Genomic DNA, 230,686 nt, shown 5'->3' with positions numbered 1-230,686 from the left:
CAGTTGGGGCGATTTTCTTTGGCAATCCGGAAGTGGTGAAGTACTTACAACCAATTGGTGATATTTTCATCCGATTAATTAAGATGATTGTTGTACCGATTGTTGTAGCGAGTATTGTTGTTGGGGTTGCTGGTGTTGGCGATGTTAAAAAGTTAGGTCGACTAGGCGGAAAAACAATTATTTACTTTGAAATTATTACAACGATTGCAATTGCTGTCGGTCTATTAATAGCAAACATTTTCCAACCTGGAAAAGGCGTTGATATGGATAAGTTAACAAAAACAGATATTTCTAAATATACACATACGACAGAGCAAGTACAAAGTCATTCGTTCGCAGATACGTTTGTAAATATTGTTCCGACGAACATTATGAAATCATTAGCTGAAGGTGATATGCTTGCTATTATCTTCTTCTCAGTATTATTTGGTTTAGGTGTAGCAGCAGTTGGTGAGCGTGGCAAACCAGTTCTACAATTTTTCCAAGGTGTAGCAGATGCAATGTTTTATGTAACGAACCAAGTTATGAAGTTTGCACCATTTGGTGTATTCGCATTAATTGGTGTTACAGTTTCTACATTCGGATTAGCTTCATTAATTCCATTAGGGAAATTACTCATTGTAGTATATGGGGCAATGATCTTCTTCGTTGTAGTTGTATTAGGACTTACAGCGAAAATCTTTGGAATAAACATTTTCCAATTCTTTAAGATTTTAAAAGACGAGCTGATCTTAGCGTATTCTACAGCAAGTTCAGAAACGGTTTTACCGAAAATTATGGAGAAAATGGAAAAGTTCGGTTGTCCGAAAGCAATTACATCCTTCGTTATTCCAACAGGTTATTCATTTAACTTAGATGGATCAACTTTATATCAAGCAATTGCGGCAATTTTCTTAGCTCAAATGTACGGTATTGAATTATCCATTACACAACAAATTACGTTATTACTTGTATTAATGGTTACATCAAAAGGTATCGCGGGTGTACCGGGCGTATCATTCGTTGTATTATTAGCAACACTTGGTACAGTAGGTATTCCAGCTGAAGGTTTAGCGTTTATTGCAGGTATTGACCGTATTCTTGATATGGCTCGTACAGCAGTTAACGTTGTAGGTAACTCTTTAGCGGCTGTAGTTATGTCTAAGTGGGAAGGTCAATATGACGCTGAAAAAGGACAAGCCTATTTAAAAGAGATATCTGAAAAGGGTCAAGCGGCTTAATTATGATTTGAAAAGCTCTCACATATTATGTGAGAGCTTTTCTATATGTAGAAGAGGAGCGGACGTAATGAAACGTAAATATGGTGACGGTTCTTCGTGGAAGCGACTAATAGAGAAGGACTATAGGGTTAAGCAAGTAGAGGATGGAATGTTAGGAATACTGGACATAAAAAAAGTGAGAGAACCTAGTCATAAAGAATACAATGGTAAACAGCTTTGCATTGCAGGTGATGGGTATACATGGATGCAATATTTTATAAACGGGAAAAACTTTGCAATTACAGCTATGTTAGACAATCAAAAACAATTAGTACAATATTATATCGACGTGACGAAAGAATATAAAATAGACGAGCGTGGTTTACCTTATTTTGATGATTTATATTTAGATGTAGTATTGTTACCGAACGGTGAGATCTATGTACTGGATGAAGACGAGTTAGAGGATGCCTATAAAATTGGTGATGTTACAAAAGAAGAATATGAGTTAGCGTGGAATACAACAAAATGGATTATCGCGACGATAAAAAATAGAAAATTTTATTGGATCTCAATATTGGATAAAGAAATCGAAAAGTTAAAATGATTGATTTATTCATATTTTTGTATAATTACCAAAAAAATCTATACAAAAAATAATTGACTTTTGTTTTGTAAGCGAGTAAAGTTAGGAAAGAAATTATTATTAAAAAATAAATATGAAACCTTCTTATAAAGAGAGGCGGAGGGACTGGCCCTACGATGCCTCGGCAGCGGACTCGATTTCAGAGTGCTGTGCCAAATCCAGCAAGCATGTGCTTGAAAGATGAGAAGAGTGTTTCTTATAGATGTATAAGACCTCTTCTCGTTGGAAGAGGTCTTTTGTTATTCATTAGAAAAGGTTGAAAACTAGGGAGAGATGATACTTTGAAAGAAACGAGAGGAAATGGTTTAGCTTTATTACCACTTGGAGTATTTTTGGCGCTATTTATTGGTTCTGGAATTATTACAGGTGATTTCTATAAATTGCCGATACTCGTAGCAATTTCAATTGCTGTAGGAATTGCTTTAGTGATGAATCGTAAGGAAAGCTTTAATGTGAAAGTAGAACGATTTGCTAAAGGTGCAGGAAATCCTGATATTATGATCATGGTTCTGATTTTTGTACTTGCAGGGGCGTTTTCTGAAACAGCAAAAGGAATGGGCGGAGTTGATTCCACTGTTAACTTAGCGTTATCTATTTTGCCACCAGGATTTATCGTTGCTGGAATTTTTGTTATAGGGGCATTTATTTCATTAGCGATGGGAACTTCAATGGGAACAATTGCAGCACTAGCACCAATTGCTGTAGGGATTAGTGGGCAAACTGATATCTCAATAGCACTTGCGATGGCTACTGTTCTGGGCGGAGCGATGTTTGGTGATAATTTATCATTTATTTCAGATACAACAATTGCTGCTGTTCGTTCACAAGGAACAGAAATGAAAGATAAGTTTAAAACGAACTTTTTAATTGTATTACCAGCCGCTATTATTACAATTGTACTATTAGTAATAATTACTTTAGGAAGTGATACACAAGTTAAAGCCCATAGTTTTGACTGGATAAAGATTTTACCGTATGCAGGAGTACTTATTACAGCACTACTTGGCTGGAATGTACTTATTGTGTTAACTGGTGGAACAATATTATCAGGTGCTATCGGCCTTATAGATGGAAGTTACACGTTAGAGAGTTTCTTTAAAAGTGTAACGACTGGAATGGGCGGTATGATGGAGCTAGTACTACTTGCTATATTAATCGGTGGTATGGTTGAACTTATCCAATATAATGGTGGCATTCAATATTTAATGAATCTTTTAACACGTAATATTCGTTCGAAAAAAGGAGCAGAGTTTGGTATTGCTGGCTTAGTGAGTATGACGAATATGTGTACAGCAAATAATACAATCTCTATCATTTTTACAGGTCCGCTTGCGAAAAATATTGCGGATCAGTATGAAATTGATCCCCGTAAATCAGCGAGTGTACTGGATCTTTTCTCTTGCTGTGTACAGGGGTTAATCCCATATGGTGCTCAAATGTTAACAGCGGCAGGATTTGCTGCGTTATCTCCGGTCGAATTGTTACCATATGCATTTTATCCAATTTTAGTTGGAGTATGTGGAATCATTTCTATATTAATTGGTTTCCCGAGATTTTCTAAAGTGGCGGAAAAAAAAGAGTATCATAAAACTGCATAACATAAAGAGACATTTATTATTAGCAGTTGAAAACGCTCGGAGAACATTCTCTGAGCGTTTTTTATTATTTATAAATCCTTTTTCAAATAGTAGTGTTTATAATCTCTTCCTACGTTATCGAGGATACCATACTCTTTATAACCATATTTTTTATAGAAATCTAATGCTTGAAAGCTTAAAGTGTCAACTTTTATAAAATCACAATTTCTTTCTAAAGCGATTTTTTCTACTTCTAATAACAGTTTAGTTCCATACCCTAATGCACGTACATCTTCATCGATGATAAAAGAGTGAATCTCTAACCAATTCCAACAGACTTCACCTAATATTCCCCCGCATATTTTACCATTTTCATCTTTAAGAAATAAATGAATCTCTAAGTATCTGTCTCTTAAATCAGATGGAAAGTGCTTTAAATTATATTCATAAAGCTTATTGTTTATATAGTTTTTAGCGGCGGTATTGATTTCTTTCGTAATGTGTAAATTCATGATATATCCCCTTTAATTTAAATGTAGCCTTCTGATTTATTTTAACATAATTTTCTTAATAATATATTTATTGCGATTTAATAAACGTTTGTATGTATTGCTAATTTTTTGGACGCGCAAGTTGAGATTTTCATCCGTTATTGAATAAGAATTTTTCTGTATCTATACGCATCGCATACATGTTCGTTTTGCAAAAGGCTGAATTTAACTCAGTCTTAAGTCTGAGTTAAAAACGGTTCTTAAGCTCGTTATGAAAAAATGAAAAAATAGTTAAGATAAGAGTATCAAATCGAAGGGAGGCAAGCACAAGATGAAACAATTTCTAGCGTTTATCGCAGCCGGTATTTTGGCTTTAATTGCTCTTGGTAGTCTTGCTGGTATTGTAGGATTCGCCATTGGAGCAGGAGTTGTGTACTGGAGCTATAAATCATTTGTGCGAGCTAAATCATTCTTTGGAAAGTTAGCTTGGGGTATTGTTGGTTTAATCGGTTTGTCCATTGCACTTTCTCATTCCCCAGCATTAATCGGTATCGCAGCATTAGTAGTTTTATACTACGGATACCGTGAGTGGAAAAAAGGAAAAAATGTAGTTGTTGATTCTGCTCCAGAAAGTGCTAAACCATATAGCAACTTTGAAGATGAGTGGAACAAGTTAATGAAAAACTAATATAAAATAAATCAAATTATAAAGTAGAAGAGAGGAAGATTATAATGAAACAATCTTTATTCGGACGTGTACGCGATGCAATTTTAGCTGATTTTCATAATGTGTTAGATGAGAAAGAAAGAAAAAATCCAATTGCTATGTTAAACCAATATTTACGCGATAGTGAGCGTGAAATAACAAAAATTGAGAAGTTAATTCAGCGTCATAAAACATTAAAATCTAACTTCGCTCGTGAGCTTGAGCAAGCACGTTATTTCGTTAATAAAAGATCAAAGCAAGCTATCATCGCACAAGAAGCAGGCGAATTGCAATTGCATGAACGTGCATTAGAAGAAGTAGCGTATTATGAAGGGCAAGTAACTCGCTTAGAAGAAATGTATGCTGGTGTTGTAGAGCAAATTGATGAGTTAGAGCGCCGTCTTTCAGAAATGAAAAATAAATTAAAAGAAATGAACGCAAAGCGTATGGAATTAATGGCACGTGAAAATATGGCGCATGCAAACCGCCGTATGAATACTGCTATGCATAAAATGGATGAAAATAATCCGTTCTTACGATTCGAAGAAATTGARGATCACATTCGTGACATAGAGCTTCGTATAAATGAAGAGCATGAGCGTGATACATTTGATATGAAAATTGCAAAACTAGAGAGTGAAATGAAAGAGAAAAATGAAGTATCGTTAACGAAAGAAGTAACAAAATAATTGTAGTATATAATAAAACAGGCTTATGATATAGTGATAGGAGAAAAGGTGTTGGAAAGCAATGCCTTTTCTTCTATGTATATGTGACAAGGAGGGGGGAGCTGAAATGAAGAAGCAATTTTCAAAAACACAATTTATGGGGATGCTCCTCATCATATTTGGATTCGGTCTTTTTCTTGATATGATACTTGGACATTTTGAACCAGGTGGTCTAATATTTGCATTTATTATGATTATGTTTGGAAGACATTATCGAAAGAAGAACCGTTATGTAAGAGGGAATGTATTTTTATTTGTCGGTGGTATTGTCTTCTTATTCTTCTTATTTTCATCAGCGGCATTCGTACTTGTTGTGTTTGCTTGTTTAGCTTTAATTGGTTATCAACTTATTCAACAAGGACATCGGCAAAAAGCAATGAAAGTTGAAATTAAAGAAAAGGGATATATAAATGAAGAAAAACAAATATATCGTACAGAACCGTATATAAAAAATATGTTTGTAGGTAATGTACGAATGATGGATCATATTTATGAAATAGAGGATATTAACGTCCAATATGGTGCTTGTGACGTCGAGATTGATTTAACAACTGCTATGATTCCAGAGGGAGAAACGGTTATTGTGATTCGGGGCGTCATTGGTAATATTCGCTTATATGTACCATATGATATTGAATTGTCTTTAAATCATTCTGTTATTGTTGGGCGAGTGCTCCTGCCAGGACACGAAGAAACTGGATTTAACCGTAATGTTACGTTTAGAACAGAACAGTATAAAGAAGCCCCTCGTCGTATTAAAATTATTTCTTCGCTTGTCGTAGGCGATACGGAAGTGAGGAAAGTATAATGAAAAAACAAAGGAATATTTCGTGGATGTATATTCGTTATTCTATGTTGTCCTCTGTGAGTATCGCACTTATTTGTACAATTGTATATGTATGGAAAAGCGAGCAACAAGTTTATGATTTACTCTGGAAAGAATCCATTGCTTCTGTTCCAATTGGCTTGTTTATTATGAGTACGAGTCTTCTTATCGGAGGAATTGTAGGATATGCAATCGGTTATTATATAGAACAGCGTATACAAGGATTAAATACTTTTCTATTTGAAGTAGAGCGAGGGAATTTTCCGAGTGATGTCTCATTTACTGCGGACGATGAATTTCATGAAGTGGAACGAAAAGTAATTGGTCTTGCTCGTCGCTTAGAGGAGCAAGCTGGGCTATTTCAAAAAGTAACGAATGAACGAGCCCATTGGAATGAAGAGATGAGACAAGAAGCGATTTCTCAAGAAAGGCATCGATTAGCGAGAGAGCTGCACGACTCTGTAAGTCAGCAACTTTTTGCGATGTCGATGATGATGTCAGCCATTAATGAGCAAGCAGCTGAAATTCCAGACACGACGAAAAAACAGTTGCAGCTTGTTGAGAATATGGTTGTAAATGCACAATCAGAAATGAGAGCATTGCTCCTTCATTTACGCCCAGTGCAGTTAGAAGGTAAGAAACTAACAGAGGGTATAGAAGAATTATTAACAGAACTGTCTAGAAAGCAACATATGAAAATTGAATGGTTAATTGAACCGATTCAATTAAAAAAAGGTGTAGAGGATCATTTATTCCGTATTGTACAAGAGGCGCTGTCTAATACTTTACGGCATGCGAAGGCAAAGAAAACCGAAGTGCGCCTTCGGAAAATTGATCAATATGCGATTTTGAAAATTATTGATGACGGTGTTGGGTTTAAAGTTGGTGTTAATAAGGCTGGTTCATACGGTTTAAGGTCAATGCAAGAGCGAGTTCATGAAATTGGTGGTACATTAAAAGTTCTTAGTTTTCCGAATAAAGGTACGCAAATAGAAGTGAAAGTACCTATTATGATTGAGAGAGGGGGAGAATCATGATAAAAGTATTACTAGTTGATGATCATGAAATGGTTCGAATGGGTGTATCAGCATATTTATCAACGCAGCCAGATATTGAAGTAGTTGGAGAAGCTGAAAATGGAAGAAAAGGTTCAGAGTTAGCTTTGCAATTAAGACCGGATATTATTTTAATGGACCTTGTTATGGATGAGATGGATGGGGTTGAAGCGACACGTGCTATTATTCAAGAATGGCCAGAAGCGAAAATTGTAGTTGTCACGAGCTTTTTAGATGATGAAAAGTTATATCCTGTTATTGAGGCGGGGGCGACAAGTTATTTATTAAAAACATCAAGAGCGAGTGATATTGCAGATGCTGTAAGAGCTACTTATGATGGGGAAACGGTATTAGAGCCGAAAGTTACTGGCAAAATGATGTCTCGTATGCGTCAGAAGAAAGAACAACCTTTGCATGAGGAGTTAACAGAAAGAGAGTCTGAAATTTTGTTATTAATTGCAGAGGGGAAAAGTAATCAAGAGATTGCAGATGAGTTGTTTATTGCCCTTAAAACAGTAAAGACACATGTGAGTAATATATTAAATAAGCTAAATGTAAGTGACCGGACACAGGCGGTTATTTATGCGTTTAGACACCAATTGACGAAATAAGAAGGCAGCTTTGACTATATATGGTCAAAGCTTTTTATTGACGGTTATTTATGTAAGCGTTATCATTAAGGTGTTAACAGTACATACAAAGGGGAGAGAGTGTATGTTAGTTCAAACGATATTTGGAATGGATGAAACGAAAAAATTAGGTAACTATGTGAATGCGTTGCAAGCACTTTGTGAACAATATGATATTGAAACAGATCGTATTGCAATTATTGAGGCAACAGAAGAATATTATTTATTTCTAGTGAAGCAAGAAGATTGCTATGATGTTGTAAAAGTAGAAACAGTGGATACGAATATTGATTACTATACGAAAGCTTATAAAGTAAGTAGCTTTAATCATACTTCTTATCAAATGTAAAAAACTCCCGAAATGGGAGTTTTTTTATGATACTTTCGATTCAGGTGAATGCTCCGTTAATGGTACTGTTTTTGCACCACTTAATTTTGCGATAGCAAAACCGATAATAGCCCCAACTAACGCTGGTACTAACCAGCCAATTCCTTCATTATATAATGGAATAAACTCAAAATAAGATGTGATAAATGAAACAGGAATATTCCCTTGTTTTAATCCGTCAAAAACGCTAACAACTGCTGTTCCGATTAAAGCACATACATAAACAGATCGATAGCCACCGAAATATTTATGAAGTAATGATAATAACACGAGTACAATTGCAACTGGATATACAACAAGTAAAATAGGAACAGAGATGGCGATAATTTTTGTTAAACCTAAGTTGGCAACTAATAATCCTAACAAGCAAATGACACTTGCTAACATTTTGTATGAAAATTTTGTCAATAATGTTGAGAAGTATTGACTGCACGCAGATACAAGTCCAACGCATGTTGTTAAGCAAGCAAGTGTAACGATAAGAGATAACAGAATTAGACCATATGGACCGAATAATTGTTGTACGATAACGGTAAGTAGCTGTCCTCCATTTTTTGCGTATCCGAGAGAGACACTAGTTGTACCGAGCCAGCCAAGTGCACCATATACAAGTACGAGACCAGTAGCGGCAATAAGTCCTGCTTTTGCTGTAGCGATGGCAATTGATTTACGATCACTCACACCTTTTGAGCGAATTGCATTTACAACGATAATCCCAAATGCAAGTGCTGAAATGGTATCCATCGTTAAGTATCCTTCCATAAAACCTTTGAAAATTGGAGAAGTTTGATACTCTTGCATGGCTGGTCCAGATTGCCCGAGGGGTGTAAATACACTCTTAACGAATAATAAAAAAATAGAGAGTAATAAAATAGGTGTTAATACACTTCCGATACGATCGACGAGCTTAGAAGGGTTTAAACTAAGCCAAAATACGATAGAAAAGAAGATGACTGTGTATAAAAATAGCACTAGGCTGCTAGAGCGAATAGTTTCTGGTAAGAAAGAACTAACCCCCATTTCATAAGCGACATTAGCAACACGTGGGATGCCCATAGATGGACCGATTGCAATGTATACAACTACCGTAAAGAATATTCCGAATAATGGGTGAACATGACTTGCAAGTTGTTGCATTCCATTTCCTGATAGAGAAATAGCGATAACAGTAAGTAGTGGTAAGCCGACTCCTGTTAGTAAAAAACCAATCATTGCTGGCCAAAAGTTTTCACCAGCATTTTGTCCAAGCATTGGAGGGAAAATTAAATTTCCTGCCCCAAAAAATAAAGAAAATAGCATAAGGCCTGTGAAAAAAACATGTTTTTTTGATACAGTGTTCATTGTTTTTCCTCCTTTTTTGTAAATTCATTGTAAGAACACAAAAAACTCGTCCCTAAAGAAAGGGACGAGTTATATTTACCCGCGATACCACCCTAATTTATACATGTAGAAATAAATCTATATGTATACGGCTTTGCAACGTACAACATGATACGTGTTCCTTGTAACGGGGGACATCCGGTAAGAACTTACTTTAGCATTCGGTTCTACTTCTCGGAGATGATTTTCGGTTAAGCACTGAACGTCGGCTTTCAGCAAATCGCCAACTCTCTGGGGAACAGTCCTATAACGTACTCGTTCTCGTCAATGAATTTTAATTCAAGTATTCTGACAGTATTTTCACACGTTTTTTTTAGAAAGTCAACATATTTTTTGGGAAATACACTTTCCTGTAGAAATATAGCTGAGAATATAAGGGTTAATACTATTTGTAAAAATGCTGTAAAACATTATAGAGAATTGTAAAGATTATGGAGAAAATCGATATTTATAGGAGTAAGGAAGGAATTGTTTGAATTTGCAGAGAATAATACAACAATCCACTTGCTGGAAAGAACAAACCAAAAGAGGTGACTGAAATGCTTGCGATGGGAGTATTATTTGGCATTATTGCTATAATTGGTTTTATGTGGTTATATTATTCGCGTTCGTTTAAACAAGCAGAAGTTTTACTCTTTCAAAAAGGTAGTTTGTTGACAAATCAGTCTAGATATTTAGTATGTCCGAAGTGTGGAAGTGCACAGGCCAGGAGTGGAGGATATCAAGAGTGTTGCAAAATTAGATTATGAAAGAAGGAAGCCTCACATTACTTTGTGAGGCTTCCTTCCTTACAATTTTTTCGCGCTCCAAATTGTCCAACGATCTCTTTCGATGATAGGAGAGACGTTTTGTAATGCCGTTTGGATATGATGTAGAAGTTGAGAAAGTTCATTATCTGTTAGTTCATATAGAATGGATCGGCCTGTTCGAGGAGATAAATCTTGTAGCAAAGCCTCTACAGAATCATGTACTTTTCGTACTTCCCATTGTGTTTGTATGGGGAACGCTTGAAGAGAATATTGTTGTAATTCTTGCTGAATAGTAGTGGTTTTTGGTCTTCTTTTCGCTTCTGTTTCAATGAGTTTTGGAAAGACAGAGAAAAAATATCCACGAAGGTGTTCAGGACTTCCTGGAATTGTACAATCTTCAATAGTTCGGTCTTGTAAAATAAGTATACCGTCTTTTTTTAATATGCGAGAAGCCTCTCGTATAAATGTGGGAATATCATGCAAATGATGAATGACTGCACGAGAAATGACAAGGTCGAATGTTTCATTAGGGAATGAGATATTATGTGCATCACCGTGAATGAATGAAATGTTTGGGAAGCCGTTACAATTTTCTTTTGCAGCTTGTAATATTTCTTTTGAAAAATCAAGCCCAACAACACTTTTGGCTCCCATAAGAGCAAGTTCTTTCGTGTAAATGCCGCCACCACAACCTATATCAATTACTTGTTTATTTTGCACATCTACAATATTGTTTATTGTTTCCTGCCATGAAATATGTGCGTTACGACTTGCATACGTATACTTATTATTTGCATCATGAAAATTAATGGACATTGTAAAATCCTCCCTTCATTGTATAGTATAGCTCATTCTATATAATGTAACGTTTTTGTTTTATGTATGAGGATTATAAGAATTTCTTATTGGAAAAGGAGAATCGATTTGAAAGGGAAATATTTAATGGTTTTATGTGTTATTTTACTCGCGTCGTGTGGTCAAGCAGAGCAAAAGAAAGAATCGAAACAAGTAGAGGAGACAGTGAATGAAGTGAAAGAACCATTACAAATAACTGTTATACAAAAAGGTACAGAAGAAAAAAAATTGAAGAAAATGGATGCGGAGTTAGTGGTGGATATTATAAGCAAAGCAGAAAAACAAGAAGTAACAGGTAGCTTTGGTAAACCAGAATATGAAATACAAATTAGTAGAGAGGGGAAAATAGAAACGTATTATGCATGGTTAAGAGGAGAAGATCGACGGGGATGGGTGCAATATAAAAAAGCTATGTATATGCTGAACGAAAAAGATACGGAAAAACTTTTGGCTATATTTCCAAAGATTCCAGAACAAAAAGAAGATGAGATGCAGGTAGGGCCTTTAACGGAAATAACGAAAAAAGATTTGCAGATTACTGCGTTTCATATTAAAGCGGGTGATCAAAAAATGAATTATACAGTACGTTATACGATTTCACAATCACTATATAATAAGTTAGCGAAGGAACAAGAATATTATTTGCAATTAATTTTCCCGGAAAAGGTTCAAAAATTAATTGGCGCAAAAGAGAGTGAAATAATTTCAGCTGAAAAAGTAAAGGAAGGGTATAAACAGTATGAGTTGAATGTTACTGTTCCGATAAAAGATGCTTCAGAATCACAATTAAAATCACTAGAAACCTATTATGATAATCACGATTTACAAATATTAAATAGTAAGAAAGAAAAAGTAGGAGCATTTCAAAACATTATTCAAATTGTTAAAGAGTATGGTGAAAAAATGAATTTACAAAGATAAAGTGAAATTTTAATCAGTGGGGGCATCCCACGCTGATTATTAGCACGACTCCTACCTAAATTCTTTGCTCCAGCCGAATTTTGAGGTGGGATTCTTACTGCCCGTAAATAGCGGGCAGTAAGAATCATAAAGTCTATATGGCCTTTCCTAGGAAATGATAATAGAGGGGAAAAATCCCCTCTATTATTTTGCTTTTGCAGATGGCTCATTCATTGATTTTCGTGTAATTAGAAAGGAAATCATAAGAGCGGAAAGAATAATAAGGGCTATAAATAAGTGATTTGGTAACCAATCTAATAATAATACGTAGCTGACGGTATAAAAAATAAGAGTTGAAGCTAAAAACGATAGAGCGCCTATCATAAGAGATTGTAATTTCATTTGTATTTACCTCCTTTTATTTTTATTTTTGGCTAAAAATGGATGGGATAAACATTATTTCTAACAATAGAAAAAAATATGTCATAATAGAGAAAAAGAATAAGTTTTGATGAGTGTATATGGCTCAATAAAGCGAGATAAAGGAGAGGAATATGAAAAATAATAAAAAAGGATTATGGGGAGTTATAGTTGCAATAGGGTTATTTTTACTATCTAAGTTAAAATGGGTATTTGCAATTTTTAAGTTAGCAAAATTTTCAACAGTATTTAGTATGTTTTTATCGCTTGGTGCATACGCAGTCATATATGGTTGGAAGTTTGGGGTAGCACTCGTATATTTATTGTTTGTACATGAGATGGGGCATTTATGGGCAGCGAGAAAGAAAGGGATACCAACATCGCCAGCAATCTTCATACCATTTATGGGAGCTCTTATTGGGATGAAAGAGATGCCGAAAAATGCAAAAGATGAAGCTTACATTGCATATATGGGACCTCTTTTCGGATTGCTTTCATTTTTACCCGCGATCCCACTGTATATAATCACGAAAGAGCCGTTTTGGGCGCTTATTATTTTACTTGGAAGTATGATTAATTTCTTTAACTTAATTCCAGTTTCTCCATTAGATGGTGGACGAATAATTTCAGTTGTAAGCACGAAAATTTGGGGAGCAGGGCTAGTTTTACTACTCGGCTATTCTATTTACTTCAAGAGTATTTTAGGAGGATTTATTTTTATTATCGGCTGTATGGAACTATATAGAGTAATAAAGAGAGATGAGCCGATTAAGGAATTAGGATATAAAATCGATGGAATGAAAGAATATGTTGCTAGGCTTGAAGAGGAATTAAAAGAAACTGGTGCGGTGCATCGAACGATTTATATGATTCACCATGAAATGAATGTATTAAGACAAAGAGAACGTGAAAAAGAATTAAAAACAGGAGAACTTCAAAAGATTGAAGTGCTAGAGTACCTTTTACCAAAATTTGAGCCACTTGATTATGTCCCATATGAAGATGAAAAAGAAATGCATACAATTCATATAAGAGAAGCATTTGAACTGTCGGAAAGAAAATTAAATGAATGGGAAACAGAAAAGGAACAACAAGAAAATTATTATAAAGTTGATACGAAAACGAAATGGACAGTATTTGCTTGTTATATTGGATTAATGGCTATACTCGGTTATACAGCTTATGAAGGATATGTTGTTTTACAAGAGCATTTACCAAAGAGAAATTTGTAAAAAAATAGTGTCGGAATGACAAGAAGAATTTAAACAGGAATTACATTTCTGCGAGAGAATGTTACAAGTGTAACAGTACATTGTAATATTCATAGTAGAAAAGGAGTTCTGTATATGAAGAAATTGTTAAGTGTATTGGTAACTATTACTGTAATGGCAATAGCGAGCTATAGTCTTATGAAAGTACTATTGTATTATGCGAATAAGTCTGCTGGAGTAAATAGAGTAGCACAAATAGAAGAGGTGCAAGAGAAGAAGAAGACACTCGATTTTGTTCGTACGACACATGAAAGTTATAATAATTTCTTGAATTATGGCAAGGCAGAGAAATATACAGATGGGGATTGGAAACATTTTAAACAATGGTTTCAAGAGCAAGAAGCTTCTTTAAAAAATATACATAAAGAAATAAAAAATAAAAAAATAAAACGCGATGTGAATAGAAGTTATGAAATTGTAAAAAAAGGTGTGGAGCTTCAGAATATGGAGTATGTAATCTATGCTCATCGTGTATATCATGACTTGGATATACTTATGAATAAATATAAAGGTGAAACGAATATATGGGGGTATACAGAGTTTGGAAACGGGCAGAATATAAAAGTAATTGAACAAGCAATACAAACAAAGTAGTAGGCTAGCTAGAATTCTAGTTAGCTTTTTTTTGAGCACAATTAATGGGGGCTAATAATTAGTAGCGTATGGGAGCATATCACTATTTAAAATTTATTTAATATGTGCATTGTTCATATATTTTTCACAAAAACACCATGTTAATAGTGATTAAAATCACAATATGTATTATACAATTCAGTTAAACTAAAAACAGTTAAGGAAATAGAGGAGTGGGATACAATGTTAAGTGCAAAAACAATTGAAATCGTAAAGTCAACAGTACCGTTATTACAAGAAAAAGGCGTTGAAATTACAACGAGATTTTATCAAATTTTATTTTCGGAACATCCGGAGTTATTGAATATTTTTAACCATACGAATCAGAAAAAGGGAAGACAACAACAAGCGTTAGCAAATGCTGTATATGCAGCTGCAATGTACATTGATAATTTAGAAGCTATTATTCCAGTTGTAAAACAAATCGGTCATAAGCATAGAAGTTTAGGTATTAAAGCAGAGCATTATCCAATAGTAGGTACATGCTTACTACGAGCGATTAAAGAGGTCGCAGGCGCACCTGATGAAGTTTTAAATGCATGGGGAGAAGCGTATGGCGTCATTGCTGATGCATTCATTAGCGTTGAAGCGGATATGTATGAAGAAGCTGCACATAAAGAAGGTGGATGGAAAGATTTCCGCAACTTTGTGATTGTTAAAAAAGTGAAGGAAAGCGATGTTATTACATCATTTTATTTAAAACCTGAAGATGGCGGGAAAGTTTCTTCATTCATCCCAGGACAATATGTAACGATTCAAATAAATATTGAAGGTGAAACATATACGCATAATCGTCAATATAGCTTATCTGATGCTCCTGGAAAAGAATATTATCGTATTAGTGTAAAGAAAGAAAAAGGTGTAGATACACCAGATGGTAAAGTATCTAATTACTTACATGATCATGTAGGGGAAGGAGATGTCTTACCAGTAAGTGCACCAGCAGGAGATTTCGTATTAAATATGGAGTCAACATTACCTGTTGTACTAATTAGTGGTGGAGTAGGTATTACACCGATGATGAGTATGTTAAATACGTTAATTGAACAAGAATCAAAGCGTAATGTATGCTTTGTTCATGCGGCGATAAATAGTAATACACATGCGATGAAAGAGCATGTTGAGACAGTAGAAAAAGAGTATGAACAAGTTAAAGCATATACTTGCTATTCTTCACCGACAGAGCAAGATGTGGAAATGAAGAATTTTGATCAAGAAGGATTCATTGAACGTGAATGGTTACAAACTATTATTCCAACGACTGAAGCAGAATTTTATTTCTGCGGTCCAGTACCATTTATGAAACATATAAATGCTGCATTAATTGATTTGGGTGTTAAACAAGAGAACATTCATTATGAATTTTTCGGTCCCGCAGCAAGCTTACAATAGGTTAACGTTGCCAAGCAAAAAACGAGGTATTATTTTACCTCGTTTTTTGCTTGTTCTCTAAGTAAGCGATTTACTGTTTCGCGGCGTACACCTATGAGCTGACCAATTTCAGTTTGTGTTAATATTTCATAAATAGGGATGTCACCTAAATAAAAGGTGAACCACTCTTGTAAACGATGAAGGCGCTCTTTAGGAGAGACAGTTGTCAATTGATCGATACGCTGTTGCATCATTCTTAATTTCGATTGTAATTGCATAGCGATATTTTCATAAGATGCAGGATTTGCCTGAAGTTTGTCGTACCATTCATGGCTAATTATAGGCTCAACCTCTGTTTTCATTAAAGCGATAGCTGTACCGTGATATTCCTTCGGTGAAATTAAAGAATGGTGAGGTATCGTTTCACCAGGAACGATAATATTAAATAAAAATGGTGTTCCGTCTTCTTCTAACCGAATAACTTTTAATAAACCTGTTTTTATAAAATATAATGGACCGTCCTCACCTTGACGGAATAATACATCTCCCTTATGTAGAATCAATGTTAGCCCCCCATTAAAACATTTCTATTTCTTATATTTTAGCGTATATGTATAAAGACAATATGCTTTTTAAACAGCAATTTCATTGACGAAATGTATGCTATTACAGTAGTATACTATTTAGTGTGTAATAGTACTAGCAATGAATACGCTGTAGGGGGTTTAGTATATTGTTAGATGCGATGAAGATGACGGATATGAGAATTCCGGCGAATGCTATCATTCATGTAGAAGAGATGAAAGGTGGAGTCGTTTTATCCGTTGAAATAGACGGCCAAATTATTTATACGATGGCTTATGATGAAGAAACAGATAGTTATGCTGAATTATATGATCGAAACGATAAGAGGGCGTGCCAAGTACATGAAGACTTTATGGGATGGTCACTTCTTCACTAAAAAGATGTCAATATGACATCTTTTTTTATTGAATCGATAGATTATACAAAGAAATGAAATATAAGGATAAAATTTGTAATAAATGATTTTGCATTGTTAGCGCTTTGTAACTGTAAGATAACTGTTTTTTCGCTATCATAAAGATAACAGTCATAGCTATAGGAGTGATCAACTTGAAGAAATTACATATTTCAAATTTTATGCTATTAAGTGTTTGTTTAGTTTTATTTGTTCTCCTAGGAGCCTTTTTATATTCATGTGTATAAGAAAAAACGCATTCTAGAAAGAACGCGTTATAAAAATGAAGTAATGATTAATCTAGTTCCAAGAATAATTAATGTGATACGTAATAAATTAATTACTGCATTACCGCTTAATTTTGTGTTAATATAAGCCCCGATTTTTCCGCCAATCCATGCACCAGGAATAAGAATTAATGCATAAGCCCAGCTGACATTTCCTAGAGAGATGTGAGTTAAAGAACTTACAATTGCTGAGAGAAATACGATAAACATTGAAGTTGCTACAGCAATGTGTGCTGGGAACGCAAAAAGGAGCATCATCGCTGGCACAAGTAAGGCACCACCACCGATTCCAAATAATCCGGATATAAATCCAACTATAAAGGCAATAAAGATAGCGAGAAATGGTGGAAATTGATAGTCTACAGTATTTCCTTCGTTATCTGTAAAAGATCGCTTAATTACAGTCATATTTGATAGGGAAAGAGGTTTCAATTTGTCTCGTAGTATAAGAAGAATGGAGACGAATATAAGAAAAATCCCAAAGTATAAAGAAAATGTATCTTGGTTTAAAAATTTGTTTGCCCATGATCCGATAATACCACCAGGGCCACTCCCGATAAATAAAATAAGTCCACTTTTATAATCTACCCGTTTATGTTTCATATAAGTAAGGGTAGAAGCCAGCCCTGTAAAAACGACTGTTACCATAGAAGTTCCTACTGCGAGTTGTGGTGATAAACTGTGTAATCCAATTAATAACGGAACGATAATAATTCCGCCTCCAAGTCCGACTAGGCTCCCGACTGTCCCAGCGATTAATCCGATGAAAAGTAACATGATGTATTCCAAAATTGCCAACTCCTCTATGTAACTTATCCATCAATCATTATACACGCTTTTTAATAAGAAATAGGCTTGTTCACAAAAAAGTCGTCTTCCTAGAAAAATAAGGAAGACGACTTTTGATTAAAAGATTAAGTGTAATAAGTAGTAAAATAATGCAGCTAAAGAAGCTGAAATAGGAAGTGTAATAACCCATGTAATTAACATGCGTTTTGCAGTTCCCCATTTTACACCTTTCACGCGATGTGAAGCACCAACTCCTAAAATAGAAGAAGAGATAACGTGCGTCGTACTAACCGGTAAGTGAATAAATGTTGCGCCGAAAATAACAAGTGATGATGATAAATCGGCAGCTACACCATTTACAGGACGAATTTTCATAATTTGTCCACCGACAGTTTTAATAATTTTCCAACCACCGACAGAAGTACCAAGACCCATTGCGATTGCACAAGATAATTGTACCCAGAAAGGGATATCGCCAGAAGTATGATAGTTATTGGCCATAAGAGCCATCGTAATGATTCCCATTGCTTTTTGTGCATCATTCGTACCGTGCGTATAAGCTTGCAATGCAGCGGTGAAAATCTGGAATATACGGAAGTTCTTGTTCGTTTTCGTTAAGTTAAAGTTTTTAAATACCACTTTAAAAATACTATATACGATGTAACCAATAACAAAAGCGATGATCGGTGAAATGATTAAAGCTTCAAGAATTTTTATAAACCCTTTATAGTTTAATGCGCTAATACCAGCAGCAGCAATTGCTGCACCAGCGATTGCGCCAATGATTGCATGCGAAGAACTACTTGGAATGCCATAGTACCAAGTGATCAAATTCCAGACTATTGCCGCAAGCAAAGCAGCTAAAATTACAAGAGAACCATTTTGCAAAGCAAACGGGTCAACAATATCTTTTGTAATCGTTTTTGCTACACCTGTAAATGTCATCGCACCTAAAAAGTTCATAATAGCTGCCATAACAATTGCATGTCTAGGCTTTAGAGCTTTCGTTGAAACAGCCGTTGCAATAGCGTTTGCTGTATCGTGAAATCCATTGATAAAGTCAAAAGCTAAAGCGCAAATGACTACTAAAACGGTCAGTATCAAGAGTGTATCCATGATCAAACTCCTTACGCGTTCTTCATAATGATTGTTTCTAATACGTTTGCAACGCTTTGACAGCTATCAGCTACTTCTTCAAGCTCTTCGTAAATCTCTTTAAATTGAATAATCTTAATCGGATCTTTCTCACGAGAGAATAAGTGCTTAATCGCATGACGGCGAATATCATCACATTGTGACTCGTAATCCTTAATCTTGATCGCATTTGTACGAATATCGACTAATTTCTTTTTAGAAAGTAGTTCAACAGAATTTGCAATCTCAATCGCACATTGATTAATTGCTTCAACGAATTTAATCATGTATTCATCAGCTTCTGTAATAGAATACATTTCGAATAGACCAGCACTGTGATCTAATCCGTCTAATACATCATCCATACTCATTGCAAGTTGTAGGATGTCTTCACGTTCAATAGGAGTAATAAACGCTTTGTTTAGCTCCATAATGATTTCGTGAATGAATGAGTCACCTTTTGACTCATACTCTTTCATGCGCATAGAAAACTCTTTTAAATCGCTAGCATTTTTAATTTTATACTCCACGAAAAACTGCGCGCCTTCTTTTAAATTTTCGGAAACGTTCATAAGCATTTCAGAAAATTTATCTTTTTTTGATTTAAAGACCATTATTGTTACCCCCACAAAAGTAATATATGTAAAATATATTGGCTAATCAATTCTAACAAAAAACTGTCGTTTTTTAAAACATTTTATCGAAAAGTTTACAAAAACTTAACATAACTCTCATTGTTGTATTAATAATATTAATACTCAACGATGAATATCTTACTTGTAGAATGTCCTTTTCTTGCAAAAAGTATGAATGTGAAAGAAAAGCTTTACACTATAGGAACGACTACGTTATTATAATAAATTTAAAAGGAGGTATATTCTTCCTTTTAAAAAGAAGAGTGTAAACAAATGAAGGAAGTGAACCAATGAAATTGAAGAACACTCACTTTAAAAAAACGCTTGAGTGGTTCAATAAGAGGAAGAAACTACGCAATTCATTAATTGTATTGGGAAGTTTACTTGCTACTCTATTTATTGTTGTAAATATAATAATTTCCATTCAAGATATATCTGAATTAAAACAAGCTGTTCCACAACCGACTTTAATTTATGATGCAAATAATGAAGTTGCGACTAAATTAGCTTCTTCTAAAACAGAAGGGGTCAAAAGGAAAGATATTCCTGATATTATGGTTCAAGCAATTGTTGCAGTAGAAGATAAGGAATTTTTTAGTCATCATGGTATTTACTATAGTGGAATTATAAGTGCTGTATTTAAGAACATTACAGCCGGTGAAGTTGTGGCAGGTGGTAGTACAATTACACAGCAACTTGCGAAAAATGTATTTTTAACGCAAGACCGTACATTCTCGCGTAAAATAAAGGAATACTTTCTAACGAAAAAAATAGAACGTACTTATACGAAAGATGAAATTGTTGAAATGTATATGAATCAAATTTATTTTGGTGAAGGTGCTTGGGGGATAAAAAGAGCAGCTAAATCTTATTTTGATAAAGAAGTAAAAGACTTAACGATTTCAGAAGCCGCAACGATTGCAGGATTAATTAAAGCGCCATCTGCGTATTCGCCGTATAAAAACTTTAATAAATCAATTGAAAGACGTAATGTCGTATTAGGTTTAATGAAGGAGCAAGGATATATTTCTGAAGAACAATATAATCAGGAGAAAGAATCAGGTCTTGTATTACGACGTGGTGTTGACGATAAATATAAGGGAAAATATTCTCAATACGTAGATTATATTGTTAGAGAAGCGATGGACAAGTATGAATTAACACAAAATGAAATTTTAGCAGGTGGCTATCGTATTTATACGGAACTTGACTCGAAAAAACAACAAGCGGTTGAAGATGTTGTGAATAATGATAGTTATTTTAAAGATAGTGGCTCAGATCAGCTTATGCAAACTGGAGTGGTCCTTATGAATCCAAAAACTGGCGGTGTTCCGGCTTTAGTTGGAGGCAGAGGTCCTTATCAATTTTTGCAGTTTAATCATGCAACACAATTAAAAAGACAGCCAGGTTCAACGTTAAAGCCTCTTGCAGTGTATGTACCAGCGTTAGAACAAGGATATGAAGTATACGATGTCTTAAAAGATGAACCGTTTAATATTAAAGAATATGCACCACAAAATAGTGATCATATGTTCCATGGTAATGTGACGATGTATGAAGCGGTGGCAAAGTCATATAATGTTTCAGCAGTTTGGCTATTAGAGAAAATTGGATTAGATAAAGGATTGAAATCTTTAGAGCGGTTTGGTATTCCATTAGAGCCTGAAGACCATACGTATCCGATTGCTTTAGGAGGTATGCATGTAGGGACTTCACCATTTGTAATGGCTCAAGCGTATAGCGCACTTGCAAATGATGGTGTCCAAGTAGAAGCTCATGCCATTAGAGAAATCCAAAATGCTGAAGGGGAAACAATTGGAAAATGGTATAAGAAAGAAACTCGTGTGACGAACGAGAAAGTTGCCCAAAAGATGACATACTTATTAAAAGGTGTTATTGAAAGGGGAACAGGTGAAAAAGCGAAAGTTAATAATATCGATACCGCAGGCAAGACAGGGACTACCCAGCTTGTAAATGGACCAAGCACTGGTGCGAAGGATTCGTGGTTTGTTGGATACACACCGGATTTAGTAGGTGCGATTTGGGTAGGGTATGATAAAACGGATAGTGAGCATTATGTGCCAGGAGGCAGCCAAATTACAACGACAATGTTCCGGGATATTATGAAGAAAGCGAATGGAAATCCAACTCAAAAGGCATTTCAGTTATCACTAATACCTGAGGCGGATTATACAAAACAATTAAAAATGATTGAGGAAGAAAAACGAAGGAAAGAAGAAGAGAAAAAACGAAAAGAAGAGGAACAACAAAGAAAAGAACAGCAAAATGAATGGATAGATAAAGTGAAAGAGTGGATTCCATTTTGGTAAAAAAAGAGGCGAATAGCGAGTTCGCCTCTTTTTTATGAGAAATGAGCGGTTTTATCTCGGTTCAAAATGCGGCAACAGAAAAGAAGTTAGGTGAGAATCGAGCTGCCTATAAAAATTTGATGGGTTTAACTTAATAATCCGTGGGGATGGGAAAAGCGACACGGATTAAAGCTTCAGTTTATTTAGCGTAACATTGGTCCTACCGAAGGATTGAGAATCATACGTGACGGTTATTATTCCTTTACTAATAGGTTCATATGGCAATTCCTCTTCGAAACTTCCAGTATTTTCATTATGGATAGAGAGTGTTATTTCATCAACGTCTTTATTTTTATATTGATCTTTAATCGTTTCAGCGATTTGAAGTAGGTTTTCATAACTAGAAGCTTCTGTAATAAGCATTCCTTTTATAACTTTTTTTTCATTTTGTGTGGAAGAGGAATACGGGATGTTGTTTTGTTTTGTATACAGAAGTTCGTATGGAATGGTTTTTCTTTCTGCTTTTGAAACATTTGAATAGTTTAGAGTTAAAAGAAACCCTATACATAAAATTATGCATACCATAAGAACAAACCAAAAACGTGTCAGTGATATAATTCGCATTGTCATCCCTCTTTCATGTCTTTGTCTTCACTATTCATCATACAAAAAGAGGATTAAGCTAGAGTAAATTTGAAGTAAAGAAACGTAAAGAAGGAGCACTTATCCTCCAAAATAAGTGCTCCTTTTTATTAAAAGAAAGATTTAACATACAATCAAAATAATACAAATTACTATAAATCAAACATTCTTGGTCGTTCAAAAATAAAATGAAAACTAAAATTAGTAAATTCGGAAGACTGATAGTGTAGCTGTTGTGTCACCAGTGTTAGGGATGGAAATAGTATTTACTGTAGGTTGTACGGAGATTGTTGTACCAGCTGTTAAAGTAACAATTGTGGAGAAAGAAACCGCACTACCGATAACGTTAGTTGAAAAATTACGAGTAGGTGGTTGACCGTTGAATGAAATACCGAATCCAAATGGTGAAGAACCCGGGAAGGTTGTAGATGCTGAGAAACTAATATCGTATACTCCTGTTTCTAAAATAGTTAAAGTATCTGAAGTGTCATTAAAAATGAGATTATTTAGTTCGAAAACTTGATTGAATTGGATATTCGTTCCAGGTGATATAGTTTGTGGATTAGAATTTCCTATTGCTGCTATAGTTACAGGGATTGGTGTGCCCGACGGTCCAGTAGCGCCAGTAGCACCAGCCGGACCTTGAGCGCCTTGAGCACCTTGAGCACCAGCCGGACCTTGAGTACCTTGAGCACCTTGGGCACCAGTAGCACCAGCCGGACCTTGAGCACCTTGAGCGCCAGTAGCACCAGCCGGACCTTGAGTACCTTGAGCGCCTTGAGCACCAGTAGCACCAGCCGGACCTTGAGTACCTTGAGCGCCTTGAGCACCAGTAGCACCAGCCGGACCTTGAGTACCTTGAGCGCCAGTAGCACCAGCCGGACCTTGAGTACCTTGAGCACCTTGAGCGCCAGTAGCACCAGCCGGACCTTGAGCACCTTGGGCACCAGTAGCACCAGCCGGACCTTGAGTACCTTGAGCGCCTTGAGCACCAGTAGCACCAGCCGGACCTTGAGTACCTTGAGCACCTTGAGCGCCAGTAGCACCAGCCGGACCTTGAGTACCTTGAGCACCTTGAGCGCCAGTAGCACCAGCCGGACCTTGAGCACCTTGGGCACCAGTAGCACCAGCCGGACCTTGAGTACCTTGAGCACCTTGAGCGCCAGTAGCACCAGCCGGACCTTGAGTACCTTGAGCACCTTGGGCACCAGCAGGTCCTTGAAGTCCAGTAGCACCAGCCGGACCTTGAGTCCCTTGAATACCTTGAGGTCCTTGAGGTCCAGTAGCACCCCGAGCGCCAGCCGGACCTTGAGGTCCAGTAGGTCCTATTGTTCCTCCACCAAGGCAACCTGATCCATATTGAACTAGGATAGCTTGAATTTCTGTAATGAGCTTAACTAGTTTATCGATAGTACAGCAATCGATTTTGAATAACTTAGCAATATACAATAAATAATTAAGCAAACTTTGTAGTTCAACGTACAATGCTCCGCATGAGAAAGGTGAGGACTTTAGGATAGTTAATAAGTTAGCAATAATAGAACTACCAATTTTTTCTTGTGCAGGTGATAAATTTAAGCAACTGAGGAATTTTTGAAGATTATTCAGGAGAGTAATTAGTTTATCGATGTTATCTTGAGAAGGGTTTTGAAATACAGCTTGAATACTTTGACCAAGAGCTTGAAGAAGTCTAGCATACTCTTTTAGTTCTGCCTTAGAGATGTTAATATAACTGCAAGCTCTTACTTCGCAACAATCATTACCATAAAACACTTTCCCTTTATTTTTGTTGGACATTTGTTCATTCCTTTCTTTTATAGAATAAATAGTCGTGACTATATAATAAAATGAAAACTAAACTGAATTCGTGAGGGACAAACTACTATTTCTAAAAAAATAAGAAGTTTACCTATCTTGTAAAACAAAGAACAATTAAGAGATAGAGAAAGATTTATATGAGTTAAAAAAGAATAGGTTAGAATAAAAAAACTGCACGCAAATTGTTAGATTATATCTAACAATTTGCGTGCAGTTCGTGGAACAGCCCAACCTTTTTAATGATTAATTCGTTCATAGTTCGCTTTAGGTAAAATTGGAATAGAAATAGTGAAAGTTGTACCGTTTTGATTACTAGACATTTTTAATGTACCGTTATGATTTTGAATAATTTTCTTCGTTACTGACAAGCCCAGTCCTGTTCCTGAATCTTTTGTTGAGAAGAATGGATCAAAGATATATTCTTGAATAGCTGGAGGAACCCCAGTTCCGTTATCTGTGAAAGTAATCCGAACAAAGTTATCTAGGCGATAACTAGAGATTTGAATGGAAAGAGGTCTTTCGCCTCGAGCATCGATAGCATTTTGAAATAAATTTAAAAAAACTTGCACAAGTTCATGACGATCGATATTGACAAGTACACCATCTAATTCCGTAGAAAATTCATAGTCAATAGAAATGTTGTGTAAAAAAACTTCACTAGCAAGTAGTTGTTGAATATATTCGCGTAAAAACGTATTGATGGGAAAAGGTTCTCTAGTAAATTCACGCGTTTTTGAAATGGCTAAAAATTTTGTGATAATACTATTTGCACGATCTAGTTCAGGAATGAGTAGACTTTTAAACAATTCTTTATTGGATGGAGAAACGTTATCTTGTAGAAATTGCAAGTATCCACGTACCGTTGTAAGGGGATTTCGTACTTCATGAGCAATCCCAGCTGCGATTCGTCCTGCTAATGAAAATTTTTCTGCATCACGTTCTGTGTTTAAATAATGGAAGACACTAATAACTCTAAAAATCTCTCCGTTATAATCCCGAATAATTCGATTGTTTAAAATACCATAGTTTTTGTCTAACACTTCTTCATTATATATTTCTGTTCCTGTTCTTAATGTTTCAATCGCTTTAATTTGTTCTTCTGGCAAGTTTAGTAATTGTTGAATTGGCTTTCCAATTATATCATTTCGTACTACACCAAAATCATCTGCTGCAGCTTGATTACATAAAGTTATATTTCCTTTACTATCAACAAAGGTGACATGATGTGAAAAAGCATCAAAAATATGAACAAAGTATGTTTCAAGTTGTTCAAATAAAAATAATGAATCGCAAGTAAGTTGAAAATCAGCCTTTTTATTCTCTTTTTGTATGTTTTGAATGGAATGAGTCGTTCTCGTTTTCTTTATTTGTAAACCAATATGTGGATTTTTGTATGTGAAATGATGTGGTAATTGATTCACAAGCTCTTCATATAACCGCACTTTATTTTCTAGTTCTTCTATTCGTTTTTCATGAGATACAATATCATCATTTGGAAGCATAAATAAATAACCCCTCAATTTAAAAATTCTTCCATTTAGTATATCATATTTTTATACGGATACTCTTAAAGAAGGGGCTATTTAATGAAATTGATTAGCTGAAATGTCCGGGAAGTGAGTAGAATGGATAGAAGGTGAAGTTAAAAAGGGAGGGATATATTTGCTTTTCATTGGAGTGACAGGGTGGGGAGATCATGATTCTTTATATATAAATCCCTATGAAAATAGAAATAAATTGCGAACTTATAGTGAACATTTTCCCATTGTGGAAGTAGATAGTTCATTTTATGCGATACAACCTGCGCGGAATTATACAAAATGGGCGATGGAAACGCCGAAAGATTTTTCTTTTATAGTAAAAGCCTATCAAGGAATGACAGGACATATGAAAGGGGAAATCCCTTTTTCTACGTTCGATGAGATGTTTGATGTGTATAAACAATCCATTCTTCCTTTAATAGAAGCAAATAAATTAAAAATGATTTTATTTCAATACCCACCATGGTTTGATTGTAAAGTGAAAAATGTAGATTTACTTCGATACACGAAAGAAAAAATGGAAGATTTCCCATGTGCAATAGAATTTCGAAATCAAACATGGTTTTATCCAGAAATGAGAGATAAGACGTTACAGTTTTTAGAAAAAGAAAACTGGATTCATACAATTTGCGATGAGCCTCAGGCTGGAATAGGATCAGTACCGCTTATATTAGAGGCAACAAACTCGGACATGGCGTTAATACGTTTTCATGGCCGAAATGTTCATGGTTGGCTGGATAAAGGAGAAAATTGGAGAGCGGTTCGCTGTTTATATCGTTATAATAGTAAAGAATTGGCGGAATGGGTAGAACGATTAGAGCGATTGAAAAAGAAGACGAAGGATATATTTGTATTGTTTAATAATAATTCGGGCGGAGATGCAGCGGATAATGCGAAACAGCTTATGAAAATGATGAACATTACATATGGTGAGCCGAAGCCTGAGCAATTAAATTTGTTTGAATGATGATAAACAAGAAAAGCACTGTACAAACAGGGGGAATGTACAGTGCCTTTCTATATGAAAAAGAGGGGTAACAATGTTACTGAGCGTTTGGTTGATTCATCAATTGTTGGCTTCATAATAAATGATAATGGTTATCATTATCATTGTCAATGGTTTTTCGGAAAATAAGTAAAAAACTTTTTATCCCGCTATTTGCGGCAGTAAAACCCCTACCTCAAAATTCGGCTGGAGCAAAGAAGTTAGGTGGGAGCCCTGCTGCCCGTAAGCGCCCGATTGGTGAAGGCTAATAATCAGTGGGGGATGAACAAACCCCCCACTGATTAAAGTTTCACTTTATATTTTAAATAGTAATAAAAAAAGAACAGCAATTACTGCTGTTCTTTTCCATTGATGATTTGTTGTAAATCAAAAGGAGTTATCGCTTGGATAAATTCCTTTGAGATAAGTGTTTGAACGAGAGTGCTTTCAGAAATTGTAGCACCTGTTTTCTTTTCATAAGATTTCTTTAATAAATCAAGTTTTTCAGCCGTTTCTTTTGGTAATTCAATTGTTAATGTGTTCATAATTTCTCCCCCTTACTATTAGAGTACCACTACAGTATAGGAGAGACAAGAAAAGAGAATATGAAACATAAAAAAGGTTACCAAATTTACAAATGGTAACCTTTTTATGTATAAGAGTTATTAAGCAATACCGATATACTTTAAAGTTTTGGATGGAGTACTGTGATCAAAGAAGTGTTGTAAAAATGCAATATCAACACCTGATTTGTATGCACAATAGCCCCAAGTTTTTCGAAGTGTATGTGAGCTAATCCCTTCTAATCCAACTTCTTTTGCAGCTTTGTTTAAAATGTACCATGCATGTTGTCTCGTAATAGACTTTGTTCCTTTTTGAGACTTTAATAATGGTTCATTACGTTTCCAAGTTTTACGTTCTTTCATGTAGTCTTCGATTGCGTGCTGTAAGTCTTCATTTACAGCAAACCATTTATGTTTCTTTACTTTTTCATTGTAAAATAAAATGGAATGGCGAACATTTTCGTCTTCATCGATTACATCACTAACTTTTAATTGTAAGATTTCACTTACTTTTAAGCCAGAATTTACAGCTAATACGAATAATAAGCCATCACGTTTCGAAGATTGTAAAAGTATATTTTTGATAGTTTCTAATTGTTTTTCATTTTGAATAGGTTGTCCTGCTTGTTTCATTTCACGCACTCTCCTCTTTTATATGTGTAAAGGAAAGGATTAACTTGTTTCTTACTATAAAGGGAGAGTGTGAATTTCATGTGAACTCCTAGTGAAATTAAGACAAATTATTTGACTTCTTTTACTTTTTGTAAATTAAAATAAAATACAACGCTATTAGTGGTATTATACACGCCGTATTCAGCGTGATGGAGATCTAAAATGTTTTTCACAATGGATAACCCAAGGCCAGTACCTCCAGTATGACGGCTACGAGAAGCGTCTAAACGGTAGAAGCGATCCCAAATTTTTTCAAGGCTTTCTTCTGGAATAGGATTACCTGTGTTTTCAATTTTGATTTTCACTGTATCTTCCGTTTCTATAATAGAGACGTGTATTTTTTCACCATCTGGAGTATATCGAATTGCATTGCTAAGTAAGTTTACAACGACTTGCTCAATACGGCTACGATTTGCTTTAACAAATAGAGAAGAGTCAGCATGGATGTCCACTTGTAAATGTTTTTCCTCCATGCTAAATAATAATTTTGTATAGACTTGTTGAATTAATTCACCGATCGAGAATGTCGACATTTCTAGTTTGTACGTACCTGATTCTAGTTTTGCTAATTCTAACATTTCAACAATGAGCCTGTTCATATTATCTGTCTCTTCCAAAATAACATTTGTATAATATGTCGTATCTTTACTTACGCCATCTTGAATACCTTCAGCGAAGCTACGAATAACACTAAGTGGTGTTTTTAATTCATGAGATACACCAGAAATGAATTCTTTTCTCGTTTTTTCCAATTGACGTTCGCGTTCTATATCTTGTTGTAATTTTGTATTAGCAACATTTAATCGGTCGATTCGATCTTTTAAATTTACAGAGAGTGTATTAATACCACTTGATAACCCGCCAATTTCATCGTCTGCTGTAACAGGTAACTTCTCGCTAAAATCAAAGTTGGCCATTTTTTTTGTAACACGATTTATCTTAATTAATGGTTTAACAATGATTTTTGAGTAGTAGAAGGATAACAAAATAATAACGAGAAACACGATAATTAAGGCATAGACATAATAATCTTTTAAAACGAGCATTGCTTCATTCACAGGTTGTAAAGATGCTATCACAAAAGCGTACTCCTTAGTTTTTCCGTTTTCCATAATAGGCTTTACAAAGACACTGTTTTTTATATTTTCCCCACTATCTAAAATATACGTGTTTAATTGATTTGAATTAGAAGTACCTTGTCTAATAGTGCTTGCAAAATATTCAACAGCTTGTAATGTTTCAAAATCATTTGCAAGGCGAACCTCAGATTTGGAAGGGATATGTAATTTAGATATCACACCGGTAAAACTGATCTGAGACGTAGTTTTATATCGATTTGTGAGTCTATTTTTAGAGGGGTTACCACTAATTGTTTGAAAATCCGAATTGACATTTTCATTTCGCCATCGATTATAATTAGTCGTCAGTTCTAGTGGCGTTATTATATTATCTTGTAAAAATCCCTCTACGTGAATCATGCCCTCTTTTTTTAAGCCTAAATTTTCGAATTTATTATATTCTTCGGGTGTTAAAAGATTATTAAGTGGGATGGAATAGGTTTTATTGTTATTAGGGTTAATTACCTCAATATAGTAATTGTTTTCACTTTTAATAATGCCGTTAGAATCTAAAAATTGCATTTCAGCATTCGTTTTATCGTGAAATTCTTGTTTTAGCTTTCTGATTTCCTCAAAACTTTTGTCGCTTTTTTCATAATTATCTACGAATTTTTCAAAAGCCGTTTGAACGGTTTTTACTTTTTTATTAATATAAAACTTCTCTAAAAATAGAGATTGTCCAAGGAAAAAAAGGAGAAATATGATTGTAAATAAAGTTGATGTTAATAAAAATAGTTTAAAGACGATGCTTCTGTTCTTCACTGTTTCACCTCGTATGAAAAATACTGTAATATAAATGATTTCTTAATTATAACAAAGGTTACAAAAAAGTAGAGGGGATAAATCTGTCTATCTCTAAAGTAGTTTTTTATAGAAAGTCACATAAAGAGACGGTACAGTGACTATAGAAGTATTTTAGCATAAAAAAGAACTCGCCAGACGTATGACGAGTTCTTTAGTGTACTATTGCTGAATTGCTGCATCTAAAGCGATTTCAATCATTTCGTTAAATGTAGTTTGACGCTCTTCAGATGTTGTTTCTTCACCAGTGAAGATATGGTCGCTTACTGTTAATACAGATAATGCATTTACACCATATTTAGCTGCTAATGTGTAAAGAGCAGTCGTCTCCATCTCTACTGCTAATACACCGTAATCTCCAAGTTTTTTAACCATGTCCATGCTCTCACGATAAAATACATCTGCTGTTAATACGTTACCAACACGAACGTGTAATCCTTTTTCTGTTCCAGCATCGTAAGCTTTCTTTAAAAGATCAAAATTTGCAGCAGGAGCAAAATCAAAACCAGGGAATGTTAAACGGTTCATATTAGAATCTGTACAAGCAGTCATCGCAATAATAACGTCACGTACCTTAACATCTTTTTGAATTGCACCACATGTCCCAACACGAATTAAATTTTTCACTCCGTAGCTTTGAATTAATTCGTTTACATAAATAGAAATAGAAGGAACACCCATGCCTGTACCTTGAACAGATACACGCTTTCCTTTGTAAGTTCCAGTAAAACCTAACATACCACGCACGTTATTATAACAAGTAACATCCTCTAAAAATGTTTCAGCAATATATTTTGCACGTAATGGATCACCAGGTAATAGAATAGATTCAGCAATTTCGCCTTGTTTTGCTTCAATATGTACACTCATGAAAAATCCTCCTTATAATGTATTGATAGAAATCAATATCATTTGCATTATACACTACGACTCCTTTCAATTAAAATCTTTTTTATTTGTAATATGTGCAAAAGAGGAGGATTTCATAAATCATAATCTAGAATATATATTTAAGAGGTTTTGCATGGATAAAGACAATAAAAATGGTAGGTGATATTTTGAAAAATCTTGTCATTGGGCTTATTGCACTAGTACTTATTGTGGCAGGAGGATTTTACATAAAAAAATATCAAGAAACTGTAGAAACGACCGGAGATGTTCAAGAAGTGAAATGGGATGTGAAAAATAAAAAGGGAAATGAAAAAGCCGATATTTCGTTTCAATTGCTAAATAAAATGAATAATGAAGTTCGTGGTGTGAACGATCAAATTCGAGCAGTGATAGTGGATGGGAATTTGAAAAACATACAACAAACGAAGCCTATATTTGCTGGAAATGGATCGTATAAGCTATCTTCAGATGTAGCAAAAGGTGAAGGGTACACGATATTTTTGTATGAAAATGAAAACAAGTCCGTGGAATCATTTGCTAAGAAAGATTTTGGTGAAGAAAAAAAGGAGACAAACAAGGACAAGAATAAAAAGAAACTACCTGTCGATACTGTACTTACAAAAAATATAGGAGAGCATCAAGTGTCTCTTTTATTTGGTGCATTACATCCGAATGAGGCAACGACATTAACATTTCAGTTTCAAGCGAAAAAGGGAGAAAAGCTGAAATTAAATTCAGGGAGAGGCGAAGTCAACGCGCTATATATCGTTGATGAAACGAGGGGACATTTTTTATATGCCATTCCTGTTGATACGGATGAGCAATTACAATATCGTATTACATTTCCAGAAGAAGGAACATATAAAATATGGGGGGATTTCTATATAAATGGTAAGAAGTATGAAAAGGAGTTTAGTATACAAGTGCAAAAACGAAAAAACAGCTAAGTACTTAGCTGTTTTTTCGTTTTCCTATTAATTTTGTTACAGAGAGCATTGTAATTGGTAAAGAATGATTCTTTCGAAATGCTAAATATTTTCCACTCCATGCAGGTTTATATTTTTCTTTGAAATGTCGTAAACCGCTGAAGCTATATGTGTAACGAACGTTATTAAATATTGCAGCAGCAACTCGTTCAGACCAGAACGATTGCGTTGATAAACCGACATTTGAGAGTGGTGCCATACCAATATTAAAGGAATGGTATTCATTTTCTTTTGCCCAGTGGAATAAGTGGATAAAAATTGCATCCATAATTCCGCTAGGGGCATCTGGATAATAACGCATTAAATCAACAGATAATATGCCACTTTGATATACTGGCATAAAGGTTGTGAATGCAATGATTTTTCCTTCTGCATCAGATAATGTAGTGATAGGGGCACGACTAATATACTCACGATCGAAGTACCCAAGTGAAAATCCTTTCTCTTTTTTTCCGCCGAGCCAAGCATCAGACACTTTCTTTAATTCCTCGTATAATTCGTCTGAGAATGGTGGCTCATGAATAGAGAATGTATAACCTTCTCGTTCAAAACGGTTGAAAGTGGCTCGCATACCAGCACGTTTCTTTCCTGTTATTGTAAACGTATTTAAATCAACGACAGCCTCTTCACCAAGTTTAAAGAAGTTGTAGCCAAAATCGTGGTATAAGCTCATCCATTTGCTTTCAATTTGATAGAATACGCAAATATACCCAAATCGATCAGCTTCAGTCAAAAATTCTTGCAACACAGTGCGGTAGGAGGATGGATCACCGATTGGATCACCTAGTACAACAAGACGTTTTCCAGTAATTGAAAAGAGAAGAAGTGCTTTTCCGTCACTACTGAAGAAGAACTGTTTATCTCCTAAAAAACCTAAATGACTAAGTACATTCCCGCCATGTTCATCTAAGAAGTTTTCTAACCTTTTATCATTAGCTGGTTGCCCGGGAAATTGACTACGATAACGATTGGCAATTAGTGAGCCGATAAGTAAAAAAGTAGGAACGAAAAAGGCTGCTGCTAATGCACTTCGTTTAACTTGTGTAATATTTCGAACGACAAAATCAGGTTGGAACGCTTCTTTTGCACCCGCAAATAAAATACCTAAGTTTTTATATAAATATAGCGTAAGTAATAAGAAGATAAATACTTTTACGATATCAGAAAGTGAGACTTCCATTTTCTCGCGTATAAATCTTTTACGAAGCATATACAACACAGCAAGTACGATTAATAAAATAAAGGTTTCTTCAATGTCAATTCCTTTTAGGGTATTAAAGATTGCTGCTCCAATTAAAGAAACAATCGTCATATAGTAAGAACGCTTTGTTCCATAATATATGCCTCGCGAAAGAATCAGGAGGAGAATACCGAATGTTAATGATAAGCTAAAAGAAAATTGAATAAGGTGCTTTGGAGCTAAAATATGTAAGGCGTGAGCTCGATTTATACTAGTCGGTAAAATTGTTGATAGAATAACCATTAAGCCAGCGAATACTGTTAAAGCGGCGGATGCCCATGAACCTAATTTCCCTAAAAAATCACGTTGTAAAGTCCAAATTACACCAGTTGTTTCTAACGCAGGTGCAATAAAGGGTTTATCTTCAATTTTTTTTATGGCCGCTCCTGTCATTTCAAAGGCTGCAAAAATGAGACCTAGGCAGAATGGTAAGATGTAATAGACAAGTCGGTATAATAACATAGCAGGTAGTAATACGCCTGTATCAACGCCGTATTGTCCTAGTCCAGTTAAGAAAACAAGGTCAAATGAACCAAGGCCACCAGGAACAAGACTTACGACACCAGCTAAAGCAGCGATTACGTAAACACCTAAAAACTTTTGAAATTCGATATCAATTCCAAACAATATTAAAATGACGTACATAACGATACCGGCAGATACCCACTCGACTAATGAAACTAATGAATATAAAACAGTTGGATTTTTCTCTTCTTCTTCTTCCTCTTGTCCGTCTAGCTGTTTTGTTTTTCTATTTTTAATTTTAGAAAACCCAATATATATAGGAACGAAAAGAGCAAAGAAGATAAGAACAGGCCATAACCACGGTTTTTCGTGCAGAATAAAACTAGTGTCTAATATTCCAATAAGGCCGAGGAATGACAGAATGGCTAATCCGTTAATAAAAGCGGTTGTCATCCAAGCAATACTTTTAATAAGTTTTCCATTATCTTTTATATGCGGACGATATAGCATTGTACGTACACCGGCACCAACAAGACCACCAAAACCGATAAATCCATTTAAAGTGTTTGCAATCCATGAGATACGGAAAATCTTTTGTACAGGTATGTCTGCTTTTAAGTAACGAAGCATAACAAAGTCATAAAAGAACATTGTTGAAACGGCAAATGCACCGAGTGTAATCGCTAAAAATACCCCACCAGTTGGAATGTTTTTAATTGTTTCAATTGCTTCTAAAAAAGAAATGCCTGCTAATTCTTTTTTAGCTTGAAAGAAAACAATTGTTAAGACAACAAATGGGAAGATTATTTTCCCGATTTGTAAGAAACGTTTCCATGAAAACGACATAAATACAACTCTCCTTGTGTAAGAAAACTGAGACAATAATATTATTATGACAAACTTCAAGAAAAATAAAAAGGTAAATTCCTGTATAGGGAAGCTATTTTTTATATAGGTTATATTTAAAAGAATATTTCGTTTATCAGAAAATTAAGTTAAGATAAGATGAAAGAAGGAAGAGAGGGGAAGTAGATGATTATAATAGGTTATGCAGGATATGAGTTAGAAAAAGCAAAACCGAATACATCAGAAGATTTTTTTAATAGATCTGAAGTGACATATATATTAAATAATCAAGAGAAAACCTTTTCTGTCTTATATGTTCGATATTTTGAAGAAATTTTACAAGAAATTACCCCTTTTGAAGGAAATCCAGTTTATAAAGTAGAAGAACAAGACGTATATTTACGAGATATTGTAGCGATCGCTTGTTTACTGAAAGATAAAGAGCTACGCGCGCAGAAGCGCTTGTATCTCAATGAAGTAACAGACTTTCAACGATACTTTGATGAGGGAACAGTGGTGAAAGTACAAGAAATATTAGCTGAATTACATAAAAATAAAAGAGTAGAAATAGCGTAAAACGGCAAAGGAGAGAGAAGCCATGTCTAATTTGATGGTTGAAAATCAAACAGAACAAGTTTCTATATTTTTAGAAGATGTAATTTCCTTGATAACTAATTATGTAAATTATCATACGTTACCTTCTTTATTGGAGGAGACACCAACAGGAAACGAGCAATACTATAAAGGGATATTAGCATCAATAAGAAGACTTCTTGTTTTTTGTGAAGAAGGACTTGATGCATGTTTTGTTTTGCTGAATAGCCAACCATTTCGAAAGACCGCAGCTGAAACAGTTTTATATAAGATTTACCATCAAGTAATTGCAGAGTTTTTTTCGCCAAAGAATGATCATTGGTATGAAAATAGTCGTTCTGCTTATACAGGGAAAAATTCTATTGTTTTTCAGCAAATCCCCCCTAGATCTATAGAACGAATGATGAAGGATTTAGAAGGGAAATTTCAATTGATGCGTGAAGAACTAGAATATTATGAGACAGATTACCAAACAAAAATGTTGCACAAATATTAATTAAGGAAAAGGAGCTAAGGATACTTAGCTTCTTTTCCTTTTGTCCAGTTATATAAGGGATTTTAATTGAATATAGTTAAAGTGGATAGCATCAAGGAGGTGTGACATGAGTCAGCAAGGTGTATTTACAGATTACTTTCATGAAGTAGAAAGCTGGTGTGAAAGTGTTCTTCAAGTATTAGATAGCCGTGCAATGGAAGTGTATGATGTCCATATGCTTGCTTATAAAATTCAAACGTTATTAGAGCGTATGAAAGAGCATGAATACGACACAGATGCCGAGTTTATGTATGAAATAAGTGATGATGTAGAACATATTCAACACCATTTACAGGAAGTATTTATGCAAGAAGGAGAGGAATATGAACTATGTGAAAGAGGGGATAGCGAACGAGCTGTTCCGATTGGGGGGCATACCCTTCCGCCATTACCTTATCCATATAATGCGCTAGAACCGTACATTTCACGAGAAATTATGATGTTACACCATGATAAACACCATCGTAGTTACGTGGAAGGATTAAATAAAGCAGAGAAGATGATGGAAGAAGCGAGAAAAACAAATCAATTTGATTTAATTAAGCATTGGGAAAGAGAAGCGGCTTTTCATGGATCAGGTCATTACTTACACACGATATTTTGGAATAACATGAAAAAAGATGGTGGTGGAAGTCCGAGAGGGGCTTTTTCACAACAAATTGAGCAAGATTTCGGAAGTTTTTTACGTTTTCAAAAGCATTTCACGGAAGCCGCTTCTAAAGTGGAAGGTTCAGGATGGGCAATTCTTGTATGGGTACCCCGTTCAGGAAGGTTAGAAATTTTGCAAAGTACGCTTCATCAATTGTTTACACAGTGGGATACGATACCACTCCTTGTACTGGATGTATGGGAACATGCGTATTATTTACAATATCAAAATCGAAAAGATGAATATATTAAAAATTGGTGGAATGTTGTAAATTGGCCAGATGTAGAAAAGAGATTTGAAAGTGCGAAGCAAATTGAATGGACACCGTATTAGACGCATATCTCATGCGTCTTTTTTAGTGGAGGTGGAAGGAAAATTTCGTTCATATTTTAAAAGGCCAAGCATACACTTGTACAAAAAGTGCCAAAAGGACGTGGGGGGAAATATGAGACGAATTTGTATAATAATTACGCTAATTATAATGTACGCAAGCGTTATGCCAATTCCTGCATATGCAAAAATGAACGGTGGTGTCAGTGCTCGTAACGCAGTCTTAATGGAACAACAATCCGGTCGTGTGCTATATGGGAAATTAGAACATGAGCCACAAAAAATTGCTAGTATAACAAAAATTATGACAGCATTGTTAGCTGCTGAATCAGGAAAAATGAAAGAATTAGTATCGGTTAGTAATGAAGCGGTACGAGTAGAAGGATCGGCAATTTATTTAAAACCTGGACAAAAAGTTAAGTTAGAAGATTTAGTTTACGGATTAATGCTTAGATCTGGTAATGATGCAGCACAAGTAATTGCTGAAAATGTGGGAGGGAGTATAGAAGGATTTGTATATTTAATGAATCAAAAGGCGAAAGAAATCGGAATGAAAGATACGCATTTCTCAAACCCGCATGGCTTGGATGGGGATGGATCGCATTATTCGTCGGCTTATGACATGGCATTATTAACGAAATATGCAATGGGGAACGAGACCTTTAAGAAAATTTTTGGAACAAAAACGTATAAATCAGATTCTTGGGATTATCCGTGGAAAAATAAACATAAGCTTGTGACATCTTATTATGAATTTGCAACAGGGGGAAAGACAGGTTTTACGAAGAAAGCAGGACGGACGCTTGTCACAACAGCTTCAAAAGATGGACTAGATTTAATTGTCGTAACTTTGAGTGCTTCTAGTGACTGGGATGATCATATGAATTTGTTTGATAAAGGCTTTGAACGCTATAAGCAAGCGAAAGTTTTAGGACAAGGCGCACTCGCTGAAATAAATGAAAAGAAATATGCCAATCATGTTTATACGAAAAATAGTTTTTCTGTACCTTTAACTGAAGAGGAAAGAAAGAGCGTGTTATTGAAAGTTGAGCTCGATAAAAGTGCAAAACTTACGGATGGAGTAAAGATTGGGAAGACAGAAATTTATGTAGGGAACGAGAAAGTTGGAGAACGAAATTTGTTTTACAGTAAACGAAAGTTAGTAGCTACAACGGGAATGTATTGGAATAACGTAAAAGAAATCTTCTCTTACATGATAGGTGTTGGGATAGATGGTTAATCTCGTATGGGCAGCGATGGCAGTTATAGGGATTGTGTATGCCATGATAAATGGAACGATGGAAGAAGTGACCAAAGCAGTGTTTGAAGGGTCAAAAGATGCTGTAACGATTTGTATTGGACTTATTAGTGTTTTAGTATTTTGGCTCGGTTTAATGAAAATTGCTGAGGAAGCTGGATTGTTAAAGAAGTTAGTATCACTTTTTATGCCGATAGTAAAAAGATTATTTCCAGAAATACCGAAGGATCACCCGTCAATGGGATTCATTTTATCAAATATGATGGCGAACTTTTTTGGGTTAGGTAATGCAGCAACACCTTTAGGTATTAAAGCAATGGAACAACTGAAAGAGTTAAATGGTGGAAAGGATTCAGCAAGTCGTTCTATGGTGACGTTTCTAGCATTAAATACTTCAGCGATTACATTAATTCCGACTACTGTCATTTCGATTCGAATGACTTATGAATCAGCAAACCCTACTGAAATCGTTGGCGTAACATTTATAGCACAAGTGTTATCGATGATTGGAGCGATTTGGATTGACCGCTATTTTTACCGGAGAAGGAGTAGAAAGGGGCGGAAAAAATGAGTATTGTAAATACAATTTCATTATGGGTAATTCCTTGTGTAATTGGTTTTATCCTTTTGTATGGCACGATAAAGAAAGTTCCAACGTACGAATCGTTCGTTGAGGGCGGAAAAGAAGGGATTCAAATTGCGGTTTCCATTTTGCCGTTTATGGTTGGAATGCTTGTATCTATTTCTATTTTCAGGGCATCAGGTGCTCTAGATGCGATGATATCGGTAATGAAGCCGATGTTAGACCTTATTCATGTACCAGCCGAAATCGTTCCACTTGCACTTATACGTCCGATTTCGGGATCTGCTGGTTTAAGTATTACGACCGACTTAATCGCTACATATGGGCCAGACTCGTTTATTGGTAGGTTAGCTTCAACGATGCAAGGTAGCACAGATACGACTTTTTATATATTAACAGTATACTTTGGGGCTGTCGGTATTAGAAAAATGGGAGATGCATTAAAGGTAGGACTTTTTGCAGATTTAATCGGAATTATTTGTTCGATTGTGTTTGTTTCCCTATTGTTTCGGTAATGCTATTCATTTTTTGCGCTATTTCGCTTATAATACGTATACGACCACTATTAACGTGTAGTTTAATAGTGGTTTTTTTATGCGGTATTTTTGACAAAATGGTGAACTTTTATCGTGGACAACATGAAAAAGTGTAAATAATAATAAAGGGTGAAAACGTGATATAGCCTTTATACGTTTATTATCATTGCTATGTTGTTAAAGGTAGGCGAAGTAAATGGCATAAAGCTTAGGCGGTTGCCAAGTCTTTCTAATGTAAGGTAAGATAAATTTGAGGTGAAAAAAAGAAATGGAACGATTACAAAAAGTGATTGCGCAAGCAGGTATTGCATCGAGAAGAAAGGCTGAGGAATTAATTCAGCAAGGGAAAGTGAAAGTTAATGGGAAAATAGTGAAGGAGTTAGGAACAAAAGTAACTCCTCAAGATAAAGTGGAAGTAAATAACATCCCTCTTGAAAAAGAAGAACCTGTTTATTTTTTACTATATAAACCAACTGGTGTAATTTCAAGTGTATCAGATGATAAAGGAAGAAATGTTGTAACAGACTTTTTCCCTGAAATTAGACAACGTTTATTCCCAATAGGACGCTTAGATTATGATACGTCTGGCGTATTATTGATGACAAATGATGGTGAATTTGCAAATGTATTAATGCATCCGAGATATAAGGTTGAAAAAACGTATGTTGCGAAAATTAAAGGGCCATTAACAGGTGATAAAATTCGCATGTTAGAACGAGGTGTTGTATTAGAAGATGGGAAAACAGCACCAGCACAAGTGAAAATTATTTCTTGGGACAAGCGTAAAGAGATGGCGATTGTACAATTAACGATTCATGAAGGACGTAACCGTCAAGTACGCCGCATGTTTGAAGCGTTAGATTGTAAAGTAATGAAATTAAAACGTGAACGTTATGCCTTTTTAGAAGTGGGTAGCTTGCGTCCTGGTGATGCAAGAGAATTAACACCACATGAGGTGAAACAATTACGTGCATTGGCTTCTACAAAGCCTCGCTAATCTATATTGTGAAACTTTCACCAGTGGAATGCTCCGCTGGTGATTTATTAAAAAATACATATATTTATCACTCGTCGAAGAGAGGGGAGACAACATGAAAAAAAATCGCTTATTATTTCGTGTTATCATTTTGCTCATTTTAAGCGGTGCGGTAGGGTTTACGCTATATCAAGGATTTTTTACTGATAAAGAGAAAATGCAAATTGGAAAAGAAGCACCTAACTTTGTTGTAACTGATTTAGAAGGAAAGAATATTGAATTAAAAGATTTAAAGGGAAAAGGTGTATTTTTAAATTTTTGGGGAACTTGGTGTAAACCTTGTGAAAAAGAAATGCCTTATATGAATGAGTTATATCCGAAATATAAAGAAAAAGGCGTTGAAATTATTGCCTTAGATGCAGATGAAACGGATATCGCAGTGAAGAACTTTGTGAAACAATATGATTTGAAATTCCCAGTTGCAATTGATAAAGGGCAAAAGATCATAGGTACATATGGAGTGGGACCATTACCAACAACCTTTTTAATTGATAAAGAAGGAAAAGTAGTAGAGCAAATTATAGGTGAGCAAACGAAGGAACAATTGGAAGAGTACTTAAAGAAAATCACTCCATAATTAAGAAAGCCTTTACATAAGAGGTGCTTACGTATAGCGCCTTCGCTTTAAAAATTCTGAGTATTGCGGTAACTCTAAGCTGGAATATACAATAGTACATATAGATAAAAGGGCGGTGAGAGCTTTGAAAGAAATTAAGTGTGAATGTGGACATGTTAATCCGATAGGAACCATTTTTTGTGAAGCATGTGGGAAACCATTTGAAAGTAATGAAAATATAAAATTATTGGATATGAGATATGAGGGGAGTGCTCGGAGATCTCTCACACATACAAAAACGATAGTCGATAAAATTTGGAGTTTTTTCTCTTCTGTAAAAGTAGGTGTATGGTTAATCGTAATAACTTTAGCTGCATCGGCAATAGGAACTATCTTTCCCCAAGAAATGTACATAACTCCAGGAATCGAACCAGCTGAATATTATAAGACCGAGTATGGATTTTTAGGACAATTATACTATCAATTAGGATTTAATAATTTATATGGATCATGGTGGTACATGATTTTAATTGCTTCTATTGGTATTTCACTTGTTATATGTAGTTTAGACCGTGTCATTCCTCTTTATAAAGCTTTAAAAAAACAAGGGGTGAAAAGACACCCAAGTTTTTTGAAAAGACAGAGAGTGCACGGGACTGGTACGCCGCATGAAGGTGACTTAGAACGAGTTCAAATTAATTTAAAGAAACGTAATTATAATGTGAAAGTGGAAGACGGGAACGTTTTAGCGGAAAAGGGACGTTTTTCACGTTGGGGTCCATATGTAAACCATATTGGTCTTATTATCTTTCTATTCGGTGCAATGCTACGTTTTTTACCGAGTATGTATGTAGATGAAGCACTTTGGTTACGTGACGGTGAAACGAAAGAAATACCAGGAACAGAAGGTCAATACTATTTGAAAAACGAAAAGTTTATCAAGGAAGTTTATGATAAGAGTAAGGATAAAGAAGTTTTTGATGAAGCAATTGATCGTGTTGGTGATAAAATGATTGCGAAAAACTTCCAAACAAATGCTGTATTATATAAAGCGGTAGGAGAAAATATAGCGGGTCAAAAACCAAAATTAGAAAAGGTAAAAGAAGCTGAAATTCGAGTGAATGAGCCACTGAAATTTGATCAATTTGCTGTTTATCAAGTGGATTACAAAGAAAGTGAATTTAAAAGCATGTCTTTCCATTTGCAAAACAAAGAAAATAATCAAAAGTTGGGACCGATTAAAGTAGATTTAGCGAATCCTACAGAAAAATATGATTTAGGAAATGGGTATTCTCTAGAACTATTAAGCTATTTTCCTGATTTTTATTTTGATGAGAATGGAAGGCCGAATACGAAAACAAAATTACCGAATAATCCTGCATTCGTCTTTAAAATGTTTACCCCGGAAACACCAGATGGTGAAGTTAGTTTCGTCGGTATTCAGCAAAACATAGAGCCTGACGGGAATAATAAATATAAAATGTCATTTGCAGGTGTGGAAATGCAAAATGCAACAGCTCTTACAGTAAGAAAAGATTTGACGCTTTGGATTCTCGGGATTGGAGGATTTATATTTATGGTTGGTGTGATTCAAGGTATGTATTGGAACCATCGCCGTATTTGGATACAACGTGTTAATGATGAATGGTGRGTTGCAGGCCATACGAATAAAAATTGGTTCGGCTTAAAGAAAGATATTGAAAGAGTACTAGAAGGAACAGCGATTCCACAACCACACGATAAAATGAATGAAAAAAATTAGTTAAGGTGGGGAAACGATATGGTACAAATAAGTAGTAATTTTCTGTTCGCGGCGTTTATCTTATATTTAATTGCAACTTTATTTTTTGGAGGAGCAATTAAAGAAAAAGGTAACAAGTGGGCAAATATAGGTATAACTATAACAATTTTAGGATTTATTGCACAAATAGTATATTTTGTTACAAGATGGATCGCATCAGGACATGCACCGGTTAGTAACTTTTTTGAATTTGGTACATTTTTTGGCATGATGCTTGTGGGAGCTTTTATCATTATGTACTTTGTATATAGTGTAAGTATTATTGGTTTATTTGCTTTACCGGTAGCTCTTTTATTAATCGCTTATGCAAGTATGTTCCCGAGAGAAATTTCGCCGCTTATCCCATCTTTAAAGAGTAATTGGCTACATATTCATGTAACGACAGCGGCAGCGGGACAAGCAATATTAGCAATTAGTTTTATTACAGGCATAATGTATTTACTGAAAAATGTAGATCAATCAACAAGAAGTAAGCGTACATTTTGGTTAGAGACAGTAGTTTTCACACTTGTTTGTACAGTTGGGTTTATTGGAATAACAACGGTATTTTCTAGTATGAAATACGAAGCGAAGTTTCAATGGATTGATAAAAATGAACAACAAGTTGAAATGAAGTATAATCTCCCTGCTTTAGTTGGACCGCATGAAGGGAAGTTAATGACAGAAAATAAATTAGAACCGGCGGTTGAAGTTCCAGCGATTGTAAATGCGAAAAAGTTAAATACTGTTATTTGGTCAGTGTTAGTCGGAACGCTACTTTATATTGTATTAAGACTTGTTTTACGTAAGCGAGTGTCAGCGGCACTTCAGCCGTTAGTAAAGAATACGAATAGTGATTTATTAGATGAAATCGGATATCGTTCTATTGCGATAGGCTTCCCGGTGTTTACATTAGGAGCATTAATCTTTGCAATGATCTGGGCTCAAATCGCTTGGACGCGCTTTTGGGGTTGGGATCCAAAAGAAGTTTGGGCGCTTATTACTTGGCTCTTTTATGCTGCGGTATTACATTTACGTTTATCTAAAGGATGGCATGGAGAAAAATCCGCCTGGCTTGCAGTGATTGGTTTTGCAATCATTATGTTTAACTTTATTGTAGTAAACTTAATTATCGCGGGTTTACATTCATATGCATAGAGAACTAAAATAGGAGAGTGTATGTCACTTTCCTATTTTATTTTTGTCAAATTTTCTTCTTTTTTGAGAAAAACATGACAAAGTAGCGGTTGATTCTGTAAAATGATGTCGAGGACCAAATATACTGTTCAAAAAAAATACATAGTTTTGGAAAAAAAATGAACAAACTTTATTATTCTTGTGAAGCATAATATGGGAAGTGGAACGTTAAAAAATGCTTAATTAAACGAGGATAGGTGCAACATTATATTGTAGAAGGGTAGGTGTAAACCGTTGTGGTAAAAGTACGCAGCGGGTAGAAATGGAAAATGAATCAAGAATTTTAATTGTAGACGATGAGGATCGTATTCGTCGTTTATTAAAGATGTATTTAGAAAGAGAGCAATACACAATTGAAGAAGCGGATAATGGTGATACAGCTTTAGAAATGGCGTTACAAAATGATTATGATTTAATCCTACTGGATATTATGATGCCTGGTAAAGATGGTATCGAAGTGTGTAAAGGGATTCGTGAGAAGAAAGCGACGCCAATTATTATGCTGACAGCAAAAGGTGAAGAAGTAAATAGGGTACAAGGGTTTGAAGTTGGAACTGATGATTATATTGTAAAGCCGTTTAGCCCGCGTGAAGTAGTACTTCGTGTGAAAGCGGTATTACGCCGTGCTGTACCAACGACATTCTTTACACAAGATACAACGACGAAAGATGTTACTGTTTTCCCTCATTTAACAATTGATAATGATGCGCACCGCGTTACAGCGGATGGTAATGAAGTAAACTTAACACCGAAAGAATATGAATTACTATTATTCTTAGCGAAATCCCCGGATAAAGTTTTTGACCGTGAGCAATTGTTAAAAGAAGTATGGCAATATGAGTTCTTCGGAGATTTACGTACAGTTGATACGCATGTAAAGCGTTTACGTGAAAAGTTAAGTAAACAATCACCAGATGCAGCGAAGATGATTGTTACCGTTTGGGGCGTAGGTTACAAGTTTGAGGTTGTGAACGACTGATGCTTTGGAGAAGTGTAGTAGGGAAGTTATGGATGACCATATTACTTCTCGTTTCGTTTGTTCTTGGATTTGTTGCGATTTTACTTTCACAGTTTTTTAGAACATATTATGTTGATATGAGTGAAGCTAGGCTTCAAAAAGTTGCAACTAGTGTTTCAGAGTTAATTGAAGAAGGTGCCGATGTAAAAACGATTGAGAATATCGCGTACAAATTCTCTGATCCACTTTCAAGAATCATTATTGTAGAAGATGGTAAGGAGATTTCCTCTTCTCCGAAACAAGAAGGGTTAGTTACTCTAACAATAGATAATTTAAAAGAAGATAAAGAATTAGCGGCTGTATTTAAAGACAAAAAAGAAATTAAAAATAACATTAGAAAAGCTTCTAATAGTAGGAAGAATAAAAATACTGAAAATGATATTATGATCGTCGGGAAACCAGTACAGTCAAAAAATCAAAGTGCAGTGTTTGTATATGAATCATTGCAAGTTCCAATACAAGGTATGGAGAGAACGACTGATTTTATTTTCTTATCAGCCGGGATTGCGATTATTTTAACAACTTTCTTTGCATTTTTCTTATCTACTCGAATTACGGCACCGCTTCGTAAAATGCGTGAGGTTGCATTTGAGGTAGCGCGCGGGAAATTTGATACGAAAGCCCCTATGGTGTCGCAGGACGAAATTGGTGAGCTTGCAACTGCTTTAAATCAAATGGGGAAACAGTTGAAGTTTAATATGAATGCCCTGCAGCAAGAAAAAGAGCAGTTAGCTAGCATTTTGAGTAGTATGGCAGATGGTGTTATTACGTTAAATCAAGAAGGTGAAGTCGTTGTTATCAACCCACCGGCAGAAAACTTCTTACAAGTTTGGCAAGAAGAAAAAGAAGTAGAGTTAATTAAAAAACTGCCTTCTGAACTTGTTGAACTATTCCATCTCGTTGTAGAAAGTGAGCAACAACAAGTTGTTGAAATTAATTTGCAAAAAGGTAACTACGTAGTTCTTATGACACCGCTTTACAATCAAACAAAAATTCGTGGAGCTGTAGCAGTATTGCGAGATATGACGGAGGAGCGTCGTCTTGAGAAAATGCGTCAAGACTTTATTGCGAATGTATCACATGAACTTCGTACACCGATGGTAATGCTTCAAGGATATAGTGAAGCAATTTTAGATGATATTGTGCAAACGAAAGAAGAAATTAATGAGTTTGTTCAAATTATTTATGATGAATCTGTTCGTTTAGGTAAACTTGTAAATGAGTTATTAGATTTAGCCCGTATGGAAAGTGGACATGTAGAGTTACATATAGGTGAAGTAGATATTCATCCATTTGTCGAAAAAATTGGCCGTAAATTCCAGGGGATTGCAAAGGATAAAGAAGTCCAATTAACAGTGGATTTCCAAAGTCCAATTGCACAATATCCGTTTGATGCAGACCGTATGGAACAGGTACTGACGAATTTAATTGATAATGCAATCCGTCATACAAATGCAGGTGGACATGTTACACTTGTAATTAATACGAAAAATAGTGGCCTTACTTTCGAAGTGCAAGATTCAGGTGTTGGTATTCCAGAAGAAGATATTCCGTTCTTGTTCGATCGATTCTATAAAGCTGATAAAGCGAGAACTCGCGGGAAAAAAATTGGAACAGGACTCGGGCTTGCGATTGCTAAAAATATTGTTCAAGGTCATGAAGGGAAGATTTTTGTATCAAGTGTCGTTGGAGAAGGAACTACATTCTCTGTATATTTACCAAATCGTATAATTTAGATATATATGTTTTTAAAAAGTTGATCATGAATAAAAGCTTTACTGTTTTTTATTTTTTTGTAAGTGCAATTAAATAAAGAATGGTAGAGTTTTTTTCTTTAATAATCAGAATGAAAATAAAAAGAGAGGTGTCATAATGAAATGAAACTTTATACAAAAACAGGTGATAAAGGGGAAACGAGTGTCATAGGTGGCCGAGTGGATAAAGATCATATACGTGTAGAAGCTTATGGAACAATTGATGAGGCGAATTCTCATATCGGATATGCCATGTCTAAATTACAAGAGGAATGTTTTCGTAACATTTATAACGAACTTGAAAATATTCAACATGAACTATTTGATTGTGGAGGGGATTTAGCAATAGTAGAGAAGAAAATCCCTTATAAAGTAACGATAGAGATGGTCGAGTATTTAGAGAGTCGAATTGATTCGTATACAGAAGGAGCGCCGCCTTTAGAGCGTTTTATTTTACCAGGCGGTAGCGAGATATCGGCTGCACTACACATTGCACGTACAGTTATAAGAAGAGCAGAACGTTGTATAGTGTCATTGCAAAAAGAAGGAGAAACCAATGAAATTGTTCTAAAGTATGTAAATAGGTTATCTGATTATTTATTTGCGCTTGCTAGAGTAATAAATGCGCGTTTACAAGTGAAAGATGTGGAATATAACCGCAGTGCACTTGTTTTTCGTAATAAAGAAGAGAAGGAAGTGGAGTAATACACTTTCTTTTTTTTGTATACTTTTTTCTGTAATATCCCACAATAGAGAAGGTATGACGGTTATTAGAAAACGGAGGATGTATATGAAAGCGTTAAAATGTGGCGTGGTGATATTGAGTGTATTATTTTTATCTCAATTACATGTTTACGCTGAAGGGAATCAGTGGATATGGCCTGTTGATGGGCAGATAAGTGATTATTTTGGGACAAGACATGGGAAACACTATGGTATTGATATAGCTGCGCCAATTGGAACGCCTGTTGCAGCTATTCAAAATGGTAAGGTGACAAAGTCTTATTTTTCAAGTAGTTATGGAAATGTTGTGTTTATTAAACATGGAGAATATGAGGCTGTTTATGCGCATTTAAATAAGAGATATGTAGTTCAAGGTGATAACATTTCAAAAGGAGAGCTAATTGGAGAGGTAGGGAATACAGGAGAATCGCGAGGAGCGCATTTACATTTAGAAGTGCATCAAGGGAGATGGACGATGGAGAAAAGGAATGCGATGAATCCGTTGCTTGTTTTAAATGAACAAAAAAATCAAGTTGTGTCATCATCACTATATATTGTACAAAAAGGTGATACTTTAGTGGGTATTGCCCGGAAATTTAGTATGACAGTTGAGGAAATTAAAGTGAGGAATGGATTGCGACAAGAGCAAATCTATCCGAACCAACAACTATACGTCAAGTAAAGGCAACGTCCCAAAAGCATAACTTTTGAATAAATTTATTTTCTTCTTATTTAAGATTGCGATAGTAAATGAAATTATATCGACATTTCGACAAGAAATGTCGACTAATAATAAAATGCGACAGTAAGAGCAACCTATCCTTAACGAAAAACCGTCCCAAAAGATCTTTTGGGACGGCTTCTTTTACCAAAAAATAAAGACACATATAAATCCAGTAATAGCTAAGTAGCTATATAAGTAAAAGACTTTTGTTCTTGTTTTTTCTTTTGTCCGAAATAGTACGATAGTTGGTTCGATTAGACCAATTGTAAGACAAAGTAAACCAAGAAGCATAAAGCCAATTGAAAGAGAATACAGGGCGATTTGTGGTGCTTGAAATGGAATCATCCATTTTAATAAAAATGCAATAAGTGCAGTGTAACAAATGCTACCGATGTATTTATTCAATGGTGTATCAGAACGGAAGCCAGGAAGTTTCTTGGAAAACGGACGGGAAACAACTTCCGTTTGTAAAGATGTATGTTCTTCAATTATTTTTTGAGCTTCTTTTCCTTTTTGGAAAAGGGATAAAATCCAGTTTCGCTCACCTTGGAAAATAAATTGAGAAGTTGTTAAATAGTGATCAACTTTTACCTTATTCCAACTCTTCCATGGATGACGCTCACACAATTTTAATTTACTTTCTGTTTTTTTATCATACTGATAAATACTTATGCCATCTTGGTCAAAAGTAGCGTAGTATGTCTCTCTTGAGAATGTGCCTAGATCAATTGGACAGTAGAAAAGTAATTCTTTTTTCAAATAAAAGTATTCTTTTCTTAAGTTCTTTTTCATTGCTTCTCGAATAGAGTGTCTTTTATCTTTCTTCATGACATTTCCTCCATAACTCAGAAAATGTTCTTATCTTAACAATTCAACATCTTATCACTTTTGACGACATATGACTAGGGGGATTCATAGGAGAAATACCGAATTATAAAAAATATGGGTTGTATTGTAAAATATAGTGATCGTTTCTTTAATTATATAAAATTAATAACTTATTTTTAGTAAGTTACATTTTTTTTGTTCACAATACGATCATGTTGTTGTATAATGAAGTGGAAAATAGAATATCGGTCTATCTTCGGGGCAGGGTGAAAATCCCGACCGGCGGTGATGAACAGTTAATAATTTCGTTCTAAGCCCGCGAGCCGTTAAGGCAGGATTTGGTGTGATTCCAAAGCCGACAGTACAGTCTGGATGGGAGAAGATGGAGGTTCAAGCGTTCAAAAAAGATAAGTATTTGAACGTCTGTTTGATGTGCCTTAAAATTCTCCCTTTGTGTAAATCACAAAGGGTTTTTTCGTTCTATGAAAAATAGGCATAGCAGAACCTTTCCACTTTCCATGAGAAGATCGATGGAAAAGGAGAGAGAAAGATGAAACAAAAAAACAGTGTAGTGCAGATGGTGAGTGTAGCGATGCTAAGTAGTATTGCGTATTTACTAATGATGTTGGATTTTCCATTCCCAGGGCTTCCGCCATTTTTAAAAATTGATTTTAGTGATGTGCCAGCTTTAATTGCGGCAATAATTTTTAGTCCAATTGCAGGTGTAATTGTAGAAGCGATAAAAAATATTTTGCATTACGGAATTCAAGGAAGTTTAACGGGAGTACCAGTAGGAGAAGTAGCAAACTTTATAGCGGGATGTTTATTTATTGGTCCAGCAGCATTCTTATTCCGAAAGTATCGCACAGTAAAAAGTTTAACGACAGGATTAATGTTAGGTACAATTACTATGACAGTTATTATGAGTGTGTTAAACTACTTTATTATTTTACCAGCGTACACTTGGTTTTTAAATTCACCAGCTATGTCTAGTGATATTATGCGACAAACTATTGTAACGGCGATATTACCGTTTAATGTAATTAAAGGAATTGTTGTAACAATTGTATTTGTAGCATTATTTTCACGCTTGAAAGTATGGGTATTTGCAAAAATGAAAAATGCTTAAAAATATTAAACCATTGGCAGCGTAACTGCTAATGGTTTTTTTGTTAGTGAGAATGAAAAAGAGTGCAAAAAATCCCCCTCATACTTATGAGGGGGATTTTTTGAAGTTAATAAAAGACTATTCGAATTTTAAAGAGTCGCCATCAAATGATTCGTCAGCAACTTTAATTGAGTCAGTTGGACAACCTTCGAATGCATCCATCATATCTTCAATTAATACATCTGGAATTTCAACGATACCTTGGTTATCGTCTAATGTTACAAATGCAATGCCTTCATCATCATAGTCATAAATGTCTGGTGCAGCAGCACCACAAGCACCGCATGCAATACAAGTATCTTTGTCAACGATTGTATATTTTGCCATATTTTTTCCCTCCTGATAATATGTATGTGAAAAGTTCGCCAAAAAATTATAATCTTATTGTAAAACGGTTTTTAAAACTTTTCAACATAAAATTATAATGATAATGCTTATCAATTAGAGTGTCAACTTATTTTTGAAGTATTTCATAAGATTTTCAAAATACTTAAATGTTATTTCGTTTGATACAATAGAATATATAAAAGCATGTAGTGTGAATATGATAAGTTGAATGAATAGCAGTTAATGTGCAATCGTATTGAAAAAGGAATGAAGTTAGACTGAGAGGTGGAAGCGGTAATGCAGCTACAATATACTTTATTATATTGTTTAAAACAATTGAATGGTGAAAGAACCGTTTCTTCAATTTATTATTTACTAAAAGGAAAGAGATCGTCGCAAACATTACAAGATGGGAATATGTTTCAAATTTCTTTTTTGTTTGGGATTTATAAGTCATTAAATAGAGCTGATTATGATCAAGAAGTTGCAAAGTTGTTACAAACGGATTTAGTTCAAGGTATACATGATAATACATATGTGTTAACGACTGCTGGTAACGTGCAATTAAACAAATGGGAAGGTGACTTTGCCTTTCCCACATATTTAAATGGTTTACACTATGGTGAAATAGGTGAAACGTTTTGGAAGAGATTATCATTGATCGTTCAAACCATTTCGAATTTACAACAGGCGAATACGAAATTTATTCCAATTCAACAGGATACAGAAATAATGATGTGGGTGAAACGTTTTCTCACTGGAATACCGTATATGAGAAGTGAATTGGCTAAAAGATTATGGAAGGAAATGCATACTCTTTTACAAAAAAATAATCCAGTAGAGGCGACGATCGTAATATATCGGTTAACTGGGTATAAACGTATTGGGTGTACTTTACAACAATTAGCGGAAATTACGAAACAAGATATATTTCGAGTGTATTTTTTATTTTGGGGTACAATTCATTTCCTTATTCAAGAAGTTCGCAATAAAGAAAACGAGTTTCCATTATTAGCTGAAATTATATCGTATCCAAATGAGAAAGCTGATTTATTTAGTTTATCAACGAAAAAAACATATAATCTTTGGAGACAAGGACGCTCTTTAGAAGAAATAGCAACAATTCGGAATTTGAAGGTTGCCACGATAGAAGACCATTTTGTAGAAATTGCTTTACGAGAAAAAGAATTTTCTATTGAAATGTTTATGGAAAAAGAAAAAATGGAAAAAGTAACAAAAGTAATTGAGGCATTACAAACACGTAAATTGCGTGTGTTGAAGCAAGCGGTTGGAGAGGAAATCTCTTATTTTGAAGTACGTCTTGTATTGGCACGGATGGAGGGTATAAATGAAGCTTGAGGAATATTTATATAAGTGGTTTGGATATTCTGAATTTCGTCCGGGGCAAAAAGGAGTTATTACGGACTTATTGGAAGGAAAAGATGTTGTAGCAATGCTTCCGACTGGAAGGGGAAAGTCAATGTGTTATCAACTTCCGGGGCTTCTGCAAGAGGGTACGGTGCTTGTTGTATCACCATTATTATCTTTAATGGAAGACCAAGTTACGCAATTAAAGTATGTCGTGAAAAATCGAGTTATTGCATTGAATAGTTTTCGGACGTTAATTGAAAAAAGAGAAGCAATGAAAAAGCTATCTTTTTATAAATTTGTTTTCGTATCACCAGAGATGTTGCAGTCGGAACTTCTAATAAGAGAATTGAAAAAAATTCATATTTCATTATTTGTCGTAGATGAAGCGCATTGTATTTCACAATGGGGCTATGATTTTCGGCCAGATTATAAAAAATTAGATAAAGTAATTGAGAGTATCGGATCTCCGACAGTACTAGCATTAACAGCAACTGCGACAAAGGATGTACTGCGAGATATAGCGGAAAGTTTAAATCTAAAAAATATTGCTGAGCATGTGTACTCAATTGATCGTCCAAATATTGCGATGGAAGTGCAATTTGTGGAAACAATAGAAGAAAAAAAAGAGGCGCTTTTTGAGCATGTAATGTATTTGCAAGGGCCTGGTATTGTTTATTGTTCAAGTAGGGCCTGGACAGAGCGTTTAACCGAGTATTTAAGAGGAAAAGGAATTACAGGTGTAGCTTTTTATCATGGTGGTATGGAACATGAAGAGCGTATGTTAATTCAACAACAGTTTATGAATGACCAGTTGCAAATTGTAATATGTACAAGTGCTTTTGGGATGGGGGTAAATAAGGCGAATACAAGATATATTATTCATTTTCAATATCCGACAAATGTAGCTTCCTATTTACAAGAAATTGGAAGAGCGGGAAGAGATGGAGAATTGAGTATAGCCATTTTATTATGTAGTCCATTGGATCACGATTTGCCAATTTCAATCATTGAAGATGAATTACCAAGTAAATCGCAAATACAATTTTTATTTTCGTTACTACAAGAAAGAATGTTTCAAACGAAAGTATTACCATTAGAAGATGTAGAAGAAATTTGTTATAATGCAGCAAGATTTAATGAACAGTATTGGCGCTTTACACGTTATCATCTCGAACATCTTGGAATCATACAACAGCGAACTCTCATGCTAGAGAGCTTGTCAGATGAAATAATGCACAGATTAATAGCGGAAGTGGAAGTGAGAATACGTAATAAATATAGTGAGCTAGAAAATATGAAGTCATGGATACAAGTTCAAGGATGTAGACGTGAATATTTATTACAACAATTCGGTTATAGAAAAGAAAAAGAGATAGAAAACTGTTGTGATTACTGTGGTATTACAAAAACGGATTATAAAAAAAGACGAGCGCAACAGTTAGTTTTCGACTATAATTGGGAAACAGAGTTACAAAAGCTTTTCGGCCTAGGAAAGATGGAGGAATGATGAACATTCAAAGGCATAATGTTGAAGATATGAGTCCGAGAGAAATAAGACTGAATCTCTACATAACACAACTAATCATTATTGGTATCGGTTGTTTACTAGCATATATATTATTTCAAGATAAAAGAGAAGTTTACAGTTTATGGAAATGGGAACCGGTTTCTATACTTTTAATAGGTAGCTTGTTAGCGATTTGTATTGTGTTATTAGATTATGTTGCAATGCGAGTGTTTCCAGAATCTTGGTTTGATGATGGTGGCATTAACGATAGAATGTTTCAAGGGATTTCTGTCATGCATTTACTCGTTATCACGTTTATTATTGGTTTTGCGGAAGAGTTTTTATTTAGAGGGGTAGTGCAGACTCATTTCGGAATTGTAATAGCGAGTTTAATTTTTGCTGTGTTACATATTCGGTATATAACGAAGCCTTTTTTGTTTTGTTTCGTCTGCTTTATTAGTTTTGTTTTTGGTTATGTATTCGAGTGGACAGGAAATTTGTTTATAACAATCTTTGCACACTTTCTTGTTGATTTTATAATGGGGCTCCAATTAAGAAAATAAATGGAAGGTGGTGGTGAACAACATGAGAAAACGAATTCCTGATTTTGAAGAGGAGTTAGAAGTTGAGCAAGTGGAAGAAGATGAAAGTTTACCGCCGCGTAGTGAAATTCATAGAAATAAAGAGAACAAACCAAAGTTTAAAATGAATCACATTTTCGTCCGAGTGTTAACATTTTTGTTCATATTGTTACCTATTAGTATCCTATGGTATACGGATAAATATATACAGGTAAAAAGTGATAGTAATAATGCTGAGAAAAGTGCGTTTGAAGTAATTTTCTTTGATTCCGCTAAGACTGAATCAAAGAAGCAGTCTGAGAAAGTAGCAACTCATGTTGTGAAAGATGGAGAAACTTTAGAAAGTATAGCGAAGCAATATTTCTCAGATGAAGATGGGATAGAAATAATAAAAAAGTATAATGATTTACAAGAAGACGAAGTGAAGGTAGGACAAGAATTGAAAATTCCTATAAAAGATAAGTCCACGAAGTATGAGAGCTAGCTAAATGAGTGATATATAGCTCCACATAAAATTAAGGACTATACTTTACGAGGAGGGAGAGTAAAAAATATATGTCATGGATTATATTATTATGTACTCTCATATGCATTGGTTTTGTATGTCTTCTTGGAATGTATAAAGAAGCGATGCGTAATACAGTGTTGGAACATACTTTAGTATTCGAAGAATTTCCGGAAAGTTTTCAAAAAGTTAAAGTTTTTTTTATTTCGGATATTCATAGAAGGATCATTTCTAGCTCGCTAATTGAACGAGTGAAAGGAAAAGCAGATATCGTAATTATTGGCGGTGATTTAGCTGAAAAAGGAGTACCTTTATCGCAAATCTCTTTAAATATTCAAAAGTTAAGAGAAATAGCCCCTGTATATTTTGTATGGGGAAATAATGACTATGAAATTGAATATCACGAATTAGATGCTTTATTAATAGAAAATAATGTGAAGGTATTAGATAATACAAGAGTTGTATTTGAGTCTGAATTAGGAGAGAAAATTTGCTTACTCGGTATCGATGATGTTGGATTAGAACGAGATCGTTTAGATTTAGCGTTGTCTGATTGTAAAGAAGAAGGTTTTCGCATTTTAATTAGTCACAACCCAGATATAATAAAGAAAATGTCTGGTAATGAACAAATTTCGCTCGTATTAAGTGGACATACACATGGAGGCCAGATTCGGTTGCTTCCATCTGAAAAGTATTTAAAGGGTGGCGTATATAAGCATTCTAATACGACTCTCTTTGTTAGCAATGGGTATGGAACAACATTGTTCCCTCTTCGTTTTCGGGCACCTTCCCAAACACATATCATTACGTTATGCGGAGGGAAATAATGCCGAATTCAAATGGAAAATATAATATAAAAGCTGTCTCAAATATACTCGGAATTCAACCGAGTACACTTCGCGCATGGGAAAGACGCTATCATATTATTGCCCCAAAGAGAAATCGTGCGGGGCATCGTTTATATACAGAAGAGCATATTCATATTTTGAAATGGTTAATGAACAAAGTTTCTGAGGGGATGATGATTGGACAAGCAGTTCAGTTATTAGAAGGGAATCGGTTGCAGAACAACGTTCAAAAAGAAAAAATTACTGATACAGAAGTTGTTTTAGTGGACGATATACTACAAGCTTTGTTAGAATTTGATGAAATTACAATTTCTGCATTATTAAACGAGGTTTTTAGTATATATTCAACGGAAAAGGTTGTTGCAAGCATCATTCTTCAAGTGGCAAACAAGTTGTTAACTTTAAAAAGTAATAATGAGATTACAATGTCGCAATTCAAATATGTTGTATCATTCTTACAAACACGTTTAGGAATGATCTATCATAATGCGTCGGTGTATTCTTCCGTTAACAAAGTTTTCGTCTTAGAAAATAATATATTAAAAGGATTTATTTTCGCGACGTATTTACGACTAAAAGGATATCAAACAATGTATATGGGGACAAGTTTAGATGAAGAAGGTATTTTACTAGCTATTGAACAATTACAACCTAAATATTTGTTTATATCTTTTGATGATGAACGAGAACTTGAAGAGGCAGTAGAATTTATTGACTTGTTACAAGAAAAAAATGAAAACATCTCTGGTGGTTTTATAGGAAGAAAAGGTATTGGAGATCAATTAAATCTTCAAAATATCCTAATTGGTAACACGAAAGAAGAATGGGATGGATGGTTAAAGATGTCGGAATAGTCGTTCGAAAAGAACCATCTATTTTCTATTTCATATAATAAAAATTAGATGCAATGGTTACGTAGGGAGGGTATGAGATGAGACTGGAACGTTTAAATTATAATAAGATTAAAATTTTCCTAACATTTGATGATTTATCTGAACGAGGATTAACGAAAGAAGATTTGTGGAGAAATGCACCGAAAGTACAGCAACTATTCCGTGATATGATGCAAGAAGCAAATACAGAATTAGGGTTTGAAGCGGATGGACCGATTGCTGTTGAAGTATTTTCTCTACAAGCTCAAGGTATGGTTGTAATTGTAACAAAAGAAAATCACGAAGTGGACACAGAAGATGAGTTCCGTGACGAGTTTATTGAAATGCAAGTGACTCTTGATGAAAGTGAACATATACTTTACGAGTTTGCTACATTAGATGATGTAATCAATTTGTCAAATCGCTTATATAACCTTGGTGTAACTGATGGGAAGTTGTATACGTGGGATGATCGTTTTTATCTTTGGATAGAAGAAGAAGAGCAATTTCAATTATTGAAGGCGGATTTTATAGCTATTTTAGCGGAGTACGGTAATCCGTCAACAGCAACAATTTACCGCGTAATGGAATATGGTAAAGAATTAATGGATTCTCAAGCGATTGAACAAATATACAATTACTTTGTGAAAAAACAAAACCTCAGCTAATGTAACGTAGCTTGAGGTTTTATTTTTATTCAGCTGAAAATCTAAAATCTATAAAACGAAGTGTAGGTAACAAGACTAGCCGATCTGTATGTTAAAATGTAATCAGTATTTCTTGATGAAATAATTGTTTTATCGAATGTATTTTGATGAAAATAAAAAATATTTAAATATTTAAGTATTTTACTTTTCTAAAAGCAATAAAAGGACTATAATAATAGTGAAAACGCTTGCAATACAAAATAGTTTGTATATATTTGTTAGCGTTTTCTATTGCATTCCAAATTTAACGGTGTATACTAGGCAATGAAGGTTTACTAAACAAGTGAAATTACAGGGGGTTTACTTACTATGGTAGCCGAAAAGGGAACTCAAACGAAAACACAACAACAAGGGGAACAACATTTTGAATTGTTAAATTCAACACAAATTGTAATTAATGAAGCATTAGAAAAATTGGGTTATCCAAACGAAGTATATGAATTATTGAAAGAACCAATTCGTATGATGACAGTGAAAATTCCAGTTCGTATGGATGACGGGACTGTTAAAATATTTACAGGATATCGTGCACAACATAATGATGCTGTTGGTCCAACGAAAGGTGGAATTCGCTTCCATCCAAACGTAACAGAAAATGAAGTGAAAGCACTTTCTATTTGGATGAGTTTAAAATGTGGTATTGTTGATTTACCATATGGTGGAGGTAAAGGTGGAATCATTTGTGACCCACGTGAGATGTCTTTCCGTGAATTAGAAAGATTAAGCCGCGGTTATGTACGAGCAATTAGCCAAATTGTTGGTCCGACAAAAGATATTCCGGCTCCAGATGTATTTACAAACTCACAAATTATGGCATGGATGATGGATGAGTATAGCCGTATCGATGAATTTAATTCACCAGGATTTATTACAGGTAAACCACTTGTATTAGGTGGATCACACGGACGTGAAACAGCGACTGCAAAAGGTGTAACAATTTGTATTCGTGAAGCTGCGAAAAAACGTGACATTGATATTAAAGGTGCACGCGTTGTTGTTCAAGGATTTGGTAATGCGGGTAGCTTCTTAGCTAAATTTATGCATGATGCAGGCGCGAAAGTAATTGCAATTTCAGATGCTTACGGTGCACTACATGATCCGAATGGATTAGATATTGACTACTTACTAGATCGTCGCGATAGCTTCGGTACTGTAACAAAACTATTTAATAATACAATTTCAAATACAGAACTGTTAGAACTTGATTGCGACATTTTAGTTCCTGCTGCAATTGAGAACCAAATTACAGGAGAAAATGCTGATAAGATTAAAGCGAAAATTGTGGTTGAAGCTGCAAATGGTCCAACTACATTAGAAGCAACAAAAATCTTAACAGATCGTGGTATCTTACTTGTTCCAGACGTATTAGCAAGTGCTGGTGGCGTTACGGTATCTTACTTTGAGTGGGTACAAAATAACCAAGGTTACTACTGGACTGAGGAAGAAGTAGAACAACGTTTAGAAAAAGTAATGGTAAAATCATTCGATTCAATTTATGAAACATCACAAGTTCGTAAAGTGAACATGCGCTTAGCTGCATACATGATTGGTGTTCGTAAAATGGCTGAGGCTAGTCGCTTCAGAGGTTGGGTATAATATATAATGTTTTGAGAAAACGTGATTTCCTTTCGAGGGAATCGCGTTTTTTTGTTGAAGTATTAAATGAGGTGTTGTATATGGGGAATGAAATAATGGAACGAGTAGACCAATTAGAAGAAAAGGTTAAGGTGTTAGAGGGTGAACTTGCAAGAGCTAAGAGAGCCCGAAAAACAAGTGTCGTTAGGGTGTTCGGCGAAGGATTATTGTTTTTAATATTTGGTGCAGTTGTAGTTGGACCAATTATCGCGTTTATATTCACAATTATTACTTGGTTTGGTGAAAAATAGAATAAAAAATAAAAAAGAACGCTTGTTCTGCACGAACAAACGTGCTATACTTTCCTTAGATAAGCAAAACGGAAATGATTTTAAGGAGAGATAAATGATGAAAATGACAGTAGACCAAAGATTTATGATGCCAGCAGATGTTGTAGAACGAGTGGAAGTATTACGAAACAAACAAAGCAAGCGTGGCACATTATTACAATCGGTAAATAAATTTTTCGGTTTAGATACGAAAGAAGATTGTATTTGGTTTTACGGTTTTTATGGAGTGGCTGTAAGTATTGTATTATTTATGGTATTCACATCAAATATTTTCGATGTTCTCTTCGCATAAGAAATATGCCATAAGGACACTGCCACCGAATACATATATAAGGAAGTAAGGTAATTTTTTAGAGCGGGAGTTGGTAGTAATGGCGATGTTCCCTATAGAGCGTAACTATATTGGGTATGGAAATTCACGACCAGGAATTCCTCTTTCAAAAGTAAGATTTATTGTAAGTCATGACACGGGGAACCCTGGTAGCAATGCGATAGGAAATCGGGATTACTTTAATGAAATACAACCGAAAGCTTCAGCGCATACATTTATTGATGATAAAACAATATTAGAAATTGTCCCTATAAATGAAGTTGCGTACCATGTTCGATACAATGTGCCAACGGATAATGAGTTATTCGGTTATGATGCGAATAAGGCTGCAATTGGGGTTGAACTCTGCTATGGTGGCGACGTAAACTTTTGGGAGGCGTATACTCGTTTTACGTGGTATCACGCTTATTTATGTCAAAATTTCGGTTTAAATCCTAAAAAGGCTATTGTGTCACACAAAACGTTGGATCCTACTCGGAAAATCGATCCTGAGAATGTATTAGGGCAACAAGGAATTAAATTTCAGCAGTTTTTAGCAGATGTCTATCGGATGTATGTTTCGTTTAGATGACAAATATATGAAAAATGAATACAATAAAGATAGATGCCTACTGCTGTAAGTAGGTTTTTTCTTGTTTATATAAATAGAGCAGAGGTAGAAGACTAGGAGTGAACTAAGTATGCAAAAAGAAACAGTTATTATTATCGGAGGCGGTCCATGCGGATTAGCAGCGGCGATTTCGTTGCAAAAAGTGGGGTTAAATCCGTTAGTAATCGAAAAAGGAAACATTGTAAATGCAATTTATAATTATCCAACTCATCAAACATTTTTCTCCTCTAGTGAAAAATTAGAAATTGGTGAAGTTGCTTTTATTACAGAAAATCGTAAGCCATTTCGTAATCAGGCGCTTGCGTATTATCGTGAAGTAGTAAAGCGTAAATCTATACGTGTAAATGCATTTGAACGAGTGGAACAAGTTCAAAAAGATGGTGATGTTTTTAAAGTTGAAACGACGAAGCGTGACGGAAACAAAGAAATATATGTTGCGAAATACATTGTTGTCGCAACTGGATATTATGATAATCCGAATTATATGAATGTACCTGGTGAGAAACTTGAGAAAGTAGCTCATTATTTCAAAGAAGGACACCCTTATTTTGATCGAGATGTCGTTGTAATAGGTGGTAAAAATTCAAGTATAGATGCAGCGTTAGAGCTTGTTAAATCGGGTGCACGTGTAACAGTTCTATACCGTGGTGGGGAATACTCGCCAAGTATTAAGCCGTGGATTTTGCCGGAATTTGAGGCGTTAGTACGAAATGGGACAATTCAAATGCATTTCCATGCGCATGTAAAAGAAATTACTGAGCATACGTTGACGTATACAGTAGATGGTGAGGCAAATACAATTCAAAACGATTTTGTATTTGCTATGACGGGTTACCATCCAGACCACAGCTTCTTAACAAAAATGGGAGTTCGGATTGATGAAGAAACAGGGCGCCCGATTTATATAGAGGGTAGTATGGAAACAAACGCTGAAAATATTTTTATTGCAGGTGTAATTGCTGCGGGGAATAACGCAAATGAAATATTTATCGAGAACGGTAGATTCCATGGAGATGCGATTGCGCAAACCATTGCATCAAGAGAAGAATAAAAAGAAGCTGTCGAAATCTTCGACAGCTTTTTTTTTAATCGTGCATAAACATATGTTGGATTGTTTCGTGAGAGTTTGTGTTTTCTAGTGCGACTAGTAATTTAATTCGCGCCTTTTGAGCGTTTAAACCGTAGGTGAAAACAATGCCCATATCTTTTAATTGTTTTCCGCCACCTTCATAAGAGTATACGTCTTGAACGATACCGTTAAAGCAGCGTGAAACTAATACAATTGGAATGCCTTTTTCTATTAATCGCCCTAGACTAGGAAGTGTTCTTGGAGGTAAATTACCTTGTCCAAGTGCTTCAATAACAATTCCGTCTACTGGTAGTGTTTCGATTGCTGATAATAATGTATCATCCATACCTGCGTATGCTTTTAGAACGACAACGTTTTTAGAAATCTGTCGTACTGTGCATGTTTCGTGATGCACTAAAGCATGATGGAAAACAACACCACGTTTTGTTACCATGCCAATTGGTCCGTACTGTGGACTTTGGAAGGTCGCGACATTACTTGTGTGCGTTTTTGTTACATTTGTAGCACAATGTATTTCGTCATTTAATACGACTAGAACGCCTTTTTCAGCAGCTTCATTACTACTAGCAACTTTTACAGCTGATAAGAAATTATATAGACCATCGGCACCTAATTCATTACTAGAACGCATTGCCCCTGTCACAACGATTGGGATAGTTGCTTGAACTGTTAAATCAAGAAAATAAGCTGTCTCTTCTAATGTATCGGTACCATGCGTGATGACTACGCCGTGAATATCGTCTTGTTTTACTCTTTCGTCAATGATGACTTGCAATTGTAGCATTTCGCTAGGAGTCATGTGAGGAGATGGAAGATGGAACACATCTTCGACAATTAAATCAACATCGCCTTCTAAATCAGGAATAAATTTTAAAAGAGGATTCTTTTTACCTGGTTGTACGACCCCAGTTTCTTTATCTTCCTCCATTGCAATTGTTCCACCTGTGTGTAAAACTAGGATTCTTTTCAATGCTTATACCCCTTTCAAGTTGAAAAATACATTTAGAACATAACATGTTTTGAGTAAATTCGACAATGAAAATGTATAAAAGTATGCTTAGAAAATGACAATAAAATAAATTACTTTAAGTGTGCTCCGGTAAGTGGTTATTAGGTTAGGTTTTGTTTATCGAAATTTATGAGAGTAGATGTGTAAGTGTAGAGAGGGAAGGAGTGAGTTTTTTTGAAAAAAGTGGAGAAAATTATAATTCGTATATTACTGATTCAATTTATTTTTCTTTCTGTCGTCCAACTGCTTTTTATACATAAATCTTCAGTGAAATATTTATCGAAAATTGTTTATTACGAAGGTGTCGTCACGAAAAATAAGGCGGAAATCTTACAGGTGAATAAGTAGTTTTCATTTTCTTCTATGATGGATTATGCTACAATTATTGAGGATTTAATGACGTGAGGCAAATGAGAAGAAGCAGGGGGAGAATACCTGCTTTTCGTTTTGTTTTATAAGTGAAAAATGAGGTGTTACAATGGATAAACGAATTTCGATTGCTATAGATGGTCCAGCGGCTGCTGGGAAAAGTACAGTTGCAAAAGTTGTTGCAAAAAAACTTTCATATGTTTACATTGATACAGGCGCAATGTACCGTACTATTACATATGCAGCCCTTGAACAAAAAGTGGATATTGAAAATGAAGAAAAGTTAATGGAAGTCGTAAAAAATGTAAATATTGAATTTCAGCAAGGGGAAAATACACAACTTGTATTTTTAAATGGACAAGATGTTTCTGAGGTGATTCGTACGCCAGATGTGACGAATCGCGTATCTATTGTAGCAAAGCATCGTCTTGTTCGTGAAGAAATGGTACGTCGTCAACAAGGATTAGCTAAAAAAGGCGGCGTAGTAATGGATGGCCGTGATATTGGTACACATGTACTACCAGATGCTGAAGTGAAAATCTTTATGCTTGCTTCTGTAGAAGAAAGAGCGGAAAGAAGACATTTAGAAAATATGAATAAAGGTTTCGATTCTAATTTAGAGCAGTTAAAAGAAGAAATTGCTAGGCGTGATAAATTAGATTCAGAACGCGAAGTTTCTCCTTTGAAAAAAGCTGATGATGCATTGGAATTAGATACAACTTCTTTATCAATTGAAGAAGTTGTCCAAAAAATTATGGGTATTGTTTCAGGAGTATTTGCGAAATAAAGAAAGAGGACTATCCTCTTTCTTTTTTTTTTTTTTTTTGAAATGTAAAGGATAAGTTAATTATAAGCCTCTTTTCTTGACAAATGGGCTAATTTGTAAGAAGTTAGTTACAGAGGGGAAAAACTGTCAGAATATATTCGCTATTATATTTCAAATCATACTTTCTTCAAGATGATTTTGCTGTATACTATTTATATAGATTTAATATAGTTTCTTGTGAACTGTATTGAAACAGAATATGTGATGATAAATTCTTAAACATGCAAATGAAAACATTTGTTTTCATTTCGTATATACATAAAAATGCTTTGTCAATTCTGTAGGGAGGTATTTCCATGGTAGAGAAAATGAATGAAGAAGTTATGAATTCAAAAGAATTACAAGTTGGTGACGTTGTTACAGGTTCTGTAACGAAAGTTGAAGAGAAACAAGTTCTTGTAAATGTTGGATACAAAACAGATGGCGTAATTCCGATTAGTGAATTAGCTAACGTTCATATTGAAAAAGCAAGCGATGTTGTAGAATTAGATCAAACACTTGAATTGAAAATTATTAAATTAGAAGATGATGATCTTGTTTTATCTAAGAGAGCTGTTGACGCAGAAAAAGCGTGGGTAGAATTACAAGAAAAATTTGATTCTGGTCATGTATTTGATGTTACGGTAAAAGATATCGTGAATGGTGGGTTAGTTGTGGACCTTGGTGTTCGTGGTTTTATCCCAGCTTCACTTGTAGAGGTACATTATGTAGAAGACTTTGCTGACTATAAAGGAAAAACATTAGCGGTGAAAATTGTTGAATTAGACCGTGAAAAAAATCGTGTTATTCTTTCACATAAAGCGGTAGTAGAACTAGAACTAGATTCTAAGAAAAAAGAAGCAATCTCTTCGTTAAAAGAAGGGGATATTGTTGAAGGAACAGTACAACGATTAACGGATTTTGGTGCTTTCGTTAACGTTGGTGGTGTGGACGGTTTAGTTCACATTTCACAAATTTCACACGAACGTGTAGAGCAACCTTCTGAGGTATTAGCGCAAGGTCAAAAGGTAAAGGTAAAAGTGTTATCTGTTGATGCTGATACGCAACGTATTTCTTTATCAATTAAAGCAGCTCAGCCGGGACCTTGGGAAAATGTTGCTGGCGAAATAAAGGCTGGAGATATTCGTGAGGGAGTAGTAAAACGCCTTGTTACATTCGGTGCATTTGTTGAAATTTTACCTGGTGTTGAAGGGCTTGTGCATGTATCTCAAATTGCAAATCGTCACGTGAAAAATCCAAGTGAAGTATTGGAAATGGGACAAGAAGTAAAAGTGAAAGTACTTGAAGTCCATGTAGCAGAAAAACGTATTTCTTTAAGCATAAAAGAAACGCTTGAAGAAAATAATGTAACAGAAGATTATAGCCAATATGAGCCAAATGCTGATTCTGCTACTTTCCAGTTAAGTGATATTATTGGTGAACAACTGAAAAAATTAAAGAAATAAAGAGGGGTACAAGTGGTAAGGGCAAAACGTAAATTAGATCATATTGAATATGCTCTTTCTACTGGTCAGTCTCGTACGCATGGCTTTCATGATATTGATTTTGTGCATCAAAGCTTGCCAAATTCAAGTYATGACACTATAACATGTGAAACAAAAATCGGCGAACTTTCACTAAGTTCGCCGATTTTTATCAATGCGATGACTGGTGGTGGAGGAGAGCAAACATTACATATTAATGAGCAATTAGCATATGTAGCGAAACATCATAACCTTGCTATGGCTGTAGGTTCGCAAATGGCAGCTTTAAAAGATGAAAGTGAAGCGGCTTCGTATAAAGTTGTTAGGAAAGTAAATCCGAATGGGATTTTTTTCGCAAACTTAGGAAGTGAGGCAACTGTCGAACAGGCAGAGCGTGCCGTTGATATGATCGAAGCGAATGCACTGCAAATTCATTTAAATGTCATACAGGAGTTAACGATGCCAGAAGGAGACCGTGATTTTACTGGTGTACTTCAGCGGATTGAGAAAATAGTTTTAAAAAGTAAAGTACCTGTCATCGTAAAAGAAGTCGGTTTTGGAATGAGTAAGGAAACAGTACAACAGTTAGCGAATATAGGTATAACAGCAATTGATATTGGCGGACAAGGTGGTACGAATTTTGCTGCTGTTGAAAATGAAAGAAGACAGCGAATGCTTTCTTATTTTAATAACTGGGGCATACAAACAGCTACCTCGATTATTGAAGCAACCTCTACAAATAATAACCTCTCTTTTATTGCATCTGGGGGTATACAAACAGCACTTGACGTGGCGAAGGCAATCGCATTAGGGGCGAATACAACTGCGTTTGCTGGATACTTTTTACGTATTTTAATGCAAGATGGTGTTGAGAATTTAGTGGATGAAATTGATCTTTTACATACAGATTTAAAATTTATTATGACAGCTCTTGGCGTGAAGACGATAGAAGAGTTACAATCTGTACCTCTTGTTGTAAAAGGTGAAACGTACCATTGGTTAGCGCAGCGAGGGATTGACACTGCATATTATAGTAGGCGATAAAAAATCAACCATCCGGTTGATTTTTTTGCGTTTTATTTTCGTAAAATGAAGAGGGAGGGCGAGAAATTATCATTCTATATAATTCTATAAATGGAAAAAAGAGAGAATTCATATTATGATAAAATTATATATGAATATTGTGCAGAAAAGCTAAAATTGAAAAAAGGGTTATAAAAATGAAGAAATGTAGAAAATGTGCTGCTGAATTATTGGAGGAATCTTACTTTTGCCATGTTTGTGGAGAAAAACATGGTAAAAGTAAGAAAGTATTCCTCTCTATATAGCTGGTTAGCGATAAAACAAGATAAGAGATTGCTATTTAAGAGTCAAAAGAAACAAGAAAAAATTTACGATAATTTAGGGGATGAGGGTGTTAATAAAAAAGGAGATAATGTATTTTCAAATAGTAAAAATACAATAGGACGCATTACATATAATAGTGAAGATGTTAACATCCATGCACGAAATATAAGAGAAGATACAGCGGTTTCTGGATATAATAAAAAGGTTGAAATTTCATTAACTTCAAATGTAAAAGAAGGAGATTCTAGTTCAACAACAGCACAATTAGCAATTAAAACGGCGAATATTGCAATCGCAGTCGGGAATAAATTGTATAGGAATCCAACGGTGAATGCAGGAAGTGGAATAGAAGCACTAATTTGGCCAAGACAATTAGGAGAAGACAAAAATCCATCGGAAGATTCGTATGCAATTTATTATTTTAATATATCAAATGAAGTGAGTTTAAGTAATGCTGAAGTAGTATTACTTTCTGATCAAGGAAATACCATTGTGAGTAGGGAAATTAAAGGAGAAAAAGAAGATATTGTAGGTGTGAAAAAAGAGGTTGAGCGAAAGTTAAATGAGATAGGAGAGACGGATTATGTACGTGTAGAGGTAAAGAGTAAAGATCCTTCTCTACATACGTATTATGTTATTACATATTCTAAAAAACCAGCAGGTGTAGTTACGATTGATGCCTCGTTGAGTGATAGGGTTTATAATGCGAAAACAAAAGAATTATATTACGAGTAGAAATAAATAAAATAATTGTGTAAAAAGATGGTTTCGTACAATATCGAAACCGTCTTTTTGTATTGCCTATTTGAGGGCAGCTCGATTGGTGTGGGCTAATAATCAGTGGGGATGGATACCCCCACTGAAGTTTCACTTTATTTAATGCTGATTTTGCTTTCGAGCTTGCTCCGGTGTATCAAGACTTGTTGCACCGGGATATTGAAGCGATTGGTCGCGATCAGATTCAACGCGGCGTGATTCTCTTAGCTTTCGTTCTTGGCGATCTTTACCCATTGTGAGTTACACCTCCTTATTAAAAGTTTTGCTGTTATGAGAAAAACTATGCACAAAGAAAAGGAGGATTAACTTTCATAAAAAGTTCCCATAATGGAAATCATAGGAGGTGAAATGATGGATGGGAGTACTTTTTATTTTGTTGCTTGGATAGGGTGGATTGTCGTGACCTTTTTTATGAAAAAGGAATCTATTCGTTGGAAGATAAGTGCTTGTATATTAATTTTTATTATTTGTTCTCCGTTAAATGTGACGATTGCTTCTTTCACGATATCGGTAAATGCCCTTTTGCTTTGTATTATTTCTTTTGTAGGTATCGCGTTATATTCTATTTGGAAAAAATTATATACCTTACTTTCGGCACTTATTATTGCAATGTTATATACAAGCTTTCATTTGTTAGAAGTATATGATCCAATTTGGATTGTGGTTGATAGGTTGTTGCTGTTAAGTGGTGCACTTGTGTATGCATCGGTTTTATTGCACGGGGATCGCATATTACGATTATGCTCCTTGTATATAGGGATGTTACAAGGAGAATTATTGGTGACGCTTATTTTTCGTAAATTACATTTTCCTTATGAATACGGCAGTTTAGCTTTTTTAGATGTTGCTGCTGTTTCCACTTTATTTATGGCGATTTTACTTTGGATTACAAAGGCATCGGTATATATGGAACAATTTAAGAGGAAAACACGTAAAAGAAAGGCGAGGGTAATACATGACTGAATATACACCAGCTATTTTATGTGGCGTAATTGCAGGTACAATAACTAGGTTGTTAATGCTTCGTACCGATACGAGGCAATATCCGACGAGGCTTCACGGGAAAATTATTCATATCGCGATGGGATTAATTGCGGCTGCCTTAGGAGCAATTGCGATTCCGTCTGTTTTGAAAAAAGATTTCTCTGCAATTACATTTCTTACGTTAGCAGCGACGCAATTTCGTGATGTGCGCAATATGGAAAGAAATACACTTCAACAATTAGATGGATATGAGCTCGTACCACGTGGTAATACATACATTGAAGGAATTGCATTAGTATTTGAAAGTCGTAACTACTTGGCGATGTTAACGTCGTTTGTAACAACGTTTGCGTATATAGGATTCGATTCATGGATTGCCGGGGTAATTACTGGTATAGTAAGTTTTTTCATTGCGAAAAAATTAATGTCAGGTAAAAGACTTCATGACCTTGTAGAAATAGAGCACGTTTCACTTCGTTTTGAAGGAGCGGGACTTTATATTGATAATATTTACATTATGAATATTGGATTGCCAGCAAGGCAAGAAGAAATTATGAAATATGGAATGGGATTTATTTTAAAACCGAAATCGATAGATGCGATGGTTACAATCTCAAACTTAGGACAACGGCAAGCTATTTTACATGATGTTTCGGTTGCTTTAGGAATATATAGAGATTCTGGAACGCCGGCACTTGTACCGTTAGCGAAGCGTGATTTAGAGGATGGGAGAGTTGGGATTTTTGTTCTGCCGCAAGATCAAGATGCAGAAAAAGCGATAGGGGTAATCGGAAATGTACCAACATTAGAGAGTGCTGTTCATATGTCATCAGAAGCTCCGAAAGGAAGGGGAGATAAGAGATGATGTTAGAAAGTGTTATTCTCGCAGTCATTACAACAACGCCAGAGAAATTTGCAGGTGGTGCTCCTTTATTTATTTGCGAGTCGACAGAGGAACTGGAATTTGTTGCAAATAATTTAGAGGCTATTTTAGATGGTATTGCACATCGCTTACAAGATAATGTATATATTATTGTGAAACATTAGTAACGTGTGGTATAATGTGAGGTGTTTTGATACGTTGAGAAATATTCTGGAATGCAAATCCCTTCTTGCACAAAGAAGGGTTTTTTACATAATAAACAGAAGCAAGTTGAAAGGATGAAAGTATATGCCGAAACCAGTAATAGCAATAGTAGGCCGCCCGAACGTGGGGAAATCTACTATTTTCAATAGAATTGTTGGAGAAAGAGTTTCAATCGTAGAAGATATACCAGGTATAACGCGAGACCGTATTTATAGTGCGGGAGAATGGTTAAATCATGAGTTTAACATCATTGATACAGGTGGAATTGATATTGGAGACGAGCCGTTCTTGACACAAATTCGTCAACAGGCGGAAGTAGCGATTGATGAAGCAGATGTTATCATTTTTATGACGAATGGTCGCGATGGTGTAACTGCAGCAGATGAAGAAGTTGCTAAAATTTTATACCGTTCTAAAAAACCAATTGTACTTGCAGTAAATAAGGTTGATAATCCGGACATGCGTAGTGATATTTATGATTTTTATGCATTAGGATTTGGCGAGCCATTCCCGATTTCAGGTACACACGGTTTAGGACTTGGTGATTTGTTAGATGAAGCTGCAAATCATTTTCCAAAGATTGAAGAAGAAGCGTATGACGATGAAACAATCCGTTTCTCTTTAATTGGACGTCCAAACGTAGGGAAATCATCACTTGTAAATGCACTTCTTGGCCAAGAACGTGTAATTGTAAGTAATATAGCGGGAACGACACGTGATGCTGTTGATACACCATATAGTAAAGATGATCAAGATTATGTAATCATCGATACAGCTGGTATGCGTAAAAAAGGGAAAGTATACGAAAGTACAGAAAAATATAGTGTACTTCGTGCACTTAGAGCGATTGAACGTTCTGACGTTGTTTTAGTCGTTTTAGACGGAGAAGAAGGAATTATTGAACAGGATAAAAAAATCGCTGGATATGCTCATGATTCAGGACGTGCTGTTATTATCGTCGTAAACAAATGGGATGCAGTGAAAAAAGATGAAAAAACAATGAAAGCATTTGAAGAAAACATTCGCGCTCATTTCCAATTTTTAGAGTATGCGCCGATTGTATTCTTATCTGCGAAAACGAAAAAACGTACACAAACATTATTACCAGTTATTAATGAAGTAAATGAAAGCCATAGCATCCGCGTACAAACGAATGTATTAAATGATGTAATTATGGATGCGGTAGCGATGAATCCAACGCCGACTCATAATGGTAGCCGTCTGAAAATATTCTATGCGACACAGGTTGCGGTAAAACCACCAACATTTGTTATATTTGTAAACGATACAGAATTAATGCACTTTTCATATGAGCGCTTCTTAAAGAACCGTTTACGTGAAGCGTTCGGTTTTGTAGGAACGCCGATTCACATTATCGCTAGAGCAAGAGACTAATGGAGAGGATGTGATTTTATGACAAAAATCACAGTAATAGGAGCAGGTAGCTGGGGAACAGCGTTAGCGATGGTATTAGCTGACAATGGGCATGATGTACGTATTTGGGGAAACCGTCCTGAACTCATGAATGAAATTAATACGAAGCGTGAGAACAGTAGATATCTTCCGGGGATTACATTGCCAAGCACAATCGTAGCCTACTCTTCTTTAGAAGAAGCATTAGTAGATGTAAATACAGTACTGCTAGTAGTACCGACGAAAGCGTACAGAGACGTATTGCAAGAGATGAAAGAAATTGTTACAGAGCCAATTACTTGGATTCATGCAAGTAAAGGAATCGAACCAGGTACGTCAAAACGTATTTCGGAAGTGATTGAGGAAGAAATTCCAGAGAGCTTGATTAAGGATGTTGTTGTACTATCTGGGCCGAGTCACGCTGAAGAAGTTGGATTGCGTCAAGCGACAACTGTTACGTCTGCAGCAAAGCGTATGGAAGCGGCTGAGGGAGTACAAGATTTGTTTATGAATAGCTATTTCCGTGTATATACAAACCCAGATATCGTTGGAGTTGAACTTGGTGGTGCTTTAAAAAATATTATTGCACTAGCTGCGGGGATATCTGACGGGCTTGGATTAGGTGATAATGCGAAAGCGGCATTAATGACACGTGGTTTAACAGAGATTGCTCGTTTAGGAAGAAAAATGGGCGGAAATCCGTTAACGTTTGCTGGTCTAACTGGTATGGGAGACTTAATTGTAACTTGTACAAGTGTGCATAGCCGAAATTGGCGCGCTGGAAATATGCTTGGAAAAGGGCACTCTTTAGAAGAAGTGCTAGAAAGTATGGGTATGGTTGTAGAAGGTGTAAGAACAACGAAAGCTGCTCATGAATTGGCAGAGAAAATGGAAGTTGAAATGCCGATTACAGCTGCTTTATATGACGTGCTGTTCAATGGGAATAATGTGAAAGATGCAGTAGGCTCATTGATGGGACGTGTTCGAAAACATGAAGTTGAAGCGATACCTGATTTGTTATAAAGAAAGCGGTAGAAGTACATTTCGTACTTCTACCGTTTTTTATTTTTTATGGGTCTTTTCACCAATTTTTCATCTCTGCATAGGATGAAGAGTAACTTGAGGAGAGGGTGAAAAGAATGGATAACAACATTTTTAATAACATTGAAAAAGAAGCGAAAGTGAACAAAGAAGATATTTTTAAATTAGCGTCGTCTGTTCAAAATGCGAACTTACGTGATGAGACAGTGCTTCGCCAATTGATTCATCAAGTTGCTCTAATGGCAGGACGCGAAGTGCCGAAAGAGCAAGAGGATCAAATTGTAAAAGCGATTATTAACAATAATATGCCGGCGGATTTTGGTTCGTTAAGTAAAATGTTTAAAAAATAAATTATGAGAAACAAAGAGTTTAGAGAATGCATATGATAGTTATGAAAGAATGGGAATAGAGCTGTTAAGGGCATATTTGGTCAACCGAAGCGCATCATTTCGTGCTTCGGTTTTATTATTTTAAATAAAAATCATCAATTCACGGAAAAATGATGATTTTTATTTGTTTAAAGATTTTAATTTGTTAAAATAGTATAAAAATAGTTTGAAAGTAAAGGGGTGTATATATGTCGGAAGGGCTTATGAAAATGTGGTTTGCTTTAGGGGCAATTGGATTTATGTTTCTTGCAGTAAGTTTTATTTTATTGAGTAGGCATAAAATGAAGAATAAATTTTTGAAAGGGATTACAGCTTTAGTAGCGTACACCCTCATGATTGTATCGGGAATTGTTATTTTCCTTGTTGTATTTAGTGGCCCTATTGAGCAATAAAGGATGTGTAGTCGGTAAATGTTACAAAAGCAACAGTCCATACTAGCATGAAAAGGTGATTGTCAGTGAAAAAAATCCATATTATTTTAATATTTTGTTGCATGAGCATTTTAACAGGGTGTATGTATCCAAGAGAAAATATGAAACAAAGTGCTATTCCTTATGAAGACCAGTTGCAAGTTGTACAAAAAGCCATTAATACATATAAGGAGCAAACGGATGGTTTATTACCAATTAAGACGCGTGATATGAGTACGCCGATTTATCAGAAGTATCCAATTGATTTTCAAAAAATTGCTCCAAGGTACATACAAGAGGCACCAGGGAATGCGTATGAAAGTGGTGGAGTATATCAATATGTATTAATAGATGTTGAAAAAAATCCGACAGTAAAGTTAATTGATGTGAGAATGGCGGAACAAATTCAAGAAGTGGCATTGAAGCTAAGAATGTATCGTGATGAACATCAATATCCACCTTTTAAAAAAGTGATCACAGATGGTGTTTATGAATTAGACTTCAAAAAACTAGGATATAAAGATGTACCACAAGTGACAAGTCCGTACTCAGGAAAAGGTCTCCCTCTTGTAATTAATGAAAAAGGAGAATTGTTTGTTGATTATAGAATCGACTTATATGAAGCGTTGAAAAAAAATGAAGGACAATTTAAAGAAGGTGAAGATATCAGGAGTATACTATCGAAGGATTCCCCGTTTGTTCCTGCATACTCTTTGCCGTATACAGTAAAAAATGGAGAACCAATTTTTTTAAAATCATAAGTCATGAACCTTTCTTTTAGTGAATAAGTTCTAGAAGAAAGGTTTTTTATGTTATACAACTTGCGATGCAAACAAAAGGTATTTTTAAATAGTCATATGAAATTGGACAAAATTATATGATATATTGTCCGAACTTCTAGAATACCATTATATTATATCAGATATTATAGGCAACATTAGAGAAGGTATTAGTTGACTATAAACGTGGAATTATTCCCAAAAATATTGAGGGAGGGAATCACTTGGAAAAGGTAGATATTTTTAAAGATATTGCGGAACGCACAGGCGGTGATATTTATTTTGGAGTTGTAGGAGCTGTTCGAACAGGGAAATCAACATTTATTAAAAAGTTTATGGAACTTGTTGTTATTCCCAATATCGAAAATGAGTCAGACCGTCAAAGAGCGCAGGATGAACTGCCTCAAAGTGCTGCTGGTCGTACAATAATGACGACGGAACCGAAGTTTGTTCCAAACCAAGCGGTTTCTATCGAAGTAGATGAAGGTCTTGAAGTGAATATTCGATTAGTAGATTGTGTTGGATATACGGTTCCGGGAGCAAAAGGCTATGAAGATGAGAATGGTCCGCGCATGATTAATACTCCTTGGTATGAAGAGCCTATTCCATTCCATGAAGCTGCAGAAATCGGAACACGTAAAGTAATTCAAGAGCATTCAACAATTGGTGTCGTTATTACAACAGATGGAACAATTGGTGAAATTCCAAGAAGAGATTATATAGAGGCAGAAGAACGCGTTGTAAATGAGTTAAAAGAAGTAGGAAAGCCTTTCATTATGATTATCAATACTGTACAGCCATACCATCCAGATACGGAGCAGTTACGTCAAAGTTTATCAGAAGAATATGATATCCCAGTAATTGCGATGAGTGTAGAGAGTTTAAGAGAAACAGATGTGTATAACGTACTGCGAGAAGCATTATTCGAGTTCCCGGTTTTAGAAGTGAATGTAAACCTTCCGAGCTGGGTAATGGTGCTAAATGAAGGGCATTGGTTACGCCAAAGTTATCAGGAAGCGGTTCAAGAGACTGTAAAGGATATAAAACGTCTTCGTGATGTGGACCGTGTCGTTTGGCAGTTTAGTCAATATGAATTTATTGATCGAGCAAGTCTAGCTGGCATCGATATGGGGCAAGGTGTGGCAGAGATTGATTTATATGCGCCAGATGAATTGTATGATCAAATTTTAAAAGAAGTAGTAGGAGTAGAGATTCGAGGGAAAGATCATTTATTAAAGCTTATGCTCGATTTATCTCATGCGAAAACAGAGTATGACCAAGTGGCGGATGCCCTGCGGATGGTAAAACAAACCGGATATGGAGTAGCAGCGCCTGCATTAGCTGATATGAGCTTAGATGAACCGGAAATTATTCGTCACGGCTCAAGGTTCGGTGTTAAATTAAAAGCGGTTGCGCCGTCTATTCATATGATTAAAGTGGATGTAGAATCAACATTTGAACCAATTATCGGTACTGAAAAACAAAGTGAAGAACTAGTTCGTTACTTGATGCAAGATTTTGAAGATGACCCGCTATCAATTTGGAATTCTGATATATTTGGGCGCTCTCTTAGCTCTATTGTTAGAGAAGGAATTCAAGCGAAGTTATCTCTAATGCCAGAAAACGCTCGTTATAAATTAAAAGAAACGCTAGAAAGAATTATTAACGAAGGATCTGGCGGATTAATTGCGATTATATTATAAGAAAAAAATCCCTCTAATTGCAGAGGGATTTTTTTCTTTTTCAGTACGTAATAGAAAAATAAACAGTCATTATCTAATATTTTGTTGCAAATTGTCAAGTTTCATCAGAATTTCACATTTTTAGAGTAACAATTTCCTTAAAAATATTGAATTATAAAGGAGAATCGTATAATATAGGCGTTGATAATGATTTATCTACATCTTTGTAGTATAGAATTTGTAAAAATTGCCTACAAATGAAAGTAAGACTCATTTTATGATCATTATACAGTCTTATCTTTGGGAGGAGGTGAATGGCATGAACAAGACAGATTTAATCAATGCTGTTGCAGAAGCAAGTTCCCTTTCTAAAAAGGACGCAACAAAAGCAGTGGACGCTGTTTTTGATTCTATCTTAGAAGCTTTAAAACAAGGTGATAAAGTACAACTAATCGGATTCGGTAACTTCGAAGTTCGTGAGCGTGCGGCTCGTAAAGGTCGTAACCCACAAACAGGTGAGGAGATTGAAATCGCTGCAAGTAAAGTACCTGCATTCAAACCTGGTAAAGCGTTAAAAGATGCGGTTAAATAATCCTTACATATTAACAGGGAAGAAGAGTTTCCTTTTTGGAAACTCTTCTTTTTGCTTTTAAAAACATAAATATGCTAGAATGTGTTCGTATCACTTTTAGGTTTTTCGGGAGGGCTAGCGGATGGCAAAAGTTAATTTAGAACAAATTGAACATGCAGTACGTCTTATTTTAGAGGCAATCGGAGATGACCCAAATCGCGAGGGAGTACTTGATACACCGAAACGTGTTGCGAAAATGTACGCAGAAGTATTCTCAGGAATGCATGAGGATCCGAAAGAGCATTTACACAAAGTATTCGGAGAAGACCACGAAGAGCTTGTGCTAGTAAAAGATATACCATTCTATTCGATGTGTGAGCATCATCTTGTTCCGTTTTATGGAGTTGCTCACGTTGCATATATTCCGCAAGGTGGAAAAGTAACAGGACTAAGTAAATTAGCTCGTACTGTAGACACGATTGCGCGTCGTCCACAACTACAGGAACGAATTACATCAACAGTAGCTAACTCTATTATGGAAGTACTAGAGCCGCATGGTGTAATGGTAATAGTAGAAGCAGAGCATATGTGTATGACGATGCGTGGTGTGAAAAAGCCTGGTGCGAAAACAGTAACGACTGCGGTGCGCGGCGTGTTAGAAAATGATGCAGCAGCACGTAGTGAAATTTTATCGTTTATTAAGACGAATTAAAGAAGAGCGGGAAACTGCTTTTCTTTTTTTTATATACAAAAAAATGATATAGTTTTAATGTTAAAGAGCAAGAATATAAAGGTTGAAAATTACTTCTGCCTTTTGTGTAAATGAATGTTTGTAGTTGTTAGAGACGAAGATAACTTGTATGAATAAAAGTTGAGGCTTTATTCGGTGGCAGTTTGGCAGAAGTAGCCAAGTTTTGATTATAGAAAATAGAATGTATGTGTTATAATAAATTTTATGAATTAGAAAACAAGGGTGATTTTTTGTGTGTGACATCTACGGAGGGTATGCGGGTATTAAAGAGAAATTGATGGAGAAATTACGCCATCCTTATTTTATAAACTATATTGAAGAACCATTTATTGATGAAGAAAAAATAGCGCTGTTATACGGTGCATTAAAAAGTGCAAATATACATAAAGAACAAATTGATCATTATGTCGTAACGATTATGCTTGTACAAATTGCTCTTGATACACATGAAAAAGTATCAAATAAAGCAAACGAAGAGACGAGTGGATTCCATAAGCGTCGTCAATTGACAGTTCTTGCAGGGGATTATTATAGTGGTCTATACTATTACTTATTGTCAATGAATTGTGATATTATCTTAATTCGTGCACTTGCTGAAGGAATTAAGGAGATTAATGAACATAAAATTATGCTATATCAAAAAGCACATGTGGCGATTCAAGACATAATGGAAAGTGTAGTAATAATTGAATCTGCGCTTTTGCAAAAAACATGTGATCATTTTCAGTTATCTAATTGGAAACCATATATAACTTATGTGTTAGGAAAAAATCGTCTTCAAAAAGAGTGTCAATTGTATGCTGATAAACAAAATTCACCTGTTTTTCAAGCAGTCCAAAAAATCTCATTGGATGATGATAAAAATCTGGAAACAGTAATTAATGAATGGCTTATGGAAATGAGAAAGCAGGAAGAAAATTTTTTAGAGAATCATACAGAAGTTAATGAGATAATTTCTATGTTAAGAGATAAATCAAGGAAATAAGCAACTTTACATTGGAAGAAGGTACGAGCATGCAACAATCAAAAGAAGAAAGAGTACATGACGTATTTGAGAAAATTTCTGATAAATACGATGTGATGAATTCTGTAATTAGTTTTCAAAGGCATAAGGCATGGCGCAAAGAAACGATGCGAATTATGGATGTGAAACCCGGGAGTAAGGCACTTGATGTATGCTGCGGGACGGCAGATTGGACAATTGCACTAGCGGGAGCTGTAGGTGAAGATGGGAAGGTTTACGGTTTAGACTTTAGCGAAAATATGCTAGCTGTCGGTAAACAAAAGGTAGAAGCTTTAGAATTAAAGCAAGTAGAACTTATGCATGGAAATGCAATGGAACTTCCTTATGAAGATAATACGTTTGATTATGTAACGATTGGTTTTGGGTTACGTAACGTTCCGGATTACATGCAAGTATTAAAAGAAATGACGCGTGTAGTAAAGCCTGGTGGAAAAGTAATTTGCCTGGAAACATCCCAACCAACGATGATAGGTTTTCGTCAAGGATATGTCTTATACTTTAAATATATCATGCCGTTATTTGGAAAGATGTTTGCGAAAAGTTATAAAGAATATTCATGGCTTCAGGAATCTGCTAGTACATTCCCAGGGATGAAAGAGTTAGCACGTATGTTTGAAGAAGCTGGGCTTAAGAATGTGCAAGTGAAACCATTTACTTTTGGTGTAGCAGCTATGCATTTAGGTATTAAACCAGAATCAAAATAGAAAATAGAAAAAAGACGTTTTAGGTTAAGGTGAACAATATGAAGTTACAACTTATGTACTCTTTTTTACGATCGGATATTAATGTTATAGAAAAAGAATTGAAGAAGACAGTTGCTTCTGAGCAGCCGTTAGTAGAAGAAGCGGCATTACAGCTTATTGAAGCAGGTGGGAAGCGGATTCGCCCTGTTTTTGTTTTGCTTGCAGGGAAATTTGGGGATTATAAGTTAGATGCAATTAAGCATGTTGCGGTTGCATTAGAACTAATTCATATGGCTTCGCTTGTTCACGATGATGTCATTGATGCTGCGTTTTTACGACGCGGTAGCGCAACAGTGAATGCGAAATGGGGAGATCGTATTGCAATGTATACAGGAGACTACTTGTTTGCGAAGTCTCTTGAATGTATAACAAATATAGAAATTCCAGATGCACATCAAGCGTTGTCTCATACAATTTTAGAAGTTTGTAAAGGTGAAATCGAACAAATTAAAGATAAGTATAACTATGATCAAAATTTAAGAACGTATTTAAGAAGGATAAAACGAAAAACAGCATTGTTAATCGCCGCAAGTTGTCAGTTGGGAGCGATTGCTGCTGGTGCTAATCGTGATACTGTAAATCGTCTATTTTGGTACGGATATTTTGTTGGTATGTCTTATCAAATTATTGATGATATTTTAGATTTCGTATCGACAGAAGAGAAGCTTGGAAAGCCTGCTGGTGGTGATTTATTACAAGGTAACATTACATTACCTGTTTTGTATGCCATGGAAGATCCAGTTCTTCGTCAAAAAATTACATCTGTACATGAAAATACAACAGCAAGTGAAATGAAAGAAATTATTGATGATATTAAAGCGAGCGAAGCTATTGATAAAGCATTTTCGTTTAGTGAACGTTATTTACATAAAGCATTAGAAATAATAAAACCACTCCCTCGTGGACAGGCGAAGTATGCGTTGCAAAATGTCGCAAAGTATATTGGAAAACGAAAATTTTAGTGTTTTTTCTAAAAAATAAAATAATCTCTCTATTTCAAAACTATTGCGCAATTGTGATAAGGGTGTTAATATGTGTGTGGGGATATACAATTACATACATAATTCAGAAGTGGAGAGATTTTTTATGGAAAAAACATTTCTAATGGTAAAACCAGACGGTGTACAACGTGCCTTCATTGGGGAAATTGTAGCTCGTTTTGAGAAAAAGGGCTTTCAATTAGTTGGTGCAAAATTAATGCAAGTTACTCCGGAAATTGCTGAACAACACTACGGTGAGCATAAAGAAAGACCTTTCTTTGGTGAATTAGTAGACTTTATTACATCTGGTCCTGTATTCGCAATGGTATGGCAAGGTGAAGGTGTAGTAGATACAGCACGCAATATGATGGGTAAAACACGACCACATGAAGCTGCTCCTGGAACAATTCGTGGAGATTTCGGTGTAACTGTTGCGAAAAACATTATCCACGGTTCGGATTCTTTAGAAAGTGCAGAACGCGAGATTGCTATTTTCTTTAAGGAAGAAGAATTAGTAGACTACTCAAAATTAATGAATCAATGGATTTACTAATTATTTTGAAATAATTTGTAAACGCTTTAATAACTGTGATAATAGTAAAAAGTGCGAGAAGAATAGGGGTATTCTTCTTGCACTTTTTTTATTTCGATCAGTTACGAAGTTAGGACTGTTATGATATATTGGTATGTAAAGTAAAAGGTCTACTATTATGAAAATAATCGAGCAATTACAAGTAGGGAAAGCAAACATTCGATTTACTATATAATTTCTTTGTATTTTAAAGAGTGATGGAAGATAATATAGCTGCTTTATGTAGCGGGATAAATACATATGCGAAAAGAGGAATAACGTATGCGATATATTACAGCTGGTGAATCCCACGGTCCGCAACTTACGACAATTTTAGAAGGTGTTCCGGCAGGGTTATCTTTAGTAGCGAATGATATAAATGAAGAATTAGCTAGAAGACAAAAAGGATATGGACGCGGTAGACGCATGCAAATTGAGAAAGACCAAGTGCAAATTGTAAGTGGTGTTAGGCATGGGAAGACGATGGGGTCCCCGATTGCACTTGTTGTTGAAAATCGTGATTTTACACATTGGACAAAGGTTATGGGTGCAGAGCCGTTAACTGAGCAGGAAGAGAAAGAAATGAAAAGACAAGTTACGAAACCTAGACCTGGACACGCTGATTTAAATGGTGCGATTAAATATGGTCATAGAGATATGAGGAATGTATTAGAGCGTTCTTCAGCACGTGAAACGACAGTTCGTGTTGCAGCTGGTGCAGTTGCAAAAAAAATATTGGCGGAATTAGGTATACAAGTAGCGGGACATGTTATCGAGATTGGTGGTGTACAGGCAGCAAATATTAAATATAACTCTATTGTGGAATTACAAAGTACTACAGAAGCATCTCCTGTACGTTGTTTAGATGAAGAGGCCGGTAAAAAGATGATGCAAGCAATTGATGATGCGAAGGCAAATGGTGATTCTATCGGTGGTATTGTTGAAGTAGTTGTAGAAGGAATGCCAATTGGGGTAGGTAGCTATGTACATTATGATAGAAAATTAGATGCAAAATTAGCAGCGGCAATTATGAGTATTAACGCTTTTAAAGGTGTTGAAATTGGAATTGGTTTTGAAGCAGCACATAGACCTGGAAGTGAAGTGCATGATGAAATTCTTTGGGATGAAGTGCAAGGGTACAGAAGAAAAACGAACAATGCAGGTGGATTAGAAGGTGGCATGACAACTGGTATGCCGGTTGTTGTGCGCGGTGTTATGAAACCGATACCGACATTATATAAACCGCTTCAAAGTGTTGATATTGATACGAAAGAACCTTTTACAGCGAGTATTGAACGTTCAGATAGTTGTGCAGTGCCAGCAGCTAGCGTTGTGGCTGAAGCTGTTGTGGCTTGGGAGCTCGCAACAGCTTTAATTGAACAATTTGGATTAGATCGTATCGATCTTATACGTGAAAATATTGAGAAACATAATGAATATGCGAGGGGATTTTAATGGAGAACATACATATTCAAACGAAATCAAAAGAATATGATGTACATGTTGGAAGGGAGGCGTTGTCACACTTAACAACGCTTATTCAAAAAATGAATCCTGCAGTATCTAACATAATGATCATTTCTGATGAAGCTGTTGCATCACTGCATTTACAGACAGTTGTTGATGCATTGCAAGTAGAGCAAAAAGTATTTTCGTTTGTTGTACCGAGTGGCGAAAAAGAGAAGTCTTTTGAAAATTTCTATGAGGCTCACACTTCGGCTCTTGAAAATAAATTAGATAGAAATTCTTTAATCATCGCACTTGGAGGCGGAATGATTGGAGATTTGGCTGGATTTGTTGCTGCGTCGTTTATGCGTGGTATTCGCTTTGTCCAAGTTCCAACGACTTTATTAGCTCACGATAGCGCAGTAGGCGGGAAAGTAGCAATTAACCATCCACTAGGAAAAAATATGATTGGAGCATTTCATCAGCCAGAAGCTGTTGTATATCATACGCCATTTTTACATTCACTTCCTGAAAAAGAGTGGCGATCAGGTTATGCAGAAGTGATAAAGCATGCTCTTATTGGTGATGTAGAGCTATATCATTGGTTAAAAGAAGAAGTGCAAACGTTAACGGATCTTCGTGATGAAAAGTTAATCCATATATTAACGAAGGCGATTCCTGTGAAAGCGAATATTGTGTCGCAAGACGAAACAGAAAAAGGTGTACGTGCCCATTTGAATTTTGGGCATACGTTAGGACATGCTCTTGAAAAAGAGTTAGGATATGGGAATATTACTCACGGTGATGGAGTAGCGGTTGGCATGCTATTTGCTATGTTTTTAAGTGAGCAAGTGTACAAAGTTGATCTTTCTTATGAAGAAATGAAGCAGTGGTTCTTGAAATACGGTTATCCAAAAATGCCAAGTGACTTGAATGTAGAACGTCTCGTTCAGTTGATGAAACAAGATAAAAAAGCAAATGCTGGAACAATTCATATGGTGCTTATGCAGGAATATGGGGGAGTGAATGTCGTATCTATTTCAGATGAGACTGTTCATATTGCGTTAGAAGCATTTCAAAAGGATATGGTGTAAAAAAGTCGTAGAACAGGTATGAAATGCATATTTAAAGGTATTCTCGTAATGGTGACGGTTATGATTAAAGGTGACAGTAAGACATTATAAATCATATCAATGACTGGGGGAAGAAAAGTGAGAGTAAAAGAGCAATTGTTAACTTTGAGAGCATATGTACCTGGGAAAAATATTGAAGAAGTAAAAAGAGAATATGGATTGTCAAAAATTGTGAAGTTAGCGTCAAATGAAAACCCATTTGGCTGCTCTGCGCGTGTGACAGAAGCATTAACTTCGTTAGCTAATCAATATGCACTCTATCCGGACGGGGCGGCATTTGAGCTTCGTGAGAAAGTAGCAGAGCATTTAGGTGTAAAAGCGGAACAACTTTTATTTGGTAGTGGGCTAGATGAAGTTATTCAAATGATTAGTCGTGCTTTGCTACATAATGGAACAAATGTTGTAATGGCGAACCCTACGTTCTCGCAATACCATCACCATGCTGTTATTGAAGGAGCAGAAGTTCGTGAAGTACCACTTAAAGATGGCATTCACGATTTAGATGCAATGTTACAACAAGTAGATGAGAAAACGAAGATTGTATGGATTTGTAATCCGAATAATCCGACAGGTACATATGTAGAAAAACAAAAATTACTTTCATTTTTAGAATCAGTTCCAAAGTCAGCGCTCGTTATTATGGACGAAGCATATTATGAATATGCTGGGGCAGAAGATTATCCGCAAACATTACCTCTTCTTGAAAAGTACGAAAATCTTATGGTGCTACGCACATTCTCAAAAGCATATGGATTAGCTGCTTTTCGTATTGGATATGCGATTGGTGATGCAAAGCTTATTGGGCAGCTAGAGGTAGCAAGACTACCATTTAACACATCAACTATCGCCCAAGCGGTAGCGTTAGCGGCAATAGAGGATCAACAGTTTTTACAAGAGTGTGTGAAGAAAAATGCCGGAGGATTAAATCAATATTATGCATTTTGTAAGGAATATAACGTATTCTACTATCCATCTCAAACGAATTTCATTTTCTTGAAACTTGGTATACCTGGTAATGAAGCTTTCGAACGATTAATGAAAAAAGGATATATCGTTCGTTCTGGTGCAGCATTTGGTATGCATGATGGTATTCGTATTACTGTTGGATTAAAAGAAGAAAATGATGAGATTATTGAATTACTTACGGAACTTGTAAAAGAACAAGTGAAGAAAGAAGAAACGTATTCTTAAGAAATGGTGGAGGCTCCTGTTACAGGAGCCTTTTTCATTTGAACTGCAATAAGGGGAGTTGTTTGCACGTTCAAGAAAGAAAACGTTACAATAGAAGTAGACGTATAAGAAGAACTATTTATTGTACATATAACTTATTTAAAATGTGAGGAGGATACAGTTTGAAACTAGTAGGACGAAAAAATAGTTTGAATGGGAAAATTGTTGTTCCAGGAGATAAATCTATTTCGCATCGCTCTGTTATGTTTGGAGCGATAGCGGAAGGGACGACGAAAGTATCAAATTTTTTATTAGGAGAAGATTGTTTAAGTACAATTGCATGTTTTCAAAAACTAGGTGTCCAGATTGAACAGTTTGGTAACGATGTCACGATTTACGGTAAAGGATTACATAATTTACAAGAACCGAAAGAAGTATTAGATGTGGGGAATTCAGGGACGACTATTCGTCTTATGCTTGGGATTTTAGCAAATACGCCGTTCCATAGTACGATAATTGGTGATGCATCAATTGGAAAACGTCCTATGAAACGTGTTACAGACCCGCTTAGTAAGATGAATGCTCAAATTGATGGTAGAGAAAACGGACAATATACACCTTTATCTATTCGCGGTGGTAAGGTAAAAGGTATGCATTACCATTCACCAGTAGCAAGCGCACAAGTGAAGTCAGCAGTTTTACTTGCGGGTTTGCAAGGGGAAGGGATTACTACGGTAACAGAGCCTATGCAATCTCGTGATCATACGGAAAGAATGTTGCGTGCATTCGGTTGTACCGTAGATGTTAATGGACGGACCGTTTCATTACAAGGTGGACAACAACTTAAAGGTGCAGACATAGAAGTTCCAGGAGATATTTCTTCGGCGGCATTTTTCTTAGTAGCTGGTGCAATTGTCCAAAATAGTAAGCTTGTATTGGAAAACGTTGGTTTAAATCCGACGAGAACAGGGATTTTAGATGTATTAACAAAGATGGGTGCACTTATTTCTATCGATCATATTAGAAATGAAGAGTTTGAACCGTGCGGGGATATTACGATTGAAACATCTAAACTAAAAGGAATAGAAATTGGTGGAACTCTTATTCCAAGATTAATTGATGAAATTCCTGTAATTGCTTTATTGGCAACGCAGGCAGAAGGAATTACTGTTATTAAAAACGCTGAGGAGTTAAAAGTAAAAGAAACAAATCGTATCGATACGGTTGTAGATGAATTAGGCAAATTAGGTGCGAAGATTGAAGCTACACCAGATGGTATGATTATATATGGTAAACAAAGTTTAAAAGGAAATACTGTTAATAGTCACGGCGATCATCGTATTGGGATGATGCTTGCAATCGCATCGTGTATTATAGATGGAGAAGTGAAAATAGAGAATAGTGATGCGGTCGCTGTATCGTATCCGGAATTTTTCGAACAATTAGCTGCGCTATGAGAGAAAGTATAGGAAGAGGTAGTTCACTCAAAAGGTTGCGTTCTTACACCTAGTTGCTTATGATAAATGAACAGAAGAGAATATTTTTTGAATTAAAGGAGACGTTTATGCAAAAGTTTGAACAGGCTGTTTCTTATATTGAAAACGGTGAAGCAGAAAAAGGATTACAATTATTAAAAGAACAACTACGAGTTGCTAATGATGAAGAGAAGTATGATATCGCTCGTTACTATCATACACTTGGGTTTATGGATGAGGCGTTAGCAATTACTGAAGACTTACGCTTGCTATATCCGGAAGAAAGTGAATTTACGGTATTTTTAGCAGAATTATATATTGATTTAGATAAAGAAGATGAAGCGATTGAAGTGCTTCATGATATTCCAGAAAACGATGATTTATATGTTCAATCGTTATTACTTGTAGCGGATTTATTCCAAATGCAAGGTTTTGATGATGTAGCAGAACAAAAACTATTAAAGGCGAAAGAAATGATGCCAGACGAACCTGTTATTACGTTTGGGTTAGCAGAATTATATAGTAGTAAAGGTGAAGAGCAAAAGGCGATCACTTATTATGAATCGTTACTAGCAGAACATAAAGTTATGGGGGGTGTTGTCATTGCGCTTCGTCTAGCAGAAACTTTAAGTGCTATTGGAAACTGGGAAGAGGCAATCTCTTACTATGAAGCGGGGTTAGAAGAGCAAAAAGATATTCACTCATTATTTGGATATGCCTTCACATTATACCAAGGAGAAGAATATCAAAGAGCAATTGGTGCTTGGCAAGAATTAAAAGAATTAGATCCTGAGTACGCATCGTTATACATGTATTTAGCGAAAAGCTATGAAAAAGAAGGCATGCTTCAAGAAAGCTATGAAACACTTCAAGAAGGAATTAAAGTAGATGAGCTTTCTGTTCCTTTCTATGTAGAATTAGCGAATATTGCGGCGAAATTAGGTAAAATAGCGGAGGCAGAAGAAGTGCTTCAAAAAGCGCTGGAGCTAGATCCGGGACATTTAGGTGCGACATTAAAATATGCGTATATTTTAAAAGAACAAGAGAAATACGAAGAGCTAATTGCAGTTGTAGAGCGTGCAATTGACAGTGGAGAACCAGATACACAACTACTTTGGGATCTTGCATTTGCAAAAAAACAATTAGAAATGTATTCGGATGCATTAAAACACTATGAAAGTGCATATACTTCTTTTAAGAATCATCCAGATTTCTTGGAAGAGTACGGTTATTTCTTATTAGAAGAAGGAATGCGAAAAGAGGCGAAAGAAGTATTTACGCAGTTAATACAACTAGACCCGACACAAATTCATATTGAAGAATTGTTATATAATTTAGAGGATTTTTCATAAGTTGGAAGGAAACTGAATGCCGCTTCTTGAATCTAAAAAGAAAAGAGAAAGACAGAGGAGGGACTTAATCGCTATGAATACCCCTGTTTCTGTAAACGAGAAGAAGGATTTTGTAAAATGGTTTTTGAATAATTACCAACTGAAACAGCGTGAATGTGTATGGATTTTGAATTATTTAATGAGTCACGATCAATTAATGCATAAAGTCCACTTCGTAGAACATGCAAAATATTGTCCGCGTGGCTTAGTAATGTCAGCAAATTGTGTGAAAGACACACCGTTTCATTTTTTTAAACAAAATGTAATGACAACAGATGCAGAAAAATCGTTTCATGATATTCGTTTGAATCGAGATGAGGATATTTATATTCAGCTTAATTTTAAATCATCGTTCCAAAATGCAAACTATGTAGCTGTATTAGAAGAAAACCCATATTTGCCAAAGCATATTGAAGTGAATGAAAAAGATCGATTGCTTGCAGAACGATTTTTAGAAGAAAGTGTATTCTCATTTAGAAGAGAACGTCTTTTGAAACAAATTGATGAAGCTTTGGATAAGCAAGATAAGGAAGCATTTCATAGGTTAACAGCAGAGTTGAAAATTTTATAGAATTCATTTTGATTATGTAATCTTTACGAAATTCAGACTTTTTGAGAAAAACTACTTAATAATAGGTAGTTTTTCTTTTTTTACCTCTTTTAGTATGGTTTAATATATATAAAGTGAAAGTTCTGTTATTTCGAATGGAGGAGGGGAGAAAAGGTGAAATGGATTGTAAAAGATGTAGAACAGTTTGAGCAAGCGAGGGAGTATGTAGATACAGGGATTATACCCCTTTTGTCTATTTCGGCAGCAAAAGGGATGAAAATGGTTGTAGAGCAAGGCGAATTTATTGAGGCTTTGAGTATGGAGTTGGAAAGGGAGTATAAAGGAAGAGTGCTTTTACTGCCCGCATTTACGTATTTGGTAGAGAGCCAAAAGAATGAAAAAGACCGTTTGCAAGAATGGACAGATCATTTGCAAAGGCAAGGTTTTAAGCATATTGCCTATGTGACAAGTGACTTTTCATGGAAAGAAGATATGAGAGATGTGCAGGGTGATTTATTTTGGTTTCCATCGTTATCATTAGAGCAATTTAGTGACCAAGCGAAAAGGGAAGTTATTCGTGCACACATAAAAAATATTATGGAAATGTTGGAAGAAAGATGGATAAAATAACAATAAACAGAAAGTTCTTATTATTATGAGTAGTATGATATTGACCTATACAAGAGGGTATTATATCATGATAGTGTCCTAGTTTTTATTTTTTATATAATTTTTTCACGAGGGGACAATTTCTGATAGAGGGGGGAAATTTTCGTGAGCGAGAAAGAACATCGTGTGTCAAGAAGACAGTTTTTAAATTACACACTTACAGGGGTAGGAGGCTTTATGGCGGCGGGTATTTTACTGCCGATGACGAGGTTTGCGCTTGATCCGGTGTTAAGAAAAGAAGCGGGAACAGATATGGTTGCTGTTGGGCAGGTAAAGGATATTACAACAGAGCCGAAGCGCTTCGATTTTAAGGTGAAGCAGGTTGACGGATGGTACAAGTCTGAAGAGCCAAAATCTGCTTGGGTGCATAAAGATGAAAGTGGAGAAATTGTTGCGTTTTCTCCAGTATGTAAACATTTAGGTTGCACAGTGAACTGGAATTCGGACAAAGCACATCCTAATCAATTCTTTTGCCCGTGTCACGGGGGACGTTACACAAAAGATGGGATGAACATTAAAGGCACACCGCCTCTTGCTCCGCTTGATGTGTACGAGTCTAAAGTGAAAGATGGAACGCTGTATTTAGGAAAAGCGAAGCCAAGAGGGGGTGCAAAGTAGATGCTAAATAAAATTTATGATTGGGTAGACGAACGTTTAGATATTACACCGATATGGCGTGATATCGCTGATCATGAAGTACCTGAGCATGTTAACCCGGCACATCACTTTTCTGCATTCGTCTATTGCTTTGGAGGACTTACCTTTTTCGTTACTGTAATTCAAATTTTGTCCGGAATGTTTTTGACGATGTATTATGTGCCGGATATTAAAAATGCTTGGGAGTCGGTTTATTATTTACAAAATGAAGTAGCTTACGGACAAATTGTTCGTGGTATGCATCACTGGGGCGCTAGTCTCGTAATTGTAATGATGTTTTTACATACACTCAGAGTTTTCTTCCAAGGTGCGTATAAAAAGCCTCGTGAGTTAAACTGGATTGTTGGTGTTCTTATTTTCTTTGTTATGTTAGGTCTTGGTTTTACCGGATATTTATTACCGTGGGATATGAAAGCGTTATTTGCTACGAAAGTAGGGATTCAAATTGCAGAGCAAACGCCGCTCATTGGTCCTTATATTAAAACATTACTCGCTGGTCATTCCGAAATCGTTGGCGCTCAAACATTAACTCRCTTCTTTGCTATTCACGTCTTCTTCTTACCAGCAGCACTTCTAGGTTTAATGGCCTTCCACTTCATCATGATTCGCAAACAAGGTATTTCCGGTCCGCTATAAGAGATTGCTAAATTAAAGGGGAAAGAACAAAAGGAGGGAGATTATGCATCGCGGCAAAGGGATGAAGTTTGTAGGAGATTCTCGGGTACCAGTAGCCCGGAAACCAAATATTCCGAAAGATTATTCTGAATATCCAGGGAAAACAGAAGCGTTTTGGCCGAATTTCTTGTTAAAAGAATGGATGGTTGGTGCAGTTTTTTTAGTCGGTTATTTATGTTTAACAGTGGCGCATCCGTCACCGCTTGAGAGAATGGCGGATCCTACAGATGCAGGATATATACCACTTCCAGATTGGTATTTCTTATTCTTGTATCAGTTATTAAAGTATTCGTATGCTTCAGGCTCATTTACTGTAATTGGTGCGTTTATTATGCCGGGGATTGCGTTTGGAGCGTTACTATTAGCTCCGTTTCTAGATCGAGGCCCAGAAAGAGCGCCATTGAAGCGTCCTGTAGCAACGGGGTTTATGCTTTTAGCAATTGCATCGATTATTTTTTTAACTTGGGAATCTGTAGCACACCACGATTGGGAAGCTGCAAAAAAACAAGGAGCAATTGTAAAAACAGCACCAGTTGATAAAAATGATGACGGCTACAAGTTGATGCAAAAAAATACTTGTTTAACATGTCATGGTGACAATTTACAGGGCGGAGCGGCAGCACCGGCTTTGCAAAACTTAACTTTAAAACCAGAAGAAATCGCTAAAATTGCGAAAGATGGAAAAGGTTCAATGCCTAAAGGTGTATTTAAAGGTACAGATGAGGAACTGAAAAAGCTTTCGGAATTCGTTGCAAAGTATAATAAAAAATAATAGAAAAGCTGACTACAAAATCTGTGGTCAGCTTTTTATTTTGCGTGCCCAGCTAAGCTGGGCACTGTTTGATGGTGAAAGGTTTAAATAGAATTCTACAAGGATTCAAAAATTATTATAGCCTATCTTCAATTGGACAGAAGTGGCTCGGTAAAATAGATTGGTACGTCTTAGAACGGCTTAACCTTTTCTGGAATAAGAAAAGAAACATGGTCGTATCAAGGACTTGATGTAGAAAATAACATACACACTCGTGAAAGTAGGAAGCTAGAACAAACTGAAAGCTAAAGAAGGAAGAGCATCGGAAAGCTGTATGAGGGAAAACCTCACGTACGGTTTGATGAGGGGAAGCTGAAACAGAAAAGGGATAGCAAAGCCATCCCTAAAGAAAATTTAATCTGTTTCAGTTTTCTACTCTACGATGACGGAAAGTTTGCTATATAATAGAGTAGAGTTCGATGAAAGAATTACTTTGTTTGAAAGGTGTTGGACATACAGTTTGGCTTACTTGTATGCAATGTTAAGGCAACGTTCGGTACTATTATTTTTATTGGTTGTTAACATATTAGGTACAATTTACGGATTCATATGGTATGGAAATCAATTAAAAGAAACCTCACCTATATTTTGGCCGTTTGTACCAGATAGCCCTATGGCGACTCTCTTTTTTGTCTTTGTTTTAATTGCTTTTTTGATGAAGAAGAACTGGGGGTTAATAGAAGCGCTAGCGATAGTTACTTTAATAAAATATGGTGTTTGGGCTGTTGTTGTAAATGCAATTATGATTTATGTAAAAGGCCCTATTGGCCTTATGGGATATATGTTAATGTTATCTCATTTTGCGATGGCAGTGCAGGGAATGTTATATGCTCCGTTTTATCGGATAAAAAAATGGCACTTCACTGTAGCTGGCATATGGACATTACATAATGATGCAATTGATTATTTATTTTGGCAAATGCCGAGATATGGGATTATGCATTTGTTTGTAGAGAAAATTGGTTATTTTACGTTTTGGTTAAGTATTGCTGTACTGTGTATTACATATTATTATTGCTTACGTGAGAACCGAAAACAGTTTTCTTTATGATGGTGAGGACATTTAGGGGGAGAAAATGAAGAAAAATAAGAGCGGTATAAACATATTGGATCGATTGATCACTTTAGTAGTTTCCTATAGCATAGCATTTTCTGTTTTCGCTCTCGCGACAACGGTAGTTGTATATGGAAAATGGTTGTATTATTTTGAAATTGATTTTTTAAATATTCCAGATTTAGCGGATATGACGAAAGATGAAATTAAGAGAAACTATGATGTGCTTATTACATATTTATCGCCGTTTTATGAAGGTGCATTACAATTGCCGACATTAGATATGTCCACAAATGGACGCATTCATTTTGTAGATGTTAAAAATATTTTAGTAAAGATTCAATATATAATGTATGGAACGATTGTAATTGCTGTATTAGGAGGAGCGTATTTATTAAAAAAGAAAAAAGAAAAGTTTTTACTTCACGGAGCGATTCTTACAATTATTTTTCCAATAGCTCTTACGTTACCAATTGCTATTAATTTTGAAAAGAGTTTCGTATTATTTCATAAGCTTTTATTTAGCAATGATTATTGGATGTTTGATATTGAAACAGATCCGGTTATTTTAATGTTACCGGAAGAATTCTTTATGCATGCTGCATGTATTATTTTATTATTGATTTTAGGTGGTAGCATGCTTTGTTACGGTGTGTATAAATATTTAGTGAAAAAGAAAAGGGTTTCAAAGAAAAAATTCTCTGTTTAAAGAGAATTTTTTTGTTTTCATAGAGATAATATATTTTTTGGTTTTGTTCTGTTCTATTCTTGTCCAATTCCACATATTTTGTACTAGTAGTTATAGGGGGGACCGGGATGAAGAGAACATTAATTGGACTGATAGCATTTCTAATTATAATGTTTCCAGTACGTATATATGCTGAAGAGTGGAGCGAACTAACTGGATTGCTAGATGACTCTTTGCAGTTAGTGAAGAAAAAAGAAGATGAAAAGGCAATACAAGTACTGTACCATTTCTCAGAGCAATTTCTATCAAAGGAGAATGAAAATAATTCAAAAGTAACTCCGGGACAAATTAGAGTCGTTTCTTTAGCATACGATAAGGCGAAACAATCTCTCGCGGAAGATTCAGATAGGCAAGTTAAAGTGGATAATATGTTAGCGTTACAACTTGCTGTTGATGCACAAGTATCTAAATATCAGCCACTTTGGATGGAAAGAGAAAGAAAGATAATGAATGCTTTTTCTCAAGTAGAAAAGGCGATGGAAGAAGAAGATGATGGACAGTTCCAACAGACGCTAAATACATTTTTAAATGAATTTAATATTATTTATCCTAGTTTAATGATTGCTCTGCCAGAAAACGAAGCGCAGCGTGTAAATGCACATTTATCTTATTTGGATGAATTTCGTAACGTTATGTTAAAAACGAAAGGTGGACAAATGCAACTAGGGATTATTAAAGGTGATTTGCAAAAAATATTTCATACAGTAAAAAAAGATGAGATTGCTCCCTCTCTCATTTGGTTTATGACAATTACTGGAGGACTTATTTTGTTCACTTTAACGTATGTTGGATGGAGAAAGTATAAAGGGGAGAGAGAGAAGCGGAGAAGCAACTTGCATTCTAAAGATAGATAATACGCATAAATAAAGATGCGGATTGTAAGGTTTATTTATTGACAACGGTGGAAGAAAAAAATAGAATGAGAAGTACTATAATTAAAACTTCAATGGAGGTTTATGATGTTTTATTTAATTTACTTCGCGATCATTTTGATCATACCGTTGTATGCACAGTCAAAAGTACGTAGTGCCTATAGCAAGTATTCACAAGTTTATTCAACATCAGGTATGACAGGAGCGGAAGTGGCTCGAAAAATTTTAGATGAAAATGGATTGTACAATGTAGCCGTAGAAGAAACGCCAGGTCATTTGTCAGATCATTATGACCCGCGTGTAAAGACGGTTAGATTATCGACAGATAACTATTATGGTCATTCAGTTGCTGGTACAGCTGTAGCAGCACATGAAGTAGGACACGCAATTCAAGATGCGAAAGATTATAACTTTATGCGTGTACGCCATTCGTTAGTGCCAGTTGCTAATTTTGGTTCAAACATGTCATGGGTTTTTGTCCTAATTGGTGTATTTGCACAAATGTCTGGTTTGTTGTTACTAGGAATTATTTTAATGGCAGCAGGTGTTATTTTCCAACTTGTTACATTACCAGTTGAGTTTGATGCATCAAAACGCGCAATGCAACAAATTGAAGCACTTGGTATCGTATCAACAGATGAGTACGGTCAAGCTCGTAAAGTATTAAATGCGGCAGCATTAACATATGTAGCAGCAGCTGCTGTAGCAGTATTTGAATTATTACGTCTCGTATTAATTTATACTGGTATGCAGCGTAGCGACGATTAAAGACTATCAATTTTGATAGTCTTTTTTTGTTTTGTGGATTGAATCTTATAATATGTTACAAATGGAAATAATAGAGAGAATATGGGGTATAGAACTAGTTAAAATAAAGATAAGTATGGAATGATGAAAGAAGGTGACGGACATAGAATATCCATATTATTTAGTTAAACAAGTGAAGGAGCGTAGTGCTACATACCAATTAGAAGGTTTTTTAAGTGGACAGGGCCCTAAAAACCCGAAATTAATGCTTGTTGGAGAAGCACCTGGTGAAACAGAAATTCATAATGGGATTCCATTTAGTGGGAGAGCGGGAAAACATTTAATGGAATTTTTAGAACGTATTCACGTTACAAGGGAAGAAGTATATATTACGAGTGCGGTCCGGAGTAGACCTTATAAATGGAGAGAGAAAAGGGAACGAAATGGCGAAATAATACAGAAGAAGTACAATAGAACACCGAATCAAGGTGAGATACTTGCCCATGCACCTTTGCTAGATTATGAACTGGAATTTATACAGCAGCCGGTTATTGTCACACTTGGTAATATTGCATTACAGCGTTTAGTTGGTAAAAATAATAAAATTACGGATGTTCATGGAGAATTGTTAAAGCAACCTGTGCAGCGATTGAAAGATAGCAGCAGTACAGAATTTATTTGGTCAGAAAAAGAATATCATATTTTTCCGACCTTTCATCCAGCTTCTATTTTCTATAATCGGAGTTTGTTGGAGCTTATTTATGAGGATTTGGAGAAACTTAAAAGATTTATAATAAAAAACTAGAAAAGCTACAGAGCTTTTCTAGCTGAATTTAATTATGTAACGGTTTTTTATTTTCATCTAATGTAAATCCTTCACCAACAACATCGTGTACATCACTTACAGCGACAAAGGCATGTGGATCTACTGAAATAATGATATTTTTTAATTTTACGATTTCATTTTTAGCAACAACACAATATAGTACATTACGTTCTATTTTTGTATAGGATCCAACTGCTTTTAAAAAGGTTGCTCCGCGCTCCATTTCGGATAAAATTTTTGAAGCAATTTCATCGTTTTTATCAGAAATAATAGTTGCGCCTTTTGCTGCATAAGCACCTTCTTGCATGAAATCAATAACCTTAGCCCCGATAAAAACAGCAACTAACGTATACATGCCCTCGCGATATGATAAATATGTAAGAATAGAGATAATGATAACGACCGCATCAAACATAAACATCGTTTTTCCCATACTCCAGCCAACATATTTGTGAGCTAGCCTTGCGATAATATCAACACCGCCAGTAGTCCCGCCGTATTTGAATATAATTCCAAGTCCTATGCCGATAAATGCCCCAGCGAATAAAGCAGCCAGTGTCATATCATTTTGCAAGTTTAAATGTAAGTTGAGAACCTCGTAGCGCTGAAACACCCAAAGGAATAAAGAGACGCTAAATGTACCGATTAATGTGTATAAAAATGTTGTTCGGCCGAGTAATTTCCAGCCAATGAAAAATAGAGGGACGTTTAAAATTAAGTTTGTATAGGAAGGATCAAGTGAAAATTTAAAATATAATAATAGCGTAATGCCGGTAAATCCACCCTCTGCAAGATGGTTTTCAATATTGATATTCACAATACCGAAAGAAAAAATAGCGGAACCGATTAAAATAAAAATGATATTTCGAATCTTCAAATTTGATGTCATTTAGAAATCCCCCTAATTATGTAATGATTGCATTGCTCCTCTTAAACGATAGAACATAATAATAAGTTATTTCTAGTTGATAGTAAAAATAGAGAATGGTATAAGAGCTTAATTAGTTCAGCCTGATATTGTGCGGAAAAACTGCAAAAGAAAGTTTCGCTTTATCCCGTCCCAACGGCTGGTAGAGGGAAAAGCGAAGAAGAAAAGGGCGAACCAGCCGTAGGGACCCGATTGGTTCAGGCTGATCTTTTGCAAAAATCACGCAAAAGAAGTTTCACTTTATTATAGTCTATCCTAAAAAGAGTCGTAAATAGTGATATGAGGGAATAATATTTGTCAAATCGCGATGAATTGGCTAACATGAAAGAGGAAGGAATAAGAGGTGACTAGTATGGAAGCAAAAACGATGAAAGATATGCAGAAAGAAGTAGATGCATATATCGGTCAATTTAAAGAAGGTTATTTTAGTCCGCTTGCAATGATGGCTCGTTTAACTGAAGAAATGGGAGAGCTTGCAAGAGAGGTTAATCATTATTATGGTGAGAAACCAAAGAAAACGACTGAGAAAGAACGAAGTGTTGAGGAAGAGCTTGGAGATGTTTTATTTGTTATGATTTGTATGGCAAATAGTTTAAATATTGATTTAGAAACAGCGCATAACATTGTAATGAATAAATTTAATACACGTGATAAAGATCGTTGGACACGTATTGATGAGGGAGAGAAAGACGCATGAAAGAAATTAAAGTAATTATCGCTGGACCACGAGGACGCATGGGATATGAAGCAGTCCTTCTTATGGAAAGAACAGCGCATTTCAATTTAGTAGCAGCAATTGATTATAAGCATGGCGGAGAAAAAATTTCTGATTTACCGGGAATGCCAGCGCTAGATGCACCTATTTACGCGGATTTACATACTTGTTTAGATGAAGTAGAAGCAGATGTATTGTTAGATTTAACAACACCAGAAATTGGAAAGAAACATGTGAAACTTGCAGTTGAACGTGGACTTCGATCAGTTATTGGTACAACTGGATTTACTGAAGAAGAACTAAAGCAATTAACAGAAAACGCAAAAGAAAAAGAAGTAGGAACAATTATCGCTCCAAATTTTGCGATTGGTGCAGTTCTTATGATGAAATTTTCACAAATGGCAGCGAAGTACTTCCAAGATGTTGAAGTAATTGAATTACACCATGATCAAAAATTAGACGCACCATCTGGTACAGCTGTAAAAACAGTAGAATTAATCCGTCAAAATCGTGTGCCAAAAGAGCAAGGGCATCCTAATGAAACGGAACAATTAGAAGGGGCACGTGGTGCAAATGTAGACGGTATTCACATTCATAGCGTACGTCTACCAGGGCTTATTGCACACCAAGAAGTAATGTTCGGCGGAGATGGACAAATGTTAACAGTTCGTCATGATTCATTCAACCGTGCATCATTTATGTCAGGTGTAAAACTATCAATTGAAACAGTAATGAACCTTGATCATCTTGTGTACGGTTTAGAAAATATTATCGACTAAAGGGGAGACAACGGATGAAAATTGCCTTAATCGCACATGACAAAAAGAAAGATGATATGGTTTCGTTCGCATACGCATATAAACCAATTTTTGAAAAACATGAACTTTTTGCAACAGGAACGACAGGACTTCGTATTATGGAGGCAACTGGTTTAGTTGTAACAAGATATCAATCCGGTCCTCTTGGTGGCGATCAAGAAATTGGTGCAATGATTGCAAAAAATGAGATGGATATGGTGATTTTTTTCCGGGATCCACTAACAGCCCAGCCGCATGAACCAGATGTTAATGCGTTACTTCGTTTATGTGATGTATACGCCATCCCATTAGCAACAAATATGGCAAGTGCTGAAATGCTAATGCATGCATTAGAGCGGGGAGATTTAGATTACCGAAAGTTAAGAAAATGAGGGGAACAATTATGAGTGGATTACATATATTAGCGTTTGGTGCTCATGCCGATGATGTTGAAATCGGCATGGCAGGTACCATTGCAAAGTATACGAAGCAAGGATATGAAGTAGGCATTTGCGATTTAACAGAAGCTGATCTTTCTTCAAATGGAACGGTAGAACTAAGAAAAGAAGAAGCAAAGGCTGCAGCTCGTATTATGGGAGTAAAAACGAGAATTAATTTAGCGATGCCAGACCGTGGTTTGTATATGAAAGAAGAATATATACGTGAAATTGTAAAGATTATTCGTACATATAAACCAACACTAATTTTCGCACCATACTACGAAGATCGTCATCCAGACCATGCTAATTGCGCGAAACTTGTGGAAGAAGCTATCTTTTCAGCGGGAATTCGTAAATATATGCCTGAACTTCCGCCGCACCGTGTAGAGTCTTTTTATAATTATATGATTAATGGTTTTCATAAACCGAATTTTTGTATAGATATTAGTGAATACCTTTCTAAAAAGGTGGAAGCGTTAGAAGCGTATGAAAGTCAGTTTTCAACAGGGAGTGATGGTGTTAAGACGCCATTAACCGAAGGATACGTTGAAACTGTAATCGCTCGGGAGAAGATGTTTGGGAAAGAAGTTGGAGTGCTGTATGCCGAAGGATTTATGAGTAAGAAACCGGTTTTATTACATGCTGATTTAATAGGGGGATGTAAATGAAATTGAAAATAGGTATTACATGTTATCCTTCTGTAGGTGGTTCTGGGGTTGTTGGGACAGAGTTAGGAAAGCAATTGGCGGAACGCGGGCATGAAATTCATTTTATTACATCGGGTGTACCATTTCGGTTGAATAAAGTGTACCCGAATATTTATTTTCACGAAGTAACAGTAAATCAATATTCTGTTTTTCAATATCCACCTTACGATTTAGCATTAGCGAGTAAAATGGCAGAGGTTGCTCAAAGAGAAAACCTTGATATTTTACATGTGCATTATGCAATCCCTCATGCTATTTGTGCATATTTAGCAAAACAAATGATTGGGGAGCGTATTAAAATTGTTACGACCTTACATGGAACGGATATTACTGTGTTAGGTTCCGACCCTTCGTTAAATAATTTAATTCGCTTTGGTATTGAACAATCTGATGTTGTTACAGCTGTGTCACATTCGTTAATTGAAGAAACAAATGAACTTGTAAAACCAGATAAAGAAATTGAGACGGTATACAATTTTGTAGATGAACGTGTTTATTTCAAACGTGATATGTCTCAATTAAAAAAAGAATATGGTATACGAGAAAATGAAAAAGTGTTGATTCATATTTCAAATTTCCGAAAGGTTAAGCGTGTACAGGATGTTGTGCAGTCATTTGCCAAAATTGTAAAGGAAGTAGATGCGAAATTGCTTCTTGTTGGTGATGGACCAGAGTTCTGTACTATTTTACAATTGGTGAAAAGTTTACATATTGAGGAACGTGTCTTATTCCTAGGAAAGCAAGATAATGTTGCAGAGCTTCTTGCGATGAGTGATTTAATGCTACTTTTATCAGAAAAGGAAAGTTTTGGTCTTGTTATATTAGAAGCGATGGCGTGTGGTGTGCCTAGTATCGGAACGAGGGTTGGGGGCATTCCAGAGGTCATTCAACATGGTGAAACAGGATATATATGTGAAGTTGGAGATACAGACGGAATAGCTAAGCAAGCAATTCAGCTACTAGAAAATGAAGAACTTCACCGTAATATGGGAGAGCGAGCGATGAAATCTGTATATGAGCAGTTTCGTTCGGAAAAAATCGTTTCACAGTATGAGGCGATTTATTATGACATACTAAGGGATGACAAGAATGGAAAGATTTAAAAAAGCTAGTTCAATTATTGAGATGTTAAAACAGCGCGGACATGAGGCTTACTTCGTTGGTGGAAGTGTACGCGATCTTATTATCGATAGACCGATTGGAGATATCGATATCGCAACATCTGCTTTACCAGAAGAAGTAATGGCTATTTTCCCAAGACATGTTCCGGTTGGTCTTGAGCATGGAACTGTAATTGTTGTAGAAAATGGTGAACCGTATGAGGTAACTACTTTTCGAACAGAAAGCGAATATGAAGATTTTCGAAGACCTAGTAGTGTTCAATTTGTCCGTTCATTAGAAGAGGATTTAAAACGACGTGATTTCACGATGAATGCAATTGCAATGACAGAGGAAGGCGAAATGGTTGATTTATTTGCTGGGAAAGAAGCGATTCGTCTGAAGGAAATTACAACGGTTGGAGATGCTGCAGACCGTTTTCAAGAAGATGCACTGCGAATGATGCGTGGTATTCGGTTCGTAAGTACGTTAGGTTTCTCTTTGGAAATAAAGACGAAACAAGCAATTGAAACGTATGGGCATTTGCTCGAACATATAGCGATTGAAAGAATTACAGTTGAATTTGAAAAATTGTTGACCGGTGCATATTGTGTGAATGGTCTTCAAGAGTTAGTAGAAACGAAGCTATTTTCTCATCTGCCATATTTGCAAATGTCAGAAGAAAGACTCTTGAAAGCTACGCAGTATAAATGGGATTCTTTTGAAACAGACGTTGAGGCGTGGGCATTTTTCTTATATTGTATCGGAGAAGAGCATCCATCTGTCTTTTTGCGTCAATGGAAGTTCTCGAATAAAAAGATTAAAGATATCGTAGCGGTTATATTAGCAATTCGTTCTAGAAAGGAGAAGGAGTGGGATACAATCCTTCTTTATAAAACTGGGATTCGCATCGCTGAGATGGCGGAAAGAGTATATGAAGCGATAATAGAAAGTTATAATAGTGCGTCTGTTAAGCAAGTACAATCATTATTTCATGCATTGCCGATAAAAAATCGTCAAGAAATGAATGTGACTGGTAATGATTTATTAAGCTGGACAGATAAAAAGCCAGGTCCGTGGGTTGCCGAAATGCTTCAAAATATTGAAGAAGCAATCGTACAAGGAGATTTAGTTAATAAGAAAGAGGATATAAGGGAGTGGCTACAAAGATGCAATCTACTATAAGAAAGCAGTTATTACAAGTTTTTTCTGAAGCAGATGGTGCATTTGTATCTGGTCAAATACTTAGTGACAAACTTGGTTGTTCGAGAACCGCTGTATGGAAGCATATGGAGGACCTTCGTAATGAAGGGTATGAACTAGAAGCTGTACGCCGCTTAGGGTACCGAATTGCTAGTAAACCAGATAAAGTAACTGCGAATGAGATTCAATTAGGATTACAAACAGAGCGTATCGGTAGAACGGTTTATTTTGAAGAATCGGTTGAGTCTACTCAGCATATTGCAGCGAGACTTGCTTATGAAGGCGCAGAAGAAGGAACAATTGTCGTTGCTGAAGAACAAACAGCAGGTAGAGGACGTTTAAGTAGAAAATGGTATTCCCCAAAAGGAACAGGAATTTGGATGAGTATTATTTTGCGTCCCTCGATTCCAGTTCATCATGCACCACAGCTTACTTTATTAGCAGCTGTTAGCGTAGCGCAAGCAATTGAAAAATGTACCGGTGTAAACGTAGGGATTAAATGGCCGAATGATATTTTAATTCAAGGTAAAAAAGCTGTCGGTATATTAACGGAGATGCAAGCTGATCCAGATAAAATTAATGCTGTTATTATGGGAATTGGCATTAATGCAAATCAGAAACAAGAACATTTTGATGAGGAAATTCAGCAAATTGCAACTTCATTAGCAATTGAATCGGGTAAGCCGATTGTTCGTGCGGAACTTATGCAACAAATTTTCTTGCAACTAGAGAAATTGTATGAAGAGTATTTAAAAAATGGCTTCTCTGTTATTAAAATTCTTTGGGAAAGTTACGCAGTAAGTATCGGAAAAGAAATTACAGCTCGAACGATGAAGGAAACTATTAATGGGCTAGCAAAAGGAATTACGGAGGATGGTGTATTGTTACTTGAGGATCATCAAGGACAAGTGCACCACATTCATTCTGCTGATATAGAAATTAAGTAAAAGAAGTTCCTATTTTGGAGCTTCTTTTTGTCATTTAGATACTAATAAATTTCACATACCGTAATAGGGATAGAAAATTATTTTTTCGAAAAAATGTAGCAATTCCTTTTCAGAGTTTGCTATAATTAGTTCGAATATGGGCAGTATCAAAGCGAACTGCACCATTATTTTACGCAGTATGAAAAAATAATAATTTGGATTCTGCCTTGATCCAATAACGGACTGGGACAGAGGGATGAATAATGCCGACTAACACACAACCCTTCTGCCCTTTTATGGCCAGAGGGGTTTTTTATATGATTTCGGCCATCTCCTCTCTCCTGCATAAAGGAGGAGTAGTTTTTGAAAACAACAACAGATTTTTTGAAAATGAAAGAGCAAGGTGAGCCGATTACAATGCTAACGGCGTATGATTATCCATCTGCTAAATTAGCAGAAGAAGCTAAAGTCGATATGATTTTAGTGGGTGATTCTCTAGGAATGGTTGTACTTGGGTATGATTCAACAGTTCCAGTAACAGTAGAGGATATGATTCATCATACGAAAGCTGTACGCCGCGGAGCGAAAGAGACGTTTATTGTAACTGATATGCCATTTATGTCTTATCATGTCTCATTGCAAGATACGATGATTAATGCACGTCGCATTGTTCAAGAGAGCGGGGCACATGCATTAAAGGTAGAAGGTGCTGGAGAAGTTATATCAACTATTCACTACTTAACGAATGCGGGAATTCCCGTTGTGGCGCATTTAGGTTTAACTCCTCAATCTGTAGGAGTGCTAGGTGGGTATAAAGTACAAGGGAAAGATGCTGAAAGTGCAAAAAAATTAATAGAAGATGCAAAGAAATGTGAGGAAGCTGGTGCGATAGCACTTGTGCTAGAATGTGTGCCAATGCAATTAGCAGAACTTATTTCAGAGCAGTTAACAATTCCTACAATCGGAATTGGAGCAGGACAAAAAGTAGATGGGCAAGTTCTTGTATACCACGATCTTATCTCGTACGGCGTAAATCGTGTTCCGAAATTTGTGAAGCAATATACGTCTGTTCAAGAGGAGATTGTGCGAGGGATTTCGCAATACGTTACTGAAGTAAAGACAGGGCAATTTCCTGAAGAAAAACATTCATTCACAATGAAAGAGGAAGAGTGCTTAGCGTTATACGGAGGAAAACAATAATGAAAATCATAACTACAGTGCAAGAGATGCAGCAAATTACAAACGAACTGCATGCAAGTGGAAAAAGTATCGGTTTTGTTCCAACGATGGGGTATTTACACGAAGGGCATGCTACGTTACTACGTAAGGCAAGGGAAGAAAATGAAATTGTAGTTTTAAGTGTATTTGTAAATCCACTACAATTTGGACCAAATGAAGATTTAGATCGATACCCACGTGATATTGATAGAGATGAAAATGTAGCAAAAGAAAATGGTGTTGATTATTTATTTTATCCGAGTGTAGAAGAGATGTATCCAGCAGAACAAACGACAACAGTAGAAGTTGTGAAGCGTACCGACGTATTATGTGGCAAACAAAGACCTGGTCATTTCGCTGGTGTTGCGACTGTACTAATGAAACTATTTAATATTACATTGCCAACGCGTGCTTATTTCGGTATGAAAGATGCACAGCAAGTAGCTGTAATTGAAGGATTCGTAACTGATTTTAATATTCCCGTTACGATCGTACCAGTTGATATTGTAAGGGAAGAAGATGGATTAGCGAAAAGTTCTCGTAATGTGTATTTATCACTAGAAGAACGTGAAGAGGCTCCTCATTTATACGGCAGTCTATGTATAGCGAAAGAACGAATTGAGGCAGGCGAACGTAATCCGGAAATCATTATGAATCTTGTGAAAGAGCATATTGAGAAGTATACGAAAGGCACTGTAGATTATGCTGATTTATATGCATATCCTTCTTTAAAAGCAATAAATAAAATTGAAGGAAGAATCATTTTAGCGATTGCAGTTAAGTTTGAAAATGTACGATTAATTGACAATATAACATTAATGGGGAAATAAGGGGGAGCATCTATGTTTCGCACAATGATGAGAGCGAAGTTACATCGTGCAACTGTAACAGAAGCAAATTTAAATTATGTAGGTAGTATTACAATTGATGAAGATTTAATGGATGCGGTAAATATTGTAGAAAATGAAAAAGTACAAATTGTAAATAACAACAATGGAGCTCGCTTAGAGACATATGTTATTAAAGGAGAGCGCGGTAGCGGTGTTGTGTGTTTAAATGGTGCAGCTGCAAGGCTTGTACAACCGGGTGATAAAGTTATTATTATTTGCTATGGTTTAGTGGCAGAAGAAAATATTCATAAACAAGAGCCGAAAATTGCAGTATTAGACGATGATAATCAAATTATTGAAATGTTAGGTGCTGAAAAAGCTGGCACGATATTATAAGTAGGAAGGCTATCTCTAATTAAGGAGATAGCTTTTTTGTGCATCTTTTCATTAAGATGAGGTAAAACGTGGTATAGTAACATTATATAATTTTTGTGTTTGATAGGTAAGAAATTGAGGTGTTACATATATGAGTAAGCGTTATGTCGTTGTTGATTTAGAGACGACAGGGAACTCCTGGAAGGATGGGAAGGATAAAATCACCCAAATTGCAGCTGTTGTAGTGGAAGATGGAGAGATATTAGAGATTTTTTCATCTTTTATTAATCCGAAGAGAGAGATTCCCCTATTTATTACAGAATTAACTGGGATTGATGAAAATCTTGTAAAACAAGCCCCGTTATTTCGAGATGTAGCCCCGATGATTGTTGAGCTATTACAAGGTGCGGCTTTTGTTGCACATAACGTTCACTTTGATTGGAATTTTTTAAATGAAGAATTAAGGCAGGCTGGATATACAGAAGTACATTGTCCTAAAATTGATACAGTTGAATTGGCGCAAATTCTTTTGCCGACAGCTGATAGTTATAAATTACGTGATTTAGCTAAGCAGCATGAACTAGAGCACGATCAACCACATCGTGCGGATAGTGATGCTCTTGCAACAGCGGAGTTGTTTTTACAATTTTTAAGTGAAATTGAAAAGTTACCACTTGTCACATTACAATCGCTTTATGAATTAAGTGATGTTTTCCAAAGTGATATAGCTGATGTACTTTCTGAAAATATTTTAAAGAAAATGATGCATGGTAAAGAAGAGGCAGAGGAGTATGAGGTGTATCGAAATATTGCGCTTCGAAAGCGGAATTATTCTTTAAGCCTCAGTGAAATATACTCATCTAAATTTGATGCTTTCTTACATAAGACAATCGATAAACTTGAATTGAATATGCCAAAGTTTGAAAAAAGAGAAAGCCAACAGATTATGATGAAGGAAATATATACAGCGCTAAGAGATTCTAGGTTTTCACTGATTGAAGCAGGAACAGGTACGGGGAAGACGCTTGCATATTTACTTCCAAGTATTTATTTCGCGAAGAAAAAAGAAGAACCTGTCATTATAAGTACACAAACTGTACAATTGCAACAACAAATACTAGAAAAAGAAATTCCTTTATTAAAGAAAATAATGCCATTTTCATTTGAAGTAGCTCTTCTGAAAGGAAGAAAGCATTATCTGTGTCTACATAAATTTGAATATGCTTTGCAAGAGGAAGAGAAAAATTATGATATGGCGCTCACAAAAGCAAAAATTTTAGTGTGGTTATTGCAAACGGAAACTGGCGATCGTGATGAATTAAATATTCCTGAGGGCGGCAAGTTACTTTGGAACCGTATTTGTAGTGATGTACATAGTCCAGGCGGGATGCAAAGCAACTGGTATAGTCGTTGTTTTTATCAAAGAGCAAAGAATAAAGCATTATTTGCAGATATCGTTATTACAAATCATGCGTTATTATTTCAAGATTTTTCAAGTGAAGAACCACTATTTGCTTCATGTGAACATATTATTTTTGATGAAGCTCATCATATCGAGGAAGCGGCGAGTAGAACATTAGGTGAACAGTTCTCATGCATGTATTTTCAATTAGCTTTATCTCGTCTTGGTACGCTAGAAACAGATGATGTACTTTCTAAAGTATATAAAATGATGAAAAAATCAGAGCAAGCATCGCGTTCGACTTTCCGTATGGTGAGTCATAGTTTGAAGGAATTGAAATTTGATGCAGATGAACTATTTCAAATGTTACGGACTTTCGTATTTAAACAAACAAAGCAGGAACAAGGGATGAGCAATATGCCACTCATTTATCGATATAACACGGAAGTAGAGAAAGGTAAGTTATGGGATAGCATTACCGAGTTAACAAATCGATTTGTGTATGATGTAAGAAAGTTATTGACTACACTTGAGAAGCAAGTTGAAATATTGCAAAGTAAATTAGAATGGGAGATGCATGTCGTTACAGGTGAATTTATGCATTTAATTGAGTTGTTGAGAAAGATGGCACAATCTTTACAATTACTCATTTTAGAAAAAAATTCATACGTGACATGGATGGAGACTGAAACGAAGGGAACGATTCATTCAACAGTTCTATATGCGCAGCCTGTTCATATTGGTGAAAGATTTGCTGATGAATTTTTAACCCAGAAAAAGAGTGTTATTTTCACATCAGCAACGTTAACAGTTAATGATTCATTCGACTATATAAAAGAGGAGCTAGGTTTACATGATTTTGCTCCCAATACATTAAAGGTTCCATCACCATTCCGTTTTGAAGAGCAAATGAAATTAATGGTGTCAACGGATGTACCTTTTATTAAGAAAGCAAGTAATGAAGAATATATTGAGTCTATATCGGCACATATTGCGAAAATAGCGAAAGCTACAAAAGGTAGAATGCTCGTTTTATTCACTTCGTATGAAATGTTGAAAGAAGCGTATACGAATTTGAAAAATGATGAGACATTAGAAGGATATTTATTATTAACGCAAAGTGTGAATAATAAGAGCCGAAGTCGTCTAATCCGCAAATTCCAGGAGTTCGACAAATCGATTTTGTTAGGAACAAGTAGTTTTTGGGAAGGGATAGATATACCTGGAGATGCTCTGAGTTGTCTTGTCATTGTCCGTCTGCCTTTTACCCCTCCTCATCAGCCGATGATGGAAGCAAAAGGAGAGTGGTTAAAAAATCAAGGAGAAGACGTATTCGATAAGTTGGCGCTCCCACAAGCAATCTTGCGTTTCAAACAAGGGTTTGGTCGTCTTATTAGAACAAATACAGATACGGGAACTGTATTTGTATTAGATCGTCGTTTGACAAGTTCTTCCTATGGAAAACGATTTTTACAATCAATCCCAACTGTACCGCTCTATGAAGGACCGTTAGAAGAATTGTTAGTACGGTTAGAAGAATCGTCAAATGAATAAAATTGGAAGAAAAATACGCCTGAAGTACATTTAAACTTCAGGCGTAAAAAATGTGGGTAGGAGGAATTTTATTTTTCTTACTTCTTGTATACAAAATATATTGCTTTTCGATTTGAAACCTTTTTTTGCTGTACATGTCCTGCTATAATAGATGGGTGATGAAGCAGGGGTTGTAAAGAATGTACTCTTATTGTAACCGCATTGCGTTCTTCTATAATTAGAAATTTTTGTGTAACGGAGGAGTTTTTTCATGGATAAGAAAATCGAAGTCCTATCAACGACGCGTATTAAATATTCGTCTGACTTGTATAAAATTGTTGATGGTTTGAATCGTACGTTAAAAGAGCAGGACCTCATGTTCGGATTAGCATTAGACGAAAAAGATAAAGAAACAGCTGTATTTACGATTTACAGAACGTAGTGATACAATGAAAAAGTGGATCTTTACAATCATTATCGTTATCGTTGCTAGTGGAATATATGGGGCATATGTTTATAATAAAGCGATGGAAAAGAAAATTCCAAAAGAGTCAAAGTCTGTAGAAATTGCGAAAGAAAAGGCAAAGCTTACAAAGGTAAAATCTGTTGATTATTATAATGGAAAATCTTCATATACAGTCGTACAAGGTACAGATGAAAAAGGAGAACAACTTATCGTTTGGGTGCCTGATAAAAAAGGAAATGTCCTTGTGAAGAAAAAGAGCGAAGGTATTTCTAAAAAAGAAGCTTTGCAAAAATTGGCTGAACAAGCTACAGGAGAAGGTGCTGAGCCGAAGCCGAAACCAAAAGAAATTATAAAAGTAAAATTAGGTGCTCAAAACGATATTCCATTGTGGGAAATTACATATATTGATCAGGAAGATCGTTATACGTATTACTATTTAGAGTTTCAAAATGGGGTTTATGCTGGACACTACAGCATTGAAAAATAGATGTAGGGGGAACTACAAATGAAATTAGCAAAGCGAGTAGCTGCTTTAACACCATCTGCAACTTTAGAAATTACAGCAAAGGCACAAGCATTAAAAGCAGAAGGTCACGATGTAATTGGATTAGGAGCAGGAGAACCTGACTTTAATACGCCAAAACATATTATGGATGCTGCGCATAAAGCGATGTTAGAAGGACATACGAAATATACACCAACAGGTGGATTACAAGCGTTAAAACAAGAAATTGTGAAGAAGTTTACTCGTGATCAAGGAATTGCGTATGATCCATCTGAAATTATTGTATGTAATGGTGCCAAGCATGCATTATATACATTATTCCAAGTGTTACTTGATGAAGGAGATGAAGTTATCATCCCAACTCCTTATTGGGTAAGTTATCCTGAGCAAGTAAAGCTTGCTGGTGGTAAGCCAGTTTATGTAGAAGGTCTAGAAGGCAATGAGTACAAAATTACAGCAAAGCAGCTACGTGAGGCAATTACAGAGAAAACGAAAGCTGTTATTATTAATTCACCGAGCAATCCAACAGGGATGATTTACAGCAAAGAAGAATTACGACAGCTTGGAGAAGTATGTTTAGAGCGTGATATCTTAATCGTTTCAGATGAGATTTATGAAAAATTAATTTATGGTGACGCGGAATATACTTCAATTGCCCAGCTTTCTAATGTATTAAAAGAACAAACACTTATTATTAATGGTGTATCTAAATCACATTCTATGACAGGTTGGCGTATTGGATATGCAGCAGGAAATAAGCAGCTTATTAAAGCGATGACGAACTTAGCGAGTCATAGTACGTCAAACCCTACTTCAATTGCTCAATACGGTGCAATTGCTGCATATGCAGGCTCACAAGAACCTGTAGAAACAATGCGTCAAGCGTTTGAAGAAAGATTGAACATTATTTATGATAAATTAATTCAAATTCCTGGTTTCACTTGTATTAAGCCACAAGGTGCTTTTTACTTATTCCCAAATGTAAAAGAAGCCGTAGCGTTAGCTGGGTATGATACAGTTGATGAGTGGGCAAAAGCATTATTAGAAGAAGAAAAGGTGGCTCTTGTTCCAGGTACAGGATTTGGTGCACCAAATAACGTTCGATTATCGTATGCGACATCTCTTGAGCAAGTTGAGAAAGCATTAGAACGAATTCATACGTTCATGAAAAGTAAAGTACAGGCTTAATCGTCTGTTTCTTGTAGTAAATGGCAAAAAACCTCCCTATATATAGGGAGGTTTTTTTGACGAATTGTGGCAAAAAGAAATGGCTAAAGGTGTGTTATACTAGAGAACGAGGTGTTTGGTGATGAAAAAGAAAATGATGTTACAATGGTTTGAACAGGGAAGCATAGCGATTCCTAAATTGCTTATGATGCATTATAAAAAGCTAGGTTTAAATGAGACGGAATTTATGGTAGTACTTCATGTACACACATTTTTAGAATCAGGTAATTCGTTCCCGACTCCTTCAGAGATTTCAGAACGGATGACGATAACAGAAATGAAATGCATGGAAGTGATTCAGACTTTAATCCAAAAAGGTTTTTTAGCACTAGAAGGTGGACGAAGATCTGAAGCGATGATGTGTGAAAGTTATTCTTTACAACCACTGTGGGAAAAAATATTGCACTTTTTAATGAATGAATCTATAGAGGAAGAGCAAAAAGAACAAAAGCAAATTCAAGTGAATTTATATACAGTATTTGAAAAAGAATTCGGAAGACCACTTTCGCCATTTGAATGTGAAACATTAGGGATGTGGGAAGATCAAGATCAACACCATCCGAATTTAATTCAAGCGGCTCTTCGTGAAGCTGTTATGAGTGGTAAACTTAATTTCCGGTATATTGATCGTATTTTGTTTGAGTGGAAAAAGAACGGAATTAAAACGGTAGATCAAGCGCAAAATCAAGGCCAGAAATTTAGAGCGAATCAACAACGCACACAACAAACGACAAAACAAGAGACGAAATTTACTGGGAAAGTGCCTTTTTATAATTGGTTGGAGCAGTAGTGTAGGAGGAAAGATATGTTGAACAAAACGCAAATTCGTTATTGTTTAGATACAATGGCGGATATGTATCCAGAAGCGCATTGTGAATTAATTCATGATAATCCATTTGAACTTGTAATCGCAGTGGCATTATCTGCGCAATGTACAGATGCACTTGTGAATAAAGTGACGAAAAACTTATTTCAAAAATATAAAACACCAGAAGATTATTTAAGTGTGTCTTTAGAAGAATTACAACAAGATATACGTTCCATTGGATTGTTTAGAAATAAGGCGAAAAATATTCAAAAATTGTGCCGGATGTTACTAGATGATTATAACGGGAAAGTTCCAGAAGACCGTGATGAGCTGACGAAATTACCAGGAGTAGGGAGAAAGACAGCGAATGTAGTTGTTTCGGTAGCATTTGGGATTCCAGCGATTGCTGTTGATACGCATGTAGAGAGAGTGAGTAAACGGTTAGCAATTTGTAGATGGAAAGATTCCGTGTTAGAAGTGGAAAAGACATTGATGAAGAAGATTCCAATGGATGAGTGGGGAGTTACACACCACCGTATGATTTTCTTCGGACGTTATTACTGTAAGGCGCAGCGACCACAATGTGAAGAGTGTCGATTACTAGAAATATGTCGCGAAGGAAAGAAACGAATGAAGGGGAAATAAAGGATGGAGCGAGTTATAGAAATACCGAAAGAGTTTCGGTGCGTACCATTTTTTAAAGAGAGTGCAAATTCGATTACGTATCACACAGACCAATCTTTTGAAGAGATAATACAAAATACTTACTTTATATTTGATATTGAAAGAAAATATGAGCCATGGAATGAAATTGAAACAAGTATTCCAGCGGTGTTAAATATATGGAAAAGCAAGCATGAAGAAATTGCTATACTATTTCGGAACAGAAAAAAACAAGAAGCTGAGGGTCCGATGATTCTTTTTGCAGCGCACTTTCTATCGGTTATATATTGGTTAAATGAGCAGCCTGTTCATAGTTTGAATGAGATGCAAGTAAATACGAATAAATTGGAAGTACAACCTGTTAATTTTATGGAGCGATATTCATTTGTTATAAAGAAACCGAGTAATTACCATTCGTATATTCAATTAGTACAGTTGTATATCGAAATAGAAAAGCTATATGTAAAGAAAATGATAACAAAAAAGAAGTCGATTTCTCATTAAGAGAAACCGACTTCTTTTTTTGTTTATTAAGACTCTGTTGTAACAACATTTCCGTCCGCGTGAGGTATATCTCCGCCGGTATTTTGTTGCTGTTGTTGCTCTTCAGCTTTTTTTCTAGCTTCTTCGTCAGCTTTTCTTTTAGCTTCTTCGTCGGCTTTTCTCTTAGCTTCTTCGTCAGCTTTCTTCTTAGCCTCTTCGTCAGCGGCTTTCTTTTGAGCTTCTTCTTGCTGTTTACGTTGTTGTTCTTGTTGCTGCTGTTCTTGTTGTTTACGTTGTTGTTCTTGTTGTTGTTGTTGTTGTTGTTGTTGTTGTTGTTGTTGTTGTTGTTGCTGTTCTTGCTGTTTACGCTGATCTTCATCAGCTTTTTTCTTAGCTTCTTCTTGTTTTAGTTTATCTTCATTGGTCTTTTTCAGGGCTTCTTCGTCAGCCTTCTTCTTAGCCTCTTCGTCAGCTTTTTTCGCATCTGGAGTTCCGCCAGGCGCAGTGAATGATGCACCAATTGCAGGACTTGTTCCAGTACCCTTTGTCGCTACTACAGAGAAGCTGTAAGTAACACCTGGTTTAATACCGCCAAGAGTAGCTGTCGTACCGCTTACTGACAAGCTACCACTAGAACCGTCAGTAGCTTTATAGCTTGCTGCGTATGCATCAACATTTGATGATGGTCCAGACCAGTTCAGTGTCACTGTGCTAGCGCCATCGAAAGCGACATTAAGGCCACTAGGTGGATCTACTTTAATTTCTTTAACTGCATCTTTTTTCGCACCTTTAATGTACAGTTCTCCATTTAATTCTTGTACAGAAGAAGGGCGCTCGAAACGAGATTTATCCGTAGCAAATTTGCTCATCATTGCTTGGAACATTTGCTGAGCAATTCTAGTAGAACGATCGCTAATGTAATTTTCTGGGCTATCTTTTTCATAACCAGTCCATACAGCCATTGTATATTGTGGTGTATATCCTGCGAACCAACTATCTCTGTTGGCATCTGCTGGAATACCGTATTTTTTAATAACAGATTTATCAAAGTTTTGTGTTCCTGTTTTACCAGCAACGTCGAATCCAGAAACATATGCTGTTGGACCTGTACCGCCAGAACCAGGTTTTACTACGTCACGAAGAACGTCAGTAACCATGTAAGCTGTATAGTCGTGCATTGCACGCTGTTCTTTCGGTTTAAAGCTTTTCTTTTTTCCATCTGGGAAAATAACTTCTTTAACGAAATGAGGTTTATTGTATACACCGTCATTTCCAAATGTTGCATAAGCTCCAGCGACATCTAACGGAGAGCCTTCATTACTACCGATTGCAGTAGATTCATATGCTTTCCCATCTTTAAACGTCATTCCTAAACCTTCAGCAAACTCTTGTGCTTTAGGAATACCGACTGCTTGAGCTGTTTTTAAAGCCGGGATGTTTAATGACTTCTTCAATGCTTCACGAAGTGAAACGTCACCTTTAAAATTACCTGTAGCATTTTTAATCTTTGTGCCATCAGAGTAAGTATATTCAGAGTCATTTAATTGATGATAAGTAGACCATTGAAGATTCTCAATTGCTGGACCATAGTCGAAAATTGGTTTCATTGTTGAACCAACTTGGCGTTTTAAATCAACTGCCATATTATGACCTTTGAAAGTAGACTTACTTTCTTTACGCCCAGCACCAATTGCTCGAACTTCTCCAGACTGTGTATCCATAAATACAAATGATCCTTGGAACTGATCGTTTGGATATTTAATGAGATTGCCATCCATAATTTTCTCAGCATAATCTTGAGCATCTTGATCAAGTGTTGTATGAATCGTTAAACCATCTGAACCGATATTTACATCAGGGTATTCTTTTTCAACTTCCTTTACAGCAGCATCTATAAATGCTTGATACTTCATTTCAGTCACTTCTGAAGATGGAAGAAGTCCTTGTGTTACAGAGATTTGCATTGCGTCATTCATTTCTTGTTTCGTTATATACCCGTGTCGGTTCATTAATGTTAATACGATATTACGACGTTTCGTTGCTCTATCAACGTTATCTGGTTTTGTTGGATCATAAATGTTAGGACCTTGGGGTAAACCAGCGAGCATTGCAGCTTCGTGTAGTTGTATGTCTTTTAAATCTTTGCCGTAATATTTTTTTGCTGCTGTTGAAATACCGTAAGAGCGATTACCGAGGTTAATCTTATTTAAGTACATTTCTAAAATTTCATGTTTTGAGTACTGTTGCTCTAACTTATAAGATAAGTACCATTCTTGCACTTTTCTTTTTGCAGTTTTGTCCATCGTTAGAAAATAGTTTTTAACTACTTGCTGTGTAATCGTACTACCACCTTGTGATCCAAAACCACCAGTGACATTTTCCATGACTGCCATTCCAGTACGTCTAAAATCAATTCCATTATGATCGTAGAAACGAGCATCCTCAGTCGCAAGGAATGCACTTTCAATTACTTTTGGAATTTGATCGTATGTAACATGGGTTCGTTTTTCAGCACCGTATTCATAGAAGAAATTCCCGTTTTTATCAAGGAATTTTGTTGATAAAGGATTGACTAGCTTTGATTTGTCTAGTTTTGGAGCGTCCTTTACCATAACAAAGAAGGCCGAAACGCCAGCTACGAGACCGACGATACCAAGAAGTAGACAACCTATAAGAAATCTCTTGAAAAAGGAACCTTTTTTCTTTGGTTTTTCTTCTTTATTATTTGTTTCTTTCGTTTGATTTTTTACATGATTTCGTTCTGTACGAGAACGATAATTATCTGACATTATACTTTCTCCTACCTTTCATTCTCTCCCCCAAAAGTCGAAAAAAGAGCCTTAGTGATGACTCTATCACGAAAAATAAACCGTGTCTAGTACGCGGATATAATCAATTCGAGGGTGATAACCGCATGATAATAAAGACCCATGCTCTTCTATTTCTTGTTTTGTAATCGATTTACGTCCACCAGTATTTTGACGATTCCAAAATGCAATAATATGTTTTGCATCTAATAAATAAAATTCATCAAAAAGTGTAAATTTAATAATAACAAATGCAATTCCATTATGAGCGACTACTTGCTTCATATGTTCAATTTGATGAAGGTGGAAGTTTTGAAGTGGAAAACTGGTTTTATTTTTAGTTTCTTTCGCTTCAAAATCGATGTATTTCCCTTTGTATACACCGTTGTAATCTGTTGTAGAAGGTTGTTTGAAATACGCTTCTTTTACCACTGCAGCACTTCGAGCGGGGTAATCTACTTTTACAATTTGAAGAGGTGTAGGTTTTTTATGTACGCATGCAATATTATGGGTTAAGTAATATTGATTGGTGTCATTCAATTCCTCTTCAAGGGACATACCTCTATTACTGTAAGTATGTTTTTTTATTGGTGTTTTATGAGGTTGTGAAGCTTGATCGTACCTTTTTCCATTTGGGTAACGAATGGTCATATTTTGTCCACTCCCAACTTGATAAGATTTACTTACAAAGGTGATTATATCAAAAAATGAAAAAAGATGTGACCTTTTTCAAGAAAGGTATGGTGACTTACTCATGTTTCGATGGAATGATTACGAAAAAATTAAACAGACCCGTAATGATATTTTTTGTACAGAAGAGGAAAAAGCTATAGTTCTTAATATTAAGGAGAGCACGGATGTAGCTAACGTAGATAATATTTCACGTACACAATCTTACCAAGAATATTATTTGAGAAATAGAGAAATTAGATGGTCTTTTTTAGCAAGCATGGTTTCAAGGAATGGGGGATGGAACATGACAGATTTAGAAGGAGAATATTATTCTAATCTTTTATCTCAAACAGTTAAGAGACGATTATTTCTTTTGTATGAGAAAGCCAATTGGCTCATTTTTTTAGATGCATTTCCTCAACTATTACTGTATGAGGAAAGTAAAAAGAGATGTGCACCGCTCTTTCATTTGTTACAATTTTTCAACATATCAATTTTTATGGAAAAAGAATGGGTCGCGTTTTGGGAGAAAAAAGATATAAATAGGCTTATGACGGCACTTATTATTAATGAACAAAATAAAATTCAAAAACCAGTAATTGAGAATGCATACTTTCAAAAACATGTATTTGATACTGCACTATTCAAATTTCAAGAAATATTTCACGTTAGTGCAGTTATTTTTCCAATGGTGGAAGGGGGAATGTATGGATTTTCAGTTTATCAATTTGAAACGTTGCAAAAACGTATAGAACTGGGGAAGCAATTAGCTTGGTTATTATTTCATTCAAAGTATAAGGCTTCTTTTTATAAATTTGCAGTGCAAACTAGGCATACAGGATCTAGGATGGATTATGAATGTAATATAAGGGGAATTAGAAAATCATGTACGCCGGCTCTTCGGGATGTGTATTCTATTGTCACTCATGAAAAATTAATTGAAAAAGATTGGTTTAGTGACGGGTTGGAAATAGATTCATTATTTTTACTTGAAAAACCTAAGGGGGAAATTAATATAACAGAATGGTATAGAAAGAAGAGGGAGCAAATACATACTCTTTCTATATTAAGTAGTTTTGTTAAAAGAATAGATGAGTTCATGATATAATAAAGAAGTCCCGCCTTCTTAAATGAAGGCGGGACTTCTTTATTAAAAGTAATAAGCTCTACAACAAGTTACTTTCTAATCGACTATTTGCCGGCAGTACGACTTTAACTTCAACACTTATCGAAAGCGAAGAGGTAAGGTAGACTAGAAAATAGTTGTTTGTAAAAGCCACTTTGGTTAAAGTGTCATTTTATCCCGCTATTTGTGGACAGTAAAACTCCCACCTCAAAATTTGGCTGGAGCAAAGAAGGTAGGTGGAAGCCCTGCTGTCCGTAAACACCCGATTGGTGCGGGCTGATAATCAGTGGGGGATGAACAAAACCCCACTGATTAAAGTTTCACTTTATGTAGCGGGGAAATTTGGACCATCAAGCTTTGGATTACCAGTCTCAGGTTGGTTTTGTTGTTTGTTTTGCTTTTTCTTTTTTTCGTTTTTATTTTTTGCCATCGTAATACACCTCCTTTTTGTATTGTTACCATTTCTAAAAATGGCATACTAAATGATTTCTTTGACGAATATCAACTAGTTTTGTCATGTGAGAAGGAGTAATTAATCAATCGGCGAAATTACATGACAAAGGAAAGGCAAAGAAGGGGGCGTTTTAAATATGGCGATGGTTCAGAAGGAAGATGTTATGAAAAAAATGGATCAAATGTTAAGTTCTCTCGATTTGCTGGAAATGAAGATTGGGATTAGAATGAATCATGCATTGAAGGATAAAGGTGAAAAAATATGCAATAAGATAGAAATAACAGAAATGCATATAGAACATATGGAAAATAAATTAGTGCATCACGAAGAAAAAGGGAGCTGGGTAAAGACATTTCAAAACGTCGTAGTGAGTGCATAATAAGGTGGGAACAAAATGGGACATGAAGCATTAATCCAGTCTTCGGAGAAGTTAATGCAGTATAATGATGAAGCGAATGTGAAAAAAAGAGAGATGGCTGAATATGATTTTTATAAGGATATGAAGCCATTTGTTGATATTGTAGATGCGGAGTTAGAGATGTGGAAAGAATTAGCTTATAGGTGGATAAAGGAAGAAAGACCTAAGTATATACATGTACAACAAATTGATCAAGTGTATGATAATTTACAAACTAATGTGCTACAATGTTTTGTTAATAAGGGAAAAGGTAAACGTTTCTTTGAAACTCATCAAGCTATTTCGTATACTTTGCAAAATATCGTAGATCAATGTAAATAACAAGAGGGAAAACCCTCTTGTTTTTTTATGCCTCGGTCACTGTTGTAGGTTTTGTTGCACCGTTTATTTCTAATTCACGTATTAATGTTCGGTAATCTGATATGCATATTTTTCCTTCAAGATAACAATGTCTTGCAAAGTCTAACAGTTCATTCGAATTTTCTGTGTAATACCCCTTTTTTTGAGAAAACGCTTGTTTTAAATCCCCTAATACCATGTTGATTCCTCCCCCATGAGAATCTTCTTCCTTATTATCATAGCATGGAAGGGTTTACTTTCTAATTTTTTTAAAAATTTAAACTTCCGACAAAAACAGACAGGTACTCCGTCACACATTTTATTTTATAGGTACATATTCTATATGTAGAAACTTATGCCAAGGAGGAGAGAATGCATGTTTCAACAACCTAATGTATATCAGCAAGCAAATCCATATGCACAGCAAAATATGTACCAATATAATGAGGATACATATTTGCGATATAATATGTATCCTTTCGAGCCTCATTATGGAAACCAAAATTATTATCAACCATTTGAAGTGTCTTTTGGGAATCAACCGCAGCAAGCGCATATGAATCAACCGCAACAAGCATATACGAATCAACCGCAGCAAGCGCATATGAATCAACCGCAACAAGCATATACGAATCAACCACAGCAAGCGCATATGAATCAACCGCAACAACCGCACATGAATCAGTCGCAACAGGCGTATATGAATCAACCGCAACAACCGCACATGGATCAGCCGCAGCAAATGTATACGAATCAACCACAGCAAGCGTATATGAATTCACAAAACTACATGTCGCCAGCTCAATATGTAAATCAACAAGCTATGTTTTATCCACCAAAACAACCATATCCAACGATGAATAAACAAAAGCAACAGCAACAGCAACCAAGTCAGTTTTCTAGTTTTGTTTCACAATTTAAATCATCAGATGGTAACTACGATGTAAATAAAATGATGAACACAGCTGGACAAATGATGAACGCGATGAATCAAGTAACAGGGATTGTTAAGCAAGTCGGGGGCTTTTTTGGTAAATAATAGTAGGGGGTTGTCTATAATAGGTATTACGTATGAATTTGGATACTAGACAAATTTCCATGAAATAAATGGGTATATATAACAAGCGGCTTTACCCCCTCGCTCATATTGTAAAGTGTAGTCAGATTTTTTTAATGAGAGAGGAGAGAAAAAACTATGCATCATTGTCATCCTTGCTTTGGAGGGCATAAGCCTGTAGGACCTATTTGTACGACAGCTCCTGTCATTCATCCAACAAAACAATGCGTAACACATTCTTTTTCAACAACGGTGGTGCCACACATTTTTCCAACCCATACAACGCATGTTCATCATCAACAAATTAAAAATCAAAGCTTCTTCCCACAAACAAACTCGAACGTAAACGTTGTAGATCCTGGTGATCCAGGATTCGGCGGAGGATGTGGACCATGCGGTCATGGCCATCATCACCATGGGCATCAAATATCACCATTTGGACCAGGACCGAATGTATCACCATTTGGACCAGGACCGAACGTATCACCATTTGGACCAGGACCGAATGTATCACCATTTGGACCAAATATCGGACCAAACGTTGGTGGAATGTTTAAAAAGTAAATGATATGTTAGAACTAGCGAAATGCTAGTTCTTTTTTGTAATTGGAGTGTTGATATGAAAGTTGTTGCTGTAACAGGATATAAGCCGTTTGAACTTGGAATATTTAAAAATGATCATCCAGGAGTAGAGTGTATAAAAAAGGCGCTGCGTCGTAAATTAACTGTTTTTGTAGAAGAGGGTTTGGAATGGGTTATTATTAGCGGCCAGTTAGGAGTAGAGCTATGGGCTGCTGAAGTTGTTTTTGAAATTCAAGTAGAATATCCAGATTTAAAATTAGCGGTATTTACTCCTTTTTTAGAACAAGAAGAAAATTGGAAGGAAGATAACCGTGAATATTACGAATTTATTCTTTCGCAAGCAGATCACATTGATAGTATTACGAAACGGAAGTACGAAAGCCCAGAGCAATTTAAATTAAAGAATCAGTTTTTTATTGAAAAAAGCGATGCACTTTTAGCTGTATATGATGAAGAAAAGTCTGGGAGCCCTAAATATATTGTAGAAGCAGCTAAGAAAAAAGGAGAAATAGAAAATTATCACAGTTATTTCATTCTTTTTTCTGATTTACAAGATATAATGGAAGAGGAACAGTGGAATAATGCAGAGTAATATGTAATATAGTACTCGTATATTTGATTGACAAAAGGCATTGTTTCTGAAAAAATTTAGTTAATGAAAGCTTTGGCAAAAATTTGAGGTGAAGAAAATGATTTCGGATAAAATTAAATTAACAGCGAAAGATATTTTAGAAAAAGAATTTAAAACAGGTATGAGAGGTTATCAACAAGAAGAAGTAGATAAGTTTCTTGATATGATTATTAAAGATTATGAAGCTTTTCATAAGGAATTTGATCAATTAAAACAACAAAACGTTCGTTTGAAACGTGAATTAGAAGAGCAGAAAGTAGCGGCAACACAAGTTCCGCAACAACCGGTACAAACACCAGTTGCACAACCAGTGTATAACAATACGAATACGGATATTTTAAAACGTCTATCTAATTTAGAAAAAGCTGTATTTGGAAGTAAGTTATACGAATAAATTAAGGTAACAAAAAGGTTAAAGTATTTTACATAGAAAAAAACATTGCAAAATCTTTTTGTTTCCACTATACTAATGTTTGTCATAACGTTTGGGTAATCGCTGCAACGCCAACGTTGTAGAGGAAAGTCCATGCTCGCACGGCCTGAGATGGCTGTAGTGTTCGTGCCTAGCCAAGTCATAAGCTAGGGTATTCTGGCTGCAAGGCTGGTTTAACGGCAGGGAAAAAACCTAAGTCCTTTCGGATATGGTTTGACTACCTTTAAAGTGCCACAGTGACGAAGTCCTTGAAGAAATGATAGGAGTGGAACGAGGTAAACCCCACGAGCGAGAAACCCAAATAATGGTAGGGGAATCTTTTCCAAGGAAATGAACGACGGAAAAGGACAGGTTTTCGTAACCTGTAGATAGATGATTACCACCGGAGTACGAGGCGTGGGCCGTTTGCAGTACAAAGGAACAGAACATGGCTTACAGAACGTTATGAACCAACTATGAAATAACTCAGCTCTCCTTTGTTAGAGGAGGGCTTTTTATTTGTATGAAGTTATAAATTGTGAGTTAAAATGGTAAATGAGAATATTCTTCGTAATATGTGATAATTAATAGGAAAACATGTTATTAATTATTGTTTGATTATACATAAGAGGTGAATGCAAATGGGAAAAGTTACTTTAATTGCAACAGCGGCAATGGGTATTGAAGCGTTAGTTGCCCGAGAAGTTCGCGATCTTGGTTATGAATGTGAAGTGGAAAACGGAAAGGTAACGTTTGAAGCGGATGAAAAAGCGATTTGTCGTACGAATTTATGGTTACGTACTGCAGACCGTGTGAAAATTAAAGTCGGCGAATTTAAAGCAACAACATTCGATGAGTTATTTGAAAAAACAAAAGCGTTAAACTGGGGAGATTATATTCCAGAGAACGGAGAATTTCCTGTTATTGGGAAATCTTTGAAATCAACATTATTTAGCGTTTCAGACTGCCAACGTATCGTTAAAAAGGCTGTTGTTGAGAAATTAAAAACAACGTATAGACGCACAACTTGGTTTGAAGAAGATGGACCGTTATTCCGTATTGAAATTGCAATGCTCAAGGATATTGCGACGTTAACAATCGATGCGAGTGGTGTAGGTCTTCATAAACGTGGATACCGTCTTGAGCAAGGTGAAGCGCCTTTAAAAGAAACATTAGCTGCGTCTTTAATTAAGTTAACAAACTGGAAGGCGGATCGTCCTTTCGTTGATCCTTTCTGTGGATCTGGTACAATTCCAATTGAAGCTGCATTAATTGGACAAAATATCGCACCAGGATTTAACCGAGGCTTTGCATCGGATGAATGGGGCTGGGTTGGTAAACAAAATTGGCGCGAAGCTCGTCAAGAAGCTGAAGATTTAGCTAATTATAATCAACCATTGCAAATCATTGGATCAGATATCGATCACCGTATGATAAGAGTTGCCCAAGATAACGCAGAAGAAGTTGGATTAGGGGATCTTATATCATTTAAACAAATGCAAGTAAAAGATTTCACGACAAAAGAGGAATATGGCTATGTTGTAACGAATCCTCCATACGGAGAACGTTTAAGTGAAAGAGCGCTTGTTGAAAAATTATATAAAGAAATGGGAGAGGTATTCCGCCCATTAGATACGTGGTCAATGTATTTATTAACAAGTTATGAAGCGTTTGAGAAATGTTATGGGAAAGATGCATCGAAAAAACGTAAACTGTTTAACGGATTTATCCGTACAGATTACTATCAATACTTCGGAAAGCGTCCACCGCGTAATTCATAGTATAAAACTCCTCCAGCACGCATATACTGGCTATTATGTAATGCGTAAAGGAGGAAGTGATATGGATAGTTTCCAATTCTCGATGATTCAAAAAGCTATTCACCGTACGTATGATGAGCTCGGAAAAGAAGTGGATAGTCAAGGTGCAATTGTAGAGGGAATACAAAAAGCGCAGGAAGAATATTTGTCAGCTCTTTCACATGAAACAGCGATTGATAAACGTTATTTAAGGTCATTAATATAGAAAAAAATTTTCCTTTTTCGAAAGGAAAATTTTTTTTCGTGTATTTCTATGTATTGTAACAGGGGAAAGTGGCTGCACACATGTGAGTAGCAGTTGCTATATCTTTTTATAGAAAAACTGTTTGGTTGGAGGCTAAGGATGTTTACTGAGAATAGGTTACCATTTGAAGTAGGAAAACAAGATAATTTTTATGATAAGTTGAATGAGTGGATTGGAGATGTGTTTTACGACATTCTTCCGGAAAAAGGTTTTGAAGAGCGTGATGAACAGATTTTTATGGCGTTTCAGTTAGAGCGCGCTTTCCAAGAGAAGAAAGTTATGTTTGCAGAAGCAGGTGTAGGAACAGGGAAAACAATTGTATATCTTCTATATGCAATTTGTTATGCACGTTATACAGGGAAGCCGGCTATTATCGCTTGTGCAGATGAAACGTTAATTGAGCAGCTTGTGAAAGAAGAAGGAGACATTGCTAAGTTATCTGAAGCATTAGGGCTATCTGTTGATGTTAGACTTGCGAAGTCAATGGATAATTATTTATGTTTACGTAAACTTGAAGATGTTATGAGTGGACGAGCTCCAGAAGTAATTGAAGATGTATATTACGAATTACCTCAGTTCGTATTCGATCATGGTACGATGCAGAACTTTACTCACTATGGTGATCGAAAAGAATTTCCACTGTTAAATGACGAGGAATGGTCAAAGGTAAACTGGGATTACTTCCAAGATTGCTTCACTTGTGATTCTCGTCATCGTTGTGGTCAAACTCTTTCGCGCGAGCATTATCGTAAAGCGGCAGATTTAATCATTTGTTCTCAAGATTTCTATATGGATCATATTTGGACGTACGAAGCTCGCAAACGTGAAGGACAAATTCCGTTATTACCAGAAAGTAGCTGCGTTGTATTCGATGAAGGGCATCTTGTAGAATATGCAGCTCAAAAAGCTTTAACGTACCGTTTAAAACAAACGATGATGGAGCAACTTTTAACGAGATTATTACAAAATGATATTCGTGAAGAGTTCGCACATTTAGTAGAAGAAACAATTTGGCAAACTGAACAATTCTTTGGGGTACTACAAGAGAATAAAAAGGAAATTGAAGGTTCTGATCGTTTAGAAATTACTGTGACAGAAAAGGTAACTGCAGAAGCGAAAAGACTTTATGCGAAAATCGGTGAAGTCGGTGATGCATTAGTATTTGAAAGTGAAATGCATACAGTAAACACATACGATTTAAATATTGTTGATGAGCATTTAGATGTGTTAGAGCATTCACTTCGTCTTTTCATGCACGAGAAAAATGTAATTACGTGGGGTGAAGAAGGCGATGGTGCTTTCACGTTAGTTATTATGCCGCGTGCAGTTGAAGAAGTGTTACAAGAAAAAGTATTCTCGAAGAAGATTCCATATATTTTCTCTTCTGCGACATTATCTGACAATGATTCGTTCGCATTTACTGCAAATAGTCTAGGGGTAAAAGATTACTTATCATTCTCAGTTGCTTCGCCGTTTGATTATGAAGAGCAAATGACAGTAAACTTACTTCCGTATACGAAAGAAAATGAATGGGAAAGAAAGTGTCAATATACACTTGAAAATATACAAAAAACAAATGGACGTACACTCGTATTATTCCGTACAACGCAAGAACTTGCAGCGTTTAAAGAATATGTAAGTAAAGAGCAAATGTCAGTGCTGTTCCTATATGAAGGAGATCAAGAAATTAGTCAGCTCGTTTCTCGTTTCCAAAATGAAGAAGAGACTGTACTTTGTGCCGTTCATTTATGGGAAGGTTTAGACATTCCAGGTTCATCATTATCACATGTTATTATTTGGTCATTACCATTCCCTCCAAACGATCCTGTGTTTGAGGCGAAGCGTAAACATGTGAATGATCCATTCTGGGACGTAGATGTGCCTTATATGATTTTACGTCTTCGCCAAGGAATTGGACGTTTAATTCGTACAAGTGAAGATAAAGGTGCTATATCATTATTCTTATCAGATAATGAAGATGAAAAAGTGATAGAAGCAGTGAAGAAAGTACTTCCGGTAGAAGGAAAAGTACTTTAAGCGAAAAAATGTTGTAGGGAAAAGTTTGGCATTTGCCAAGCTTTTTTTCTATTAGAAAAGGAATTTATGTTTCAGTGTCGAAATAAGTTTGAGGTAGAAAAAGGAGGTTTTTTATACTATGACAGTTGCTACATATGAAGTGGAAAAACAATTTTTAACATATGTGAAGAAGATAGAGAATTACGGAGAGGCATTAAGCTTAATGTTTTGGGATTTAAGAACAGGTGCACCAAAGCAAGGAGTAGACCAGCGTTCAGAAGTAATTGGAATGCTTTCATCCGAAGTGTTTGCGATGTCGACTTCAGATGAGATGGGGAACTATTTAACTGAACTAGAATCTTTAATTATTGAAAATAAACTTTCTGAAACGACAAAGAAAATGGTTGAAGAGTGTCGTAAAGAATATGATAGAAATAAGAAAATTCCACAAGCGGAATATGAAGCGTATGTGAAATTAGAAGCGAAAGCGGAAAGTGTATGGGAAGAAGCTCGCGAAAAATCTGACTTCGAAATGTTCCGTCCGTATTTAGAAAAAATTGTTGAATTCAAAAAGAAGTTTATTACATATTGGGGTTACGAAACGTACAAATATAACACGCTATTAGACATGTATGAGCCGGGAATCACAGTAGAAGTGTTAGATCATGTATTTGGTCAACTACGTGAACGTATCGTTCCGCTTGTGAAAGAAATTTCTGAGTCTAAAAAAGAGTTAAAAACAAATGCTTTAGCTGAACATTTTTCAAAAGAAAAACAAAAGAATTTTACTTTAGAGTTATTAAAACAATTGAACTATAACTTTGAAGCGGGTCGTCTTGATGAAACGGTACATCCTTTTGAAATTACATTAAATAGAGGGGATGTTCGTATTACGACTCGTTACGATGAGAAAGACTTCCGTATGGCTGTTTTCGGCACGATTCATGAATGTGGTCATGCTGTATATGAACAAAATATTGCAGAGAAATTTGAAGGTACACCGCTATGTAGTGGAACTTCTATGGGTATTCATGAGTCACAATCATTATTCTTTGAGAACTTTATCGGTCGTAATAAATCATTCTGGAAGAAAAATTATGATTTATTAAAAGAGTATAGCGATGGTCAATTCAATGATATATCAGTAGATGAGTTTTATGATGCGATTAACGAATCGAAGCCATCGTTTATTCGTATAGAAGCAGATGAGCTTACATATCCGCTTCACGTCATGGTTCGTTATGAACTTGAGAAAGAATTATTTGATGGTACATTACAAGTGAAGGATTTGCCAGCGGCTTGGAATGATAAGATGGAAGCATATTTAGGAATTCGTCCGGAAAACGATGCACAAGGTGTATTGCAAGATGTTCACTGGGCTGGTGGTTCATTTGGATACTTCCCATCTTATGCGCTTGGTTATATGTATGCAGCGCAATTTAAACATAGGATGCTAAAGGATATTCCAAACTTTGGTGCATTATTAGAAGAAGGAAACGTGACACCAATTCGTGAATGGTTAACAGAGAATATTCACCAATATGGCAAAACGAAAAAACCACTTGAAATTTTAAAAGATGTGACAGGTGAAGGTTTAAATGCAAACTACTTAGCTGATTATTTAGAAGCTAAATATAAAGAGATTTATGAGTTATAAAACAGGAGCTGCTTAATTGCAGCTTTTTTTTATGAGGGAGTGAGAGAAATGGGCTATATGTTTACAGTAATGTCGCAAGCGGAAGCAGAAGAAATTGCATACAACTGGCATTATGAAGGGGAGTATTCCTTTTATGATATAGAGGCAGATGAAGAAGATTTAGCTGAGTTTTTAGAGGATGAGAGTAGAGGGAATCATACATTTTCTGTGAAGGAAAATGGTACTCTCATTGGTTTCTTTAGTTTTAGTAACATAAATAATCAAACAGTTGATATAGGACTTGGAATGAGACCTGATATAACAGGCAATGGATTAGGTTTACAGTTCGTAAAAGCTGGATTAGATTTTAGTAAAGAAAAATACGGATGCAATTATATAACACTATCAGTAGCGACATTTAATGAAATAGCGATTAAAGTGTATAAAAGAGCAGGATTCGAAGTTGTTGGAACGTTTATACAGAAAACAAATGGTAGTTGTTTTGAGTTTTTGAAAATGAATTATATATGTGAAAATGATTAAAAAACAGAGGAGAGCTTCTGTTTTTTTATTTTGATGTAGAAATAAATGATGTTTGTTTTTGTACTTGTTGTAATTAGAAGTTTTGAAATTTTGGAAGAGGATGTGTATGATTGAAGTTTAGTAGCAAATAGCAAGTTTAGTAAGGAGAGGTAGTATGATTATAATTAAAACGAAAAATGAAATAGATTTGATGCATGAATCGGGGAAGTTACTAGCTTCTTGTCATAGAGAAATTGCAAAAATGATGAAACCAGGTATCACTACACAAGAAATTGATACGTTTGTTGAAGCATATTTAGAAGAGCATGGTGCCAGATCCGAACAGAAAGGGTATAACGATTATCCATACGCAATATGTGCATCTGTGAACAATGAAATGTGTCATGGGTTTCCAACAGATGTTCCTTTAAGTGAAGGAGATATTGTGACAATTGACATGGTAGTAAACTTAAATGGTGCGCTTTCGGATTCTGCATGGACGTATATAGTTGGAGATATTTCTGATGAAGCAAAAAGGTTATTGTTAGTAGCAGAGAGTGCTTTATATAAAGGGATTGAGCAAGCAATAAGTGGTAACCATGTTGGAGATATTGGATACGCAATTGAAAGTTATGTAGCCTCTGAAGGGTTTTCTGTTGCAAGAGACTTTACGGGACACGGAATTGGTAAAGAAATTCATGAGGAACCAGCAATTTTTCATTTTGGTAAGCCAAGGCAAGGACCAGAATTACAAGAAGGAATGGTAATTACAATTGAACCTATTGTAAATGCCGGTATGCGATATTCTAAAGTAGATTTAAACGGATGGACTGCACGGACGATGGATGGGAAATTATCTGCACAGTATGAGCATACAATTGCGATTACGAAGGATGGTCCTATCATATTAACGACGTTGTAATATGAAATGTGAAAGTTTGAAAAACTCGAACAAAAATGGTATTTTCATAAAATTCGTACGTGTTTTTTCGATAAATGCTTTTCAAAGTGAAAAAAGTGCGTTATAATCCTTCTATAAATAAATAAGTTAGCTACACTCATATAATCGCGGGGATATGGCCTGCAAGTTTCTACCGAAGTACCGTAAATACTTTGACTATGAGTGAGGACGAATATATTTGCTTGTTTAGCATTCTTTTTTGCGAAACTCCAAAAGCACGTCTCTCACTTGTAACGAGTGGTGGCGGCTTTTGGAGCTTTTTATTTGCATAAGAGGAGGAACTAACATGAAAGTATTACAAGAAAAGATTTTGAACGAAGGAAAGGTTTTATCTGGTGATGTATTAAAGGTAGATGCATTTTTGAATCATCAAATTGATCCAGTACTTATGCAAGAAATCGGAAAAGAATTTGCTAAGCGTTTTAAAGAAGAGAACATTACAAAAATCGTGACGATTGAATCTTCAGGCATTGCGCCAGCGGTTATGGCTGCTTTAGAGCTTGGTGTAAAAGTAGTTTTTGCAAGAAAGCGTAAATCGTTAACGTTACAAGATAATATGTATGTTGCAAACGTATATTCATTTACAAAACAAGAAACGAACGAGATTTCATTATCTCGAAATCATATTGATGAAAATGATCATGTATTAATTATTGATGACTTTTTAGCAAATGGTCAGGCTGCTTTAGGTTTAATGAGTTTAGTAGAGCAAGCCGGGGCAAGTATTGCGGGAATTGGCATTGTTATTGAAAAAGCATTTCAAGATGGAGGAAAGAAGCTGCGTGAACAGGGTGTTCGTGTTGAATCACTAGCAGAAATTGCATCACTTGATAACGGCACAGTTACATTTGTACAGCAAGAAACTGCGGAGGTGAACTAACGATGAAGCAGCACCCATTTAAAATCGCATCGCTTGGTATGCAGCACATGCTTGCCATGTACGCTGGCGCAATTATTGTTCCTCTTATTGTCGGCGGGGGACTTGGTTTAAATCAACAAGAATTAACGTATTTAGTATCGATTGACTTATTAATGTGCGGCGTAGCAACGATTTTACAAGCATTATCAAATCGCTTTTTCGGTATTGGGCTTCCGGTTGTACTTGGTTGTACATTTACAGCGGTTGGACCGATGATTGCAATTGGTAAACAATACGGCGTGTCCTCTATATATGGAGCAATTATTGCTGCGGGATTATTTGTTGTTATTTTCGCGAAATTATTTGGGAAGCTTGTAAAACTGTTTCCTCCTGTTGTAACAGGATCTGTCGTTACAGTTATTGGGGTTACACTTGTTCCAGCAGCTATTAATGATATGGCTGGAGGAGTTGGAAGTAAAGATTTCGGAAGTCTAGAAAATTTAGCGTTAGCATTTGGTGTTTTATTATTTATCATTATTATGTATCGTTTCTTTGATGGATTTATCCGTTCAATCTCTATATTACTTGGTCTTTTGTTCGGTACAATCGTCGCAGCATTTATGGGGAAAGTAAGCTTGCAAGCGGTTGGAGAGGCAGATTGGTTCCACGGTATTCAGCCGTTTTACTTCGGTACACCAACATTTGAATTAACGCCAATTATTACGATGATTCTCGTTGCTTGCGTAGGAATTGTGGAAGCAACAGGGGTATATTTTGCATTATCTGATATTTGTAATAAGAAGATCGGTGAAAAAGAATTAACAAAAGGTTATCGCGCAGAAGGATTAGCAATGGTTCTAGGTGGTATTTTTAACGCATTTCCATACACAACATATTCTCAAAACGTAGGACTTGTTCAATTAACTGGAGTAAGAAATCGCGTCATTATCTATACTTGTGGTGGTATGTTAATTGCTCTTGGGTTTATTCCTAAAATCGCAGCCATTACAACAATTATTCCGAAATCAGTACTTGGCGGTGCAATGCTAGCAATGTTCGGCATGGTTATGGCATATGGTATTAAAATGTTAAGCAGTGTTGATTTTGGAAAACAAGAAAATTTATTAATTGTCGCATGTTCTGTCGGAATCGGACTTGGAGTTACAGTTGTTCCAACGTTATTTTCACAGCTTCCGGAAAACATCCGTATTTTAACAGATAACGGAATTGTACTTGGAAGTGCGTCAGCAGTACTTTTAAATATCGTATTTAATATGGTGCCGCATCGCAAAGTAAAAGTAAAAGAAGAACCAGTCTCTATGCAAAGTGCAATAAGAGAAGCGTAAAAAGCAAGGTCTCATTATGAGACCTTGCTTTTCTTTTTAAGTGGCATCATCTTACCGTACGTACCAAGGCGCCAAATGTATTCAAGTGGCCCATATTGGTAACGTGAAAGCCACCAGCGGCTAATAAAGATTTGTAACGTATAAAAGCCGATGCAAAATAGTGGTCCCACCCATAATGGAGCGGGATAATACTTTTTGAAAAATAGGCCGAATACAAGTAACGTAACAATCGTATGCGTGATGTAATTTGTTAACGCCATTCGTCCGACATATTGGAATGGGCGTAATAATGTTTGCCATCTTTCTTTTTGTAATAAACGCATGAGTGTGAAAATGTAGAAGATGAATAATGTTTTTCCGCTAAACATTGTAAAGGCACTCATGTAAATCGGATTATAAGGTTGTTTTGACAAGAAATAACGAACCATAAAGAACCACATTGGTAATGTTAAAACGAACATAATGATTTGCCATTTTTTAAGCTTTGGATCTAATTCTTTTGAGCGGCGGAAAATATCTTTTTTGCCAGCATATAAACCAAGCAAAAATAATCCAACTGTTTCTGGAAGCATGAATGCACTTAGCCCAATTGCTTCAGAATAAAACGCATGGAAACGATTTTGTATTTGTAACATCCAGTCCTCTAATGGCATGATTGGTAAGGAGAGTCCTAGCTCATCTCTTGGCATTAAGGCAATTCCAATGCTAGTAATTAGCATTAAAAATTGAAAAATGCTTAGTAAAACTAATGCCCAAATCAAAATAGTACGAGGTTCTCTCTTATAAAATAACAATAAGAAAAATCCAGCGATTGCATAACTATGTAAAATGTCCCCGTCCCATAAAAGAACGTAATGCAAGAACCCAAATAATAATAAAATGAGCAAGCGGCGAACAAATAAAGTTTTCGGATGATCTGTTTTCGCCTCAGCACGACTCATAAAGATATAAAAACCTAATCCGAATAAAAATGAAAAAATAGTATAAAATTTTGTTTGAATAAACATGTCATAAAACAAGCGAATATAGCTGTCTAATCCATCATAAACGCCGGAAATGTCTCGAGAATCAATCCCAGCGATAACAGGCCAGTTAACAAGAAAAATACCTAGTACAGCTATTCCTCTAATAATATCGATGGAATGTATCCTCTCGCCTTGTGAAATATTTTGTGTCATTATTTTCCTCCTTGTTAAGTAATTCCCTTTTATTATACAAAATGTAAAGAGGAGGGTATATAGGTAATTTCCAATTTTTAAAACTGCTAAGATGTGTATTATGAGATATAATAAGAGTGCACAGCAAGTTTTAAACTTCTTTAAAACAGGCAGTAAAGYTCCTTTTCCCGAAGGAGCTTTCTTTTTTTATAAATTTGTTGATAATGATTCTCTTTAATGATAAAATGTATTCAAAAGTGATAATCATTATCAAAAAAAGGTTGGTGTGTTAATATGGTGTATGCACTTGTTGCAGGAACGATTGCTATATATGTTGGTGTTACAAAGTATGTATTAAATGGAGTAGGAACAACAAAATGAATAATATTACATAAAATCCCTTTCATTTGTAAAAAGAATGAAAGGGATTTTTTATTTTTGATGTGAATATGCTGAAAATTTAGTATGATAATAAAGTGAAACTTTAATCAGCGGGGAGGTCTATCCCTCACTGATTACTAGCCCGCACGAAACGGGTTTTTACTGCCCACAAATAGCGGGATAAAGTATATACATCTTGGATAAAGGGGAACAAGGGGATGACAAACATAGTACAGACAAACGGTATGAAAAAACTTGTTTGTTTTTATGAAGAGTGGCAAAAAAACGGCGATGTAGAGAATAGTTTGAAGTTGTTTGAAGTGATTCAAAAATATAAACAAGAGCAGCTTATGCTAGCTTTTTGTGGTCATTTTTCTGCGGGGAAATCGACAATGATGAATCACCTATATAAAGCGCAATTATTACCGACAAGTCCGATTCCAACGAGTGCTAACGTTGTTAAAATTGAAAGAGGATCTGATCGTGTTGTTGTAACGATTAAGTCTGGAGAACAGTATGAATATGACGGCGCATATTCAGCAGAAGAATTAAAACAAATATGTAAAGACGGTGATGAAGTAATTGGTGTTCATATTTATCGAAATGATGCGCCAATTCCTGATGGGGTTATGTTAGTTGATACGCCCGGAATTGATTCTACGGATGATGCCCACCAATTAGCGACGGAATCAAYACTGCATCTAGCAGATGTTATTTTCTATATGATGGATTATAACCATGTCCAATCAGAGGTTAACTTACAGTTTGTTAAAGAATTGAAACAACGTAATAAAACGGTTTATCTCGTTGTAAACCAAATAGATAAACATAAAGCAAATGAGTTATCGTTTGAAGAGTATAGAGATAGTGTAAAACAGTCTTTTTCTAACTGGGATATTGAAGTAGATGGTATTTTCTATACATCATTGCGAATGATGAATCATCCATACAATGAAATTCAAAGTTTAGAAGCATTAATCTTTTCTATCATGAAAGAAAAAGAGCAGTATGTAAGAAAGGGAATGGAGCGAGAAACAGAATATTTACTGCAAGAACATTGTTCGTTTATTCTTTCTGAAAATGAAAAACATCTCATGAAATATGAAGAAGAATTAACATCACCACTGTCACTTTCAGAGATAGTTGAAAAAAAGGAAGAGTTAACTGAAAATAAAAATCGGGTGGCTAGTAAAGAATCTGATGTGAGAAATGAATTTATAAAAGGTTTACAAGCCATATTAGATAACGCGTATTTAATGCCATTTGAAATGAGAGAATTGGCAAATAAATATTTAGAAACGAAATTAACGAAGTTTAAAGTTGGTTTGTTATTTGCGAAAGGAAAGACGGAGCAAGAAAAACAGAGACGTGTAGATGCTTTTTATTCTGCTCTTCAAAAGACTGTTGAAACGCAACTTGATTTTCATGTGAAAGAATTTATTGTAGCCTTCTTAAAAGAAGAAGGGTTATTTACAGAGGAAATAGGGAAAGACATATATGCGTTAGAAATTGCTTTCGGACCGGAAGTGTTGGCTGAAACAATTAAACAGGGGGCTGGATTTACCGGTGATTACTTACTTCTTTATACTGCTGACGTTGCAAATGAGTTAAAGAAAAGATACTTTATGAAATCTCAGCAAATCTCTGGAAAAAGTACGGGTATATTGCAGAAGAAAGTGAAGATAGAGATTGCTCGTATTGAAGAAGAAATTGAAAAATACACGATGTTACAAACAGCAAAAGAAACAAAATTACAATACATTAAGACGTATGAGGAATATGAGAGCTATTTAGGAGATATTTGGAATGAAAATGTTTCTATACCAGATGGATTGCAAATAGACGAAATATTACAAAGTAAAAAACAAGTTGTTAGTGAGAAGTTTACACTACAAGAGCAAGAAATTGTAAATGATAACGTAGCGGCTAGTGAAGAAGAGATTAAAGGAACGAAAGCTTTAAATATTCAGCGTATATTAGAAAAAGTGAAGAAAGCTGAAACGATATTAGATCCATTGCCTACACTGAAACATCTACAGCAAGAAGTAGTTGGAAAAAGACAGCGTGTAGAAACGAAGCAATTTACAGTAGCGTTATTTGGAGCTTTTAGTGCTGGGAAATCATCATTTGCTAACGCATTGCTCGGTGAAAAGGTACTTCCTGTATCGCCAAACCCAACGACAGCAACAATAAATCAAATTTTGCCAGTTACAGAAGATAAACCACATGGAACGGTAATTGTCCAGTTTAAGTCAGAGCAAGCGCTGTTAGAAGATATGAAAGCTGTTTATAAAATGTTTCACTATGAAATTGCTACATTGGAAGAAGCGTTAACGAAAATTGATCAAATTATGAAATACCCTTCACCAAGCGGGAAGCAAAAAACAACATTTAGCTTTTTGCGAGCGGTACAAAAAGGATATGAGGCAGTTGCTAATCATTTAGGGGAACAATTACAAGTTACATTAGAGGAGTTCTCTGATTATGTAGCTAATGAAGAAAAATCATGCTTTGTTGAGTATATGGAGCTTTATTATGATTGTGCTTTAACAAGGCAAGGAGTAGCTCTTGTAGATACACCAGGGGCGGATTCTATTAACGCGCGCCATACGGATGTTGCATTCCAGTATATTAAAAACGCAGATGCTATTTTATTCGTAACATACTATAATCATGTTTTCTCTCGTGCGGATCGTGAATTTTTAATTCAGCTCGGTCGTGTAAAGGATACATTTGCACTTGATAAAATGTTCTTCTTAATAAATGCTGCCGATTTAGCACAATCTGAAGAAGAACTTGAAATGGTAAAAGGTTATATTGCGGATCAGCTCCTGCAATACGGTATTAGAAATCCACGTTTATTTGCAATTTCAAGTTTATGTGCGCTTGAAGAAAAGCAAGGGAAAAGTATTGATAAAGAAAAGTATGGTATTTTACAAAACTCCGGGATTACTAAGTTTGAAGAATCATTTACGTCCTTTATGATGAGGGATTTAATGCTTGTATCTGTGCATGCTTTATATGGTGCATTGCAAGGAGCGAATCAGCTTCTTGTAAATATGATAAATGGCGCAAAGCAGGGAAATGATGAGAAAGAGAAGCAAACAAAAAAATATGAAGCAGAGCGTAATCAGCTACTTCATATTATTTCATCATATAGTGTACTTGCTGAAGAGCAAGCAATGCAAAATGAAGTGAAAGAATTGCTTTATTATGTACACCAACGTCTATTTTTACGCTATAACGATGTGTTTACTGAATTTATTAATCCGGCGTCGTTACGAACAGATGGGAATGTGAAAATGCAGTTGCAGCAATGTGTAATGGAATTAGTTTCATTTATTCAACATGATTTATTACAAGAAATGCGTGCGACATCATTACGTCTTGAAAAATGGATAGATGAAGCGATGAAGCGTGCAAAGGATGAAATTGTTGTGAATTGCAAAGTGGAAAATGAATCGATTTCTATGGGTGGAACATTGGATTATGAATATAAAATTATTACACATAAAGAGCCGTTTCCTTCAATAGAAATAAAAGATTTTAAAAAGGCACTAGCACATTTTAAAAATGAGAAAAGCTTTTTTGAAAAAAATGATAAAGCTTTTATGCAAGAAGACGCTAAAGGAGTGTTAGAACCTTTCGTATCAAACTATGTAGTTGATGAAGAAGATTTATTCGTTCATCATTATAAGCAAGAGTGGGATGCAAAATGGAACCTATTCCAAAAAGTGATGCAGCAAGATGTTGAGAATTATTATGAAAGTATATTATTCGCTTTAGCTGAAACAATTGATGTATCACTATACGAACAAAGTAAAGAAGAGCTACAAAGGCAGTTAGTAGAAATTGAAAAAGAAATTTATATTAAATAGCTGTTATGAAAAAAAGATTCGTTCAATTTTCTTTTGTAGTACAGTATCTAAAGATTTTACAAACCCAGCAAATTCATCGGTAGAAATCATATGAGTAAGAACGAGGCGTCTGCCGTCTGGTGTTTCACCGCATAAGACGAATGAAGAAAATTCATATGTTTTGTTTTCTACTACTAATTTTGGGTAGGAATACGTGTCGCTTTTCTTCTTCTTTCCATCAATAGAGATGACGTTGCATTTTTTTTCATTGTTGTCCATGGTGAATCCCTCCTTTCTATTATTTATGGTAGACAAGGAGGGTTTAGAACAATAGAGAAAGGGGAGTTTTTTATGTGTGCAGTAATAGAGTATATTTCGAAAGAAGCTATACCGAAACCTTTATTATTGCTTGCTGACCCAAGTGAGCAGCAAATTGATGCATATGTACAAAGAGGGTTAACATATGTAGCTAAGCAAGAGGAGAGAGTTGTCGGTGTATATGTTCTTTTGGAAACAAGGCCGAAGACGATGGAAATTATGAATATTGCGGTTGTAGAGCATTTGCAAGGAAAAGGGATTGGAAAGCAGCTATTAAGTCATGCCGTAGAAACTGCTAAAGGATATGGTATGTCAAAACTTGAAGTTGGTACAGGCAATTCTAGTGTTTCACAACTTGCTTTATATCAAAAATGTGGATTTCGTATTTTTTCTATTGATTTTGATTACTTTTCAAAGCATTATGAAGAAGAGATTATTGAAAATGGGATTGTATGTCGTGATATGATTCGGCTTGCAATGGAATTGAATAAGAACGTATAACTTATTTAGGGGGAAGAGAAGATGGAAGTACATAAAGCAATTACAGCACATTCTCGTAAACAAAATGAAAGTGTAAAAGCATGTTTACAATTAGATGCGCAGCGTGAAGCAGCTATTGAAGCAGCCGTATCTCTTGCGTCAAAGGGGAAAGAATTTTCGGTTGATATCATTAATGTTGTAACAAAGCAAATTAATGATCTTGCAAAAAATGGTGTTACACTGCAGCGTAAATTTGTTACAGAAGAAATGGTTATGGAGTATGTAAGTCGTTTGCAAGAGAAAGAAGGTCGTTAAAGATGATAGTTACAGTCGAATGGTTACGTGAGCATATAGAAGATGAGAATGTCCGTATAATCGATTGTCGTTTTGATTTAGCGAATCCTAATTGGGGTAGAGAAAAGTATGAGGAAGAACATATTCTTCATGCGTTATATTTTGATTTGAATTTAGATTTATCAAGTCCTGTAACAGAACATGGTGGTCGCCATCCATTGCCGAATATTGAGGAGTTTGCAGACAAGCTTTCACAAGCTGGTATTGGTGAACATACGACAGTAATTGCATACGACAGTCAAGCGGGTGCAAAAGCTTCTCGTCTCTGGTGGTTATTAAACTATGTAGGACATGAGAAAGTATATATATTAGATGGCGGATTTCCAGCTTGGAAAGAGAATGGACTACACACAACGCCGAATATCCCAGTTATTGCACGAAAACCTTTTATACCGGAAATACAAGAAAATATGCTTGTAACGATGGAAGATGTGAGAGGGAAAATTCGTGCAGGTGCAAAYATGACATTAATTGATTCTAGGGAACCAAAACGTTATGCTGGTGCGGAAGAGCTCGTTGATTCGAAGGCAGGGCATATTCCGACGGCAGTAAACTATTTTTGGAAAGATGGGATTTTAGAATCGGGACACTTAAAAAACGAAGAGGAACAGCAAGGGCGTTTCCAAAATCTTGATAAAGAGAAGGAAACAATCGTATATTGTGGTTCTGGTGTTACAGCGTGTCCGAACATAGTTGCATTAAAATTAGCTGGTTTTCAAAATGTTAAATTGTATACAGGTAGCTGGAGTGATTGGATTTCTTATCCAGAAAATCAAATTGCAAAAGAAGAAGGTTAATCACTTGCATGCAAAAATAATTTGTATTAAAATAAGGTCACAAGCAAGAGATTGCTTCAAAAAAATTATATTTTACACATTGGAAACAATGTGATAATATAACGACAAGTAAATAATACATCCTGCGGTGTGCGTAACTTATTTATGTCTAAAACCGATGTTAGTTTTACGGAAGCTCAATATTTAGTGACCATTATCAAGCCTTCCTTGTGGAGGAAGATATACGGTAACTGTGAGGGCATCCACCTGCGAGTAGCGGGTTTTTGGACATTTACGAGAGACGGCACTTGCGGGGGTCTTATTTCAACTAATAGTATATAAAATTCCTACGGTGTACGTAGCTTGTGTATGTCTTAAACCAATAAGTATAATGCGGAAGTTCAATATTTAAATGTAGATAGCAGGCCATCTTTTTAAGAAGGAAGTTACAAACATTTGTGAGAACATCCACCTGTGAGAGCAGGTTTATGGACATCTATAGATAACGGCATATGTGGGACTATATAAAAAAACCTTACGTTTTATACGTAAGGTTTTTTTGTTGAATAAATATACTCATGTTATCTCGATTTACCTGTAAAGTTCCCATAATAAATATAGCACTTGCGGTCTTCATCAATTTCTCTTGAATCGAGGGTGAATTCCAAATGTATTCCATCCCGTTGAATATATATAATATCTGAATGGAGAGAGGGTAAGATATCCTCGTAATTCCAAATATCTTTACTTTCTATCATAATTGAGCAGGTTTCCTTTAGTTCTCTAATTTCAAAACCTATGTGCGAGTATGTAGGATCTGAAGGGTCGTTGGAAAAAACTTCTTTTTGTATATATAACACTGCTGTCCCGTCTGGATCTACTGAAGTTGCAGTAACGATATATGTATTTCCATCTTTTATAAAATATTCACAAGTCATGCGCGCGACAATTTCAGAATTAGAAATATTTGCGTAGTTCCATAAAGCTGGATACCCGTTTGTTTCATCATTGAGCCGATATTCCAATCTCATTTTATCCCTCTTCTTCCTTTTTCTTCTACTTTATCATGACATCTTATATAATAGAAATATAATTTAAAAAGGGGAGTGCAAAGGTGACAAAAACGAAATGGCTAGTAGGTAGTGTCCTGACATCTTTAATGACGGGCACTTTATTTGGCTGTGCGCAAGATATTCCCCCCGAACCGAATGATAATAGTTGTTCTGATTGGGATTGGGATGATGAACTTGGTGTTTGGCAGTGTGATGATAGTAGTTCAGGTTATCGTGGACATTACTTTTATGGTGGTAAATACTATCAAAATAAATCCACCTTCAAAAATTCATCAGAGTTTAAAACTTATCAATCTTCGGCCGAATTTAAAGGTGGAATTGGAAGCGGTTCAAAAGGTGGATTTGGAGGTTAAAATATGTCGCAATACATAAAGAAACGAAAAGAATTTTATTCGAATTATCCTCATTTCTGGTCGGATTTATATGAATGTGAGTATAGTTTGTTTCATGTTTTCCCGATAACAGAGCAAACGATGAAACAATTACAAGTAGCAACTGAACGAATGGGGAAAATATTTTTTAAGACTGCTAGACTTCTTCGGAATGTATCTAATGAACAGCTTCTTGAACTCGGTTTTCCAACTGCAAGCTTGCCTTTTATTAGACTGAAAGGGATGTATCCTGAATCTGTTATTTCACGATTTGATTTTGCTTTAACAGAGGATAATCGTATTAAAATGCTTGAGTTTAATAGTGATACTCCAACTTTTATTGTGGAATGCTTTCAAATGAATGGAAAAGTTTGTGAAGAACTTGACTATGATGATCCAAATGCAAATCAAGAGCGCTTACTTTCTTCTGGTATTACAAAAGCCGTAATGGAATTTACAAAAGGAATGGAAGATCCAAATGTTGTTTTCACAGCTCATCATGAACATATAGAAGATTGGAATACGACTATGTATTTGAGTGGGCTATGTCATGTTGAAAATAAAGTGATGCCAATGACAGAACTTAGAATTACAGATGATGCTTTAGTAGATAGAGATGGTGTACCAATTGATGTTTTGTATCGCCAAACATATCCAATTGAAGACTTAATTGAAGATCAAGATCCCGAAACGGGGGATTTGGTGGGAGTAGAACTTTTGCAACTTGTAAAAGAAGGAAAGCTTTTTATTATAAATCCTTTGTCGGCCTTTTTACTTCAGCCGAAATCAATTCAATGTCTTATTTGGGGATTAGCAGAAGAAGGTGCTTTTTACACAAGTGAGGAACAAAAGTGGATTAAAGAATATATGCTTCCTACATATTTAGAGCCAGATTTATTTTTGGGGAAAAGTCCTTTCGTTCAAAAACCTTCGTTCGGTAGGGAAGGTGACACGATTACGATTCGTGATAAGGATACAAATATTATGATTCGAAATGCACATGAAACGTATAAATCGTCACTGCCTATATTTCAGAAATATACAGAGCTTCCAGTTGTATTTTTGGAAACTGAAAAAGGAATTGAGAAGCTGTCGTACGTGTTTGGGGCTTTTTTAATTGCTGGAAAAGCGAGCAGCATCGGTATACGTGCCGGGGAAAAAATTACGGGAAATGAATCGTATTATTTACCGGTAGGTATTAAGAAGGAGGAAAATAAATGATTAATTTTTTACTATATTTAGCAGTATCACTTGTACTTTTGTGTATCGGTCTTTTTCTTATGGAAGTGACAACGAAAGTTAAGGAATTTAAGTTAATGGCTCAAGGGAATAAAGCGGTAAGCTATGTACTTGGAGGAAGACTACTTGGTCTTGCTATCGTTTTATATTCAACGGCTGCTAATTCTATTTCAATTCTTGATATGGTTTCATGGGGAGCTGTTGGGATCTTAGCTCAAATTATTGTCTTTTATTTAGCGGAATGGCTTACACCACGTTTTAATATTAATAAAAGTCTTGAAGAAGATAATCAAGCAGTTGGTCTTTTCCTTATGTTTTTATCACTTTCCATCGGAATTGTAATTGCTGGTTGTGTAACGTATTAAAACCCTTACATTTTAACGTAAGGGTTTTATTTTTCATTTGCTAATTTTTTGCAATATGTGTTCAATTAATTTATGTAGCCGAACGCTGAGCAGGATGCGTATTAGTGTACTAAACTCGAGATAGTTATTGTAATAAGGAAAAGTTTCCATACAAAGTGTTGACATCTATTTTAAATAAGAGTAACATTTTCTATGTAATTATAATAAGTCTCTGTTAGGTGAGGCTCCTGTATAGAGAAATGCTACTGCCCAAAAATGTCGAGAGACGCCAATGGGTCAACAGGAATGATCGAATTAAGGTTTTTCTTAACGTAGCTGGTAATGAACCTATGCTATACAGTGCTAAAACTCGGCGAGGGAGAGGTCCATAGATTTCTAATTGTATTATATTAGGAATCGCTTATTTGTGTATGCAAAGACCTTTGCTCTCTTATGAGTAAGGGTCTTTTTTGTTAGCAAGCTATGAGTAATTTCATAGTATAGATTATAACTAAAAAATTAAAGAGGAGGTGAGGAGCATGTCAAATTCTGACTCGGTTCCGTTACCCATATACTTCAAATCAAAAATATATGATGTAGGCAGGAAACGACTTGTTCCTCCCTCTATATTTATCATAATGTAGCGTTTATTCGAGTATTTAAGCGCTAGACACTTTCACAGTAAAGTGGATAAATTGAGAAACAAAGCGTTTCTTCCTATGTTGTAAAGGAGGAGACGATAATATGTTATATGTAAATAAGAGTGTGGGTAACACTTCGTATAAATTAAGTAAAAAAGCAATGAAAGAACAAACAATGCTTCAAAAAAATAAAGATTTATTAATTGAAATCGCAACAAGAGATGTAAAATCTGTATTTGCGTATTTTAAAACAACAAGAGACGGACTATCTATGAAAGAGGCACAAAAGCGTATTCAAGTATACGGCCGAAATGAATTAACTTCAAAAAGAGCGCGTATTACGGAAGTAATGATGAAGCTAAGTGGAATGATCCCAGGTCTTTCAAAACAAAATATGGGTGATGAATTACAATGTGAAACAGTTACTGTTTCTAGAGTAGCTGGCTGTAGCGTAACAGGGCTAAACAGTGAACTAAAAATGATGAAATTACCAGTACAAGAGCTTGTACCTGGAGATATGATTTTTCTTGCAGAGGGCGATACAGTGCCAGCAGATGTACGTATTATTTATGCAAATGATTTATTAGTAAATGAATCTATGCTGACAGGAAACGATGCTAGTATTGAGAAATTTGAAAGTTGCTATCATCTTGAACGTAAACGATTTATTCCATTAAAACGGATGAAAGACTATAACCCACTTGAACTTGAAAATGTATGTTTCAAAGGTACGTATATTGTTGACGGAAATGCAAAGGCTGTAGTTGTTTCGACAGGTAAAAATACGTATTCAGGAATACTTCATACTTGCTGCGGTAGAATGTCTTAATGTGTTAATGATGCTAAATATACAAAAACAATGTATAATAGACAAAGTTGAACAAAAACGTAGAATGGTAATCTATATATAACCTTACGTGATAACGTGAGGTTATTATTTTTTGTTAGTAGGAGAGGAATTATGAAAAAAGTATTATTAGTTGATGGTATGGCACTATTATTTCGTGCTTTTTACGCAACAAGTGTATATGGACAATTTATGAAACGACAAGATGGTACCCCGACGAATGGGATTCATGGTTATATGAAGCATTTATTAACAGCAACACAAGCAATCGAACCAACGCACATTGTAACGTGCTGGGATATGGGAAGTACGACATTTAGAACGGAATCTTTCTCGAATTATAAAGCAAATCGTGCAGCACCGCCGGAAGAATTAATTCCGCAATTTGATTTAGTGCAAGAAATGACTGCGAAATTATCTATGCCTGTAATCGGTATGAAAGGTTATGAAGCGGATGATTGTATCGGTACGCTTGCAAAACAATATTGCAATGAAGCGGAAGTTTATATTTTGACAGGTGATACAGATTTACTTCAACTTGTTGATACGAATGTTACAGTTATGCTTCTTCGTAAAGGAATTGGAAATTACGAGTATTACACACCGGAAAAAATCATGGAAGAGAAAGGTGTAGAACCTTGGCAAATTGTTCATGCGAAAGCTTTCATGGGTGATACAAGTGATAATTATCCGGGTGTAAAAGGTATTGGTGAAAAAACAGCGTATAAGCTGATTCAAGAATACGGGACAGTATCGGCAGTGCTAGAAAATATAGCATCATTAACGAAAGCGCAGCGCACAAAAATTGAAAGTGATTTAGAGAATTTAAATATCTCTTTACAATTAGCGCAAATTCATTGTGAAGTTCCAATTGCATGCTTATTAGAAGAAGGGTTACACACAATGGACGAAGAAAAACTACGCTTTGTTTGTAACGAAATGAATTGGGGAAGACCTGAAATATTAATTAATATGCTTTAAAGAGCATGGAAAGGTTGATCAAATATATTTTTGATTAACCTTTCTTTTTTTGTTCACAAAGTTGTCAGAAAATAAACGGAATTTTCATCTGAAGTTCAAATGGAATTCACAACAATCAATTATTATAAGAACACACAGATAATTCCTTATCTTTTATATAAACCATCCCCCAAGGAGGAAAATAAACATGCGAAAAAAAGTGAGAAAATCCTTTAAACAATTATTAATAGAAAATAAACAATCCCTACTAACTAATAAAGAGAATATGAAAGAAATTGAAGAACGGATTGAGAAACGACATGTAGCATATAATGGTGCTAATAATTAAATAAAATAAAAAAGATAGCCTATAAATAAAGGCTATCTTTTTTATTTTATATTGAAAAAACACTAGTCCTCTCTTTAATTTTGTAAGTATGCAACATATTTTTATAGTGTTTTTCTAACAATATTACCCATTTTTTGAGGTTGAAATTGGTATATACCAATTTTTAAGATTTACTATTCATAATATTACAAAAAATGTTACAATACACTCAAATTTATACTATAAAATCATTTTAATATGAAAAATTGGAATGAAAAGAAAGGAGAGGAATATGAATAAAGATGTCGCTTTGAAATGATTATTATCATTTCATTAGGAGTTGATGTAAAACGATGGAGAGGCATGAAGAACTGGATTCTATAAGAGGAATTTCTTCATTGGTAGTAATGATTGGTCATTATTTGATGATTTTCTCAGCATTTCAAAATTACAGTTATGAAGATAATAAACCATTTGTTGTATATCTATTAAAAGAAACGCCTGCACGTCTTATTTTTAGTAGTGGTAACGAATCTGTTATTATCTTTTTTGTTTTGAGTGGATTTGTTTTGTATGAATCTATTCAAAAAACAAATAGTAGCTATGGATCATACCTTTTAAAACGTATATGCAGAATATACATTCCATATATTGTGGCAATAGTCATAGCTATTATATGCCAGACTACAATAAGTAAATATGGTATTTCTTATTTAAGCGAATGGTTTAATCGCTCATGGACGATTGAAAGTTCTTTAAGTCTAATAGCACAGCATGTTTTATTGGTTGGGAAATATAATACAGATACATATAACAGTGTGATTTGGTCACTTGTACATGAAATGCGAATATCTATAATTTTCCCGTTAGTTTTGATGGTTTGTTTACGCAAAACAGTAAGGGGTTCATTACTATCATTGTTTAGTTTTAGTATATGTTCTGTCGTGATATTATTTTTATTTCGCTCGAGTTTAACATTAACAAGCTATGTATTAACGTTGCATTACACAGTGCTGTTTTTACTAGGAGCACTAGTTGCGAAGTATAAAAATAATTTAATAGCTTTTTATAGTAATTGTACTAAAAATACGAAAATTACATGGTTTTTATTTGCGATTTTACTTTATATGTATGAAGGGCTTATTGGAGAAATTAAAGTGCTCAATAATTTTATATTTCGAGACTACGTAGTAGCGATAAGCGCATGTCTATTTGTCATATTAAGCCTTTCAGTGTCAACATTTTCAACCTTCCTACGCAATAAATACTTGTTGTATTTGGGGGAAATTTCTTACAGTCTTTATTTGTATCATCTTATATCATTATTTTCCTTAATATACATGCTCAATGATGTATTACCGCTAACTATTATTTTGATTATGTCGCTCATTCTTTCTTTTATACTTGCAACGATTTCATATTTGTTTGTAGAGAAATTTTCATTCAGATTAGGAAAGTATATAACAAAACAAGCAGATATAGAAAAGAAAGGGTTATCTGTACAAAATGATTAACAGGATGCTATTCATAAAAAGGCGGTGGAATCATTGAAGCAAGAAATTAGTATGAAAGATTTTCAACAGTTACTGAAAAGAAGATTCGTAACGATCATTTTGACGATGTGTTGTTTAACCGTTTCTCTAGTTCTTATTTCTATGTATGTGCTAAAGCCTTCGTATCAATATTCAGCGCAAATTCTTGTTGGAAATTTAGATGAGTTTAATAAGGAAAATACAGCGAATAAAACACAAGAAAATAAGCAACTTGTAACATCGTTTGTTGACATTTTAAAAAGTCCACTTATTATTTCGACAGTAAGAAACACTTTGAAATTAGAACAATCAAGTTATGAATTAGCACAAAAAATTTCGGTGTTGAATACGGACAACTCACAAATTGTTACTGTTACAGTAAAAGATTCGGATCCTAAAATCGTGAAAGAAATTGTAAAGTCATTGGCAGAACAATCTCAAAAAAGCTTTCAACAGTATACGAATGTACAGGGGGTAAAAATATTAACTGACCGAGAGTTACAGGARGAAGCTGAAAAGCTGTTTCCGAAATTTCAACTTATCATTCCTATCTCTTTAATTGTTAGTTTTTTTGTTGGTGTAGGTTTAGCTGTATTTCGAGATTATTTTGATGAACGTATATACGTGGAACAGGATTTAGAGAAAATAACGACAGTCTCTGTTATTGGTCATATAAATATGAAACCGAAAAGAAAAAAGAAACCTATAGAGGTTGATAAGCAATCATCTATATATCGAGGTGAACATGTCGATGTTTAAGACAAAGAAAAAGCTGCCATTCGATCCGCATGATGCTCTGATGAAAGAGCAATTTTATACTATATATCATGAATTGAAAAAATCAGGAAAACGAGTATTCACAGTTAGCTCAACGAAGGATAGAGGTGTTGTTGCTTCACTTATAGTAAATATGGGATTAGTTTTTACGGAAATGAAAAAAAAAGTATTACTTGTCGATATGAATTTTTCTGATCCTAAACTCCATCTACTATTACACAGCAACCATATGACAACAGTAAACGATATATTAAGCTCTTCCGCCTTAAATTATGAATCTTTTTCTAGTTCTTTTTCTGAATATTTATATTGTATTCCCGCAAAAAAAAATGTACATACTGGGACGCCCTTAGTTGCTATGGATGAATTTGATAATGTAATAGACAAGTGGAAAGTAGACTTTGATTATATTTTCTTTTATTCATCCGAAGTATTTGAGCTTCCTGCTACGTATATTATTGCGGAGAAATGTGATGGAGTAATTTTGGCAGTCAAAAAACGAAAAGATTCGCTGCGTACAGTGAAAAAAGTAATAGCGGACATAAAGAGGAAAGAATGTGAATTGCTAGGTATAGTTTTATATTCTTGAATTTGGGGGTAACGATCCATGATTCGTGAAACAAATCAAGCTAAGTTGTATGCTATTCCGGCTCAAGAAAAGGATAAGGTTTTGAATCGAAGTGTAAAACGCTTGTTTGATATTATATTTTCACTCATATTGTTACTTTTTACGATACCAATTATGTTGTTTTTTTGTATTTTGATTGCTTTAGAAACATCAGGGGCTCCAATCTATTTTCAAGAGCGTTTAGGAATCAATGGAAAGAGATTTTATTTATTTAAATTAAGATCGATGGTTAGCGATGCTGAAAAGAACGGACCACAATGGGCAAATGAAAATGATCCGAGAATTACAAAGGTTGGATTGTTTATAAGAAAAACGAGAATGGATGAATTACCACAACTTATAAATATTTTAAAAGGTGATATGTCTTTTGTTGGTCCTAGGCCAGAGAGAGAGTATTTTTATGAAAAATTCGAAGTTAATATTCCAGAATTCAGGCACCGTTTATTAGTAAAACCAGGGTTAACAGGGTGGGCACAAATAAATGGAGGATATAATCTTGATCCGAAAGAAAAGTTGGAATTGGATATGGAATATATTGAAGTGAAGACGATTAGAATGGATATTCGTATTTTATGTAAGACAGTTTTTATTGTATTGAATGGGAATGGCGCAAGATAAAAAACATAGTAAATATAATTTTATGTAAATATTAAATTAATACACAACAAATATAAGTAGGTTACATGCAAAGGAGAACTGGTATGGGTAGATCGATTCTAAACAATATTGTACATCTATTTTATAGTACGATTTTAGCTAATCTTCTTCAAGCCATTAGCTTAATTGCTTTAGCCAACTTTTTTAATGCACAAAATTACGGGATGTTTAGTGTTGCGATAGCATTTACGTTTGTAATGTTATTTTTTACAGATTTAGGGCTTAGTAATACATTTCTTCGAGAAGGGGCAAAGGATGGAGTAGATTTAGGGACGATTGTATCTTCATACATAAAGATAAGGATACTTCTTCTTATTTTTATTTCTGTAATTGGTTATATAGCTATTCATTATGTGTACGAGGATAAGAATTTAATTTATATGATGTTAAACGTAATGTTCCTGATGTTAATAGGCCTTACATGTCAAAATATAGGGATTGCCTACTTTCAGCTTATGGAACGTATGAAATATATAGCACTAATTAAAGTTGTATCCGCAACAGTTGTCATTATAATTACATGCTTTTGCATTTTCGGAGAATTACCAGTGTATATAACAGCTCGCTTATATGGTTTTGGTTATATGATTGGCGGTTTATTTAGCATATACGTTATGAGAAAAAAGACGAACATTAATATGAAAGTAGCAATTCATAAAGGATTGTTTTGGAAATTAGGTCCTTTTATTGTTAGTGGGTTTTTAATAATGAGTACGCCACAATTAGCACCCATCTTACTCAATTATACATTACCATTAAGTATGGTGGGTGTTTTCGCGGTAGCTTATCGGATGCCAGCAGCTTTATATCAAGTGCCAGGGGTAATTGCAGGGGCTTTTTTCCCAGTGCTCTTTAAACACTATAACCAGAATAATTTAGAAGAGCATACGAAATTAAATATGATTCAAATAAAATCAATGGCGGTCGTGGGAATATGTATGACGATAGGTTTATATAATTTAGCACCCTATTTTATTTCTATATTTTTTCATGCGGAATGGAGTAATGCAGTAGAGCCGCTCCAAATACTATCTTTTCTCATTGTATTACAAAGTTTAAATGTTGCTATTGCCGATGGTTTAACAACGAGTGGATTTCAAAATAAGAGAACTGCCGTACAGTGTGTTGCTTTAGTAATTGGAGGAATTATGCTATATAGCTTCAGTAGCATTGGTGGAGTTAGAGGAGCGGCTTACGCTATGGTTTTATTTGAAATAGTGGCTTTGATTGGATATACAGCAGTAAGTACAGTGAGGAAAAAAATTGTATTCCAAATTGTAATACCGTATACAATTTATTTTGGTGTAACTTTTATTGGAGTGCAATATGTATTAAAGACATATAATTTGATTGCACTTGTTCTTAATACGTTTATCGTAGTAGTTGGTATATTCCTATATGATTATGAGTTAAAAAAACTTATTCTTTCATTTATAAGAAAAATACGAGAAAAGGATTATATTACGAAGCAGGAGATATAGCCTATGGAAAATAATATGCAAATTTCAATGAAATGGACTTTTCTTCTAATCTTGTTTGTTATGTTAAGTAAATACAACATATATATAGGGTTTTCTTTGAAGATATATATGATTTTTCTAGTCATTTATTTTTGTTTAACAATTAAAGATTTTTATATTCGAAAGCTATATTTTCATGAAGTTGTATTTTTACTGTTTTATTTCATCTATTGTTTAAGTGGCATTCTTTCTATATATTTAAGTGCTAGTATTCGTATGATTTTCGGCGTATTACTTGTTTTAGGATGTTATTTTATTATGAGGAATTTACTGGGGAACACCGAAATAGTAGTGCTCGAGTCAGCCATTGTCTATGTAGGATTAGTATTTAATATTGTAAGTCTCATACTCTATATAGTTGGATTACAACATTTTGGATTATATGGCGGAGAAGAGAGAGAGATTTATGCTGGATTATTAGTAGATAGAGGATATCCGAGATTAATTGGATTATTAGATGATCCCAACATCTTTATTTTTTATAATACAATATTTTTTATGTATTATATGACAAATTTATATAATATCACCAACGTAATAGGATTGATTCTATGTGTTACAACGAGTTTATTAACTTTTTCAAGAGGTGGTATTTTAGCAATTGTGCTCGTCATTTTTGTATATGTATGCATGTCCAGTTTTGCCAAAAAAGTAAAAATAATAATGGGCTTAGTATTGCTTAGTGTTGTTATTTTTAGTTTAGCGAATGTAGTAATGGGTGGACAACTAGATGATATATTGAACGGTCGAATTTCTGATTTTTCACGCGATAATGGGAGTGGCAGATTTACACTATGGGAAGCTGCTTTCAAATATTTTTTATCTAATCCATATATCGGTATCGGTGCTTTTAATTTTTCGAATTATTATGAGTATCAGTTCAATGAAAAACTATATGTGCACAATACATTTTTAGAAATTTTATCTGAATCGGGTACAATTGGTTTTCTTTTATATAGCGCTTTTTTATGTATTTTAATGGTGAAGTTGACTAAGTATAACTTGTTTTGTGAAAAGCCATATCTTTTATTGACTATGATTGTATTTTTATTTCAGATGATGTCATTATCACTTATTATTAACGAAGCTTTCTTTCTATTTTTAGCAGTTGTTGTGAAGTACATTTCAACATATGAAGGAAGGGGAATGATAGATGGTAAAGTGTCTATCAGTACATAACGAGGTGCCTTGTATTTCCATAATAACACCTTCTTATAATAGTTTACGTTTTATTGGTGATACAATCAGATCTGTGCAGAGTCAATCTTATAAAAATTGGGAAATGCTTATCGTTGATGATGCTTCAACGGACCACTCAGCTGTAAAAATTAAAGAGATGATAGAAGGGGATTCACGAATTCGGTTATTATCATTAGAAGAAAATATGGGGGCTGCTAAAGCTCGGAATATAGCGATTAAAGAAGCGAGAGGAAGGTATATTGCTTTTTTAGATAGTGATGATATTTGGCTACCAAATAAATTGGAGACGCAATTGTTATTTATGGAAGAAACACATGTTGCATTTTCGTATACGTCCTATAGTTTAATAGATGAAAATAATAATGATCTGAATAGAGAGGTGAACGTACCGGAATTTGTTGATTATCATTATTTAGTGGGAAACACAATTATTGGGTGTTTAACAGTGATGCTTGATCGTGAGAAGATTCCTTGTATTGAAATGCCCAGTGTGCAGCCTGAAGATACAGCGTTATGGCTACAATTGTTATATAAAGGATATGAAGCGAAAGGGATACAGCAGGTATTGGCAAAATATAGAATTGTTACAAATTCTGTTTCAAGAAATAAAATAAGGGCGGCCTTCCGATATTGGAAGCTGTTAAGAGCACAAAAACCACTTAATTCATTGCAAACCTTTTTTTATTTTAGTAAGTATGCTTATCATGCTTACAGAAAAAATAAAATCAATGTAGTTGGGAAGACGCAAGTATGAATATATTGTTGATGACAGATAAATTGATAACTGGGGGAGCCGAGAGTTACTTCTGTAAATTGGAAAACAATTTGCAATATGAAAACATTACGGTTTATACAGCTGCAGGTGAGGGAGAATTATATCAATCTCTTACTAGAAAAGAAAATTTCATGTTACTTAGTCGATGGAATCATTTGAGAAATATTCATTACTTACGAAAAGAGATTTATAAACGAAAGATAGAACTTATTCATGCAAATAGTTTGCGAATGGTATTATATGCATTTCTACTTCAAAAGTTTATTAAAAGAAAGATAAAAATCGTGTATACGAAACATAATGTAACGATACTAGAAAAGAAAATGCCAATTCTTTTTCGTTATGTCATGAATAAATATGTGAACAATATTATTACAGTAAGTGAATTTGAAAAGAATAACTTAATTTCAATTCATGTAGCTGAAGAGAAAGTAAAGACAATTTACAACGGTGTGGATATTGAAAAATTTTTATTCCAGCAGAAAAAGAAAGAATCTACTTATAAAGTAGGTATATTAGCTAGATTATCCAAGGAGAAAAATCATCAACTATTTGTTAAAATTGCAAATGTGTTAAAAAAGAGAAATGATTTTATGTTTTATATTGCTGGTGATGGACCAGAGAAAGAATCTATTATGAAAGAAATAGAAAAATATGACTTGCAACAAAGTGTAAAGATGTTAGGAAATATTTCAGAGCCACATAAGTTTATAGGAAATATGGATGTATTACTTTTATTATCTTTTCGTGAAGTGTTTCCAATGGTAGTAATTGAAGCAATGGCTACAGGAACACCAATTGTTTCAATAGATGTCGGCGGAATAAATGAAGCGGTAATAGATGGAGAATCAGGTGTTTTAATATCTGAATATTGCGAATCTGAATTCGCAGACGTGCTGGAGGAATTACAAGGAAATGAAGAAAAGGTGAATGATATTAGAGTGAAAGCGCGAGAAAAAGCGGAAAGAAATTTCTCGTTAACTAAAATGGTAGAAGAAACGAAGGATATATATGAATTAAACAAATGACCGTGGAGGTCGTTTGTTTTTTTTATGATACAAACTTTTAATAGAGAACTCACATATTATATGAAAAAGGCAATATGAGGAGTGAATTTATTTTGTCAGAATATATTTCTTCACAAGAGGAGTGTGCGCCAGAAAATAGTGTTCATATTGATTGCTTTGGTGCAGTTCCGAATTCAGGAAGTGATAGTTCGTTAGCGATTCAACAAGCGATTAATTATTGTGTAGCGAACCGAATTTCGACGGTAAGAATTACAGGGGTTAATACGTATAAAATATTGAAGCTGATTGTTATTAAATCCAACGTAAGATTAGAGTTAGATCCTACCGTAACGCTGCAAATTGATGGAGATTTTAATGCGTTTGAGTTACAAAGTAATGCTTCTATAACTGGCGGTACTATTCAAGTTATTAATCAAGTATTTCAGTCATCTGTTATTTATGTTTCCGGTTCACAACAAATAGAAGTGCCTAATCAATCTGTCATATCAAATATAAATATAATAAATACCACACCATCATATAAAGGAAAAGCTATACATTTTTATTGTCAAAAAGCGTGGGATTATATTAGTTTCTTTCAAGTTAACTATGTTCAAGTTAAAAATTTTCAAACTGCAATATATTTAAAAACGGAATATGTAGACAATATAAATACACCTTGCTGGATTAACGCAAATGTATTTCAATCTATATTTATTGATGGATGTCAGTATGGAATAGAAGTAGATGGGAATAGTGATTTACCAAATGAAAGTTCAGGAAATACGTTTCATGATATTCAAGTGCAATGTAGACAACGAACGAAAAAAGCAATTCGTTGTTCAGGTGCTTATAATACATTCAACTGTATGATTTGGGATACGTACAGGATGAGTAGTGAACAAATAGTAATTGAATTTTCTTCCAATTCCCATCGTAACTACCTTTTTTCAAATTTACTTTCAACAACTATTGTAGATAACGGACAATACAATGTTTGTAAGTCTACTTATGAAGAATCACTTCGGATTCAGTTACCTTTGACGCTGAATAAACCACATTTAATAGGAAATCAAGATGATATTTTAGTAAATGCTCAGCTGAAGTATAGTGTCAAGCAAGTAAGTGGGAAATTACCTTACGGAGGAAATATCGCTAATTGTTTTAATTTAATAGATGAACAAAGTGTGAATTATATTGATGTTCCAGATAGTAATCCAGTTGTTATTGAATTGGACTTTACGAAAAATCCGATCAAAATGTTGAATTGTATTGGGATGTACTTTGGATGGGGAGAGAGCCCAAAGAAAATTAAAATTGAATATGCATTAAGTGCAACTGGGAGTTGGATTATCGCGGCAGATGTTCCATTAAATGTTGGAGATACAGTTATATCGAATATGAAAGCTAATCAGTTATATAAAGTAAGAATTACATTGAGTGGTTACTCTCAAGACCATAAGCGTTTTCGAATTAATCGTATTTTTGCAAGGTCTTCTATGGAAAATGGAAATGCTTGGTTAGCGACAACTGGTGGAAGAATGTTTGGAGATATTGAGCTGGAAGCGAGTCAAGGTGTAATTATGAAGACTGCTAGTGGAGCGAAATGGAAAGTTACTATTAATGAAGTTGGTCAGCTTATTACGACTAAAATAACGTGAGATGATCCTGTCTTTGTATAATTTTGGACGAGTACTAGGCGACGTGATAAAGTGAAACTTTAATCAGTGGGTTTTTGTCCATCCCCCACTGATTATTAGCCCGCATTAATGGGGCTTTTACGGGCAGCTCGACTCCACCTAACTTCCTCGTATTCGCCGAATTTTGAGGTGGGAGCCTTACTACCCGCAAATAGCGGGATAAATTCAATTTAAAAGAGAAATGTGTAGTCTGTGGAATGAAAAAAAGATTGTAATTTGGTCCAAATCAACCAAAATACAATCTTTTTTGTTGTACTGAATTACTGCCACCAAATCCAAGTCCAAAAGTAATTTCGTATATTTCGAGGAGTAATGCGTATGAAACGTTCACCGTCAAAGAAACAATTTAAATTTGGAAGTGTTTCATCTGGATTTTCTGGAATAAAGGTGACGATGTTTTCGTTACTTGTAATGGTTACTGTGATTGGTGGATCGGTAGGAGAGACTTGAAGTTGTAAAGAAACGTTTGCCGTGTTTTTAAATTCATTATTAATAGGTGGGCTTATCACTTGTACTGTGAATAACACGATAATTGTTTCGTTCGGTTCCAAATTAGTAGCGACTAGGAAACCGATATTCGGATTCGCTAGTGGAGAGCGTTCCCCATTAATGAAGACCGTACCGTTCATAAATTGTAAACCTGCTGGAATGGTGTCTTGTAATGAAATATTTGAAAGTGAAATCTCGGAAGTATTCGTAATACGCACTGTATAATCAAAATATTGGTTTAAATAAGCAGAGCTGACGGAAGCATTTTTTATCACTGCTGCCGTTATAAATTGAACTGGTATACGAACAATATTCGAATTGACAATGAAAATAATAATTGGATCCTGTGGTGTCAATTGGAAAGCAGCTGTAACTGTTGCGGAATTGATAATTGAACTGTTTGAAGGAATAGAAGTTACGAGAACTTTAAATGTTATAGTTGTTACTCCATCTGCAGGTAAAGCGCCGATATTAATACCAGTGTCTGGTCGAATATTTGGAACCGGAGTACCGTTAATTGTTACACTGTTTTCTATAAATGTTGTACCAGCTGGAATCATATCTAAAACGGAAGTACTTACTGTAGGAATTGGGGAATGATTAAATACCTCTAATGTGAATGTAATAATATCTCCTATAACGACAATAGATTTATCTGCTGTTTTCTCAATGTTAATCATTGGCTCGATTAGTGTTGTTGTAACAGTATTTGTTTGCTTTGTAATTGTAATAGGTGGTTCATTCGGATCAATGATAACAGTATAGGAAATAGTAGCATCGTTATTGATTGTAGGTTGAAGAGTCGAAGAAGATACTGTTACTTGGAAAGTAATGATAGCAGATTCATTAGGGGCAAGGTTTCCTAATGTAATACCATTTTCGGGATTCGCATTCGGCTGATTGACTCCGTTAATCGTAACACTACCAGTAATGAAAGTTGTATCTACTGGTACGGTGTCTATGGCAAGAAGGTCTTCAATCGTTACATTACCGCTATTAGTAATTGTAATTGTATACGTTAAAGTTTGACTAGGTAATGCATTCGTGGCATTAACAGATTTTATGGCAACGACATTATCATTTTGGACAGTTGTTGTGACAGTATTTGTTGTAGTCGTATTTGTAACAGGTAAGTTATTTGGGTTGACTATATAGTTAAAAGTAGTAATTGCTTTGTTGCTGAGTTCATTTGGTGTTGGAATAGAAGTCACAGTTACTTGGAAGGAAGCGATGGCATCTCCACCTACAATTATAGTACCAATTGGTATGCCGCTTACTGGATTAACTCCCGGAACAGTTTCTCCGTTTACAATGACACTATTTTCTATAAACGTAGTACCTTGAGGAATAATATCTTGAATGATTACATCATCTGCTGAAACATTACCAGTTTGATTTAGTGTAATCGTATACGTTAACGTATCACCGACCGTTGCAAATGCAAGGTCAACAGCTTTATTGCTATTTAAATTCGCGTGATGAATTTCTGTTACGGCAGCTGATGAAATAATAGTTTCGGTAATAGGTGGCCTATCTGGTACCGTGTATTCATATTCAATTGTACTCGTGTTAGAGATTGGATTTGTTTGCGGAATGGAAGTAACCCGGACTTGGAATAGAATAGTTGCTGTCGTATTAGGCGGAATGTTATCAATTGGTATACCGCTAAGTGGATTGTCATTTGGACGAGCGTTGCCATTCACAATAACACTATTCTCTATAAAGCTCGTATTTGCTGGAATGATATCTGTAACAATAATGTTTTCCACTTGTATATTCCCATTATTTATGATGGGAATTGTGTAAGGGATAATAGCTTGTAGGTCAGCATATTGGATAGGCGTTGTTTTTGTAGCAATTACATTAGCAGAAATAACTTCAGTGAAGGTAATATTACTAGTCGATATTTGTTCTTCGCCATTTATTGTATAACGAGAAGTTGATTGATTTTGAACATGGCCGCTAGCTGGAAGAGCTACGACGGTAACAGAAAATGTGACTGGGATAGAAATGTCAGGAGCAATCGTTCCTACAAGTATACCGGCACTTGGATTGGCGTTAAGCTGAGGAATATTATTTACTAAAACACTACCGTCTATAAAGGTTGTTCCATCAGGAATATTGTCTGTAAATACAACAGCAGTAGCATCCGTATTCCCTGTATTCGTTAAAGTTGTTGTATAAGTTAAAATGTCACCAATTGTTACAGAGGTGAAATCAACAGTTTTAAGTGAAACGATATCAGCGTCATTAATTTGGACGAAAGTAGTATTAGAAGTAGTAGATTTTTGAATTGGTGCAAAGTCAGGGTTGAAAATAAAGTCGTAGACGATATTTGCAGTATTAGGTGTTGGATTTACAGCTGGTAAATTCGCAACGGAAACTTGGAATGTTATTGTTGTCGATTGACCTGACGCGATATTAGGAATGGAAAAGCCGATATTCGGATCTGCTGCAGGAAGTACAGTATTGTTAACTATTACACTTCCCGGAATAAATACTGTTCCATCCTCTATAGTATCTGTAAAAAAGATGGAGTTAGTTGTAGTGGATCCGTTATTTTGGATTAATACTGTATATTCAATGATTTCATCAATATTAGCTAATACTTTATTAGCGGATTTTGTAGCGATAAGAATAGCGTCAATAAATTGTATATTTGTAGTATTGGAAGAGGTCGTTTCTGAAATTGGTGGTAAGCTTGGGTCTGGTTGATACTCATAGTGAATGACGGCGATATTATTAATGTTATTTTGAGAAGGTATAGAGACTACATTTACTTGGAACGTAACAATAATCGTATTATTTGGAAGGATAATATCAAGGGTGATTCCGGTAATTGGATTTTCGTTAGGTCTTGGTATGCCATCTACAAGGATGCTATTTGGAACGAATGTGGTGCCAGCTGCAATTGCGTCAATTAGGAGAGTATTTGTAATAGGTACTGTACCAGCGTTTGTAACGGCGACTGTATATGTGATGATTTGACCGATGCGTGTAATGGATCTATTGGCGGATTTAATTGCACTAATATTTGCCGTCCGCACTTCCGTGTTTACTGCATTTGATAACGATCTACGCTGAGTAATCGGAGAGCTAGGGTCAATTTGGTATTCGTACGAAGTGTCTGAAATATTAATGACTGTATTGCCGGACGGTATATTTGTAAGTTGTACTTGGAATGAAATAGTGACTGTTTCATTTGGTTGTATCGTGCTGAGAGTTACTCCGTTTTCAGGATTTGCGCCAGGCTGAATCACATTATTTATTGATAAGCTATCTTCAATGAATATAGTACCTTCTGGAATGTTATCAATAAACACGGTATTGTTAGCTGGAATGGTTCCTATATTTTGTAGTGTATTTGTGTAGGTAATAATTTGCCCAATTGATACGAAAGTTACATCCGCGCTTTTAACAGAAATAATATTTGCATTTTGAAGTGATGTTGTAACAATGTTAGAATTTGCAGAGCGATTCACCGGTGGAGCTGTAGGAATACTTACATATTGGTAATTTGCAGAAGATTGATTTACAATTTCGGTTTCAGTAGGTGGATTGTTTGTTTGCACTTGAAATAGTATTGTTTTGGAACTGTTTGCTGGAATCGTTCCAATTGGCATTCCGTTTTCTGGATTTACACCTGGTTGCAGGACACCGTTAATTGTGACACTATCGGGAACGAATGTAGTCCCAGCTGGAATAGAATCTGTAAAAATAATATTTATTGCGTCAACATTGCCGATATTTTTCACTTCAGAAATATAAAGTATAGTTCCGCCAATATCTACAGTTATTGGATTGGACGTTTTTGTAATTGTCAATTGTGCTTGCACAAAATTTGTAATGACAATATTACTTGTAGATGTTTCAGTAATAGGCGGCTGGCTTGGATCTGGTTGAATTGTATATGTTGTATTGGATTGATTTGTAATAGAATCTTGCGAGAATGAATTATTAATAAGAATTTGAAACGAAATAAGGTGAGTAGCGTTTGCTGCAAGGTTAGGCAAAGTAACACCTACGTTTGGATTGGCACCAGGTATAGCTGTTCCGTTAAGTGTAAAACTATTTTCTACGAATGTAGTCCCATTTGGAGTAGAATCTAAAAATGAGAGATTAGTTGCTGAGATATTTCCGTTATTTTCTAATGTTATCGTGTAGGTCAAAATATCGCTAGTTGTTGCTTGTTGTGCATTGACTGCTTTTAAAGAAATGATAGTCGCATCTGAAATTTGTGTGGATGCTGGATTAGAAGTAATTGTACGAGAGATGATAGGAGAGGTTGGATCGGCGATAAAAGTATAGTCAATACGGGCTGTATTAGAAATTGGATTCACGCTTGGAATGGATTGAACGATAACTTGGAATGTGACGGTGACGATTTCTGACGGCGCGATGGCGTTTAATGGTATCCCTATGTTTGGATCGGCACCTGGAACGGAAACGCTATTAATGGTCACGCTATTAGGAATAAATGCAGTTCCTTCTGGGACCAAATCTGTTAAATTAACTGTATTTGCAGTTGTATTTCCGTTATTTTGAACGACTACTGTGTAAGTGATTGTACCGTTAGTAGATTGTACGAGAGAATCTGTATTTTTAATTACGGATAACGATGCATCAACGACAGCTGTATTAACCGTATTAGATGAGGATGTTGCTGTAACTGGAGGTTGACTCGGATCGACAATATACGTGTAACTTGTAATAGCTTGATTTATAATTGCCCCTTGCGGTGGAATAGAACTTGCAAGAAATTGGAACGTAATAGTAGCAGAATCACCTGGTGCGATAATGCCAACAGGAATACCGAGAGTTGGACTTGCATCTGGAAGTGAAATCTGGTTAAGTGTAACACTATTTGGAACAAATAATGCCCCTTCAGGAATTCCATTAATGAGTAATACAGAATTTGCAGGGAAGTTTCCAGTGTTTGTTAATGTTGCTGTATACGTAATTACATCTCCGATAGATACGATTGTTCGATTTGCTTGTAAAACAGTTGTAACAGTAGCGTTATTAATTTGTGTTGAAGCGCTATTAGAATTTATCGTCCCTGTAACAGGAGGGGCTGCCGGGTCAACAATGAATGCGTATTGAATAGATGCTACGTTTGTAATTGGGTTTGAAGGTGGAGTAGATGTAACTATGACTTGGAAAGTAACAGTTAAGGAACTACCCGCGCTAATAGTTCCGATATTAACTCCGTTATTTGGATTTGCACCTGGAATGGTACTTCCATTTACAGCAAAACTATTTTCAACAAAGGTCGTTCCTATTGGAATCAGGTCTGAGAAGTTTAGATTCGTAGCGTTTGTATTGCCGCTATTTTGAATCAAAACTGTATAAGTGATCGTGTCTCCGATATTTGCAAAAGCTGTATTAGCAGTTTTTACAGCTGAAAGTATCGCTGAATTAATAGAAGTAACGAAGACGTTCGTTTCCACATTGCCAGGCTGGGCTTGTAATGAATTGCCTACGTTATATTGGAAGTTAACAAATCCTAAGTTTTGGAGTTCAGGTGTGAACGTTGTTGGATTGCTTACAATTTGAACTTGGAACATAATTGTTACGATTTGATTTGGAGTTATCGTATTTATGCCAACACCGCTAATAATAGAAGCGGATGGTAATGGAGTGCCATCAACAACAACTGATCCAGCAACAAATTGTGTCCATGTTGGTAAAGGATCTGAAAAAATAACGTTGTTAGCAGGAATATTTCCTGTGTTCGTAATAGTAGTTGTATACGTAATCGTATCACCGATCGTTGCAAAAGCTTTATCTCCTATTTTAATAGTGTTTAAAATAGCACTTTCAATTTTTGTTGTAACGCTGTTAGAAGTAATATTTTTTGAAACTGGAGGATTTGCTGGATTAACGATATGTTGGAAGCTAACGCTAGCTTGGTTGGAAATTGGATTTATAGGCGGAATTTCATTGGCATTAATATGAAATGCTACGATGACAGATTGGTTTGGCGCGATATCACCAATTGGAACACCTGTAATTATATTTGCATTTGGGATGCTAATTCCGTTAAGTGTAAAACTATTCGGTTCAAAGGAAGTTCCGGCTGGAATAAGGTCGGTAAAAATAACATTCGTTGCACTAACATTTCCGCTATTTGTAATTGTAACGGAGTAGACGATATCCTGCCCGATATCTACCGTTTCCGCATTTGAATTTTTTTGTGCAGTAAGGATAGCGCTATTAATTTGGGTTGTCGTTGTATTCGATTGATTGGAAGTTGTAATAGGTGACTGGCTAGGATCAACGACATAATGATATGTGGTAGAAGCAAAATTAGAAATTGGATTAAGTGTTGGAAGTGTAGTAACAGTTGCTTGGAATGTAACGATTGCCGTATTACCCCCATTAATTGAACCTATGTTTACACCAGTAGACAAATCAGCGTTTGGAATGGTTTGCCCATTAACTGTGAAACTGTTTGGAATGAAACTTAAATTGCTATCAAGAATATCGATAATAGTTACATCAGTTGCAGCCACATTCCCTGTATTAGGAAGGTTAAGTGTAAATGTTATTGTATTACCAACATCCGCAAAAGTAAGATTTGCTGTTTTTGTACTAATAATATGTGCGTTGTTTATTTGAAGAAGTGTAGTGTTGGAGCTAGCTGTATTCGATACCGGCGGATTACCTGGATCAACAGTAAACTCATATGTCGTTGATGCTGTATTCGGTGCTGGATTAATAGGTGGAATGCTGTTCACTGTAACTTGAAAGACGATACTATATATTTCATTTGGTGGAAGTGCTGCAAGTAATACACCTGTATTTGGATCCGCATTAGGTTGTAAAATGCCATCGACAGTTAATGTGTTAGGAATAAATGTGAGTCCACTTGGTAATACATCTGTGAATACAATATTAGTTGCATCCGTATTGCCTACATTGGCAATAGAAGTAGTGTAAAAAGCAGTTTGCCCGACATCTGCAAAGGATAGACTTTCATTTTTCGTCATAGATAATATAGCTTCTCTAATTTGTGTTGAAACAGGATTACTAATTGAAGTTTCTGCATCAGGCGGTGAGACTAATTGGTACGATGTCGATGAGAAATTTACAATTGGATTTTCAGTTGGTAATGAGGTCACGTTTACTTGGAAGGAAACATTTACTGTAGACCCAGCTGTTATAGGCCCAATATTTACACCGTTCGTTGGATTCGCACCACTTTGAGGAATTCCATTGATAGAAAATGTGTTTGCAATAAAAGTAGTTCCGCTCGGCACGGTATCTGTGAATATAACATTTTGTGCGGAGGAATTTCCATTGTTTGTTAAAGTGACAGTATAAGTGAGTGTGTCTCCGATATGGCTAAATGCTTTATCAACTTGCTTTGATGAAAGAATGGTAGCTGTATTAATTGTAGTAAACGTTGTGTTTGAAGTAACATTTCTTGAAACAATTGGTGCATTTGGATCAGCGATAAATGTGTAAGAAGCAGTCGCGGAATTGGCAATAGGATTTTGGGCTGGTGTAGAAGTAGCGGTAACTTGAAATGCAATAGATATTGAGCTGTTAGGAGCAATTGATCCAATCGTTATACCTGTATTAGGATTAAGACCAATTTGTGTGATGCCATCTATTGTAACGCTATCAGTAATAAACGTTGTACCATCTGGAATAAGGTCAGTGAAAGTAATGTTAGTTGCATTTGTATTACCACTATTCTTTAAAATGGTCGTATAGGTAATGGCATCACCTAGTGTTACAAGCGTTTGATCGACTGATTTTACCATCGTTATCATGGCATCTAGTACAGGATTTGTAACGATATTCGTTGAAATAGAAGTTGTAATAGGAGCTCCGCTTGGATCAACAGTATAAGAATATAAAATTGTGTCATTAACCATAATCGAGCTTGAAGGGGGAATAGAAATAACATTTACTTGGAAAGTAACAGTTACTGTTTCACCGGGTGCGATATTTGGTAAATTCACTCCAAGTGCTGGTTGCGCACCAGGTTGCTGAACTCCATTTACTGTAACTGAATTTGGTATGAATGTAGTGCTAGCTGGAATAGCGCTTGTGAATGTTATATTCGTTGCTGCTGTATTCCCTGTATTTGTAATAGTAGTGGTATACGTAATCGTATCTCCAACTGAAACTATAGATTTATCAGCACTTTTTTGGGTTGTTAAAATTGCACTATTAATAGTTGTCGAAACCGCATTAGATACATTCGTTTGTGATACGGCAGGTTGGCTAGGATCGACCACATGTGCAAATTGTACAGAACTAAAATTAGAAATTGGATTTATACTTGGAATGTTTGTAACAAGTACGTTGAGAGTAATAATGGCCGTTCCACCTGGATTTATATTTTCAATCTGTATCCCGCTAGCTGGATTTCCAATTTGCTGTGTACCAGAATCGCTTGTAAGAGTCCCGGAAATAAATGTCGTTCCATCAGGCAAAATATCCGTGAAAATTATATTTTGTGAAGTGACATTTCCAGGGTTATTTAATGTAATTGTATAAGAAATGGTATCGCCGATCGTTGCGAAATTTTTATCCGCGGATTTAACCGCTACAATTTCCCCGGAATTTATTTGTGTCGAAACAGAATTGGATGTTGTACTTCGTGAAACGAGTGGTAAATTAGGTCCTGTCATAAATTGATAATTAATAGAAGCATCGTTTACAACCGGTGAGTTTGGTCCCCCAGGCCCAATTGTGAAAATTGGATTTGGAATACTAACTACTTGCACGCGGAAGGTGACGTTTATAAAATCTCCTGCAATAATATCTCCAATTGGTATCCCATTCGCTGGATTTACTCCAGGTAATAAAACCCCACCTACTCGAACGCTATCTTCTATAAATACTGTATTATTTGGAATCGGATCTGTAAAAATGATATTAGTAGCAGTCGTGTTCCCTATATTTTCTAATAAAACAGTATACGTTAAAAATGAATTTCCAGGTGCTACGTCAGAAAAGATACGATCCACACTTTTCGTTGCTTGAATGATTGCTTCATTTATTTGAACTAAGACCGGATTACTAGTAGCCGTTTCTGTAACAGGCGGCTCGGTAGGATCAATAATGATAGAGTATGTTGTACTAGATTGGTTCATCGTAGGGTTTGAAGCTGGTATTGAACCGACAATAGCTTGGAAGCTGATGGTTGTCGTTCCTCCAACTGGAATTGGGTCTAAAGGAACCCCGTTATCTGGCCTAAATCCGAGTTGTGGGGTGGTATTAATTTGTACGCTATCAGGAACGAATGAAAGTTCAGGTGGTAATATATCGATAAAAACAGGTGTGTTTGCAGTTGTATTTCCGTTATTAGTGAGAGTAGTTGTATACGTAATTGTATCGCCAACAGCAGCAAATGCACTGCTCGCAGTTTTTGTTGCGATAACGGAAGCAGTATTTACTTGTGTAAAAGTTTTATTGGATTTAACTGTTCGTGAAACAGGTGGTTCATTAATATCTACAATAAAACTATATTGAACCGATGATTTATTAGGGATTGGATTAGGATTTGGAATCGTTGTAATGTTTACTTGAAAGCTGAGTATAACTGATGCATTTGAATTTATGTTACCGATATTGATACCATTTTGTGGATTTGCATTAGGAATGGTTGTTCCATTTACTGTAAAACTATTTGGAATAAACGTTGTACCATCTGGAATTAAATCTGTAAAAATAACATTGTTTGCGGTAGTGTTACCGGAATTAGTAATGGTAGAAGTGAAAGTAAGTGTTTCTCCAATAGTAGCGAATGTTGAATTGACAGTTTTATTTATAGATAGAGTAGCATCAATAATTGGAGTAACCGTTGTGTTTGTAATTGTACTACCAACAGCAGGTGATTGGTTTGGATTCACTGTATATTCATAATTTACAAGGGCGTTATTTGTTAATGTGCCACTAGGCGGTATCGCTAAAATTTGTGCTTGAAAAGCAATAAATACAGTATTACCTGGTGGAATATCTGCTAAGTGAATACCAAGTGATGGATCTAATCCTGGTTGTGGAACATTATTGATAGTTACGGAGTTTTGGATAAATGAAGCTCCTGCGCCAAGCCCATCCGTTAAAACATTTGCACTAGCAGGGATATTTCCAGTGTTTGTAACTGCAATCGTATAGGTAACGATATCTCCAATTGCAGCTGTCGATGTATTCACTGATTTAGTAGCGACGATCGTAGCGTTATTAATTTGAGTTGTTATTACGTTACTTAACGCATTGGCGGATGCTGGAGGTAAGTTAGGATTTACGACATATTGGTATGCTGTATTACTTTGATTAGGGATTGGGTTCGGATTCGGGATGGAATTTACTTGTACTTGGAACGAAATTATCGTATTTGCATTCGGATTTATTGGATCAATTGCTATCCCATTCGCTGGATTTACATTAGGCAGTATATTCCCATTTACTGTTACACTATTAGGAATAAACGATGTCCCGTTTGGAATTACATCTGTAAAAGTCACGTTTGATGCAAGAGTGTTCCCACTATTCGTTAAAGTAGTCGTGTACGTAATAATATCATTTACGTTAGCGAACTGTTTATCTGCAGATTTTGCAGCGGTAATCGTAGCGTTATTAATTGTTGTTTGTACCGTGTTAGAAGCCACCATCTGCATTACAGCTGGTTTGGATGGATCGTACGTATATTGGAATGTTGTGCCTGATTGATTTGTAATCGGATTTACAGCAGGGATATTTGGTACAAAAACCTGGAATGAAACGGTACGTGATGAATTTGCCCCGATCGTACCGATCAAAATACCGTTAGCAGGATTTGCATTTGCTATAGGGACATTGTTAATCGTTACAGTATTAGGAATGAACAGGGTACCCGCTGGAATGATATCTGTAAACGTTACATTAGAAGCAGGGATATTCCCGTTATTTGTTAAAATAGTCGCATATAATATGACATCACCAACATCAGCGAAATTTGTGCTCGTTAGTTTTGTAGCAACAATATTAGCAGTATTAATTTGTGTAGTTACTATATTGCTAGCAGCGTTTCTAACAACAGCAGGTAAACTCGGATCAGCGATAAAGCTATATTGAAGTGAAGCGCTATTTTGAATTGGATTTGGTGAAGGTAGCCCATTTGCACTTATTTGAAAAACAATCGTTGTAAAACCACCAGCAGGAATGGAGCCGACTTGAAGGCCGGTACTTGGGTCTGCACCTAGCTGTAAAGCGCCACCTATAAAAATACTATTTGGTACGATAGTGGTGCCGGGAGGGATTATATCGGTAACAATAACATTGTTTGCTGTAGTATTGCCAAGGTTAGCTAAGGAAATTGTATATGTGATTGGTTGCCCGACATCAGCAATAGTTAAATCTACTTGTTTGACAATAATTACATTTGCTAAATTAATTTGTGTACTTACAGTGTTACTTAAAGATGTTTCTATAATTGGTGGATCGCCAGGATTTAGAATAAAGCTATACTGTGTACTAGATGAATTTATTGTTGGATTTTGTGCTGGTAAAGAGGTGACAGTTACTTGATAAGAGACGGTAAGTGAGCCGTTAGCAGGAATGGAAGGTAACGGAACACCTATATTTGGATCTGCGTTATTTTGGAGCACACCATTAATAAGGAAAGTGTTTGGGATAAAGGTAGTACCGTCTGGATTCGTATCTACGAAAGTAGGACTATCAGCAGAAACACTTCCTGCATTCGTTAAAATAACGGTATAAGTTAATATATCCCCTACGGTAGCGAACGCTCGATCCACTGTTTTGGCTGAAATGACATTTGCATCGTTTACTTGAGTAAATGTAGTGGTTGAAGTAGTGTTCTTACTTACAGGTGAAGCGTTTGGATCAACAATAAAGTTATAGGAAATGGAGGCACTATTCGAAATAGGATTTGGGTTTGGAATACTAGTTATTAATACCTGGAATGAAGCTGTAATTGTAGTATTAGCATTGATGCTACCAATATTGATGCTAGCTGGTGTTGCGCCCGGCTGAGTAACACCGTTAACTATAACACTGTTCGGTACGAAGGAAGTACCATTTGCAATTGAATCGGATAGTAATACATTGTTCGCCGCAACATTTCCATCGTTTGTAAGAGCAAAGGTGTAAGTTAATACATCTCCAACTTCCGCAAATGTTTTATCCACAGATTTTATAGCATGTAGATTTGCTAGTCTAATTGTTGAGGCAACAGAATTAGAATTTGCTGTTTTTGAAATTGGCGGCAGGCTTGGGTTTACAGTGTAAATATAAGAGGCGAAAGCATTATTAATGATAGGATTTTGGGAGGTAATGTTGATGACTGTTACTTGGAACGATAAGGTGAAAGTAGCTCCGCCAGGAATTGTACCGATAGGTAAGGCAATAAGAGAAGTTACATTTTGCAAAACGCCGTTTAGCGTTACAGTACCTGGAGTCAATATCGTTCCATTTGGAAGTGGATCGGTTAGCTGTACGTTCGTTGCAGCAGTATTTCCACTGTTTGTAATAAGGACTGTATAACTGATTGTATCTCCAATTGTAGCAAATTGTTTATTTGTCGATTTTGTTAATGTTAAATTCGCATTGTTAATTTGAGTGGTAACGACGTTAGAAGCGATGTTTTTCGTAACGGGTGATTGACTAGGGTTGACAGTATACTGATAAGAAGCGCTTGATCCATTAGATACGATATTTGCTGGAGGTATTGTGTTTACTACTACTTGAAATGAAACGTTTTTTGTCGTACCAGTTGGGATGGAGCCTATGTTCACACCATTAGCGGGATTAGCGCCAACTTGTGTCGAGCCATCTATTGTTAAACTGTTTAGGACAAAAGTTGTTCCTGTAGGAATGACATCTGTAAAAATAACATTGTTCGCATTCGTATTACCTGTACCTGTAAAGGCAACAGTGTAAGTCAGTGTATCGCCAATATCTGCATAGTTTTTATCTACTGCTTTCGTCATTGTTACAGTAGCATTATTCACTTGCGTGGAGACAATATTCGTCGTGTCAGTCCCGCTTACTGCCGGCTGGTTTGGTACAGGAATGTATTGATATGTTGTTGTACCACTATTTAATATTGGATTTGTTTGTGGGATAGAAGGAACGAATACTTGAAAGGAAATAGTAGTAGTAGAATTTGCAGCAATAGATCCAATTGATATACCATTAGCGGGATTTGCTCCAGCTTGAGTAACTCCGTTAACAGTTACACTCCCTGGAATGAAAGTAGTCCCGCTAGGAATCGGATCTGTATATATAACATTAGTTGCAGCGATATTTCCTATATTAGCTAAGGCAATACTGTAAGTTAATGTTTCACCAATATCGGTAAAAAGTTTGTTAACTGATTTTGTGCCATTAATATCTGCGAGGTTAATTTGTGTTCCTGCAGAGTTACTTGTTGCAAGACCGTTAAAAGTCGTTCCTCCGGCAATCGGTGTATATTGAAATGTAATATTAGCAGTGTTAGAGATAGGATTTTGACTTGGAAGAAAAACGACAGTCGCTTGGAAAGCTACTGTACGAGAAGAGCCATTATTAATTGTCCCCAGAGATATACCGGCGACCGGATTTGCGTTTGTTTGTGGTACGTTATCTATTGTTACGCTTCCAGGTATAAAGGAAGTACCGTTAGGGAGAACATCTGTAAAAGTAACGTTATTTGCAGGAAGAAGCCCGGTGTTAGGAACAGTAACTGTATAGGTTAGAATATCTCCAATTGTAGCGACACTTTTATTCACGCTTTTAGCTGCTTGTATATTAGGTGAGTTTATATTGATTTGTAAACCGACTGTATTTAACATATATGCATCCCCGTTAGTAGTTAAACGAATTGCGGCAGATACTTGGGAATTTGTTAAATAAGGAGAAATATCAATGGAAGTAATGTCCCATCCTTGTCTTCCAGCGGAGATATTTGTACTTGTAGAGGCACTCTGGTTTCGCGTTCCAAATGTACCAGTTGTATCTAAGTTCCCTGCAGCATTATTAATTTGAGAACCGAAGAAATTATTAACAGCATTATTTGGCCCAGATAATGCATTTAATGAACTGAAATTTGGTCCAAATAAAGCTTGATCCCCAGTTAAATCAGCATCCCCTTCAGTAGAACTTAAAAATAATCTCCCGCTTACAGGTCCCCCGGCAGGTGTTAAAAACCCTGAGACAGATACATCTGCACTACCGGTTTCTACAGAAACACGGTTACCAGCTACGTAAATTGTTAAATTTCTTGCGGGTAAGGAACCGTTTTGATAAGCGACAATAAGCGTCCATCCTGCAGAATTAATGGCTCCATTAGAAGCGTCTAAAGGATCTACAAGTCCAGGAACAGAACCTGTTGTATAAGATCCAGATCCAGCAGCTTGAACGAGTGACGTTACATCCGCTGATCGTGTATAAAATCCAAATGTGACAGATCCAGAAACGAATGTTTGATTTGAAGCTGTAACAGCCGAAGGGGTAATTGAGTATGTTGACACAGGTGTTGTAAAAGAAACGGGGTTTCCTAATACACTCGTAATGTTTTGATCCCGAGATAAATAGTTTCCACCCCAAACGAGTTCTGCGTAAAGAATAGTACTACCAGCAGGGATATTCAAAATAGCGGTAGAACTATTTTGTGTATAGTTTAACGTTGTACCTGCAGGAAAAGTAGTTACTTGTAAAGCGGTATTCGTAGTTACGAATGCACCAATTGCACCGATTGTACCAGCACGGTTTAGATTGCTAATTTTACTTAAACCTAGTGTGTTTCCTGTAATAGCGAGTGCGCCGTTAGTGGTGGTAGAAAATCGATTCGTAATGGGCATGTTGTCACCTCATTTACAATATAGTCTTGGTCAAAATAGGATATGTGTGTGAGTGATAAAGGGAAACATGTACAAGTTGATTCATGCAGAATGGTTCAAACGTCTAAAGAAGGAGATGGGGAATGATTGAAGTGGAGATTAGGATGGAGCGTCTTAGGAAAGGCAAAATAGAGGATATTGTAGCATTATCTTCTCATATTGGCTGGGATTACAACAGAGAGGAAATTGAGATGATTTTGAATACGGGTATAGTATATGGTGTAGTAAATGAGAGAGAAGAGCTTATTGCTAGCGCAGCAATTATACTATACGGGGAGACATTAGCCTCAATTGGAATGGTAATTGTACATCCAGATTATAAAGGAAGAGGGATTGGAAAGATAATAACTGATTTATGTGTTAAAAGCGTATTAACTCAAACCCCCATTATGCTTATTGCCACGGATGAGGGGGGAATTTTATATGAAAAACTAGGATTCAGGGCTGTTAGTTATGTTTCTAAATACATATGTAACTCGTACAATGCGAATTACCATTGTGTAGGAAATGAAGAGTATATTGTGAATTATGAAGAACGTGATTTAGAAGAAATAATACAAATAGATAAAGATGCATTTGGAACAAATAGAGAAGAGTTTTAAAGTATCGAATTATTCAAAGTGAACAATGTATTGTTACAAAGGATGCACAACAAAATGTATTAGGTTACGGTTTAAGTATACAAACGCCAGAAAATAAAATAATAGGACCGGTCGTTGCTAAAAATGATGCGATGGCAATGAGAATGGTACATTATTTAGCAAGAGAGCATCATGGTAAATTAAGAATTGATGTACCAGAAGGAAAGAAAGGTTTCATGAAAGAATTAGAGATTACTGGTTTTCAAAAGGTTAATACCCCACCAATTATGATAAAAAATAGTGATCAATTTTTGAAAAGAAATGGAGAACTATACAGTATTGCAGCGCAAATTTTTGGATAAAAAAGAATCCTTTTGTGAAAAGGATTCTTTTTTATAGCCAAATTAATCGCGATATTGATCATGAATAGGTTGAAAAAGGTCTTCCTCGACATCTCTAACCATTGAAAAATGATCAACGTTATAATGTCCATGTAGAGTTTTATTATGATGACCAATAATTTGCTCTGCAGATAACACGTTAGAATCAGTTGTGGAATGACCATTTTTAATTAATGTAACGTCAAATCCTTGTACAGTTGCTGTTCTAACGGCGGTATCGATGCAATGTTCTGTTTTACATCCACCGATAACGATATGGCTAATCTTCTCTTCTTTTAAAAGTTCAAGTAAAGAAGTGTCATAGAATGCGTTTGTTGCTGCTTTATTAATAAGGATTGCAGACTGAGGTACTTTAATTTGATTATGTACTTCAAATCCTTCTCCGCTACCAGAAGCAACATCGATATCTCTTACGAAAACAGTAAGGGCATTTGCATCTATTGCTTTCTGTACGGCTGTATTTAGTGTAGATAATAGCTCGGTTTTACGAAAAACTTCATTTTCTTGTTCATTTCCATCCATTAATTCTTGCTGAGCATCGATAATTAATAGTGCTTGTTTCATTCGATATCCCCTTTAATATAAAATAAATTCCACTTTACATATTCTTTTATATTGTAAGGAACTCCTTTTTTTTCTAAGAAGTAGACGATAGATTTACAAAGTTGTCAAATAAATTTCATTCTCATAGAGTATAAAAACATGTATGATAGGAAGTGGAGAATTTTTGAGTAGGTGGGAATATCATGCAAACAGTAGAAGATTATCTTTCATTCTTACATACGAAAGGATTTAAATTATCAGAGGAAGCACAAGGATTTATTATGTTCGGACAAGGATATACTGGTGCATCTGATGGGATTGTGAACGTAGCAATAGAAGCGACGATTAAACATCAATTACAGTTTGATGGGAGTTATTTTGTTGCATTATTAGAACGATTGAAAGAAGAAGAAATTACAGATAAAAAAAGCGCTAAGGCTTTTATGCGGAAGTTACAAGCGTAACTTCACGCAGCCTGCGCTTCTTTTTTTGTTTTGGAAGGTAGCTCAACAAAAACCATGCCTAGGAAAATACATAAACAACCGATAATGGCAGAAATAGAGAGTTGTTCGTTTGCAACTAGAACGCCTGTTAATGCAGCAAAAACAGGCTCCATTGCGAAAATAATTGCTACTCTTGTTGGAGAAGTATGTTTTTGTGCCGATGTTTGAATGAAAAAAGCAATGGATGTCGCAAATAGGGAAGTTAGAAATAGAGCGAATAAAAAGGATTGATTCGTCCATAGTGAAACTGAAAATAATTTTCCCCAATCTTCAAACAAAAAAGCGCAAATAGAAGAAAATATACCGACAGCTAATACTTGAGAGGTGCTTAGTAATAAAGGTGATATTTTCTTAGAAAAGAAACCGTTAACAAGAATATGGGCAGCAAAAGCAACTGCACAACCGAGAACGAGTATATCTCCAATGTTTAATTGAAAAGAATCACCAGCCGTTAATAAGTATAAACCTGCTGTTGCTACAGCAATACCAAGTACGATGAAAATTGTAGCCCGCTGTTTTAAAAAGATAAAAGATAGGATTGGAACCATAACGATGCTAAGTCCAGTTAAGAAACCAGCTTTTGAAGAGGTTGTATAAAGTAAGCCGAATGTTTGTAATAAATAGCCAACACATAAAAAGAATCCAACAATCAATCCAGCGAGACTACTCTGTTTTATATTTTGTTTTGAAGTTTTTTGTGAGAAAATCATTTGAACGAATAATAAAATAATTCCAGCGAATAAAAAGCGAATCCCATTAAAAGTAAATGGACCAACGAAAGACATAGCATTTTGGACGACAACAAACGTAGCTCCCCAAATAAAAGAGACAAATAATAAAGCAAGAGGAGCAATCCAATCTTTTTTCACACTCATACCCCCGTTAATTTTGTAAGATAGCTTTTCTAGCTAATTCATCAGCAACTTTATTTTGACTACTTGGAATCCACTTAATAAAAAAGAGATCGAAACTTTTTATGTACTGCAGTGCTTCCTCTAATAGTGGTGCAAATATTTTATTTTTTGCGTATTCTTTTTCAACAGCTCGCTCGACAAGCTGCGAATCGGTACGAAAAGAGACAATGTTATAATTATGCTCCGTGCAATATTTTAATGCCGCAAGTAAAGCGTGGTATTCTGCTTCATGATTGGACATTGTCCCAAGGGGCAATGATAACTGTACAGCTGGTTGCACCCCTTTAATAAACACTCCTGCACCAGAAGGACCAGGGTTTCCTTTTGATGCACCATCAATATATACTTCAATCAAAATGAGAAACCTCCAAATTATAAGATGATCCCCTACTTATATGTTTCTTTGAAGTAGGGGATAGAGTAACTTAGCCGATTGTAATACTATAACGACATGTAAATGTTTCATTCGTTTGTAAAGATTGAATTCCTTTTTTTTCCTTGAAATCTTTTGCCGGATTTACTTCATCAGCAATCCCGTACCAAGGTTCAATACATAAGAAAGGTGCGTTCTCGCCTGGTGTCCATACACCGACAAATGGGAATCCGTCAAATTCTACTTTTACAAATTTATTATGTTTATGAGAACGAATAGAGATTTCATCCGTATTCATATTTTCAAAAATAAGTGCATCATTTTTGAATAAATCGTATGTAAGTGGTAATTCATTCGTATTTTCAGCGATTAATTGCTTTTTACTTGAAAGATAAGGTCCTTCTAATACGCTTGTTTCTAAGCGTTCAGAACCATTAAATGATAAATGATAATCTGTAAATGATTCGCCCTCTAATAAGGGGAAGTTGAAACCAGGATGTGCTCCGATTGAGAAGAACATCTCTTTTGAAGTAGGGTTATTTACTTCATATGTTACATGAACGATTTGTCCATCTAGCTCATAAGAAACGAGTAATTCGAATTCGTATGGGTATTTTTTTAATGTTTCTTCATTACTAGTAACAATATAAGTAATATTCGTTTCACTTTGTTCTTTTACAGAGAATGTAAGATCACGAGCAAAGCCGTGTTGTGTTAAAGAATATGGTTTACCATCTACGTAGTATGTATTATCTACTAATCGGCCGACAATTGGGAATAAAATTGGTGCGCGGCGCCCCCAATAAGTAGAATCGCCTTGCCATAAGTATTCAGTGTTATCTTCTTTTAAGCGAACGCTTTGTAATTCTGCACCTTTGTCAGAAATGGAAACGATCACTTTTTCATTTTGAATTGTTGCTGTCATGAAGTGAAACCTCCTAAATCTTTCATATGTTTTATTATACGTTGCCCAAAAGAAAAAAGGTAGTAAATGATAGGAATCTATTGACGAAAGAGTGCCTATTGCGTAGAATATATTCTTGTTGCTTAAAAAACGAATAACGTGGTTCGAAACCATCCCACGTAAAAAAACTAAGGAGATTTTGTCATGAATATAAGGACATTAGTCGGTAATGGTATTTTAGCGGCATTATATATTGCTGTTTCTATGCTTATTCAGCCATTTGGCTTTACGAGTGTACAGTTTCGTATTTCAGAGATGTTTAATCATCTCGTTGTATTCAATAAGAAAGCAATTTACGGGATTGTATTAGGTGTATTTTTAACGAATCTCTTTTTCTCACCTATGATCGCTTATGATTTAGTATTTGGAGTAGGGCAATCCATTCTTGCATTACTTGCAACTATTATTTCTATGCGCTTCATTAAAGGTGTTTGGGCTCGTATGATTTTTAATACAGTTATTTTTACAGTCACAATGTTTATGATTGCAATTGAACTTCATCTTGCGTTTGATCTGCCATTTTTATTGACATGGCTAACTTGTGCAGTTGGTGAATTTGTTGTAATGGCAATTGGTATGCCTGTAATGTACTGGATTAATAAGCGAGTGCAATTTGAAAGATTTATGCAATAGATGAAAGAGCTGTCCTTACTTAGGATGGCTCTTTTTGTATGTGATTAAATTGTATATAATACTGTGCCTCTTGATAAAATATAATAAAATAAATATAAGAAGTCTTATAAAAGGGGAATCTAGTATGAAATATAAAATACATTGGTTGTATAAAACGAAGCGTGGTTTACAAACTGAATTAACAACAGATTATATGAACATAGAAGAAGTGCTTCAATTTGCGGAGGATTTTGAGAAAACAGGTAGGGTGAAAGAACTTTTATTTTTCGATGAAATGGACGCGGAATGGTCATTAAAAGAAATGAAAAAACTGAGTAAGCAAGTGGAGGAAGATCCGCAAGAAATTCAAGTTTATTTTGATGGTGGTTATGATGTACAGACGAAAGAAGCTGGGGTTGGTATATGTGTATACTATAAAAAAGGAAATACAAATTACAGAATTCGTCGCAATGCATACATAGAAGGCATATATGATAATAACGAAGCGGAGTATGCAGCATTATTATACGGGATGAATACACTCGAGGAATTAGGAATTAAATATGAAGCAGTTACACTTCGTGGAGATTCTCAAGTTGTACTGCAGCAATTAGCTGGTGAATGGCCTTGCTATGATGAACATTTAAATCATTACTTAGATCAAATTGAACAAAAAGCGAAGGAAATGAAATTAAAACTTATTTGTGAACCGATATCTAGAAAACAAAATAAAGAGGCACATCAATTAGCAGCGCAAGCATTAGAAGGGACGACAATTGATAGTCATAAAGAAATAACCGAATAGAGAGGTGCACACGTGAAGAAGAAGCAACTCATTACAGAGGTAAATGACTTATTAGAAACGTATTGCGGAGGGTGTTTCCTGCAGGAACATAATCGGAAAAATCATAGTAAATACTATGCCCATTCTTTTTGTATACGGCAATGTACGGTTGGAGAGAAGTTGAAAAAGTATGGGGAGCAATTGTCATAAAAAAACATCCAGAGAATTTTCTCTGGATGTTTTTTAGTGCTTCGCTTCATGTAATTGATGCTCGCATTTACTTAATTTTTTTTCTTCATTCATTAGAAATGGCTCATCTAAATCCGTTGCAACGGATTTCATGATTTCAAGCTGAGAACGAGCTGATTCTACTGCAGTAGTGGCATGCTCTAATGTGTCTGGATCCATTGAAATTGTTGCAGAACCTACCATTTTTTGTGCAGTTTCTACACGGAATTTTACTTCTTCAAAATCATTTACATGTGACCCCATTGTTATTGCCTCCTTTGTATTTTGCGCATTTCACATAGTTTTTGCTCTGGAAAACGGAAATATACAAAGGAATAACAAAGGAGGTTACCAAGTAAGGTAACCTCCTGTCATAAGTGGGATTAAAGTTTTGCCACGTTAGCAGCTTGAGGTCCACGGTTTCCTTCAGTAATGTCGAAAGATACTTCTTGACCTTCCTCTAAAGCTTTGTAGCCGTCGCTTTGAATAGCAGAGAAATGTACGAATACATCTTCAGAGCCTTCCATTTCGATAAATCCAAAACCTTTTTCATTGTTAAACCATTTTACTTTTCCTTGCATGTCACAATTCCTCCTAAAAACGATTCCTTTTTTCATTTAGTGAAATTCATTAAAAAATAATAAAAATAAAAAATGCTATATTATCGAATATTCTGCTAAATGATTAATTTAAATATACATGAATTGGTAGAATTTAGTCAAGTAAGCGTTTTTAAAATTTTGTATTTTGAATTAATTTTTTCTTGAATTTTTAAAAAGGTATAGGACAAGCCGAGTATGTAATATTCTTAAGTGAATGCTGTACATAATGAGGTGAAAGAATGGATGAGTCTTATTTATTAGATAATGAAGGGATGAAAAATAGAGTCGACATACCGAATTGGGTTGCAAAAGAATTTCATGATTTTTCGAGTGTCGTGTTAGAACCAACCTTCCCGTGTTATTTCGGTTTAACAGCTTTGAAGAAGAATGAACTTCGTTATTCATTTCTCTCTCATAATGATTGGAGTCATTTGCCCAATACAATGTTAACTTTTTTGGAGCTAATGAAAGAGCGGCCGATTGTAAGAAGAGGATTTTTTCTTTTTGTGGAACCGGAATGTGAAGAAAAATCAATCGAATATTATCGAGATTATTTTTGGAAAGTACTACAATATTTGCATGAACAAGATAATCAATTATGGCCAAAGCAAATCCCGAAAAATCCAGACCATCATTTATGGGAATTTTCATTTGGTGGTGAACCAATATTTGCATTTGGGAATGCGCCAGCGTATAAACAGCGAAAGACTAGGCATTTAGGAAATTCTCTCGTTATTGGATTCCAGCCACGAACTATTTTCGATGGATTAGAAGGAGATCGTCCTAAAGGGTCGTATTCAAGACAAATGGTCCGTGAACGAGTTGAAAAGTGGGATCAGTTGCCCAAGCACCCTAACATTAGTCACTACGGCGATCCTAATCATCGTGAATGGAAACAATATTTCATAGGGGATGATATTGAGCCGATTAAAGGTAAATGTCCTTTTCATCATAGGGTAGAGAAATAAGAGCCATCAACTGGATGGCTCTTTTGCATATTTTGGATAAAAAAGGGTATTGTATTAGTGAATAATTTTTATGAAAGCTAGTCTATTTTCTTTATTTGCATCATTACTTAATAGTAAAAGAAGTAGAAAGGATAGAGTGATGTTTGGAGCAATTATACAACAAATAGTATTAGGTATTTCATTAGCTGCACCTGTAGGTCCGATTAATATTGAAATGTTAAAACGAGGAATTGAACGTGGATTTTGGCATGCGTGGATTGTTGGAATCGGAGGAATGACTGCTGATATTTTGTTTATGCTGCTTATTTATTTTGGTTTATCTTCTGTGTTTATGTATACATATGTACAAGCTTTTATGTATTGCGCTGGTTTTTTCTTGTTGTTTTATTTAGGGTTTCAAAGTGTAAAACAAGGTATTTCTCACTCTAATATGGAATATAAACAAGAAGAGATAGGTGGACTTAAACAATCTTTTATGGCAGGATTTCTAATTGCGATATCCAATCCATTAAATCTCGTTTTTTGGTTTGGTATATATGGAAGTACACTTAGCTCGTTGCTTACAAAGGTAACGAAACAAGAAGCTTTTTTGTACAGTCTTTGTATTATTGTTGGTATTATTTTGTGGAATTTAAATATTGCTTTTTCTGTACATTTTGGAAGAACTTTATTAAAGAAAAAAGCACTTGGCTATATTACAGCCGGAGCAGGTATTATTTTAGTAGGATATTCTATCCATTTTGCATACAAAGCTTTACAGTTGTTCATATAAGATTGAAGGGGAGATTTTTATGTATCGAACCACTATTGACGGAAAAGAAATTATCATCACTTTAGCACCAAAAATCCGAAAAGAAATTACTGATAGGAATCCACTATATGAAGCGGTATTTAAAAATGCAGCAAGGTTACTGCAAACGAAACAACCAACGTTTGCGGTAAATCATGAAGTATTTGGTCTCATTATTGGAGAAGTACAAAGAGGAGAAGTAACAGTGTTTGCAGTAGAACACATTATTCCGAAGCAAAATATATTTGGTCCGAACACTTTTTTCTCGACAATAGAACAGCAGGCAAATTTGTAAAGTGAATAGAATAAGAATGAAATAGAAAAAAATGGTCGTAACGATATGTTGCGGCTGTTTTTGTGGAAAAGGGGGAAGTAAGATGAAGAGAGTGGTGAAAGAGTTTTTTTTACAACATGATATTGTTATTATGTATAGTGTTCTATTAATTTTTATTATTATTTTAAAAATGCAATTTTTTACATGGATTGGTATGTTAGCGTGTATGTTTGGGATTGTTTTTTATACGTTTAACGAATATATGACACACCGTTTTTTATTCCATTTAAAGCCGCCTAAAAACGCATTTTTATTAAAGATGTTAAGAAGATTACATTATGATCATCACGTATATCCAGACGATTTAAAACTTTTATTTTTGCCTGTATGGTTTAGTATACCTAGCTTTACTATATATTTACTTATAACGTATGGTATTACAAAAAGTGTTACTGTTACACTTTCATTCGGAATCGGAATGATTATCATGCTCCTCGTTTATGAATGGAAACATTATATTGCACATAAACCGATTCGTCCCTTCACTAAGTTTGGAAGATGGCTAAAAAAACAGCACATATTACACCATTATAAAAATGAAAAGTTTTGGTTCGGAGTTTCAAATCCAGTATTCGATTTTATATTTAGAACACTTAAAGATGGGAAAGACGTTGAATTAAGTGAAACAGCTCGTAATTTAGAAAAGGAGACAAAGAAAGAAGTAGTGCGATAAGCACTACTTCTTTCTTCTATTTTAATGGGAATAAAAGTTTAATCGAATCAATCAAATTTTATGTTAAAAAAGTATATTGAAAATTTAGGGGAAAATGACGAAAAATGTCTATCGAAAAATCTTTGCAGGAATGTATGGATTGTCTAAAATGGAAATAAGTTTCTGAATATTTATAAAATTTAGTCTTTAGGTATGCAAGGAGGAATTGTATTTTAAGTTAAGAGAGGGGACCAGAGAATGAAACGAGATGATACGTCAGCACGTAAGTTACAAAATGAGGTGAACTATACAGAAGTTGTTCAGTCTGAAGAGTTTCAATTGTTATTAAATACGAAAAAGAAGTTTATCATTCCGATGAGTATATTCTTTTTAAGTTTTTTTATAGCACTACCTATTTTAACATCGTATTCAAAGGTGCTTAATACACCGGCGTTTGGTGATGTGACATGGGCATGGGTATTTGCTTTTGCGCAATTTATTATGACATGGTCATTATGTATGATTTACAGCAAGAAAGCCGAATCCTTTGATGAAATTTCGCGAAAAATTCTGCAAGATATGCAAAAAGGGAGGGGCTGAATTTGAATACTACTGCGTTTGCACTATTTTTAATTATTGTTCTTGGTACGCTCGTCATAACCTATTTTGCATCAAAAAAAACGAAAAATGCGAGTGAATTTTATACGGCTGGAGGGGGATTAACTGGCTGGCAAAATGGTCTGGCTATTGCTGGGGATTACATGTCTGCTGCGTCATTTCTTGGTATAGCCGGAGCGATAGCGTTAACTGGGTTTGATGGGTTCTTTTATAGTATCGGCTTTTTAGTTGCTTATTTAGTTGTTCTATATCTTGTCGCAGAACCGCTTAGAAATTTAGGGAAGTACACGTTAGCGGATATGATTGCGGCACGTTTTGATGCGAAAAAAGTTCGTGGTATAGCAGCGCTTAATACGATGACGATTTCAATTTTTTATATGATTGCACAATTAGTTGGTGCGGGTGCACTTATTAAACTATTATTAGGTATTGAATATACAACATCTGTATTAATCGTAGGTACACTTATGACTGTGTATGTTATTTTTGGAGGAATGACAGCTACGAGCTGGGTTCAAATTGTAAAGGCTGTACTACTTATGGCAGGGACATTTATTATTTCTGTTATCGTTTTCTCCAAATTTAATTTCAGTGTGACTGAAATGTTCGCTCACATGAAAACAGCTACTCCATTAAAAGATTCGTTTTTAAATCCAGGAGTAAAGTATAAGGATGGTCTTGATACACTTTCTTTAAATTTAGGACTAGTCCTTGGTACAGCGGGATTACCACATATTCTTGTCCGCTTTTTTACAGTACGTGATGCAAAAACTGCACGTCAATCTGTTGTATATGCGACGTGGTTAATTGGCGCGTTTTATATTATGACAATTTTCTTAGGGTTTGGAGCAGCAGCGTTTGTAGGAAATGAGGCGATTATTAAAGCAAACCCTGCTGGTAATATGGCAGCACCTTTATTAGCAAAAGCATTAGGCGGAGATTTCTTATTTGCTTTCGTATCAGCAATTGCTTTTGCAACTATTTTAGCTGTAGTAGCAGGACTTGTGTTAACAGCAGCATCAGCATTCGCTCATGATTTTTATAATGAGATTATCCGTAAAGGAAAATCAACGGAAAAAGAGCAAGTGTCAATGGCTCGTTATGCGTCTATTGGAGTAGCGATAGTATCTATTATACTTGCTTTATTTGCTCAAACATTAAACGTAGCATTTTTAGTATCACTAGCATTTGCGGTTGCAGCGAGTGCAAATTTACCGGTTATATTATTTACAATCTATTGGAAGCGTTTTAATACAACAGGAGCAATTTCTGGTATGATTGTTGGTCTTGTATCAGCGATTGTTCTTGTAGCGCTAAGTCCAAATGTTTGGAACCCAGTAGCTGGAAAAGCCATTTTTGTTGGAGAAGCGATATTCCCATATACGACACCTGGAATTATTTCGATCCCGCTCGGGTTTCTTGCAGCATATTTAGGAACTGTTTTCTCTAGTAAGAAAGAAGATGCAGCGAAATTTGATGAAATTCTTGTGAAATCTAATACTGGTCATGGTATTAGTGATGCATCTTCGCATTAAAAAAGAGGAGCTTTTCGAAATATAAGAAAAGCTCCTCTTTCTTTTGACATTTTCTTATAAATATTACTTTAATTTTGGTAGGATTTGTCTTGTGTTTGTGGAATGAAAATAGGCAGGGAGAAATTTAACTCATCATGGCACCAGCGCAGCTTTGTGAAAAATAAGTTGTTATGGAAGGTGGAAGAAATGATGAAGACAAAACAAACCGATGAATTATTAGCAAAAGATGAGCAATATGTTTGGCACGGAATGCGTCCCTTTAGTCCAAGTAGTACAATGGTAGGGGCAAAAGCAGAAGGGTGCTGGGTTGAAGATATACAAGGAAAAAGATACTTAGATGGTATGAGTGGTCTTTGGTGTGTAAATAGCGGATATGGAAGAAAAGAGCTTGCAGAGGCAGCTTATAAGCAATTGCAAACATTATCATATTTTCCGATGTCACAATCACATGAACCAGCAATTAAGCTCGCTGAAAAGTTAAACGAGTGGCTTGGTGGAGAGTATGTTATTTTCTTCTCTAATAGTGGATCAGAAGCGAATGAAACCGCTTTTAAAATAGCAAGACAATATTATGCTCAAAAAGGTGAACCGCATCGTTACAAATTTATGTCGCGTTATCGTGGTTATCACGGAAACACAATGGCAACGATGGCGGCAACTGGCCAAGCACAACGTAGATACCAATATGAGCCATTTGCTTCAGGTTTTTTACACGTAACGCCTCCAGATTGTTACCGCATGCCAGAAGTGGAATCGCAAAATATTTATGATGTAGAGTGTGTGAAAGAAGTAGATCGTGTTATGACATGGGAATTAAGTGAAACGATAGCAGCATTTATTATGGAGCCAATTATTACAGGCGGAGGTATTTTAATGCCACCACAAGACTATATGAAAGCAATTCACGAAACATGTCAAAAACACGGAGCACTACTTATAAGTGATGAAGTTATTTGTGGTTTCGGGCGTACAGGAAAAGCATTTGGGTTTATGAACTATGACGTTAAGCCTGATATCGTTACGATGGCAAAAGGTATTACGAGCGCATATTTACCATTATCAGCAACAGCTGTAAAAAAAGAAATTTATGAGGCATTTAAAGGAACAGGAGAATATGAATTCTTCCGCCATATTAATACATTTGGTGGAAATCCAGCGGCTTGTGCATTAGCGCTTAAAAACTTAGAGATTATGGAAAATGAAAATTTAATTGAGCGCTCTGCACAAATGGGTTCACTTTTATTAAATCAATTAAAAGAAGAAATTGGGGCACATCCGCTTGTTGGAAATATTAGAGGGAAAGGGTTATTAGTTGGAATCGAACTAGTAAATGATAAAGCGACGAAAGAACCAATTGATAATGACAAAATTGCAAGTGTTGTAAATGCTTGTAAAGAAAAAGGGCTCATTATTGGGCGTAACGGTATGACAACAGCAGGATATAATAATGTCTTAACATTGGCACCGCCGCTCGTTATATCAAGTGAAGAAATTGCTTTCGTTGTTGGTACGTTGAAGACGGCGATGGAGCGTATTTAATTAATTGAGCGAGCTGTAATATACAGCTCGCTTTTGTTTATTACGTGAAATAGGATAGCTTTTTAAAGGAAGGGATATTAATGGAGAAATATGACCCTAGTAAACATTATCACATCGGATATTATGAAGATGGATATGATTTAGAAGTGACAGCGTATAAAAGAATAAATGAACCAATTTGGGATGCCTATATTCCACACTATGAGGTAGATGATTTTTACAAAAAAGTGGAGGAAATGAAGCTAGGTGAATATATAGATAATTACGGCATTAAAGTCTATTCATTTCGTGATGATATCGATGATGAAGAAGCACGCTCCATTTTTGAAAAATGGTTAAAAACGAATGGAATTGTTTAAAGAGAAGATGAAAAAGGAGATTGCTATCTTTTAAGATAGCAATCTCCTTTTATTATAGTAAACTTATTTACTTGCTTTCATTGCTTTATCTTTTGCACCAAAAGTGTATTTTAACATTGGTGGTGTAATCATCGTTGTTAAAATAACTACGATAACGATTGCTGTAAAGTAATCTTGTGCTAATAGGCCAGAAGAAAGTCCTGTTCCTGCGATGATAAGTGCAACTTCACCACGAGAAACCATACCAGCACCGATAATTGCAGAAGACTTTGCATCAAATCCAGTGATTCGTGCACCGAATCCACAACCGATTAGTTTTGTGAATACAGCGATAACTGTTAATGCTAAGATGAACCAAATTTGATCGCCAATACCGTCAAATGTAATATTCATACCGATACTAACAAAGAATACTGGAACGAACATAGCGTAAGCAATTGGTTCTACTTTCTTTTCTACTTCATGTTTGTAGTTCGTTTGAGAAATAGCGATACCAGCTGCGAAAGCACCGATAATACCAGCAATTCCTAATAGTTCGCCGAAGTATGCGAATGAGAAACAGATGATAAGTGCAGCACTAACGATAGACTCAGATACGCGAAGTGGTGATAACCAGCGCATGATTGCTGGAACACCTTTCCAACCAATTAAAATGATAGAAGCAAAGAATACTACTTTCTTCAAGATAATCATTGTTAAGTTAACGTCATCTGTGCCTAAGAAGCTCATTGCAAATGCTAATAAAATAACAACAAGAATGTCATCAAATACAGCGGCTCCAAGCATCGTCGTACTTTCACGTGTTTTCATTTTACCTAAATCACGAAGTGTTTGAACGGAAATACTAACACTTGTTGCACATAGAAGTAATCCTAAAAAGACAGCATTCCCTTGTTCCATACCGACAACAAGACCGGCAACGTAACCACCTACGAATGGAAGAACGATACCTCCAAGTGCAACAGCTAAAGAAGAATTACGATTTGCGTTTAATTCTTCTAAGTCTGTTTCAAGTCCTGCCATAAACATTAAAAGAATAACTCCGACATTACTTAATTGTGTTAGAAGCTCTGAATTTTCAATCCATCCGAATATAGCTGGACCGATAACGATACCAACAATTAATTTACCGAGTACAGAAGGTTGACCTAATCTAACACTAAGGTCACCAGCAAGCTTTGTACTTAATAAAATAAGTGCAATTTGAAAGAAAAATTCGAATTCCATTTGATCCTCTCCTCATCACTTTTTATTTTTATCATACGATTTCTCGGAATTTGCCTAATGATAATATGTAAAGATCCATTAAACAAAGGGTCTATTTACGAGTTCTTTTGAACTTGTAATTTGAACCTGTAATTAATATATAATAAAATTTATTAAAAATCAATGAAAAAATAGCAGATTTTCATGAGAGGATTCGTTTTAGAAACGGGGGATATAGATATATAATAGGAAGTAATAAAGTTTACAAATAATGAATGGAGAAAGAAAAATGTTATTAAATCAACGTTTTACAATTGGGGAAATGGCGAAAATGCATAATATAGCGGAATCTACATTACGTTATTATGATGAAAAAGGGATTTTTCATCCGTCAATTGTTGACCCTCAAACCAATTATCGTTATTACACAATTGATCAGTTTTCACTATTAGATACGATTAAATTTTTACGCCAATTGAACATCCCGTTAAAGGAAATAAAGAAATATATTGATGAACGAAATCCATCTTATGCGCTGAATTTACTTGAAAAACAACAAAAAATGATGCTGAAAAAACAAAGAGAAATCGAGTATGCTTTGGCAAAAATGGAACATAAAATCCATTTAATGAAGAAAGCGACGAAATCTGAAGCAAATCAAATTATTTATAAAAAGATACCGAAACGAAAAATTACAGCAATTGCAGTTGCACCAAATACAACGGATGATATGTTTGAATATTATATCCATTCGTTGCAAAAAAATATGAAGCAAATTGATAATAGTTTATTTTCAGGTGATATCGGTGTAACAGTTTCAAAAAAAGCATTAATGCAAAATGAGTTTCAAGCATATAACAGTGTGTTTATTTTATTGGATTACATGCCTTTTGAAGCGCATACTTCAGATGAAATAAAAGAAGGGATATTTGCCTGTTCTTATCATCATGGACCATATGAAGAAACAGACGCAACGTATACGGAATTATTAAAGCACATTGATAACGAAGGATATGAAGTGTGCGGAGATGCACTGGAACTTGCATTAATTGATTGGTCCGTAACAGAAAATCCGAAGGAGCAAGTAACGGAAATTCAAATACCTGTTGTAAAAAAATAGGCTTATATATTTTTCGATTCTCTATTGACCTTCAAGTAACTTGAAGGTTTAAACTGTGAACAGAGCATTGAAAAAGGAGCATTTATATGATGGAAACAACAGAAAAATTAAGAAAAAAACCAATTAAAAGTTTATTTATTACGTATTTAATACCAGCTGTTCTTGGGATGGTATTAATGTCGGTTAATATTGTGATTGATGCAGTCATGATTAGTAGAGGAGTTGGAGCGAACGGTTTAGCCGGAGTAAACGTAGCTATTCCAGCATTTTCAATTTTCTTCTCTATTTCATTATGGATTGGAATGGGCGGAGCCACGCTATATTCCATTGCACTAGGTGAAAATAAACTGGAAAGAGCAAGGTCTATCTTTACTCAATCTATGACAGTAGCAGTTGTTATCGTTGGCGTTTTAGCGGCTATTTGCTTATGGAGAATAGAAGATTTAGCATATTTATTTGGTGCGAATGAAGTGATTTTACCATACGCATTAGACTATTTACAGGTGTTATTAACATTTGGAATGATATACGTTTTAGAAAATATTTTAAGTACATTTATACGAAATGACGGAAATCCTAATTTAGCAATGGCAGGTCTTGTTGTAACGGCTGTATTAAATATAGTGTTCGACTATATTTTTATTTTCATCTTTGGATGGGGTGTAACTGGTGCTGCTTCAGCTACTATTCTTTCGGCGGCAATTGGTTTCCTTGTATTATTAACTCACTTCTTTAGAAAAAGTAGTATTTTAAAATGGACGAAATTCCATTTTGAATGGGATACGGTTAAACAAATTATGGTGATCGGTTTCCCAAGCTTTACAGCAGAAAGTACAGTGGCAATCGTAACGATTGGTTTTAACATCGCATTCGTTCAATATGCAGGAGAAGTAGGAGTCGCTTCCTATGCGATGGTGAATAGCATCCATGCAATGACATTACTATTATTCTTCGGTGTTGGTGCAGCATTACAACCAATCGCTAGTTTCCATTACGGTGCAAACTTATCAGAAAGATTGCGTGAAGGATTACAGTTTGCTGTGAAAATTGCGCTTGTACTCGGAGGCATTGCGATTGTTGTCGGTTTATTCTTCGGGAAATATATTATAGGTTTATTTAATGTTCAATCGCCAGAACTATTGGAGTTAACGTTAACAGGTATTAGTTTATTCTTTATTCAATATGTATTTTTAGGCTATAACATTGTGTATGGAGAGTATTTCCAATCAGTGCGACAAACGAAAAAATCAGTACTTATAATAATGAGCCGAGGTTTACTATTTGTTATCCCATTGTTATGGATTATGCCAAAAGTATTTGGTATAAACGGAATTTGGCTCGTTATGCCAGTAGCGGAAGTATTGACAGCAATTATCGTATTTACGATGAATCGTATGAAACATCCTGTTCCGTTAAACATGGCGAGAGAGAAAAAAGCAATATAGTGAAGAAAATCCCCTTGAACAAGTAAGGGGATTTTTTTTCATTCTTTTAAACTAATCGCAAAAGATCCATCTGTCTCCTGCACAGAAGCGAAAGCCACATTTTTAATATTTGTAACGCCTTTCTCCATTAACTCTGCATGTAACCACTTTTCATTTTTATGGATTAATTTTAAGTTATCGTATTGAATTTGTGAATCAACGATAAGAGCAATTGGTAAGCCTGCATACTTAACATTTATATTCAAATCTTTTGGAGTCAGAGGCACAAGTTCTCTTTTTGGTAAAATACTAATAGCTCCATTCGCTTCTAATATCGCATACTCAATTTCATGAACACTTGGATATCCTGCGACGCGAAGGTTAGAAAGCAATTCAGGGATCGGATATCTACTTTTTTGTAAGTTCTCAAAAATAATATCACCATGTTTAATTAAAATAATGGGGTGTCCGAGAATAAAACGATTTAGTTTGTTGAGTAGGCTTAATTTTGTAAGAAGCAAATGCAAACATGTAATAACGACCATACCGAGAAATGCTTGTAAAGCACCAGCGACTGGTATGGCTTGAAAAGCTAAATAAGATAAAAAGATAATAGCCCCAAAATCATGAGGAGTTAGTTGTGCTAATGCAGATTTACCAAGTAGCTTAAGTGATAGTAAAAATAAGATAAAAAAGAATGATACGTTACATAAAAAGAGAAGCAATAGGGACACTCCTTCGTGCGAAGTTGTACTTACTATTCCCGAAATTAATAGAAATATTACCTTTTGGAGGATAAATTAGGCTTAATTGGAATTTGTCTGTATACAAACGAATAAATGGATATTATGATGAAGGAAGTAAAGGGAATAGGGGTATATGGATATGAGAAAGAAGAAAATAATCAAGTATATTTTAGTTGTTATAATGATTTGCACCGTATATGCGGGGTTTTTACAATATAACATTTATAAGCATGGGCATATGAATGCAATTGATGATGCGGATTATATAATTGTACTAGGATCGAAAGTAAATGGAACAAAACCTTCTTATTCATTGCAATATCGTATTGATAAAGCAGCTGAGTATTTAAAATTACATGATAAAACAATTGCTATTGTATCTGGAGGCCAAGGAAAAGGTGAAGATATTACAGAAGCATTAGCGATGAAACAAGGATTAATGAAACAAAATATTGCAGAAGACCGCATTATAATGGAAGATAAGTCGACGAGCACAGATGAAAATATTAAATTCTCAAAACCGTTAATTCCAGCCAATATGAAAAAAGGTATGATCGTAACAAACGATTTCCATATGTTTAGAGCGAAAAAAATAGCTGCAAAACAAGGTTTGCAATTAGAAGGGCTTCCGGCCAAAACACCGAAGCCAATTATCATTCCATCGAATGTACGAGAATATTTAGCGATTACGCAATATTGGTTTATGAATCGAATATAGTTAAAGTAATCCCGCCCGAAATTTGAGGCGGGATTTATTTCGAGGAAAATCTTACAAAAATGTCATGTTCATGAAAGGTAAAGCGATAGTTTCTGGAAAGGTTTCCTGACATAATGAAGGTAACAAAAACTTTAGAGGTGATTCGGTTGAAAGGAAATAATATTTTATCTTCGCTATGTTACTTTAGTATCTTTTTTGCACCATTTTTACTACCAATTATCGTGTACTTCGTTGCGGAAGATGAAGTGAAATATCATGCGAAAAAAGCATTTTGGTCACATGTTTTCCCATATGCAATTTTATTTGTAGGGTTAGCTTTATCAGGAGTATACGGTTTAAGTTTCAATCAGTCTGAGAGCGTTGGAATTGGGATGGTTATAACGTATGCAGTGTTTATTCTTGTAGGGATTTACTACTTCATTTGGAATATTGTTAAAGGTATTAAAGTATTGAAAGCAGCTTAACAAGAATTGTATAATAGCATATTAATTCGACGTTATTTAGCGATAGATTAATATATTGAAATTGTCGCTAATATAATTTCATTTACCATAATAAAAGATACTGTAAAAAAAGAGCAATTCAAAAAGAATTGCTCTTTTTATGCTTATAAGTTGTGAATATTAAAAAAGATATGTTAATTTTTCAATATGAAGAGAAAAAAGGAGTGATTTTTATGAGTGAGATGATACATAAAATGGAGCAACACGTTTCAGTTCGTAAATATAAAGAAGAAACAATTTCAAAAGAGGTAGTAGAAAGAATGGTGCAAGCTGCACAACATGCGGCTTCCTCACATTTTGTACAGGCGTATTCTGTTATATATGTAACAGATCAGGAACTAAAGAGTAAACTAGCTGAATTATCCGGGAATCGTCACGTGAAAGACTGCGCAGCATTCTTTGTTTGTTGTGCAGACTTAAAACGACTTGAAATGGCGTGTGAAAAACATGGCACAGAGATAAAGCATGAAGGAGTGGAAGACTTTATCGTTGCGACGGTAGATGCTTCACTTTTTGCACAAAACTTAGCACTTGCAGCTGAATCTTTAGGATACGGTATTTGTTATATTGGCGGAATTCGTAATAACCCGAAAGAAGTGAGTGAATTGCTTCATTTACCGGATAAAGTATATCCGGTATTCGGAATGACAGTGGGCGTACCAGATGAAGATCATGGAGTTAAGCCACGTTTACCGGTAGCGGCCATTCTTCATGAAAATGGATACGATGAAAAGAAATATGATGAATTATTAAACGAATATGATGAAACGATGAGTGCGTATTACAAAGAAAGATCGTCAAATCAAAAAAACGTAACATGGACGGAATCAATGAGCTCATTTATGTCCAAAGGGAAAAGAATTCATATGAAAGAGTTTTTAAATGAAAAAGGATTAAATAAAAAATAAGTAAAAAGGCAAACCTGGAATGCGGGTTTGTCTTTTTTTTGAGGAGAAATGTCTTTTTTTGCTATCATATACATAGAAATAAAAATTAATAAATTTTTACAAAAGTGATAGAAAATGAGAATGAAGTGCCAATAGTAAGTAAAAGCAGCTGCTAAAGGGGAACTGAGGAAGGAAGATGTTTATGATTTTTGATTCTGAAGAGGATTTAATTATAGCTATGAAAAAACGTAATCAAGATGCTTTGAAAGAAGTCATTGATCAATATGGAAAATTAGTTTTATACATTATTCATAAATCATTAAGTACCCCTATTGAGAAACAATATGTAGATGATTGTTATAACGATGTATATACTGTCATTTGGTTTAATATCGACCAATTTGATATAGAAAAGGGAAACTTAAAATCTTGGATGATTGGTATTACTAAATTAAAGGCATTGGAATATAAAAAGAAAGTATATAGAGAGAACAAAATGGATAAAGACGTAGAAATAGATAAAGGTATCCATGATAGTTATGAAATAGAACAAGAAGAAGAGATTATGGAACTCGTACAAGATTTAAATACAAAGGATCGGCATATCTTTTTAAAGAGGTATATTGATGGGTATTCCATTGACGATATTGCAAAAGAATTAAAAGTAACAGCGGATTATATATATAATCGAATTTCTCGAGGGAAGAAAAAACTTCAAAAACTGTGGAAGGGGAGTGTGTAATATGGATAAAAGACTATTATCGATGTTAAACGAACTCCAATATTCAGAAGAAGAAATTACATGTTTAGAGAAAGAAGCGAATGAGTCTATAAATATAGATAAGTATTATGTGAGAAATGGAGAGTTATTAAAAAAAATAACTTTACAAATGTTGGAAGAGTCAATTCGCAACGAATTATAAGCTGGTGAAGAAATTGAGAAGGAACTGTTAGTAGACGAAGGATATATGGCAAATAATAAAGTAATACCAAATATATATTACGTAGGAGCTACTTTTTATTATTATATCGTTTTAACAAATAAAAGAGTGATTATGAAAGGATTAGATTGTTATTTTAAAAAAACAAATGAACATAGCATGCCAATAGAGGATATACAATCCATTTCGCAACATAAAAAAATGAAAAATGTCTTTGAGATTAAATATAATAACACTCATATACAATTTGGAAGTATTGAGTATGCACGTGAAGTTGCAATGATAGTTATGGAGTTAAAAAAACGCGGAGTAAAAGTAGAAAAGTATACAGATTTTGAAAAAGGGTTTTTCTTATTTTTTAATATATTCGTGATAGTAAGTGCAGGTCTTTGCTTTATAAAATATTTAATGTAAAAAGCGGCATAATAGCCGCTTTTTATCGTTTTATTTAGTATTCGATTTAAAATATTTGTCTTATGAAAGAACGATTATTGCTAATTGTAAACTGCCAATAAAGTTATTTAAGTTTTGATATAGAATGCCCCATCGCACTTGAAAATGCAGCAATAATTTCGTTTGAACCTATCTATTATTGTCCACTATCTAAAGCACCCTCTATAACAAGTTCAAACTTTCAATAAGAAGATAACCCCCCGTGCAACTTAAAAGGATATACGTAAATATTTTGAAAATCCGTTGATTAAGCCATTTGAAAATAATTTGACCTATATATAAACCTAGAAATACGATTGGAATAGCATAAAAACTTGATTCCCAAATTGTTTTGTTTGTGCCAGTAAAGAGTATTTGAGTTATGAGACTAATGAAATATATAAACAGATAAAAAGCCAAAGTAGTTGCTCTCAACTTCTCTTTTTTCGTATCAGTTCCTGTAAAGTAAAGTAACAGGGGTGGTCCTGGCATACCGATACTTGTCGTTAAAAGACCGGATAATCCACCCACTAAGAAATCTCTAGATTTTGTTGATTTAATCTTAAAGTTGCATATTAGCATCAACGTTAATAGTAAGAGCAGGATGCTAATTGCTAATTTAAATGTGTTGATGTTAATGGAAATGAAAATTAAAATACCAAAAGGAACACCAACTATACTTCCGAAAATTAATCTTTTCAGTAGAATAAAATCAATGTCCATTCTTATTTTCCAAATGAGTGATATGGAAATAATTAATGATAAAATGATATTTATTTGTATAGCTTCTTGTGGTAGAAATAGCATGAGTAAGAAAGGTGTTGCCATAATAGAAAAGCCAAAACCTGTACTTGTTTGTAAAATAGAAGCTACTAATATAATACATATGAAAATGAATATAATCCCCCAAATAGCCCCCCTACATAATCAGATCCAATAAATATTTTAACATAAAGTGAAATTTTAATCAGTGGGGGTTTTGTTCATCCCCCACTGATTATTAGCCCACACCAATTGGGATCTTGCTGCCCGGCAAATAGCCGCTTTTTATGTTGCGGTTAATATTCCAAAGATGATCCTGTAGCTTTAAAATATTTTTCTCGTGAAGGCGTCATTACCCGGATTGCTAATAAACAGGAAAGGAAAAGAATGAGTAATGAACTACTGATTACAGTAATTTGAACGGAAAGAAATTGTGCGGATGCTCCAATTGCTAAAATGAAAAAGATTTGGATGAAATTTTTTATTGAATCAAACACGCTATCGATACGTCCTATCATATGTACAGGGATGTTATTTTGATAAAATGTTATAAAGCCAGTACCAGCAAATGATGAAGAAATGCCAAGTAAAATGAAACCGCTCGCTGCGACTATAAATGAATTTGAAAAGGCAAAAATCACATAACCTATTGCTGTGAAAATCATACCTAATCCGATACAATGTTGAATTGCTAATCGTTTGGCAAAGAGAGAGACGAGAAATGAACCGAAAACGTAAGCGGCACCAGTTATACTAACAAGCATGCTATATTCTATATCGGATAAAAACAGTACTTGATTTGTGAAAACAACTTCTTGTGAATCGAGTGCCATAGAAACAAGCATAGTAGCTTGAAATAAAACGAATATGAGAATTATGTAAGTTTCCGTTCGAGCGAATGAAAAAACTTGTTTCCAATCACTTCGTAATGTTTGTAAGAAAGTATTTGAAACCTCTTCGTTTTGCTTTGTTTGTAATGTAATGTTTGGCAAGAAGTAAATGAGAATGGTAGAAAGTAGAAATGAAAGTGAGTTGCAGTAAATAACAAAGGATGCTGAGTACGTGGTGAGAAGTATTCCAGCAAGGGCTGGACCGATAATAAAAGCCCCGCTTGTACAAAAGTTATTCCAAGCGTTGAATTGAGCGCGCTCTTCAGCTCGTATGAGCATTGTTTTATAAGTAAATGAAGCTGGATCGAAAAATGATGTAGCAATGCGAGTTAAAAAGATAAAAATATAAATGACCCAAATAGAATCAAATAGTGGAATACAGCCAATGAGAGCTGCTCGAATTATATCTGTGATGAGCATAATTGACCGTTTATTTAATCGATCTACAATACTACCAGACCATATTTTTGTAACAACGGTGGCAATTGGACCTACAATCCATAATCCTGCTACAGCAGCAGGGGAGTTTGTGCTATTTAACACCATTAAGTTTAGAGCGATGAGATACATAAAATCACCTAAACGAGAAATGCCTGTTCCCGACAATAATAATAGTTTATTTTTCATGGGCATATGGACCTTTCTTTCATTGTTTTTTTATACGGCAGGAAATAGCGTATTCCTCTTCTGAGGCTGATTGACGAGCGGTTTTGCTTTCCCAGCGTAATAAAACTTGTGAGATCTCCCAAGTGAGTTGTTGTAATTCCTCTGGAGTTAAAAATAAATGAGAGACAATATGGCTCCCTGTATTTGTTCCTTCCGTTCCTGCTTCTTCAATATAGAAGTGAGCAGATTTTGCTTTATAGTACTTTTCAATAATCCCTCGTTTTTCCTTTTTATCTACTAATTCAAGTAAGCCTCCGTCAAATAAAATTTGGATGTGATAGTGAACGCTACCAGCAGATTTATTTAGTTTAGTAGATACTTGTTTTGCAGTGAGTGTTTCGTCTTTTAAAAGGTGAAGAATTTGAATGCGAGTTGCATTGGAAATTAGCTTTTGTTGTTCTGCTGAAATGGTAAGTCGATCCTCAAACATTATGTTAGCTCCTTTCTTATAATCTAAATTTATTATACATTCTAAAAAATTAGAACGTAAGAGAAATAAATCGCCTTTTTCTTGTGAATTTCGACAAAAATAAAAATGGCATGTACATATACATGCCATTAAGTGATAGTAGATTCTTCACTAAGTTCCCCGCCATAAAATAAGAAAAGCCATATAAAACTAACAAAAATACAGCATATAGCTAACAAGCTACCAATCACTTGAGGAGAAAGGATTTCTAAAAACCATCCTGTAATAAACATAGATAACTGAATAAGCGATCCGTAGATGGAATAATGAAATGAAAAAACTTTACCAATCATGTTTTCTTGCGTATACGTTTGTAGTAATGTCGTATCAAGTGGAACGATGATTCCTCCTGCTATACGCATACAGAGTAATGTAATGATACCGATAATAAGCTGATCGGATAGAATGAATCCGAGAAAGAAAATTCCTTGTAGTAAATAGGCCCAACCAAATGCTCTTTTCATTTTGTCTTCATTTTTAGACATATAAAGATTAACGAGGAGACTGCCAATCATAAGTCCAGCCCCTTGAACCGCATATAAAATACCAATGTTAGTGTGGAAGATTCTTTCGGCATAGATTGTTAGAAGTAACTGATAGGCACCTCCAATAATGCCCCATGAAATGCCGACAAGAATTAATGTTAAAATAATTTTGCTTTGTAATATGTATGTATAACCATCTTTTATATCAGTGAAAAACGCTTTTTTCGTGCTAAAAGTGTCACGAGAAGGGATTTTTATTTTATAAATAATATAGGCTGAAATAAAGTATGATAGGCTATTAATAAAAAAGGCAATCTCGATACTTAAAGATTGTGCGATGAGCCCACCTAAAGAAGCTCCCATAATAGACATAAAACCATTGATTGTACTAGAAAGGGAGTTAGCGGTTACGAAATGCTTTTGATGTACGATATTTTTTAGAGTTGATTGCTTAGCAGGCTCGAATAAGCAAGAGAGTACTGATAAGCATATATTAGAAACGAAAATAATTTCAATTTTGTAGAATGCTAATAAATAAGTGAGGACGATAATTCCTCGTAAACTATCGGTAAAAATCATGATTTTCTTTTTTGAAAAACGGTCTACAATTCCGCCTATGAATGGGCTCAGAAGAAGTTGAGGTAACCCTTTGCTCATAAAGGTGAGTGCTAACATAAATGAAGATTCTGTTATGCTATAGACGAGTGTTAATAAAGCGACAGTATGAAACCAATCCCCAAGTACACTTAATGTTTGACCATAAAATAATTTTTTAAAGTTTTTATTTGTTTTAAGAAGCCTGTAATAAGAAATTGACATGAGAAATTAAACCTTATCTATAAGTGATGCCTGTACTTGTTTTTTCCATTCACTTAAATACATTTTCTCTGCTTTAGGTAGTCCAACAGGTAATTGTGCAATGAATTCTAAACTATTTCCATCAGGATCGTTAAAATATACGGAGGCGTGTGCTAATTCTGGAAAAACGATTGGCTCAATTGGCTCCATTCCAAAGTCTTTTCGCGCTGGAATTCCTTTCTGTTTGAGCCAGTGTATTGCGTTTTCTAAATCGTGTAAGCTTACTTGGAAAGCGATATGTCGTAAGGATGGATGATAATTGACTTTGTATTCTTTTCCTTCCCAAAGACCAATCCAACTTTCATTTTCTACAATCCAAAAGAAGGCGATATCGTTGTCTCTTTTATATAATTTTAACCCCAGTGATTCATAAAAAGGTATCGAAATTTCTAAATTACAGACAGGTAAATGTGCTTCATAAAGACCTTTAATCATTATTATCCTCCTTAGTAAAAATGTTTCTTATTCCATAGTAAACGATTTCTTGTTAGTTGAAATCACAAAAAAGATGGACATAAATTCATACGAAAGTATGAAAAAACAGCTCAAATATGAGCTGTTTTCGTATAGTTTTTAGTTAACATATTTCATTCATTTAGAGTTTAGCGAAAAGGATACGTATTATATTTAAAACCCTCCGCCGCCACCCCAACAGCTACATCCGATAATGATTAGAAGGATGAATAGCACGATGAGTAAAGCAAATCCACCGCCGAAACCAGCGCAACTACCACCAAAGCTCATGTTTTTTCCTCCTTTTTAGGAAATTAATCTATATAACTAATGGATTACTTTATAAGATATGTTTTTATTTAGAAAAGGAGCAAGTCTTACTTCTAATTAGACAAGAGCCTGTGATCGGATTTAAATGTGATATTTACTTTGTTTCATAGCGCTTTTTTAAAAATGGTAAAACAATATGGAAGTGTATACTAGGTGAATGTATTGCAAATGAAAGGGGTATGTAACTTACAATTACATTAAAATTTCTTTTCACAAATATAAAATTTGTAAAAAAAGCCATTTTTTTATTTTTTTATGAGTGGAAATGTACTATAATTTTACAAGTAATATTATGGGAAAAGGGAGTTTTAGTATAGAGATGGAGATGGGACAATTACACAATAAAATAGAACACAAAAAGAAAGAGTTAATTCAACTTGTTGCTAGGCATGGATTAGATCATAATAAAGTTTTGTTATTTAGTCGAGATTTAGATATACTAATTAATAAGTTTATGAATATAAAAGACAAAGTATATAAGTGATTAATCTTTATTTTTTTATATTAGGATTATTTATTTGTAAAGGGGAAAACAGTTATGGAACACTTACAAGAAGAGTTGTATAAACAAATAAAAGAAGAAAAAGGTGCAGTTACTATATTTTTAAAGAGTGGAGTAAGAATAGTAGGGGAAGTAGTTGGAGTAGATAGATTTACAGTATTAATATTAGTAGATGGAAACCAACAACTTATTTATAAGCAGGCAATATCAACAATTATGAAATAAGACACTCATTTTGAGTGTCTTATTTCATAATTAAATGGTTATTGTTTACATGCTTCAACGTCAATGCCAGCAGCTAGTAATTTTTTTTCTCCGTCTTGTTCAATGATTTTTTGTAATCTAGATAAGAAAGAGTCAAAATCTGTATGTTTACCAACTTGGAAAGTCATTTTATGCTCAATTGGTAGCCAAGTATCAATATCAGCTTCATTATGCTGAATTTTTACTTCAAGTTTATCAAGTGCATTAGCAACTTTTGCTTCATACGTTTCTTTCGCTTCGAACTCCATCCATAAATCGTATAATTCGACGCCAAGAGAACCTTCTAGTGTACGTTTAATATTTAAAATAGCCTTTTGCTCATTTTTTTGTTTTTGTAATTGTAATTCACGGCTATTCATCGTATCAAAGGCAGGAATATCACCAGCTTCAGCTTCGACAAGGTCATGAATAATAACCATTTTAAGTAATTTTTCTATATTTACTTTTTGATCCAGATAAGGCTCAACTAAGATAGCCATTAGGGACATACGCCACGTATGTTCAGCAACACTTTCTTGACGTCCGTTAGAAAGCCAACTATGTCGCATTTCATATTTTAGTTTTTCTGCTAATGCAATGACTTGCAAAATGTTATGTTCCATCGAGATCCTCCTCATATTTCCATACTATAATTCTAATGTGGAAATGAAATGTGTCAATTTTATGAGTATATTGCGATAAATAGATGATAAGCGTATAATGAATGTTATATGTGAAAACGCATTATTAAAATAAAAAAATGTTTTATAAAAATGACAAGGAAGGGAAGGAATATGGGAGACGAAAATCAAGTATTAGCTAGACCACAAAGAAAAAAAAGGAAGTTTGAAATTTCTAGCCCAATTGGCATTATAGTAGGTTTTGCGATTGTAATAGCGGCAATCATGTTTGGCGGTGGTGGAATAAAAGGGTTTAAAAATTTCTTAGATGTTTCATCTATTTTAATTGTCGTAGGGGGAACAACAGCGACAATCGTTGTGGCATATAGATTTGGAGAAATAAAAAAATATATGAAAAGTATTTTTACTGTTTTACATAGAAGAGAAGAAGATTTAGAACAGTTAACGGATTTGTTTGTTGATTTTTCGAAAAAATCGAAAAAACATGGATTGCTTTCATTAGAAGTTGATGGAGAGCAAGTAGACAATCCTTTTATTCAAAAGGGAATTCGTTTAATGTTAAGCGGCTATGATGAAGCGGAATTAAAAGAAGTGTTAATGAAAGATGTTGAAACTGAAGTGTATGAGTTAAGAAAAGGAGCGACATTATTAGATAAGATTGGTGATTTCGCTCCAGCATGGGGCATGATAGGAACGTTAATTGGTCTTATTATTATGTTGCAAAACTTACAAGATACTTCACAAATTGGTACAGGGATGGCCGTTGCAATGTTGACGACATTATATGGATCTATTATTGCAAATATGATTGCAATACCGCTATCTGAAAAAGTGTATCGTGGTATTGAAGATTTGTATACAGAGAAGAAGTTTGTAATAGAAGCAATTTCAGAGCTGTACCGAGGACAAATTCCTTCCAAATTAAAGTTAAAACTTGATACATACGTATATGAAACGAAGATAAAAAAAGAAAAACGAGCAGCCTAGTAGTTTGAGGAGTGGTAAGATGAGTAAGCGACCGGAAAAAGGAGCGCCTCGTTGGATGACGATTTTTACTGATTTAATGATGTTATTGCTAACTTTCTTTGTATTACTAGTTGCGACTTCAAAGCAAGATACAGTAAAATTATCAAAGATGCTTGAAAAGTTTAGTGACGCGGAGCAAGTAAATGCAAAAGCAATGGAAAATACAATACCAGATATTTCACATGAAAAAAATGATGAAAAAGCAGTTTCAAAAAAGCGCATGGATGAATTGTATAAAAAGTTAAAAGCATATGTGGATAATAATGGTGTTAGTCAAGTGAATGTATATCGAGAAGATACAGGTGTTAGCATCGTTATAGTAGACAATTTAATATTCGATACGGGTGATGCGAATGTTAAGGTGGAAGCGAAAGAAGTAATTAGTCAATTAGTAGGGTTCTTCCAATCGGTACCAAATGCAATTGTTGTAGAAGGACATACGGATAGCAGACCGATTCATAATGAAAAATTCCCTTCCAACTGGGAATTATCTTCAGCGCGTGCAGCTAATATGATTCATCATTTAATTGAAGTGTATAATGTGGATGATAAAAAGTAAAGACATGATTGAAATTATTACGAACTTTAAAGATATTCATATAGATGGTATCGTGTTTACGAAATTTGATGAAACAGCGAGCAGTGGTGAATTGTTGAAAATTCCAGCTGTATCATCAGCTCCAATTGTATTAATGACAGATGGACAAGACGTGAAGCAACATATACATATCGCTACAACTGAACATTTAGCAAAACAAATGTTACAAACATCGTAAGAAAAGAGGTGAAGAATAAGGCACTTGCCTTATTCAAACGAGTATGAACGGTCTTTATATAGGTTCTATGGGTATGATGAATTACATGCAGCATATTAATGTTCATTCGAATAACGTCGCAAATGCCCAAACGACAGGATTTAAAGCAGAAAACATGACGTCTAAAGTATTTGATGTGCAAGACACATATCGCCGCGGAGACGGATCGGCGACAAATATCGGCTCGGTCGATTACGCTGTCGTACCAGCTGCGACGCATGTGAACTTAGTACAAGGAAATGTACAAATGACAAATAGTGCTACAGATTTCTTTTTAGACGACGGTGCCGCTGGCACATCATCATTTTTCGTTACATCTAAAAATGATGAAACATTTTTAACGAGAGACGGTAGCTTTACATTAAATAGTGATCGTTATTTACAAACAGCATCTGGTGCTTTCGTAATGGGTGAGAATAATGAACGTATTCGTATTCCAGAAGGAGCAAAGGCAGCTGTACAAGCAGACGGTACATTATACGATGAAGCAACACAAAATAATATTGGCCGCTTGCAAACGAAAACAGTAGATGCAGAAACGAATGCTCGCCTTGTGCAACGAGAAAATAAAAGTTTTACACTAGCAGAAGGAAACGTTGCTGATTTACCGAATGGAACAGGGGCAGTACGTAATCATATGCTAGAAAATTCAAATGTGGATATGACGAAAGAAATGGCTGACCTTATGACGAATCAAAAAATGATTCAAGCATCGCAGCGCATCATGACTTCGTTTGATAAAATTTATGAAAAAGAAGCGAATGAAATATTGACATAAAGGACTTCCAATTAGTGGTGGTCTTTTTTTTATCCCGCAAAAGCCCGATTGGTGAAGGCTAATAATCAGAGGATGGGAGCTCCTCCTCTGAGTAAAGTTTCACTTTATTGTTGCTTTTATTATAGTTACACCATAAAATGATAATGATTATCAATATCATTTTATCTTTAATAAGAATAGAAGCTGTTAGGGTCGTATCATTTGTTTAACTAGGTAAATTAAAAATAAGGGGAAGGTGTGTACATATGTCTACAAAAAAACAGCTTTGCATTGGACTATGTTTGATTTCTAGAAAGAAAGAACAAGAGAGTATGTTTAATTCAGGGATAGATGAACAAGTAGAGTTGGCACTACAGGCAGAAAAGGCTAAGTTAGATTTTGTTTTTAAAGCGGATTATTTAGTGGCACATCCAGATTTAATTGCACGTAATAAGGGGAATGTAATTTTAGACCCAACACTATTGTTTACTGCTATTGCTTATGCGACAGAAAAGATTGGAGTCGTTACGACCGCTTCAATATCATTTTATCCACCATATATATTAGCGAGGCAACTACAATCTTTAAATTGGATTAGTAACGGCCGAGTAGGTTGGAACATTGTCACATCAATTGATGGTGCTGAAAACTTTGGTGAGACAGGGATGCCACCATCTGAGGAACGATACGCGAAAGCGGCAGAATGTACAGAGTTAGTAAGAAAACTTTGGAGGAGTCATCCTTATGAAGTTTTGAAAGAAGACAACGCAGATGTAATTAGAGAGATGGTACAGCCAATTGAGCATCGTGGTGAGCATTTTGAGGTGAAAGGTCCACTTAATATCCCGCAACATATTTCTGGGGAAATGCCTTTATTTCAAGCGGGTGCTTCAGAGTCTGGCCGGAATTTCGCTGCTTCTGTTGCGGATGCGATTTTTGCCGCAATGCCAGATGTAGAATCAGGAATCGAACTTCGTCAAGATTTAAGAAGAAGAGCAGAAAAGCATGGCCGAAAGCAAGATGATATACGTGTATTGCCTGGTTTATATTTCTTTATTGGCGATTCATATGAAGAAGCGCTAGAAATGCACAGGCAAGCTCATCAACATCTTACAAAAGAGAAGAGGTACGCTTTACTCGAAATGGTTCTCGGATTAGATGTTAGAGGGATGCCATTAGAAAGTAAGGTTACTGAACATATGCTACCAAGTAGAAATCAAGCTGTACGTAGTAAAACACATGCCGAATTATTACGGAATTTCATCATAAAAAATGAACCAACTGTTGAGCAAATACTAGAACGACCAGAAGTTGTTGGTTCTGCTCATTGGGTCGCTATTGGCACACCACAAGACGTTTTCAAACAAATTATGGAAAGGTTTGAAGCAGGAGCACTAGATGGATTCATTGCAATTCCAGGGGGACCTCCAAAATCATTGGATTTATTCTTTAGTGAAGTCAGTCCTTTATTCGTGAGAGCAGGTGTATTTAGAGAAGAGTATACAGGTTCAACCTTACGTGAGCATTTGGAGGGTAATATATCAAATGCTCTACAGTTGAAATAATTCATTATGCAAAAAAGCCTTCAAAAAAAGGCTTTTTATTCCGGATAAAAATTCGGAATTGTCAGTTGACTTGTAGGGGCTTCTTTTTTATATTAGTAGGTATAGCAATAACTACTAATGGAAAGTGAAATCGTAGTTTTGAAATTAGAGCTATATAAATTGTGAGGGGTTATCGATGGATGAAATAATAAAGGAGTTACAAAAGTTAGGTTTTTCCCAGTACGAATGTAAAGCATATATTGGACTATTAAAACATTATCCAGTAACAGGTTATGAAGTTAGTAAACAAACAGGCGTACCTCGTTCGATGATTTATGAAGTACTTGGCAAGTTGATGGATAAAGGAGCGGTGCATATCGTTCCTTCTGAACCAGTGAAATATGTACCAGTGCCAGCTACGGAATTAATGGATCGAATGCGAAAAGATTTTGAAAAGTCCTTTGAATTTCTAGACCGAAAATTAAATTGTTTAGAACAAGAGCGACAAATTGATGTAATTTCGCATATTCGCTCAAATGATCGTGTTTTGAAAGAAATATGCAATATAATTAATAGAGCAAAAGAAGAGTTATGGATTTCTGTATGGGAAGATCAAGTGCAAGAGATTGAGTCATTCATTCATCAAAAGGAAGCGGAAGGCGTACATATTTTTTCAATTTTATTTGGTGCTCCAGAAACAAAAATAGGAGCGACATTTCACCATAATTATATGACACCTCACGTCGTTGAAAAGAGAATGGGTGGTCATTTAACTGTTATCGCGCGTGATGGGGAAGAAGTATTAATTGCTAACTTTTCAAATGATAGCACTTCATGGGCCGTTACAACGTATGATCCAGCTTTAGTTCTCGTCGCTACAGAATATGTTCGGCACGACATTATGGTGGAAGAGATTACGAAGGAGTTTGGAGCTGATAAATTAGATACATTATGGCGTGAAAACATAGATTTAGTTCATGTCGTAACAGGAAAACGTACTATAGAAGAAATGGAGGGAGATAATGGTGAATAAAGCTCAAGCACATATGACACTGCAGAGCGATGATTCATTTCAGCAAGGTGTAAAGGATTGTTTACCAACTGTATTTGGATATTTGAGCATCGGTATAGCGGCTGGTGTTATTGCGAAAACAGCAGGTTTCTCGATCATAGAAATTGCTTTTATGTCCACATTAATTTACGCGGGTTCTGCTCAGTTTATATTAGCGGGTATGTATGCAGCGGGTGCCCCAGCCTCGGCAATTATTTTTACTGTGTTCTTTGTTAATTTACGTCACTTATTAATGAGTGCTGCACTCGCACCTTACTTCACCAAGATACCTCTTTTTAAAAATTTAATAATTGGTTCGCAAATTACAGATGAAACTTTTGGCGTTGCAGTGCAACAAGCAGCACAAAAAGGCCATTTAGGCGAGAAATGGATGATGGGACTTAATGTAACAGCATATTTAAATTGGATTTTAGCTACAGTTCTCGGAGGGCTTTTTGGAGAGTGGATACCAGATCCTCATACGTACGGAATGGATTATGCGTTACCAGCGATGTTTATCGGATTATTTGTACTTCAGCTAATAAGTAGTAAACCGAAACTAGCCATTCATCTAAGTGTTGCAATTGTAGCGATTATTATCGCATACGTTTCACACTTATTTATGCCAGATAGTATAGCAGTTATTATCGCAACACTTTTAGCTGCGACAATCGGGGTGGTGATTGAAAAATGGAAGTAAGATTGGACGTATTATTCCTTTTACTAGCAGCCGGAGCTGTCACACTCGTACCACGTATTTTACCTCTTCTCGTATTTAGTAAACTACAAATTCCAGACTGGGGTTTAAAATGGTTAAATTACATACCAATTGCGATATTAGCAGCACTTTTAGCACAAGTATTATTTATGCATGAGACAGTGCAGTGGGATTATATCATTGCGGCAATCCCAACATTCTTCATAGCGATATATACTCGTAGTTTATTAGGAACAGTATTAACAGGAGTCATTGTAATTATTTTGTTACGTTTATTTTTCTAAAAAGGATTCAGCTCATATAATAGCGAAAGGTGTAATAACATGAAATATATAGGGGTGGTGTTATGATACTTTTAACGATAGGAGCAATATTGTTAACGTTGTTTATTTTTTTTATTATCGGCTTTATTACGTTTATGATGTTTGTGGATAAGGCGACACCTCAAATTTATTACACACCTTGTGAATCAGTGACAGTGAAATCTAAAGGTAAACATAGAAGGAAGAAAAGTTGAATATTGGCTTTTCTTCCTTTTTTATCTGATTCTTTTGTATAATTTAAGTTAGTTATTCAACTAACTTAAAAGGTGGTGATATAAATGGCAAAGCCGAATGTTGTGAACAAGCAGAAGTTACTAGAAGCAGCAAAAGAAAGTATTACAGAGCATGGAATGGAAAAATTAACGTTAAAAGCAGTTGCAGAAAATGCTAAAGTTACACAAGGTACCGTATATTATCATTTTAAAACGAAGGATCAATTATTGCTTGAAGTGACTGAATCGTTTTGTAAAGAGTCGTGGGAACAGATAGGAAAGGGTGTACAGCTAGAAAATGCTTTACAATCTGCTAAAAGTAGATGTGTGAAAGATTCAATGTATCATCATTTGTTTTTTCAATTAGTAGCTAGTGGGCTACAAAATGATGCGATGAAAGAAAAAATTGGCGAACTGTTACATTATGAAAATCAAGAGTTAAAAGGAGCTTTAGATACAAAAATAGCGGATGCAATCACATCACAAATTTCAACTGAAACGTGTAGCATTTTATGTAATGCATTAATTGATGGGCTGGCATTACAAGCCTTATTCAATCCATCTTTTTCTACAGATAAAGTATATGGTGATTTGCACATGCTTATGGAAAAGTTTATAGCGCTACAAGAGGGAGGTAATGGGAGTGAATAATAAACTGTGGCTCACTATTTTATTTTCTATTGGGATATGGTTTTTTGCCTCAGTATTTTTTATTGTTTTCGGATCTTCAGTTTTATTAGAATACACTTCAAATGAATTTTTTCTACAAATGACGTTTCTCGAATTAGGAACAGCTATAGCTTTATACTTTGTAATGTGGCTATATCAAAAACTGGACACTTCGAAATATGCAGTTATTAAGTTAGGTATATGTGGTACAGTAATTGGTTTAACCTTAGATTCTTACATCTTGTATAACTCTTCTAATATATTTTCACAATTATCCTCACAGCAGATCATATCATTTACCATTTGGATGGTTATTGCTTATGCTTTCTATTTAATAATTCCTTTAGTTATGGAACGAAAAAAATTGTTGTAAAGAGGTGTTTTCTCCTCTTTACAACAATTACATTCCCGAAAGAACTAACAACAATAATCCAAATAGAAAACTAATAGAAGAAAGGAAACCGATAGATATGGAAAAAATACGATTGTTCTTCCATTCGCGTGCGAAAACGATAAATCCTAAAACGCAAAGGAAAAACCAGATAGGTAGAAATATAAATCGACTAAATTTCTCAGGTAGTAATGAATAAAAATTTGTTAAATATAATATCCAATTCGTAAAAAATAGAGCACATACGATGAATGATTGTAAGTATGGTCGGTTTAGAAAATTTCCTTTTTTAACCGTCATAAAAATGAGAGCTAATGCTGAAATGAAGGGAATTATTATGAATATGAGTAATAGTAATGTTAGTGGCATTTGAAACTCCTTTACAACATAGTTTTCATAAGAAATGAATTTATTATATTGTATACTTGCTTTGTAGATTGCTTGTTATATTTTTCTGTGTATGGATTTAAAAATCCATGTTCGCCATGTAGTTGTTTTATTGCTAATAGCGGATTGCTTTGTTGCTGCAATGCTTTCATTAAGCAGGGGACTGAAAAACTAGCTTCTTGTTCAGGGAAAATAAGTAATGTAGCACATGTAGGTTTAATATGAACATAGTCACGTATACGGGAACCGTAACACCCAATGATAAAATCTATTCTGGGATTGTTACTACAGAGCCAAGCAATTGTCGCTCCAACGCTAAAACCGATAAGTCCAATATGTGTGTAACTACTGGAAAGGCTAGTAATGAATTCTTCAATTTGTTTTTTTCCATCATCAAATCCAATCTGATTCATAAAATACTGATATGCTTTTTCTTCATCACTATAATGAAATGCATTTTGTAATTGTAGAAGGTTAGGACAAAATACATCTATATTAGATGAAGTGAAGCGGTCTATAACGTGCTGCATATGATCATTCACACCGTATATTTCATGAACAACAACGAGAGCTAGTTTTTTCTTCATAGTTACAATGTACCTCTATGAAACTTATATTCTTTCTCAACAAGGCAGATGCGCAGGTGGAAGTTTTCATACCATTGCTCACGGCCTCTTTTTTTCGCTTCTTTATGTAAGGCGTTCTTTTTCCAATTTTCAATTGCTTCAAGTGACTCCCAATAAGAAATTGTAATGCCGAGTCCCGAATTATCACGTGAGCTTTCGACACCTAAAAATCCAGGTTGCTGTTTCGCAAGTTCCTCCATTTTTTCGGAAACGGTACTATAATCTGTTGTATCATCTGATAGATTTGAAGTGAATATAACTGCATAATAGGGCTTGTTTTTTTCTAAATCATATTTCATTATTTTTCCCCCCTTAATGTATAGTGCGAATAATTAATTCATAGTTTGTATTTTAGCAGGTTAAAAACAGAAAAGAAGTAGAAGATTCTTATTTTTTTTAGGTGTTGTAAAACAGAGGATAGAAGGGATTTATATTAAGTAATCTAAAGTAAGAAAAATGCCACTTCAAAAAAAGAAGTGGCATTTTTTATATTTCCTCTAAGCTATTAACTGGAACAGTTAATTCGCGTTTGGGATTTGTTACTTCATATATGCGGGCGGTTTCGTTGCTTTCATCGACGTGTTGAATCATAACAGGCATGCCTTGGAAACTGACATTGGCTTCTTCAGATGACTCGGAAAGCTCTTTTGCGCGTTGTATATTCATTTATATTCCTCCCATCATTATTATCTTTGCAAAAAAGGAGGAATAATATACCATTTCGAGACATTTTTAAAGTTTTTGTATTATTTGTAATGTTTCTTTAATAAATGAAGAGAAGATGGAATCCGGGTAGGATTGTATCTTTTGAGCGGCTTCTGTAGCTTCCTCCAGAGCCCTTTTTTTATCGTTAAGTTTTACATAACAAAGGGCACGATATGCACCTGCTGTTGTAAGCCACGCTTGATCAAGTGGATGGTTCATATAATCCGGCATGATACCACGTTGCAATGTTTGTAAAGCTTCCTCGTAATGTTTCAATCCGTATAAAGCTTTTCCTTTTTCAAGATAATACAATCCGTCGTCTTGAAAAAGTGGCTCATCTTTTAGTTTCTCTCGAAATTGTTCTAGATGTTTTAATGCGATTGTATATTCATTAGTAATCGTGTTGTAGTAGTAAGCTTTTAAAATATCAATAATCGCAATGGATAAAGTATCTTCTGTAAAAATGGCAAATTGCTCAGATTTTTTTATGTAATATAAATATTTTTCTTTATCAGCCGTAATGACTTTTTGGTAAGATAAAATACGGTAAAATTCGTCTGTTTTATAGTATACTTGATGCTTTTTTGAAAAGGCGAGTGCCTCTAATATGGTTTTTTCACATGTTTCATAATCGCCACATGCAAGTAAAACAATCGCTTCTTTTAAGCACAATTGGATGTGTATAATAAGATCCATTTCTAAATGCTTCGCTTCATAATCATCACGAATACTAGTAATAAGCTGTAAACATTCCTCATACTTTTTACGTGAGAATAACGTATAAGAAAATGTTAATTTTGTTTCGGTACTGTCTCTGTATAAAGTATATTTTTCAAAAATAGAAGTTGTTTTTTCAATGAAAGATTCAATGTTGTAATCTTTCATAATCGCCGCAGCTGTTACAAATTGTTTATATAAACGAGCGGTATTTAAAGTAGAAGGTAGCTCTTTTTGAACGATAGGTAGTAAAGTCTCATATACTTCATCACACTTATTTGCCTTTATTAGTTGTTCCATTTGTTGAATGAGTTCTACGATTTCTACATCATCTTCTTCTAGTAAAAAACTCGTTTCGCATCCAAGTTTATTAGCGATATATTGTAATGTTTTCATGGAAGGTGTAGCTTTTCCATTTTCAATTTGACTTAACATACTTTTTGTCAGTTCTGAACCTGCTATTTCTGTTTGAGTAAGCTTTTTTTCCTTTCGTAACGTTTTAATTTTTTCGCCGAGAGTAGCCATCACATGCTCCTTTATAATTGAAAAGTTAAATACAATTAAACTTTTTGTTGTAAAAATTGGAAAGTTGATTATATAATAAGTTTAACACAATTTAACTTTTAAGGGGAGAGTGTCATAATGGGGGATGTAAGTATAGTTCCAAATGATTCAAAAATGAAGATTGCAACGAGAAATATTATTTTAATGATGATTGGAAAAATGACGTCCTTGTTAGGGGCGGGTATTTATACGTTTGCAATGGGATTATACATATTAAAGACAACTGGTTCAGGAATGGGGTTTGCAACTACTCTTATTTGCGGATCAATACCAAGAATGATCTGTGGCCCAATTGCAGGTGCTGTAGCTGACCGTGTGAACCGAAGATGGCTTGTAATTGGCACTGATTTATTAAGTAGCTTAACAATGCTTATCATGTTTATTCTTGCTACTATATTTGGACCATCACTTCTGTTTATTTATGTATCAGCGGCATTATTATCAATTTGTGCAAGTTTTTATTCTGTTTCATTAACTTCGTCTATTCCTAATTTAGTAGATGAGGAGCGTATTCAAAAAGCGAGTGCTTTAAATCAGACGGCATCATCTTTATCGAATATTTTAGCGCCGATTATTGGAGGAGTTGTATTTGGTTTCTTTTCAATCAAAACATTTTTCCTGTTAAATAGTATTACATTCTTTTTAGCAGTTATTGTACAATTATTCATCGTATTTGATTTATATAAAAAAGAATTGGCCGAAAGTAAAGAGCATTTCTTGACGAGTATAAAAGAAGGTTTTTCATATGTGAAACGACAGCATGAAATATATGGTTTAATGAAAATTGCAGTAGGGGTAAACTTTTTTGCGAGTGCACTTTTCGTTTCGCTTCCATATATTATTATTAAAAATTTGCAATTATCCTCGAAGCAACTCGGTGTTGTAGAGGGAATGTTAGCAGTCGGGATGCTAATTGGTGCAATTGTTTTATCAGTACGTAAAGAAGTGAATAATCCGTTTCGCTCTGTTTATATTGGACTGTTTTTATTTGCGGGCTTGAGTTTATGCACAGTCTTTCCGTTGTTAGTTATCATTCCGAAAGTAGCAAGTTTTATTTACTATATCACTTTTATGATTTTAACTGGTATATCAATGATGGTTGTAAATATCCCGATGCAAGTACATATGCAAAAGACGACAGATCCAAACTATTTAGGACGTGTATTCGGTCTACTTGAAACAATTTCTACTGCAATCGCACCGCTTGGAATGATTGTATATGGATTATTATTAGATATGTTACCGACTAGCATTGTTATGATGACATTAGGTGGAGGATTATTGTTAGTTGTATTAGTTGGAGTAAAGCAGCATATGGCGAAAAAACAAGTGGATGTATCGGTTTGAAAGAAAATTTTAACAATATAAAAATGACCATATTAGTATTTTAGTTTTTGAAACTCCTTTTCATGTATGTTACAGTAAAGTGAGCAGGCAAAGAAAAGGAGAAAACATCATGAGAAAATTAAGTTTTGTAATGCTTTTTCTGTTAGTCGTAATGACTGGATGTAGTAATTATGACACGTATATTGAAACAGGTATGCAATCATTGAAAAATGAAAAATATAGTGATGCGATTATGTGGTTTGAAAAAGCGGAAAAAGAGAAATCAGGAAATGAAGCGAAGGCATATAAAGAAGTCGCTCAGTTACTAGATCACGGTGCGACAGCATTAAAAGACGGTAAGTATTTAGAAACGAAAGATATTGCAAATGAAGTGTTACAAAAGAAAAAAGATGATGCACTTGAAAAAGCTGTGACATCAAATGCAGAGAATATGCTTCAAAAAGCAAAAGATGTGGAAGAGAAAGTAAATGAAAGAGTAGCGAAACGAAAAAAGGTAAATGAAGAAGGAATCGATAAATTAATTAAAGCTGTTGATAGTATAGATGATGTAAAAGAAAAAGAGAAAAAAGTTTCAGAAGCATTAGATAAGGCTGAAGAGGCACAAGCAAAAATTGAGGATAAGAAAAACAAATAGAGTTATAGTTTAAAAGGCTGTCGTGTATAACGACAGCCTTTTAATTTTTTTCTGCAAAAGAAGTAATGCTATGTAGTAAAAAAGAAATTATTTTAGAATTCCATCTGTCCTCATGATGAATGGTATAAATATTACGCTGAAATTCAAAATCAGGGATCGGTATATAGCATAGCTCATTTCGTTGTACTTCTTGCTCAATAGCAAGTTTTGAAATAAAGGCAACCCCATTACCATATTTTAAAATTCGTTTCATCGTTTCTAATGAATCTAGTTCAATTTCTGATTGGAATGTAATGTTATGTGCTAACGTCCATTGTGTAAGTAAATCTCTCGTTGTAGATGGGTTACGATGCAATAATATACGTTCTTTTTCGATATCTTGTAATGATACATTTGTTCTTTTAGAAAGATGATGTTCTTTGGAAAAGGCAAGAACAAGTGTATCAGGCATTACATTCATTTGTTTTAGAAGTGGTTCGTCAAACGGTGCCGCAGAAATTACCCCGAGATCAATTTCATGATTTTGTAGCATCGTTCGAATTTCAGGAGCTGTTTTTACTATGAGTGTTATTTTTATATTTGGAAATTCGCATTGAAATTGGTGAACAACTTCTGGTAAAAGATAAGTCGCTGGTACATAACTAGCACCAATTGTTATAGCGCCTTTATTAAAATCTTTAAACTCTTGTGTGACCCGCCTAGCTTCTTTCATAAGTGCATCTATTTTACAAGCATAATGATGCAACGCTTCACCAGCTTCTGTTAAGAAATACCTTCCGGAACGTAATTCAAATAAAGGCACACCAAGTTCCTCTTCTAAGCTTTTTATATGAAACGTAATAGTAGGTTGTTTAACGCCAAGTTTTTCTGCAACAATAGTAAGCTTTTTGTATTTCTTAATAAGCACTACAATTTCTAATTTTAAGAGATTCATGATAAGTTGGCCCCTTTTTCTTCTAACTATAGAAAAAATCTATAGAAATAAATAGTTTATTAGAGATTTTTTAATTTAATCTTTACAGTACATTAACATTCAGTATAAAACTTCCAGATAGAATGAAAGCAGGTTAAGAATGAGGGGAGAGAGGTGAAACGATGGATATTAAAATTCATGGATTAGAAAAGGCATTTGGGAAAACACAGGCGTTAAAGCCGTTACAAATTGTAATGAAAAAAGGGGAATTCACCACACTTTTAGGACCTTCAGGATGCGGGAAAACGACTTTACTTAGAATGATTGCAGGGCTTGAGGAACCGGATAAAGGTGAAATATATTTTGGAGATAAGTGCATGTATTCTTCTGCTAAAAAGATAAAAACATCTCCTCATGAGCGGAATATCGGCATGGTATTTCAAGATTTTGCTTTATGGCCGCATATGACTGTATTTGAAAATGTTGCATTTGGTTTAAGGGCTACAAAGCAAACGAATCACTTAAGAGAAAAGGTAGAAGATGCGATAAAGCGAGTTCGTTTGCAAGGTATGGAGAAAAGATATCCGCATGAACTCTCAGGTGGACAGCAGCAACGTGTCGCATTTGCTAGAGCAATTGTAACGAAACCTCATTTTATTTTGTTCGATGAACCGTTAAGTGCACTCGATGCAATTTTGCGAGAAGAAATGCGATTAGAACTTATGGACATCGTTCATTCAATTGGTTTAACGGCATTGTATGTAACACATGATCAAACAGAAGCTATGTCAATGTCAGACCAAATTATTGTCATGAAGCAGGGTGAAGTATTACAAAAAGGAACACCAGAAGACATTTATGTGAAACCGTCTCATGAATTTGTTGCAAAATTTGTTGGTACGGCAAATTGGCTTGTAGAGGGGAAAAAAATGATTCGTCCAGAGCATGTGAGCTGGACAAAAAATGACTTATGCGAAATGTATACAGGTGAAGTTCAGCACGTTACATATGTAGGAGAACGTTATGAAGTGAAAGTAAACATGGGGACACTCGGTGTATGGACAGCTTATCACAATAGTAAGCTAAGCGTTGGTAAACCGGTATCGTTATATGTACCAAAAAAATGTATTCATCATATAGGGGGAGAATCGTATGAAGAAATTCAGTTCGCTTAAGTCTTTATTTGTATGTACTTTACTATTTTCTGCTGTAGTAACAGGTTGTAGCTCAAAGACAGGCAGTGTAGATGCAAAAAATAAAAACGCCAATGAAAAGAAAATTGTTGTATATAGTGCAGGACCAAAAGGATTAGCAGAAAAAATCCAAAAGGACTTTGAAAAGAAAACAGGGATAAAAGTAGAAATGTTTCAAGGAACAACAGGTAAGATTTTAGCAAGAATGGAGGCTGAAAAGAAAAATCCAGTCGTTGACGTTGTCGTACTTGCTTCTTTACCAGCGATGGAAGGATTAAAAAAAGATGGGCAAACGTTAGCTTATAAAGAAGCAAAACAAGCTGATAAGCTTCGTTCTGAATGGTCGGATGATAAAGGACATTATTTTGGATATAGTGCTTCAGCATTAGGAATTGTGTATAACACAAAAAATGTGAAGACAGCACCTGAAGATTGGAGCGATATAACGAAAGGAGAATGGAAAGGGAAAGTGAATCTTCCAGATCCAGCACTTTCAGGTTCAGCTTTAGACTTTGTAACAGGATATGTGAAAAAGAATGGACAAGATGGATGGAATTTATTTGAACAGCTTAAGAAAAATGAAGTTACAGTAGCTGGGGCAAACCAAGAAGCGTTAGACCCAGTTGTAACAGGTGCGAAAGATATGGTAATTGCGGGTGTTGACTATATGACGTACAGTGCAAAAGCAAAGGGTGAACCGGTTGATATCGTATATCCAAAAAGCGGAACAGTCATTAGTCCACGTGCAGCAGGCATTATGAAGGATAGTAAAAATGTAGAAGGTGCAAAAGAGTTTATTGATTATTTATTATCAGATGATGTGCAAAAACAAGTTTCTAAAGCGTATTTGTTGCCCGGTAGAAAAGATATAAAAGCTGAAAATAGACCGAATGTAGAAGAGATTCCAGTATTAAATATTGATTGGAAAACAGTTGAGAAAGAACAAGATGAAATAGCAAAACAATTTAAGAAAGTATTTCAATAAGATGGTGATTACATGGTAAATCGATTCGTATCAGTAAGACAAGTTGGAATGACAGTAGCGTTGTTACTTGTGGCGATGTTAATCGTCATTCCGCTTTTTCTCATTTTATTTTCTAGTGTATATGAAAATAGCAGTTGGAATTTTTTAAAGCCTTTTGAAGTCATGCAGAGTGGTGGATTAGCTGGGATTTTTCTAAATTCGATGCTTCTAGGTGTACTCGTTGTAATAGGAGCTACAATATTTGCGTTTCCATTGGCGTTCATTATGAGCAAAACAGATGTAGGAAAGTATAGTAAGTTAGATATTGTTTTTATGATCCCATTTATGACCCCGCCCTATATCGGATCGATGGGCTGGATTTTGTTCATGCAACCTAACGGTTATTTTGAACAATTTTTTCCGGCTTTAAAGCCGATTTCATCATCGTTTTTTAGTTTAGGCGGTATGGTTTTAATTATGAGTCTGCATTTATTCCCATTCCTTTACTTCATGTTGAAAAACACGTTACTTCAGATTGGGAGTAGTAAAGAAGAAGCTGCAGCAGTTCATGGTGGAAGTTTTTTCTATCGTTTAAGAAAAATAATACTACCGTTATTGTTATCAAGTTATGTAATGGGTGCTTTACTCATTTTCGTAAAGACGATTGCTGAATTTGGAACACCAGCTACATTCGGACGTAGAATAGGATTCCATGTGTTAACATCTGAGATTCATAAATTTATCTCTAGTTGGCCGATTGATTTTGGCAGTGCCACAGCATTATCTTCTTTATTACTTAGTGCGTGTATGCTCATTTGGTATATGCAAAATGTATTGAATCGAAAGTATACATATGCAATGGTTAGTGGAAAAGGTGTGAAATCTAAAAGGTATACTTTGTCTATATTTGCGCGCGTTATAGCATGGGTTTATGTAATTGGCTTACTAATAGTAGCAATTGGAATCCCATACTTTTCTATACTTATTGCTTCTTTGTCGAAGTTAAGAGGCGGTGGCTTACATTTTAATAACTTTACAACAAGCCATTATGAAGCATTATTTACAATTGGTTCTCCGGGATTAGAAGCTTTATGGAACAGTTTTCTTTTTTCACTCGTAACGGCGATTGTTGCTGTAATTATTGGCGTATTTTTGGCGCTTATGATTCGAAAGGGGAAAAAGTCCTCTGAAAAATGGCTTGATATGTGCGGCATGTTACCGAATATGGTACCAGGAATAGTGATGGTTGTAGGGCTTATTTTATTTTGGAATTCACCCTATATGCCTATGTCAATTTACAATACACCAGTCATGGTTATCGTAACGTATGTTGTTCTCTTTTTACCTTATACGGTGCAGTATGTAAAAGCATCGCTCGGACAAATTGATGATTCTCTTGTACAGGCAGGAAGTATTTTTTCCGGGAATTATATTTATATTTTTAGAAAAATAATATTGCCGCTTATTATTCCAGGAATTCTTGCTGGATGGGCGATGACATTTACGATTTCGATAAGAGAGTTAGTAGCATCGCTTCTCGTACTACCTCCATCAGTAGAAACGTCAGCAACGTTTATTTTTGCTCAATTTGAACAAGGAGAAGTATCTATAGGAATGGCAATGGCTGTTGTTTCTGTTGGGCTTACAACAATGTGCTTATTACTTCTGCAACATATGGAACAAAAACGAAAAGGAGTAGCATGATGAGGATGGAAGTATGGGGAGGAGCGGGAGAATACGGTCGTTCCTGCTATTTTGTAAAAAGTAAAGAGACAAAAATAGTATTTGATTGTGGTATTAATCGATCATATGAGGATAGTTATCCAAAAATAGAAAGAGAAGTTGTTCCATTTTTGGATGCAGTATTTTTATCACATATTCATGAAGACCATACGATGGGTTTACCTTTATTGACGAAGTATGGATATAAGAAAAAAATTTGGACGACTCGTTATACGAAGGAGCAACTTCCAGCTTATTTTGAAAAATGGGGAAACTACAATCTTTCAAAAGGGTGGAATTTACCTTATAACGATCAAAATATTAAAGATTTAAATTATGTATGTATTGATGAGATTAGTAATCCAAATGAATGGATACAGATTACACCGACGTTGAGGTTTCAATGGGGGTATAGTGGGCATGTATTAGGAGCTGTTTGGTTTTTAGTGGATATGTGTAATACGTACGTATTTTATTCTGGTGATTATTCAGCAGAATCTAATATACTACGAGCTAATTTACCTGAAAATTTGCGAAGCGATATAAAAATTGCAATTGTAGATGCCGCTTATCACACTGATGATGTTTCACAAAAGGAACGAGTAGACGAATTATGTGCAGAAATTGAACGAGTTGCTCAAAATAAAGGAACAGTATTACTACCACTGCCCTCACTTGGTAGGGCGCAAGATATAGTATTTTATTTATATGAACGATATAAAGAACTTCCAATTATAGTAGATAAAGAAATTTTGGCTGGATTTGAAGAGATGTTCATATATAAAGATTGGTTAAAAAATAAAGAAAAACTTGAACGGGTTGTGGAGGTTTTAAAAAGAAACATAATAGTTATGGATAATGACATTTGTATGCAAAATAGTTACGGAATAGTTGTAATGAGTGATGCGAATATGCAAACGAAACGAGCACAGTTGTATTATGAACAACTTCGGCATGAAGAACGAAATTCGATTATCTTTACTGGACATATTGCTAAAGGAAGTTTTGCAGAAAAAGTTTTGAAGGAACGTGTAGGTAAAGAATGTAGGGTGAAGCGAGTTCCATATAAAGTTCATCAAAGTATAAGTGACGTTAAGGAAATGTTAAATACACTATTACCAGAACATACGGTGTTAGTACATGCTTTGAAAGAGGATACGGATCGATTGCAGGAAAAGCTTAGCATAGCAGGATATGAAAATGTGTATTCACTTGCAATGGAATGTGTAGAAGTCATATAAAATGTAAAGGAGATTGGTATATGAAAAAAGTATTTGTATTCGTAAGTATTTTCTTTTGTTGTTTCCTTTATAACGTTAAGGAAAGTTTTGCTGCTAGTCCAATGAAACCTAGCTTTGAAGTGAAGTTATTATTAAAGCCAGAACAAGTATTAGGTTATAACAAAGAGATGAAGCAAGAGGTACTAGAACATTTCCAGGCTGGTACAAATTATGAAAGAATACAAGTGGAATTTTTAGATACGGCGAATAAAAGTTTAAGTAATGAAGGTTGGTTTGCGAGGATCCGAAAGAAAGAATTTAGTAAAGATTTTGAGCTAACATATAAAAAGAGATACCCGATTCAAAATGGTATGATTCAAGATGCATTAGAAGTAGCTAAGAAGGATGGATTTGATAGTAAAACTGATAACTATGAGGCAGAAATAGATTGGGGATTTGAGAAGAAAACATTAAGTATTTCAAATAAGAAAAGTTATAGTGCTAAAGGATATGGGATACTTGATTTACCAAATGAACAAGCTGCTCGAAATATGTTAATAGAAAAGTTACCAGGAAAAATGAACAAATGGTTGTATACGAATTGGGGAGAAGAGATGCTGAAGGATTCTCACATTTATGGTCCTGTATTAATGAAACGGTATACAGGTGAATTTGAAAATATTAAAACGAATATTGAAGTTTGGCCACTAAGTAATACCGGGAAAATAGAAGATGACTTCGTAATAGAAGTGTCGTTTAAAACAAATGAGGAAAGTATCGCGACAAAACAAAGAGAATTATTAATGGCGAGTATAGAGAAAAAAGGATGGTTGTTACCGAAAGATAGTTTGAAGACAGAGCTTATTTTTCAGTAAATAGGAAAGAAGGAATCCATGGCACATGGATTCCTTCTTCTAATATATGAGTATTAAGCTAAATCAGCTGACACGAACATATCATTATTTTGAAGGTTTTTAGAGCGTAAACTATAAGCAACTACCTTCTTTTTATGTTGTTTTACTACATCAACATGCTCTTCATGACTATAAATATAAAATGTAAAATCTTTTTTGCCACGTTTTGCATTGATAATTAAAGGAGTGCCTTCATTGTGTGGTGGTGCATAATAGCGATCTAAAAATAATCCTTCGTTAAAATCATGAATAATTTTGGATTTCTTTTCGCCTTCTAAGTTATTTCCATTGATTGTAACAGTCACATTCTCTTCTTCAAGTTGTGGATGTGTTTCGTACTTGCTAATAATGGATTCAATAGCAGAGTTAGGAAGGCTAGAAACAATAATTTTAAATGCTCCAAATACAACTAACATTACAATAAACCAAGTCGTCATAGTATTTCATCCCCTTTATCCCACAGTAACGGTCCGTAAAATCCTGGTTGGTGCGGGCTAATAATCAGTGTGGGATATATACCCCGTACTGACTAAAATTTCACTTTATCCTATTTAACAATATAACTCATGTGGCAATAGTACATATGGTGAAGTTTTGTATAATTTGTGAAAAATATTCCATTTTTACGAACGAAATATTAGAAAAATCAATTTTGTTACAAAAAGTTGAAATCGAAGTATTTTAAAAGAAAAAGGTTTATAATAAAAATATAACTAATAACAACATTACTAATTATAAGGAAGTGTAACTATGAGTACTGTAACAATCGTATATGGTATTATTCTTTCTACAATTATTGTTTTATTTATTGTCGGGGTATCGCGTTATATTCATAAGTGGAAAGAAGGAGTTGCGAAATTAAATCACATTGAAGAAGAACTTAGTGATTTAATGTTACATCATGGTAAGTAAAAAGTTTATTTTTTAACTAAATAATGTGAAAAAAATCACAAAACATGCTCTCATCATGAAGGCATGTTTTTTTGTTATGTTGTTAATAGGCACATTTATAAAATTTCCCCATACGATACAGTGTAAAATCAGAAATGTTCGGAGCGGGAAAGAGGGATTGAATGAGTAATTCAGGTTATGTTACAGATAATAAAAATTTAAAGAAAAGCTCAGGAACGCCAAATCTTTTCTTTGATTCGAGAAAAAATGTCTTTTTTAAAAGAGATGAGAAAAACGTTGCATATGAAGTTACCTCAACGCAGTTACCTGCGTTGATAGGAGGGGCGTTTGTTGATTTATTTATGACGAAAGGGCATATGCGGGAACCACATTGGCATCCGAATGCGTGGGAATTAGATGTTGTTGTATCAGGAGAAGCAGTTACATCCATTTTAAATCCCGAAACGAATCAATTGCAAAATTATCATGTGAAAGCGGGGCAAACTGTCTTTATTCCAATGGGATGGTGGCATTGGATTACAGCGGTAACAGAAGAAGTACAATTACATTTGTTCTTTAATAACGATCAGTTTGAAACAGCAGAGGGATCAGACATACTTAGATTAACACCGCCAGAAGTATTTCAAGCTGCATACGGTGTAAGTGCAGAAAAATTAGGAAAGGACCTTTCGCCAATTAAGGAGTCAGTTGTAATTGGTCCTCCTAACTCAAATCGACTAAATAGAGTTAAAGAAAGTGACGACTCAAATATAGTTGTTACGTTAAATGGACAAATAACATCATGTGAAATAGAGTAACTCTTTCTTTTTTTAGGAAGAGTTACTCTGTTTTGTATAATTTTGTATTTTTATTCGTTATAATTATTATATAGAAGGGAATTTATAGAGGGGGCATATTGTGAACATATTAAAGATTATAGGAATTGTTGCAGGAGTCATTATAGTAGCCGTTATAGCTTTCTTTTTTATTATGAAGTACTATTTGTCAAAAGAAGATCCTGATTACGTATTAAAGTACATAAAAGAACATAAAGGTGATGAAACATGTTCATTACTTATTAGAAAAAACGGTGAAGTAGTAACATCTATAAATGAAAATAAAAAATTGCCATTAGCGAGTACGGCAAAAATCGTCATAGCAGTTGAATTTGCTAAGCAAGTGTCAGAAGGAAAAATAAGTCGAGATGAACAAATTTCATTGCAGGATTTAGAAAAATATTATGTTAAAAACACTGATGGTGGAGCGCATCCTGACTGGTTAGAAGATTCAAAAGTGAGAGAGTTAGTGCAAAATGGACAGATTGCTTTAGAAGAAGTGGCTAAAGGGATGATTCATTATAGTTCTAATGCGAATACAACATATTTGTTAGATAAGCTTGGAATAGAAAGAGTAAATGATAGTTTAAAAGAGTTAGAACTTACTAGTCATGACAAGTTCTCTTCGTATACTGCTTCACTATATATGAGAGGGTATGTAGAAAAAGAGCTTAATGAGCCAGAAAATCAATCGTTAGAAATGATACGTAACATGTCTAATGATGAATATAATAAACACGTGTTACAAATACATGAATGGATGAAAGATGAAAGTGAATGGAAGAAACGTGATATACCATTAAAAATAGATATGGAATTCCAGCGTATTTGGTCAGATCGATTAGTGAGTGCAAATGCTAAAGATTATTTGAGTTTAATGGAAAAGATAAATAGTAGAAATTATTTTCCAAAATCAATGCAAGATGAAATTGATAATGTTTTTAAAGGAACAGTTGAAAATAGTAAGTTGGAATATGCTGGTCAAAAAGGTGGTTCTACCGCATTCGTATTGACAAAAAGTTTGTATACTACAGATAAGAAAGGGAATAAGGTAGAAGTTGTAATTATGTTTAACGATATAGAAGATCAAGTTGCATATCAAAAGCTGAGAAATAATATAGATTATTTTATTCAAGATGCTATAACAGATGAAGAATTCAGAAGAAAGTTATAATGGAATAATTTTATTATGTAAACAAAAGAGCGCTTTTTAAAAGGCGCTCTTTTCTATTCATGATACAGGATTTCCTATTTACTGCATGGAATATAGATTGAAACTAAGAAAGGAAGTTGAATAATGACTACAGTATATTTCGTTCGCCACGCTCACTCTACATATACAAAGGAAGAAAGGGAACGTCCCTTATCTGAAGGAGGAGAGATTGATGCAGGTAATGTAACAAGTTTGTTAAAGGATAAAAACATTGATGTTGTTATTTCTAGCCCGTATAAAAGGGCGATTCAAACCGTGCAAGGAATTGCGAATACATATAATTTATCAATACAACTGGAAGAAGATTTACGGGAAAGGTTATTAAGTAAAGAGCCAGTAACAGATTTTAATGATGCTATTCAGAAGGTATGGGAAGACTGGACTTTTGCATACGAAGGCGGAGAATCAAATGATGTAGCGCAAAGACGCGCTGTAATATGTATGCAAAGTATATTAAAAAAATATAAAGGTAAGAATATTGTAATAGGTACTCATGGGAATATTATGGTATTACTAATGAATTATTTTGATTCGAAATATGGTTTTCAGTTTTGGAAAACCCTTCATATGCCTGATGTGTATAAATTAACTTTTGATAATAATTGTTTCAGTTCTGCTGAAAGAATACAGTCTACAGATTATCAGATAAATAATTTGTAAAAGTTTATCAAAAAAAGAGGAAAGGGAGAAGGTATTGTAGAAGTATGACTTTGTAACATAAAAAATATTGGTTAAAGGAGGCTGTTTACATGTTTGAGAAAGAGAAAGAAGGGCTTATTGAAGTTCACAACGTATATGAAATCGCACCAGCAGATGGAGCAATTATAGGTATGGCAACGGAAGAAGAAATGGAGATTGCTGCTGAACTAGAGTTACAGTACTATGCCCATTCTCGTTTATTAGAAGCAAATATTCAGTTAGACGGTTCCTCCTATAAAGAGTTACTTCAGGAGTTCCAGGAGTACGAAAGAAAATCAATGAACTTTTGGAGAGCAATACATAAACGTTTAGCTGTGCCATGGGCATGGGTACTACGTATTGATGTTGCGAACGGTCCTATATATGTAAGCAATGGGAGTTCGTATTATGAAGAAGTCGATGATGAAGAAGACTATGAATAGATAAGTAAGGAAGCAGCTTTAGTTGCTTCCTTTTTTTATTTACAATAAGTGAATGGCTTCAATGATAGCATCTGGACGATCGTTTTCTATCCCGTGACTAGCATGTTCAGCCAAAATGTATTGGCTGTTTATTGAGAGATTTAATTGTTCACGAATAAGTTCTTGCCACATATCTTCAAGTTGTGTAGCTTCTTCTTTTGGCATACCACCCTCAATTAATTGAGCAATAGAATATTGAGGATCTCTACCGATAACAATTAATGGTATTTCTAATGTTTTATGTTGTTTTTTTATTGAGCGAGCACAATTTTTCCACTCGGACAGTTCAGAAGCTGTCGCTTTATATAAGGAAGGAGAGGTAGAAAATTTGATATGCTGTTTTGTTGTATTGACGAGCATAGATTTTAGTTCATTATAAAGTGCGTCTGCATCCATGTTGGAGTAAGTATAATATTTTTGTAGCCACATATCATCAGAATCAGTTTGATCAGAAACTGGTAAATGAAGCTCATCTAATCGGTGTAAGTTCATAGAAGTAGAATCAACTAAAAGAAGTGCTTGCAGCCTATCTTCATGTAACATTGCAAAATGTTGTGCACATAACCCTCCATAGGAATGGCCGATTAGAATGATTGGCTTGTGAATATGGAGTTTGTTTAGTAACATATGTAGTTCCTTTGTAACTTGCCTTGCTGTACGTGGAGTATTTCCTAGCTCACTTTTTCCGTAACCTGGGCGATGGTATGAAACAACTGTAAAGTGTTGTGAAAGCTCTTCTATAATAGGGAGCCAATCATAAAATGAGCAACTCATTCCTGTTTGAATGACTACAGTTTGTTTACTGTTACCTCTTATATATACTTCTACAGTTTGTCCAAATATCTCTATTGATCTATTAATAGTAATTCCCCCTAAGCTTGAAATACTTTTTGGCAAGTAAAGACGATACACCAGGCACATATGCCGAAGAGTATAGATGTACTAAGTGAAAAGGAGTTCTTTAAACCGATATAAACAATAAATAATAGTAGTGCGGATGCAGGAAATCCATATAATACGCCTAAAGCGAATTGACTTAATTCTTGTTTACTCCCACCTTCGAAAGAAATCCAAAATAGGCTTAGTAAACTAACGAGTGGAAGGGCAGCGATAAAGCCGCCTATCGTACTATAATGTTTAGCGACTTCAGTAATAACGCCGATAATAAGTGCCGAAACGATTACTTTAACGAGGAAATGCATATTTTGCCTCCTTCGCTAATAACGAAAAGGCTTTTTCAATTAATTGTTGTTCTTCTTTTGATAACTGTGATTCTAATATTTTTATCTTTTCTTTATCTAGTAAAGTATGCTTTTCTAATACTTCAATGCCTTCTTTCGTTAAAGTAAGGTTTACAACCCTTTCATCGTGTTTGTTTCTTTCTTTTATAATAAATCCTTTTTGAATAAGGCGCTTTACGTGTTCAGATGCTGTGTTATGAGAGAGACTAAGCTCAGTAGCAACTTTTCCAATTGTTATATCTTTCTCACGAGAAACGATTTGTAAAATACGAATAGCTTGGTGAGAAAGGTTGTCTTCATATTCATATCGTAAGTGATAATAAATACTTTCCCAATGTTGATTAATGTCTTTCATAATGATAAATCCTCCTATTTTTATATCGTATAGTAAGATATATTCGTTGATTAAGAAGTAAAATCCTTTTATTTTCATTAAAAATGTTGAAAAAGTTTATTTTTATTGAAATATAAGGTAATCTATGTGTAAAGGTATACATTTAGCAAGAGAGAGGATGATAGCTGTGAATACATTTAAATGGATTAGTCATGAAAAGATGTATGTAGATCAAATACATGTTGAAAAATGTGGTCCTCTTTCAGTCGGCGTATATGGAGGAAATCAAGAGAGTGATGCATATGAAAGAGGAGATGCAGTGCTAGCTTGGTGGGATCCGAAATTAGAATTTGAATTTGTTATGATTTTTGATACACATCATAAAACGAAAAATATACATTATATAATAGAAGCGATTTCAGAAAGAGAAGAAAAACTAAAAGAGTTATTTTCATACCCAATCCATTTAGCATTTCATCATACACATATGTATTTATTAGCGTTATTTACAGATGAGATCTTTATCGAGAAATGTGACCAAGATGATGAGGAACTTGCATGTTTAATTTGTTTACGAAAAGGTGAGTTCTTATATTGGCTATCAGTTGGTGATTGCTTCGCGTATTTATTCCATTCAGAGCAAACGAAAAATGGAAAAGGTAGGCTAAATAAGCGTAAGAACTATGAGTATATAGGAAGAAAAAATGTTTTTGCAGCGAATACACCTTGTTTTACATCAGGGGTAAGGGGATTAGAAAAAGGTCAGAATCACATTGTAATGGCAACGGATGGTATTTTAGAGTGTGATAAACTAAAGTTTGATGATGATCAATCTTTAGTAGAAATATTACACGACGGATCTTGTTTACAGATTGAGCCTGTATTAACAAATGTACTTCAGTGGAAAGGTAGAGATTGTGCCACTATTATTGGATGGTCCATCGATACTGAAAATAGACAATGTGCCAATTAATAAATGAAAGAGAGTTCAAGGGTTTTTGTCCTTGAACTCTTTTTTGTTAAGCAATATGAATATGATACGTTTTTAACCATTCATTTACTTGTAGCATATACTCCATAGCACTTCTTGCTTCAAAATTGGTAATCTCTTTGTTACTTTGATCAGCAATTGCAAGTAATATGGAATGGTTAATGAGTGAGAAAACAGGATTGTTTTTATTACTGCACATATCAAGCGTTAAATTGCGGATTGTTTGTAAATAGTGTGGATCCTGTGAAGTAGGGTAAGCGCTTTTTCTTCTATTTCGCACATCATCAGGTAAAGCTGGTTTCAGCGCTCTACGTAAAATTCCCTTTTCGATATTATCAATACTTTTAATATTGAAAGGAACGTTCCATAAATATTCAACTAATCTATAATCGCAAAACGGTACACGAACTTCAAATCCTACAGCCATACTCATACGGTCTTTACGGTCGAGTAAGAACGGAAGGAATCGTGTTAAAAATAAATAAAACATTTGACGTTGTTTCGCTTCTTTTTTACTTTCACCTTCAAGAGTAGGTACTTCAAGAGCAGCCTCATGGAATCGTTTATTAATGTACTGCTCAGGATTACATTGAGTTGTTACGTCGTTTAATAATAGAGAAGATGTGTTTTTCCAGTTTGTTAACCACGGAAACTTATCTACATATAATAGTTCTTCTTGATGAAACCAAGGATATCCCCCGAATACTTCATCAGCAGATTCTCCAGATAAAGCTACGGTTGCATCTTTTTTCATTTCGCAAAATAGTAAATAAAGTGAAGTTTCCATTTCACCAGCACTGGGTAAATCTTTCGCGTGAAGGGGAACGAATAAGTGATTTGCTAACTCTTCAGCATTCACAATAATGTCATGATGCGATGTCCCTACATGTTCAGAAACACGTTTTACCCAAGGAGCATCTAGACCAGTTCGAGCAAATGTCAGTTCGAAATCTTTCGCGCTATTTAAAAAGTCGATTGAATATGTGTGAAGTGTTTTGTGTTCCTCTCTAAATTCTTTACCTGCCAGTGCAGTAATACCACTAGAATCTAATCCGCCTGATAACATACAAACGAGAGGAACATCGGCAATTAATTGTCTTTTTACTGTATCTTGTAAAATAGATAAAATATGTGATGATGTATCTTCAGTAGAATCTGTATGAATCTTACTTTCTAAATTCCAATACTTCTTAACTACTTTTTTATCACGTGTGAATGTTATAGAATGTCCAGCACGAACTTCTTGAATATGTTTAAAGACGCCACATCCTGGAGTTCGAAATAAGCCTAATCCAAATATTTCATTTATGCCGTCCGCATCAATTTCAGCAGGAACAGATGGATGAGCTAATAATGCTTTTATTTCAGATCCGAAAATAATACTGTCATTTCTTTCTGTATAAAAGAGTGGCTTTACGCCTAAATGATCACGTGCTAAAAACAGTTGTTGCTTCTGATCATCCCATAAGGCGAAAGCGAAAATTCCGTTTAAATGTTGTACGCAGTCTTCTTTCCATTCTAAATAAGCATGTAGTAACACTTCTGTATCTGAATGAGTTTCAAATGCATGCCCACATTTTTGAAGCTGTTCTCTCAGCTCACGAAAATTATAAATTTCTCCATTATAAGTAAGAGCATACGTATAATCACCGGCATGGAATGTTTTTGGCTGCGTCCCGCCTTCTGGGTCAATAACAATTAAACGTCGGTGTGCAAAAGCCGCATGAGGTGAAAACCAAAATCCTTCAGCATCAGGACCGCGATGCTGAATACTATTCGCCATCTTTTCTAAAATAACATGTTCATTTGAAAGATCTTTCTTCCAATCTACCCAACCTGTAATTCCACACATACAAATCTCATCTCCTAATTTAAAATTATAAAAGTAGATTAATTAAATGAAATATACACCAGGTTAAATAGTGTCTGCATAAATAGTGTACTACACTAATTGAATTACAGACTTGAGAAAATTTTCTTCAAGCTTATATTTATATGAGACAATGGCTAAGGAAAAGTATTCCATTACATACAAAAAATAAAAAAGATGAGAGAAAAAAATTTCCAAAACGTTATATAGGGTGTAAAAGCTTTTACAAAAAAATAAGGGGAATCGCTACATGAAATCAAATGAGAAAAATTTTATAAAAAGATTACAGCGGCAAAAAGAAGATGCGCTAGAATTTGTTGTCGATACATACTTACCACTCATAAAAGGAATCACGCACAAAGTACTTCTTCCAGTTCAAAATGATGGATTGATAGAGGAATGTGTAAATGATATATTTCTTTCCATTTGGAATAACGCAAATAAGTTTCATGGAGAGCCGAGTGATTTTAAAAAATGGATTGCAGCGATTGCAAAGTTTAAGGCGATTGATTATTACCGGAAAGCGACTAGAACAGTAGAAATTATTTCAGATGAGTTTCATATTAGTACAGAAAAATCGGCAGAAGATGAATTAATCGTTATGGAAGATAGGGAAGAGTTATTGAAGCTTATTAATCAATTAGAACCGTTAGATCAAAAGGTGTTCGTTATGAAATATCTTCTCGGTATGAAGACAGAGGAAATCGGTGACAAGTTAGGATTAACCAGGGCGGCGATCGATAATCGTGTGTACCGGGGAAAAAAGAAACTACAACAAAATGCTACGAATATTAGTTTTGGAGGTAGTGCAATATGAAAGACATTTATGAACTATTAAATGATATTGATATAGATGAAAAAGAACTTGAGGAAATTGAGGCTTCTGAAATTGAAAAAGAAAAAGTAAAACGCATTGTAAAACAATCGATACGTACGAAGAAAAAGATGAAAAGTTGGAAAAAAGGTGTTGCTGCTGCATCTATTTTAGTAGGATTATCAGTTGCAACGCTTGGTATTGGGTTCCCTACATATGCCGGGGGATTGCCAATTGTAGGTGACATATTCCGATTTTTAGATAATGGTAGAACAGGGGTACATGAAAATTATAAAGAGTTTTCGACTGAATTGAATATGACGAAAGAGAGTAATGGGGTTAAAGTTACAATTAATGATGCTGTGTTCGATGGTAGAACAATTACAATCACATATTCTATTGAAAGCGAAAAAGATTTAGGAGAGAAACCGTTCCCATTTGGAAGTCCGCAAGTGATGGGCTTTAATGGTGGAGGAGGTAGTTCGGACGTGACAAAAGTTGGAGAGGGAAAATATGTAGGTATGACTACGATGAGTGGTCATGGTAGTGAAAGGTTAGATGTTGCAAATGTTTGGTGGGATATAGAGGCAATAAATATGTATGAGGAAAAGAAATCTATAAAAGGGAATTGGAATTTTGCCCTTACTGTTAAGGGAATGGATAGTAAAGAAATTAAGCTTCAAGGAATTTCTGAAAAAGAAGGAATAAAAGTAAACATAGATAAAATGGAAGTAACCCCGATGTCCTTTATCGTTTTTTACAATCAGGAAGAATCTAAGGCATTACGAAGTATATGGGATAGCGCTGATGTGGAATTAGAAATAAAAGATGATTTAGGAAATAAATATGCAGGTGAAGGAAATGGCGGAACTAGTACAGTAGCAGAGCCACATAAAAGTAGTTGGAGTGCTACATTCCAAAAGCTGAACGAAAATGCAACAAAGCTTATCGTTACACCTCGTGTGCACTTGCGAGTTCATACACCTGAAAATCATGGTGGAGTGGAATATGTGAATGGAAAAGAGAAGAAAATTGAAGTGCCGAAAAAAGAAGCGAAGAGTAAAGATATTGTTCTAGATGATATTGTAATTGATTTAAAGAAATAAAAGAGAGACTGCCTAAAAACATTAGGCAGTCTCTTTTTCGTTAAGAACTAGTAACGAGCAATGCATGCGGATGCTGCGTTTTATATTCCTCTTTCCATGTAATGTTTAGTTGTTCCCACGTTTCACCGCTATCAGTGGATTGAAAGATGCCATTGTTATTTAAAGTGTAAAACGTATGTGGTTCGGCTGGATTTGTAGCAAACATCGAAATGACTGTACCAATTGCAGATGGTAGACCTTGCTGTACTTGGTGGAACGGAGTCTCTTTCGTTTTACGATAAATATAAGATTCATAAGGAATACGGTGATGAGCTAAATCAGCACTCGGTGCGGCAGAAACGAGAATTGTATCGCAATCAGCTGGATCGATAGCCATACTGTATAAATAATGATGCTCAAGTCCGTCACTACATGAGATCCAGCTGTTTCCACTGTTATAACTTTCAAGATATGCGCGATCAGGTCCACCCATAAATCCGTCACCACATGATGCATAAAGGCGATTTGGGGCTTCAGGGTGCATGAGTAATTGATGAGCATCGATAGGAGCACCGAATTTTTTATCAATCCATGTATGCCCTTTATCATTACTTTGAATAACAGCACCAGCTTCGATTGAAACATGGAGTGTATTTGGATTGTTTGGATCAACTGTAATCCAGCGTACGTGATGGGTAAAAGGTCTAGGCGGAAAAGCCCACGTATAGGAAGATAATAATGATTTCATATTTTTAAGTTCAGTCCACGTTTCACCACCATTTTCTGAACGGAATAAAGCACTCGGTTCTGTGCCGACATAAACGACGCCGTAGCCGTTAACTTGTTCATTTGAGCTTATCGTTATAGAAGTAATAGAAGAGTGTAAAATACCATCCTCTTTAGGGAAATCAAAGTAACGATATGAATCTCCAATTGGTCTCCATGAATCCCCGCCATCGTCACTTAGCCATAAACCTCGTCCAAATGTGCCGCAATATACACGATTTGTTTGGAATGGATCAACCACAATACAGGTAGGTTGCATATTTTGTAAATGATATGTGGTTTCATAGTTACCATATTGTTCTTTTACTACAACAAGTTCACGCTCCATGCAGAGAAATAGTCGTTTCAAGTTTGTAACCCCCTTAAAAATTCTTTCATTAGTAAACAATATGAAAATAAAAAAGAAGTAGTCTTGTTTTTAGTTGAGAAAAAGGACTTGTTTGAAAAGTAGCGAAGTTTGTATACAGAGTAAGCGGGATAAAGTGAAACTTTAATCAGTGGGGTATTGTTCATCTTCTACGGATTAGTAGCATTCACTATCGGGCGTTAATGGGGGATAAAGATAGGGAATGTGTTTCATACTAACATGCAGATATTGCACTTAAAGGAGCATTTGTATGGGACACTCACATGATCACGGTCATTCAAAAAATAAAAAAGCGTTATTAATTGCCTTCTTATTAACAACAAGCTTTATGATTGCTGAAGTTATTGGCGGATTTGTGACAAATAGCTTAGCACTATTGTCTGACGCAGGGCATATGTTAAGTGATGCAGTATCCTTAGCTTTAAGTTTACTTGCGTTCAAGCTTGGGGAAAAAACGGCAACGGCCGCGAAAACGTATGGGTATAAGCGAGTCGAAATGTTAGCGGCATTATGTAATGGTGTCGTTCTTATTGTCATTTCAGTATATATTTTTATTGAAGCAATTCGTCGTTTTAAGGAACCAGTTGAAATCGCTAGTAATGGAATGCTCATTATTGCTGTGCTTGGTCTGCTTATTAATATTGTATCAGCTTGGATATTAATGAGAGGCGGAGATGTGAAAGGTAATTTAAATTTAAGAAGTGCGTTCTTACATGTACTAGGCGATTTATTAGGTTCAGTTGGAGCGATTATTGCTGCGTTACTTATTAAATTTTTTGGATGGACTGCTGCAGATGCGGTTGCTAGTATTCTTGTGTCTATTTTAGTCATTATAAGTGGATGGCGTGTAACACGTGATACAGTTCATATATTAATGGAAGGTGCACCGCAGCACATAGATGCTGAAGAGGTGAAAAATACATTATTAAATATTACTATTGTAAAAGAAGTTCATGATTTACATATATGGTCTGTAACATCAGATTTTCAAGTATTAACTTGCCATCTTATTATCGAAGGTAATGAAACGCAAAGCGTATTGAAAGAAGCAACGGATGTATTAAAGGGGAAATTTCATGTAGAACATGTCACCATTCAAGTTGAAATAGAAGGTGAATTTAACCATAATGAGACAACTTGCAAAGTATGAAAGAAAAAGGGGATGAAAAAGTGTCATAACATTTTTCGCGTGGCATACATATATATAATGTGGCCACAAATACTTTGTAAGGTAAATATTTCATAAGATTACTTTACTTATTAAGGATCATCTTTTATAATCAAAAGTGGTAATTGATAGAGATTATCATTTTCAATGATCGTAGAAAGGAGTTTTTTAAAAGATGAGTAGTCAACTCCGTTTTGCTGTTGAAAATCGTAAGAGACATTTAATTGATGAGTTAATTGGAGTAGGGGTGTTTAAGATTCGCGACCGACAATTATACGAGCTGTCTTTAGAGGAATTGGAAAAAGAGTACGAGCATATTGAAGATTACGCAAATATTCAGGCATAGCATATAGATTATTAAAGAAGGAGCTGGTTACACTTTTGTGTAACCAGCTTTATTATTTCATAGAAATTATTTTTTGTATTTCTTTCATTGGACGGAGCCAGTTTTGAGACATCATTTGTTCCATTCGTTTTTCATCCTGTTTTTGTAGTGCTTGAATTATAGAGTGATGTTCTTTAATAGATTGACTTGCAGGCACGAAGTTTTGGAAAAATAAATATTCAAGGCGTAAAATGTGAAGTTGCATATTTTCTAGAAAAGGTTCAATATATCGGTTTTTAGCAATAGAAGTAATTGTATTGTGAAATCGTATATCTAGTTCTAAAGCTTTTTTTGAATCTTTTTCATGTATAGATTGTTGAAAAGCATCATTTATCTCGGAAAGTAGTTTAATATCAGCGTCTGTAACTTTTTGAAGTGCTTGCTTTCCTATAATTGAGTGAAGACCAGCTATCGTCTCATAAATGATAGATACGTCGTCTAACTTAATAGGCGCGATTTTCGTTTTTTGCCCAGGTACCATTTCAACTAATCCAGAAAGCTCTAAAATTTGTAAAGCTTCTCTAACAGGTGTTCTGCTTACTCCTAGTGCTTCTGCCAATTCCCCATCATTTATTTTTTCATCAGGTCGTAAAACACCTTCTATAATCCAATCTTGCAGTTGATTTAAAACGAGTGACTTTGCTGAAACTCTTCCTGGTTTTTTATAATTTTGAGGGACAGGCATAGTGAATTCAATCCTTTCATTGTATATGTTTCTTTTTCGTATTAACAAGCTTTAATTTTGGTTTTCCTTTATCCGGTTTTTGGCTTAATATGAGCACCATTACAATTACACAAAAAGCACCTAATAACTGAAAAGATTGAAACGGTACGTGCAAAATAAGCACAGAAGAAATAATAGCTGCGAGTGGTTCTGTACAGCCAAATAATGTTGTTTCTTTAGGCGTAAGGTATCTTATGCTATCTAAGTATAAATAAAATGCGATGAGTGTCCCGAAAATGACGACAAATGTAATGAGCGGGAGGGTACTTAGTTTTACATATTTCATAGTTGATAATAAAATGAATTCGTTTGTGGAAATAAAGTGTAAAATCGTTACGCCAATCCCCCCAATGATCATCCCCCATCCAACGATAACGGATGAAGACCACTTTTCTAACAATTCTTTTGAATACAAACTATAAAATGCAAGAGATAGTCCAGATAAAACGCCCCAAATGATAGCAGGTGTAGATACAGCTAAGTTATGAACAGAACCGTTTGTTAATAGGAGAAAAGTCCCTACTAATGAGAGGGTAATTGAAATATAATCAATTTTTGATGGACGAACGCTCCATTTGAAAAGTAAGTATACAGTGATAAATATAGGGGCTAAATATTGTAACAAAGTTGCAACAGCAGCGTTTCCTTCTTTAATAGAAGCGAAGTACGTGTACTGTACAGCAAGCATGCCTAAAAGACCGAACAAAATTATCTTATTTGCATCATACTTTTTTAAAAATTCCAAATATTTCTTTTTTGTTCGCTCCGAATGATGACATAATGAGCAAAATAGCACCAGATATAAGCAAACGGATTGTAACTAACCATTCAGTAGAAACGTTTTCATATTGAAAAAGTTGTTGCGCAGCTGTTCCGGACAATCCCCATAAACAAGCACCGATTATGACCATTATAATTCCTTTTAATCGATTTGGATCCATAAAATATATAGTCCTCCTTTCAAAAAAAATATATTAGATACAATATGCAATATATCACGAAATGGAGTATTAATAAACTGAAATTTCTAATTAAAAATAAAATTGTTTAGTAAGAACGATCATCTTTTTTGTGTATAGTAAAATATCGTAGGGGGGAGTTATATGCTAGCAGGATTTTTGGTTTGTTTATTTGTTGGATTACTTATCATTTTTTTAGGGTATCAAATACATGTGAAAAAGAGATTGTTTTTGTTGGCAGGCTATCAGGAAGAAACGTTTGTTGGAGATAAAAATAAATTAGCGAAGCTTTCAGGTGTGTTTTCCTATATAGTCGGAGTTGCTACTATACTATTACCGTTTGGCTTAGAAAAAATAGGTGATGTAGTTGGTATCGTATATGCTATCTTAATTGTTTTAGGTACAATTGTGTTTCTTATTAAAGCAAATATGTTAAATAAGAGTACTACAAAGTGAAAAAGGCTCCATGCTACGGAAGCCTTTTTATTATGAAGTGAAAGTAAAAGCCGGAATAGGATCAACAAATGTATTTCAATCTTGTTTCATTTCTTTTTCTGTTAATAGAACGATTCATATCGATGCCGATAAATACAAGTTCAGTTATTTGATCTCCATATAGTTCATCCAAGTTTTTCAATGCTTCTGGTTCTAAGGAATGCTATTTCCACTTGTGAAAATAAGTAAAGTAGAGAAGATTAAGAAGCCAGCAAATCCATATGTATATGAAGAATTACCCCAATAAGAATGGGTAATTCTTCATCTTTTTATGAAATATAATCATAATCACGACGCCAAAAAAATAAAGATAAGAGTAATTTGGTTTGTTAAAAATATGTGTATAAGGAGATACGCGATGAACTGGGTTACTCATAAACCATCGTTTGAATTTGAAAATTTTAGTCCTATTATTCGGTCACAATCTGCGTGGAGTGGGCATTTAGATTTCGCATATGATTTAGTAAGATTTGAAGAACCAGCAACTTTAGTTGAGTTAGGTACGCATTTAGGTGCTTCCTTTTTTAGTTTTTGCCAGGGGGTAAAAGATGGTGGGTTAGCCACAAAATGTTTTGCTGTAGATACTTGGGCTGGAGATGGGCATACAGGTCCATATGGAGAAGGGGTTTTTCAAATAGTAGAAAAAGTGGTGAGGGATAACTACCTGAATATAGGGAATTTAATTCGGTCTACTTTTGATGATGCTCTGGATGAGTTTCAAGATGAAACGATAAATCTTTTGCATATTGATGGCTTTCATACGTATGAAGCTGTTTCTCATGATTATAAAACATGGTTACCTAAAGTTGCGAAAAATGGTATTGTATTATTTCATGATATTGAAGTTAAAAACGGTGATTTCGGTGTGTATAAGTTTTGGGATGAGGTCAAGGTGAAATACCCTCATTTTCAGTTTGGGCATTCATATGGACTCGGAGTTTTATTTCCGAAAGGTTGTAGCGATAAGTTTTCGGAAATACTTAAAAATAAAGAAGAGATACAAAATATGTATAAATAAAAGAGGGGCATGCATCGATTAAATGATGTGTGCTCTTTTTTTATGTGGAAATATATTATTACATATGAGGTGAAAGCGGTAGTAAAAAGTTTTGTTGAGGCAAATATTAAAAAGGTTATTATGGGTTAATAATTAGTGGGATGGATAAAACCCTCATTGATTAAAGTTTTATTTCATTAGGTGTTTTTATCTAAATAAATAAAAATACAACATTTTTTATATTTTTCATTGCGAAAAGCGCAATCTACTTTTACAATAGAAAGGGTTGTGAATATATTATACTGAAAAAATAAATCGAAATAATATGAAAATTTTGTTTTGTCTTCGCTAATTGTATACTACATACACGTAAGACTACATACATCATGTTATCGACTTGTAAGGAGAGAAAAAAATGAAAAGTGTAAGATTACCATCGATGCTAGAAATTATTATTCTTTTATGCCTATTTCTTGCTGTCGTCTTTTCCTTCCAAACGATTTTTGATCTCCCAATTCAATTAGCGCTATTTATTTCATGGTTTTTAGTTATTGCGCTTGGATTAAGATTAGGATTTCGTTATCAAGAATTGCAAGATGCAATTACGAAAGGGATTTCTAATGGATTAGAAGCAATTCTTATTTTAGTTGCAGTTGGGGCTTTAATTGGAACGTGGATTGCTGGTGGGGTTGTACCTACATTAATTTATTATGGATTAGAATTCATTCACCCTAGCATATTCTTATTGGCAACTTTAATTATTTGTTCAATCACTTCTATCGCGACAGGAACATCATGGGGAACAGTTGGAACTGCAGGTATTGCTATGATGGCGATAGGTGAAGGGCTTGGATTACCACTTCCGCTTGTTGCGGGGGCAGTCCTTTCAGGAGCTTATTTCGGAGACAAATTATCACCACTTTCTGATAGCACAGTTCTTGCAGCTTCTATGGCGAAAGTAGATGTTATTGCTCACGTTCGAGCTATGCTCGTCTTAGACGTTCCAGCTTATATTATTACCAGCATTATGTTTACTGTTGCTGGATGGATGTATGGCGGGGATAATGTAGATTTAAATAGAGTTGAGTTTTTAAAAGAATCTTTATTAAAGCACTTTGATATTAAAATATGGATGCTTGTTCCAGCGGTAATTGTTATTGTGCTATTGGCGATGAAGAAACCATCTATGCCAACAATTGCTATGGGAGCTTTAATTGGTGCAATTTGGGCAACACTTTTCCAAGGAATGAACTTTGGAGAGGCAATTGGAACAGCATATAACGGATTCTCAATTCAATCTGGTGTCGAGTTTGTCGATAAGTTATTAAATCGTGGTGGAATTAATGGTATGCTTGGTTCAGTAGCCGTTATTATTTTCGGCTTAGGTTTTGGTGGATTACTTGAAAAGCTAGGTGTTCTAAAGGTAATCGTATCGAAATTTGAGAAGAAATTAAATTCTGCAGGTAATGTAACATTGTCTACACTAATCGTTGCATTTTTAGCTAACATATTTGGTTGTGCGATGTACGTATCACTTATTTTAACACCAAAAATTATGGAAGAAAGCTATGATAAATTAAAAATAGATCGCCGCGTATTAGCACGTAACTCAGAAGTAGGTGGAACTTTGACTTCTGGTATGGTTCCATGGTCTGATAATGGTATTTTTATGGCTGGTATTTTAGGTGTATCAACATTATCATACGTTCCATTTATGTGGCTAAGCTTCGTATCACTCATTTTAGCAGTTATTTATGGATATACAGGCAAGTTCATTTGGTATGTAGATGATGCAGATAAAGGAAAGCAAGCATCATAAAATAAAAAATCACCTTCTACAATATGTGAACTGTACCCCGAATCATGGACACTTAAAAAAAGCCCCATGATTCGGGGTTTTTGTGTATTTTTATCAAAAAACCTCGTTATAATGGAACCAACGATAGAAATGAGGTACGGAGAATGGGTAAAATTATTTTTAACGAAATTCAAAT

The 230,686-nt window shown here is 35.1% G+C and carries 238 protein-coding genes, 3 other RNA genes, 6 pseudogenes, 5 riboswitches and 1 other annotated feature (1 of these 253 cut by a window edge); of the genes and pseudogenes, 188 read left to right on the top strand and 59 right to left on the bottom strand.

The annotated features are described in order from the left end of the window. From gltP to AC1DKZ_RS06080, 3 genes are all read left to right on the top strand, one after another. Positions 1-1,220: the 3' portion of a glutamate/aspartate:proton symporter GltP gene (gene gltP / locus AC1DKZ_RS06090; RefSeq protein ID WP_002086711.1), read on the top strand. The gene continues 55 nt to the left of window position 1, outside the view; the window shows 1,220 of its 1,275 coding nt (coding positions 56-1,275); the start codon falls outside the window, past its left edge; its stop codon occupies positions 1,218-1,220. A 67-nt stretch (positions 1,221-1,287) separates the two neighbouring features. Next, positions 1,288-1,806: a ribonuclease FAU-1 family protein gene (locus AC1DKZ_RS06085; RefSeq protein ID WP_002135200.1), complete on the top strand. Its 519-nt coding sequence runs from the start codon at positions 1,288-1,290 to the stop codon at positions 1,804-1,806. 120 nt (positions 1,807-1,926) lie between these two features. Further along, a riboswitch (SAM riboswitch) is annotated at positions 1,927-2,032 on the top strand. A 94-nt stretch (positions 2,033-2,126) separates the two neighbouring features. Further along, a complete protein-coding gene (locus AC1DKZ_RS06080) occupies positions 2,127-3,443 on the top strand; it encodes a Na+/H+ antiporter NhaC family protein (protein WP_476995797.1) in 1,317 nt (438 codons plus the stop codon). Positions 3,444-3,511: 68 nt separating this feature from the next. Here the strand turns inward: AC1DKZ_RS06080 and AC1DKZ_RS06075 are convergent, their stop codons facing one another. Further along, positions 3,512-3,934 carry a GNAT family N-acetyltransferase gene (locus AC1DKZ_RS06075; protein WP_476995796.1) on the bottom strand — a complete coding sequence of 141 codons (423 nt, stop codon included), beginning with the start codon at positions 3,932-3,934 and terminating at the stop codon, positions 3,512-3,514. Between the two features lie 310 nt (positions 3,935-4,244). On the opposite strand from AC1DKZ_RS06075, the gene AC1DKZ_RS06070 reads away from it, so the two are divergent. The 6 genes from AC1DKZ_RS06070 (at position 4,245) to AC1DKZ_RS06045 (ending at position 8,206) form a co-directional block, all read left to right on the top strand. After that, entirely contained in the window at positions 4,245-4,601 is a 357-nt protein-coding gene (locus AC1DKZ_RS06070; RefSeq protein ID WP_002011676.1) for a lmo0954 family membrane protein, read from the top strand. Between the two features lie 44 nt (positions 4,602-4,645). Then, positions 4,646-5,308 (top strand): PspA/IM30 family protein, encoded by a 663-nt coding sequence (locus AC1DKZ_RS06065; protein ID WP_002011675.1) that lies wholly within the window; start codon positions 4,646-4,648, stop codon positions 5,306-5,308. Between the two features lie 106 nt (positions 5,309-5,414). Continuing rightward, entirely contained in the window at positions 5,415-6,155 is a 741-nt protein-coding gene (gene liaF / locus AC1DKZ_RS06060) for a cell wall-active antibiotics response protein LiaF (protein WP_002126337.1), read from the top strand. Further along, positions 6,155-7,210, top strand: a complete 1,056-nt coding sequence (locus tag AC1DKZ_RS06055; protein ID WP_002011673.1) for a sensor histidine kinase — start codon at positions 6,155-6,157, stop codon at positions 7,208-7,210. The genes liaF and AC1DKZ_RS06055 overlap by 1 nt, the downstream gene beginning before the upstream one ends. Then, the gene (locus tag AC1DKZ_RS06050; RefSeq protein WP_000598709.1) at positions 7,207-7,839 is read left to right on the top strand and encodes a response regulator; all 633 of its coding nucleotides are present in this window, start codon (positions 7,207-7,209) and stop codon (positions 7,837-7,839) included. Before AC1DKZ_RS06055 ends, AC1DKZ_RS06050 begins: the two co-directional genes overlap by 4 nt. Positions 7,840-7,849: 10 nt before the next feature. Continuing rightward, positions 7,850-8,206 (top strand): DUF3992 domain-containing protein, encoded by a 357-nt coding sequence (locus tag AC1DKZ_RS06045; protein WP_002126339.1) that lies wholly within the window; start codon positions 7,850-7,852, stop codon positions 8,204-8,206. A 24-nt stretch (positions 8,207-8,230) separates the two neighbouring features. Here AC1DKZ_RS06045 and brnQ3 read toward each other — a convergent pair whose 3' ends face one another. After that, a complete protein-coding gene (gene brnQ3 / locus AC1DKZ_RS06040; protein WP_113733925.1) occupies positions 8,231-9,586 on the bottom strand; it encodes a branched-chain amino acid transport system II carrier protein BrnQ3 in 1,356 nt (451 codons plus the stop codon). A gap of 57 nt (positions 9,587-9,643) precedes the next feature. Then, positions 9,644-9,902, bottom strand: a binding site (T-box leader). Positions 9,903-10,164: 262 nt separating this feature from the next. On the opposite strand from brnQ3, the gene AC1DKZ_RS06035 reads away from it, so the two are divergent. Continuing rightward, positions 10,165-10,374, top strand: a complete 210-nt coding sequence (locus AC1DKZ_RS06035; protein ID WP_000880630.1) for a hypothetical protein — start codon at positions 10,165-10,167, stop codon at positions 10,372-10,374. A gap of 39 nt (positions 10,375-10,413) precedes the next feature. On the opposite strand, the gene AC1DKZ_RS06030 is transcribed toward AC1DKZ_RS06035, so the two are convergent. Then, positions 10,414-11,190 carry a class I SAM-dependent methyltransferase gene (locus AC1DKZ_RS06030; protein WP_193663617.1) on the bottom strand — a complete coding sequence of 259 codons (777 nt, stop codon included), beginning with the start codon at positions 11,188-11,190 and terminating at the stop codon, positions 10,414-10,416. Between the two features lie 108 nt (positions 11,191-11,298). On the opposite strand from AC1DKZ_RS06030, the gene AC1DKZ_RS06025 reads away from it, so the two are divergent. Further along, positions 11,299-12,150, top strand: coding sequence for a YhfM domain-containing protein (locus AC1DKZ_RS06025; RefSeq protein WP_113733923.1), 852 nt, complete (start codon positions 11,299-11,301; stop codon positions 12,148-12,150). Positions 12,151-12,333: 183 nt separating this feature from the next. Here the strand turns inward: AC1DKZ_RS06025 and AC1DKZ_RS06020 are convergent, their stop codons facing one another. After that, positions 12,334-12,531 (bottom strand): hypothetical protein, encoded by a 198-nt coding sequence (locus tag AC1DKZ_RS06020; protein WP_000776287.1) that lies wholly within the window; start codon positions 12,529-12,531, stop codon positions 12,334-12,336. A 152-nt stretch (positions 12,532-12,683) separates the two neighbouring features. Here AC1DKZ_RS06020 and AC1DKZ_RS06015 point away from each other — a divergent pair, with 152 nt between their 5' ends. From AC1DKZ_RS06015 to hmpA, 3 genes are all read left to right on the top strand, one after another. Then, on the top strand, positions 12,684-13,781 hold the full coding sequence (locus AC1DKZ_RS06015) for a site-2 protease family protein (RefSeq protein WP_476995795.1): 1,098 nt from the start codon (positions 12,684-12,686) through the stop codon (positions 13,779-13,781). A 114-nt stretch (positions 13,782-13,895) separates the two neighbouring features. Beyond that, entirely contained in the window at positions 13,896-14,414 is a 519-nt protein-coding gene (locus tag AC1DKZ_RS06010) for a hypothetical protein (protein WP_476995794.1), read from the top strand. Positions 14,415-14,636: 222 nt separating this feature from the next. Beyond that, entirely contained in the window at positions 14,637-15,845 is a 1,209-nt protein-coding gene (gene hmpA, locus AC1DKZ_RS06005) for an NO-inducible flavohemoprotein (protein WP_476995793.1), read from the top strand. Between the two features lie 29 nt (positions 15,846-15,874). Here hmpA and AC1DKZ_RS06000 read toward each other — a convergent pair whose 3' ends face one another. Next, positions 15,875-16,387: a Crp/Fnr family transcriptional regulator gene (locus AC1DKZ_RS06000; protein ID WP_476995792.1), complete on the bottom strand. Its 513-nt coding sequence runs from the start codon at positions 16,385-16,387 to the stop codon at positions 15,875-15,877. A gap of 170 nt (positions 16,388-16,557) precedes the next feature. Here AC1DKZ_RS06000 and AC1DKZ_RS05995 point away from each other — a divergent pair, with 170 nt between their 5' ends. Next, positions 16,558-16,785, top strand: coding sequence for a hypothetical protein (locus AC1DKZ_RS05995; RefSeq protein WP_000883004.1), 228 nt, complete (start codon positions 16,558-16,560; stop codon positions 16,783-16,785). A gap of 293 nt (positions 16,786-17,078) precedes the next feature. On the opposite strand, the gene AC1DKZ_RS05990 is transcribed toward AC1DKZ_RS05995, so the two are convergent. The 3 genes from AC1DKZ_RS05990 to AC1DKZ_RS05980 all read right to left on the bottom strand — a co-directional run bounded on the left by AC1DKZ_RS05990 (position 17,079) and on the right by AC1DKZ_RS05980 (position 19,627). After that, positions 17,079-17,879, bottom strand: a complete 801-nt coding sequence (locus tag AC1DKZ_RS05990) for a sulfite exporter TauE/SafE family protein (protein WP_002086690.1) — start codon at positions 17,877-17,879, stop codon at positions 17,079-17,081. A gap of 117 nt (positions 17,880-17,996) precedes the next feature. After that, the gene (locus AC1DKZ_RS05985) at positions 17,997-18,995 is read right to left on the bottom strand and encodes an inorganic phosphate transporter (protein ID WP_002030715.1); all 999 of its coding nucleotides are present in this window, start codon (positions 18,993-18,995) and stop codon (positions 17,997-17,999) included. Between the two features lie 11 nt (positions 18,996-19,006). Next, complete coding sequence (locus tag AC1DKZ_RS05980; RefSeq protein ID WP_000231445.1) at positions 19,007-19,627, bottom strand: DUF47 domain-containing protein; 621 nt, start codon at positions 19,625-19,627, stop codon at positions 19,007-19,009. Positions 19,628-19,938: 311 nt separating this feature from the next. On the opposite strand from AC1DKZ_RS05980, the gene AC1DKZ_RS05975 reads away from it, so the two are divergent. Further along, on the top strand, positions 19,939-21,978 hold the full coding sequence (locus AC1DKZ_RS05975; RefSeq protein ID WP_476995791.1) for a transglycosylase domain-containing protein: 2,040 nt from the start codon (positions 19,939-19,941) through the stop codon (positions 21,976-21,978). 165 nt (positions 21,979-22,143) lie between these two features. On the opposite strand, the gene AC1DKZ_RS05970 is transcribed toward AC1DKZ_RS05975, so the two are convergent. The 3 genes from AC1DKZ_RS05970 to AC1DKZ_RS05960 form a co-directional block, all read right to left on the bottom strand. Next, positions 22,144-22,581 carry a hypothetical protein gene (locus tag AC1DKZ_RS05970; RefSeq protein WP_113937030.1) on the bottom strand — a complete coding sequence of 146 codons (438 nt, stop codon included), beginning with the start codon at positions 22,579-22,581 and terminating at the stop codon, positions 22,144-22,146. Positions 22,582-22,800: 219 nt separating this feature from the next. After that, positions 22,801-24,396, bottom strand: a complete 1,596-nt coding sequence (locus AC1DKZ_RS05965; protein WP_476995790.1) for a Gly-Xaa-Xaa repeat protein — start codon at positions 24,394-24,396, stop codon at positions 22,801-22,803. 257 nt (positions 24,397-24,653) lie between these two features. After that, complete coding sequence (locus AC1DKZ_RS05960) at positions 24,654-25,919, bottom strand: ATP-binding protein (RefSeq protein ID WP_002126365.1); 1,266 nt, start codon at positions 25,917-25,919, stop codon at positions 24,654-24,656. Between the two features lie 160 nt (positions 25,920-26,079). Here AC1DKZ_RS05960 and AC1DKZ_RS05955 point away from each other — a divergent pair, with 160 nt between their 5' ends. Continuing rightward, positions 26,080-26,925: a DUF72 domain-containing protein gene (locus AC1DKZ_RS05955; RefSeq protein ID WP_219301810.1), complete on the top strand. Its 846-nt coding sequence runs from the start codon at positions 26,080-26,082 to the stop codon at positions 26,923-26,925. 368 nt (positions 26,926-27,293) lie between these two features. On the opposite strand, the gene AC1DKZ_RS05950 is transcribed toward AC1DKZ_RS05955, so the two are convergent. From AC1DKZ_RS05950 to deoD, 4 genes are all read right to left on the bottom strand, one after another. Next, positions 27,294-27,488 (bottom strand): DUF3924 family protein, encoded by a 195-nt coding sequence (locus tag AC1DKZ_RS05950; RefSeq protein WP_002011737.1) that lies wholly within the window; start codon positions 27,486-27,488, stop codon positions 27,294-27,296. A 120-nt stretch (positions 27,489-27,608) separates the two neighbouring features. After that, entirely contained in the window at positions 27,609-28,139 is a 531-nt protein-coding gene (locus tag AC1DKZ_RS05945; RefSeq protein WP_000806230.1) for a tyrosine-type recombinase/integrase, read from the bottom strand. 107 nt (positions 28,140-28,246) lie between these two features. After that, positions 28,247-30,058 (bottom strand): sensor histidine kinase, encoded by a 1,812-nt coding sequence (locus AC1DKZ_RS05940; RefSeq protein WP_002141011.1) that lies wholly within the window; start codon positions 30,056-30,058, stop codon positions 28,247-28,249. Positions 30,059-30,259: 201 nt separating this feature from the next. Then, positions 30,260-30,967 (bottom strand): purine-nucleoside phosphorylase, encoded by a 708-nt coding sequence (deoD, locus tag AC1DKZ_RS05935; RefSeq protein WP_000110707.1) that lies wholly within the window; start codon positions 30,965-30,967, stop codon positions 30,260-30,262. A gap of 173 nt (positions 30,968-31,140) precedes the next feature. Here deoD and AC1DKZ_RS05930 point away from each other — a divergent pair, with 173 nt between their 5' ends. Then, positions 31,141-31,935, top strand: coding sequence for a hypothetical protein (locus AC1DKZ_RS05930; protein ID WP_044438004.1), 795 nt, complete (start codon positions 31,141-31,143; stop codon positions 31,933-31,935). A gap of 4 nt (positions 31,936-31,939) precedes the next feature. On the opposite strand, the gene mprF is transcribed toward AC1DKZ_RS05930, so the two are convergent. Next, positions 31,940-34,525, bottom strand: coding sequence for a bifunctional lysylphosphatidylglycerol flippase/synthetase MprF (mprF, locus tag AC1DKZ_RS05925; protein WP_476995789.1), 2,586 nt, complete (start codon positions 34,523-34,525; stop codon positions 31,940-31,942). Positions 34,526-34,711: 186 nt separating this feature from the next. Here mprF and AC1DKZ_RS05920 point away from each other — a divergent pair, with 186 nt between their 5' ends. From AC1DKZ_RS05920 to AC1DKZ_RS05855, 14 genes are all read left to right on the top strand, one after another. Then, positions 34,712-35,101, top strand: a complete 390-nt coding sequence (locus AC1DKZ_RS05920) for a hypothetical protein (protein WP_002135238.1) — start codon at positions 34,712-34,714, stop codon at positions 35,099-35,101. Positions 35,102-35,123: 22 nt separating this feature from the next. Further along, positions 35,124-35,615 (top strand): YpuI family protein, encoded by a 492-nt coding sequence (locus AC1DKZ_RS05915; protein WP_002135239.1) that lies wholly within the window; start codon positions 35,124-35,126, stop codon positions 35,613-35,615. A 106-nt stretch (positions 35,616-35,721) separates the two neighbouring features. After that, entirely contained in the window at positions 35,722-36,636 is a 915-nt protein-coding gene (locus tag AC1DKZ_RS05910) for a superoxide dismutase (protein WP_002030730.1), read from the top strand. Positions 36,637-36,748: 112 nt separating this feature from the next. After that, the gene (locus AC1DKZ_RS05905; protein ID WP_113937035.1) at positions 36,749-37,873 is read left to right on the top strand and encodes a D-alanyl-D-alanine carboxypeptidase family protein; all 1,125 of its coding nucleotides are present in this window, start codon (positions 36,749-36,751) and stop codon (positions 37,871-37,873) included. Next, positions 37,866-38,462 carry a spore maturation protein SpmA gene (gene spmA / locus AC1DKZ_RS05900; RefSeq protein ID WP_002086662.1) on the top strand — a complete coding sequence of 199 codons (597 nt, stop codon included), beginning with the start codon at positions 37,866-37,868 and terminating at the stop codon, positions 38,460-38,462. Before AC1DKZ_RS05905 ends, spmA begins: the two co-directional genes overlap by 8 nt. Then, positions 38,459-38,989, top strand: a complete 531-nt coding sequence (gene spmB, locus AC1DKZ_RS05895; RefSeq protein ID WP_002201161.1) for a spore maturation protein SpmB — start codon at positions 38,459-38,461, stop codon at positions 38,987-38,989. The genes spmA and spmB overlap by 4 nt, the downstream gene beginning before the upstream one ends. A gap of 289 nt (positions 38,990-39,278) precedes the next feature. After that, positions 39,279-40,007, top strand: a complete 729-nt coding sequence (rluB, locus tag AC1DKZ_RS05890; protein ID WP_476995788.1) for a 23S rRNA pseudouridine(2605) synthase RluB — start codon at positions 39,279-39,281, stop codon at positions 40,005-40,007. A 94-nt stretch (positions 40,008-40,101) separates the two neighbouring features. Then, complete coding sequence (gene resA, locus AC1DKZ_RS05885) at positions 40,102-40,623, top strand: thiol-disulfide oxidoreductase ResA (protein ID WP_002064495.1); 522 nt, start codon at positions 40,102-40,104, stop codon at positions 40,621-40,623. Positions 40,624-40,747: 124 nt separating this feature from the next. After that, positions 40,748-42,364 carry a cytochrome c biogenesis protein ResB gene (gene resB / locus AC1DKZ_RS05880; RefSeq protein ID WP_476995787.1) on the top strand — a complete coding sequence of 539 codons (1,617 nt, stop codon included), beginning with the start codon at positions 40,748-40,750 and terminating at the stop codon, positions 42,362-42,364. An 18-nt stretch (positions 42,365-42,382) separates the two neighbouring features. Next, a complete protein-coding gene (gene resC / locus AC1DKZ_RS05875; RefSeq protein ID WP_476995786.1) occupies positions 42,383-43,540 on the top strand; it encodes a cytochrome c biogenesis protein ResC in 1,158 nt (385 codons plus the stop codon). Between the two features lie 301 nt (positions 43,541-43,841). Further along, positions 43,842-44,558, top strand: coding sequence for a DNA-binding response regulator ResD (gene resD, locus AC1DKZ_RS05870; protein ID WP_002011758.1), 717 nt, complete (start codon positions 43,842-43,844; stop codon positions 44,556-44,558). After that, positions 44,558-46,333, top strand: a complete 1,776-nt coding sequence (gene resE, locus AC1DKZ_RS05865; RefSeq protein WP_219301817.1) for a sensor histidine kinase ResE — start codon at positions 44,558-44,560, stop codon at positions 46,331-46,333. Before resD ends, resE begins: the two co-directional genes overlap by 1 nt. Before the next feature lie 141 nt (positions 46,334-46,474). After that, complete coding sequence (locus tag AC1DKZ_RS05860; RefSeq protein ID WP_476995785.1) at positions 46,475-47,056, top strand: cob(I)yrinic acid a,c-diamide adenosyltransferase; 582 nt, start codon at positions 46,475-46,477, stop codon at positions 47,054-47,056. A gap of 85 nt (positions 47,057-47,141) precedes the next feature. Next, a complete protein-coding gene (locus AC1DKZ_RS05855; RefSeq protein ID WP_002141020.1) occupies positions 47,142-47,756 on the top strand; it encodes a peptidoglycan DD-metalloendopeptidase family protein in 615 nt (204 codons plus the stop codon). A gap of 183 nt (positions 47,757-47,939) precedes the next feature. Here the strand turns inward: AC1DKZ_RS05855 and AC1DKZ_RS05850 are convergent, their stop codons facing one another. After that, positions 47,940-48,626, bottom strand: a complete 687-nt coding sequence (locus AC1DKZ_RS05850; RefSeq protein WP_002011767.1) for a hypothetical protein — start codon at positions 48,624-48,626, stop codon at positions 47,940-47,942. 248 nt (positions 48,627-48,874) lie between these two features. Then, positions 48,875-49,014, top strand: a riboswitch (FMN riboswitch). Between the two features lie 162 nt (positions 49,015-49,176). On the opposite strand from AC1DKZ_RS05850, the gene AC1DKZ_RS05845 reads away from it, so the two are divergent. Continuing rightward, a complete protein-coding gene (locus AC1DKZ_RS05845; RefSeq protein WP_002011769.1) occupies positions 49,177-49,755 on the top strand; it encodes an ECF transporter S component in 579 nt (192 codons plus the stop codon). 117 nt (positions 49,756-49,872) lie between these two features. Here AC1DKZ_RS05845 and AC1DKZ_RS05840 read toward each other — a convergent pair whose 3' ends face one another. Next, positions 49,873-50,121: a ferredoxin gene (locus tag AC1DKZ_RS05840; protein WP_001151994.1), complete on the bottom strand. Its 249-nt coding sequence runs from the start codon at positions 50,119-50,121 to the stop codon at positions 49,873-49,875. Between the two features lie 297 nt (positions 50,122-50,418). Between AC1DKZ_RS05840 and AC1DKZ_RS05835 the strand changes: the two genes are divergently transcribed. From AC1DKZ_RS05835 to AC1DKZ_RS05780, 12 genes are all read left to right on the top strand, one after another. Further along, positions 50,419-51,480, top strand: coding sequence for a YpbB family protein (locus tag AC1DKZ_RS05835; protein WP_002086645.1), 1,062 nt, complete (start codon positions 50,419-50,421; stop codon positions 51,478-51,480). Continuing rightward, on the top strand, positions 51,470-52,999 hold the full coding sequence (locus AC1DKZ_RS05830) for a RecQ family ATP-dependent DNA helicase (protein ID WP_476995784.1): 1,530 nt from the start codon (positions 51,470-51,472) through the stop codon (positions 52,997-52,999). Before AC1DKZ_RS05835 ends, AC1DKZ_RS05830 begins: the two co-directional genes overlap by 11 nt. Continuing rightward, entirely contained in the window at positions 52,999-53,562 is a 564-nt protein-coding gene (locus tag AC1DKZ_RS05825) for a CPBP family intramembrane glutamic endopeptidase (protein WP_002064506.1), read from the top strand. The genes AC1DKZ_RS05830 and AC1DKZ_RS05825 overlap by 1 nt, the downstream gene beginning before the upstream one ends. Positions 53,563-53,584: 22 nt before the next feature. After that, positions 53,585-54,064, top strand: a complete 480-nt coding sequence (locus AC1DKZ_RS05820) for a LysM peptidoglycan-binding domain-containing protein (protein WP_002030746.1) — start codon at positions 53,585-53,587, stop codon at positions 54,062-54,064. Positions 54,065-54,135: 71 nt separating this feature from the next. Continuing rightward, a complete protein-coding gene (locus AC1DKZ_RS05815) occupies positions 54,136-54,912 on the top strand; it encodes a metallophosphoesterase (RefSeq protein WP_113937040.1) in 777 nt (258 codons plus the stop codon). Next, entirely contained in the window at positions 54,912-55,787 is an 876-nt protein-coding gene (locus AC1DKZ_RS05810) for a MerR family transcriptional regulator (RefSeq protein ID WP_002166076.1), read from the top strand. The genes AC1DKZ_RS05815 and AC1DKZ_RS05810 overlap by 1 nt, the downstream gene beginning before the upstream one ends. A 77-nt stretch (positions 55,788-55,864) precedes the next feature. Next, positions 55,865-56,473, top strand: coding sequence for a genetic competence negative regulator (locus AC1DKZ_RS05805; RefSeq protein WP_002011786.1), 609 nt, complete (start codon positions 55,865-55,867; stop codon positions 56,471-56,473). 348 nt (positions 56,474-56,821) lie between these two features. Beyond that, the gene (gene gudB / locus AC1DKZ_RS05800; RefSeq protein ID WP_113937042.1) at positions 56,822-58,108 is read left to right on the top strand and encodes an NAD-specific glutamate dehydrogenase; all 1,287 of its coding nucleotides are present in this window, start codon (positions 56,822-56,824) and stop codon (positions 58,106-58,108) included. A gap of 80 nt (positions 58,109-58,188) precedes the next feature. After that, complete coding sequence (locus AC1DKZ_RS05795; RefSeq protein ID WP_002126403.1) at positions 58,189-58,398, top strand: hypothetical protein; 210 nt, start codon at positions 58,189-58,191, stop codon at positions 58,396-58,398. 94 nt (positions 58,399-58,492) lie between these two features. After that, the gene (locus tag AC1DKZ_RS05790) at positions 58,493-58,729 is read left to right on the top strand and encodes a DUF3961 domain-containing protein (protein ID WP_002011789.1); all 237 of its coding nucleotides are present in this window, start codon (positions 58,493-58,495) and stop codon (positions 58,727-58,729) included. Positions 58,730-58,808: 79 nt separating this feature from the next. Continuing rightward, positions 58,809-59,339, top strand: a complete 531-nt coding sequence (locus tag AC1DKZ_RS05785; protein WP_002011791.1) for a peptidoglycan recognition protein family protein — start codon at positions 58,809-58,811, stop codon at positions 59,337-59,339. Between the two features lie 109 nt (positions 59,340-59,448). After that, on the top strand, positions 59,449-60,429 hold the full coding sequence (locus tag AC1DKZ_RS05780; protein ID WP_002030753.1) for a YpdA family putative bacillithiol disulfide reductase: 981 nt from the start codon (positions 59,449-59,451) through the stop codon (positions 60,427-60,429). 34 nt (positions 60,430-60,463) lie between these two features. Here AC1DKZ_RS05780 and ansA read toward each other — a convergent pair whose 3' ends face one another. Next, positions 60,464-61,438 carry an asparaginase gene (gene ansA, locus AC1DKZ_RS05775; protein WP_002030754.1) on the bottom strand — a complete coding sequence of 325 codons (975 nt, stop codon included), beginning with the start codon at positions 61,436-61,438 and terminating at the stop codon, positions 60,464-60,466. Between the two features lie 213 nt (positions 61,439-61,651). Here ansA and AC1DKZ_RS05770 point away from each other — a divergent pair, with 213 nt between their 5' ends. From AC1DKZ_RS05770 to AC1DKZ_RS05750, 5 genes are all read left to right on the top strand, one after another. Beyond that, positions 61,652-61,825 (top strand): DUF5359 family protein, encoded by a 174-nt coding sequence (locus AC1DKZ_RS05770; RefSeq protein ID WP_002135263.1) that lies wholly within the window; start codon positions 61,652-61,654, stop codon positions 61,823-61,825. Between the two features lie 130 nt (positions 61,826-61,955). Then, entirely contained in the window at positions 61,956-62,633 is a 678-nt protein-coding gene (gene cmk, locus AC1DKZ_RS05765) for a (d)CMP kinase (RefSeq protein ID WP_002086629.1), read from the top strand. Positions 62,634-62,968: 335 nt separating this feature from the next. Continuing rightward, a complete protein-coding gene (gene rpsA, locus AC1DKZ_RS05760; protein ID WP_476995783.1) occupies positions 62,969-64,117 on the top strand; it encodes a 30S ribosomal protein S1 in 1,149 nt (382 codons plus the stop codon). A 12-nt stretch (positions 64,118-64,129) separates the two neighbouring features. Continuing rightward, positions 64,130-65,179 carry a type 2 isopentenyl-diphosphate Delta-isomerase gene (fni, locus tag AC1DKZ_RS05755; RefSeq protein ID WP_476995782.1) on the top strand — a complete coding sequence of 350 codons (1,050 nt, stop codon included), beginning with the start codon at positions 64,130-64,132 and terminating at the stop codon, positions 65,177-65,179. Between the two features lie 249 nt (positions 65,180-65,428). Beyond that, the gene (locus tag AC1DKZ_RS05750) at positions 65,429-66,217 is read left to right on the top strand and encodes a hypothetical protein (protein WP_476995781.1); all 789 of its coding nucleotides are present in this window, start codon (positions 65,429-65,431) and stop codon (positions 66,215-66,217) included. Positions 66,218-66,358: 141 nt separating this feature from the next. Here AC1DKZ_RS05750 and AC1DKZ_RS05745 read toward each other — a convergent pair whose 3' ends face one another. Further along, on the bottom strand, positions 66,359-66,493 hold the full coding sequence (locus tag AC1DKZ_RS05745; protein ID WP_000513901.1) for a YpzI family protein: 135 nt from the start codon (positions 66,491-66,493) through the stop codon (positions 66,359-66,361). A 117-nt stretch (positions 66,494-66,610) separates the two neighbouring features. Here AC1DKZ_RS05745 and AC1DKZ_RS05740 point away from each other — a divergent pair, with 117 nt between their 5' ends. The 30 genes from AC1DKZ_RS05740 (at position 66,611) to AC1DKZ_RS05595 (ending at position 92,887) form a co-directional block, all read left to right on the top strand. Beyond that, positions 66,611-67,222 (top strand): YphA family membrane protein, encoded by a 612-nt coding sequence (locus AC1DKZ_RS05740; RefSeq protein ID WP_002086626.1) that lies wholly within the window; start codon positions 66,611-66,613, stop codon positions 67,220-67,222. Next, the gene (locus AC1DKZ_RS05735; protein ID WP_476995780.1) at positions 67,215-68,108 is read left to right on the top strand and encodes a YIEGIA family protein; all 894 of its coding nucleotides are present in this window, start codon (positions 67,215-67,217) and stop codon (positions 68,106-68,108) included. The genes AC1DKZ_RS05740 and AC1DKZ_RS05735 overlap by 8 nt, the downstream gene beginning before the upstream one ends. Continuing rightward, entirely contained in the window at positions 68,105-68,290 is a 186-nt protein-coding gene (locus tag AC1DKZ_RS05730) for a capping complex subunit for YIEGIA (protein WP_002086624.1), read from the top strand. Before AC1DKZ_RS05735 ends, AC1DKZ_RS05730 begins: the two co-directional genes overlap by 4 nt. A 124-nt stretch (positions 68,291-68,414) precedes the next feature. Beyond that, a complete protein-coding gene (gene der, locus AC1DKZ_RS05725; RefSeq protein ID WP_002011811.1) occupies positions 68,415-69,725 on the top strand; it encodes a ribosome biogenesis GTPase Der in 1,311 nt (436 codons plus the stop codon). Between the two features lie 18 nt (positions 69,726-69,743). After that, positions 69,744-70,766 carry an NAD(P)H-dependent glycerol-3-phosphate dehydrogenase gene (locus AC1DKZ_RS05720; RefSeq protein WP_002011813.1) on the top strand — a complete coding sequence of 341 codons (1,023 nt, stop codon included), beginning with the start codon at positions 69,744-69,746 and terminating at the stop codon, positions 70,764-70,766. 116 nt (positions 70,767-70,882) lie between these two features. Then, positions 70,883-71,134: a stage VI sporulation protein F gene (locus tag AC1DKZ_RS05715; protein ID WP_000369753.1), complete on the top strand. Its 252-nt coding sequence runs from the start codon at positions 70,883-70,885 to the stop codon at positions 71,132-71,134. A gap of 227 nt (positions 71,135-71,361) precedes the next feature. Next, entirely contained in the window at positions 71,362-71,565 is a 204-nt protein-coding gene (locus AC1DKZ_RS05710) for a DUF2768 domain-containing protein (RefSeq protein WP_002011815.1), read from the top strand. A gap of 65 nt (positions 71,566-71,630) precedes the next feature. Continuing rightward, positions 71,631-72,344, top strand: a complete 714-nt coding sequence (locus tag AC1DKZ_RS05705) for a hypothetical protein (RefSeq protein WP_002126422.1) — start codon at positions 71,631-71,633, stop codon at positions 72,342-72,344. 242 nt (positions 72,345-72,586) lie between these two features. Next, a complete protein-coding gene (gene spoIVA, locus AC1DKZ_RS05700; protein ID WP_000416521.1) occupies positions 72,587-74,065 on the top strand; it encodes a stage IV sporulation protein A in 1,479 nt (492 codons plus the stop codon). A 298-nt stretch (positions 74,066-74,363) separates the two neighbouring features. Then, positions 74,364-74,636, top strand: a complete 273-nt coding sequence (locus tag AC1DKZ_RS05695) for an HU family DNA-binding protein (RefSeq protein WP_001043860.1) — start codon at positions 74,364-74,366, stop codon at positions 74,634-74,636. A gap of 121 nt (positions 74,637-74,757) precedes the next feature. Continuing rightward, the gene (gene folE, locus AC1DKZ_RS05690; protein ID WP_113937052.1) at positions 74,758-75,327 is read left to right on the top strand and encodes a GTP cyclohydrolase I FolE; all 570 of its coding nucleotides are present in this window, start codon (positions 74,758-74,760) and stop codon (positions 75,325-75,327) included. A 271-nt stretch (positions 75,328-75,598) separates the two neighbouring features. After that, complete coding sequence (locus AC1DKZ_RS05685) at positions 75,599-76,351, top strand: heptaprenyl diphosphate synthase component 1 (RefSeq protein ID WP_215587527.1); 753 nt, start codon at positions 75,599-75,601, stop codon at positions 76,349-76,351. Positions 76,352-76,380: 29 nt separating this feature from the next. Next, the gene (gene menG / locus AC1DKZ_RS05680) at positions 76,381-77,094 is read left to right on the top strand and encodes a 2-heptaprenyl-1,4-naphthoquinone methyltransferase (RefSeq protein WP_002086620.1); all 714 of its coding nucleotides are present in this window, start codon (positions 76,381-76,383) and stop codon (positions 77,092-77,094) included. A 38-nt stretch (positions 77,095-77,132) separates the two neighbouring features. Continuing rightward, on the top strand, positions 77,133-78,095 hold the full coding sequence (gene hepT, locus AC1DKZ_RS05675; RefSeq protein WP_002011823.1) for a heptaprenyl diphosphate synthase component II: 963 nt from the start codon (positions 77,133-77,135) through the stop codon (positions 78,093-78,095). Positions 78,096-78,219: 124 nt separating this feature from the next. Further along, positions 78,220-78,666: a nucleoside-diphosphate kinase gene (ndk, locus tag AC1DKZ_RS05670; protein ID WP_000415879.1), complete on the top strand. Its 447-nt coding sequence runs from the start codon at positions 78,220-78,222 to the stop codon at positions 78,664-78,666. Positions 78,667-78,966: 300 nt separating this feature from the next. Beyond that, positions 78,967-80,139 carry a chorismate synthase gene (aroC, locus tag AC1DKZ_RS05665; protein WP_002030766.1) on the top strand — a complete coding sequence of 391 codons (1,173 nt, stop codon included), beginning with the start codon at positions 78,967-78,969 and terminating at the stop codon, positions 80,137-80,139. Beyond that, positions 80,139-81,224: a 3-dehydroquinate synthase gene (gene aroB / locus AC1DKZ_RS05660; protein ID WP_002011826.1), complete on the top strand. Its 1,086-nt coding sequence runs from the start codon at positions 80,139-80,141 to the stop codon at positions 81,222-81,224. Before aroC ends, aroB begins: the two co-directional genes overlap by 1 nt. Before the next feature lie 117 nt (positions 81,225-81,341). Beyond that, a complete protein-coding gene (gene hisC, locus AC1DKZ_RS05655) occupies positions 81,342-82,454 on the top strand; it encodes a histidinol-phosphate transaminase (RefSeq protein WP_002086618.1) in 1,113 nt (370 codons plus the stop codon). A 161-nt stretch (positions 82,455-82,615) separates the two neighbouring features. Then, positions 82,616-83,890, top strand: a complete 1,275-nt coding sequence (gene aroA / locus AC1DKZ_RS05650) for a 3-phosphoshikimate 1-carboxyvinyltransferase (RefSeq protein WP_215587529.1) — start codon at positions 82,616-82,618, stop codon at positions 83,888-83,890. A gap of 107 nt (positions 83,891-83,997) precedes the next feature. Beyond that, positions 83,998-85,260 (top strand): tetratricopeptide repeat protein, encoded by a 1,263-nt coding sequence (locus tag AC1DKZ_RS05645; protein ID WP_476995779.1) that lies wholly within the window; start codon positions 83,998-84,000, stop codon positions 85,258-85,260. 73 nt (positions 85,261-85,333) lie between these two features. After that, entirely contained in the window at positions 85,334-85,870 is a 537-nt protein-coding gene (locus AC1DKZ_RS05640; RefSeq protein WP_002086615.1) for a ReoY family proteolytic degradation factor, read from the top strand. A gap of 153 nt (positions 85,871-86,023) precedes the next feature. Beyond that, positions 86,024-86,479: a YpiF family protein gene (locus AC1DKZ_RS05635; RefSeq protein WP_002064531.1), complete on the top strand. Its 456-nt coding sequence runs from the start codon at positions 86,024-86,026 to the stop codon at positions 86,477-86,479. Between the two features lie 144 nt (positions 86,480-86,623). After that, positions 86,624-87,136 carry a menaquinol-cytochrome c reductase iron-sulfur subunit gene (gene qcrA / locus AC1DKZ_RS05630; RefSeq protein WP_002135282.1) on the top strand — a complete coding sequence of 171 codons (513 nt, stop codon included), beginning with the start codon at positions 86,624-86,626 and terminating at the stop codon, positions 87,134-87,136. Then, positions 87,137-87,811 carry a menaquinol-cytochrome c reductase cytochrome b subunit gene (qcrB, locus tag AC1DKZ_RS05625; protein ID WP_476995778.1) on the top strand — a complete coding sequence of 225 codons (675 nt, stop codon included), beginning with the start codon at positions 87,137-87,139 and terminating at the stop codon, positions 87,809-87,811. Between the two features lie 43 nt (positions 87,812-87,854). After that, positions 87,855-88,622 carry a menaquinol-cytochrome c reductase cytochrome b/c subunit gene (qcrC, locus tag AC1DKZ_RS05620; protein ID WP_002011836.1) on the top strand — a complete coding sequence of 256 codons (768 nt, stop codon included), beginning with the start codon at positions 87,855-87,857 and terminating at the stop codon, positions 88,620-88,622. A gap of 499 nt (positions 88,623-89,121) precedes the next feature. Further along, positions 89,122-89,712, top strand: coding sequence for a lipoprotein heptaprenylglyceryl N-acetyltransferase LhaT (gene lhaT / locus AC1DKZ_RS05615; RefSeq protein WP_002086612.1), 591 nt, complete (start codon positions 89,122-89,124; stop codon positions 89,710-89,712). A 25-nt stretch (positions 89,713-89,737) separates the two neighbouring features. After that, positions 89,738-90,424, top strand: coding sequence for a lipoprotein intramolecular transacylase Lit (gene lit, locus AC1DKZ_RS05610; RefSeq protein WP_002064533.1), 687 nt, complete (start codon positions 89,738-89,740; stop codon positions 90,422-90,424). Positions 90,425-90,531: 107 nt separating this feature from the next. Beyond that, on the top strand, positions 90,532-91,317 hold the full coding sequence (ypjB, locus tag AC1DKZ_RS05605; protein ID WP_476995777.1) for a sporulation protein YpjB: 786 nt from the start codon (positions 90,532-90,534) through the stop codon (positions 91,315-91,317). Positions 91,318-91,422: 105 nt separating this feature from the next. Next, positions 91,423-92,103, top strand: coding sequence for a zinc metallopeptidase (locus AC1DKZ_RS05600; protein WP_002086606.1), 681 nt, complete (start codon positions 91,423-91,425; stop codon positions 92,101-92,103). Between the two features lie 133 nt (positions 92,104-92,236). Then, a complete protein-coding gene (locus AC1DKZ_RS05595) occupies positions 92,237-92,887 on the top strand; it encodes a uracil-DNA glycosylase (protein ID WP_002011844.1) in 651 nt (216 codons plus the stop codon). Between the two features lie 28 nt (positions 92,888-92,915). Here the strand turns inward: AC1DKZ_RS05595 and AC1DKZ_RS05590 are convergent, their stop codons facing one another. Next, complete coding sequence (locus tag AC1DKZ_RS05590; RefSeq protein ID WP_002011845.1) at positions 92,916-93,797, bottom strand: YitT family protein; 882 nt, start codon at positions 93,795-93,797, stop codon at positions 92,916-92,918. 391 nt (positions 93,798-94,188) lie between these two features. Here AC1DKZ_RS05590 and AC1DKZ_RS05585 point away from each other — a divergent pair, with 391 nt between their 5' ends. From AC1DKZ_RS05585 to AC1DKZ_RS05505, 17 genes are all read left to right on the top strand, one after another. Further along, positions 94,189-94,533: a nucleotide pyrophosphohydrolase gene (locus tag AC1DKZ_RS05585; RefSeq protein WP_002011846.1), complete on the top strand. Its 345-nt coding sequence runs from the start codon at positions 94,189-94,191 to the stop codon at positions 94,531-94,533. Further along, positions 94,530-95,330 (top strand): dihydrodipicolinate reductase, encoded by an 801-nt coding sequence (dapB, locus tag AC1DKZ_RS05580; protein WP_476995776.1) that lies wholly within the window; start codon positions 94,530-94,532, stop codon positions 95,328-95,330. The genes AC1DKZ_RS05585 and dapB overlap by 4 nt, the downstream gene beginning before the upstream one ends. A gap of 14 nt (positions 95,331-95,344) precedes the next feature. Further along, positions 95,345-95,740 (top strand): methylglyoxal synthase, encoded by a 396-nt coding sequence (gene mgsA, locus AC1DKZ_RS05575; RefSeq protein WP_000684753.1) that lies wholly within the window; start codon positions 95,345-95,347, stop codon positions 95,738-95,740. Between the two features lie 11 nt (positions 95,741-95,751). Next, the gene (gene bshB1, locus AC1DKZ_RS05570; RefSeq protein WP_002011848.1) at positions 95,752-96,456 is read left to right on the top strand and encodes a bacillithiol biosynthesis deacetylase BshB1; all 705 of its coding nucleotides are present in this window, start codon (positions 95,752-95,754) and stop codon (positions 96,454-96,456) included. Further along, entirely contained in the window at positions 96,453-97,598 is a 1,146-nt protein-coding gene (gene bshA / locus AC1DKZ_RS05565) for an N-acetyl-alpha-D-glucosaminyl L-malate synthase BshA (RefSeq protein WP_002086596.1), read from the top strand. The genes bshB1 and bshA overlap by 4 nt, the downstream gene beginning before the upstream one ends. Continuing rightward, positions 97,585-98,778 (top strand): CCA tRNA nucleotidyltransferase, encoded by a 1,194-nt coding sequence (locus AC1DKZ_RS05560; RefSeq protein WP_242246352.1) that lies wholly within the window; start codon positions 97,585-97,587, stop codon positions 98,776-98,778. The genes bshA and AC1DKZ_RS05560 overlap by 14 nt, the downstream gene beginning before the upstream one ends. Beyond that, positions 98,763-99,743, top strand: a complete 981-nt coding sequence (locus AC1DKZ_RS05555) for a biotin--[acetyl-CoA-carboxylase] ligase (RefSeq protein WP_002086594.1) — start codon at positions 98,763-98,765, stop codon at positions 99,741-99,743. The genes AC1DKZ_RS05560 and AC1DKZ_RS05555 overlap by 16 nt, the downstream gene beginning before the upstream one ends. Positions 99,744-100,085: 342 nt before the next feature. After that, complete coding sequence (gene panB / locus AC1DKZ_RS05550; RefSeq protein ID WP_113937062.1) at positions 100,086-100,922, top strand: 3-methyl-2-oxobutanoate hydroxymethyltransferase; 837 nt, start codon at positions 100,086-100,088, stop codon at positions 100,920-100,922. Next, positions 100,922-101,770: a pantoate--beta-alanine ligase gene (panC, locus tag AC1DKZ_RS05545; protein ID WP_002086591.1), complete on the top strand. Its 849-nt coding sequence runs from the start codon at positions 100,922-100,924 to the stop codon at positions 101,768-101,770. Before panB ends, panC begins: the two co-directional genes overlap by 1 nt. Before the next feature lie 12 nt (positions 101,771-101,782). Continuing rightward, positions 101,783-102,166, top strand: coding sequence for an aspartate 1-decarboxylase (gene panD, locus AC1DKZ_RS05540; RefSeq protein ID WP_000490176.1), 384 nt, complete (start codon positions 101,783-101,785; stop codon positions 102,164-102,166). A 130-nt stretch (positions 102,167-102,296) separates the two neighbouring features. After that, positions 102,297-105,101 carry an ATP-dependent DNA helicase DinG gene (gene dinG / locus AC1DKZ_RS05535; RefSeq protein ID WP_476995775.1) on the top strand — a complete coding sequence of 935 codons (2,805 nt, stop codon included), beginning with the start codon at positions 102,297-102,299 and terminating at the stop codon, positions 105,099-105,101. Positions 105,102-105,351: 250 nt separating this feature from the next. Then, positions 105,352-105,522, top strand: coding sequence for a YpmA family protein (locus tag AC1DKZ_RS05530; RefSeq protein WP_002086589.1), 171 nt, complete (start codon positions 105,352-105,354; stop codon positions 105,520-105,522). Positions 105,523-105,529: 7 nt separating this feature from the next. Continuing rightward, positions 105,530-106,033, top strand: a complete 504-nt coding sequence (locus tag AC1DKZ_RS05525; protein ID WP_476995774.1) for a cell wall elongation regulator TseB-like domain-containing protein — start codon at positions 105,530-105,532, stop codon at positions 106,031-106,033. A gap of 18 nt (positions 106,034-106,051) precedes the next feature. Beyond that, a complete protein-coding gene (gene aspB, locus AC1DKZ_RS05520; RefSeq protein WP_476995773.1) occupies positions 106,052-107,239 on the top strand; it encodes an aspartate transaminase AspB in 1,188 nt (395 codons plus the stop codon). Positions 107,240-107,360: 121 nt separating this feature from the next. Continuing rightward, positions 107,361-108,068: a DNA replication protein DnaD gene (dnaD, locus tag AC1DKZ_RS05515; RefSeq protein WP_000728546.1), complete on the top strand. Its 708-nt coding sequence runs from the start codon at positions 107,361-107,363 to the stop codon at positions 108,066-108,068. 15 nt (positions 108,069-108,083) lie between these two features. Then, complete coding sequence (nth, locus tag AC1DKZ_RS05510; protein ID WP_000933020.1) at positions 108,084-108,731, top strand: endonuclease III; 648 nt, start codon at positions 108,084-108,086, stop codon at positions 108,729-108,731. A 3-nt stretch (positions 108,732-108,734) separates the two neighbouring features. Continuing rightward, entirely contained in the window at positions 108,735-109,253 is a 519-nt protein-coding gene (locus AC1DKZ_RS05505) for a YpoC family protein (RefSeq protein ID WP_476995772.1), read from the top strand. A gap of 26 nt (positions 109,254-109,279) precedes the next feature. Here AC1DKZ_RS05505 and AC1DKZ_RS05500 read toward each other — a convergent pair whose 3' ends face one another. After that, on the bottom strand, positions 109,280-112,021 hold the full coding sequence (locus AC1DKZ_RS05500; RefSeq protein ID WP_476995771.1) for a PBP1A family penicillin-binding protein: 2,742 nt from the start codon (positions 112,019-112,021) through the stop codon (positions 109,280-109,282). A 66-nt stretch (positions 112,022-112,087) separates the two neighbouring features. After that, positions 112,088-112,690, bottom strand: a complete 603-nt coding sequence (gene recU / locus AC1DKZ_RS05495) for a Holliday junction resolvase RecU (RefSeq protein WP_002030800.1) — start codon at positions 112,688-112,690, stop codon at positions 112,088-112,090. A gap of 103 nt (positions 112,691-112,793) precedes the next feature. On the opposite strand from recU, the gene AC1DKZ_RS05490 reads away from it, so the two are divergent. Further along, positions 112,794-113,819 (top strand): DUF2515 domain-containing protein, encoded by a 1,026-nt coding sequence (locus tag AC1DKZ_RS05490; protein WP_219301832.1) that lies wholly within the window; start codon positions 112,794-112,796, stop codon positions 113,817-113,819. Between the two features lie 343 nt (positions 113,820-114,162). Here AC1DKZ_RS05490 and AC1DKZ_RS05485 read toward each other — a convergent pair whose 3' ends face one another. Next, the gene (locus AC1DKZ_RS05485) at positions 114,163-114,309 is read right to left on the bottom strand and encodes a phage portal protein (RefSeq protein WP_309473010.1); all 147 of its coding nucleotides are present in this window, start codon (positions 114,307-114,309) and stop codon (positions 114,163-114,165) included. A 118-nt stretch (positions 114,310-114,427) separates the two neighbouring features. On the opposite strand from AC1DKZ_RS05485, the gene AC1DKZ_RS05480 reads away from it, so the two are divergent. Both AC1DKZ_RS05480 and AC1DKZ_RS05475 read left to right on the top strand, forming a co-directional pair. Beyond that, on the top strand, positions 114,428-114,670 hold the full coding sequence (locus tag AC1DKZ_RS05480; RefSeq protein WP_002011865.1) for a hypothetical protein: 243 nt from the start codon (positions 114,428-114,430) through the stop codon (positions 114,668-114,670). Positions 114,671-114,685: 15 nt separating this feature from the next. Beyond that, the gene (locus AC1DKZ_RS05475) at positions 114,686-115,030 is read left to right on the top strand and encodes a YppE family protein (RefSeq protein WP_002011864.1); all 345 of its coding nucleotides are present in this window, start codon (positions 114,686-114,688) and stop codon (positions 115,028-115,030) included. A gap of 25 nt (positions 115,031-115,055) precedes the next feature. Here the strand turns inward: AC1DKZ_RS05475 and AC1DKZ_RS05470 are convergent, their stop codons facing one another. Continuing rightward, the gene (locus tag AC1DKZ_RS05470) at positions 115,056-115,247 is read right to left on the bottom strand and encodes a YppF family protein (protein WP_012260642.1); all 192 of its coding nucleotides are present in this window, start codon (positions 115,245-115,247) and stop codon (positions 115,056-115,058) included. 177 nt (positions 115,248-115,424) lie between these two features. Here AC1DKZ_RS05470 and AC1DKZ_RS05465 point away from each other — a divergent pair, with 177 nt between their 5' ends. From AC1DKZ_RS05465 to pbuX, 13 genes are all read left to right on the top strand, one after another. Continuing rightward, a complete protein-coding gene (locus AC1DKZ_RS05465; RefSeq protein WP_476995770.1) occupies positions 115,425-116,087 on the top strand; it encodes a YppG family protein in 663 nt (220 codons plus the stop codon). 156 nt (positions 116,088-116,243) lie between these two features. Next, on the top strand, positions 116,244-116,669 hold the full coding sequence (locus AC1DKZ_RS05460) for a CotD family spore coat protein (RefSeq protein ID WP_002011871.1): 426 nt from the start codon (positions 116,244-116,246) through the stop codon (positions 116,667-116,669). Between the two features lie 55 nt (positions 116,670-116,724). Continuing rightward, positions 116,725-117,279 (top strand): SLOG family protein, encoded by a 555-nt coding sequence (locus AC1DKZ_RS05455; RefSeq protein WP_002011870.1) that lies wholly within the window; start codon positions 116,725-116,727, stop codon positions 117,277-117,279. A gap of 97 nt (positions 117,280-117,376) precedes the next feature. Further along, positions 117,377-117,712 (top strand): cell division regulator GpsB, encoded by a 336-nt coding sequence (gene gpsB / locus AC1DKZ_RS05450; RefSeq protein WP_000622428.1) that lies wholly within the window; start codon positions 117,377-117,379, stop codon positions 117,710-117,712. Between the two features lie 87 nt (positions 117,713-117,799). After that, an RNA gene (gene rnpB, locus AC1DKZ_RS05445) (RNase P RNA component class B) lies at positions 117,800-118,191 on the top strand. Between the two features lie 180 nt (positions 118,192-118,371). Continuing rightward, the gene (locus tag AC1DKZ_RS05440; protein WP_002011868.1) at positions 118,372-119,511 is read left to right on the top strand and encodes a THUMP domain-containing class I SAM-dependent RNA methyltransferase; all 1,140 of its coding nucleotides are present in this window, start codon (positions 118,372-118,374) and stop codon (positions 119,509-119,511) included. Between the two features lie 61 nt (positions 119,512-119,572). Further along, entirely contained in the window at positions 119,573-119,755 is a 183-nt protein-coding gene (locus tag AC1DKZ_RS05435; RefSeq protein ID WP_113937070.1) for a DUF3921 family protein, read from the top strand. Positions 119,756-119,893: 138 nt separating this feature from the next. After that, positions 119,894-121,831, top strand: a complete 1,938-nt coding sequence (locus tag AC1DKZ_RS05430) for an ATP-dependent DNA helicase (RefSeq protein ID WP_476995769.1) — start codon at positions 119,894-119,896, stop codon at positions 121,829-121,831. A gap of 118 nt (positions 121,832-121,949) precedes the next feature. Continuing rightward, the gene (gene ypwA / locus AC1DKZ_RS05425) at positions 121,950-123,467 is read left to right on the top strand and encodes a carboxypeptidase (protein WP_476995768.1); all 1,518 of its coding nucleotides are present in this window, start codon (positions 121,950-121,952) and stop codon (positions 123,465-123,467) included. 48 nt (positions 123,468-123,515) lie between these two features. After that, the gene (locus AC1DKZ_RS05420; RefSeq protein WP_476995767.1) at positions 123,516-123,989 is read left to right on the top strand and encodes a GNAT family N-acetyltransferase; all 474 of its coding nucleotides are present in this window, start codon (positions 123,516-123,518) and stop codon (positions 123,987-123,989) included. Between the two features lie 154 nt (positions 123,990-124,143). Continuing rightward, positions 124,144-124,890: a type I methionyl aminopeptidase gene (locus tag AC1DKZ_RS05415; protein WP_016101466.1), complete on the top strand. Its 747-nt coding sequence runs from the start codon at positions 124,144-124,146 to the stop codon at positions 124,888-124,890. 116 nt (positions 124,891-125,006) lie between these two features. Then, positions 125,007-125,108, top strand: a riboswitch (purine riboswitch). A 107-nt stretch (positions 125,109-125,215) separates the two neighbouring features. Continuing rightward, entirely contained in the window at positions 125,216-125,809 is a 594-nt protein-coding gene (locus AC1DKZ_RS05410; RefSeq protein WP_002086571.1) for a xanthine phosphoribosyltransferase, read from the top strand. 2 nt (positions 125,810-125,811) lie between these two features. Then, positions 125,812-127,134: a xanthine permease PbuX gene (pbuX, locus tag AC1DKZ_RS05405; RefSeq protein WP_476995766.1), complete on the top strand. Its 1,323-nt coding sequence runs from the start codon at positions 125,812-125,814 to the stop codon at positions 127,132-127,134. Positions 127,135-127,148: 14 nt separating this feature from the next. On the opposite strand, the gene AC1DKZ_RS05400 is transcribed toward pbuX, so the two are convergent. Beyond that, positions 127,149-128,312 carry a DUF418 domain-containing protein gene (locus AC1DKZ_RS05400; protein ID WP_476995765.1) on the bottom strand — a complete coding sequence of 388 codons (1,164 nt, stop codon included), beginning with the start codon at positions 128,310-128,312 and terminating at the stop codon, positions 127,149-127,151. A gap of 578 nt (positions 128,313-128,890) precedes the next feature. Between AC1DKZ_RS05400 and AC1DKZ_RS05395 the strand changes: the two genes are divergently transcribed. After that, the gene (locus AC1DKZ_RS05395; protein ID WP_476995764.1) at positions 128,891-132,550 is read left to right on the top strand and encodes a dynamin family protein; all 3,660 of its coding nucleotides are present in this window, start codon (positions 128,891-128,893) and stop codon (positions 132,548-132,550) included. Between the two features lie 3 nt (positions 132,551-132,553). Here the strand turns inward: AC1DKZ_RS05395 and AC1DKZ_RS05390 are convergent, their stop codons facing one another. Continuing rightward, positions 132,554-132,808 carry a DUF3931 domain-containing protein gene (locus AC1DKZ_RS05390; RefSeq protein WP_000369740.1) on the bottom strand — a complete coding sequence of 85 codons (255 nt, stop codon included), beginning with the start codon at positions 132,806-132,808 and terminating at the stop codon, positions 132,554-132,556. Between the two features lie 72 nt (positions 132,809-132,880). Here AC1DKZ_RS05390 and AC1DKZ_RS05385 point away from each other — a divergent pair, with 72 nt between their 5' ends. From AC1DKZ_RS05385 to ssrS (AC1DKZ_RS05365), 5 genes are all read left to right on the top strand, one after another. Further along, positions 132,881-133,348 (top strand): GNAT family N-acetyltransferase, encoded by a 468-nt coding sequence (locus AC1DKZ_RS05385; RefSeq protein WP_016101462.1) that lies wholly within the window; start codon positions 132,881-132,883, stop codon positions 133,346-133,348. A gap of 21 nt (positions 133,349-133,369) precedes the next feature. Continuing rightward, a complete protein-coding gene (locus tag AC1DKZ_RS05380; protein WP_000451806.1) occupies positions 133,370-133,642 on the top strand; it encodes a YpbS family protein in 273 nt (90 codons plus the stop codon). 2 nt (positions 133,643-133,644) lie between these two features. Continuing rightward, positions 133,645-134,478 carry a sulfurtransferase gene (locus AC1DKZ_RS05375; protein ID WP_476995763.1) on the top strand — a complete coding sequence of 278 codons (834 nt, stop codon included), beginning with the start codon at positions 133,645-133,647 and terminating at the stop codon, positions 134,476-134,478. Positions 134,479-134,594: 116 nt separating this feature from the next. Further along, positions 134,595-134,777, top strand: a non-coding RNA gene (gene ssrS / locus AC1DKZ_RS05370) — 6S RNA. Positions 134,778-134,798: 21 nt separating this feature from the next. Further along, a non-coding RNA gene (gene ssrS, locus AC1DKZ_RS05365) (6S RNA) lies at positions 134,799-134,982 on the top strand. Between the two features lie 56 nt (positions 134,983-135,038). On the opposite strand, the gene AC1DKZ_RS05360 is transcribed toward ssrS (AC1DKZ_RS05365), so the two are convergent. Further along, positions 135,039-135,488, bottom strand: coding sequence for a hypothetical protein (locus tag AC1DKZ_RS05360; RefSeq protein WP_002030848.1), 450 nt, complete (start codon positions 135,486-135,488; stop codon positions 135,039-135,041). A gap of 83 nt (positions 135,489-135,571) precedes the next feature. Here AC1DKZ_RS05360 and AC1DKZ_RS05355 point away from each other — a divergent pair, with 83 nt between their 5' ends. The 15 genes from AC1DKZ_RS05355 to AC1DKZ_RS05285 all read left to right on the top strand — a co-directional run bounded on the left by AC1DKZ_RS05355 (position 135,572) and on the right by AC1DKZ_RS05285 (position 150,017). Beyond that, on the top strand, positions 135,572-135,883 hold the full coding sequence (locus AC1DKZ_RS05355) for a hypothetical protein (protein WP_002086563.1): 312 nt from the start codon (positions 135,572-135,574) through the stop codon (positions 135,881-135,883). 3 nt (positions 135,884-135,886) lie between these two features. Beyond that, a complete protein-coding gene (locus AC1DKZ_RS05350) occupies positions 135,887-137,122 on the top strand; it encodes a glutathionylspermidine synthase family protein (RefSeq protein WP_476995762.1) in 1,236 nt (411 codons plus the stop codon). Next, positions 137,119-137,505, top strand: coding sequence for a DUF350 domain-containing protein (locus AC1DKZ_RS05345; protein ID WP_002086561.1), 387 nt, complete (start codon positions 137,119-137,121; stop codon positions 137,503-137,505). Before AC1DKZ_RS05350 ends, AC1DKZ_RS05345 begins: the two co-directional genes overlap by 4 nt. Positions 137,506-137,708: 203 nt before the next feature. Next, positions 137,709-137,874, top strand: a riboswitch (M-box (ykoK) riboswitch). 354 nt (positions 137,875-138,228) lie between these two features. Continuing rightward, the gene (locus tag AC1DKZ_RS05340; RefSeq protein WP_476995761.1) at positions 138,229-138,954 is read left to right on the top strand and encodes a P-type ATPase actuator domain-containing protein; all 726 of its coding nucleotides are present in this window, start codon (positions 138,229-138,231) and stop codon (positions 138,952-138,954) included. Positions 138,955-139,086: 132 nt separating this feature from the next. Then, positions 139,087-139,953 carry a 5'-3' exonuclease gene (locus tag AC1DKZ_RS05335; RefSeq protein ID WP_215552636.1) on the top strand — a complete coding sequence of 289 codons (867 nt, stop codon included), beginning with the start codon at positions 139,087-139,089 and terminating at the stop codon, positions 139,951-139,953. Positions 139,954-140,140: 187 nt separating this feature from the next. Further along, complete coding sequence (locus AC1DKZ_RS05330; protein WP_001228050.1) at positions 140,141-140,281, top strand: FbpB family small basic protein; 141 nt, start codon at positions 140,141-140,143, stop codon at positions 140,279-140,281. Positions 140,282-140,613: 332 nt separating this feature from the next. Continuing rightward, positions 140,614-141,774, top strand: coding sequence for an acyltransferase family protein (locus AC1DKZ_RS05325; RefSeq protein WP_476995760.1), 1,161 nt, complete (start codon positions 140,614-140,616; stop codon positions 141,772-141,774). 33 nt (positions 141,775-141,807) lie between these two features. Further along, the gene (locus AC1DKZ_RS05320) at positions 141,808-142,551 is read left to right on the top strand and encodes a YveK family protein (RefSeq protein ID WP_476995759.1); all 744 of its coding nucleotides are present in this window, start codon (positions 141,808-141,810) and stop codon (positions 142,549-142,551) included. After that, positions 142,538-143,158: a CpsD/CapB family tyrosine-protein kinase gene (locus tag AC1DKZ_RS05315; protein WP_476995758.1), complete on the top strand. Its 621-nt coding sequence runs from the start codon at positions 142,538-142,540 to the stop codon at positions 143,156-143,158. The genes AC1DKZ_RS05320 and AC1DKZ_RS05315 overlap by 14 nt, the downstream gene beginning before the upstream one ends. An 18-nt stretch (positions 143,159-143,176) precedes the next feature. After that, on the top strand, positions 143,177-143,815 hold the full coding sequence (locus tag AC1DKZ_RS05310; RefSeq protein WP_002030867.1) for a sugar transferase: 639 nt from the start codon (positions 143,177-143,179) through the stop codon (positions 143,813-143,815). A gap of 83 nt (positions 143,816-143,898) precedes the next feature. Beyond that, positions 143,899-145,335, top strand: a complete 1,437-nt coding sequence (locus tag AC1DKZ_RS05305) for an oligosaccharide flippase family protein (protein WP_002141066.1) — start codon at positions 143,899-143,901, stop codon at positions 145,333-145,335. A gap of 3 nt (positions 145,336-145,338) precedes the next feature. Beyond that, entirely contained in the window at positions 145,339-146,553 is a 1,215-nt protein-coding gene (locus AC1DKZ_RS05300) for an O-antigen ligase family protein (RefSeq protein WP_476995757.1), read from the top strand. Then, on the top strand, positions 146,528-147,328 hold the full coding sequence (locus AC1DKZ_RS05295; protein ID WP_476995756.1) for a glycosyltransferase family 2 protein: 801 nt from the start codon (positions 146,528-146,530) through the stop codon (positions 147,326-147,328). Before AC1DKZ_RS05300 ends, AC1DKZ_RS05295 begins: the two co-directional genes overlap by 26 nt. Beyond that, positions 147,325-148,377, top strand: a complete 1,053-nt coding sequence (locus tag AC1DKZ_RS05290) for a glycosyltransferase family 4 protein (protein WP_107886919.1) — start codon at positions 147,325-147,327, stop codon at positions 148,375-148,377. The genes AC1DKZ_RS05295 and AC1DKZ_RS05290 overlap by 4 nt, the downstream gene beginning before the upstream one ends. 92 nt (positions 148,378-148,469) lie before the next feature. Next, positions 148,470-150,017, top strand: coding sequence for a hypothetical protein (locus AC1DKZ_RS05285; protein WP_476995755.1), 1,548 nt, complete (start codon positions 148,470-148,472; stop codon positions 150,015-150,017). A 299-nt stretch (positions 150,018-150,316) separates the two neighbouring features. Here AC1DKZ_RS05285 and AC1DKZ_RS05280 read toward each other — a convergent pair whose 3' ends face one another. Then, positions 150,317-165,349 (bottom strand): DUF7507 domain-containing protein, encoded by a 15,033-nt coding sequence (locus AC1DKZ_RS05280; RefSeq protein WP_476995754.1) that lies wholly within the window; start codon positions 165,347-165,349, stop codon positions 150,317-150,319. A 122-nt stretch (positions 165,350-165,471) separates the two neighbouring features. Here AC1DKZ_RS05280 and AC1DKZ_RS05275 point away from each other — a divergent pair. Further along, a pseudogene (locus AC1DKZ_RS05275) lies at positions 165,472-166,331 on the top strand (GNAT family N-acetyltransferase). Positions 166,332-166,373: 42 nt separating this feature from the next. Here the strand turns inward: AC1DKZ_RS05275 and AC1DKZ_RS05270 are convergent. Then, positions 166,374-166,934, bottom strand: coding sequence for a cysteine hydrolase family protein (locus AC1DKZ_RS05270; protein ID WP_476995753.1), 561 nt, complete (start codon positions 166,932-166,934; stop codon positions 166,374-166,376). Positions 166,935-167,116: 182 nt separating this feature from the next. Here AC1DKZ_RS05270 and AC1DKZ_RS05265 point away from each other — a divergent pair, with 182 nt between their 5' ends. Further along, positions 167,117-167,377, top strand: a complete 261-nt coding sequence (locus AC1DKZ_RS05265) for a DUF6123 family protein (RefSeq protein WP_001195213.1) — start codon at positions 167,117-167,119, stop codon at positions 167,375-167,377. 2 nt (positions 167,378-167,379) lie between these two features. On the opposite strand, the gene AC1DKZ_RS05260 is transcribed toward AC1DKZ_RS05265, so the two are convergent. The 3 genes from AC1DKZ_RS05260 to AC1DKZ_RS05250 form a co-directional block, all read right to left on the bottom strand. Then, positions 167,380-168,285 (bottom strand): DMT family transporter, encoded by a 906-nt coding sequence (locus AC1DKZ_RS05260; RefSeq protein ID WP_476995752.1) that lies wholly within the window; start codon positions 168,283-168,285, stop codon positions 167,380-167,382. Positions 168,286-168,298: 13 nt separating this feature from the next. Then, the gene (locus AC1DKZ_RS05255; protein ID WP_002011911.1) at positions 168,299-168,685 is read right to left on the bottom strand and encodes a reverse transcriptase-like protein; all 387 of its coding nucleotides are present in this window, start codon (positions 168,683-168,685) and stop codon (positions 168,299-168,301) included. Positions 168,686-168,755: 70 nt separating this feature from the next. Continuing rightward, positions 168,756-169,628 carry an aldose 1-epimerase family protein gene (locus tag AC1DKZ_RS05250; RefSeq protein ID WP_002086548.1) on the bottom strand — a complete coding sequence of 291 codons (873 nt, stop codon included), beginning with the start codon at positions 169,626-169,628 and terminating at the stop codon, positions 168,756-168,758. Positions 169,629-169,760: 132 nt separating this feature from the next. Next, positions 169,761-169,805: riboswitch (PreQ1 riboswitch) on the top strand. Positions 169,806-169,811: 6 nt separating this feature from the next. On the opposite strand from AC1DKZ_RS05250, the gene AC1DKZ_RS05245 reads away from it, so the two are divergent. The 3 genes from AC1DKZ_RS05245 to AC1DKZ_RS05235 all read left to right on the top strand — a co-directional run bounded on the left by AC1DKZ_RS05245 (position 169,812) and on the right by AC1DKZ_RS05235 (position 171,273). Beyond that, on the top strand, positions 169,812-170,300 hold the full coding sequence (locus AC1DKZ_RS05245; RefSeq protein ID WP_002011909.1) for a QueT transporter family protein: 489 nt from the start codon (positions 169,812-169,814) through the stop codon (positions 170,298-170,300). Positions 170,301-170,424: 124 nt separating this feature from the next. Beyond that, on the top strand, positions 170,425-171,084 hold the full coding sequence (locus tag AC1DKZ_RS05240) for a ribonuclease H family protein (protein WP_476995751.1): 660 nt from the start codon (positions 170,425-170,427) through the stop codon (positions 171,082-171,084). 12 nt (positions 171,085-171,096) lie between these two features. Further along, entirely contained in the window at positions 171,097-171,273 is a 177-nt protein-coding gene (locus tag AC1DKZ_RS05235) for a zinc-finger domain-containing protein (RefSeq protein ID WP_002011906.1), read from the top strand. Positions 171,274-171,306: 33 nt separating this feature from the next. Here AC1DKZ_RS05235 and AC1DKZ_RS05230 read toward each other — a convergent pair whose 3' ends face one another. Then, positions 171,307-171,555, bottom strand: a complete 249-nt coding sequence (locus tag AC1DKZ_RS05230) for a DUF2564 family protein (RefSeq protein ID WP_002011905.1) — start codon at positions 171,553-171,555, stop codon at positions 171,307-171,309. A 119-nt stretch (positions 171,556-171,674) separates the two neighbouring features. Continuing rightward, a complete protein-coding gene (gene cspB, locus AC1DKZ_RS05225; RefSeq protein ID WP_002011904.1) occupies positions 171,675-171,872 on the bottom strand; it encodes a cold shock-like protein CspB in 198 nt (65 codons plus the stop codon). Positions 171,873-172,132: 260 nt separating this feature from the next. On the opposite strand from cspB, the gene AC1DKZ_RS05220 reads away from it, so the two are divergent. From AC1DKZ_RS05220 to AC1DKZ_RS05185, 8 genes are all read left to right on the top strand, one after another. Then, positions 172,133-172,861, top strand: coding sequence for a YqcI/YcgG family protein (locus AC1DKZ_RS05220; protein WP_002030884.1), 729 nt, complete (start codon positions 172,133-172,135; stop codon positions 172,859-172,861). 139 nt (positions 172,862-173,000) lie between these two features. After that, positions 173,001-173,633, top strand: coding sequence for a LysE family transporter (locus AC1DKZ_RS05215; RefSeq protein ID WP_002030886.1), 633 nt, complete (start codon positions 173,001-173,003; stop codon positions 173,631-173,633). Between the two features lie 19 nt (positions 173,634-173,652). Further along, on the top strand, positions 173,653-173,946 hold the full coding sequence (locus tag AC1DKZ_RS05210; RefSeq protein ID WP_002011898.1) for a hypothetical protein: 294 nt from the start codon (positions 173,653-173,655) through the stop codon (positions 173,944-173,946). 82 nt (positions 173,947-174,028) lie between these two features. After that, positions 174,029-174,658, top strand: a complete 630-nt coding sequence (locus AC1DKZ_RS05205) for a sterol desaturase family protein (protein ID WP_002126527.1) — start codon at positions 174,029-174,031, stop codon at positions 174,656-174,658. Positions 174,659-174,895: 237 nt separating this feature from the next. Further along, positions 174,896-175,237 carry a DUF485 domain-containing protein gene (locus tag AC1DKZ_RS05200; RefSeq protein ID WP_193652556.1) on the top strand — a complete coding sequence of 114 codons (342 nt, stop codon included), beginning with the start codon at positions 174,896-174,898 and terminating at the stop codon, positions 175,235-175,237. 2 nt (positions 175,238-175,239) lie between these two features. Beyond that, positions 175,240-176,790, top strand: coding sequence for a solute symporter family protein (locus AC1DKZ_RS05195; protein WP_002011892.1), 1,551 nt, complete (start codon positions 175,240-175,242; stop codon positions 176,788-176,790). A 189-nt stretch (positions 176,791-176,979) separates the two neighbouring features. Further along, a complete protein-coding gene (locus tag AC1DKZ_RS05190) occupies positions 176,980-178,329 on the top strand; it encodes an aspartate aminotransferase family protein (RefSeq protein WP_201034948.1) in 1,350 nt (449 codons plus the stop codon). 80 nt (positions 178,330-178,409) lie between these two features. Continuing rightward, positions 178,410-178,688 (top strand): DUF3986 family protein, encoded by a 279-nt coding sequence (locus AC1DKZ_RS05185; RefSeq protein ID WP_476995750.1) that lies wholly within the window; start codon positions 178,410-178,412, stop codon positions 178,686-178,688. A gap of 63 nt (positions 178,689-178,751) precedes the next feature. Here AC1DKZ_RS05185 and AC1DKZ_RS05180 read toward each other — a convergent pair whose 3' ends face one another. Further along, positions 178,752-179,915, bottom strand: coding sequence for a cation:proton antiporter (locus AC1DKZ_RS05180; protein ID WP_002011888.1), 1,164 nt, complete (start codon positions 179,913-179,915; stop codon positions 178,752-178,754). 268 nt (positions 179,916-180,183) lie between these two features. Between AC1DKZ_RS05180 and AC1DKZ_RS05175 the strand changes: the two genes are divergently transcribed. Beyond that, complete coding sequence (locus tag AC1DKZ_RS05175) at positions 180,184-181,014, top strand: MerR family transcriptional regulator (RefSeq protein WP_113937092.1); 831 nt, start codon at positions 180,184-180,186, stop codon at positions 181,012-181,014. Between the two features lie 89 nt (positions 181,015-181,103). Beyond that, the gene (locus tag AC1DKZ_RS05170; RefSeq protein ID WP_476995991.1) at positions 181,104-182,459 is read left to right on the top strand and encodes an MATE family efflux transporter; all 1,356 of its coding nucleotides are present in this window, start codon (positions 181,104-181,106) and stop codon (positions 182,457-182,459) included. Between the two features lie 38 nt (positions 182,460-182,497). On the opposite strand, the gene AC1DKZ_RS05165 is transcribed toward AC1DKZ_RS05170, so the two are convergent. Then, the gene (locus tag AC1DKZ_RS05165; RefSeq protein WP_002126540.1) at positions 182,498-183,163 is read right to left on the bottom strand and encodes a DUF421 domain-containing protein; all 666 of its coding nucleotides are present in this window, start codon (positions 183,161-183,163) and stop codon (positions 182,498-182,500) included. Between the two features lie 202 nt (positions 183,164-183,365). On the opposite strand from AC1DKZ_RS05165, the gene AC1DKZ_RS05160 reads away from it, so the two are divergent. From AC1DKZ_RS05160 to AC1DKZ_RS05140, 5 genes and pseudogenes are all read left to right on the top strand, one after another. After that, complete coding sequence (locus AC1DKZ_RS05160; protein WP_476995990.1) at positions 183,366-183,902, top strand: YdcF family protein; 537 nt, start codon at positions 183,366-183,368, stop codon at positions 183,900-183,902. Positions 183,903-184,048: 146 nt separating this feature from the next. Continuing rightward, positions 184,049-184,366 carry a magnetosome magnetite crystal formation protein family gene (locus tag AC1DKZ_RS05155; RefSeq protein ID WP_476995989.1) on the top strand — a complete coding sequence of 106 codons (318 nt, stop codon included), beginning with the start codon at positions 184,049-184,051 and terminating at the stop codon, positions 184,364-184,366. A 212-nt stretch (positions 184,367-184,578) separates the two neighbouring features. After that, positions 184,579-185,313, top strand: a complete 735-nt coding sequence (nfsA, locus tag AC1DKZ_RS05150) for an oxygen-insensitive NADPH nitroreductase (RefSeq protein WP_476995749.1) — start codon at positions 184,579-184,581, stop codon at positions 185,311-185,313. 175 nt (positions 185,314-185,488) lie between these two features. Next, a complete protein-coding gene (locus AC1DKZ_RS05145; RefSeq protein ID WP_476995748.1) occupies positions 185,489-186,034 on the top strand; it encodes a sigma-70 family RNA polymerase sigma factor in 546 nt (181 codons plus the stop codon). A 1-nt stretch (position 186,035) separates the two neighbouring features. After that, positions 186,036-186,647, top strand: a pseudogene (locus tag AC1DKZ_RS05140) (PH domain-containing protein). A gap of 201 nt (positions 186,648-186,848) precedes the next feature. On the opposite strand, the gene AC1DKZ_RS05135 reads toward AC1DKZ_RS05140, so the two are convergent. The 6 genes from AC1DKZ_RS05135 to AC1DKZ_RS05110 all read right to left on the bottom strand — a co-directional run bounded on the left by AC1DKZ_RS05135 (position 186,849) and on the right by AC1DKZ_RS05110 (position 191,539). Beyond that, positions 186,849-187,577 (bottom strand): sulfite exporter TauE/SafE family protein, encoded by a 729-nt coding sequence (locus AC1DKZ_RS05135; protein ID WP_476995988.1) that lies wholly within the window; start codon positions 187,575-187,577, stop codon positions 186,849-186,851. A gap of 146 nt (positions 187,578-187,723) precedes the next feature. Beyond that, positions 187,724-188,944 carry an MFS transporter gene (locus AC1DKZ_RS05130; RefSeq protein ID WP_193652551.1) on the bottom strand — a complete coding sequence of 407 codons (1,221 nt, stop codon included), beginning with the start codon at positions 188,942-188,944 and terminating at the stop codon, positions 187,724-187,726. A 19-nt stretch (positions 188,945-188,963) separates the two neighbouring features. After that, on the bottom strand, positions 188,964-189,413 hold the full coding sequence (locus AC1DKZ_RS05125) for an ArsR/SmtB family transcription factor (RefSeq protein ID WP_476995747.1): 450 nt from the start codon (positions 189,411-189,413) through the stop codon (positions 188,964-188,966). Between the two features lie 128 nt (positions 189,414-189,541). Further along, positions 189,542-190,756 (bottom strand): MFS transporter, encoded by a 1,215-nt coding sequence (locus AC1DKZ_RS05120; RefSeq protein WP_476995746.1) that lies wholly within the window; start codon positions 190,754-190,756, stop codon positions 189,542-189,544. Between the two features lie 6 nt (positions 190,757-190,762). Next, positions 190,763-191,230, bottom strand: coding sequence for a VOC family protein (locus AC1DKZ_RS05115; RefSeq protein WP_002141096.1), 468 nt, complete (start codon positions 191,228-191,230; stop codon positions 190,763-190,765). Between the two features lie 192 nt (positions 191,231-191,422). Next, positions 191,423-191,539 carry a YjcZ family sporulation protein gene (locus AC1DKZ_RS05110; protein WP_000007805.1) on the bottom strand — a complete coding sequence of 39 codons (117 nt, stop codon included), beginning with the start codon at positions 191,537-191,539 and terminating at the stop codon, positions 191,423-191,425. 304 nt (positions 191,540-191,843) lie between these two features. Here AC1DKZ_RS05110 and AC1DKZ_RS05105 point away from each other — a divergent pair, with 304 nt between their 5' ends. Continuing rightward, entirely contained in the window at positions 191,844-192,062 is a 219-nt protein-coding gene (locus AC1DKZ_RS05105; protein WP_002086516.1) for an aspartyl-phosphate phosphatase Spo0E family protein, read from the top strand. Between the two features lie 54 nt (positions 192,063-192,116). Further along, entirely contained in the window at positions 192,117-192,305 is a 189-nt protein-coding gene (gene hfq / locus AC1DKZ_RS05100) for an RNA chaperone Hfq (RefSeq protein ID WP_476995745.1), read from the top strand. Positions 192,306-192,343: 38 nt separating this feature from the next. Here hfq and AC1DKZ_RS05095 read toward each other — a convergent pair whose 3' ends face one another. Then, positions 192,344-192,946, bottom strand: coding sequence for an HD domain-containing protein (locus tag AC1DKZ_RS05095; RefSeq protein ID WP_002086514.1), 603 nt, complete (start codon positions 192,944-192,946; stop codon positions 192,344-192,346). A gap of 171 nt (positions 192,947-193,117) precedes the next feature. Here AC1DKZ_RS05095 and AC1DKZ_RS05090 point away from each other — a divergent pair, with 171 nt between their 5' ends. From AC1DKZ_RS05090 to AC1DKZ_RS05040, 11 genes and pseudogenes are all read left to right on the top strand, one after another. Beyond that, positions 193,118-193,951 carry a MotA/TolQ/ExbB proton channel family protein gene (locus tag AC1DKZ_RS05090; RefSeq protein WP_131245961.1) on the top strand — a complete coding sequence of 278 codons (834 nt, stop codon included), beginning with the start codon at positions 193,118-193,120 and terminating at the stop codon, positions 193,949-193,951. Between the two features lie 19 nt (positions 193,952-193,970). Beyond that, a pseudogene (locus AC1DKZ_RS05085) lies at positions 193,971-194,546 on the top strand (flagellar motor protein MotB); the annotation flags it as partial. After that, positions 194,539-194,766, top strand: a pseudogene (gene flhF / locus AC1DKZ_RS05080) (flagellar biosynthesis protein FlhF); the annotation flags it as partial. The pseudogenes AC1DKZ_RS05085 and flhF, both read left to right, overlap by 8 nt. Positions 194,767-194,809: 43 nt before the next feature. After that, the gene (locus AC1DKZ_RS05075) at positions 194,810-195,583 is read left to right on the top strand and encodes a flagellar basal-body rod protein FlgG (protein ID WP_476995744.1); all 774 of its coding nucleotides are present in this window, start codon (positions 194,810-194,812) and stop codon (positions 195,581-195,583) included. Positions 195,584-195,828: 245 nt separating this feature from the next. Next, positions 195,829-197,127, top strand: coding sequence for an NtaA/DmoA family FMN-dependent monooxygenase (locus AC1DKZ_RS05070; protein ID WP_476995743.1), 1,299 nt, complete (start codon positions 195,829-195,831; stop codon positions 197,125-197,127). 175 nt (positions 197,128-197,302) lie between these two features. Next, complete coding sequence (locus AC1DKZ_RS05065; protein ID WP_476995742.1) at positions 197,303-198,139, top strand: TrmB family transcriptional regulator; 837 nt, start codon at positions 197,303-197,305, stop codon at positions 198,137-198,139. After that, positions 198,129-198,857 (top strand): AzlC family ABC transporter permease, encoded by a 729-nt coding sequence (locus AC1DKZ_RS05060; RefSeq protein ID WP_002126646.1) that lies wholly within the window; start codon positions 198,129-198,131, stop codon positions 198,855-198,857. The genes AC1DKZ_RS05065 and AC1DKZ_RS05060 overlap by 11 nt, the downstream gene beginning before the upstream one ends. After that, positions 198,848-199,159, top strand: coding sequence for an AzlD domain-containing protein (locus AC1DKZ_RS05055; RefSeq protein ID WP_476995741.1), 312 nt, complete (start codon positions 198,848-198,850; stop codon positions 199,157-199,159). Before AC1DKZ_RS05060 ends, AC1DKZ_RS05055 begins: the two co-directional genes overlap by 10 nt. A 62-nt stretch (positions 199,160-199,221) precedes the next feature. Further along, complete coding sequence (locus AC1DKZ_RS05050) at positions 199,222-199,392, top strand: DUF3951 domain-containing protein (RefSeq protein WP_016088508.1); 171 nt, start codon at positions 199,222-199,224, stop codon at positions 199,390-199,392. A gap of 84 nt (positions 199,393-199,476) precedes the next feature. Further along, complete coding sequence (locus AC1DKZ_RS05045; protein ID WP_476995740.1) at positions 199,477-200,061, top strand: TetR/AcrR family transcriptional regulator; 585 nt, start codon at positions 199,477-199,479, stop codon at positions 200,059-200,061. Further along, complete coding sequence (locus AC1DKZ_RS05040; RefSeq protein WP_113938442.1) at positions 200,054-200,452, top strand: DUF5367 family protein; 399 nt, start codon at positions 200,054-200,056, stop codon at positions 200,450-200,452. Before AC1DKZ_RS05045 ends, AC1DKZ_RS05040 begins: the two co-directional genes overlap by 8 nt. A 27-nt stretch (positions 200,453-200,479) precedes the next feature. On the opposite strand, the gene AC1DKZ_RS05035 is transcribed toward AC1DKZ_RS05040, so the two are convergent. The 5 genes from AC1DKZ_RS05035 to AC1DKZ_RS05015 all read right to left on the bottom strand — a co-directional run bounded on the left by AC1DKZ_RS05035 (position 200,480) and on the right by AC1DKZ_RS05015 (position 203,430). Beyond that, a complete protein-coding gene (locus AC1DKZ_RS05035; protein ID WP_476995739.1) occupies positions 200,480-200,839 on the bottom strand; it encodes a hypothetical protein in 360 nt (119 codons plus the stop codon). 11 nt (positions 200,840-200,850) lie between these two features. After that, positions 200,851-201,444: a dienelactone hydrolase family protein gene (locus AC1DKZ_RS05030; RefSeq protein ID WP_476995738.1), complete on the bottom strand. Its 594-nt coding sequence runs from the start codon at positions 201,442-201,444 to the stop codon at positions 200,851-200,853. Between the two features lie 2 nt (positions 201,445-201,446). Next, the gene (locus tag AC1DKZ_RS05025; protein ID WP_476995737.1) at positions 201,447-201,782 is read right to left on the bottom strand and encodes an antibiotic biosynthesis monooxygenase family protein; all 336 of its coding nucleotides are present in this window, start codon (positions 201,780-201,782) and stop codon (positions 201,447-201,449) included. A 187-nt stretch (positions 201,783-201,969) separates the two neighbouring features. Continuing rightward, positions 201,970-202,149 carry an H-type small acid-soluble spore protein gene (locus AC1DKZ_RS05020; protein ID WP_001025736.1) on the bottom strand — a complete coding sequence of 60 codons (180 nt, stop codon included), beginning with the start codon at positions 202,147-202,149 and terminating at the stop codon, positions 201,970-201,972. 66 nt (positions 202,150-202,215) lie between these two features. Then, the gene (locus AC1DKZ_RS05015; protein WP_256484686.1) at positions 202,216-203,430 is read right to left on the bottom strand and encodes a helix-turn-helix domain-containing protein; all 1,215 of its coding nucleotides are present in this window, start codon (positions 203,428-203,430) and stop codon (positions 202,216-202,218) included. Between the two features lie 117 nt (positions 203,431-203,547). Between AC1DKZ_RS05015 and AC1DKZ_RS05010 the strand changes: the two genes are divergently transcribed. Together AC1DKZ_RS05010 and AC1DKZ_RS05005 are read left to right on the top strand one after the other, a co-directional pair. Continuing rightward, positions 203,548-204,816, top strand: coding sequence for an MFS transporter (locus AC1DKZ_RS05010; protein ID WP_476995736.1), 1,269 nt, complete (start codon positions 203,548-203,550; stop codon positions 204,814-204,816). A 109-nt stretch (positions 204,817-204,925) separates the two neighbouring features. Then, positions 204,926-205,450, top strand: coding sequence for a DUF4398 domain-containing protein (locus tag AC1DKZ_RS05005; protein WP_002189094.1), 525 nt, complete (start codon positions 204,926-204,928; stop codon positions 205,448-205,450). Positions 205,451-205,490: 40 nt separating this feature from the next. Here AC1DKZ_RS05005 and AC1DKZ_RS05000 read toward each other — a convergent pair whose 3' ends face one another. Beyond that, entirely contained in the window at positions 205,491-206,384 is an 894-nt protein-coding gene (locus AC1DKZ_RS05000) for a LysR substrate-binding domain-containing protein (RefSeq protein WP_476995735.1), read from the bottom strand. Positions 206,385-206,545: 161 nt separating this feature from the next. On the opposite strand from AC1DKZ_RS05000, the gene AC1DKZ_RS04995 reads away from it, so the two are divergent. The 5 genes from AC1DKZ_RS04995 to AC1DKZ_RS04975 are packed head-to-tail and all read left to right on the top strand — an operon-like array spanning position 206,546 to position 212,337. Beyond that, complete coding sequence (locus AC1DKZ_RS04995; RefSeq protein WP_476995734.1) at positions 206,546-207,538, top strand: ABC transporter ATP-binding protein; 993 nt, start codon at positions 206,546-206,548, stop codon at positions 207,536-207,538. Then, the gene (locus tag AC1DKZ_RS04990) at positions 207,516-208,541 is read left to right on the top strand and encodes an ABC transporter substrate-binding protein (protein WP_002086426.1); all 1,026 of its coding nucleotides are present in this window, start codon (positions 207,516-207,518) and stop codon (positions 208,539-208,541) included. Before AC1DKZ_RS04995 ends, AC1DKZ_RS04990 begins: the two co-directional genes overlap by 23 nt. Before the next feature lie 12 nt (positions 208,542-208,553). Continuing rightward, the gene (locus tag AC1DKZ_RS04985) at positions 208,554-210,224 is read left to right on the top strand and encodes an ABC transporter permease (RefSeq protein ID WP_002031009.1); all 1,671 of its coding nucleotides are present in this window, start codon (positions 208,554-208,556) and stop codon (positions 210,222-210,224) included. Beyond that, positions 210,221-211,483: an MBL fold metallo-hydrolase gene (locus tag AC1DKZ_RS04980; protein WP_476995733.1), complete on the top strand. Its 1,263-nt coding sequence runs from the start codon at positions 210,221-210,223 to the stop codon at positions 211,481-211,483. Before AC1DKZ_RS04985 ends, AC1DKZ_RS04980 begins: the two co-directional genes overlap by 4 nt. Positions 211,484-211,503: 20 nt before the next feature. Continuing rightward, on the top strand, positions 211,504-212,337 hold the full coding sequence (locus AC1DKZ_RS04975) for a hypothetical protein (RefSeq protein WP_476995732.1): 834 nt from the start codon (positions 211,504-211,506) through the stop codon (positions 212,335-212,337). A 53-nt stretch (positions 212,338-212,390) separates the two neighbouring features. Here the strand turns inward: AC1DKZ_RS04975 and AC1DKZ_RS04970 are convergent, their stop codons facing one another. Further along, the gene (locus AC1DKZ_RS04970; protein WP_002011948.1) at positions 212,391-212,813 is read right to left on the bottom strand and encodes a YfmQ family protein; all 423 of its coding nucleotides are present in this window, start codon (positions 212,811-212,813) and stop codon (positions 212,391-212,393) included. A gap of 131 nt (positions 212,814-212,944) precedes the next feature. Between AC1DKZ_RS04970 and AC1DKZ_RS04965 the strand changes: the two genes are divergently transcribed. The 6 genes from AC1DKZ_RS04965 to AC1DKZ_RS04940 all read left to right on the top strand — a co-directional run bounded on the left by AC1DKZ_RS04965 (position 212,945) and on the right by AC1DKZ_RS04940 (position 216,437). Beyond that, positions 212,945-213,061 carry a multidrug transporter MatE gene (locus AC1DKZ_RS04965; protein WP_080118797.1) on the top strand — a complete coding sequence of 39 codons (117 nt, stop codon included), beginning with the start codon at positions 212,945-212,947 and terminating at the stop codon, positions 213,059-213,061. Positions 213,062-213,126: 65 nt separating this feature from the next. Continuing rightward, positions 213,127-213,288, top strand: coding sequence for a hypothetical protein (locus AC1DKZ_RS04960; RefSeq protein WP_000109008.1), 162 nt, complete (start codon positions 213,127-213,129; stop codon positions 213,286-213,288). Between the two features lie 161 nt (positions 213,289-213,449). After that, a complete protein-coding gene (locus AC1DKZ_RS04955; RefSeq protein WP_429683642.1) occupies positions 213,450-214,085 on the top strand; it encodes a cupin domain-containing protein in 636 nt (211 codons plus the stop codon). Positions 214,086-214,185: 100 nt separating this feature from the next. After that, the gene (locus AC1DKZ_RS04950) at positions 214,186-215,277 is read left to right on the top strand and encodes a serine hydrolase (protein WP_476995731.1); all 1,092 of its coding nucleotides are present in this window, start codon (positions 214,186-214,188) and stop codon (positions 215,275-215,277) included. A gap of 123 nt (positions 215,278-215,400) precedes the next feature. After that, positions 215,401-215,976: a histidine phosphatase family protein gene (locus AC1DKZ_RS04945; protein WP_476995730.1), complete on the top strand. Its 576-nt coding sequence runs from the start codon at positions 215,401-215,403 to the stop codon at positions 215,974-215,976. Between the two features lie 89 nt (positions 215,977-216,065). Beyond that, positions 216,066-216,437: a hypothetical protein gene (locus tag AC1DKZ_RS04940; protein WP_000461762.1), complete on the top strand. Its 372-nt coding sequence runs from the start codon at positions 216,066-216,068 to the stop codon at positions 216,435-216,437. 39 nt (positions 216,438-216,476) lie between these two features. On the opposite strand, the gene AC1DKZ_RS04935 is transcribed toward AC1DKZ_RS04940, so the two are convergent. From AC1DKZ_RS04935 to AC1DKZ_RS04925, 3 genes are read right to left on the bottom strand one after another with little or no spacing between them, the layout of a single operon-like run. Then, a complete protein-coding gene (locus AC1DKZ_RS04935) occupies positions 216,477-217,397 on the bottom strand; it encodes an alpha/beta fold hydrolase (RefSeq protein ID WP_040963053.1) in 921 nt (306 codons plus the stop codon). Then, entirely contained in the window at positions 217,349-217,678 is a 330-nt protein-coding gene (locus tag AC1DKZ_RS04930) for a DUF3147 family protein (RefSeq protein ID WP_002086410.1), read from the bottom strand. The genes AC1DKZ_RS04935 and AC1DKZ_RS04930 overlap by 49 nt, the downstream gene beginning before the upstream one ends. Further along, on the bottom strand, positions 217,662-218,072 hold the full coding sequence (locus AC1DKZ_RS04925) for a MarR family winged helix-turn-helix transcriptional regulator (RefSeq protein ID WP_002030991.1): 411 nt from the start codon (positions 218,070-218,072) through the stop codon (positions 217,662-217,664). Before AC1DKZ_RS04925 ends, AC1DKZ_RS04930 begins: the two co-directional genes overlap by 17 nt. A gap of 124 nt (positions 218,073-218,196) precedes the next feature. On the opposite strand from AC1DKZ_RS04925, the gene AC1DKZ_RS04920 reads away from it, so the two are divergent. Next, positions 218,197-219,024, top strand: a complete 828-nt coding sequence (locus AC1DKZ_RS04920) for a PP2C family serine/threonine-protein phosphatase (protein ID WP_476995729.1) — start codon at positions 218,197-218,199, stop codon at positions 219,022-219,024. Positions 219,025-219,070: 46 nt separating this feature from the next. Here the strand turns inward: AC1DKZ_RS04920 and asnB are convergent, their stop codons facing one another. Next, positions 219,071-220,894, bottom strand: coding sequence for an asparagine synthase (glutamine-hydrolyzing) (gene asnB / locus AC1DKZ_RS04915; RefSeq protein ID WP_476995728.1), 1,824 nt, complete (start codon positions 220,892-220,894; stop codon positions 219,071-219,073). 268 nt (positions 220,895-221,162) lie between these two features. Between asnB and AC1DKZ_RS04910 the strand changes: the two genes are divergently transcribed. Together AC1DKZ_RS04910 and AC1DKZ_RS04905 are read left to right on the top strand one after the other, a co-directional pair. Then, the gene (locus AC1DKZ_RS04910; RefSeq protein ID WP_002086408.1) at positions 221,163-221,729 is read left to right on the top strand and encodes a sigma-70 family RNA polymerase sigma factor; all 567 of its coding nucleotides are present in this window, start codon (positions 221,163-221,165) and stop codon (positions 221,727-221,729) included. Continuing rightward, entirely contained in the window at positions 221,726-222,832 is a 1,107-nt protein-coding gene (locus tag AC1DKZ_RS04905; RefSeq protein WP_476995727.1) for a DUF4179 domain-containing protein, read from the top strand. Before AC1DKZ_RS04910 ends, AC1DKZ_RS04905 begins: the two co-directional genes overlap by 4 nt. A 40-nt stretch (positions 222,833-222,872) precedes the next feature. On the opposite strand, the gene AC1DKZ_RS04900 is transcribed toward AC1DKZ_RS04905, so the two are convergent. Next, the gene (locus tag AC1DKZ_RS04900) at positions 222,873-223,946 is read right to left on the bottom strand and encodes a WD40/YVTN/BNR-like repeat-containing protein (protein ID WP_476995726.1); all 1,074 of its coding nucleotides are present in this window, start codon (positions 223,944-223,946) and stop codon (positions 222,873-222,875) included. 268 nt (positions 223,947-224,214) lie between these two features. On the opposite strand from AC1DKZ_RS04900, the gene AC1DKZ_RS04895 reads away from it, so the two are divergent. Both AC1DKZ_RS04895 and fbpA read left to right on the top strand, forming a co-directional pair. Then, positions 224,215-225,114: a cation diffusion facilitator family transporter gene (locus AC1DKZ_RS04895; RefSeq protein WP_002012090.1), complete on the top strand. Its 900-nt coding sequence runs from the start codon at positions 224,215-224,217 to the stop codon at positions 225,112-225,114. 193 nt (positions 225,115-225,307) lie between these two features. Next, positions 225,308-225,478 (top strand): Fur-regulated basic protein FbpA, encoded by a 171-nt coding sequence (fbpA, locus tag AC1DKZ_RS04890; protein ID WP_476995725.1) that lies wholly within the window; start codon positions 225,308-225,310, stop codon positions 225,476-225,478. 52 nt (positions 225,479-225,530) lie between these two features. Here fbpA and AC1DKZ_RS04885 read toward each other — a convergent pair whose 3' ends face one another. Next, on the bottom strand, positions 225,531-226,202 hold the full coding sequence (locus AC1DKZ_RS04885; RefSeq protein WP_002030983.1) for a GntR family transcriptional regulator: 672 nt from the start codon (positions 226,200-226,202) through the stop codon (positions 225,531-225,533). Positions 226,203-226,218: 16 nt separating this feature from the next. After that, positions 226,219-227,182: pseudogene (locus AC1DKZ_RS04880) on the bottom strand (DMT family transporter). Positions 227,183-227,344: 162 nt separating this feature from the next. On the opposite strand from AC1DKZ_RS04880, the gene AC1DKZ_RS04875 reads away from it, so the two are divergent. Beyond that, entirely contained in the window at positions 227,345-227,656 is a 312-nt protein-coding gene (locus AC1DKZ_RS04875; RefSeq protein WP_002064702.1) for a DUF3784 domain-containing protein, read from the top strand. Positions 227,657-227,731: 75 nt separating this feature from the next. Here the strand turns inward: AC1DKZ_RS04875 and AC1DKZ_RS04870 are convergent. Next, positions 227,732-227,849, bottom strand: a pseudogene (locus AC1DKZ_RS04870) (cobalamin biosynthesis protein); the annotation flags it as partial. A gap of 204 nt (positions 227,850-228,053) precedes the next feature. Between AC1DKZ_RS04870 and AC1DKZ_RS04865 the strand changes: the two are divergent. After that, entirely contained in the window at positions 228,054-228,713 is a 660-nt protein-coding gene (locus tag AC1DKZ_RS04865) for a class I SAM-dependent methyltransferase (protein WP_476995724.1), read from the top strand. Between the two features lie 394 nt (positions 228,714-229,107). Beyond that, positions 229,108-230,511, top strand: coding sequence for a Na+/H+ antiporter NhaC (gene nhaC, locus AC1DKZ_RS04860; protein ID WP_002135474.1), 1,404 nt, complete (start codon positions 229,108-229,110; stop codon positions 230,509-230,511). Positions 230,512-230,686: the final 175 nt, after the last annotated feature.

This window comes from Bacillus sp. 05T21 (genome assembly GCF_056396785.1).
This window is presented reverse-complemented; position numbering and strand designations above follow the sequence as displayed.

Excerpts from the sequence above, each read along its gene's own strand:
- AC1DKZ_RS06085 (WP_002135200.1), top strand. The coding sequence starts at position 1,288 with ATGAAACGTAAATATGGTGACGGTTCTTCGTGGAAGCGACTAATAGAG.
- AC1DKZ_RS06075 (WP_476995796.1), bottom strand. The coding sequence starts at position 3,934 with ATGAATTTACACATTACGAAAGAAATCAATACCGCCGCTAAAAACTAT.
- AC1DKZ_RS06070 (WP_002011676.1), top strand. The coding sequence starts at position 4,245 with ATGAAACAATTTCTAGCGTTTATCGCAGCCGGTATTTTGGCTTTAATT.
- liaF (WP_002126337.1), top strand. The coding sequence starts at position 5,415 with ATGAAGAAGCAATTTTCAAAAACACAATTTATGGGGATGCTCCTCATC.
- AC1DKZ_RS06055 (WP_002011673.1), top strand. The coding sequence starts at position 6,155 with ATGAAAAAACAAAGGAATATTTCGTGGATGTATATTCGTTATTCTATG.
- AC1DKZ_RS06050 (WP_000598709.1), top strand. The coding sequence starts at position 7,207 with ATGATAAAAGTATTACTAGTTGATGATCATGAAATGGTTCGAATGGGT.
- brnQ3 (WP_113733925.1), bottom strand. The coding sequence starts at position 9,586 with ATGAACACTGTATCAAAAAAACATGTTTTTTTCACAGGCCTTATGCTA.
- AC1DKZ_RS06035 (WP_000880630.1), top strand. The coding sequence starts at position 10,165 with ATGCTTGCGATGGGAGTATTATTTGGCATTATTGCTATAATTGGTTTT.
- AC1DKZ_RS06030 (WP_193663617.1), bottom strand. The coding sequence starts at position 11,190 with ATGTCCATTAATTTTCATGATGCAAATAATAAGTATACGTATGCAAGT.
- AC1DKZ_RS06020 (WP_000776287.1), bottom strand. The coding sequence starts at position 12,531 with ATGAAATTACAATCTCTTATGATAGGCGCTCTATCGTTTTTAGCTTCA.
- AC1DKZ_RS06015 (WP_476995795.1), top strand. The coding sequence starts at position 12,684 with ATGAAAAATAATAAAAAAGGATTATGGGGAGTTATAGTTGCAATAGGG.
- AC1DKZ_RS06010 (WP_476995794.1), top strand. The coding sequence starts at position 13,896 with ATGAAGAAATTGTTAAGTGTATTGGTAACTATTACTGTAATGGCAATA.
- hmpA (WP_476995793.1), top strand. The coding sequence starts at position 14,637 with ATGTTAAGTGCAAAAACAATTGAAATCGTAAAGTCAACAGTACCGTTA.
- AC1DKZ_RS05985 (WP_002030715.1), bottom strand. The coding sequence starts at position 18,995 with ATGGATACACTCTTGATACTGACCGTTTTAGTAGTCATTTGCGCTTTA.
- AC1DKZ_RS05980 (WP_000231445.1), bottom strand. The coding sequence starts at position 19,627 with ATGGTCTTTAAATCAAAAAAAGATAAATTTTCTGAAATGCTTATGAAC.
- AC1DKZ_RS05975 (WP_476995791.1), top strand. The coding sequence starts at position 19,939 with ATGAAATTGAAGAACACTCACTTTAAAAAAACGCTTGAGTGGTTCAAT.
- AC1DKZ_RS05970 (WP_113937030.1), bottom strand. The coding sequence starts at position 22,581 with ATGCGAATTATATCACTGACACGTTTTTGGTTTGTTCTTATGGTATGC.
- AC1DKZ_RS05965 (WP_476995790.1), bottom strand. The coding sequence starts at position 24,396 with ATGTCCAACAAAAATAAAGGGAAAGTGTTTTATGGTAATGATTGTTGC.
- AC1DKZ_RS05960 (WP_002126365.1), bottom strand. The coding sequence starts at position 25,919 with ATGCTTCCAAATGATGATATTGTATCTCATGAAAAACGAATAGAAGAA.
- AC1DKZ_RS05950 (WP_002011737.1), bottom strand. The coding sequence starts at position 27,488 with ATGAACACATTAACAATTGAATTACCAAAAGAAACGGCTGAAAAACTT.
- AC1DKZ_RS05945 (WP_000806230.1), bottom strand. The coding sequence starts at position 28,139 with ATGAAACAAGCAGGACAACCTATTCAAAATGAAAAACAATTAGAAACT.
- deoD (WP_000110707.1), bottom strand. The coding sequence starts at position 30,967 with ATGAGTGTACATATTGAAGCAAAACAAGGCGAAATTGCTGAATCTATT.
- AC1DKZ_RS05930 (WP_044438004.1), top strand. The coding sequence starts at position 31,141 with ATGGTAGGTGATATTTTGAAAAATCTTGTCATTGGGCTTATTGCACTA.
- mprF (WP_476995789.1), bottom strand. The coding sequence starts at position 34,525 with ATGTCGTTTTCATGGAAACGTTTCTTACAAATCGGGAAAATAATCTTC.
- AC1DKZ_RS05920 (WP_002135238.1), top strand. The coding sequence starts at position 34,712 with ATGATTATAATAGGTTATGCAGGATATGAGTTAGAAAAAGCAAAACCG.
- AC1DKZ_RS05915 (WP_002135239.1), top strand. The coding sequence starts at position 35,124 with ATGTCTAATTTGATGGTTGAAAATCAAACAGAACAAGTTTCTATATTT.
- AC1DKZ_RS05910 (WP_002030730.1), top strand. The coding sequence starts at position 35,722 with ATGAGTCAGCAAGGTGTATTTACAGATTACTTTCATGAAGTAGAAAGC.
- AC1DKZ_RS05905 (WP_113937035.1), top strand. The coding sequence starts at position 36,749 with ATGAGACGAATTTGTATAATAATTACGCTAATTATAATGTACGCAAGC.
- spmA (WP_002086662.1), top strand. The coding sequence starts at position 37,866 with ATGGTTAATCTCGTATGGGCAGCGATGGCAGTTATAGGGATTGTGTAT.
- spmB (WP_002201161.1), top strand. The coding sequence starts at position 38,459 with ATGAGTATTGTAAATACAATTTCATTATGGGTAATTCCTTGTGTAATT.
- rluB (WP_476995788.1), top strand. The coding sequence starts at position 39,279 with ATGGAACGATTACAAAAAGTGATTGCGCAAGCAGGTATTGCATCGAGA.
- resA (WP_002064495.1), top strand. The coding sequence starts at position 40,102 with ATGAAAAAAAATCGCTTATTATTTCGTGTTATCATTTTGCTCATTTTA.
- resC (WP_476995786.1), top strand. The coding sequence starts at position 42,383 with ATGGTACAAATAAGTAGTAATTTTCTGTTCGCGGCGTTTATCTTATAT.
- resD (WP_002011758.1), top strand. The coding sequence starts at position 43,842 with ATGGAAAATGAATCAAGAATTTTAATTGTAGACGATGAGGATCGTATT.
- resE (WP_219301817.1), top strand. The coding sequence starts at position 44,558 with ATGCTTTGGAGAAGTGTAGTAGGGAAGTTATGGATGACCATATTACTT.
- AC1DKZ_RS05860 (WP_476995785.1), top strand. The coding sequence starts at position 46,475 with ATGAAACTTTATACAAAAACAGGTGATAAAGGGGAAACGAGTGTCATA.
- AC1DKZ_RS05855 (WP_002141020.1), top strand. The coding sequence starts at position 47,142 with ATGAAAGCGTTAAAATGTGGCGTGGTGATATTGAGTGTATTATTTTTA.
- AC1DKZ_RS05850 (WP_002011767.1), bottom strand. The coding sequence starts at position 48,626 with ATGAAGAAAGATAAAAGACACTCTATTCGAGAAGCAATGAAAAAGAAC.
- AC1DKZ_RS05845 (WP_002011769.1), top strand. The coding sequence starts at position 49,177 with ATGAAACAAAAAAACAGTGTAGTGCAGATGGTGAGTGTAGCGATGCTA.
- AC1DKZ_RS05840 (WP_001151994.1), bottom strand. The coding sequence starts at position 50,121 with ATGGCAAAATATACAATCGTTGACAAAGATACTTGTATTGCATGCGGT.
- AC1DKZ_RS05835 (WP_002086645.1), top strand. The coding sequence starts at position 50,419 with ATGCAGCTACAATATACTTTATTATATTGTTTAAAACAATTGAATGGT.
- AC1DKZ_RS05830 (WP_476995784.1), top strand. The coding sequence starts at position 51,470 with ATGAAGCTTGAGGAATATTTATATAAGTGGTTTGGATATTCTGAATTT.
- AC1DKZ_RS05825 (WP_002064506.1), top strand. The coding sequence starts at position 52,999 with ATGAACATTCAAAGGCATAATGTTGAAGATATGAGTCCGAGAGAAATA.
- AC1DKZ_RS05820 (WP_002030746.1), top strand. The coding sequence starts at position 53,585 with ATGAGAAAACGAATTCCTGATTTTGAAGAGGAGTTAGAAGTTGAGCAA.
- AC1DKZ_RS05815 (WP_113937040.1), top strand. The coding sequence starts at position 54,136 with ATGTCATGGATTATATTATTATGTACTCTCATATGCATTGGTTTTGTA.
- AC1DKZ_RS05810 (WP_002166076.1), top strand. The coding sequence starts at position 54,912 with ATGCCGAATTCAAATGGAAAATATAATATAAAAGCTGTCTCAAATATA.
- AC1DKZ_RS05805 (WP_002011786.1), top strand. The coding sequence starts at position 55,865 with ATGAGACTGGAACGTTTAAATTATAATAAGATTAAAATTTTCCTAACA.
- gudB (WP_113937042.1), top strand. The coding sequence starts at position 56,822 with ATGGTAGCCGAAAAGGGAACTCAAACGAAAACACAACAACAAGGGGAA.
- AC1DKZ_RS05795 (WP_002126403.1), top strand. The coding sequence starts at position 58,189 with ATGGGGAATGAAATAATGGAACGAGTAGACCAATTAGAAGAAAAGGTT.
- AC1DKZ_RS05790 (WP_002011789.1), top strand. The coding sequence starts at position 58,493 with ATGATGAAAATGACAGTAGACCAAAGATTTATGATGCCAGCAGATGTT.
- AC1DKZ_RS05785 (WP_002011791.1), top strand. The coding sequence starts at position 58,809 with ATGGCGATGTTCCCTATAGAGCGTAACTATATTGGGTATGGAAATTCA.
- AC1DKZ_RS05780 (WP_002030753.1), top strand. The coding sequence starts at position 59,449 with ATGCAAAAAGAAACAGTTATTATTATCGGAGGCGGTCCATGCGGATTA.
- cmk (WP_002086629.1), top strand. The coding sequence starts at position 61,956 with ATGGATAAACGAATTTCGATTGCTATAGATGGTCCAGCGGCTGCTGGG.
- rpsA (WP_476995783.1), top strand. The coding sequence starts at position 62,969 with ATGGTAGAGAAAATGAATGAAGAAGTTATGAATTCAAAAGAATTACAA.
- AC1DKZ_RS05750 (WP_476995781.1), top strand. The coding sequence starts at position 65,429 with ATGGTAAAAGTAAGAAAGTATTCCTCTCTATATAGCTGGTTAGCGATA.
- AC1DKZ_RS05745 (WP_000513901.1), bottom strand. The coding sequence starts at position 66,493 with ATGGGTAAAGATCGCCAAGAACGAAAGCTAAGAGAATCACGCCGCGTT.
- AC1DKZ_RS05740 (WP_002086626.1), top strand. The coding sequence starts at position 66,611 with ATGGATGGGAGTACTTTTTATTTTGTTGCTTGGATAGGGTGGATTGTC.
- AC1DKZ_RS05735 (WP_476995780.1), top strand. The coding sequence starts at position 67,215 with ATGACTGAATATACACCAGCTATTTTATGTGGCGTAATTGCAGGTACA.
- AC1DKZ_RS05730 (WP_002086624.1), top strand. The coding sequence starts at position 68,105 with ATGATGTTAGAAAGTGTTATTCTCGCAGTCATTACAACAACGCCAGAG.
- der (WP_002011811.1), top strand. The coding sequence starts at position 68,415 with ATGCCGAAACCAGTAATAGCAATAGTAGGCCGCCCGAACGTGGGGAAA.
- AC1DKZ_RS05720 (WP_002011813.1), top strand. The coding sequence starts at position 69,744 with ATGACAAAAATCACAGTAATAGGAGCAGGTAGCTGGGGAACAGCGTTA.
- AC1DKZ_RS05715 (WP_000369753.1), top strand. The coding sequence starts at position 70,883 with ATGGATAACAACATTTTTAATAACATTGAAAAAGAAGCGAAAGTGAAC.
- AC1DKZ_RS05710 (WP_002011815.1), top strand. The coding sequence starts at position 71,362 with ATGTCGGAAGGGCTTATGAAAATGTGGTTTGCTTTAGGGGCAATTGGA.
- AC1DKZ_RS05695 (WP_001043860.1), top strand. The coding sequence starts at position 74,364 with ATGAACAAGACAGATTTAATCAATGCTGTTGCAGAAGCAAGTTCCCTT.
- folE (WP_113937052.1), top strand. The coding sequence starts at position 74,758 with ATGGCAAAAGTTAATTTAGAACAAATTGAACATGCAGTACGTCTTATT.
- menG (WP_002086620.1), top strand. The coding sequence starts at position 76,381 with ATGCAACAATCAAAAGAAGAAAGAGTACATGACGTATTTGAGAAAATT.
- hepT (WP_002011823.1), top strand. The coding sequence starts at position 77,133 with ATGAAGTTACAACTTATGTACTCTTTTTTACGATCGGATATTAATGTT.
- ndk (WP_000415879.1), top strand. The coding sequence starts at position 78,220 with ATGGAAAAAACATTTCTAATGGTAAAACCAGACGGTGTACAACGTGCC.
- aroC (WP_002030766.1), top strand. The coding sequence starts at position 78,967 with ATGCGATATATTACAGCTGGTGAATCCCACGGTCCGCAACTTACGACA.
- aroB (WP_002011826.1), top strand. The coding sequence starts at position 80,139 with ATGGAGAACATACATATTCAAACGAAATCAAAAGAATATGATGTACAT.
- AC1DKZ_RS05645 (WP_476995779.1), top strand. The coding sequence starts at position 83,998 with ATGCAAAAGTTTGAACAGGCTGTTTCTTATATTGAAAACGGTGAAGCA.
- AC1DKZ_RS05640 (WP_002086615.1), top strand. The coding sequence starts at position 85,334 with ATGAATACCCCTGTTTCTGTAAACGAGAAGAAGGATTTTGTAAAATGG.
- qcrC (WP_002011836.1), top strand. The coding sequence starts at position 87,855 with ATGCATCGCGGCAAAGGGATGAAGTTTGTAGGAGATTCTCGGGTACCA.
- lit (WP_002064533.1), top strand. The coding sequence starts at position 89,738 with ATGAAGAAAAATAAGAGCGGTATAAACATATTGGATCGATTGATCACT.
- ypjB (WP_476995777.1), top strand. The coding sequence starts at position 90,532 with ATGAAGAGAACATTAATTGGACTGATAGCATTTCTAATTATAATGTTT.
- AC1DKZ_RS05600 (WP_002086606.1), top strand. The coding sequence starts at position 91,423 with ATGTTTTATTTAATTTACTTCGCGATCATTTTGATCATACCGTTGTAT.
- AC1DKZ_RS05590 (WP_002011845.1), bottom strand. The coding sequence starts at position 93,797 with ATGACATCAAATTTGAAGATTCGAAATATCATTTTTATTTTAATCGGT.
- AC1DKZ_RS05585 (WP_002011846.1), top strand. The coding sequence starts at position 94,189 with ATGGAAGCAAAAACGATGAAAGATATGCAGAAAGAAGTAGATGCATAT.
- dapB (WP_476995776.1), top strand. The coding sequence starts at position 94,530 with ATGAAAGAAATTAAAGTAATTATCGCTGGACCACGAGGACGCATGGGA.
- mgsA (WP_000684753.1), top strand. The coding sequence starts at position 95,345 with ATGAAAATTGCCTTAATCGCACATGACAAAAAGAAAGATGATATGGTT.
- bshB1 (WP_002011848.1), top strand. The coding sequence starts at position 95,752 with ATGAGTGGATTACATATATTAGCGTTTGGTGCTCATGCCGATGATGTT.
- bshA (WP_002086596.1), top strand. The coding sequence starts at position 96,453 with ATGAAATTGAAAATAGGTATTACATGTTATCCTTCTGTAGGTGGTTCT.
- AC1DKZ_RS05560 (WP_242246352.1), top strand. The coding sequence starts at position 97,585 with ATGGAAAGATTTAAAAAAGCTAGTTCAATTATTGAGATGTTAAAACAG.
- AC1DKZ_RS05555 (WP_002086594.1), top strand. The coding sequence starts at position 98,763 with ATGCAATCTACTATAAGAAAGCAGTTATTACAAGTTTTTTCTGAAGCA.
- panC (WP_002086591.1), top strand. The coding sequence starts at position 100,922 with ATGAAAATCATAACTACAGTGCAAGAGATGCAGCAAATTACAAACGAA.
- panD (WP_000490176.1), top strand. The coding sequence starts at position 101,783 with ATGTTTCGCACAATGATGAGAGCGAAGTTACATCGTGCAACTGTAACA.
- dinG (WP_476995775.1), top strand. The coding sequence starts at position 102,297 with ATGAGTAAGCGTTATGTCGTTGTTGATTTAGAGACGACAGGGAACTCC.
- AC1DKZ_RS05530 (WP_002086589.1), top strand. The coding sequence starts at position 105,352 with ATGGATAAGAAAATCGAAGTCCTATCAACGACGCGTATTAAATATTCG.
- AC1DKZ_RS05525 (WP_476995774.1), top strand. The coding sequence starts at position 105,530 with ATGAAAAAGTGGATCTTTACAATCATTATCGTTATCGTTGCTAGTGGA.
- aspB (WP_476995773.1), top strand. The coding sequence starts at position 106,052 with ATGAAATTAGCAAAGCGAGTAGCTGCTTTAACACCATCTGCAACTTTA.
- dnaD (WP_000728546.1), top strand. The coding sequence starts at position 107,361 with ATGAAAAAGAAAATGATGTTACAATGGTTTGAACAGGGAAGCATAGCG.
- nth (WP_000933020.1), top strand. The coding sequence starts at position 108,084 with ATGTTGAACAAAACGCAAATTCGTTATTGTTTAGATACAATGGCGGAT.
- AC1DKZ_RS05505 (WP_476995772.1), top strand. The coding sequence starts at position 108,735 with ATGGAGCGAGTTATAGAAATACCGAAAGAGTTTCGGTGCGTACCATTT.
- AC1DKZ_RS05500 (WP_476995771.1), bottom strand. The coding sequence starts at position 112,021 with ATGTCAGATAATTATCGTTCTCGTACAGAACGAAATCATGTAAAAAAT.
- recU (WP_002030800.1), bottom strand. The coding sequence starts at position 112,690 with ATGACCATTCGTTACCCAAATGGAAAAAGGTACGATCAAGCTTCACAA.
- AC1DKZ_RS05490 (WP_219301832.1), top strand. The coding sequence starts at position 112,794 with ATGTTTCGATGGAATGATTACGAAAAAATTAAACAGACCCGTAATGAT.
- AC1DKZ_RS05480 (WP_002011865.1), top strand. The coding sequence starts at position 114,428 with ATGGCGATGGTTCAGAAGGAAGATGTTATGAAAAAAATGGATCAAATG.
- AC1DKZ_RS05475 (WP_002011864.1), top strand. The coding sequence starts at position 114,686 with ATGGGACATGAAGCATTAATCCAGTCTTCGGAGAAGTTAATGCAGTAT.
- AC1DKZ_RS05470 (WP_012260642.1), bottom strand. The coding sequence starts at position 115,247 with ATGGTATTAGGGGATTTAAAACAAGCGTTTTCTCAAAAAAAGGGGTAT.
- AC1DKZ_RS05465 (WP_476995770.1), top strand. The coding sequence starts at position 115,425 with ATGTTTCAACAACCTAATGTATATCAGCAAGCAAATCCATATGCACAG.
- AC1DKZ_RS05460 (WP_002011871.1), top strand. The coding sequence starts at position 116,244 with ATGCATCATTGTCATCCTTGCTTTGGAGGGCATAAGCCTGTAGGACCT.
- AC1DKZ_RS05455 (WP_002011870.1), top strand. The coding sequence starts at position 116,725 with ATGAAAGTTGTTGCTGTAACAGGATATAAGCCGTTTGAACTTGGAATA.
- gpsB (WP_000622428.1), top strand. The coding sequence starts at position 117,377 with ATGATTTCGGATAAAATTAAATTAACAGCGAAAGATATTTTAGAAAAA.
- AC1DKZ_RS05440 (WP_002011868.1), top strand. The coding sequence starts at position 118,372 with ATGGGAAAAGTTACTTTAATTGCAACAGCGGCAATGGGTATTGAAGCG.
- AC1DKZ_RS05435 (WP_113937070.1), top strand. The coding sequence starts at position 119,573 with ATGGATAGTTTCCAATTCTCGATGATTCAAAAAGCTATTCACCGTACG.
- AC1DKZ_RS05430 (WP_476995769.1), top strand. The coding sequence starts at position 119,894 with ATGTTTACTGAGAATAGGTTACCATTTGAAGTAGGAAAACAAGATAAT.
- ypwA (WP_476995768.1), top strand. The coding sequence starts at position 121,950 with ATGACAGTTGCTACATATGAAGTGGAAAAACAATTTTTAACATATGTG.
- AC1DKZ_RS05420 (WP_476995767.1), top strand. The coding sequence starts at position 123,516 with ATGGGCTATATGTTTACAGTAATGTCGCAAGCGGAAGCAGAAGAAATT.
- AC1DKZ_RS05415 (WP_016101466.1), top strand. The coding sequence starts at position 124,144 with ATGATTATAATTAAAACGAAAAATGAAATAGATTTGATGCATGAATCG.
- AC1DKZ_RS05410 (WP_002086571.1), top strand. The coding sequence starts at position 125,216 with ATGAAAGTATTACAAGAAAAGATTTTGAACGAAGGAAAGGTTTTATCT.
- pbuX (WP_476995766.1), top strand. The coding sequence starts at position 125,812 with ATGAAGCAGCACCCATTTAAAATCGCATCGCTTGGTATGCAGCACATG.
- AC1DKZ_RS05400 (WP_476995765.1), bottom strand. The coding sequence starts at position 128,312 with ATGACACAAAATATTTCACAAGGCGAGAGGATACATTCCATCGATATT.
- AC1DKZ_RS05390 (WP_000369740.1), bottom strand. The coding sequence starts at position 132,808 with ATGGACAACAATGAAAAAAAATGCAACGTCATCTCTATTGATGGAAAG.
- AC1DKZ_RS05385 (WP_016101462.1), top strand. The coding sequence starts at position 132,881 with ATGTGTGCAGTAATAGAGTATATTTCGAAAGAAGCTATACCGAAACCT.
- AC1DKZ_RS05380 (WP_000451806.1), top strand. The coding sequence starts at position 133,370 with ATGGAAGTACATAAAGCAATTACAGCACATTCTCGTAAACAAAATGAA.
- AC1DKZ_RS05360 (WP_002030848.1), bottom strand. The coding sequence starts at position 135,488 with ATGAGATTGGAATATCGGCTCAATGATGAAACAAACGGGTATCCAGCT.
- AC1DKZ_RS05350 (WP_476995762.1), top strand. The coding sequence starts at position 135,887 with ATGTCGCAATACATAAAGAAACGAAAAGAATTTTATTCGAATTATCCT.
- AC1DKZ_RS05345 (WP_002086561.1), top strand. The coding sequence starts at position 137,119 with ATGATTAATTTTTTACTATATTTAGCAGTATCACTTGTACTTTTGTGT.
- AC1DKZ_RS05340 (WP_476995761.1), top strand. The coding sequence starts at position 138,229 with ATGTTATATGTAAATAAGAGTGTGGGTAACACTTCGTATAAATTAAGT.
- AC1DKZ_RS05335 (WP_215552636.1), top strand. The coding sequence starts at position 139,087 with ATGAAAAAAGTATTATTAGTTGATGGTATGGCACTATTATTTCGTGCT.
- AC1DKZ_RS05330 (WP_001228050.1), top strand. The coding sequence starts at position 140,141 with ATGCGAAAAAAAGTGAGAAAATCCTTTAAACAATTATTAATAGAAAAT.
- AC1DKZ_RS05325 (WP_476995760.1), top strand. The coding sequence starts at position 140,614 with ATGGAGAGGCATGAAGAACTGGATTCTATAAGAGGAATTTCTTCATTG.
- AC1DKZ_RS05315 (WP_476995758.1), top strand. The coding sequence starts at position 142,538 with ATGTCGATGTTTAAGACAAAGAAAAAGCTGCCATTCGATCCGCATGAT.
- AC1DKZ_RS05310 (WP_002030867.1), top strand. The coding sequence starts at position 143,177 with ATGATTCGTGAAACAAATCAAGCTAAGTTGTATGCTATTCCGGCTCAA.
- AC1DKZ_RS05305 (WP_002141066.1), top strand. The coding sequence starts at position 143,899 with ATGGGTAGATCGATTCTAAACAATATTGTACATCTATTTTATAGTACG.
- AC1DKZ_RS05300 (WP_476995757.1), top strand. The coding sequence starts at position 145,339 with ATGGAAAATAATATGCAAATTTCAATGAAATGGACTTTTCTTCTAATC.
- AC1DKZ_RS05295 (WP_476995756.1), top strand. The coding sequence starts at position 146,528 with ATGGTAAAGTGTCTATCAGTACATAACGAGGTGCCTTGTATTTCCATA.
- AC1DKZ_RS05290 (WP_107886919.1), top strand. The coding sequence starts at position 147,325 with ATGAATATATTGTTGATGACAGATAAATTGATAACTGGGGGAGCCGAG.
- AC1DKZ_RS05280 (WP_476995754.1), bottom strand. The coding sequence starts at position 165,349 with ATGCCCATTACGAATCGATTTTCTACCACCACTAACGGCGCACTCGCT.
- AC1DKZ_RS05270 (WP_476995753.1), bottom strand. The coding sequence starts at position 166,934 with ATGAAACAAGCACTATTAATTATCGATGCTCAGCAAGAATTAATGGAT.
- AC1DKZ_RS05265 (WP_001195213.1), top strand. The coding sequence starts at position 167,117 with ATGCAAACAGTAGAAGATTATCTTTCATTCTTACATACGAAAGGATTT.
- AC1DKZ_RS05250 (WP_002086548.1), bottom strand. The coding sequence starts at position 169,628 with ATGACAGCAACAATTCAAAATGAAAAAGTGATCGTTTCCATTTCTGAC.
- AC1DKZ_RS05245 (WP_002011909.1), top strand. The coding sequence starts at position 169,812 with ATGAATATAAGGACATTAGTCGGTAATGGTATTTTAGCGGCATTATAT.
- AC1DKZ_RS05240 (WP_476995751.1), top strand. The coding sequence starts at position 170,425 with ATGAAATATAAAATACATTGGTTGTATAAAACGAAGCGTGGTTTACAA.
- AC1DKZ_RS05230 (WP_002011905.1), bottom strand. The coding sequence starts at position 171,555 with ATGGGGTCACATGTAAATGATTTTGAAGAAGTAAAATTCCGTGTAGAA.
- cspB (WP_002011904.1), bottom strand. The coding sequence starts at position 171,872 with ATGCAAGGAAAAGTAAAATGGTTTAACAATGAAAAAGGTTTTGGATTT.
- AC1DKZ_RS05220 (WP_002030884.1), top strand. The coding sequence starts at position 172,133 with ATGGATGAGTCTTATTTATTAGATAATGAAGGGATGAAAAATAGAGTC.
- AC1DKZ_RS05215 (WP_002030886.1), top strand. The coding sequence starts at position 173,001 with ATGTTTGGAGCAATTATACAACAAATAGTATTAGGTATTTCATTAGCT.
- AC1DKZ_RS05210 (WP_002011898.1), top strand. The coding sequence starts at position 173,653 with ATGTATCGAACCACTATTGACGGAAAAGAAATTATCATCACTTTAGCA.
- AC1DKZ_RS05205 (WP_002126527.1), top strand. The coding sequence starts at position 174,029 with ATGAAGAGAGTGGTGAAAGAGTTTTTTTTACAACATGATATTGTTATT.
- AC1DKZ_RS05200 (WP_193652556.1), top strand. The coding sequence starts at position 174,896 with ATGAAACGAGATGATACGTCAGCACGTAAGTTACAAAATGAGGTGAAC.
- AC1DKZ_RS05190 (WP_201034948.1), top strand. The coding sequence starts at position 176,980 with ATGAAGACAAAACAAACCGATGAATTATTAGCAAAAGATGAGCAATAT.
- AC1DKZ_RS05185 (WP_476995750.1), top strand. The coding sequence starts at position 178,410 with ATGGAGAAATATGACCCTAGTAAACATTATCACATCGGATATTATGAA.
- AC1DKZ_RS05180 (WP_002011888.1), bottom strand. The coding sequence starts at position 179,915 with ATGGAATTCGAATTTTTCTTTCAAATTGCACTTATTTTATTAAGTACA.
- AC1DKZ_RS05175 (WP_113937092.1), top strand. The coding sequence starts at position 180,184 with ATGTTATTAAATCAACGTTTTACAATTGGGGAAATGGCGAAAATGCAT.
- AC1DKZ_RS05170 (WP_476995991.1), top strand. The coding sequence starts at position 181,104 with ATGGAAACAACAGAAAAATTAAGAAAAAAACCAATTAAAAGTTTATTT.
- AC1DKZ_RS05160 (WP_476995990.1), top strand. The coding sequence starts at position 183,366 with ATGATTTGCACCGTATATGCGGGGTTTTTACAATATAACATTTATAAG.
- nfsA (WP_476995749.1), top strand. The coding sequence starts at position 184,579 with ATGAGTGAGATGATACATAAAATGGAGCAACACGTTTCAGTTCGTAAA.
- AC1DKZ_RS05145 (WP_476995748.1), top strand. The coding sequence starts at position 185,489 with ATGTTTATGATTTTTGATTCTGAAGAGGATTTAATTATAGCTATGAAA.
- AC1DKZ_RS05130 (WP_193652551.1), bottom strand. The coding sequence starts at position 188,944 with ATGAAAAATAAACTATTATTATTGTCGGGAACAGGCATTTCTCGTTTA.
- AC1DKZ_RS05125 (WP_476995747.1), bottom strand. The coding sequence starts at position 189,413 with ATGTTTGAGGATCGACTTACCATTTCAGCAGAACAACAAAAGCTAATT.
- AC1DKZ_RS05120 (WP_476995746.1), bottom strand. The coding sequence starts at position 190,756 with ATGTCAATTTCTTATTACAGGCTTCTTAAAACAAATAAAAACTTTAAA.
- AC1DKZ_RS05115 (WP_002141096.1), bottom strand. The coding sequence starts at position 191,230 with ATGATTAAAGGTCTTTATGAAGCACATTTACCTGTCTGTAATTTAGAA.
- AC1DKZ_RS05110 (WP_000007805.1), bottom strand. The coding sequence starts at position 191,539 with ATGAGCTTTGGTGGTAGTTGCGCTGGTTTCGGCGGTGGATTTGCTTTA.
- AC1DKZ_RS05105 (WP_002086516.1), top strand. The coding sequence starts at position 191,844 with ATGTACTATAATTTTACAAGTAATATTATGGGAAAAGGGAGTTTTAGT.
- hfq (WP_476995745.1), top strand. The coding sequence starts at position 192,117 with ATGGAACACTTACAAGAAGAGTTGTATAAACAAATAAAAGAAGAAAAA.
- AC1DKZ_RS05095 (WP_002086514.1), bottom strand. The coding sequence starts at position 192,946 with ATGGAACATAACATTTTGCAAGTCATTGCATTAGCAGAAAAACTAAAA.
- AC1DKZ_RS05090 (WP_131245961.1), top strand. The coding sequence starts at position 193,118 with ATGGGAGACGAAAATCAAGTATTAGCTAGACCACAAAGAAAAAAAAGG.
- AC1DKZ_RS05075 (WP_476995744.1), top strand. The coding sequence starts at position 194,810 with ATGAACGGTCTTTATATAGGTTCTATGGGTATGATGAATTACATGCAG.
- AC1DKZ_RS05070 (WP_476995743.1), top strand. The coding sequence starts at position 195,829 with ATGTCTACAAAAAAACAGCTTTGCATTGGACTATGTTTGATTTCTAGA.
- AC1DKZ_RS05065 (WP_476995742.1), top strand. The coding sequence starts at position 197,303 with ATGGATGAAATAATAAAGGAGTTACAAAAGTTAGGTTTTTCCCAGTAC.
- AC1DKZ_RS05060 (WP_002126646.1), top strand. The coding sequence starts at position 198,129 with ATGGTGAATAAAGCTCAAGCACATATGACACTGCAGAGCGATGATTCA.
- AC1DKZ_RS05055 (WP_476995741.1), top strand. The coding sequence starts at position 198,848 with ATGGAAGTAAGATTGGACGTATTATTCCTTTTACTAGCAGCCGGAGCT.
- AC1DKZ_RS05050 (WP_016088508.1), top strand. The coding sequence starts at position 199,222 with ATGATACTTTTAACGATAGGAGCAATATTGTTAACGTTGTTTATTTTT.
- AC1DKZ_RS05045 (WP_476995740.1), top strand. The coding sequence starts at position 199,477 with ATGGCAAAGCCGAATGTTGTGAACAAGCAGAAGTTACTAGAAGCAGCA.
- AC1DKZ_RS05035 (WP_476995739.1), bottom strand. The coding sequence starts at position 200,839 with ATGCCACTAACATTACTATTACTCATATTCATAATAATTCCCTTCATT.
- AC1DKZ_RS05030 (WP_476995738.1), bottom strand. The coding sequence starts at position 201,444 with ATGAAGAAAAAACTAGCTCTCGTTGTTGTTCATGAAATATACGGTGTG.
- AC1DKZ_RS05025 (WP_476995737.1), bottom strand. The coding sequence starts at position 201,782 with ATGAAATATGATTTAGAAAAAAACAAGCCCTATTATGCAGTTATATTC.
- AC1DKZ_RS05020 (WP_001025736.1), bottom strand. The coding sequence starts at position 202,149 with ATGAATATACAACGCGCAAAAGAGCTTTCCGAGTCATCTGAAGAAGCC.
- AC1DKZ_RS05015 (WP_256484686.1), bottom strand. The coding sequence starts at position 203,430 with ATGGCTACTCTCGGCGAAAAAATTAAAACGTTACGAAAGGAAAAAAAG.
- AC1DKZ_RS05010 (WP_476995736.1), top strand. The coding sequence starts at position 203,548 with ATGGGGGATGTAAGTATAGTTCCAAATGATTCAAAAATGAAGATTGCA.
- AC1DKZ_RS05005 (WP_002189094.1), top strand. The coding sequence starts at position 204,926 with ATGAGAAAATTAAGTTTTGTAATGCTTTTTCTGTTAGTCGTAATGACT.
- AC1DKZ_RS05000 (WP_476995735.1), bottom strand. The coding sequence starts at position 206,384 with ATGAATCTCTTAAAATTAGAAATTGTAGTGCTTATTAAGAAATACAAA.
- AC1DKZ_RS04995 (WP_476995734.1), top strand. The coding sequence starts at position 206,546 with ATGGATATTAAAATTCATGGATTAGAAAAGGCATTTGGGAAAACACAG.
- AC1DKZ_RS04990 (WP_002086426.1), top strand. The coding sequence starts at position 207,516 with ATGAAGAAATTCAGTTCGCTTAAGTCTTTATTTGTATGTACTTTACTA.
- AC1DKZ_RS04985 (WP_002031009.1), top strand. The coding sequence starts at position 208,554 with ATGGTAAATCGATTCGTATCAGTAAGACAAGTTGGAATGACAGTAGCG.
- AC1DKZ_RS04980 (WP_476995733.1), top strand. The coding sequence starts at position 210,221 with ATGATGAGGATGGAAGTATGGGGAGGAGCGGGAGAATACGGTCGTTCC.
- AC1DKZ_RS04975 (WP_476995732.1), top strand. The coding sequence starts at position 211,504 with ATGAAAAAAGTATTTGTATTCGTAAGTATTTTCTTTTGTTGTTTCCTT.
- AC1DKZ_RS04970 (WP_002011948.1), bottom strand. The coding sequence starts at position 212,813 with ATGACGACTTGGTTTATTGTAATGTTAGTTGTATTTGGAGCATTTAAA.
- AC1DKZ_RS04960 (WP_000109008.1), top strand. The coding sequence starts at position 213,127 with ATGAGTACTGTAACAATCGTATATGGTATTATTCTTTCTACAATTATT.
- AC1DKZ_RS04955 (WP_429683642.1), top strand. The coding sequence starts at position 213,450 with ATGAGTAATTCAGGTTATGTTACAGATAATAAAAATTTAAAGAAAAGC.
- AC1DKZ_RS04945 (WP_476995730.1), top strand. The coding sequence starts at position 215,401 with ATGACTACAGTATATTTCGTTCGCCACGCTCACTCTACATATACAAAG.
- AC1DKZ_RS04940 (WP_000461762.1), top strand. The coding sequence starts at position 216,066 with ATGTTTGAGAAAGAGAAAGAAGGGCTTATTGAAGTTCACAACGTATAT.
- AC1DKZ_RS04935 (WP_040963053.1), bottom strand. The coding sequence starts at position 217,397 with ATGTGCCTGGTGTATCGTCTTTACTTGCCAAAAAGTATTTCAAGCTTA.
- AC1DKZ_RS04930 (WP_002086410.1), bottom strand. The coding sequence starts at position 217,678 with ATGCATTTCCTCGTTAAAGTAATCGTTTCGGCACTTATTATCGGCGTT.
- AC1DKZ_RS04925 (WP_002030991.1), bottom strand. The coding sequence starts at position 218,072 with ATGAAAGACATTAATCAACATTGGGAAAGTATTTATTATCACTTACGA.
- AC1DKZ_RS04920 (WP_476995729.1), top strand. The coding sequence starts at position 218,197 with ATGTGTAAAGGTATACATTTAGCAAGAGAGAGGATGATAGCTGTGAAT.
- asnB (WP_476995728.1), bottom strand. The coding sequence starts at position 220,894 with ATGTGTGGAATTACAGGTTGGGTAGATTGGAAGAAAGATCTTTCAAAT.
- AC1DKZ_RS04910 (WP_002086408.1), top strand. The coding sequence starts at position 221,163 with ATGAAATCAAATGAGAAAAATTTTATAAAAAGATTACAGCGGCAAAAA.
- AC1DKZ_RS04905 (WP_476995727.1), top strand. The coding sequence starts at position 221,726 with ATGAAAGACATTTATGAACTATTAAATGATATTGATATAGATGAAAAA.
- AC1DKZ_RS04895 (WP_002012090.1), top strand. The coding sequence starts at position 224,215 with ATGGGACACTCACATGATCACGGTCATTCAAAAAATAAAAAAGCGTTA.
- fbpA (WP_476995725.1), top strand. The coding sequence starts at position 225,308 with ATGAGTAGTCAACTCCGTTTTGCTGTTGAAAATCGTAAGAGACATTTA.
- AC1DKZ_RS04885 (WP_002030983.1), bottom strand. The coding sequence starts at position 226,202 with ATGCCTGTCCCTCAAAATTATAAAAAACCAGGAAGAGTTTCAGCAAAG.
- AC1DKZ_RS04875 (WP_002064702.1), top strand. The coding sequence starts at position 227,345 with ATGCTAGCAGGATTTTTGGTTTGTTTATTTGTTGGATTACTTATCATT.
- AC1DKZ_RS04865 (WP_476995724.1), top strand. The coding sequence starts at position 228,054 with ATGAACTGGGTTACTCATAAACCATCGTTTGAATTTGAAAATTTTAGT.
- nhaC (WP_002135474.1), top strand. The coding sequence starts at position 229,108 with ATGAAAAGTGTAAGATTACCATCGATGCTAGAAATTATTATTCTTTTA.